The 230,686-nt window shown below is 48.2% G+C and carries 206 protein-coding genes, 2 tRNA genes, 2 other RNA genes and 2 pseudogenes (1 of these 212 cut by a window edge); 128 read left to right on the forward strand and 84 right to left on the reverse strand.

The features are described 5' to 3' along the window. From H9Q13_RS10090 to H9Q13_RS10145, 14 genes are all read left to right on the forward strand, one after another. Positions 1–635: hypothetical protein (locus tag H9Q13_RS10090; RefSeq protein ID WP_191183686.1), on the forward strand; the 635-nt coding region annotated here is incomplete at its 5' end. A 103-nt stretch (positions 636–738) separates the two neighbouring features. After that, positions 739–1,461, forward strand: coding sequence for a hypothetical protein (locus tag H9Q13_RS10095; RefSeq protein WP_191183687.1), 723 nt, complete (start codon positions 739–741; stop codon positions 1,459–1,461). Between the two features lie 272 nt (positions 1,462–1,733). Next, complete coding sequence (locus tag H9Q13_RS10100; RefSeq protein ID WP_191183688.1) at positions 1,734–2,489, forward strand: hypothetical protein; 756 nt, start codon at positions 1,734–1,736, stop codon at positions 2,487–2,489. 197 nt (positions 2,490–2,686) lie between these two features. Then, on the forward strand, positions 2,687–2,932 hold the full coding sequence (locus H9Q13_RS18290) for a DUF7683 domain-containing protein (protein WP_449578676.1): 246 nt from the start codon (positions 2,687–2,689) through the stop codon (positions 2,930–2,932). Positions 2,933–2,936: 4 nt separating this feature from the next. Then, complete coding sequence (locus H9Q13_RS10105; RefSeq protein ID WP_224744214.1) at positions 2,937–3,152, forward strand: hypothetical protein; 216 nt, start codon at positions 2,937–2,939, stop codon at positions 3,150–3,152. A 98-nt stretch (positions 3,153–3,250) separates the two neighbouring features. Further along, positions 3,251–3,565 carry a hypothetical protein gene (locus tag H9Q13_RS18030; protein WP_224744215.1) on the forward strand — a complete coding sequence of 105 codons (315 nt, stop codon included), beginning with the start codon at positions 3,251–3,253 and terminating at the stop codon, positions 3,563–3,565. A 203-nt stretch (positions 3,566–3,768) separates the two neighbouring features. After that, a complete protein-coding gene (locus H9Q13_RS10110) occupies positions 3,769–4,227 on the forward strand; it encodes a hypothetical protein (RefSeq protein ID WP_191183690.1) in 459 nt (152 codons plus the stop codon). 156 nt (positions 4,228–4,383) lie between these two features. Then, complete coding sequence (locus H9Q13_RS10115; RefSeq protein ID WP_191183691.1) at positions 4,384–4,677, forward strand: type II toxin-antitoxin system HigB family toxin; 294 nt, start codon at positions 4,384–4,386, stop codon at positions 4,675–4,677. Between the two features lie 10 nt (positions 4,678–4,687). After that, a complete protein-coding gene (locus H9Q13_RS10120; RefSeq protein WP_076423330.1) occupies positions 4,688–5,044 on the forward strand; it encodes a helix-turn-helix domain-containing protein in 357 nt (118 codons plus the stop codon). Between the two features lie 99 nt (positions 5,045–5,143). After that, positions 5,144–5,533, forward strand: coding sequence for a DUF7674 family protein (locus H9Q13_RS10125; RefSeq protein ID WP_191183692.1), 390 nt, complete (start codon positions 5,144–5,146; stop codon positions 5,531–5,533). 134 nt (positions 5,534–5,667) lie between these two features. Further along, the gene (locus tag H9Q13_RS10130; RefSeq protein ID WP_191183693.1) at positions 5,668–5,907 is read left to right on the forward strand and encodes a hypothetical protein; all 240 of its coding nucleotides are present in this window, start codon (positions 5,668–5,670) and stop codon (positions 5,905–5,907) included. Further along, positions 5,895–6,065 (forward strand): type II toxin-antitoxin system RelE/ParE family toxin, encoded by a 171-nt coding sequence (locus H9Q13_RS18245; protein WP_191183694.1) that lies wholly within the window; start codon positions 5,895–5,897, stop codon positions 6,063–6,065. The genes H9Q13_RS10130 and H9Q13_RS18245 overlap by 13 nt, the downstream gene beginning before the upstream one ends. Positions 6,066–6,198: 133 nt before the next feature. Beyond that, positions 6,199–6,606 (forward strand): DUF1801 domain-containing protein, encoded by a 408-nt coding sequence (locus tag H9Q13_RS10140; protein ID WP_317173890.1) that lies wholly within the window; start codon positions 6,199–6,201, stop codon positions 6,604–6,606. 32 nt (positions 6,607–6,638) lie between these two features. Continuing rightward, positions 6,639–7,193 carry a sugar O-acetyltransferase gene (locus tag H9Q13_RS10145; RefSeq protein ID WP_191183695.1) on the forward strand — a complete coding sequence of 185 codons (555 nt, stop codon included), beginning with the start codon at positions 6,639–6,641 and terminating at the stop codon, positions 7,191–7,193. Between the two features lie 80 nt (positions 7,194–7,273). On the opposite strand, the gene H9Q13_RS10150 is transcribed toward H9Q13_RS10145, so the two are convergent. Both H9Q13_RS10150 and H9Q13_RS10155 read right to left on the reverse strand, forming a co-directional pair. Further along, the gene (locus tag H9Q13_RS10150) at positions 7,274–8,935 is read right to left on the reverse strand and encodes a pyruvate dehydrogenase complex dihydrolipoamide acetyltransferase (RefSeq protein ID WP_191183696.1); all 1,662 of its coding nucleotides are present in this window, start codon (positions 8,933–8,935) and stop codon (positions 7,274–7,276) included. A gap of 108 nt (positions 8,936–9,043) precedes the next feature. Then, positions 9,044–9,670 (reverse strand): histidine phosphatase family protein, encoded by a 627-nt coding sequence (locus tag H9Q13_RS10155; protein ID WP_191183697.1) that lies wholly within the window; start codon positions 9,668–9,670, stop codon positions 9,044–9,046. A gap of 68 nt (positions 9,671–9,738) precedes the next feature. On the opposite strand from H9Q13_RS10155, the gene H9Q13_RS10160 reads away from it, so the two are divergent. From H9Q13_RS10160 to H9Q13_RS10190, 7 genes are all read left to right on the forward strand, one after another. Beyond that, the gene (locus tag H9Q13_RS10160; protein WP_191183698.1) at positions 9,739–10,149 is read left to right on the forward strand and encodes a PaaI family thioesterase; all 411 of its coding nucleotides are present in this window, start codon (positions 9,739–9,741) and stop codon (positions 10,147–10,149) included. A 4-nt stretch (positions 10,150–10,153) separates the two neighbouring features. Then, positions 10,154–11,365, forward strand: a complete 1,212-nt coding sequence (locus H9Q13_RS10165) for an isochorismate synthase (protein WP_224744216.1) — start codon at positions 10,154–10,156, stop codon at positions 11,363–11,365. Between the two features lie 186 nt (positions 11,366–11,551). Continuing rightward, positions 11,552–13,249 (forward strand): 2-succinyl-5-enolpyruvyl-6-hydroxy-3-cyclohexene-1-carboxylic-acid synthase, encoded by a 1,698-nt coding sequence (gene menD, locus H9Q13_RS10170; protein WP_191183699.1) that lies wholly within the window; start codon positions 11,552–11,554, stop codon positions 13,247–13,249. Positions 13,250–13,335: 86 nt separating this feature from the next. Continuing rightward, positions 13,336–13,791, forward strand: coding sequence for a DoxX family protein (locus tag H9Q13_RS10175; protein WP_191183700.1), 456 nt, complete (start codon positions 13,336–13,338; stop codon positions 13,789–13,791). A gap of 358 nt (positions 13,792–14,149) precedes the next feature. Further along, the gene (locus H9Q13_RS10180) at positions 14,150–15,262 is read left to right on the forward strand and encodes an AMP-binding protein (RefSeq protein ID WP_191183701.1); all 1,113 of its coding nucleotides are present in this window, start codon (positions 14,150–14,152) and stop codon (positions 15,260–15,262) included. Between the two features lie 50 nt (positions 15,263–15,312). After that, entirely contained in the window at positions 15,313–16,185 is an 873-nt protein-coding gene (locus tag H9Q13_RS10185; protein ID WP_191183702.1) for an SMP-30/gluconolactonase/LRE family protein, read from the forward strand. Positions 16,186–16,278: 93 nt separating this feature from the next. Next, a complete protein-coding gene (locus tag H9Q13_RS10190) occupies positions 16,279–16,680 on the forward strand; it encodes a hypothetical protein (RefSeq protein ID WP_191183703.1) in 402 nt (133 codons plus the stop codon). A 183-nt stretch (positions 16,681–16,863) separates the two neighbouring features. Here the strand turns inward: H9Q13_RS10190 and hutG are convergent, their stop codons facing one another. From hutG to hutU, 3 genes are all read right to left on the reverse strand, one after another. Next, positions 16,864–17,838: a formimidoylglutamase gene (gene hutG, locus H9Q13_RS10195; protein ID WP_191183704.1), complete on the reverse strand. Its 975-nt coding sequence runs from the start codon at positions 17,836–17,838 to the stop codon at positions 16,864–16,866. A gap of 98 nt (positions 17,839–17,936) precedes the next feature. Continuing rightward, entirely contained in the window at positions 17,937–19,184 is a 1,248-nt protein-coding gene (gene hutI, locus H9Q13_RS10200) for an imidazolonepropionase (protein ID WP_191183705.1), read from the reverse strand. A 45-nt stretch (positions 19,185–19,229) separates the two neighbouring features. Beyond that, positions 19,230–20,942 carry a urocanate hydratase gene (hutU, locus tag H9Q13_RS10205; RefSeq protein ID WP_191183706.1) on the reverse strand — a complete coding sequence of 571 codons (1,713 nt, stop codon included), beginning with the start codon at positions 20,940–20,942 and terminating at the stop codon, positions 19,230–19,232. A 122-nt stretch (positions 20,943–21,064) separates the two neighbouring features. On the opposite strand from hutU, the gene H9Q13_RS10210 reads away from it, so the two are divergent. Beyond that, positions 21,065–21,685, forward strand: a complete 621-nt coding sequence (locus H9Q13_RS10210; protein ID WP_191183707.1) for a class I SAM-dependent methyltransferase — start codon at positions 21,065–21,067, stop codon at positions 21,683–21,685. Positions 21,686–21,833: 148 nt separating this feature from the next. On the opposite strand, the gene H9Q13_RS10215 is transcribed toward H9Q13_RS10210, so the two are convergent. From H9Q13_RS10215 to H9Q13_RS10225, 3 genes are all read right to left on the reverse strand, one after another. Further along, on the reverse strand, positions 21,834–22,880 hold the full coding sequence (locus H9Q13_RS10215; protein WP_191183708.1) for an NAD(P)-dependent alcohol dehydrogenase: 1,047 nt from the start codon (positions 22,878–22,880) through the stop codon (positions 21,834–21,836). A 131-nt stretch (positions 22,881–23,011) separates the two neighbouring features. Beyond that, the gene (locus tag H9Q13_RS10220; protein ID WP_191183709.1) at positions 23,012–23,917 is read right to left on the reverse strand and encodes an SMP-30/gluconolactonase/LRE family protein; all 906 of its coding nucleotides are present in this window, start codon (positions 23,915–23,917) and stop codon (positions 23,012–23,014) included. An 82-nt stretch (positions 23,918–23,999) separates the two neighbouring features. Beyond that, entirely contained in the window at positions 24,000–24,509 is a 510-nt protein-coding gene (locus H9Q13_RS10225) for a c-type cytochrome (protein WP_191183710.1), read from the reverse strand. A 189-nt stretch (positions 24,510–24,698) separates the two neighbouring features. Here H9Q13_RS10225 and H9Q13_RS10230 point away from each other — a divergent pair, with 189 nt between their 5' ends. Then, positions 24,699–27,137, forward strand: a complete 2,439-nt coding sequence (locus H9Q13_RS10230; RefSeq protein WP_191183711.1) for a zinc-dependent metalloprotease — start codon at positions 24,699–24,701, stop codon at positions 27,135–27,137. A 97-nt stretch (positions 27,138–27,234) separates the two neighbouring features. On the opposite strand, the gene H9Q13_RS10235 is transcribed toward H9Q13_RS10230, so the two are convergent. Then, a complete protein-coding gene (locus H9Q13_RS10235) occupies positions 27,235–27,504 on the reverse strand; it encodes a hypothetical protein (protein ID WP_191183712.1) in 270 nt (89 codons plus the stop codon). A gap of 342 nt (positions 27,505–27,846) precedes the next feature. Here H9Q13_RS10235 and H9Q13_RS10240 point away from each other — a divergent pair, with 342 nt between their 5' ends. Beyond that, positions 27,847–28,896, forward strand: a complete 1,050-nt coding sequence (locus H9Q13_RS10240) for a pseudouridine synthase (RefSeq protein ID WP_191183713.1) — start codon at positions 27,847–27,849, stop codon at positions 28,894–28,896. A gap of 165 nt (positions 28,897–29,061) precedes the next feature. On the opposite strand, the gene H9Q13_RS10245 is transcribed toward H9Q13_RS10240, so the two are convergent. From H9Q13_RS10245 to H9Q13_RS10260, 4 genes are all read right to left on the reverse strand, one after another. After that, entirely contained in the window at positions 29,062–29,916 is an 855-nt protein-coding gene (locus tag H9Q13_RS10245) for a pirin family protein (RefSeq protein ID WP_191183714.1), read from the reverse strand. A gap of 196 nt (positions 29,917–30,112) precedes the next feature. Next, positions 30,113–30,793: a type 1 glutamine amidotransferase domain-containing protein gene (locus H9Q13_RS10250; protein WP_191183715.1), complete on the reverse strand. Its 681-nt coding sequence runs from the start codon at positions 30,791–30,793 to the stop codon at positions 30,113–30,115. A gap of 69 nt (positions 30,794–30,862) precedes the next feature. Further along, positions 30,863–31,744 (reverse strand): cysteine synthase CysM, encoded by an 882-nt coding sequence (gene cysM, locus H9Q13_RS10255; protein ID WP_191183716.1) that lies wholly within the window; start codon positions 31,742–31,744, stop codon positions 30,863–30,865. A 30-nt stretch (positions 31,745–31,774) separates the two neighbouring features. Continuing rightward, positions 31,775–33,103, reverse strand: coding sequence for a PQQ-dependent sugar dehydrogenase (locus H9Q13_RS10260; RefSeq protein ID WP_191183717.1), 1,329 nt, complete (start codon positions 33,101–33,103; stop codon positions 31,775–31,777). 111 nt (positions 33,104–33,214) lie between these two features. Between H9Q13_RS10260 and dinB the strand changes: the two genes are divergently transcribed. Beyond that, complete coding sequence (dinB, locus tag H9Q13_RS10265) at positions 33,215–34,294, forward strand: DNA polymerase IV (RefSeq protein WP_317173891.1); 1,080 nt, start codon at positions 33,215–33,217, stop codon at positions 34,292–34,294. Here the strand turns inward: dinB and H9Q13_RS10270 are convergent. Then, complete coding sequence (locus tag H9Q13_RS10270; protein ID WP_191183718.1) at positions 34,291–35,922, reverse strand: tetratricopeptide repeat protein; 1,632 nt, start codon at positions 35,920–35,922, stop codon at positions 34,291–34,293. The genes dinB and H9Q13_RS10270 overlap by 4 nt on opposite strands. Before the next feature lie 332 nt (positions 35,923–36,254). Here H9Q13_RS10270 and H9Q13_RS10275 point away from each other — a divergent pair, with 332 nt between their 5' ends. The 15 genes from H9Q13_RS10275 to H9Q13_RS10345 all read left to right on the forward strand — a co-directional run bounded on the left by H9Q13_RS10275 (position 36,255) and on the right by H9Q13_RS10345 (position 52,239). Continuing rightward, positions 36,255–38,765 carry a zinc-dependent metalloprotease gene (locus H9Q13_RS10275; RefSeq protein ID WP_191183719.1) on the forward strand — a complete coding sequence of 837 codons (2,511 nt, stop codon included), beginning with the start codon at positions 36,255–36,257 and terminating at the stop codon, positions 38,763–38,765. Positions 38,766–38,937: 172 nt separating this feature from the next. Beyond that, entirely contained in the window at positions 38,938–40,551 is a 1,614-nt protein-coding gene (locus H9Q13_RS10280; RefSeq protein WP_191183720.1) for a CTP synthase, read from the forward strand. Positions 40,552–40,584: 33 nt separating this feature from the next. Further along, positions 40,585–42,426 carry a membrane protein insertase YidC gene (gene yidC / locus H9Q13_RS10285; RefSeq protein WP_191183721.1) on the forward strand — a complete coding sequence of 614 codons (1,842 nt, stop codon included), beginning with the start codon at positions 40,585–40,587 and terminating at the stop codon, positions 42,424–42,426. Positions 42,427–42,527: 101 nt separating this feature from the next. Continuing rightward, positions 42,528–43,130: a hypothetical protein gene (locus H9Q13_RS10290; protein ID WP_191183722.1), complete on the forward strand. Its 603-nt coding sequence runs from the start codon at positions 42,528–42,530 to the stop codon at positions 43,128–43,130. 24 nt (positions 43,131–43,154) lie between these two features. After that, complete coding sequence (locus H9Q13_RS10295; RefSeq protein WP_191183723.1) at positions 43,155–43,652, forward strand: DUF6438 domain-containing protein; 498 nt, start codon at positions 43,155–43,157, stop codon at positions 43,650–43,652. Between the two features lie 299 nt (positions 43,653–43,951). Then, positions 43,952–44,632: a metal-dependent hydrolase gene (locus H9Q13_RS10300; protein WP_191183943.1), complete on the forward strand. Its 681-nt coding sequence runs from the start codon at positions 43,952–43,954 to the stop codon at positions 44,630–44,632. Positions 44,633–44,639: 7 nt separating this feature from the next. Then, on the forward strand, positions 44,640–45,422 hold the full coding sequence (locus H9Q13_RS10305; protein ID WP_191183724.1) for a ParA family protein: 783 nt from the start codon (positions 44,640–44,642) through the stop codon (positions 45,420–45,422). Positions 45,423–45,434: 12 nt separating this feature from the next. Further along, the gene (locus H9Q13_RS10310) at positions 45,435–46,346 is read left to right on the forward strand and encodes a ParB/RepB/Spo0J family partition protein (protein WP_191183725.1); all 912 of its coding nucleotides are present in this window, start codon (positions 45,435–45,437) and stop codon (positions 46,344–46,346) included. Between the two features lie 8 nt (positions 46,347–46,354). Continuing rightward, entirely contained in the window at positions 46,355–47,005 is a 651-nt protein-coding gene (locus tag H9Q13_RS10315) for a DUF5683 domain-containing protein (RefSeq protein ID WP_224744218.1), read from the forward strand. Next, complete coding sequence (gene dapB / locus H9Q13_RS10320; RefSeq protein ID WP_191183726.1) at positions 47,002–47,718, forward strand: 4-hydroxy-tetrahydrodipicolinate reductase; 717 nt, start codon at positions 47,002–47,004, stop codon at positions 47,716–47,718. Before H9Q13_RS10315 ends, dapB begins: the two co-directional genes overlap by 4 nt. A gap of 18 nt (positions 47,719–47,736) precedes the next feature. After that, positions 47,737–48,837 (forward strand): signal peptidase I, encoded by a 1,101-nt coding sequence (lepB, locus tag H9Q13_RS10325; protein ID WP_191183727.1) that lies wholly within the window; start codon positions 47,737–47,739, stop codon positions 48,835–48,837. A gap of 237 nt (positions 48,838–49,074) precedes the next feature. Beyond that, the gene (locus H9Q13_RS10330; RefSeq protein WP_191183728.1) at positions 49,075–50,178 is read left to right on the forward strand and encodes a ParB N-terminal domain-containing protein; all 1,104 of its coding nucleotides are present in this window, start codon (positions 49,075–49,077) and stop codon (positions 50,176–50,178) included. A gap of 31 nt (positions 50,179–50,209) precedes the next feature. After that, positions 50,210–50,881, forward strand: a complete 672-nt coding sequence (locus H9Q13_RS10335) for a restriction endonuclease (RefSeq protein ID WP_191183729.1) — start codon at positions 50,210–50,212, stop codon at positions 50,879–50,881. 185 nt (positions 50,882–51,066) lie between these two features. Next, positions 51,067–51,432: a DUF2200 domain-containing protein gene (locus H9Q13_RS10340; protein ID WP_191183730.1), complete on the forward strand. Its 366-nt coding sequence runs from the start codon at positions 51,067–51,069 to the stop codon at positions 51,430–51,432. Positions 51,433–51,468: 36 nt separating this feature from the next. Beyond that, a complete protein-coding gene (locus H9Q13_RS10345) occupies positions 51,469–52,239 on the forward strand; it encodes a LolA-like protein (RefSeq protein WP_191183731.1) in 771 nt (256 codons plus the stop codon). Between the two features lie 192 nt (positions 52,240–52,431). Here the strand turns inward: H9Q13_RS10345 and ung are convergent, their stop codons facing one another. After that, complete coding sequence (gene ung, locus H9Q13_RS10350) at positions 52,432–53,094, reverse strand: uracil-DNA glycosylase (RefSeq protein ID WP_191183732.1); 663 nt, start codon at positions 53,092–53,094, stop codon at positions 52,432–52,434. A 101-nt stretch (positions 53,095–53,195) separates the two neighbouring features. Between ung and apaG the strand changes: the two genes are divergently transcribed. Continuing rightward, positions 53,196–53,582, forward strand: coding sequence for a Co2+/Mg2+ efflux protein ApaG (apaG, locus tag H9Q13_RS10355; RefSeq protein WP_191183733.1), 387 nt, complete (start codon positions 53,196–53,198; stop codon positions 53,580–53,582). Positions 53,583–53,759: 177 nt separating this feature from the next. Then, positions 53,760–54,545: an O-methyltransferase gene (locus tag H9Q13_RS10360; protein ID WP_191183734.1), complete on the forward strand. Its 786-nt coding sequence runs from the start codon at positions 53,760–53,762 to the stop codon at positions 54,543–54,545. Positions 54,546–54,653: 108 nt separating this feature from the next. Here H9Q13_RS10360 and H9Q13_RS10365 read toward each other — a convergent pair whose 3' ends face one another. The 3 genes from H9Q13_RS10365 to H9Q13_RS10375 form a co-directional block, all read right to left on the reverse strand. Beyond that, the gene (locus tag H9Q13_RS10365) at positions 54,654–55,430 is read right to left on the reverse strand and encodes a DUF695 domain-containing protein (protein ID WP_191183735.1); all 777 of its coding nucleotides are present in this window, start codon (positions 55,428–55,430) and stop codon (positions 54,654–54,656) included. Between the two features lie 73 nt (positions 55,431–55,503). Beyond that, a complete protein-coding gene (kdsA, locus tag H9Q13_RS10370) occupies positions 55,504–56,313 on the reverse strand; it encodes a 3-deoxy-8-phosphooctulonate synthase (RefSeq protein WP_191183736.1) in 810 nt (269 codons plus the stop codon). 149 nt (positions 56,314–56,462) lie between these two features. Beyond that, positions 56,463–57,056 carry a class I SAM-dependent methyltransferase gene (locus H9Q13_RS10375; protein ID WP_191183737.1) on the reverse strand — a complete coding sequence of 198 codons (594 nt, stop codon included), beginning with the start codon at positions 57,054–57,056 and terminating at the stop codon, positions 56,463–56,465. A 78-nt stretch (positions 57,057–57,134) separates the two neighbouring features. Between H9Q13_RS10375 and H9Q13_RS10380 the strand changes: the two genes are divergently transcribed. Beyond that, the gene (locus tag H9Q13_RS10380; RefSeq protein ID WP_191183738.1) at positions 57,135–58,115 is read left to right on the forward strand and encodes a hypothetical protein; all 981 of its coding nucleotides are present in this window, start codon (positions 57,135–57,137) and stop codon (positions 58,113–58,115) included. Between the two features lie 249 nt (positions 58,116–58,364). On the opposite strand, the gene cphA is transcribed toward H9Q13_RS10380, so the two are convergent. The 3 genes from cphA to H9Q13_RS10395 form a co-directional block, all read right to left on the reverse strand. Then, positions 58,365–60,995: a cyanophycin synthetase gene (cphA, locus tag H9Q13_RS10385; RefSeq protein ID WP_191183739.1), complete on the reverse strand. Its 2,631-nt coding sequence runs from the start codon at positions 60,993–60,995 to the stop codon at positions 58,365–58,367. A 279-nt stretch (positions 60,996–61,274) separates the two neighbouring features. Then, positions 61,275–61,345: transfer RNA gene (locus tag H9Q13_RS10390), tRNA-Cys, on the reverse strand. 132 nt (positions 61,346–61,477) lie between these two features. After that, positions 61,478–61,840 carry a hypothetical protein gene (locus tag H9Q13_RS10395; RefSeq protein ID WP_191183740.1) on the reverse strand — a complete coding sequence of 121 codons (363 nt, stop codon included), beginning with the start codon at positions 61,838–61,840 and terminating at the stop codon, positions 61,478–61,480. 420 nt (positions 61,841–62,260) lie between these two features. Here H9Q13_RS10395 and H9Q13_RS10400 point away from each other — a divergent pair, with 420 nt between their 5' ends. After that, positions 62,261–63,319, forward strand: a complete 1,059-nt coding sequence (locus H9Q13_RS10400; protein WP_191183741.1) for an acyltransferase family protein — start codon at positions 62,261–62,263, stop codon at positions 63,317–63,319. A gap of 13 nt (positions 63,320–63,332) precedes the next feature. Here H9Q13_RS10400 and H9Q13_RS10405 read toward each other — a convergent pair whose 3' ends face one another. From H9Q13_RS10405 to tsaD, 11 genes are all read right to left on the reverse strand, one after another. Beyond that, a complete protein-coding gene (locus H9Q13_RS10405) occupies positions 63,333–64,241 on the reverse strand; it encodes a pseudouridine-5'-phosphate glycosidase (RefSeq protein WP_191183742.1) in 909 nt (302 codons plus the stop codon). Between the two features lie 43 nt (positions 64,242–64,284). Further along, the gene (locus H9Q13_RS10410; protein WP_191183743.1) at positions 64,285–64,836 is read right to left on the reverse strand and encodes a dihydrofolate reductase family protein; all 552 of its coding nucleotides are present in this window, start codon (positions 64,834–64,836) and stop codon (positions 64,285–64,287) included. A gap of 151 nt (positions 64,837–64,987) precedes the next feature. After that, positions 64,988–65,650 carry a hypothetical protein gene (locus tag H9Q13_RS10415; RefSeq protein WP_191183744.1) on the reverse strand — a complete coding sequence of 221 codons (663 nt, stop codon included), beginning with the start codon at positions 65,648–65,650 and terminating at the stop codon, positions 64,988–64,990. 79 nt (positions 65,651–65,729) lie between these two features. Next, complete coding sequence (locus tag H9Q13_RS10420; protein ID WP_191183745.1) at positions 65,730–66,377, reverse strand: hypothetical protein; 648 nt, start codon at positions 66,375–66,377, stop codon at positions 65,730–65,732. Between the two features lie 50 nt (positions 66,378–66,427). After that, positions 66,428–66,958 carry a hypothetical protein gene (locus tag H9Q13_RS10425; protein WP_224744219.1) on the reverse strand — a complete coding sequence of 177 codons (531 nt, stop codon included), beginning with the start codon at positions 66,956–66,958 and terminating at the stop codon, positions 66,428–66,430. Positions 66,959–67,195: 237 nt separating this feature from the next. Next, complete coding sequence (rpsA, locus tag H9Q13_RS10430; RefSeq protein ID WP_191183747.1) at positions 67,196–69,076, reverse strand: 30S ribosomal protein S1; 1,881 nt, start codon at positions 69,074–69,076, stop codon at positions 67,196–67,198. A 462-nt stretch (positions 69,077–69,538) separates the two neighbouring features. Beyond that, the gene (locus tag H9Q13_RS10435; RefSeq protein WP_191183748.1) at positions 69,539–70,045 is read right to left on the reverse strand and encodes an HNH endonuclease; all 507 of its coding nucleotides are present in this window, start codon (positions 70,043–70,045) and stop codon (positions 69,539–69,541) included. 81 nt (positions 70,046–70,126) lie between these two features. Continuing rightward, positions 70,127–70,903, reverse strand: a complete 777-nt coding sequence (locus H9Q13_RS10440; RefSeq protein WP_317173892.1) for a C40 family peptidase — start codon at positions 70,901–70,903, stop codon at positions 70,127–70,129. 173 nt (positions 70,904–71,076) lie between these two features. Next, the gene (gene smpB / locus H9Q13_RS10445; protein ID WP_191183749.1) at positions 71,077–71,550 is read right to left on the reverse strand and encodes an SsrA-binding protein SmpB; all 474 of its coding nucleotides are present in this window, start codon (positions 71,548–71,550) and stop codon (positions 71,077–71,079) included. A 3-nt stretch (positions 71,551–71,553) separates the two neighbouring features. Further along, positions 71,554–71,943: a thioesterase family protein gene (locus H9Q13_RS10450; RefSeq protein WP_191183750.1), complete on the reverse strand. Its 390-nt coding sequence runs from the start codon at positions 71,941–71,943 to the stop codon at positions 71,554–71,556. A 101-nt stretch (positions 71,944–72,044) separates the two neighbouring features. Then, on the reverse strand, positions 72,045–73,052 hold the full coding sequence (gene tsaD, locus H9Q13_RS10455) for a tRNA (adenosine(37)-N6)-threonylcarbamoyltransferase complex transferase subunit TsaD (protein WP_191183751.1): 1,008 nt from the start codon (positions 73,050–73,052) through the stop codon (positions 72,045–72,047). Positions 73,053–73,118: 66 nt separating this feature from the next. Between tsaD and H9Q13_RS18295 the strand changes: the two genes are divergently transcribed. From H9Q13_RS18295 to H9Q13_RS10510, 11 genes are all read left to right on the forward strand, one after another. Then, entirely contained in the window at positions 73,119–77,606 is a 4,488-nt protein-coding gene (locus H9Q13_RS18295; RefSeq protein WP_191183752.1) for a translocation/assembly module TamB domain-containing protein, read from the forward strand. A gap of 100 nt (positions 77,607–77,706) precedes the next feature. After that, entirely contained in the window at positions 77,707–78,606 is a 900-nt protein-coding gene (locus tag H9Q13_RS10465) for a cell division protein FtsX (RefSeq protein ID WP_191183753.1), read from the forward strand. A 1-nt stretch (position 78,607) separates the two neighbouring features. Then, on the forward strand, positions 78,608–78,823 hold the full coding sequence (locus tag H9Q13_RS10470; protein WP_191183754.1) for a DUF3098 domain-containing protein: 216 nt from the start codon (positions 78,608–78,610) through the stop codon (positions 78,821–78,823). Positions 78,824–78,834: 11 nt separating this feature from the next. Continuing rightward, positions 78,835–79,668 carry an undecaprenyl-diphosphate phosphatase gene (locus H9Q13_RS10475; RefSeq protein WP_191183755.1) on the forward strand — a complete coding sequence of 278 codons (834 nt, stop codon included), beginning with the start codon at positions 78,835–78,837 and terminating at the stop codon, positions 79,666–79,668. Between the two features lie 2 nt (positions 79,669–79,670). Further along, positions 79,671–80,366 (forward strand): tRNA pseudouridine(55) synthase TruB, encoded by a 696-nt coding sequence (gene truB / locus H9Q13_RS10480; RefSeq protein ID WP_191183756.1) that lies wholly within the window; start codon positions 79,671–79,673, stop codon positions 80,364–80,366. Continuing rightward, positions 80,350–81,282, forward strand: a complete 933-nt coding sequence (locus H9Q13_RS10485; RefSeq protein ID WP_191183757.1) for a bifunctional riboflavin kinase/FAD synthetase — start codon at positions 80,350–80,352, stop codon at positions 81,280–81,282. The genes truB and H9Q13_RS10485 overlap by 17 nt, the downstream gene beginning before the upstream one ends. Positions 81,283–81,604: 322 nt before the next feature. Beyond that, positions 81,605–83,491 carry a DUF389 domain-containing protein gene (locus tag H9Q13_RS10490; RefSeq protein WP_191183758.1) on the forward strand — a complete coding sequence of 629 codons (1,887 nt, stop codon included), beginning with the start codon at positions 81,605–81,607 and terminating at the stop codon, positions 83,489–83,491. 161 nt (positions 83,492–83,652) lie between these two features. Continuing rightward, positions 83,653–84,351: a CoA transferase subunit A gene (locus H9Q13_RS10495; protein ID WP_191183759.1), complete on the forward strand. Its 699-nt coding sequence runs from the start codon at positions 83,653–83,655 to the stop codon at positions 84,349–84,351. Between the two features lie 33 nt (positions 84,352–84,384). Then, positions 84,385–84,732 (forward strand): four helix bundle protein, encoded by a 348-nt coding sequence (locus H9Q13_RS10500; protein ID WP_191183760.1) that lies wholly within the window; start codon positions 84,385–84,387, stop codon positions 84,730–84,732. 55 nt (positions 84,733–84,787) lie between these two features. Then, positions 84,788–85,444, forward strand: a complete 657-nt coding sequence (locus H9Q13_RS10505; RefSeq protein WP_224744220.1) for a CoA transferase subunit B — start codon at positions 84,788–84,790, stop codon at positions 85,442–85,444. 150 nt (positions 85,445–85,594) lie between these two features. Then, the gene (locus H9Q13_RS10510; RefSeq protein ID WP_191183761.1) at positions 85,595–87,145 is read left to right on the forward strand and encodes a bifunctional GNAT family N-acetyltransferase/carbon-nitrogen hydrolase family protein; all 1,551 of its coding nucleotides are present in this window, start codon (positions 85,595–85,597) and stop codon (positions 87,143–87,145) included. Positions 87,146–87,220: 75 nt separating this feature from the next. Here H9Q13_RS10510 and H9Q13_RS10515 read toward each other — a convergent pair whose 3' ends face one another. Continuing rightward, entirely contained in the window at positions 87,221–87,925 is a 705-nt protein-coding gene (locus tag H9Q13_RS10515; RefSeq protein ID WP_224744221.1) for a chain length determinant protein, read from the reverse strand. Between the two features lie 502 nt (positions 87,926–88,427). Between H9Q13_RS10515 and H9Q13_RS10520 the strand changes: the two genes are divergently transcribed. The 16 genes from H9Q13_RS10520 (at position 88,428) to H9Q13_RS10595 (ending at position 110,441) form a co-directional block, all read left to right on the forward strand. Further along, entirely contained in the window at positions 88,428–89,759 is a 1,332-nt protein-coding gene (locus tag H9Q13_RS10520; RefSeq protein ID WP_191183763.1) for a hypothetical protein, read from the forward strand. A 522-nt stretch (positions 89,760–90,281) separates the two neighbouring features. After that, positions 90,282–91,115, forward strand: coding sequence for a hypothetical protein (locus H9Q13_RS10525; RefSeq protein ID WP_191183764.1), 834 nt, complete (start codon positions 90,282–90,284; stop codon positions 91,113–91,115). Beyond that, positions 91,084–92,217, forward strand: a complete 1,134-nt coding sequence (locus H9Q13_RS10530; RefSeq protein ID WP_191183765.1) for a glycosyltransferase family 4 protein — start codon at positions 91,084–91,086, stop codon at positions 92,215–92,217. Before H9Q13_RS10525 ends, H9Q13_RS10530 begins: the two co-directional genes overlap by 32 nt. Before the next feature lie 130 nt (positions 92,218–92,347). After that, positions 92,348–93,700 carry an O-antigen ligase family protein gene (locus H9Q13_RS10535; RefSeq protein WP_191183766.1) on the forward strand — a complete coding sequence of 451 codons (1,353 nt, stop codon included), beginning with the start codon at positions 92,348–92,350 and terminating at the stop codon, positions 93,698–93,700. A 320-nt stretch (positions 93,701–94,020) separates the two neighbouring features. Then, positions 94,021–94,809, forward strand: a complete 789-nt coding sequence (locus tag H9Q13_RS10540; protein ID WP_191183767.1) for a PHP domain-containing protein — start codon at positions 94,021–94,023, stop codon at positions 94,807–94,809. A 115-nt stretch (positions 94,810–94,924) separates the two neighbouring features. Beyond that, entirely contained in the window at positions 94,925–97,228 is a 2,304-nt protein-coding gene (locus H9Q13_RS10545; RefSeq protein ID WP_191183768.1) for an aminotransferase class I/II-fold pyridoxal phosphate-dependent enzyme, read from the forward strand. Further along, positions 97,203–99,356, forward strand: coding sequence for a bi-domain-containing oxidoreductase (locus H9Q13_RS10550; RefSeq protein ID WP_191183769.1), 2,154 nt, complete (start codon positions 97,203–97,205; stop codon positions 99,354–99,356). The genes H9Q13_RS10545 and H9Q13_RS10550 overlap by 26 nt, the downstream gene beginning before the upstream one ends. Continuing rightward, positions 99,356–100,537 (forward strand): glycoside hydrolase family protein, encoded by a 1,182-nt coding sequence (locus H9Q13_RS10555; RefSeq protein WP_191183770.1) that lies wholly within the window; start codon positions 99,356–99,358, stop codon positions 100,535–100,537. Before H9Q13_RS10550 ends, H9Q13_RS10555 begins: the two co-directional genes overlap by 1 nt. Next, entirely contained in the window at positions 100,503–101,276 is a 774-nt protein-coding gene (locus H9Q13_RS10560; protein WP_224744222.1) for a WecB/TagA/CpsF family glycosyltransferase, read from the forward strand. The genes H9Q13_RS10555 and H9Q13_RS10560 overlap by 35 nt, the downstream gene beginning before the upstream one ends. A 71-nt stretch (positions 101,277–101,347) precedes the next feature. Further along, positions 101,348–102,439, forward strand: coding sequence for a non-hydrolyzing UDP-N-acetylglucosamine 2-epimerase (gene wecB / locus H9Q13_RS10565; protein WP_191183771.1), 1,092 nt, complete (start codon positions 101,348–101,350; stop codon positions 102,437–102,439). Positions 102,440–102,489: 50 nt separating this feature from the next. Continuing rightward, positions 102,490–103,872 (forward strand): undecaprenyl-phosphate glucose phosphotransferase, encoded by a 1,383-nt coding sequence (locus H9Q13_RS10570; protein ID WP_191183772.1) that lies wholly within the window; start codon positions 102,490–102,492, stop codon positions 103,870–103,872. Between the two features lie 56 nt (positions 103,873–103,928). Continuing rightward, on the forward strand, positions 103,929–105,335 hold the full coding sequence (gene hisS, locus H9Q13_RS10575; RefSeq protein WP_191183773.1) for a histidine--tRNA ligase: 1,407 nt from the start codon (positions 103,929–103,931) through the stop codon (positions 105,333–105,335). Positions 105,336–105,344: 9 nt separating this feature from the next. Beyond that, positions 105,345–106,844, forward strand: a complete 1,500-nt coding sequence (gene hutH, locus H9Q13_RS10580) for a histidine ammonia-lyase (protein ID WP_191183774.1) — start codon at positions 105,345–105,347, stop codon at positions 106,842–106,844. 192 nt (positions 106,845–107,036) lie between these two features. Beyond that, on the forward strand, positions 107,037–108,989 hold the full coding sequence (locus H9Q13_RS10585; RefSeq protein ID WP_191183775.1) for a T9SS type B sorting domain-containing protein: 1,953 nt from the start codon (positions 107,037–107,039) through the stop codon (positions 108,987–108,989). Positions 108,990–109,093: 104 nt separating this feature from the next. Next, complete coding sequence (locus H9Q13_RS10590) at positions 109,094–109,429, forward strand: YbaB/EbfC family nucleoid-associated protein (RefSeq protein WP_191183776.1); 336 nt, start codon at positions 109,094–109,096, stop codon at positions 109,427–109,429. Further along, positions 109,419–110,441, forward strand: coding sequence for a glycosyltransferase family 2 protein (locus H9Q13_RS10595; RefSeq protein ID WP_191183777.1), 1,023 nt, complete (start codon positions 109,419–109,421; stop codon positions 110,439–110,441). The genes H9Q13_RS10590 and H9Q13_RS10595 overlap by 11 nt, the downstream gene beginning before the upstream one ends. On the opposite strand, the gene H9Q13_RS10600 is transcribed toward H9Q13_RS10595, so the two are convergent. Further along, a complete protein-coding gene (locus H9Q13_RS10600; RefSeq protein WP_191183778.1) occupies positions 110,436–110,654 on the reverse strand; it encodes a PspC domain-containing protein in 219 nt (72 codons plus the stop codon). The genes H9Q13_RS10595 and H9Q13_RS10600 overlap by 6 nt on opposite strands. Positions 110,655–110,844: 190 nt before the next feature. On the opposite strand from H9Q13_RS10600, the gene H9Q13_RS10605 reads away from it, so the two are divergent. Next, positions 110,845–112,569, forward strand: coding sequence for a tetratricopeptide repeat protein (locus H9Q13_RS10605; RefSeq protein WP_224744223.1), 1,725 nt, complete (start codon positions 110,845–110,847; stop codon positions 112,567–112,569). A gap of 73 nt (positions 112,570–112,642) precedes the next feature. After that, positions 112,643–113,626: a pyruvate dehydrogenase complex E1 component subunit beta gene (locus tag H9Q13_RS10610; RefSeq protein ID WP_191183780.1), complete on the forward strand. Its 984-nt coding sequence runs from the start codon at positions 112,643–112,645 to the stop codon at positions 113,624–113,626. 53 nt (positions 113,627–113,679) lie between these two features. Here the strand turns inward: H9Q13_RS10610 and H9Q13_RS10615 are convergent, their stop codons facing one another. Together H9Q13_RS10615 and H9Q13_RS10620 are read right to left on the reverse strand one after the other, a co-directional pair. Continuing rightward, positions 113,680–114,618 carry a YihY/virulence factor BrkB family protein gene (locus H9Q13_RS10615; RefSeq protein ID WP_191183781.1) on the reverse strand — a complete coding sequence of 313 codons (939 nt, stop codon included), beginning with the start codon at positions 114,616–114,618 and terminating at the stop codon, positions 113,680–113,682. 140 nt (positions 114,619–114,758) lie between these two features. Continuing rightward, entirely contained in the window at positions 114,759–115,478 is a 720-nt protein-coding gene (locus H9Q13_RS10620) for a class I SAM-dependent methyltransferase (RefSeq protein WP_191183782.1), read from the reverse strand. Between the two features lie 240 nt (positions 115,479–115,718). Here H9Q13_RS10620 and H9Q13_RS10625 point away from each other — a divergent pair, with 240 nt between their 5' ends. After that, on the forward strand, positions 115,719–116,252 hold the full coding sequence (locus H9Q13_RS10625; protein WP_191183783.1) for a DinB family protein: 534 nt from the start codon (positions 115,719–115,721) through the stop codon (positions 116,250–116,252). 15 nt (positions 116,253–116,267) lie between these two features. Here H9Q13_RS10625 and H9Q13_RS10630 read toward each other — a convergent pair whose 3' ends face one another. Next, on the reverse strand, positions 116,268–117,167 hold the full coding sequence (locus H9Q13_RS10630; protein ID WP_191183784.1) for a PhzF family phenazine biosynthesis protein: 900 nt from the start codon (positions 117,165–117,167) through the stop codon (positions 116,268–116,270). A gap of 69 nt (positions 117,168–117,236) precedes the next feature. Further along, the gene (locus H9Q13_RS10635; RefSeq protein ID WP_191183785.1) at positions 117,237–117,842 is read right to left on the reverse strand and encodes a hypothetical protein; all 606 of its coding nucleotides are present in this window, start codon (positions 117,840–117,842) and stop codon (positions 117,237–117,239) included. Between the two features lie 493 nt (positions 117,843–118,335). Between H9Q13_RS10635 and H9Q13_RS10640 the strand changes: the two genes are divergently transcribed. Further along, the gene (locus tag H9Q13_RS10640; RefSeq protein WP_191183786.1) at positions 118,336–118,812 is read left to right on the forward strand and encodes a nucleoside deaminase; all 477 of its coding nucleotides are present in this window, start codon (positions 118,336–118,338) and stop codon (positions 118,810–118,812) included. A 110-nt stretch (positions 118,813–118,922) separates the two neighbouring features. Here the strand turns inward: H9Q13_RS10640 and ffh are convergent, their stop codons facing one another. Beyond that, positions 118,923–120,260 (reverse strand): signal recognition particle protein, encoded by a 1,338-nt coding sequence (gene ffh, locus H9Q13_RS10645; RefSeq protein ID WP_191183787.1) that lies wholly within the window; start codon positions 120,258–120,260, stop codon positions 118,923–118,925. 251 nt (positions 120,261–120,511) lie between these two features. Here ffh and H9Q13_RS10650 point away from each other — a divergent pair, with 251 nt between their 5' ends. Continuing rightward, positions 120,512–121,846 (forward strand): glycosyltransferase family 4 protein, encoded by a 1,335-nt coding sequence (locus H9Q13_RS10650; protein WP_191183788.1) that lies wholly within the window; start codon positions 120,512–120,514, stop codon positions 121,844–121,846. A gap of 306 nt (positions 121,847–122,152) precedes the next feature. Here the strand turns inward: H9Q13_RS10650 and H9Q13_RS10655 are convergent, their stop codons facing one another. The 5 genes from H9Q13_RS10655 to H9Q13_RS10675 form a co-directional block, all read right to left on the reverse strand. Further along, positions 122,153–122,599, reverse strand: coding sequence for an SRPBCC family protein (locus tag H9Q13_RS10655; protein ID WP_191183789.1), 447 nt, complete (start codon positions 122,597–122,599; stop codon positions 122,153–122,155). A gap of 65 nt (positions 122,600–122,664) precedes the next feature. Continuing rightward, positions 122,665–123,312 (reverse strand): DNA alkylation repair protein, encoded by a 648-nt coding sequence (locus H9Q13_RS10660; RefSeq protein ID WP_191183790.1) that lies wholly within the window; start codon positions 123,310–123,312, stop codon positions 122,665–122,667. A 119-nt stretch (positions 123,313–123,431) separates the two neighbouring features. Then, a complete protein-coding gene (locus H9Q13_RS10665; RefSeq protein ID WP_191183791.1) occupies positions 123,432–123,959 on the reverse strand; it encodes a hypothetical protein in 528 nt (175 codons plus the stop codon). A 168-nt stretch (positions 123,960–124,127) separates the two neighbouring features. Next, on the reverse strand, positions 124,128–124,640 hold the full coding sequence (locus H9Q13_RS10670; RefSeq protein WP_191183792.1) for a hypothetical protein: 513 nt from the start codon (positions 124,638–124,640) through the stop codon (positions 124,128–124,130). Positions 124,641–124,854: 214 nt separating this feature from the next. Further along, positions 124,855–125,952 carry a glycosyltransferase family 61 protein gene (locus H9Q13_RS10675; RefSeq protein ID WP_191183793.1) on the reverse strand — a complete coding sequence of 366 codons (1,098 nt, stop codon included), beginning with the start codon at positions 125,950–125,952 and terminating at the stop codon, positions 124,855–124,857. Between the two features lie 309 nt (positions 125,953–126,261). On the opposite strand from H9Q13_RS10675, the gene pseB reads away from it, so the two are divergent. The 7 genes from pseB to H9Q13_RS10710 all read left to right on the forward strand — a co-directional run bounded on the left by pseB (position 126,262) and on the right by H9Q13_RS10710 (position 134,809). Next, the gene (gene pseB / locus H9Q13_RS10680; RefSeq protein ID WP_191183794.1) at positions 126,262–127,281 is read left to right on the forward strand and encodes a UDP-N-acetylglucosamine 4,6-dehydratase (inverting); all 1,020 of its coding nucleotides are present in this window, start codon (positions 126,262–126,264) and stop codon (positions 127,279–127,281) included. Positions 127,282–127,374: 93 nt separating this feature from the next. Then, positions 127,375–128,580, forward strand: coding sequence for a UDP-4-amino-4,6-dideoxy-N-acetyl-beta-L-altrosamine transaminase (pseC, locus tag H9Q13_RS10685; protein WP_191183795.1), 1,206 nt, complete (start codon positions 127,375–127,377; stop codon positions 128,578–128,580). Further along, the gene (locus tag H9Q13_RS10690) at positions 128,570–129,307 is read left to right on the forward strand and encodes a cytidylyltransferase domain-containing protein (protein ID WP_191183796.1); all 738 of its coding nucleotides are present in this window, start codon (positions 128,570–128,572) and stop codon (positions 129,305–129,307) included. Before pseC ends, H9Q13_RS10690 begins: the two co-directional genes overlap by 11 nt. A 120-nt stretch (positions 129,308–129,427) precedes the next feature. Beyond that, the gene (gene pseG, locus H9Q13_RS10695) at positions 129,428–130,912 is read left to right on the forward strand and encodes a UDP-2,4-diacetamido-2,4,6-trideoxy-beta-L-altropyranose hydrolase (protein WP_191183797.1); all 1,485 of its coding nucleotides are present in this window, start codon (positions 129,428–129,430) and stop codon (positions 130,910–130,912) included. 14 nt (positions 130,913–130,926) lie between these two features. Further along, positions 130,927–131,970 (forward strand): pseudaminic acid synthase, encoded by a 1,044-nt coding sequence (gene pseI / locus H9Q13_RS10700; RefSeq protein ID WP_191183798.1) that lies wholly within the window; start codon positions 130,927–130,929, stop codon positions 131,968–131,970. A gap of 3 nt (positions 131,971–131,973) precedes the next feature. Next, positions 131,974–133,287 carry a glycosyltransferase family protein gene (locus H9Q13_RS10705; RefSeq protein ID WP_191183799.1) on the forward strand — a complete coding sequence of 438 codons (1,314 nt, stop codon included), beginning with the start codon at positions 131,974–131,976 and terminating at the stop codon, positions 133,285–133,287. A gap of 49 nt (positions 133,288–133,336) precedes the next feature. Further along, a complete protein-coding gene (locus H9Q13_RS10710) occupies positions 133,337–134,809 on the forward strand; it encodes a lipopolysaccharide biosynthesis protein (RefSeq protein WP_191183800.1) in 1,473 nt (490 codons plus the stop codon). 91 nt (positions 134,810–134,900) lie between these two features. Here H9Q13_RS10710 and H9Q13_RS10715 read toward each other — a convergent pair whose 3' ends face one another. The 4 genes from H9Q13_RS10715 to ffs all read right to left on the reverse strand — a co-directional run bounded on the left by H9Q13_RS10715 (position 134,901) and on the right by ffs (position 136,902). Further along, positions 134,901–135,611: a cell division ATP-binding protein FtsE gene (locus H9Q13_RS10715; protein ID WP_191183801.1), complete on the reverse strand. Its 711-nt coding sequence runs from the start codon at positions 135,609–135,611 to the stop codon at positions 134,901–134,903. A 6-nt stretch (positions 135,612–135,617) separates the two neighbouring features. After that, complete coding sequence (locus tag H9Q13_RS10720; protein WP_007654512.1) at positions 135,618–135,821, reverse strand: hypothetical protein; 204 nt, start codon at positions 135,819–135,821, stop codon at positions 135,618–135,620. Between the two features lie 105 nt (positions 135,822–135,926). After that, positions 135,927–136,583, reverse strand: a complete 657-nt coding sequence (fsa, locus tag H9Q13_RS10725) for a fructose-6-phosphate aldolase (RefSeq protein ID WP_007654513.1) — start codon at positions 136,581–136,583, stop codon at positions 135,927–135,929. A 217-nt stretch (positions 136,584–136,800) separates the two neighbouring features. Then, positions 136,801–136,902: signal recognition particle sRNA small type (gene ffs / locus H9Q13_RS10730), an RNA gene on the reverse strand. Between the two features lie 389 nt (positions 136,903–137,291). Here ffs and guaA point away from each other — a divergent pair. The 5 genes from guaA (at position 137,292) to H9Q13_RS10755 (ending at position 143,531) form a co-directional block, all read left to right on the forward strand. Continuing rightward, on the forward strand, positions 137,292–138,821 hold the full coding sequence (gene guaA, locus H9Q13_RS10735; RefSeq protein ID WP_191183802.1) for a glutamine-hydrolyzing GMP synthase: 1,530 nt from the start codon (positions 137,292–137,294) through the stop codon (positions 138,819–138,821). Between the two features lie 109 nt (positions 138,822–138,930). Further along, positions 138,931–140,634, forward strand: coding sequence for an ABC transporter substrate-binding protein (locus H9Q13_RS10740; protein WP_224744224.1), 1,704 nt, complete (start codon positions 138,931–138,933; stop codon positions 140,632–140,634). Between the two features lie 110 nt (positions 140,635–140,744). Then, positions 140,745–142,043 carry a glutamate-1-semialdehyde 2,1-aminomutase gene (gene hemL / locus H9Q13_RS10745; RefSeq protein ID WP_191183803.1) on the forward strand — a complete coding sequence of 433 codons (1,299 nt, stop codon included), beginning with the start codon at positions 140,745–140,747 and terminating at the stop codon, positions 142,041–142,043. Positions 142,044–142,301: 258 nt separating this feature from the next. Next, positions 142,302–142,838, forward strand: coding sequence for a dCTP deaminase (gene dcd / locus H9Q13_RS10750; RefSeq protein WP_191183804.1), 537 nt, complete (start codon positions 142,302–142,304; stop codon positions 142,836–142,838). 222 nt (positions 142,839–143,060) lie between these two features. After that, positions 143,061–143,531, forward strand: a complete 471-nt coding sequence (locus tag H9Q13_RS10755; RefSeq protein WP_191183805.1) for a hypothetical protein — start codon at positions 143,061–143,063, stop codon at positions 143,529–143,531. Between the two features lie 67 nt (positions 143,532–143,598). Here the strand turns inward: H9Q13_RS10755 and gldC are convergent, their stop codons facing one another. Then, a complete protein-coding gene (gldC, locus tag H9Q13_RS10760; RefSeq protein WP_191183806.1) occupies positions 143,599–143,940 on the reverse strand; it encodes a gliding motility protein GldC in 342 nt (113 codons plus the stop codon). A gap of 77 nt (positions 143,941–144,017) precedes the next feature. Between gldC and H9Q13_RS10765 the strand changes: the two genes are divergently transcribed. Then, on the forward strand, positions 144,018–145,052 hold the full coding sequence (locus H9Q13_RS10765; RefSeq protein WP_191183807.1) for an endonuclease/exonuclease/phosphatase family protein: 1,035 nt from the start codon (positions 144,018–144,020) through the stop codon (positions 145,050–145,052). Between the two features lie 172 nt (positions 145,053–145,224). On the opposite strand, the gene dnaN is transcribed toward H9Q13_RS10765, so the two are convergent. From dnaN to H9Q13_RS10800, 7 genes are all read right to left on the reverse strand, one after another. Further along, entirely contained in the window at positions 145,225–146,349 is a 1,125-nt protein-coding gene (gene dnaN, locus H9Q13_RS10770) for a DNA polymerase III subunit beta (RefSeq protein ID WP_191183808.1), read from the reverse strand. Positions 146,350–146,455: 106 nt separating this feature from the next. Then, on the reverse strand, positions 146,456–148,150 hold the full coding sequence (gldG, locus tag H9Q13_RS10775) for a gliding motility-associated ABC transporter substrate-binding protein GldG (protein WP_191183809.1): 1,695 nt from the start codon (positions 148,148–148,150) through the stop codon (positions 146,456–146,458). Beyond that, positions 148,144–148,872 (reverse strand): gliding motility-associated ABC transporter permease subunit GldF, encoded by a 729-nt coding sequence (gene gldF, locus H9Q13_RS10780; RefSeq protein WP_191183810.1) that lies wholly within the window; start codon positions 148,870–148,872, stop codon positions 148,144–148,146. The genes gldG and gldF overlap by 7 nt, the downstream gene beginning before the upstream one ends. A 102-nt stretch (positions 148,873–148,974) precedes the next feature. Further along, the gene (gldA, locus tag H9Q13_RS10785; protein WP_191183811.1) at positions 148,975–149,892 is read right to left on the reverse strand and encodes a gliding motility-associated ABC transporter ATP-binding subunit GldA; all 918 of its coding nucleotides are present in this window, start codon (positions 149,890–149,892) and stop codon (positions 148,975–148,977) included. Between the two features lie 111 nt (positions 149,893–150,003). Beyond that, a complete protein-coding gene (locus H9Q13_RS10790; protein ID WP_191183812.1) occupies positions 150,004–150,708 on the reverse strand; it encodes an SDR family oxidoreductase in 705 nt (234 codons plus the stop codon). Positions 150,709–150,794: 86 nt separating this feature from the next. After that, complete coding sequence (locus H9Q13_RS10795) at positions 150,795–151,508, reverse strand: hypothetical protein (RefSeq protein WP_191183813.1); 714 nt, start codon at positions 151,506–151,508, stop codon at positions 150,795–150,797. A gap of 62 nt (positions 151,509–151,570) precedes the next feature. Then, positions 151,571–152,278, reverse strand: coding sequence for an SDR family oxidoreductase (locus tag H9Q13_RS10800; protein ID WP_191183814.1), 708 nt, complete (start codon positions 152,276–152,278; stop codon positions 151,571–151,573). A gap of 121 nt (positions 152,279–152,399) precedes the next feature. Here H9Q13_RS10800 and H9Q13_RS10805 point away from each other — a divergent pair, with 121 nt between their 5' ends. After that, positions 152,400–153,131 carry an MlaE family ABC transporter permease gene (locus H9Q13_RS10805; protein ID WP_191183815.1) on the forward strand — a complete coding sequence of 244 codons (732 nt, stop codon included), beginning with the start codon at positions 152,400–152,402 and terminating at the stop codon, positions 153,129–153,131. Between the two features lie 61 nt (positions 153,132–153,192). Next, positions 153,193–153,936, forward strand: a pseudogene (locus H9Q13_RS10810) (ABC transporter ATP-binding protein); the annotation flags it as partial. Positions 153,937–154,184: 248 nt separating this feature from the next. On the opposite strand, the gene H9Q13_RS10815 reads toward H9Q13_RS10810, so the two are convergent. The 4 genes from H9Q13_RS10815 to H9Q13_RS10830 form a co-directional block, all read right to left on the reverse strand. Next, positions 154,185–155,495 (reverse strand): NupC/NupG family nucleoside CNT transporter, encoded by a 1,311-nt coding sequence (locus tag H9Q13_RS10815; protein ID WP_191183816.1) that lies wholly within the window; start codon positions 155,493–155,495, stop codon positions 154,185–154,187. A 102-nt stretch (positions 155,496–155,597) separates the two neighbouring features. Further along, positions 155,598–156,200, reverse strand: coding sequence for a bifunctional nuclease family protein (locus H9Q13_RS10820; protein WP_191183817.1), 603 nt, complete (start codon positions 156,198–156,200; stop codon positions 155,598–155,600). Between the two features lie 19 nt (positions 156,201–156,219). Further along, positions 156,220–157,200: an electron transfer flavoprotein subunit alpha/FixB family protein gene (locus H9Q13_RS10825; protein WP_191183818.1), complete on the reverse strand. Its 981-nt coding sequence runs from the start codon at positions 157,198–157,200 to the stop codon at positions 156,220–156,222. 1 nt (position 157,201) lies between these two features. Further along, positions 157,202–157,942 carry an electron transfer flavoprotein subunit beta/FixA family protein gene (locus H9Q13_RS10830; protein ID WP_191183819.1) on the reverse strand — a complete coding sequence of 247 codons (741 nt, stop codon included), beginning with the start codon at positions 157,940–157,942 and terminating at the stop codon, positions 157,202–157,204. Between the two features lie 67 nt (positions 157,943–158,009). On the opposite strand from H9Q13_RS10830, the gene H9Q13_RS10835 reads away from it, so the two are divergent. After that, positions 158,010–158,342 (forward strand): tetratricopeptide repeat protein, encoded by a 333-nt coding sequence (locus tag H9Q13_RS10835; protein WP_191183820.1) that lies wholly within the window; start codon positions 158,010–158,012, stop codon positions 158,340–158,342. Between the two features lie 193 nt (positions 158,343–158,535). On the opposite strand, the gene H9Q13_RS10840 is transcribed toward H9Q13_RS10835, so the two are convergent. Further along, the gene (locus tag H9Q13_RS10840) at positions 158,536–161,979 is read right to left on the reverse strand and encodes a pyruvate carboxylase (RefSeq protein WP_191183821.1); all 3,444 of its coding nucleotides are present in this window, start codon (positions 161,977–161,979) and stop codon (positions 158,536–158,538) included. Between the two features lie 321 nt (positions 161,980–162,300). Here H9Q13_RS10840 and H9Q13_RS10845 point away from each other — a divergent pair, with 321 nt between their 5' ends. The 6 genes from H9Q13_RS10845 to H9Q13_RS10870 all read left to right on the forward strand — a co-directional run bounded on the left by H9Q13_RS10845 (position 162,301) and on the right by H9Q13_RS10870 (position 168,240). Then, positions 162,301–163,020, forward strand: a complete 720-nt coding sequence (locus H9Q13_RS10845; protein ID WP_191183822.1) for an SDR family NAD(P)-dependent oxidoreductase — start codon at positions 162,301–162,303, stop codon at positions 163,018–163,020. A gap of 62 nt (positions 163,021–163,082) precedes the next feature. Then, entirely contained in the window at positions 163,083–164,390 is a 1,308-nt protein-coding gene (locus tag H9Q13_RS10850; RefSeq protein WP_191183823.1) for a cryptochrome/photolyase family protein, read from the forward strand. Positions 164,391–164,493: 103 nt separating this feature from the next. Next, positions 164,494–165,399 (forward strand): DUF2279 domain-containing protein, encoded by a 906-nt coding sequence (locus tag H9Q13_RS10855; protein ID WP_224744225.1) that lies wholly within the window; start codon positions 164,494–164,496, stop codon positions 165,397–165,399. Positions 165,400–165,549: 150 nt separating this feature from the next. After that, on the forward strand, positions 165,550–166,506 hold the full coding sequence (locus tag H9Q13_RS10860) for a DUF2027 domain-containing protein (protein WP_191183824.1): 957 nt from the start codon (positions 165,550–165,552) through the stop codon (positions 166,504–166,506). A gap of 191 nt (positions 166,507–166,697) precedes the next feature. Then, an RNA gene (gene rnpB, locus H9Q13_RS10865) (RNase P RNA component class A) lies at positions 166,698–167,152 on the forward strand. 89 nt (positions 167,153–167,241) lie between these two features. Continuing rightward, positions 167,242–168,240, forward strand: a complete 999-nt coding sequence (locus H9Q13_RS10870; protein ID WP_224744226.1) for a hypothetical protein — start codon at positions 167,242–167,244, stop codon at positions 168,238–168,240. Positions 168,241–168,297: 57 nt separating this feature from the next. Here the strand turns inward: H9Q13_RS10870 and H9Q13_RS10875 are convergent, their stop codons facing one another. From H9Q13_RS10875 to H9Q13_RS10885, 3 genes are all read right to left on the reverse strand, one after another. Further along, on the reverse strand, positions 168,298–169,014 hold the full coding sequence (locus H9Q13_RS10875) for an SIMPL domain-containing protein (RefSeq protein ID WP_191183825.1): 717 nt from the start codon (positions 169,012–169,014) through the stop codon (positions 168,298–168,300). 166 nt (positions 169,015–169,180) lie between these two features. Then, positions 169,181–169,501 carry a hypothetical protein gene (locus tag H9Q13_RS10880; protein WP_191183826.1) on the reverse strand — a complete coding sequence of 107 codons (321 nt, stop codon included), beginning with the start codon at positions 169,499–169,501 and terminating at the stop codon, positions 169,181–169,183. A gap of 76 nt (positions 169,502–169,577) precedes the next feature. Further along, the gene (locus H9Q13_RS10885; RefSeq protein ID WP_191183827.1) at positions 169,578–169,853 is read right to left on the reverse strand and encodes a hypothetical protein; all 276 of its coding nucleotides are present in this window, start codon (positions 169,851–169,853) and stop codon (positions 169,578–169,580) included. Positions 169,854–170,034: 181 nt separating this feature from the next. On the opposite strand from H9Q13_RS10885, the gene H9Q13_RS10890 reads away from it, so the two are divergent. The 5 genes and pseudogenes from H9Q13_RS10890 to H9Q13_RS10910 all read left to right on the forward strand — a co-directional run bounded on the left by H9Q13_RS10890 (position 170,035) and on the right by H9Q13_RS10910 (position 174,319). Continuing rightward, a tRNA-Glu gene (locus H9Q13_RS10890) sits at positions 170,035–170,106 on the forward strand. Between the two features lie 416 nt (positions 170,107–170,522). Further along, positions 170,523–171,340 (forward strand): annotated as a pseudogene (locus tag H9Q13_RS10895) (IS982 family transposase). Positions 171,341–171,762: 422 nt separating this feature from the next. After that, positions 171,763–173,046 (forward strand): hypothetical protein, encoded by a 1,284-nt coding sequence (locus tag H9Q13_RS10900; protein ID WP_191183829.1) that lies wholly within the window; start codon positions 171,763–171,765, stop codon positions 173,044–173,046. A gap of 8 nt (positions 173,047–173,054) precedes the next feature. Then, the gene (locus tag H9Q13_RS10905) at positions 173,055–173,795 is read left to right on the forward strand and encodes an FtsZ/tubulin family protein (RefSeq protein WP_191183830.1); all 741 of its coding nucleotides are present in this window, start codon (positions 173,055–173,057) and stop codon (positions 173,793–173,795) included. Positions 173,796–174,013: 218 nt separating this feature from the next. Next, the gene (locus H9Q13_RS10910; protein ID WP_191183831.1) at positions 174,014–174,319 is read left to right on the forward strand and encodes a hypothetical protein; all 306 of its coding nucleotides are present in this window, start codon (positions 174,014–174,016) and stop codon (positions 174,317–174,319) included. Positions 174,320–174,674: 355 nt separating this feature from the next. Here H9Q13_RS10910 and H9Q13_RS10915 read toward each other — a convergent pair whose 3' ends face one another. The 12 genes from H9Q13_RS10915 to H9Q13_RS10965 all read right to left on the reverse strand — a co-directional run bounded on the left by H9Q13_RS10915 (position 174,675) and on the right by H9Q13_RS10965 (position 184,321). After that, the gene (locus H9Q13_RS10915; RefSeq protein ID WP_191183832.1) at positions 174,675–177,101 is read right to left on the reverse strand and encodes a TonB-dependent receptor; all 2,427 of its coding nucleotides are present in this window, start codon (positions 177,099–177,101) and stop codon (positions 174,675–174,677) included. 180 nt (positions 177,102–177,281) lie between these two features. Then, entirely contained in the window at positions 177,282–177,902 is a 621-nt protein-coding gene (locus H9Q13_RS10920) for an SCO family protein (RefSeq protein ID WP_191183833.1), read from the reverse strand. A 126-nt stretch (positions 177,903–178,028) separates the two neighbouring features. Next, entirely contained in the window at positions 178,029–178,676 is a 648-nt protein-coding gene (locus tag H9Q13_RS10925) for a toxin-antitoxin system YwqK family antitoxin (RefSeq protein WP_191183834.1), read from the reverse strand. After that, positions 178,648–179,433, reverse strand: coding sequence for a YHYH protein (locus H9Q13_RS10930; protein WP_191183835.1), 786 nt, complete (start codon positions 179,431–179,433; stop codon positions 178,648–178,650). The genes H9Q13_RS10925 and H9Q13_RS10930 overlap by 29 nt, the downstream gene beginning before the upstream one ends. Before the next feature lie 113 nt (positions 179,434–179,546). Further along, positions 179,547–179,978: a periplasmic heavy metal sensor gene (locus H9Q13_RS10935; RefSeq protein ID WP_191183836.1), complete on the reverse strand. Its 432-nt coding sequence runs from the start codon at positions 179,976–179,978 to the stop codon at positions 179,547–179,549. 40 nt (positions 179,979–180,018) lie between these two features. Further along, entirely contained in the window at positions 180,019–180,294 is a 276-nt protein-coding gene (locus H9Q13_RS10940) for a hypothetical protein (protein ID WP_191183837.1), read from the reverse strand. 31 nt (positions 180,295–180,325) lie between these two features. Further along, complete coding sequence (locus H9Q13_RS10945; RefSeq protein WP_191183838.1) at positions 180,326–180,865, reverse strand: RNA polymerase sigma factor; 540 nt, start codon at positions 180,863–180,865, stop codon at positions 180,326–180,328. Between the two features lie 183 nt (positions 180,866–181,048). Beyond that, positions 181,049–181,414, reverse strand: a complete 366-nt coding sequence (locus H9Q13_RS18200) for an SCO family protein (RefSeq protein WP_317173893.1) — start codon at positions 181,412–181,414, stop codon at positions 181,049–181,051. Further along, positions 181,365–181,682 (reverse strand): hypothetical protein, encoded by a 318-nt coding sequence (locus H9Q13_RS18205; protein ID WP_317173894.1) that lies wholly within the window; start codon positions 181,680–181,682, stop codon positions 181,365–181,367. The genes H9Q13_RS18200 and H9Q13_RS18205 overlap by 50 nt, the downstream gene beginning before the upstream one ends. Beyond that, a complete protein-coding gene (locus tag H9Q13_RS10955; protein ID WP_191183839.1) occupies positions 181,654–182,166 on the reverse strand; it encodes a toxin-antitoxin system YwqK family antitoxin in 513 nt (170 codons plus the stop codon). Before H9Q13_RS10955 ends, H9Q13_RS18205 begins: the two co-directional genes overlap by 29 nt. 61 nt (positions 182,167–182,227) lie before the next feature. Next, on the reverse strand, positions 182,228–182,935 hold the full coding sequence (locus H9Q13_RS10960; protein ID WP_394367980.1) for a YHYH protein: 708 nt from the start codon (positions 182,933–182,935) through the stop codon (positions 182,228–182,230). 63 nt (positions 182,936–182,998) lie between these two features. After that, positions 182,999–184,321, reverse strand: coding sequence for a sulfatase-like hydrolase/transferase (locus H9Q13_RS10965; protein WP_224744227.1), 1,323 nt, complete (start codon positions 184,319–184,321; stop codon positions 182,999–183,001). Between the two features lie 140 nt (positions 184,322–184,461). Here H9Q13_RS10965 and purL point away from each other — a divergent pair, with 140 nt between their 5' ends. Continuing rightward, positions 184,462–188,148, forward strand: a complete 3,687-nt coding sequence (purL, locus tag H9Q13_RS10970; RefSeq protein ID WP_191183841.1) for a phosphoribosylformylglycinamidine synthase — start codon at positions 184,462–184,464, stop codon at positions 188,146–188,148. A gap of 299 nt (positions 188,149–188,447) precedes the next feature. On the opposite strand, the gene H9Q13_RS10975 is transcribed toward purL, so the two are convergent. Beyond that, the gene (locus H9Q13_RS10975) at positions 188,448–189,395 is read right to left on the reverse strand and encodes an endonuclease/exonuclease/phosphatase family protein (protein WP_224744228.1); all 948 of its coding nucleotides are present in this window, start codon (positions 189,393–189,395) and stop codon (positions 188,448–188,450) included. Between the two features lie 277 nt (positions 189,396–189,672). Between H9Q13_RS10975 and H9Q13_RS10980 the strand changes: the two genes are divergently transcribed. Continuing rightward, positions 189,673–190,623 (forward strand): NmrA/HSCARG family protein, encoded by a 951-nt coding sequence (locus tag H9Q13_RS10980; protein WP_191183843.1) that lies wholly within the window; start codon positions 189,673–189,675, stop codon positions 190,621–190,623. A gap of 69 nt (positions 190,624–190,692) precedes the next feature. Here the strand turns inward: H9Q13_RS10980 and H9Q13_RS10985 are convergent, their stop codons facing one another. After that, positions 190,693–191,823 (reverse strand): serine hydrolase domain-containing protein, encoded by a 1,131-nt coding sequence (locus H9Q13_RS10985; RefSeq protein WP_191183844.1) that lies wholly within the window; start codon positions 191,821–191,823, stop codon positions 190,693–190,695. A 343-nt stretch (positions 191,824–192,166) separates the two neighbouring features. On the opposite strand from H9Q13_RS10985, the gene H9Q13_RS10990 reads away from it, so the two are divergent. Further along, complete coding sequence (locus H9Q13_RS10990; RefSeq protein WP_191183845.1) at positions 192,167–194,047, forward strand: gamma-glutamyltransferase family protein; 1,881 nt, start codon at positions 192,167–192,169, stop codon at positions 194,045–194,047. Between the two features lie 38 nt (positions 194,048–194,085). Here H9Q13_RS10990 and H9Q13_RS10995 read toward each other — a convergent pair whose 3' ends face one another. From H9Q13_RS10995 to H9Q13_RS11005, 3 genes are all read right to left on the reverse strand, one after another. Continuing rightward, on the reverse strand, positions 194,086–195,576 hold the full coding sequence (locus H9Q13_RS10995; protein WP_191183846.1) for a trypsin-like peptidase domain-containing protein: 1,491 nt from the start codon (positions 195,574–195,576) through the stop codon (positions 194,086–194,088). Positions 195,577–195,760: 184 nt separating this feature from the next. Beyond that, positions 195,761–196,162 carry a DUF983 domain-containing protein gene (locus H9Q13_RS11000; protein WP_191183847.1) on the reverse strand — a complete coding sequence of 134 codons (402 nt, stop codon included), beginning with the start codon at positions 196,160–196,162 and terminating at the stop codon, positions 195,761–195,763. 98 nt (positions 196,163–196,260) lie between these two features. Then, a complete protein-coding gene (locus tag H9Q13_RS11005) occupies positions 196,261–197,007 on the reverse strand; it encodes a DUF72 domain-containing protein (protein ID WP_191183848.1) in 747 nt (248 codons plus the stop codon). A gap of 185 nt (positions 197,008–197,192) precedes the next feature. Between H9Q13_RS11005 and H9Q13_RS11010 the strand changes: the two genes are divergently transcribed. The 5 genes from H9Q13_RS11010 (at position 197,193) to H9Q13_RS11030 (ending at position 202,898) form a co-directional block, all read left to right on the forward strand. After that, the gene (locus H9Q13_RS11010; protein ID WP_191183952.1) at positions 197,193–198,614 is read left to right on the forward strand and encodes an APC family permease; all 1,422 of its coding nucleotides are present in this window, start codon (positions 197,193–197,195) and stop codon (positions 198,612–198,614) included. Between the two features lie 188 nt (positions 198,615–198,802). Next, entirely contained in the window at positions 198,803–199,366 is a 564-nt protein-coding gene (locus H9Q13_RS11015; RefSeq protein ID WP_191183849.1) for a class I SAM-dependent methyltransferase, read from the forward strand. Between the two features lie 154 nt (positions 199,367–199,520). Then, on the forward strand, positions 199,521–199,955 hold the full coding sequence (locus tag H9Q13_RS11020) for a hypothetical protein (RefSeq protein WP_191183850.1): 435 nt from the start codon (positions 199,521–199,523) through the stop codon (positions 199,953–199,955). Between the two features lie 170 nt (positions 199,956–200,125). Next, on the forward strand, positions 200,126–201,574 hold the full coding sequence (locus H9Q13_RS11025) for a M14 family metallopeptidase (RefSeq protein ID WP_191183851.1): 1,449 nt from the start codon (positions 200,126–200,128) through the stop codon (positions 201,572–201,574). Between the two features lie 91 nt (positions 201,575–201,665). Further along, positions 201,666–202,898 (forward strand): nucleoside recognition domain-containing protein, encoded by a 1,233-nt coding sequence (locus tag H9Q13_RS11030; RefSeq protein WP_191183852.1) that lies wholly within the window; start codon positions 201,666–201,668, stop codon positions 202,896–202,898. Between the two features lie 79 nt (positions 202,899–202,977). Here H9Q13_RS11030 and H9Q13_RS11035 read toward each other — a convergent pair whose 3' ends face one another. Beyond that, entirely contained in the window at positions 202,978–203,433 is a 456-nt protein-coding gene (locus H9Q13_RS11035; protein ID WP_191183853.1) for a YybH family protein, read from the reverse strand. 104 nt (positions 203,434–203,537) lie between these two features. Next, positions 203,538–204,095, reverse strand: coding sequence for a glycine zipper domain-containing protein (locus tag H9Q13_RS11040; RefSeq protein ID WP_191183854.1), 558 nt, complete (start codon positions 204,093–204,095; stop codon positions 203,538–203,540). A gap of 345 nt (positions 204,096–204,440) precedes the next feature. Between H9Q13_RS11040 and H9Q13_RS11045 the strand changes: the two genes are divergently transcribed. From H9Q13_RS11045 to H9Q13_RS11105, 13 genes are all read left to right on the forward strand, one after another. Continuing rightward, positions 204,441–205,946 (forward strand): N-acyl-D-amino-acid deacylase family protein, encoded by a 1,506-nt coding sequence (locus tag H9Q13_RS11045; protein WP_224744229.1) that lies wholly within the window; start codon positions 204,441–204,443, stop codon positions 205,944–205,946. Between the two features lie 520 nt (positions 205,947–206,466). Further along, positions 206,467–207,267, forward strand: a complete 801-nt coding sequence (locus H9Q13_RS11050) for a polysaccharide biosynthesis/export family protein (RefSeq protein ID WP_191183856.1) — start codon at positions 206,467–206,469, stop codon at positions 207,265–207,267. 71 nt (positions 207,268–207,338) lie between these two features. Continuing rightward, positions 207,339–209,615 carry a GumC family protein gene (locus H9Q13_RS11055; RefSeq protein ID WP_224744230.1) on the forward strand — a complete coding sequence of 759 codons (2,277 nt, stop codon included), beginning with the start codon at positions 207,339–207,341 and terminating at the stop codon, positions 209,613–209,615. 83 nt (positions 209,616–209,698) lie between these two features. Next, positions 209,699–210,796, forward strand: a complete 1,098-nt coding sequence (locus tag H9Q13_RS11060; RefSeq protein ID WP_317173895.1) for an NAD-dependent epimerase — start codon at positions 209,699–209,701, stop codon at positions 210,794–210,796. A 142-nt stretch (positions 210,797–210,938) separates the two neighbouring features. Beyond that, a complete protein-coding gene (locus tag H9Q13_RS11065) occupies positions 210,939–212,492 on the forward strand; it encodes a lipopolysaccharide biosynthesis protein (protein ID WP_224744231.1) in 1,554 nt (517 codons plus the stop codon). A 148-nt stretch (positions 212,493–212,640) separates the two neighbouring features. Next, positions 212,641–213,765 (forward strand): hypothetical protein, encoded by a 1,125-nt coding sequence (locus H9Q13_RS11070; protein WP_191183859.1) that lies wholly within the window; start codon positions 212,641–212,643, stop codon positions 213,763–213,765. 117 nt (positions 213,766–213,882) lie between these two features. After that, positions 213,883–215,313, forward strand: coding sequence for a hypothetical protein (locus tag H9Q13_RS11075; RefSeq protein WP_191183860.1), 1,431 nt, complete (start codon positions 213,883–213,885; stop codon positions 215,311–215,313). Next, a complete protein-coding gene (locus H9Q13_RS11080) occupies positions 215,298–216,080 on the forward strand; it encodes an ATP-binding protein (RefSeq protein ID WP_191183861.1) in 783 nt (260 codons plus the stop codon). The genes H9Q13_RS11075 and H9Q13_RS11080 overlap by 16 nt, the downstream gene beginning before the upstream one ends. Positions 216,081–216,091: 11 nt before the next feature. Continuing rightward, positions 216,092–217,381, forward strand: coding sequence for an O-antigen ligase family protein (locus H9Q13_RS11085; RefSeq protein WP_191183862.1), 1,290 nt, complete (start codon positions 216,092–216,094; stop codon positions 217,379–217,381). A 127-nt stretch (positions 217,382–217,508) separates the two neighbouring features. Beyond that, the gene (locus H9Q13_RS11090; protein ID WP_224744232.1) at positions 217,509–218,624 is read left to right on the forward strand and encodes a glycosyltransferase family 4 protein; all 1,116 of its coding nucleotides are present in this window, start codon (positions 217,509–217,511) and stop codon (positions 218,622–218,624) included. Between the two features lie 131 nt (positions 218,625–218,755). Further along, positions 218,756–219,931: a glycosyltransferase family 4 protein gene (locus tag H9Q13_RS11095; protein WP_191183863.1), complete on the forward strand. Its 1,176-nt coding sequence runs from the start codon at positions 218,756–218,758 to the stop codon at positions 219,929–219,931. 89 nt (positions 219,932–220,020) lie between these two features. Then, positions 220,021–221,031: a glycosyltransferase gene (locus tag H9Q13_RS11100; RefSeq protein WP_191183864.1), complete on the forward strand. Its 1,011-nt coding sequence runs from the start codon at positions 220,021–220,023 to the stop codon at positions 221,029–221,031. A 77-nt stretch (positions 221,032–221,108) separates the two neighbouring features. After that, positions 221,109–222,143 (forward strand): DUF354 domain-containing protein, encoded by a 1,035-nt coding sequence (locus H9Q13_RS11105; protein ID WP_191183865.1) that lies wholly within the window; start codon positions 221,109–221,111, stop codon positions 222,141–222,143. 67 nt (positions 222,144–222,210) lie between these two features. On the opposite strand, the gene H9Q13_RS11110 is transcribed toward H9Q13_RS11105, so the two are convergent. Beyond that, positions 222,211–223,587, reverse strand: coding sequence for an undecaprenyl-phosphate glucose phosphotransferase (locus tag H9Q13_RS11110; RefSeq protein ID WP_191183866.1), 1,377 nt, complete (start codon positions 223,585–223,587; stop codon positions 222,211–222,213). Between the two features lie 1,078 nt (positions 223,588–224,665). Between H9Q13_RS11110 and H9Q13_RS11115 the strand changes: the two genes are divergently transcribed. The 4 genes from H9Q13_RS11115 to H9Q13_RS11130 form a co-directional block, all read left to right on the forward strand. Beyond that, positions 224,666–226,339 (forward strand): GNAT family N-acetyltransferase, encoded by a 1,674-nt coding sequence (locus tag H9Q13_RS11115; protein ID WP_191183867.1) that lies wholly within the window; start codon positions 224,666–224,668, stop codon positions 226,337–226,339. Between the two features lie 140 nt (positions 226,340–226,479). Continuing rightward, positions 226,480–228,180 (forward strand): GNAT family N-acetyltransferase, encoded by a 1,701-nt coding sequence (locus tag H9Q13_RS11120; RefSeq protein WP_191183868.1) that lies wholly within the window; start codon positions 226,480–226,482, stop codon positions 228,178–228,180. Positions 228,181–228,370: 190 nt separating this feature from the next. After that, complete coding sequence (locus H9Q13_RS11125; RefSeq protein WP_191183869.1) at positions 228,371–230,026, forward strand: GNAT family N-acetyltransferase; 1,656 nt, start codon at positions 228,371–228,373, stop codon at positions 230,024–230,026. Positions 230,027–230,152: 126 nt separating this feature from the next. After that, on the forward strand, positions 230,153–230,686 hold the 5' portion of the coding sequence (locus H9Q13_RS11130) for a class I SAM-dependent methyltransferase (protein WP_191183870.1). The gene runs 150 nt beyond the window's last position; only the first 534 of its 684 coding nucleotides appear in the window; its start codon is at positions 230,153–230,155; its stop codon lies off the right edge, out of view.

The raw sequence follows: 230,686 nt of genomic DNA on the forward strand, positions 1-230,686 counted from the left end.
AAGTTCGCATTAACCCGGACAGAAAAAGGGAAAACACCCTCGACCAACACCGTCCAGATGCCATTGGAGGAACCTTGCCGAGCACAGCGAGCCTCCAACGAGACACCATCTGGACTAACGTTAGTGCCAAGAGTATGAAAGAAAAAAACTTTGACCAAGTACACTTTCTGTGCAGCATTATAGAGCAATGTCCAGACAATTGCGTTGCGGAGTTACAGTGCAACTGGACATCAACCACCTATAGTGACAAAGAAATAGTAGAAATAAAAAAGTATCCTATTAACTCAATCCAAGACTGCAAAACGGACAGGCAGGCAGAAGTTTTCAAATCTTCCCTATTTGACAGTTATAAGTATCAAGAACCACAATTTGGGAAATTTACTGTTTGGAACGGCGGACTTAATTTGCTGATTACGGATAAGAATAAAAATGCTATCATTGGAAATCTGAAAGAATTCTTTGACAACAGAGACGTATGTCATTGTCAAATTTATACGCTAGAGAAACAAATTGCAGAATGCTATGACACGTTTTATCACAGCAAGCTTGACAGTGAAATATTCTCGTTCACGGAAGAAGAAAAACAAAAGTTCGGTGATAACGACATCGACATTTATTTTGACAAATTTGACTAAAAACGCCAAGCACTAACAAGGTTCATAATTTAGGTTCGGCTATGCCTCCCCACATTATGCACGAGACGTTAGGTAATATGAAAACAAACAGATAAGCACCCTGATGAAGGTAATAAAAGCAAGCCTATTAATTAGTCTGTCATTGTTCTTAATCCCCCAACTGAGCTATGGACAGGGGCAGGAGAAGGCGATAGGAGGAATGATTGCTATTTTCTTATCAATCCTCTTCGCCTTAACAGCCTTATCTGCATACTTTCTGGTAAAGCTATACAACCAACGCCTTGGCTCAAGCAAAGTTAAAGCCATTCTGATCTCTTTAGTGTTGGTTTTCATAGGTACTCTAATCATACTTTTAAGCGGTCCTCACCCAGATAATGCACAAGATCCTTATTCTCAAAAGGATGCCATGGAACGAAAAAATGTTGGTTACCTTATACTTATTCCCAATCTGTTAATTATGACAGCTGCTGTATTTATAAAATCATATGCCTCTTATGAAGCCTTGTTAGGAAGGTTGGACGAAGACAGAAGGGTCATCACTTGGGTAAGCCTGAAAAAAATCAAGACGAATCAGGTTGAATTAGCTTATCACAAAGTGATGGATAAATGGCAGGGGCGATTTGACGATATATACAACTTTAGCCCTTATATGGATGGGAGAACGAGTCCTGTGCTTCGATTTGAAAACTTTGAAAGTGCTGCTGAAGATATAAGGAATACCTATGAACTTGAGAAGCTCAGGTTTGTAAGAAAAGGCAAGCTTAAGGCAGAATATAGAAGGCTTCTGAGTTCAGAGAAATCGACAGATAAAAATCAAATTACCTAACAAAAGCTATAAGTTAGCTATGCCACCTTATAGCCCAGTACGTTAGGGCAAAGAGGTAAAATACTGATTTCAACTTTCTACTACTTCTAAGGAAAAGTATGACGAAAATTTACAAACGATTCCAAGTAAAAACACTACTGTTTCTACTGATTCTTCTCCCTGTCTTTTCCTGCCAGTCGTCTGAGGAAGCGCGTGTGAAAACACAGGAGGAGAACTTGGACCTAGTTACAGATTCTGTTAGCACGCCTGCAACAGAGCAAACCGCGAATGTAATGGAATATGAAGACGATGAGGTAGAGTTGCCGGAAGGCCCGCCTGATGTGCATTGCGGCAGGTTCTGGGTGAGTAATTACGCGTTACGGGGAAAGGGCGCAGATACGCAAACCGGATATGTAGTGGTGCATGCCGACCCCGCGTCTGCCGTTGTGGACAGCCTCAACAAGGTCTTCAAACGTGCGGCCCAACAGCACCGTGTGGCCTTGGACAAAGAATACCGGCGGGGGCTCAAGCGCATGGCCGACATCGGGTCAAAGGACGAACTCCAAAAGCTGCGGGTGACGGTGACGCCTTCCATCATCTTTGACAGGATTCTATATATAAGATATTCTTTTTTAGATAAATATGCTCCCGACCTGTCTCTTGTCGACTCTTCTACCGGGGAGCTATTCGATTTACAAACAGGCCGGAAGCTGGCTTTCGAGGACGTGTTCACGGAGGGGCTGAAAGACCTATGGCGGGAACAGGTCAAGGAGCGCCTGCAGTATAGGTACGAAGTATCCGGGGAGCCGTTGGCGAAACTGATGCGGCAGGCCGAGCAGAAGTACACCCCCCATTTGCTGCGAAGTATGAGGCAAGGCTATGATGATGATGAAGCAGAGTGGGATGAGGAATGCATGGTGAGCTTCTGGTATTTTGAGCCAGATGGAAGCAGGAACACAACCATTGATGTACCATTTGAAAGACTGAAGCCTTATATCAACAAGCCTTACCGGACCGATGGCCCCTGCCCGTGTGCGGAGAATTATTAAAAGAAAGTTTTACGTTAAACAGAAATAACATCAGGGTTGTTTTGCCCATCATAGGTTTTAGAAGTATTAAACATTTCATCCTTTAGCCTATCAACTATGAGCAGGAAGAAAACCCTTGCCCTAACCCTGCACAGGCTTCATACTCGGCTGCGCCTCGTTCACAGCCTGTACAAATCCGTTGCCAGTAATTGCTAAGTATGAAAATAATTAGGCAGATAGATGTTTTTGATAATAAAACAGAAAGGCTAGTAGATGAGATTCTACTTTCTGACATAGACTTGGATGAACTTAAGAATATCATCCAAACTGAAGAGAGTGATTCTGCCTTGTATAATTGCTATGAAATTACGGGAAGCTTGAAAAAGTATTTTGAAGGCTTAGGTTATAGCTTCAAGGAAAATAAATACTCCTACTATCTATGTTGTTACCAAGAAATTAAGTAGCACAATGAAAACAATATCAAGTATGGCTTTCTTGCTGTTTAGCTTATTGATTTTCATAGCCTACTTTGGGTTGCTGTATGAGAAAATAGTTATGCCTCAGTTTAAAAACATGGGAACAGCAGGCTTTTTCTTCTGGGGCTTTTTTGTAGCTATTTTGCTTGCCCTTGATGTTCTCATCGTTCGACAGTTTATCAAAAGGTTTAGAAATAAGAAAGAATAACTTCTGGCAACAAGGTTCATAATTTAGGCTGCGGCTTCGCCTTGCCCACATTATGCACGAGTAACGTTATGTGCAATAGAAGATTATAGATTGATGACATGGGACATAAGAAAGTATGTTTTAATTGCAGAAAGGCATTCAGCATCTATAAGAATCCTTCAGATGAAATAAACCTTACATGTCCAGAATGCGGGAGTCTTACAACGTTGATTAATCACAAGTTTCGGCCACCAAAGAGTAGTGACATCAAGAAATGGAAAGTGGCTGAGTTTCTCAAGAACAATGGTTGCTTCTTTCATCATGTTTATGAAAAGCTTGAAGATGGGGGTTATGTGGTTGTACCTTATCCAGAAACTATGACAGAAGCGGTAGAATTTGTAAGAAAGTATAAGCAGAACACAAGCCCATACTAATGTATTTAGATTAACACGCTCTGAAAAAGCATCATTATGATATAGAAAGGCTAAATGGATGTACCAGCTTACTTTTCCTCATATGGTATGCTTTAAATAAGTTGAAGTAAAACTAATACACATAACCCAGCCTATAAGTTATGCTTCGGCTAAGCCTCGCACACCTTATCAGGCCAATCCGTTACCTGTCATAGAAATCATAAATGAAAAATAGACTTCTGTTCCTGAACTTAATATTTATACTTGCATTAGCAGCATCGTGTGGACGGGAAGTCAAAGAAGATATTGCTGTCAAGGAGAGAATCGGAGAAATAGCAGAAAAAGTGCTTGTGGGTTCTACAGCCATACCTTTCAGCTTAGACAGTCTAACAAGCTATACTTGGGAAGAAGTTTATATCATTACTCCCTATACCCAGATTGACAGGGTGAAGCACATTACCAGAGCAGACTTAAGTACAATAGAAGAAACAGGGATAGAATATGATGACGGAAAAAAAGTAATCGCCTTTATCAACAATGGGAAATTGACAAGCTATGTGGATTTGCCAAGGGGCAGTGGTGACTTTGCTTACCTTCAAGATTCTATATTGCTGTATCCTTTTGGATCCGCTGAATTTAGAATGGTTAACAAGAATGGTAGAGCAGTTGTAGAGAAAAATTAAAAACTAAGTCAGGTAACACAGCACAGGCATCATGTTCGGCTAATGCCTCACCCATTGCCTGTCCGAGACCGTTAGAAAATATTTAATATAAAATCCTGTTTTAAAGTTACCATTATGGTAACTTTTTTCTTTATATTTGAGTTCTAAAATAAAGAAGTGAGAGTAATAGCAAAACGGACACTGCGGGATTTTTGGGAAAAACATGCTGATAGTGAGCAACAGCTAAAAGCTTGGTATAATGAGGCCGAGCAGGCGAATTGGACCTCCCCGAATGACATAAAGAAAGACTACCCTTCAGCTAGCCTACTGGAGGACAACAGAATGGTCTTCAACATCAAAGGGAATAATTATAGATTAATCGTCAAAATCAACTACAAGTATGGTATTGTTTGGATACGGTTCATTGGAACGCATGCTGAATATGACAAGGTTGACGCAACTAAAGTTTAAAGAATAAGAAATGAATATCAAGTTAATAAAAACAGAAGAAGATTATCAATTGGCCCTGCAAAGGCTGGAGGAAATATTCGACGCGGAACCAGACACCCAAGACGGCGATGAACTGGAGGTGCTTTCGTTCCTGATTGACTCCTATGAAAAGGAACATTTCCCGATTGAAGCACCAGACCCGATTGAAGCGGTAAAATTTAGAATGGAGCAACTCGGAATTAAGCAGAAGGATTTAGCCCAAGTGCTGGGTTTCAAGAGTCGAGTAAGTGAGGTATTGAACAGGAAAAGAAAGCTCACGCTGGAAATGATAAGGAGTCTGCATAAGACCTTGAATATCCCGACAAACGTGCTTATTCAGGAGTACTAAAAGTAAAACAATTTTCTAACACTGTATATACAAAATCCTTGCTCCGCTGCGGGTAATGTATATACTAACCGTTGTACTTCATAGAAATTAATAGAAAGTATGGTAGATGAGAAAACAAGTATAACTTCAATGCTGGCTCTCTTTCCCGCTTTCAAAAGTCAGTATGAAGAACATGTTAAATTCTGGAAAGGGGAAAACCCTTTTGGAATGGACATGGCTGAATTTTCCCATTTTGCCCTTGATATCATAGCAAAAGGCACAGATGAAGAGATTGAAAAGCTCGTGAATTTTGCTGAACAAATGATAACAGAAGGGAATGACGATGTAAATTATGCCATCAAATTCTTCTTCTTGGAAAATATTACGAACAGAAGCGGAGACAGGAGAATACCGCTGGCCAGATTTATAAATAGACTTAAACCCAAGTCTTATGAGTTCTGCCGAGAACTGGACAAGTTCTGGGGCACTAAAACGGAAGGAATAGATTAAAACTACGAAGTACAACACAATGCTTAAGTTACCTCGCTGACGCTTCGGCATCTTAAGCACGCGGCCGTTGGCACGTATAAAAGTTAAAAAGGATAAAAATTGAATTTATTCGTATATTTTCAAAAAGTTTAGATATGGCAGCTATAAAGGAAGATTTGCATAAACTGATTGATACAACTACTGATGAAAAATTATTAGAAGACATCTTCATGATTCTATCCAGTAGAAGAAATTACAAAGAAGGAAGCCTTTGGACCAGCTTAACAGAAGCACAGAAACAGGAAGTTTTAGCAAGTGAGAGCGAAATTGGTAACAAATCCGCCTGGATATCTCAGGAAGAGATGAAAAGAAGAAGCTCTAAATGGCTCAGATAGTCTGGAATAAGCGGGCAAGCAAACAATTAGCTGACTTACAAGACTATCTGCAGCAGGAATTTGGAGAAAAAGCAGCGCAAACATTTACATACAGAATATTCCAGTTTTTAGAACTACTCGTTAAGTACCCTCAAATAGGAACACTGGAAAGCCCTTAAAAAGATATTAGAGGGTTTTTGCTGCACAGACACACTACAATTCTTTATAATCAGAAAGAACAAACTATCTACATTCTCGCTTTATTCGATAACAGGCAAAATCCTCAGAAGAAGACAGTCTGAAAAATAACAGGTGCCAACCCAATTCAGCCTTTATGCTTGGCTCAGCCACGCCCATCGGCTGCACAAGTCCGTTAAACCCCAAAATTCCATGCACCCACAAATAACTGAGTACATAATCTGCTCTGAAAAGCACAAAGAAACGCTCGCTGCATTACGCGAGCTGGTGCACGATTCCGTGCCTGGCTTAACCGAGGATTTTAAATGGGGCCGGCCGGTGTTCAGAACTCAAAATAACTTCGCCTACCTCAAATCAGCCAAAGCATATGTGACGGTAGGCTTTTTCAATTTTGGAAAGCTGCATGATCCACAAAACCTGCTTGAAGGGACAGGGAAAGAGATGCGGCACATCAAAATAAAAAATGTCAGCGACATCGACAGTAACTTGCTGAAAGAATGGTTTAAGTCAGCTGCAGTTTAGCCCTCCAAGCCTTTGTCCGTATACCTGCCTGTATGAAGACTGAAAAGGAGAAAATGCTGGCGGGTGAGTTGTATGACGCATTGGATAAACAACTGTCTGATGAGCGCCTGCAGACCCGTTTACTGCTAAAAGAACTGAACGATAGCCGCGAAGATCAGGAAACTGAGCGCAGCCGCCTCCTGAAGGCGTTGATACCACGTGCGGGCGAGGGTCTCTGGCTACAGCCGCCCTTTTACTGCGACTACGGCTACAACATAGTGGTAGGTGAGAAGGTGTTTTTCAACTTCAACTGCGTGGTGCTCGATGTGGCCCAGGTCACTATTGGCAGCAGAACCCTGTTCGGCCCTAACGTACAGGTATACACCGCTACCCACCCAATGAATCACCGTGAACGTGCCTCTGGTCTGGAATATGCCAAGCCTATTACCATTGGTGAGGATGTCTGGATCGGCGGTAGCGCCGTAATTTGCCCCGGCGTTAGTATCGGCGATCGCAGTGTGATTGGGGCTGGCAGTGTGGTCACAAAAGATGTACCTGCCGATGTGTTTGCGGCGGGTAATCCCTGTCGTGTCATCCGGGAATTGTAGATGCGCTATACCTATACCTGAAATCACAAAGGGCCTCTCCGTTTCCGAAGAGGCCCTTTGCTTTGTTTATTTAAAATTACCTATACCAGTATTCTCACTGGGTTCTCCAGCAGATTCTTAAAGGTCTGCAGGAAAGCGGAGCCTACGGCGCCATCTACTACACGGTGGTCGCAGGAAAGGGTTACTTTCATCACGTTACCGATCCTGATCTGACCATCACGCACAACCGGCGTCTGCTTGATGCCACCTACAGCCATAATGCAGGCATCCGGTGGGTTAATGATAGCAGTAAACTCTTCGATGCCGAACATACCCAGGTTAGAGATCGTGAAGGTGTTTCCTTCCCAGTCAGCTGGCTGCAGCTTTTTGTTCTTGGCTTTACCGCCCAAATCCTTTACTTCAGCAGCAATAGCCGACAGCGACTTGTAGTCGGCGTTGCGTACCACTGGCACCAACAGGCCTTCTTCTACTGCCACAGCCACACCAATGTTGATGTGCTTGTTGTAGCGGATCTTGTCGCCCAGCCACGAAGAGTTCACGGCAGGGTGCTGGCGAAGCGCCGCAGCAGCCGCCTTGATCACCAGGTCGTTGAACGAAACCTTAACTGGAGATACCTCATTGATAGATACACGGGCTTCCATAGCCTTGTCCATGTCGATTTCCATGGTCAGGTAGAAGTGCGGTGCCGTGAACTTGCTTTCTGCCAGACGGCGGGCAATCACTTTGCGCATCTGCGACACGTTCACTTCTTCGTAAGACTCGGCCGGAGCGCCAGGTATAGCCTGTGCTGCCGGGGCGGCTGCAGGCGCCTTAGCGGCTTCTTTCTGAGGCGCGGCAGATGGCGTGAAGCTTTCCACGTCGCGCAGTACGATGCGTCCACCCTCGCCTGATCCTTTGATCTGGCTTAGGTTAAAGCCTTTTTCTTTGGCTACTTTCTTGGCAAGCGGAGAAGCCTTGATACGGCCGTTTCCTTCGGCGGCAACTTCTTCCTTCGGCTCAGGTTTTTCTTCTGCTTTCGGTTCTTCAGCCGGAGCCTCTTCTTTCGTTTCAGCTTTTGCTTCAGCAGAACCGGAGGCTTGCGCGTCCAGTAATGCTTTGTAGTCAGCGTCTTTGTCACCAATAATGGCGATAATGGCATCTATAGGAACAGAATCACCTTCGTTTACTCCGGTGTAAAGCAGTGTACCGTCTTCGTATGATTCCAGCTCCATGGTCGCTTTGTCGGTCTCCACTTCGGCCAGAATATCGCCGGAGCTCACTTTGTCACCTACCTTCTTCAGCCACGATACAAGAACACCCTCTGTCATGGTGTCGCTCATCTTCGGCATGCGGATCACGTTGGCCTTGATGTTGGATGTGTCTACAGAGGTTTTGGCGGCAGGGGCTTCCGCCTTGGCAGGGGCGTCCTCTTTCTTCTCTTCTTTCTTTTCAGCTTTCGGCTCTTCTTTGGCAGCTGGTTTCTCACCGTTTCCGGCTCCGCCCAACAGTTCGGAGATATCCTCTCCCTCTTTGCCAATGATTGCTATTACAGCATCAACTGGTACAGAATCGCCCTTTTTCGGACCAATGTGCAACAGGGTGCCATCTTCGTATGATTCCAGTTCCATGGTCGCCTTGTCGGTCTCCACTTCGGCCAGAATATCGCCGGAGCTTACCTTGTCACCTACTTTCTTAAGCCAAGATGCAATCACCCCCTCAGTCATCGTGTCGCTCATCTTAGGCATTCGTATCACTTCAGCCATAATTATCGTCTTGTTTGTTCGCCTATTTCGTCTAATCAATAAGACCCAAAATTAGACCTAAAAATATTTTATTCAAACTATACCCATTATTTTGTTGGCACGGCTCGTTTATACCGTCAAATCCTGCAAATGGGCTACGTCGCAGTACTTCTTCACCGTGAACATGCTACCCGTGTAATCGAGCTGGTAGAGGCACAGGTTCTGGTGTTCGAACTGGTCCATGCAGCGCAGCGGGTAGCGCAGCAGCTGGCTCAGCAATATGCGCATGGCACGCCCGTGCATACAGATCAGCACCGTATCTTCTTCCGGACGGCTCAGCATCAGGTCTACAAAAACCTTTTGCCGGGCGGCTACCAGGTCGGGACTCTCCCCTCCTTCTATGCACAGGCTGGTCTCGCCCTCGCACCAGGTCTGCAGCAGGCGATGGTAGTAAGCGTCCTCTTCGGGCGTAATGCGGGAGCCTTCGCGGGTGCCCCAGTTGATCTCATTCAGGCCGGCGTGCTGCTCGTGGGGTATGCCCAGGTCCAGAAAGCCCTGCACTGACTGGATACTGCGCTTTAGCGTGGAGGTGTACACCTTACTGAAAGGGATGTCCCTGTACTTTTCATAAAAAGCGGCTGCCTGGCTACGCCCCAACTCATTCAGGGAAGAGTCGACGCCACTTCCCTGCACGATGCCCTGCAGGTTGAAGTCGGTCTGCCCGTGGCGGATGATGTATATTTTCTTAATACTCAAAATTCTTCTACTTTTGCTTCTTTACAAATACGAGCGTGCGAAGTTAATACGCGCAATTTTTACATAAAATGGATTCTACCTTAGAAAAACTGCAGGAGTGGCGCAAAAATACCATGGTGGAGCACCTGGGCATCGAACTTACCGAGTACGGCGAGGGCTATATTTGCGGTAAAATGCCGGTGGACCACCGCACGCACCAACCCATGGGCCTGCTGCACGGCGGTGCCTCCGTGGCGCTGGCCGAGACGCTGGCCAGCATTGGCGCGGCCCTGTCGGTGGACCTGAGCAAGAAAGCCTGCGTGGGACTGGAGATCAACGCCAACCACATTCGGAGCGTGCACGAAGGTTGGGTATACGGTAAGGCCACGGCCCTGCATACGGGTCGCAGCACGCAGGTATGGGAAGTCAGGATCACGACAGAAGCCGGCGAACTGGTTTGTCTGAGCCGCATGACCGTTGCCGTAATCGATAAAAAATAAAGGCATGGCACAGGAAATGGCCGGTAACAACGCAAAAGAATCGCCCCGCTATACCTTGACCGAGGTGCTGCAGACGGCACTGCATCAGGGATTGGCCGTAGCCGCCTGGCGACTGCCTTTGCAGCCGGAGGTGCAACTTTGCGTTTCCTTCACGCCGCAAACCACGCAGGAGATTCCGACGCTGGAACCCAGCCCGGCCGGATTTCTCTTCTGTCCTTTCCAGGCTGATGCGGTACATCCCCATATTTTTCTCAAAGCCGATCTCAGTTTTTCCTCCATCACCGGAGAACTGACACAGTCCCCGGATGCACCTGACTCGCAGGCAGCAGCTTTTTTCCAGGCACTGGAAAATGGAGTTCAGCGTCAATCGACAAACTGGCCTTTCCCTGACTCGAATCCGAACCAGTCAGATCGCACCGAAGAGACTTTTCAGGCTGCCGTAAGCCTGGCAGTTGATCTAATCAGGGCTGAGGCGATGGAAAAAGTGGTGCTCTCGCGCAGTCATTCGGTTCCCCTGCCCGATTCGTTTGAACTAACAACCGCATTCGAGCAGATGCTCTCGGTCTACCCCAATGCCTTTGTCTCGCTTACCGCTATACCTGGTATCGGCACCTGGATGGGCGCTTCGCCGGAAGTACTGGTGAGTGTGGACAAGCAACAGGTGTTTAAGACTGTAGCACTGGCCGGCACGCAACCCGCCAGCGAAGACGGCTCCACGGCCAACGCCATCTGGCGACAGAAAGAGATCGAAGAGCAAGGCATGGTGGAACGCTATGTTCTCAGCTGTTTTAAAAAGCTGCGCCTGCGCGAGTATACCGAAGTAGGCCCGCGCACCGTAATTGCGGGTAACCTCATGCACCTGCGCACCGATTTTAAGGTAGACCTGAAGGAAGTGGACTTTCCGACGCTGGGCACCGATATGCTGCGACTCCTCCACCCTACTTCCGCCGTATGCGGACTTCCCAAGGAGCCTGCTCTGCAGTTCATCCTGGCGAACGAAGGGTATAACCGCAGCTATTACAGTGGTTTTCTGGGGCCGGTGAACAGTGCAGTCGGCACACATTTATTCGTGAACCTGCGCTGCATGCAGCTACTGGAAACGGAAGCGGTCTTGTATGCCGGGGCCGGCATCACTGGCGAGTCCTCCCCTGACAAGGAATGGCAGGAAACCCAGCATAAACTCCAAACCATGTTTAAAATTCTGGCTGAGTTTTAAATAATGAGTGATTGAGTGAATGAGTGAATGAGTGAGTTTAAAAGTTAGAAAGTTTAGAAGTTAGAAAGTTTGGAAGCTATAGCTTGCAGGTACAGAAACATTTGAATTGCGCATTTAACTATTCACCAGCTCAAAATTCACTCATTCACTCATTCGCTCATTCACTAACTTACTAACTCACTAAATATGATCCTCCAGCCTGTTGTCAATATTGCCGAGATATGTGCCCGCAAGGGAGTGCAGAACGTGGTGCTTTCGCCGGGGTCACGCTGTGCGCCGCTTACCATCGCCTTTGCCCGCCACCCGAACCTGACGGTGCGCACGGTGAGCGATGAGCGTGCCGCTGCCTTCATTGCCCTGGGTATGGCACAGACAACAGGAAAGCCGATAGTGCTGGTGTGTACCTCTGGTACGGCTGCTTTGAATTACGCCCCTGCCGTGGCGGAGGCCTTTTTCTTGCAGGTGCCTTTGCTGGTGCTTACCGCTGACCGCCCACCTGAGTGGATCGACCAACTGGATGGGCAAACCATACGGCAGCAGCAGGTATACGGCCGCCACGTGAAGCAGAGTTTTGATTTTCCGGTCGACCTTAGCCATTCGGATGCGGGGTGGCATACCGAGCGGCTTGTTTCGGAGGCCCTGAACGAAACGGTTGCCTACCCAGCCGGTCCGGTACACATCAATGTGCCCTTGCGTGAACCTTTCTACCCAAACGCCGGTGAGGAGATAACATGCAGTCAGCACATGAAGGTGATCGAAGAAGAGCAGAGCCTGTTTGAGATCAACTCGATGCAGGCCCTGAAACTGGAACAGGAAATGCTGTACTACAAACGGGTGCTCATCGTGGCCGGGCAAGGTAACTTTGACGCCAGACTCCTCCAGTGCCTCCAGACGTTCATGGGCTCTACGGGTGCCGTGGTGGTAGGCGATGTGATCAGCAACACGCAACAGCTCTCGGGGGTAGTGCGCCACCAGGATGCTATCCTGGCCTGCGTGGATACCGAAAAGATGAAATCGCTGCAGCCCGACCTACTGATTACTTTCGGCAAATCGGTGATCTCCAAAAGCCTGAAGCTATACCTGCGCCAATACAAACCCAAGGCGCACTGGCACCTGCAGCCGGCCGGCCAGGTAGCCGACACCTTCCAGTCTCTGACCAAGATCATTCGCTGCACGCCCGGCAGCTTTTTCCATCGCATGGCCGGCTGCACCCGCGAGGATTCCGGCTATGTGCAGGCCTGGGCAGGTATGGAGCGCAAAGCAGGTGATTTTCTGAACCAGTTTACCGCCACAGCACCCTACAGCGAACTCACCGTGGTAGCCCGCATGCTGCAGGCCCTTCCAAACCGAAGCAACCTGCACCTGGCCAACAGCATGGCCGTGCGTTACGCCAATATACTGGGTCTGTCTGCAGAGCAAGAGGTGCGTGTATACGCCAATCGGGGAACAAGCGGGATAGACGGCAGCACCAGTACGGCCGTGGGCTGCGCCCTGAGCAGCAACCGGATCACGACGCTGCTGACCGGCGACCTGGCTTTTTTCTACGACCGCAACGGGCTTTGGCACAACTACCTGCCCGCCAATCTACGCATCATCATCATCAACAACCACGCGGGTGGCATTTTCCGTCTGATCGATGGCCCGCGCCGACAGCCGGAGCTGGAGGAGTTCTTTGAGACCCGCCAGGAACTGGACGCAAGCAACACGGCCAGCGATTTTGGGCTCCGCTATACCTCCTGTCATTCGCTGCAAGAGCTGGATCAGGCACTGCCGGATTTCTTCGCATCAGACGCCGGCGCAGGTATACTGGAGATCTTCACCGACAGCAAAAGCAACGCGACGGAGTTTGCCGCCTATAAGCAGGCCCTGCTGCAAGCCCTCTAAGATATACCGGCTGCCTTCATCCGTTCTGTAGAATTAAACGTTTAAATAATTGTACACCAATTTGTTGAACCTTAAATTTTACAGCCATGAATTTATCGCAAGACATGAACCGGATCGAACATTGGGCTGATACACATCACCCGGTTTGGGTAGATTTCGTGCGGATGGCGCTGGGTATATTCATCTTCATGAAAGGCATTATGTTCATACAGGATACGGAGGCATTGCAAAACATCATGCGAAACAGCCAGTTCCAGTGGGTGTCGTTCGGCTTGGCCCATTATGTGGCTTTTGCGCACCTGGTAGGTGGTTTGTTCATCGCCATGGGCCTAGTTACACGCATTGCCATCCTTTTCCAGATACCTATTCTGCTGGGTGCCGTGTTCTTTATCAATCCACAGCGAGGCTTTTACTCTGAGAACGCTGAATTATGGTCCTCCATTATCGTGCTCATCCTATTGATCTTCTTCCTGGTATGGGGCTCGGGCAGGTTGTCAGTCGACCACCTCATCCGCAAACCCAAAAGAGACTGGCTCTACTGAGCACTCGGCAGATCGTTCCCTTCACACAGCAGTAGCTTCACTGACAGGTATACCATGTGCTCTTTCAGGCTATCATGAACAATTTAAGCCCTTAAAAAGGCACGCCAGATTTTTCTGATGCGTGAGAAGTCGTAATTTTGCCGGCCTGCTATACCTTCATCCTTGCTACATACGCGGCTAAAGGTATGGCCCTTGATACCGCAATACTCGATCAGAGCAGAGGTAAGGTTTACTTCTGCTCTGTTTGTTTTAAATTATTTCCGTGCCTGGTCCTGTCTTGGTACGTATGCACTAAAACGATTGAAAAATTTCCGCAGAAAGCAGCCCGGTGCCGTATTCTGCTTAATCATAACATTACATGACTGAAAGGTTCCTTCTCCTCAATGGCAAGAAGTTCTATTACGACGAAATAGCAGCCTATTCTTTCCGCAACAGCATACCCCTGAACGGCTACGAGGCCAAAATCCTGGAGTTCTGCAAGGACTGGCTCAATGGCGTGCAGGAATTCCCGATCCAGACGTCCGGCTCGACTGGCACGCCCAAGCTGATCACCCTGACCCGCCGGCAACTGGAGATCAGCGCCCGCCGCACCATCCGGATACTGGGGCTTTCTGCTGACGACCATATGCTGGTATGCCTGAACACGGAGTATATTGCAGGGATGATGATGCTGGTGCGCGGGCTTCTGGCCAATATGCAGATGACTATTGTGGATCCTGTTGGCAATCCGCTGGCCCTGGTGCCGGAAGGGGAAAAAATTGACTTTGCTTCTTTTGTACCGATGCAGCTGCAAACCATTCTGCAGGATTTGCCTGAAGCCATGCAGCAGCTGAACCAAATGAAAGCCATATTGGTGGGAGGTGCCCCGGTGAGTTTTACACTGCAGCGTAGCCTGCAGCAATTGCAGGTACCCGTCTACCATACCTACGGCATGACCGAAACCGCATCGCATATTGCCTTGCGCATGCTCAATGGCCCCCATGCGGCGGAATATTACGAGACAATGGATGGCGTGAAAATTGGGCAGGACAGCCGGGGATGCCTCACCATTAAGGCCGACATCACCGAAAACAAAACGCTCATCACCAACGACATCGTGGAGATACTCACTCCTACCCGATTCCGTTGGATAGGCCGTGCCGATAACACCATCAACACAGGTGGCGTGAAAGTACAGACTGAAGTGGTGGAGGTTGCCGTGTCTGAAGCACTGGCCGCATTGGATGAAACGCCTCGCTTTTTTGTGGCCTCCCAGCCTGATGAACTGCTGGGTGAAAAGGTGATCCTGGTGCTAGAAGGCAAAAAGCTAACCGAAGAAACCGAACTGCAGATTCAGGAAAAACTGAAAGGGCTGCTGCGCAAATTCGAGATGCCCAAAGACATTTACTACAGCTCTGCGTTTTCGGAGACGGCCACCGGAAAAGTGTCCCGGCTGCGCACCATGCAGAAGCTAGGCCTCGAAACAGACTAAAACAGGTATAGCATTATCGCGTAGTAGGGTATAAATCAAAAAACCTGACTATGCGAACTATCTCCTATTACGTTGCTGCCCTCCTCTCCGTCCTACTGCTGCCCGGCTGCAGCGGCGGGCTGTTCACGGCCAGCGCACCTGTCACCCTGCAAGAAGCCTGGTCCAGCGACAATACCCTGCGCACACCCGAATCGGTGGTGCTAGACCGCGAACGCAACGTGCTCTACGTCTCCAACATCAACCAGAGTGGAAAAGACCGCAAAGACGGCGATGGCTTTATATCCCGCCTCTCGTCCAATGGTGATATCGAGCAGCTGTACTGGGTTTCGGGCTTAAACGACCCCAAAGGGATGGCGCTTCATAACAATGTGCTCTACGTGGCCGATCTCGACGAAATTGTGGCCATCGCTACCCAAACAGGTTCTATTCTCTCCCGCCATAAGGTAGACAAGGCCCAGTCCCTCAACGACGTGACCGTGGACAATGCCGGGAACGTGTATATTTCAGACATCGGGAAAGGCGCTATTTACCAGTTCCGGAACGGACGGGTTACAAACTGGCTGGACGATACTAAACGCGAAAAACCAAACGGCTTGCTTTATGACAACAACCGCCTGGTCGTGGCATTTATGAACAGCGGCAACGTGCGCTTGCTGGATACCGACCGCAAAGATTTTTCGGATTGGGCAGACAAAATCCCGTCGGCGGACGGTATAGCGCATGCGGGAGCGGCAGGTTATTTCGTTTCGAACTGGAATGGTGAAATATACTACGTCAACCAGGCTGGCAAAAAATGGAAAGTACTCGATACCAAAGACAGGAAGATTAACGCAGCGGACATTTATTACTCCGAGGAAAAGCAACTGCTGTATGTGCCCACTTTCTATGACAACCGTGTGGTAGCCTACAGGGTGACCTTCTAGCTATGAAATATTTGAGCAAAACACGTCTCCCTGAAAATCTGGCCCGGAATCTGCATACCAGCAAGGTATAAGACCATTTACCGGGAGAGACATATGAAAATGAAACAAACCTTTGCGCTGGCTGCCTTCCTTGCTGGAGCTGCTTTCAGCGCCGCGGCCCAGGACAACTCGACACAGTTACCACCTGCGGAGCAAACCCACATCCTTATCGCGAAGCACGATACCCTGGCCCGCCTGGAAACTCTGTCGGGTATATTTCTGAACCCTACCAAGAAAGGTACTTTTGTGCTGGACTTTGAGCAGGAACTGAAAGAAGATGCACTGTTGGAGGTGAAAAACACGGCTGGCAAAACGGTGTATAAAAAGCCGGTCAGCATCGCCAAAAACACGACTGCCTGGCGCTTCGACCTGGGCAAGCTAAGACCAGACACCTATCTGATCGAGGTTAAAACTCCGGACACTAGTTACTGGACAAAGTTTAAGGTAGGAAAGTGACGGAAGTTAGAAAGTTTGGAAGTTAGAAAGTTAGTAAGTTGAGAATTTGTTGCTTAGAGGTTTTAGTGCTTTGCGGTATAGAGAATTTACCTAAACCGCGAAGCACTAAACTTTTCTAAACTAATTAAAGCCCTTCTAAACTTCCAAACTTTCTAACTTCTCAACTTCTAAACTTCCAAACTCTCACACCTGGCTCCACTGCTGCACGACATGGTATAGCAGCGCGGCTCCGAGTTTTGCCGTGCGGTTGTCTACATCAAGCTTCGGGTTGAGCTCCACCACATCGAGCGTCAGGAGTTTGCCACTACTGATGATTTCCTGCAACAGAATAAGCGCAACCTCCGGGTGTATACCTAAGGCAGCCGGGGCGCTCACACCCGGTGCATAAGCTGCAGCGAACACATCCAGATCGATACTCACATACAACACATCCACCAACGCTATGAATTGCTGCAGCCGCTCCCGCAAGGCTTCATAATTGTAAACCTGCATGGCCGGTGCAAACACATAATCAGCGCCATATTCTTTGGCCGTATTGAACAGTTTTTGTGTGTTGCCATACTGCTGTATACCTAGACACAGGTAGTTGAACTCCCGGTTATGGCCTATTAGGTCATCGGCAATTTGCAGGAAAGGCGTGCCAGATGAAGGCTGTTTCTCGTAACTGCGCAGATCAAAATGCGCGTCGAAATTGATGATACCAAGCTGTTTGTCGGCAGGAAGTGCCTGCTTTATACCTAAAAAATGTCCGTAAGCCGTTTCGTGGCCACCGCCCAACACGATCGTTTTGTAGGTATTCGTCAGTAGCGCATGTACCTTCTTGCCTAACTGCTTTTGGGCCTCTTCCAAATTCTGGTTGGTGCAATACACATCCCCGGCATCGAACAAGGCTGCGTCATCGTCCAGGTGCCAGGCAAAAGAAGCCATGGCCTGACGTAAGGTGGCAGGCCCTTGCACCGCCCCTTCCCTGCCCTGGTTGCGCCGCACACCTTCATCGCAGCAGAAACCCAGCAGCGCAATGGCCTGCTCTGCCACTGCTGGTTCCGTTTCTTCGGTCAGGTTGAGCAATTGGATACCCTGATGCCAGCGTTTTCCCTCTTCGCCATCCAGTGCGTCTACTCTTCCTTTCCAGGTGCCGGGTTCGGTGGGTTTGTACATAATTTCGTTATTCGTTGATCGTTGTTCGTTTATTGGCACATTGCATCCCGACAATCACTCCAATTGAATCTTAACTGTTAACTGCTAACTGTTAACTGTCAAACCTCTTTTCCCTGCTTCCATACCTTAGTTGGCTTTAGTTTGCCTTGCTGGTAAAGGATTTCCTTGTAGTTGGCTGTCGGGAATGCGATCAGGTCGGCCAGTTGGCCCTTTTGTACCGAGCCACGATCCGTTAGGTGAAGGGCTTTGGCGGCACGGGCAGTAATCGCGGCCAAGGTTTCGGCAGTGGTCAGCTTCTCGGCGGCACCCAGCAGGGCGGCCTGCAGCAGTAAGTCACCCATGGGTGCGGAACCCGGGTTCCAGTCGGTGGCAATGGCCAGGCAAAGACCGCCATCCAGCATTTTGCGGGCCGGGGCATAGTGCATCCCCAGGCCCAGCGAAGCGCCGGGCAGCACCGTTGCCACAACTCCCGATGCCTTGAGTAAGGCGATCTCCTCGTCGCCACTGGCCTCGAGGTGGTCGGCGCTCACAGCTCCGGCTTCCGCAGCAATGCGGCTACCGCCTGTGCTGAACTGGTCGGCATGCACCGTAATTTCAAAGCCCATTTCTTTGGCGGCCAGCAAATATTCCAGCGACTCCTCCTCATTAAAGGCCGTATCTTCAATAAAAATATCAACCCGGCTAGCCAGGCCCTGTTCTTTGATCTGTGGCAGCAATACACTCACCACCTCCTCAAGATACGCTCTGGAGTCGGTATGCTCCGGTGGGCGCATGTGTGCCGCCAGACATGTAGGTATAAGGTCGATGGCATGGTGTTTATTCACCAACTGGATTGCCTCCAGCATTTTCAATTCATCATCCGTTGTCAGGCCATAGCCGCTTTTCACTTCGCAGGTGGTTACCCCTTCGGAGAGATGCCTGTCGCAGCGTTTTTTTAGCAGATCAACCAACTCTACCACAGTAGCTTCACGGGTTTTGCGCACGCTGTCAAGTATACCGCCGCCGTTTCGGGCAATTTCCAGATATGATTTTCCGGCAACACGCATGGCGTAGTCGTTGGCACGTGAACCGGCGAAACAGATGTGGGTATGCGAATCGATCAAACCTGGCATGAGCACCATCGGCTCCTCGATCTTCTGCAAGCTGTACTGCTTCTCTTCAGCGATTTTCAGCAGTTTATCATAACTCTCCACCAGCACAATACGGCCTTCATGTACCAACACGCCGGCATTTTCCAGCACCTCAAGTGCCTCATCAGCAATTGGCCCGGCCTCCGGCAATTCGGCCATCGTCACGATCTGGCTGAAAGGACCGATCAAGGTATGGTTTGATGTGGCTGGTTTCATAGTTTTTGTTTGGGGAAATAGCACATTCTTAAATACGGGTATCGGTTACAAATTCAAGCCAAACTTCTCGGCGTTCTCCTGCGCGGTTTCATAGCCAGCGTCCGCATGACGGAAAATACCCATAGCCGGGTCGTTGTGCAACACACGGCTCAAGCAACGGTCGGCACGCTCGGTACCGTCAGCCAGGATCACCATGCCTGCATGCTGGGAGTAACCTATACCTACACCACCACCATGATGGAACGACACCCAGGTGGCACCACCCGCCGTGTTCGACATCAGGTTAAGCAATGGCCAGTCAGACACAGCATCAGATCCATCGAGCATACCTTCGGTTTCGCGGTAAGGGGAAGCCACAGAGCCACAGTCCAGGTGATCACGGCCAATCACGATCGGCGCTTTCACTTTACCGTCGCGCACCAGTTGGTTGAACATTAATCCTGCTTTCTCGCGCTCGCCCATACCCAGCCAGCAAATGCGGCAAGGCAGCCCCTGGAAAGCCACTTTCTCTTTGGCCTCATCCAGCCACTTGATCATGTGCGTATTTTCCGGGAACAGTGCTTTCAAGGCCTCGTCCGTCACGCGAATATCTTCCGGATCGCCTGAAAGGGCTGCCCAGCGGAACGGTCCTTTGCCTTCGCAGAAAAGGGGGCGCATGTATTCCGGTACGAAGCCCGGTATGTTGAAGGCGTTTTTTTCACCGCCCTGCTGGGCGAACTCACGCAGGTTGTTGCCATAGTCGAAGGTGCGGCTGCCGCGCTTCTGGAGCTCCAGCATAAAGCCCACATGACGGGCCATACTCTTGAGTGAACGGGCCTTGTATGCCTGCGGATCGCTTTCGCGCAGCGCCCTGGCTTCTTCCAGCGTCAGACCGTTCGGCACGTAACCGTTGATAGGGTCATGCGCCGAGGTTTGATCGGTAAGTATCTCTGGTGTAATGTTATCCTGGATCAGTTTTTCCAGCACATCACCAATGTCACCTACCAGTCCGATAGAAATGGCCTCTCCTTTCTCCTTCGCTTCCAAAGCCCAACGCTTGGCCTCTTCGTAGTCGTAGGTCATCTTATCAATGTAGCGGGTTTCGAGGCGCTTCTTGATGCGCTCCGGATCCACGTCCACACCCAGGAAGGTGGCACCCGCAATGGTAGCTGCCAATGGCTGCGCACCGCCCATGCCACCCAGACCGCCGGTAACGAGCAGCTTGTGGCGCAGGTCATCGTTGAAGTGGATTCTGCCACAGGCAGCAAAAGTCTCATACGTTCCCTGGAGTATACCTTGCGTCCCGATGTAGATCCAGCTACCGGCCGTCATCTGCCCATACATCATCAGGCCGCGTTCACGCAACTCGTTGAAGTGCTCCCAAGTAGCCCAATGCGGCACCAGGTTGGAGTTGGCGATAAGCACACGCGGCGCTTCGGCATGGCTGCGCACCTTGCCCACCGGCTTGCCCGATTGCACCAGCAGACTCTCGTCTTCCTCCAGGTTCAGCAAAACCTCAATGATCTTCTGGGCATCCGCCACAGTGCGGGCCGCCTGGCCTATACCCCCGTATACCACCAATCGGCTTGGGTCCTCAGCTACTTCGTCGGTCAGGTTGTTGAGGAACATGCGCAGGGCCGCCTCCGACTGCCAGTTTTTGGCATTCAGTTCCGGACCTGTTGGCGGAATATAAGTGGGGTGGTTGGCGTATTTCTGGATGAACTCACTCACTGTCAGGTTGGAGCGAAGTACGGTGGTTGTTTCGGTGGTGCTATTCATAGTTGATCTTGTCGTGTAATCCTGTTCAATATTCTTAAAAAAAGAGCAAAAAGGATAATAAAATCATCCTTAATTTCGGCTGACCGTTTCCCCTGCATCTTTAACCATAAACTGTATTCCACATGTTCCATCTGCCCATAACTTCCCTCCAAGCACATTTCGGAGACATCGACATCTACCTTTTTGACCAGTTGCTGAAAGGCCGTATACAGAAGGGAATGAAGCTACTGGATGCCGGTTGCAGTACGGGAAGAAACCTGCCTTACCTGTTGAAAGCGGGCGTGAAGGTACACGGAGTGGATCTATCGGTGGATGCAGTACGGCAAGTACGTGAACTGGCCTCCGAACTGGCTCCTACCTTGCCTGCCGACAATTTTGTAACAGCTGATCTGGAGCAGCTGCCATTTGAAAGTGATAAGTTTGAGGTGATCCTGTGCAGCGCCGTGCTGCACTTTGCCCGCAGTGAGGCGCATTTCCAGGGTATGGTGCAGGAACTCTGGCGGGTACTCCAGCCAGGCGGTATGCTATTTTGCCGTTTCGGTACAACCATTGGCTTAGCGGGAAAGCTGGAACAATTGGAAGGCCGTTTCCACCGCATGCCGCATGGACCGGTGTGGTTTCTGGCTGATGAAGCCTTGCTCTCGGAATTGGAAAAACAACTGACCGCCACACGACTTGAACCATTGAAAACGGTGCTCGTGGAACAGGAACGCAGTATGACGACTTGGGTGCTAAGAAAGTAGCATCCGAACATACTTGGCTGAAGACATAGACCAGGCTTGTGTAAGCTCGATTTAGGTATAGCCCAAACTCCATCATTTATCAGCGACTATAAACAGGAAGGGCTCCCACTTCTGTAGCGGGAGCCCTTCCTGTTTATTAAACTAAAGCTTACTTCAGGCTTTCCATATCAATCACAAAGCGGTACTTCACATCGCTGCGTAGCATACGCTCATAGGCATTGTTGATCTCCTCCATCGGGATCATTTCAATGTCGGCCATAATGTTGTGCTCAGCGCAGAAGTCCAGCATTTCCTGGGTTTCAGGTATACCGCCGATCATGGAACCAGCCAAACGCTTACGACGGGCGATCAAGCTAAACCCGGCTACCGTAGAGGGCTCTGGTGGCGCACCCAACAGGATCATGGTCCCGTCCCGCTTCAACATGGACAGGTATAGGTTGTAGTCGTGCGGGGCAGAAACCGTGTCGATAATGAAATCGAAGGAGTTGCGCAGCTGCTTGAGTGTCTCTTCGTCCTTGGTGACAGCAAAATTATGTGCGCCCAGATCATGGGCATCCTGCTTCTTGTTTGGTGAAGTACTGAGCACCGTCACATCTGCCCCCTTGGCCGCTGCGATTTTCACAGCCATGTGCCCCAGTCCGCCGAGGCCAACGATACCGACACGGTGACCTTTGCCGATTTTCCACTGCATGATGGGCGAATAGGTTGTAATGCCGGCACAGAGCAGCGGCGCAACACGAGCCAAATCCAGGTTCTCCGGCACTTTCAAGGTATAGTTCTCATCCACCACAATCTGGGTAGAGTAACCGCCGTAGGTAATGGTTTTGTTGTCGCGCTCGTAGCTGTTGTAGGTGCCAACGTTTTGCACTTCGCAATACTGCTCCAGGCCTTCCTGGCAACTGTGGCACTCCCGGCAGGAATCCACGAAGCAGCCGACACCGGCCAGGTCGCCTTCCTTGAACTTGCTTACTTTACTGCCTACTTTGCTCACCACCCCCACAATCTCGTGGCCGGGCACAAGCGGGTACATGGCGCCACCCCATTCATTGCGCACCTGGTGCAGGTCTGAGTGGCAAACGCCACAGAATTTTATATCAATCAGCACGTCATGCTCCCCTACCTCGCGGCGCTCCAGGTTATGGGGCCCGAGTGGACTGGTAGGGTCAAATGCGGCATATGCTTTTGCTGGAATCATAGTTTTTTAAAGAATTTAAAATGTAACATGTAAGAAATCAGAACAGCCCACAGCAGGGAATGTTATCATCCTACGAAATTGATTTATTTATACCTGACCAATATCAGGAAAATTCGCCTGAGAAGCAGGGTTTACGCGATTTCACTTCTGAACAATTCGGCAGGCACGCCTTGCACCCCGGGCTTCACGGCAAATATACCACCGCTTTGAGGATATTTTTTCAACTGCTCCGAATCGAGGCCGTCGCGTGCCGACGTGATGAAGAGTGTGGCCAGATCCTCGCCGCCGAAAGCACAGGAAGTGGTATGCGGGGCCGGAACGGTTATTTTCTGTATCAAAGCACCCGTCTCCGTGTTCCAGCAGCCTACTGCACCACCGCCATACAAGGCAATCCAGAGATTTCCCGCTGAGTCAATGGTCATCCCATCCGGTTTTCCCTCCGACTCCGGTATACGGATCGCGTCCCCCTGATAGCTGATCGCCCCTGTCTCATTGTCATAGGCAAATCGCTGCACTTTGCAGGTGGGCGTATCAATGAAGTACATCGTTTTCTTGTCTGCGGTCCAGACCAGGCCGTTGGAGACGGAGAGCTTATCCAGCATTTGGTGGATGCTGCCGTCCCGGTCCATGCGGTATAGCACGGCGGCTCCTTCCCTGGAGTCGAGGGCCATCGTACCCACCCAGAATCTGCCTGCGGGGTCGCATTTGCCGTCGTTGAAACGAATATCCTTTGCCTGAAGGGGATTGGTAATACAGCGAAGCTCACCGGTTTCTGTATTGATGCGGTGTATGCCGTTTTGCAGGGCAACGAGCGCTCCACCGCCCACAACAGGCACGACGGTACCGATACGCGCGCCAACCGGCCATACTTCATCCTGCATAGTTACAGGATCGAACACGTGGAGTTCCTTGCATTCGATATCTACCCAATACAGCAACTCTTCGACCGGATGCCAGATAGCCCCCTCTCCCAACGTAGCCCTGGCGTCGAGTACCAGACTGGCATCCATTTCGGTGTTCTGCTTCGGTTTGCTCATAGCGGAATTGTGGGTACTTGTCAGGTATAAAAATGACTGTCCCTATACCTTGGCTAAGGTATAGGGACAGTTTGGGAAACAATTATTTGCGAAGCGCCAATATATAGCGTGCCATTTCCTTCGCGTCGGTTTCGCTCACATTCGGGTGCGGCGGCATCGGGATCTCTCCCCAAACACCGGCCCCTCCTTTGATGATTTTCCCGGCGAGGTAGCTCACGTTTTTGTCGTTGGCCTCATACTTCTGAGCTACTTCTTCGTAAGACGGCCCGACCACTTTCTGGTCAATTTTGTGGCAGGCCAGGCAGTCAGACCCCGCAATAAGTTTCTGCCCTTTCTCAAACTTCAGCGCCTCCGCCTTTGCTACAGCGCCTTTCTTTCCGACTGTATCCTCCTTGCCCAAACCAGCCATCGTGCCTTCCTCATCCACCACCTTCGCATTGTCTTTTTCGATTGTGGTAGGCATCCTAGCAGCAGTTGAAATGGTATCAGGCTGATACTCGGGATCGTAATAGCGTTCATAATCCGATTTTTGCTCTCCTCCACAACTGGTGAGCAGGGCAATCGCTGAGGCCGCAAAGAATATCTTTTTCATAGGTTTCGAATCTGTTCGTTTCTAATCGTGTAAGCAAGGCACTTAGAGTATGTACTGACCACACCGGCTAAGGTTTCCATAATTGGCTTCCAGGTTGGTTTTGAAGCATGTCGCAATATTTCCGGAATCCTATGCTTCAAATGCTTAACTTAAGCACGCATTCAAAAACAACAACCTATACCTAAAACCATGAGATCACCCGCTTCCAAATGGCTTTGGCTGCTCATCCTGCTTCCTTTCCTGACCAGCACTTTAACCCTTGCCCAATCCCTTCCATCCATCGCTTCCAAAACAGCGGGCATGAAGAAATATCCTGGCTTTTATACCTTCTACTGGGATGAAAACAATGGCAAAATCTGGCTGGAGATCAACCGGTATGAACAGGATTTTCTGTATGTGAATTCATTGCCAAGCGGGCTCGGCTCCAACGACATCGGCCTGGACCGTGGCCAGTTGGGCGGACAGCGCATCGTATCCTTCAGGAAAGTAGGTCCTAAAGTACTGCTAGTGCAGCCGAACCTGCGCTACCGCGCCATCACCGACAACAAGAACGAAGCCCGTGCCGTGGAAGAGTCTTTTGCGCAGTCCGTGCTCTGGGGTTTTAAGGCGGAGGCCGCCGACGGGAAAACCGTGCTGGTAGACGCCACGGACTTTCTGCTGCGCGATGCACACGATGTGGTAGGCAGTATCAAACGCACCAAACAGGGCAGCTACAAACTGGACGCCAGCCGTTCGGTGCCTTACCTGCCCCGGACCAAAAACTTTCCCAAAAATACTGAGTTTGAAGCAACCCTTACCTTTACCGGAGGGGACGATGCGGGTGGTTTCGTGCGAGAAGTGGCACCCGATGAGCAAGCCCTCACGCTGCGTCAGCATCACTCTTTTATCGAGCTGCCGGACAAAGGCTATACCCCGCGCGAGGCCGACCCAAGAGCCGGTTATTTCGGCATCTCTTACTTCGACTATGCCACCCCGGTTGGCGAAGATATAGAGAAGCGCTACATCGCCCGCCATCGCCTGCAAAAGAAAAACCCAACGACGAAAGTGTCGGAGACTGTGAAGCCTATTGTGTACTACGTGGATAATGGCGCACCAGAGCCAATCCGCTCTGCCCTATTGGATGGTGCCCGCTGGTGGAACCAGGCTTTTGAGGCAGCCGGATACAAAGACGCTTTCCGGGTGGAAGTGCTGCCCGACACAGTAGACCCGATGGACGTGCGCTATAACATGATTCAGTGGGTACACCGCAGCACACGCGGCTGGTCCTACGGTGCTTCCGTTGTCGATCCACGCACAGGCGAAATCATCAAAGGGCATGTATCGCTGGGCTCCCTGCGTGTACGCCAGGATTATATGATTGCGGAAGGTCTACTGGCTCCTTATGAGGAGGGCAAGCCCGTGAACAAAGCGATGATGGACATGGCTCTGGCACGTATTCGGCAACTGTCGGCGCACGAGTTGGGCCATACGCTGGGCATTATGCATAACTACGATGCCAACAACAACGCCTCTGTGATGGATTACCCGCACCCGCAGGTGAAACTGGACCGTGCCGGCAAAATCGACCTGAGTAAGGCCTATGGCACCAGCATTGGCGAGTGGGACAAACTGGCTGTGACCTACGGTTACCAGGACTTCCCGAAAGGCACTAACGAGAAAAAGGCTTTGGACGAACTGCTGGCGCAAGGCAGAGCCCAGGGACTCACGTTTATCTCGGACCGCGACGCCCGCGCACCGGGTGGTGCCCACCCTTCCGCGCACCTATGGGACAATGGCAAAAACGCCACCGAGGAGTTGCTGCATGTGCTGGAAGTTCGCCAAAAAGCCCTGCAGCATTTCTCTGAAAAGAATATAAAACCAGGTGCTCCCATGAGTACACTCGAAGATGTGCTGGTTCCGATTTACAATTTCCACCGTTACCAGACGGAAGCCACGGCCAAGTTGGTGGGCGGCGTGAACTATACCTATGCGGTACGAGGCGACAAACAGTTGGTAACGGAAGTGCTGGACAAGCGGGAACAGCAAAAGGCGCTGGACGCCATGTTGAAGACCATTTCACCGGAAGTATTGACGTTACCGGAAAACATCATCGCCCAGATACCGCCACGAGCCCCCGGCCTGCGCAACAGCCGCGAGCTTTTCGTAAAACGCACCGGTCTTACATTCGATCCGTTGGCGGCTGCACAAGCCTCCGCCGATTTCTCCCTTTCGTTTCTGCTGCACCCAGAGCGTGCTTCCAGGCTGGTAGAACTGGGTGCCCGTCATAATACCCTTAGTCTGCAGGATGTGACGAAACAACTGCTGGAGAGTACCTGGAAGAGTCGCCGACAGGATGGACTGGCTGCCCTGGTACAGTTCCAAACAGAGCAGGTCGTGTTGACGCACTTGATGGCCTTGTCTCAGAATGAAAATGCCTCTTATCAGGCCCGTGCCGTTGCCAGCGCTGCTTTGGCTGACATCAAGCAACACGCCACCAGCCAGGCCAAGCGCACCCGCGATGAGGGGTACAAGGCACACCTGGAATTTGCCCTGGCCAGAATGGAAAAACCGGAAGAGATAAAACCAACCAAGGCACTGGACCTGCCACCTGGCGCCCCGATTGGTGCTGGTGTTTTTGGATGTGAGTAAACGCTTCCAAAACGTTTCAAAGCAAAACAGCCCCTGTCAGTATTTTTCTGGCAGGGGCTGTTCTGTTTCAATGCTGATTTACAAGATAAAACGAGCTTCAAAAAGGTCCTTCCGGTTCCAGCATCTGTGACATATCTATATCTGCTGTGTAAGGCTCCAACACAGCAAAAGCCTTCACGTACGCCTGAAATGTGCTGATCACTTCCATGCTGTTACCGGCCCAAAGCTCCACAAACCTGCCGTGTAAGGTATACAGGGTAACGGTCAGGCCATTGTACTGGCGCTGTGCGATTCTGATGCCTTCCGTAGCCAAGGTCTCTGCCTGGCTACGCTCCGGAAGCTTCTCAAACAAAGAGAATTCGAGCATGGCTGCTTAGTTTAGGGTTAGAAATAAAAGGGTTCAGATCCAGAATAAGTTTCATGCCTGAGGCAGTACGAAGATATACAGCAACTTAGTCGGGCAGCTAGCGGTAAGGCAGCTTAGTGCTCCGGCTGCCTCATGATGTTGAATCCATCTGTTTCGGTATAATTGAATGACACATTGCCGGACTCTTATCTCCAAAACTGAAGTTCACCCGGATTAGCAAGGCAACATTCGTCATCACGATGGTAGTTAAACCTATATTTTCCCGTAATTTTGCCTTTCAATTTATGAACCGGCGTAAAATGAGGTGCTGGCTTATACCTGACAACCCCACGCCCGAACACCATGGAACCAAAAAGACTTAACAAATACATCAGCGACACGGGCTTTTGCTCCCGCCGCGACGCAGACGAACTCATCGAACAGGGCCGTGTGACGGTGAACGGCAAACTGCCAGCCGATCCGGGCATGAAAGTGACCCCCAAGGACAAGGTGCGCATCGATGATGAAACCCTGCATGTGAAGCAGGAGAAACCGGTATACCTGATCTTCAACAAACCCGCCAACATGTCGGCCACTTCCGATATGTCGGTGCGCGACAACGTGGTGCGGGCCATCAATTTTCCGGCAACACTGGAGCCAACTGCCATGCTGGAGCGTGAGGCGGAAGGAATCATTTTCCTGAGCAACGACGGCGACTTTACGCGTGGCGTGAAACGGGCCGACAACAAGTATGAAAAGGAGTATGTAGTGACGGTCGATAAAATGATTACGGCCGATTTCCTGCACAAGATTAGCGGGGGCGGGGCACCCGTACCGGGCGAGGATCGTGTGAACAACTCCGTTTCAAAGGAGTCGCAAACGCGTTTCCGCATCATCCTGAAGCCGGGCACCGACCACTACCTGAAGCGCATGTGCGAAAGCCTGGGGTATAAAGTAGTGCACCTGCAGCGGGTTCGATTCGGTGAGTTTTCGCTGACCAAGCTACCAGCCGGCCACTGGCGTGTGCTGACCCAACAGGAAGTGAACAGCTTGCTCAGCGTGGCCCCATCTGCCAAGGGACCAAGCCCCAAACGATCCGGCGAAAGCAGCTACGGTAACAGACAAGAAAGACCAGGCCGCCCGGATAGTGCCAGAGGTGGAGCGGGCAGACCTGGAAGTGCAACTTCCAGAAGCGGTGCCGGCAAACCAGGTGGTTTTTCAACGAGAGGGGCGCAGGACGAAAGACAAGGTAAACGGACAGCCCCAAAAAGCGGTGCAGGTGGCCCTGCTAAAAGTGCCCGCGGCGGTTCTTTTAAAGAAGGGCCAAAGCCGGGTGGCAGCAGAAGTGGGGCTCCGAAAAGTGGAGGCAGAAGAAATGACGCCCCCAAAGGAGGCCCGAAGCGCGGAAGATAAGGTATAACAGATCAACTTAATTTAAAAAAAAGCTCTCCCCTGCCATTGCAAGGGAGAGCTTTTTTTATCTATACCTGCCACGGGTACTCGCAGCCCCTTCGGACATGGCAAGACTCCAGGGAACAGCATCAACTCTTATACTCTCTAACGCCTAAACTCCCAAACTCAACTCTCCCACTGCCCCATCTTACCCATCTGGTAATCCTGGAAGGCCTCCCGTATCTCCTGCTCGGTGTTCATCACGAACGGTCCGTGCGAAACGACAGGCTCATGGAATGGTAAGGCATGACCGAAAAGAATATAGGCCGTTTCCAAGGCCTCAACTTTTATTTCCTTGCCTGTGTTCTCAAACTCAACCAGCGAAAGCTTATCGGCCGTTTCACCGTTTACCTTCACGCTGCCACGCACCACATAAAAGAAGATATTGCGCTCAGAAGGTATGTTGTAGACAAATTCACCGCCCTGCTCCATTTCAATGCTGACCATGTTGATGTCGCTCAGATTCTGGATCGGTGCCTGTACCTCGCCCCAGCTGCCGGAGATCACGTTTACCTTCACCAGACCATTATCCAGCTCCACCACCGGTATTTTGTTTTTCTGCAGACCGATGTACTTCGGTGCCGTCATCTTATACCTGGCCGGCAGGTTGAACCATAGCTGCAGGATCTCCAGCGGCCCTCCCTCCTGCTTGAATTTCTCAGAAGAGACCTCAGCATGCATCAGCCCGCTCCCGGCTGTCATCCACTGCACGCCGCCCGCCTCAATGATGTCTTTCCCACCGCCTGTATCCTGGTGCATGATATCGCCTTCCAATATAAAGGTAAGGGTTTCGAAACCGCGATGCGGATGTGGGCCGAACGGCAGCCCACGGTTGCCGGGCTTGTATACCTGCGGTCCGTGATGGTTGAGGAGCAGAAAAGGGTCGATATATTCGACGTCATGTGTAGGTATAGCCCGGTAGGTAATCAGGTCATCTATAGGAGCATAAGTTGCTTGATGTATCTTATTGATCTTTCTCATAATCTTGTTGCTTGCTGCCTGCAATTTAATGTATATACATCAATTAACATCGCAAGGTTAAGCACTTAGGCAGGCAATTAATGTCAAGACAGGACCACTTAACATAAAAATCCCACCAGCAATACTTCTGCTGGTGGGATTTTTACGCTACACTGATATCCTAGTATACGGGTATAAGACAGGATAAGCCATTTGCTTACTTTTTGAGTAGCTTAAGCAATTCTTCTGCGGCAGGCTCCGAGGATGCCGGGTTCTGACCAGTGATCAGAAGGCCATCGGTTACCACATGGGGTTGCCAGTCCCCTCCTTTGCTGTAATGGCCGCCTAATTCTTTCATCCGGTCCTCTATCAGAAAGGGCACCACCTCCGTCAGTTGCACGGCTTCTTCTTCTGAATTGGTAAAGCCGGCCACTTTTTTGCCTTTCACAAGTGGCTCTCCGTCTGCCCCTTTCGCCTGCAACAGCACTGCCGGACCATGGCAAACGGCCGCTACCGGTTTCTGCTGTTTTGTGAAATCCTCTATCAACCGGATAGAATCCTGATCGCTGGCCAGATCCCACAAAGGTCCGTGCCCGCCTGGGTAAAACACAGCGTCATAATCCTCAGCACGCACGTCACTCAGCTTTTTGGTTTTGGAAAGCTTGTGCTGCAAGTCATCGTCCTCATAAAAACGACGGGTAGCCTTGGTCTGGGAGTCCGGCTCCGTACTTTTAGGGTCGATCGGTGGCTGTCCGCCCTTTGGGGAGGCCATGTCGACTTTCACGCCGGCGTCGGCCAAGGTATAGTAAGGTGCTGCAAATTCTTCAATCCAGAAACCGGTCTTCTGGCCGGTGTCTCCCAGTTTATCGTGCGAGGTTAAAACGAATAGTACTTTCATAGTTTATGTGTCTTTATTTACTGAAACGAATAGTATACCTACGTTAACTTGCTGGGCTTCGGCAATGTTTTAACCAAATAGCTCGGAGGAAAGGTAGCGATCGCCTCTGTCGCAGATAATGCAGACCACAACCCCCTCTTCTAATTCATCTATCAATCGGGTGGCTGCTGTAACGGCCCCGCCGCTGCTCATGCCCGCAAACACGCCTTCTTCCCGCGCCAGGCGTCGCGTCATGGCAGTGGCATCGGCTTGCGACACATCGAATATCCGGTCAACCCGCTCCCTTTCGAAAATCTTGGGCAGGTACTCCTGTGGCCAGCGCCGGATGCCCGGAATCTGTGATCCCTCCACGGGTTGCGTACCCACAATCTGCACTGCCGGATTTTGTTCCTTTAGGTAGCGCGACATGCCCATGATCGTACCTGTAGTGCCCATGGAAGAGACAAAATGCGTGATCTCCCCCTGCGTGTCACGCCAAATTTCGGGGCCGGTGGTGCGGTAGTGCGCCATGTAATTGTCGGGGTTTCCAAACTGATTCAATACCAGGTAGCCGCCCTTTGCTTCCTTCTCGCGCACGTAGTCGATGGCTCCTTCCATAGACCCTTCGGCAGGAGTTAGGGTTACCTTCGCTCCAAAAGCTTCCATGGTTTTCACCCGTTCCCGAGTCGCGCTAGCAGGCATCACCAGTTCGATCTCCACCCCAAAGAGGCGGGCGATCATAGCCAGGGCAATACCGGTATTGCCACTTGTCGCTTCGATCAGTTTTATACCTGCCGTCAGCTCTCCCCTGTCCATCGCTCCTTTTATCATGCTGTAAGCAGCCCGGTCTTTCACGCTGCCGCCGGGGTTATTGCCCTCCAGTTTGGCCAGCAGTTTCACATTGGGGTTAGGTGAGATTCGGTTCAGTTCCACCAGCGGGGTATTGCCTATAAAATCAAGCAGAGTCGCCATATTTATAATTTAGATTGTTGAATAACTATTTTATTTTGCCGCACTGATACGCCAGATGGTGTTCCCGGTATCGTCGGCCACCAATAATGCGCCATCGGGTGTCACGGCAACCCCCACCGGCCGGCCATACACTTTGCCATCTTCTTTATCAGCATAAAATCCGGTCAGGAAATCCTCCGGAGGGCCAGTGGGTTTGCCATCCCGGAAGGGCACGAATGCTACCTTATACCCGGAAAGCTCGGAGCGATTCCAGGAGCCATGCTGTCCAATGAAAGCGCCGTTGCTATACCTTCCGGGAAAAGCATCTCCGGTATAGAAAACCAGGCCCAAGGAGGCGGTATGTGCACCGAGCGGTACATCCGGCACGATACTTTTCTGCACCAGATCAGGTCGTTCCCCAGCTTTGCGCGGGTCTTCATGCTGACCAAAGTAAGCATAAGGCCATCCATAAAACCCACCCTCCTGCACACTGGTCAGGTAATCTGGCACGAGATCATCACCCAATTTGTCTCGCTCGTTCACTGCCGTCCAAAGCGTGCTTGTTCCGGGTGCCCAGTCCATACCAACTGGGTTGCGGAGTCCGCTGGCATAGATGCGCTCCCCCGTACCATCGGGGTTAACCTCCAGAATAGCTGCCCGGCGCTCCTCCTCCTTCATGCCATGCTCGCCATGGTCGCTGGCCGAGCCAACCGAAATGTAGATTTTGCTTCCATCCGGACTGGCCAGAAGGTTCCGGGTCCAGTGATTGTTGTAGCCGCCAGCCGGCAAATCAAGCAGCTTCTCCCCTTTTACTGTTATTTTGGTTTGTCCCGCCTGGTAAGGAAAGCGCCATAGGCCATCGGTATTGGCCACGTAAAACATCCCATGGAGCAACAGCATGCCAAAAGGCTGATTTAGGTTATCCAGGAAAACTTCCCGCACATCACGTATACCATCGCCGTTTGTATCGCGCAACAAAGTTATGCGGTTGGCGCTATTCTTCAATTTCATGGATTTGGTGATGCCCACCAGAGATGCGCCCAACCGCTTCCAGAAACCCACTTCGGTATTGGCCTCCGCTACCAGCACATCGCCGTTTGGCAGCACATAGAGCCAGCGGGGATTGTCGAGTCCGTCTGCAAATTTTGTTACCTCGAACCCAGCCGGTGCCTGGGGCTTTTGGTCGTCTTTCCATCCTATCACGTTGCTGAAGTTGTAGACCGATTCGGTGGCGTAAGGAGCAGGCAAGGTTACTTGCAGGTTGGCCGGTGTCTCTATTGTTTTGGGTGGTTGCTCCTGCCCGGCTGGTTGCTGAGAGTTACAGCCAGAGAAGGTAACAGGTATAAGCAAAAGGGATAGGTATAATTTCAGGTGCTGCATTTTTTTATGACTTGTTTGGTAGGTTGAACAGGTATACGGGCCAAAGGTTGTCTTGCTGCTGGTTGCAGTCCCGGAAAGGAAATTTATATTGTATCTTTGTACCTAAACCTTGTGAACTCCTCTATCCGAAAAATCATCCACATCGACATGGACGCCTTCTTTGCCTCCGTGGAGCAGCGCGACAACCCTGAGCTGCGCGGGAAACCCGTGGCGGTGGGCGGCTCTCGGGCAAGAGGTGTCGTGGCAGCGGCCAGCTATGAGGCGCGTAAGTTTGGAGTGCATTCGGCGCTGGCATCCAAAATCGCCGCGCAGCGATGTCCGCAGCTCATCTTCGTAAAGCCCCGCTTTGAGGTATACAGTGCCGTATCACGCCAGATCCGGGAGATATTCCATTCCTATACCGACCTGGTGGAGCCTTTGTCACTGGATGAGGCCTACCTCGATGTGACCGAAAACAAGATTGGGATGCCCTCTGCCACGATCATTGCCAACGAAATAAGGGCCAGGATTCAGGCAGAAACCGGTCTGACGGCCTCTGCCGGCATTTCTTTCAATAAATTCCTGGCCAAGATCGCCTCGGACATGAACAAACCCAACGGTTTCACGCTCATCACCCCGGATAAGGCTGAAGAGTTGGTCGCAGGACTGCTCATCGAGAAGTTTCACGGCATTGGCAAAGTGACGGCTGCCAAAATGCAGCACATGGGCATCCTCACCGGGGCCGACCTACGGGAGCGATCGGAGGAGGAACTGGTGCGCCATTTTGGCAAGACAGGTCGGTACTATTACCGCATTGCCCGCGCACAGGACGACCGGGAGGTGCAGCCGCACCGTATCCGAAAATCCATCGGGTCGGAGCGCACCTTTGAGATAGACCTGACGGAAGAAGAAGTGATGCTGCAAGAGCTCGAAAGACTGTCCAAAGAAGTTGCCCATGACATGGAGCGCCTGCAGGCCACCGCCAAAACGGTTACTGTCAAGATCAAGTACTTTGACTTTACGCAGAACACCCGCAGCAAAACTTTTCTGAGTGAGTTCAAGTCCGCCGACGCCATCTATACCATTGCCCGGGATTTGCTCCGCACGCCACAGCTGCCGCAATATCCTGTGCGCCTCTTAGGTGTCACTGCCTCCAGTCTCCTATACCTGCACGACAAACAAGAGGGCTACCAACTGACCCTGGAGTTCTAGCCGGCTCTTTTCTTGTTCTTCCGGGTGTATTCCCTGGCATGCTGCAGACTTTTCCGGTCACTGTCGGCTTTGGCAGCGGTATTCAGCAGTTTGTCGTAGTAATCCACCGCCTTTTGCTTCTCTTTGGCCATTTCAGCTGCTCTTGCTGCGCCGTATAGGCTGTTATACCTGTTGGGCGATATCTTCAAACTGGCGTTATAGGCCTTTTCGGCTTCGGCAGGCTTCTTAACGAGCAGCAGCATGTCGCCAAGCAACTCCCTTGCCGGCAACACGGCTCCCGGGGTGACCGGGTGCTTGTCCAGGGCATCTTCTTTATCGGCGGCCTCGCGCATGGTAGCCAAGGCTTTTTCCTGATCCCCCTTTTGGAATTGCAGCCAGGCCTCTACCGATTTTTGCTGTGCTTCTACCTGAGCAGCCCAATAGTTATCTCCCTTCTGGGTGAGCGATTCCTGCAGCTTTTTCAGGTCGGCAATTGCTTCCTCAGCCACTGGGACGTTGCCCGATCTGGCAGCGCCTATACCTTTGGCAAAGTGTGTAATGGCTTCCGCACCCGGATATTTGTCCCACGGAAAATTCTCAGGAGCACGCACCGGCAAAGCTGCTGCCGCTTCCCAATTTCCTGTTTCCAGGGAAAGACGGGCCGGTGTAGCAGCCAGAGCATAGGCTGTGGCAAAACTAGGGGCATAGGCCTGCTCCTTTTTCATTTTCGCTATAACTTCCTGCGCTTTTTTGTCCCATCCCTGCTGCAGGTAGCCATAGGCCATATAGTCGAGCGCATGGGCATAATGCATCGACACTTCCTCCCCTGACGACTGCCGGAGCGCTGCTTCCGCCGATCTGATATTCCAGTCCACGGCATCCGGCCATTGCCCCAGGCGGATAAAAATATGGCTCGGCATGTGCAGTGCGTGCGGCACTTCGGGGGCAATGCGGTCATACTCCCTGGCCACCGATATAGCCCGACTGGCCAAGGCAGGGTTGTCGTAGGCATGTATGATATAATGGAAAAGACCTGGATGATCAGGGGCCTTGGCAAGCAGGTTTTCCAGCATTTCGCCCGCCTTTCGATTCTTGGCAAAGGTCTGATCGTTTTTAGGAGCTGTTGCCAGTTGTGAGAGGGCATAGAAGGCCGCCGCCTCTACATCATCCGGGAAGGCTTCATGCACTTCCTTGTAGCCTGCCTCAAAGGCCTTCAATTGGTCGGCATAGCTCCTGTTCTCCCAGTTTTCATAGAATTTAGCGACAGCATTGATATAAGCCTTTTCTCGGGCAGTGAGGTCTTTCTGTTGCGCCGCTTTTTTAATGGCGGCTTGCCCTTTCTGCAAATCGGCGTCAGATGGCCGCTCGCCCCAAAGCGGGTGAATCACACTCATGGCAATGCCCCAATGTGCCATGGCGCAATCCGTTGCAGTCTTGGCTACTGAGGCAAATTCATGCTCGGCCTGCTCATACATCATGTGGTGCATCAGCGCCAGTCCGGTATGAAAGTTTTGTTGGGCTGCAGGGTTGCAGGAAATTGGCAGGTCGACGGTGCCGTGTTTGGTCTTGTGGCCTTGCGCCAGGGTATAATGAAAGGTTGTGAAAGCGATAAAAAAATAGATGAATGGTATAAAACAGGCTGTTTTCATAAGATTGCTGAAGGAAAGGTGAGCCAGGAATATTCAAAGGCAAGGACGCAATGCGTCAATAGAAGCTTAGCGCAGCTTAGTGGAAAGGAAGCAATCGACAGCCCTTCTTTTTTCATAGGCCGTCCCTTTATTTTACTGTTTTAGAAGCGATTGGTTTAGATCATGGGGAACCGACGGCACAAAGCCTCCTGCCTCAGAAATGATTTGTGGGCCCATTAAACCATTTTCTTATTGGCAAGTCTTTGAATTCGGAATCAATTAGTGATTCAGAAAGCATTTATTCCTATTTTTAACAGTACCTTAATTCCAACTAACCTAACCTTTCACTTTTTATGAGTAAAAATGTACGCTATGCCCGGCTGGCTACTTTGCTGCTGGCTGGTGCGCTCATAGCACCACCTTCCTTTGCGCAAAGCAAGGAGAAGAAAAAAAAGAAGGCCAAACAGGAGGCCACCACTACACAGGCCACTCCTGCCGCTGCCCCCAAAAAGGATGACAACGGTGTGAAACCTTACGCCAGCGTCATCACCCCGAATGCCATTACCGACGACGGCCTGTTCAAAGTGCACCGCATCGACGAGAAGTATTTCTATGAGATTCCGGACACGCTGCTGAACCGCGACATGCTCATGGTAAGCCGCATCGCCAAAACGGCCACTAACCTGGGTTATGGTGGGGAGGAACTCAACCGCCAGATGCTGCGCTGGGAAAAGAAAGGAAACCGTATTTTGTTGCGCCTGATCTCTTACCAGAATGTGGCCAGTGACACGCTGGAAATCTATCATTCGGTGCAGAACTCTAACCTGGCGCCGGTCATCCAGGCCTTCGATATCAAAGCCTTCAATAACGGTGCTTCGGTGGTAGAGGTCACTGACTTCTTCTTAAAGGATGTGCCCGCACTTGGTCTGGGCAAGAGACACCGGGAGGAATACAAAGTGAAGCGCCTGGACGACAAGCGTTCCTTTGTTGAAAGCCTGAAGAGCTTCCCGACAAACATTGAGGCCCGTTCGCTCATGACCTACGAGGCCACTGACCCGCCTGCAAACTCTAGCGCCGGCACGATCTCCGTGGAGCTGAATCACTCGATGCTGCTGCTGCCAAAGGTACCGATGCCAGCCCGTAAATTCGATCAGCGCGTGGGTTACTTCACACTCTCTCAAACCGACTACGGCACAGACGAGCAACGCGCCGCCAAGCGCCGCTACATCGTGCGCTGGAAACTGGAGCCGAAAGACAAGGAAGCCTATGCCCGTGGTGAACTGGTAGAGCCGGTTAAACCGATCGTGTATTACATCGACCCGGCCACACCGATGAAATGGCGCCCATTCCTGAAGCAGGGTGTAGAGGATTGGCAGAAAGCATTTGAGGCCGCTGGTTTCAAAAACGCGATCATCGCCAAGGACCCGCCAAGCTTCGAGGAAGATCCTGAGTTCAGCACGGAAGATGCCCGTTACTCGGTGATCCGCTATTTCTCTTCTGAGACGCAAAACGCCTACGGGCCGAACGTGCATGACCCACGTTCCGGCGAAATCCTGGAAAGCCACATTGGCTGGTACCACAACGTGATGAACCTGCTCCGCAACTGGTACTTTGTGCAGACCGCTGCCATTAACCCGGATGCCCGTGGCATTAAGTTCAAAGACGAGGTGATGGGCGAGTTGATCCGTTTTGTGGCTGCGCACGAGGTAGGCCATACCCTGGGTTTGCCGCACAACATGGGTTCCAGCGCTGCCTATCCGGTGGAAAAGCTGCGTGACCCCAAGTTTACGAAGGAAATGGGAACAGCTCCCTCTATCATGGACTATGCCCGTTTCAACTACGTGGCGCAGCCCGAGGACAAGGGTGTGGCGCTTATGCCAGGTATAGGCGTGTACGACAAGTACTCTGTGAAGTGGGGTTACTCCTATTTCCCGGAAACCAACGGTTACGACAACACAGAGAAGTTGTCGAAGTGGATCCGTGAGAAGGAAAACGACCCGATGTACCGTTTCGGTCGTCAGCAGGGCAACCCGGTAGACCCGTCCTCCCAAACCGAGGACTTGGGTGACGACGCCATGCTGGCCAGCAACTACGGCATCCGAAACCTGAAGCGCATTATGCCGCAACTGATCGAGTGGACTTCGGAGGATAATAAGAACTACGATGACCTGCAGGAGATGTACAGCCAGGTGCTCGGGCAGTGGAACCGCTACATGGGTCACGTAACGGCCAACATCGGCGGGGTGTACGAAAACTACAAAACCTACGACCAGAAGGGCGATGTGTATGCTGCCGTGCCGAAAGAGAAGCAGCAACGCGCCATGCAGTTTATCAACGAGCAGGGCTTTGCTACGCCAACCTGGATGCTCGACCAGACCATCCTGCGCAAGATCGAGTCAGCGGGCGCACTGGAGCGCATCCGTACGGCGCAGGTCAACATCCTGAACAATGTGCTGGACCCAAGTCGCATGCAGCGACTGCTGGAGGCGCAGGCTTCGCTTGGCAGCAAAACCTATACCTTGCCCGAGATGATGGCCGATCTGCGTAACGGCGTGTGGTCTGAAGTGGCGAGTGGCAAAACAGTGGACATGTACCGCCGCAACCTGCAGCGAGGCTACCTCGACCGCATGGAGTTCCTGATGAAGGAAGAGCAACGCGCCGTTCCTACCAATATGCGTGCTTTTGCCGGCGTTACGTCCGTAAACCTGTCGCAGTCTGATATCCGTCCGATGGTGCGTGGCGAACTGACTGCCCTGCGCAGCCAGATCAGGACTTCCCTATCGAAGACGTCTGACACCATGACCAAGTATCACCTGCAAGACGCACTGGTGCGCATTGATAACATCCTGGACCCAAAAAGTTAATTTCCTGTTTTTTAAATAGCAAAAGCCCCGGTTATTTTAGCCGGGGCTTTTTATTTATGTTTCTGTTGAATATTAACTAAGATATCCTATGCAATAACAGAACTCATTAGCCGCTTTACCGGAAAATCAAATAATTCCAGTAACTTTGTAGCCCATAAGACTAACTCAACTTATGGCTGCTAAATATATATTTGTTACAGGAGGCGTTACCTCCTCTCTCGGTAAAGGTATCATCTCCGCTTCTCTTGCTAAATTGCTGCAGGCAAGGGGCTTCTCTGTTACAATCCAGAAATTCGACCCTTACATCAACATTGACCCGGGCACGCTCAATCCTTATGAGCATGGCGAATGCTTTGTGACCGAAGACGGCGCAGAGACTGACCTGGACCTGGGACACTACGAACGTTTTCTCAACAAAGCCACTTCGCAGGCTAATAACGTGACCACCGGTCGCATATATTATCATGTGATCACGCAGGAGCGCCAGGGTGCGTACCTGGGCAAAACCGTGCAGGTAGTGCCGCACATTACCGACGAGATCAAGCGCCGCATGCTGCTGCTGGGTGAGTCGGGTGAGTTTGACATCGTGATCACGGAGATCGGTGGATGCGTGGGCGACATTGAGTCCCTGCCATTTATCGAGGCTGTCCGGCAGCTGCGCTGGGAACTGGGCGTGAATGAGACCTGCGTGATTCACCTGACGCTGGTGCCTTACCTGAAAGCCGCCGGCGAACTGAAGACAAAACCTACACAGCATTCGGTACGCGACCTTTCTGAGGCCGGTGTACAGCCGGATATCCTGGTTTGCCGCTCAGAGTACCACATACCTTCCGATCTTCGCAAAAAGATTGCCCTGTTCTGTAACGTAAAGCAAAATTCCGTGATCGAATCCATCGATGCAGAGACGATCTATGATGTGCCCTTGCTTATGCGCAAGGAGAAGTTGGACGAGCGAGTGATCAGTAAACTGAAATTGCCACAGAAAGGCGAGCCTGAGCTGGAAACCTGGAAGGAGTTTTTGGGCCGCCTCAAAAACCCAACGGCCGAAGTGAATATTGGCCTGGTGGGTAAGTATGTGGAGTTGCCTGATGCTTACAAGTCGATTGTAGAATCATTTGTACACGCCGGTGCCGCCAATGAGTGCAAAGTGAACATCAAGTGGTTTCAGTCAGAGAACATCAACAATGAAAACGTAGCCAGCCTGTTACAAGGTATGGACGGCGTGCTGGTAGCCCCTGGCTTTGGTGAGCGGGGTTTCAAAGGCAAGCTGGAGTCCATTCGCTTTGTGCGGGAGGCCGGTATACCTTTCCTGGGCATTTGCCTGGGCATGCAGTGCGCTGCAGTGGAGTTTGCCCGCAACGTGCTGGGTCTGGAGAATGCCGCCTCCACGGAGATGGATCCGGAAACGCCATACCCTATTATCGACCTGATGGAAGACCAGAAAGAAGTAACCCAGAAAGGCGGCACCATGCGACTTGGCGCCTATACCTGTGAACTAAAGAAGGGTTCAAAAGCATTTTCCATATACGGCAAAGCCAAAATATCGGAGCGTCATCGCCACCGCTATGAGTTCAACAATAACTTCCTGGCCGATTTCGAGAAAGCCGGTATGTTGGCCTCCGGCATTAACCCGGATACAGGCCTGGTGGAGGTCATTGAACTGCAGAACCACCCTTGGTTTGTGGCAGCACAGTACCACCCAGAGCTCAAAAGCACGGTTCTGAACCCGCACCCGCTCTTCGTGAAGTTTGTGAAAGCGGCCATGAATTACACAAAATCTAAATAAGCATTAACCAACACACAATTCAATACTTTTTAAATGGATAGAAATCAAGCTATTGGCTTTGGATTGATTGCCGTGCTTCTGCTGGCTTATTCCTTCTTCTTCTCGGGAACGGGTGATGAAGCCAACAAGACCGCCTTCGAACAAACAGCCAAAGTAGAGCAGGTACAGACGGGACCTGCAGCCTTGGCCGAAGATGACTCGCTGGCGCAGGTACGACGCGCCGCAGCACTGGGCGCTTTCAGCGCCGTGGCTACCGGTGAGGCCAGTTCTGCTACCCTCGAGAACGAAAACATGGTAGTGACTTTGAATAGCAAAGGCGGCCAGGTATCGGAAGTTGTGCTCAAGAACTATAAGGATTACAAAGGCGAAACCCTCGTGCTTTTCGACAGCAAGAGCAGCCAGACCGATGTGCAGTTTTCGACCAACGACGGCAAAACCGTTAAACTGTCAGACCTGTATTTCAGGCCATCGGATGTGCAGACCGGGAAAATTGGCGAAGTAGCAACCCAAAGCATTACTTACCGTGCGCAATTAGGCGAAGGCCAGTACATCGACCAGACCTATACCTTGTTCGACAACAGCTTTCAGGTAGGCTACAAGCTTGATTTCAAAGGCCTCAACAACCAGATCAGCGGTGAAAATCTGACCATGATCTGGACAGATAAACTGAAGCAGTTGGAGAAAGACATTGCGCAGAACCGTGCCAAGTCCACTATCAACTATTATACCTCCGACGAAAGCTTCGACTATCTGTCTATTTCGGAAGGAACCGAAACAGAAACCATTTCGGAGCCAATGAAGTGGGTAGCCAACAAGCAGAATTTCTTTACGGCGGGCATCATTTCGAGCAACACCTTTGCTGGCGCTAAGATGGAAGCTGTAACCGATCCGGCTGATTCAGTTGTGGTGAAAACGTTGAGCTCCCAAATCCTGATCCCGACGGCTGATGTGATGAGCGGCAAGGGCGAGTTCACTTACTACTTCGGCCCGAACGACTACAAGATCCTGAAGCACATGGGCAATGAGTTCAACAAGAACCTTGACCTGGGTTGGGGCATCTTCTCCTATGTAAACAAGTGGATCATCATCCCGGCGTTCGACTTCCTGGAGAACTACATCGGCAACTACGGCATCATCATTATGCTACTGGTGCTTTACATTAAGCTGATCCTGTTTCCACTGACTTATAAGTCTTTCCTGTCCATGGCGAAAATGAAGGTGCTCAAACCGGAGATTGACGCCATTAAGGAGCGAAACGATGGCGACATGCAGAAGACGCAGATGGAGACCATGAAGCTATACGGCGAGATGGGCGTAAACCCACTGAGCGGCTGTATTCCGATGGTGCTGCAGATCCCGATCCTGTTTGCGATGTTCAACTTCTTCCCGAACTCGATCGAACTGCGCCAGGAGGCATTCCTGTGGGCAGACGACCTTTCGACTTACGATGTATTCGCCCGTCTGCCGTTCACGATTCCATTCTATGGCGACCACGTGAGTATGTTTACCCTGCTCATGACGGCTTCGACGATTCTGTATACCTGGTCGAACAACCAGATGAATACCATGCAGGGACCGATGAAGATGTATACCTACCTGATGCCGATCATCTTCATGTTCGTGCTGAACTCCTTCCCGGCAGGTCTTTCCTTCTACTACTTCGTGTCCAACATGGTGACATTCGGACAGCAGGCGATCATCCGCAAGTTCGTGGATGAGGGCAAGATCAGAAGAAAGCTGGAGGAGAACAGAGACAAGCGCAAGGAAAAGAAGAAATCCGGCGGCCCATCGTTTACGGAGCGTATGCAGGAGGCCATGCGTGCCGCAGCCGATAAAGAGCAGCAGCGTCGCAATAACCCGAAACTGAAGAAGTAATCCTTCGCTATACCTTACCAAAAGCCCCGAAGCAGTTCGGGGCTTTTTTGTTTGGCTATACTTCGCTGTTCTACGTATAGCCCTATACCTATATTAGAATCATGCGAAAGAATACACTACCCTATCTCCTATTGCCGCTGTCTTTGCTGGCCGTAATGGGAGCAGCCTGCCAACAAAAGGCAGACGACGACAAAACCATTGCCAGCACACACCCCAAGCTGGAAGAGCACCTGCGACGCGACACCGTGCGCATGCCCATTTCCTCGGACGAGAACCCTGACCTGTACCAGCGCTACCGCCTGCGCATGGATGCCTACCAGACCGATGAGGCATTCCGGGTGCAGGAAATCTACCGTGGCCAGATGGCACCACTCAATGAAGCAAGCCACACAGAAGCCACAAAACATCGCACCGCCCTCCAAAAAGGGCTGAAAGAAGGCATTAACTTTGCCGGCCAATATACCATCGTGACGGTAGGATGCGGTACCACCTGCCAGGAGCATTTCGTGGTGGACCGGAAAGACGGCCAAATTATAGACAAGGTGCAAAGCAGCACCGGTGCCCAGTACAGTCCCGACAGCCGTATTTTTATTGTGAACCCACCGGACTCTTCGCTTAATTACATCGATTGTCCATACTGCGAGCCCGAGGCCTATGTACTGGAAGGCGGCAAACTCCGTAAACTTCCCAAAGGAGGTCAATAACACTTTATCCAAAAGGCTGCAGGTATGTTCGAAGAGACTTTTTTCCTGAAAATATGGTTGATTTTGTCCTGCCTTCCGCTGGCTATCGGATGCAGCGCTTCTCAGAACACCAAGCAAAAACAGACCGATGAACCTTACTTATTCTTCCAGAAAACTCCCTGTCTGGGGATTTGTCCATCCTATGAGGCCACTATCCAGGAAGACGGCAGCATACGCTATGTGGGCTGGGAACATGTACCGGTAAAGGATACTGCCTATTTTAAGTTCACACCTGAGGAAATGAAAGAACTCCGGGATGAGGTGGAAAACCTGAATTACCTTTCGCTGCAGCCTGTTTACCTGACAGACTGGAGTGACATGCCCTCCACCATCACTGCTTTTTACAATGAGGGACAGGAGGAAAAGCGCGTGAAACACCAGGAAGGTGGTCCAAAGGAATTGCTCGTTTTCCAGGAAGCGTTGCACAAGCGCCTGATGAGCCTGGCAGAAGAAGAGGCCAGACGCAGACTCCCGAGGCAATAACACGCCTCTAAACAATAAAGCAGTTCCACGGGACGTTAATTAAAAAGATAACCCATCGAAGCAAACAGGCCGGCCGCTCACCAGTAGCAGTCGGCCTGTTTGTTTTTTGCCCCAATTCAGGGCTTTATCGTGTGTTAGTCCTGTTTTTTTAGTACAGGTCAGCATTGTGGATAACCCCTAAAATCGTGGATAAAAATATACCGCGCCGGGCGTGGAACATCCTGCTTTCTGAACAAAAAAATGTATCTTTGTGGAAGTTCTATACCTTAAATGGGCAAACCAACGATATTCTGAAAACGATGGAAATAACGTACTACGGACAGTCCTGCTTCCTTTTCAAGATCGGCGAACACCGCATTCTTTTCGATCCGTTCATCTCTCCCAACGAGCTGGCCTCCCATATTGATGTGGACAGTATCCAGGCAGAGTATATCCTGCTTTCGCATGGTCACCAGGACCACGTGCATGATGCGGAACGCATTGCCAAGAATAATTTCGCCACCATCGTGGCCTCATTTGAGATCGCGAGTTGGTATGAGGACAAAGGGATAGTGAGTACCCACCCCATGAACATCGGCGGTAAGGTAACCCTGCCATTTGGTACTGTGAAGATGGTGAACGCCGTGCATTCGAGCGTGCTGCCGGATGGTACGTATGCAGGCGTTGCAGCCGGATTTGTGGTAGAAACAGAAAACAAGACATTTTACTTTGCCGGCGATACGGCCCTTACCTACGACATGAAGCTGATTCCGGAGCAGTTTGATCTGGATTTTGCCCTGTTGCCGATCGGTGATAACTTCACCATGGACATCCACGATGCCCTGGTGGCGGCTGATTTTGTGCAGGTAGACAAGGTGATCGGCATGCACTACGATACTTTCCCTTACATCCAGATAGATCAGGAGGAGGTAATGGAAGTGGCGCAGATGGCCGGCAAAGAACTAATATTGATGGAGATAGGTCAGACTATAAACCTATAATTTTTAGATGGGAAAGATAATAGCGGTTGCAAATCAAAAGGGTGGCGTAGGCAAGACCACCACAGCCATAAACCTGGCTGCGAGCCTGGCAGCCCTCGAATATAAGACGTTGCTGGTAGACGCAGACCCGCAGGCGAACGCCACATCGGGCCTCGGCTTCGACCCTGCCAGCATCACGACCAGCATTTACGAATGCATGGTGGAGGATGTGAAAATACAAGACATCATCCTGAACTCGCCCAACATTGAGTTTTTGGACCTGATACCGTCGCACATCGACCTGGTGGGCGCGGAGGTGGAGATGATCAACGTGCCAAACCGGGAGGAGAAAATGCGCGAAGCGCTGGCTCCGCTCAAAGAGGTGTACGACTTCATCATCATCGACTGCTCCCCTTCCCTTGGTCTGATCACGGTGAACTCGCTGACGGCGGCAGACTCTGTGGTGATTCCGGTGCAGTGCGAGTATTTCGCTCTGGAGGGTTTGGGCAAGCTCCTGAACACGATCAAAATCATACAGTCGCGCCTGAACACAGAGCTTGCCATCGAAGGGATACTCCTGACGATGTACGACGTGCGCCTGCGTTTGAGCAACCAGGTGGTGGAAGAGGTGAAAACGCACTTCCAGCAGATGGTGTTCGATACCATTATACCTAGAAACGTGAAGTTGAGCGAGTCCCCGAGCTTCGGTATACCTGCCATTCTGCATGATGCAGAAAGCAAGGGTGCTGTCAGCTACCTGAACCTCGCCCGTGAGATTGCAGAGAAGAACAGCGTTGCGCTGGCGAAATAACATTACGAATACATGTCCGACAAAAAATCAGTACCAGCACGCAAAGGTGGCCTCGGCAGAGGCCTGGGCTCTCTTTTGGAGGGTAACAAGTACACCGGTAAAACTGAGTCTTCCACACTTAACGAAGTCAATACCATCGCAGATATAGCCATTGACCACATCCAGACGAACCCCTACCAGCCGCGTACGCACTTTGACCAGACGGCGCTGGAGGAACTGGCTGAGTCTATCCGCATACAGGGCATCATACAGCCTATTACCGTTCGTCAGCTCGACCAGCACACTTACCAGCTGATATCGGGTGAGCGCCGTTACCAGGCCGCCAAAATGGCCGGTCTGACGACCATACCTGCCTACATACGCAAGGCCGACGACCAGCAAATGCTGGAGATGGCCCTGATCGAGAACATTCAGCGCGAAAACCTGAATGCGATCGAAATTGCCCTCTCCTACCAGCGTTTGCTCACAGAGTGTAGCCTGAAGCAGGAGGAACTGGGCGACCGCGTGGGCAAGAAGCGTACGACGGTAACCAATTACCTGCGCCTGCTCAAATTGCCGCCCGATATCCAGATCGCCCTGCGCGACAACGTGATCAGCATGGGCCATGCCCGCGCACTTATCAACATCGACACGATCGAGAAGCAGCTGGAGATCTTTAAGAAGGTAGTGGCAGAGGAACTGTCGGTGCGCAAGGTAGAGGAACTGGTTCGCAATGTGCAGAATGCCGGCAAAAAGCCAGATCCGCAACAAAAACTGGTGTTCAACAAGTATGATGAAGAATTGAAGGGTGTCGAGACGCGCTTGTCATCCCAGTTCGGCACCAAGATTATGGTAAAGGCCAACAACGACGGCAAGGGTGAGATCAAGATTCCGTTTGTGTCGGTGGAGGAACTGAACCGTATACTGGAAATACTTAACTACTAAGGTATAGCATGAGGTTAGCGCCAGGCATTGTGATTTTGTTGATGGGACTGTCATTTCAGTTCCTGTCACTGGAAGCGCACGGACAGGAGATCACCGCTGGACCGGACTCGGTGCTGGTGCTCACCCCTGAAGCAGATACCGTAGCCCAGGAAAAGCAATTCTTCCTGAGCGGGTTCAAAAACCTGGGCCGGCCGGGCCGCGCTGCCCTGTTTTCAGCGGCTATACCCGGACTAGGCCAGGTATACAACGGTGCCTGGTGGAAAGTACCCATCATTTACGCCACTGGTGGCGTGCTGGGCTACTTCATCATCGATAACAACAACAAGTACCAGGACTTTAGGGTGGCTTTGAACGCACGTAACCGCGACTCAAGTGATGTATATGTGAACAGTCTGATTTATGGAATACAGCGCTCTAACGGCACCCAGAACCTGCGTTACAGCCGCGACTTTTATCGCCGTAACCGTGACCTGACCATCATCCTATCTGTCGTGGCCTATACCATGCAGATAGCCGAAGCCTACGTGCATGCGCACCTGCGGGAATTTGATGTGAGTGAAAACCTGACGCTACGCGTGCAACCCGATCTTTTCCGGACACCGGCCAGCAACGGCATGACCCCGGGCCTCACCCTGACTTTATATACCAGAACCAAATGAGAATCCTACTGATAGGCTATGGCAAGATGGGCAAAACCATTGAGCAGATGGCCCTTGCCAAAGGCCACCAGATAGCCGGTACTATTGACCATACCAATGCCGACACACTGAGCAGCTATACCCCTGAGAACACGGACGTAGCCATTGAGTTTACCCATCCGGAAGCTGCTTTCGGCAATATTTCCTATTGCCTGACGCAAGGTATACCGGTTGTTTCTGGTTCCACGGGCTGGCTGGACAGTTATAGCGACGCCGTACAGTTGTGCCTTCAAAATAAGGGCGCTTTCTTCTATGCTTCCAATTATAGTGTGGGCGTTAACTTATTTTTCCATTTTAACGAATATATTGCCAGTAAAATGCAGGCCTATAAGGAGTACCAGGTATCGATCCGCGAGATCCACCACCTCCAGAAGGTCGACAAGCCTAGTGGCACGGGCATCACCACCGCCGAAGGTATACTGGCCAGCTTCCCTGACCTGACAGGCTGGGCGGCTGATGACGATTCGGACAATGCGAAGCTGAATATCATTTCGGAGCGTGAGCCGGATGTGGTGGGAACCCACATCGTGACCTACGAATCGGAAGTGGACAAAATAGAACTGGGCCACATTGCCCACAGCCGGGCCGGATTTGCCGAAGGCGCCTTGATGGCTGCCGAGTGGCTTCAAGGCCGCGAGGGTGTGTACGGCATGAAAGACATGCTCAACCTATAGTAACATAACGCTTTATACATGAAAGTAAAGTTTTGGGAAAAGAAGCCCGCTAACAAGGCCCCTAAAAAGAAAAAGAGCTTTGCACGTGAGTGGGGCGATGCTATCCTGTTTGCCGTTATAGCGGCCAGTTTGATACGTTGGGCTACTTTTGAGGCCTATACCATCCCGACTCCTTCGATGGAGAAGTCGCTGTTGGTGGGCGATTTCCTGTTTGTGAGCAAGCTACACTACGGTCCGCGCACGCCAATCACGCCGCTGCAGGTTCCGCTCACGCACCAGACCATCTGGGGCACCAATATCCCCTCCTATTCCGACGCCATCCAATTGAAGTCTTACCGTCTGCCAGGCTTTTCGGAAGTTCAGCGTAACGACGTGGTGGTGTTTAATTACCCACCGGAAGAGCACCATCCGGCTGATCTGCGCACCAACTACATTAAGCGCTGTATCGGCATCGCCGGCGACTCCATCGAGATCCGCGACATGCAGGTATACATTAACGGAAAACCAGCTGAGAACCCGGGTAAAATGCAGTATAAGTACTTCCTCTCCACAGACCAGCGACTGGCTGAGAAGTTCTTCCTGGAGCGTGACATCACCGATGTGATTCAGTGGCAGGGCGGTTATATCGTGGACACCTCTCCTGAAAAAGCCAAGGAGCTTGCTTCACTTGACTTCATTAAAGAAGCCATGCTGCTGAAAGACGAAGCCGGAAAAGCAGACGCAGAGGTTTTCCCGCATGTGCCAAGTAAGTATGAGTGGAATAAAGACAACTTTGGTCCGCTTTACATCCCGAAAGAGGGTGTGACAGTGGCCATTACCCCGGAAACGCTACCTTTCTATGAGAAAGTGATCACAGGGTATGAGCATAATGAAAACGCCGAGGTGCGTGATGGTAAGCTATACCTGGATGGCGCCGAGGCCACGTCTTATACCTTTAAGCAGGACTACTACTTCATGATGGGTGACAACCGCCACAACTCCCTCGACTCCCGTTACTGGGGCTTCGTACCCGCCGACCACATCGTGGGCAAGGCTGTCCTCATTTGGATGTCCACCGACCCATACGGCGGCTTCCTCGACAAGATCCGATGGAGCCGACTGTTTAAGTCGATTGAGTAAGGTATAGCAGTATAGAAAATGAAACCGCCAGTTCTGAGAGGAGCTGGCGGTTTTTTGTTAGGGAATAATGTTATTAGGTATATAAAATATTTTATATTTGGTATAATGTATGGCGATTTTTATCTTGGTGAATAAAGTTCAATTCAATGCATAGTGCATATAGCTGGAATAATAATTCCTATATGCGAATTGCTAGCAGAAACCTTAACAGGATATTTAAAACATAGAAATTAAAATATGAAATTAGAAAAAGTAACAGTCGCAATTGAAAATTTATTACTTGACCCAAATAATCCAAGATTTGCAGATATTTCAGATGACGTTTTAAATATTGACAAATCAAGGTTCGCCGAGCCTACAATTCAGGCAGCTGCTTACGAAAAAATGACAAATCCAAAGTTTGACGTTATAACTCTAGCAAACTCAATTGCGACAGTTGGTTTTGTCCCCGTTGACAATATCGTGGTTGGCAAACTAAACGATAATCAATATTATGTAATCGAGGGTAATAGAAGAACAACTGCAATTAAATACTTGCTAAAACAACATTCTTTAGGTCAAACAACCTTAAGCAATGACAAAATTGAAAAATTAAAAACGGTAGATATTTTAGTTGTAGATGATTCCGAAAATGCGACAGAATATGTCGGTATGATAATACAAGGTATTAGAAATGTTAGTGGCATTAAAGAATGGGATGCTTTTCAAAAAGCCCAATTTATCAATGATATGATTGACAAAGGAAAACAACCTGGCGAAATTTCAAGAACTATCGGAATGTCTGTAAAAGAAATAAACAGATACTACAAAACTTACAGCGTTATGTTGCAATTCAGAACTGACGAAGAATATGCTGGAAAATGGAAACCAAGTTATTTTAGTCACTTTGATGAAGTTCTTAAAAAACCTGCTCTAAGGACATTTTTTGATTTCAACGATGAAACTTTCAGATTTGATAATATTACTAATCTTAAAAGGTTCTACGAATGGATTGTGCCTGACGAAGAAGGTAAAGCAACAATAAGCGACGCTCATAATGTTAGGCGGTTATCAGAATTAATTCATGATAAAACAGCATTAAACTATCTTGATGACAGAAATTTAGATAAAGCAGTTAATTATATAAATCAAAAATATTTTAATCAAAATAAAATAACAGCTTCTGAATGCCTGAACAAAATAAATTCAGCTATTAGTGCATTTAAAAACATACTTGCGGAAGGCTTGGAGAAAGAACTAAGTGAAGAGGAATTTAGTGAGCTGAAAGCAGGTATAGAGAGTATGAATGAGAACTATAAAAGGGTTGAAACTTTAAAAAATAATGGACATAAATCTGTTTGAAATAATGTTCAGATGTAAAAGGCATACAAAAGTGAACACTGAACAATGCCTAACAGAATATTACAAGACAAAAGGATTTAATATTTTCAAATCTGCTGAATACGCGCAGAGTAACATTTTAAATTTTGTTGAATTTGCAAACCGTAACATTCTAGAGGCCAAAAAAAGTAACACATCTTTTTTGTTTTCAAACGTTACAAAAGACATTGTTGAAGTTAATACCGAATATTACATAATAAAAGAAATTCATAAAAAGTTATTAGCGATGGAATGGAGAGATTTTGAATTTCTCTCATCGACAATCTTAGAATTTTGTTTTGGTGCATTTGACGTTAAAACAAGTCAAGCTTCTTCTGATGGTGGTGTAGATTTTGAAGGAAAATTACCAGTTTATTCAACATTAGCGAAAGACTTGTACGGTATAATTGAAGTTTACGGACAATCAAAAAAATATACTGGTAATGTCGGTATTTATGACATTAAATCTTTTGTAGCTTTTGCAAATAGCAAAAAGAGAAATTATGTTCACCCTGCTCAACTATTTATGTATTTCACTACATCTGATTTTGCAAATAACTCAGTAAAGGAATTAGCTGAAAATGGTTTTATCGGACTTTCTGGTTTTCAACTTGCGACACTAATCTATAAACACAAACAAATATTAACTGACAAATCAGAAATAATAAATGAAATAATTAATTAAAAAAATGCTGATAACACATTTTTTGCGTCAGTCCGACAAAGTAAAGTAATTTCCTTCGTTGGCGCTGCAAAAGGCCAAAAGTATTAGGCCGAACGCAAAGCCTGAATACCGTCATATCTCTATTCATACTACATCCATTAAATTAATAATAATTTTCTTTTCTCCAAGCAACTACTACACCAGCCATGATCACCACCCCCGAGCACAACGAAAGAATAGCGAAAATGACTTTTGCGTCGGTGTATCCGCACTATCTGGCAAAAGTTGAGAAGAAAGGCCGAACAAAAGAAGAACTGCACCAGGTAATCACGTGGCTGACCGGTTTTGACGAAAAGCAACTGCAGGGACTGATGGACGAGAAAGCATCATTCTCCGACTTTTTTTCAAAAGCAAATGTAAATCCGAATGCTCATCTCATAACGGGGGTTATATGTGGCTATCGTATTGAGGAAATCGAAAACCCCTTGACGAAACAGGTGAGGTATTTGGACAAACTGGTGGATGAATTGGCAAAAGGAAAGAAGATGGAGAAAATTCTAAGATCGGTTTAAAACGAGCTAACGACCTATAGCACCGCGAATAAAACCATGAAAAAAGCCCTGCTACGCTATACCCTATACCTGCTTATCCCCTTTCTTGCCCTCTCCTGCACCAACATCATGAACCAAGAAGCCAGCAAACCCCAGAATGGTCAGCAAGTGATCGAAGCCATGTATAGGCACTGGGATAATAAGTGGTACCCGAACTTTTCTTTTGACCAGAAAGCGATCTTTTATGAGAACGACCAGGTTAGCCGCGAAGAGGTGTGGCAGGAAATTTACAGCTATCCATCGAACCTGCACATCCGTTTCGATGGCTTCGAGACAGGCAACGGCATTATCTATCACCAGGACACGCTCTATACCTTCAAAGCGGGCAAACTGCAGAACAAGCAATATTCCATTCACCCACTGGTGCTGCTGAGCTTTGATGTTTACTTCTTCCCTCCCGCCACTACCATCAGCAAAGCGCATGAGCTAAATTTTGACCTGAGCAAATTCACCGAAACCAAGTGGCAGGGTCACGATACTTATGTGGTGGGTGCAACTGACCTGAATGACAACACCAGCAACCAGTTCTGGGTAGACAAAGAAAACCTGTACGTGGTGCGCGTGATCACCAACAACAAAGGTATAGCACGCGACGTGGAGATGAACAACTACCGGCTGATCGACGGAAACATGGTAGCAACGGAGATCATCTTCAAAAACAACGGCAAGCTATTCCTCCGTGAAGAATACTTCAACATCTCCTTCCCTAAAGAAGTAGATCAAAGCTGGTTTGATCCGGCAGCTTTTACTGCTGCTAATTGGAAGTAAATTCAATAATGGCGCGAGCGTCCACGCTCATGTCTACTATAGCGGGGGCCTCTGGCCCAGTCGAGTCACAGACTCGACATGATAGAGAGACACGGGAATAATTCCCGCGCCAGAGATAATTATAAGAAACAATCCTCCCGTCAAAGACAACTTTCCTCCCCCTCCTGTTCTTAGGAGGGGGCTGGGGGGAGGTCACCAGTCAATCGGCTCTTTCCCCTGTGCTTTCAGGTACTCATTTGCCTTACTGAAGTGGTGCGTACCGAAGAAACCACGGTCTGCGGCAAAAGGCGATGGGTGCGCAGCCTTGAGTACCAGGTGCTTGCGTTCGTCGATGAAGGCTCCTTTTTTCTGGGCGTAGGCACCCCATAGTATGAAGACTACCCCCTGTTTCAGGTCGTTTACTTTTTTCACGACGGCATCCGTAAATTCCTCCCAGCCCTTTTTCTGGTGAGAACCGGCATTGGCGGCACGTACTGTGAGCGTCGCGTTCAGCAGCAAAACCCCTTGCTGCGCCCAGCGCTCCAGGTTGCCCGTTGGTGGCAGGTCCTTTCCCAGGTCATTCTTTATTTCTTTGAAAATATTGAGCAGCGAAGGCGGAATACGCATCCCATCTTTCACTGAAAAAGCCAATCCGTTCGCCTGATTGGGACCATGATAAGGGTCCTGGCCTAAAATAACTACCTTTACATTATCGAAAGGGCACAGCTCAAACGCACTGAAAATCTGGCTCCCGGGCGGGTAAACTTTTTGGCTCGCGTATTCGTCTTTAACAAAGGAGACAAGATTTTTGAAATAGGGCTTTTCAAATTCATCTTCTAACACATTTTGCCAGCTTTCTTCTATCTTTACATTCATAATTAGTGAGGGGTGGTCAGTTTGGAATCCAACATACCTGTGTCGGGACAAGGATTGACTATACCTGAAACAGATGCTAATTATACAAAAAACTCTGTAACATGGATACAAAAACTACAGAAGGTGTAAAAGTAACAGTAACCACTAACTACCTTCCTGATTATTCCAGTCCGGTACAGCAGCACTATGTATTTGCTTACAAGATCAGTATAGAAAACAACAGCGAGTTCACGCTCAAGCTATTGCGCCGGCATTGGTACATACACGACGCCACCGGCACCATACGCGAAGTGGAAGGCGAAGGTGTGGTAGGCCAGCAACCGGTACTGGAGCCCGGCGAGTCGCATGAGTACGTATCCGGCTGCAATCTGAAAACAGGCATGGGCAAAATGCGCGGCACGTACCTAATGGAACGCATGGTCGACGGGAAGCAGTTTCATGTCACCATACCCGAGTTCACACTCATCGTGCCGTATAAGTTGAATTAAATTGCTGATTGTTAATTGTTGTTTGACTATACCTGTTCAATTGTTGTGGGTTAAATTGCTTAATTGTGCAAACGATTATACCTTTAATTTTCAAGTACAGCAGCCTTGCTGTATTAGGTTTCCTCTCAAATAAGGAGAACCAACAATTAAACAATCAACAATTTAACCACTTAAATTTTGCTCCCCTTTCACCTGGCCGCTAACTACCTGCTTTACCGACTCAGGGCTTTTAAGCTGCACGGCGTACATTCCCCTTTCGTTTTTGATCTGTATAACCAGGTGATCCTGCATGATGGGGATTACTATGCCTACCCCATTGTGGAAGAGCTACGGCAGGAACTGCTGCAGGACCATCGTAAGCTGCTGGTAACAGATTTTGGGGCCGGACCCAAGGCAGGTCTGAAGAAGGAGCGTAAAGTCAGTTACATTGCCCGCACCTCCGCCAAACCGGCTAAGTATGCGCAACTGATCTTTCGGTTAGTCAGCCATTTCCAGCCTGAAACGGTCTTTGACTTAGGCACCTCACTGGGTATAACCACTTCCTACCTGGCCAAAGCTAATTCAAAAGCCACGGTCTATACCTTCGAAGGCTGCCCGTCTATTGCAACCGAGGCCAAGGCTAATTTCAGAAAGCTAGGGATAGCGAACGTGCGCCAAGTAATCGGGAATCTGGATGAAACGCTAACAGAACAACTGCAAAAAGTCGGGCAACTGGATTTTGTGTTTTTCGACGGCAACCACCGCTACGAGCCGACCATGCGCTATTTTGAGGCCTGCCTCAGCAAGCATCACGAATACAGCGTGTTCGTGCTGGACGACCTCTATTGGTCGGCCGAAATGAAACGTGCCTGGCAGGATATCAAAAAGCACCCAAAGGTGATGCAGACAGTCGATCTGTTTTATGTAGGCTTGGTGTTTTTCCGGAAGTCACAACCTAAAGAAAACTTTACGCTGCTCTATTAGTACTTCGCTAAATAAAACCTATTTAGTGCTTTTCTGGCAGATATACAGGGAAGGTTTATTCCCCTCCATGTCTAATGTCTAACATCTAACATCTCTTATAGCGCAGCCTCAGTCGTTTTCCTTGATTACCGGCGCTTCCCAGCCGTCGTAGGTACCGTTAAATTCCACAGCCAACAGACCAAGTCCCAGTGTGGTGGCATACACCGATTCTTCATCCAGTGATTCCACTTTAGAGACAACCAGGCTGTAAGGGGCTTCTGGGCTTTTCTCAATCATACTCTCCGAAACAAAGGTATAGCCCTCCTGCTCCACTCGGTTTTTGAACGCTAATCTGTCCGTTTCAGTGGCAAAATAGAAAAGATGGGATACCGGCCTTGGGATATGTTGTTCATCGCCATGCTCCTGCATCATGCGGATGACGCGGCTGTTCTTGATACTCTGCATATCAGCGGGCTCCGGGAACAGGAAATCCAAGTATAGGCCCCAGTTTGGGTCCTCGATGGTATTAGTGGCGTAGGTATAGTCCGGGAAAGCCTGCATGATATTGGCTGCGATCACTTCCGGCAAGGCCTCCTGTCCGCTATAAAAGTAAAAGATGCGCTTGCCGTCGTGCAACAGCTTGCCTACAAACACAGCCTGCAGGGAGTTCTGAAACTCTGACACAACAGCTTCCTCTATCTCCTCGAGCTTTTCCCATTCTTGCTCCTCAGCCGGAAAACCATCGGCGTCAGCTTGCTGCAGGGCCACTACCAACTCAAACGCGCGGTGCGTGTCAGGTATAGGCGCCAGGCTCTCCAGTGCCAGATCCACGCTCACGCAGGCAGGTCGGTCGGCAATGTCGCAAAAGTAAACTTCCCACTCCGGGGTATAGGCAGGTATAGCCATAGGGTTCTATTTTAAAGAAATAAAGAGAGCATCAACCGCGGTCGATGCTCTCTTTTTATACGATTAGCAATTTTTAGCGTACAGCCTGGCGAATCCGGATCAGTTTCTCCATAAGGCCTTCCAGCTGGTCGAGCGGCAACATGTTGGCACCATCTGACTTGGCTACAGAAGGTTGCGGATGCGTTTCGATGAACAGGCCGTCGGCTCCCACGGCGATGGCAGCTTTGGCGATGGTCTCGATCAGGGCTGGCTTTCCACCTGTCACGCCGGAGCTTTGATTAGGTTGCTGCAGCGAATGCGTTACGTCCATCACCACCGGTGCGCCGGTCGATTGCATTTCTGGCAGGTTACGGAAATCCACCACCATATCGGAATAGCCGAAGCTGTTGCCGCGGTCTGTTAGGATCACCTTCTCATTACCCGATTCGCGTACCTTGTCTACAGCAAAGCGCATGGCCTCCCCGGAAAGGAACTGGCCCTTCTTGATGTTCACCACCTTACCTGTTTGCGCAGCTGCTACCAACAGGTCGGTCTGGCGGCATAGGAAAGCCGGAATCTGCAGCACATCAACATATTCGGCAGCCATGGCCGCTTCCTGGCTTTCGTGGATGTCGGTCACAGTGGGTATATCAAAGGTCTGGCTAACTTTCTGGAGAATGCGCAGCGCTTTCTCGTCGCCTATACCTGTAAAAGAGTCCAGGCGGGAACGGTTGGCCTTACGGTAAGAGCCTTTGAAGATCAGCGGAATCTGAAGCTTATCGGAGATTGTGATCAGGCGTTCGGCGATTTGCAGCGCCATCTCCTCTCCTTCTATTGCGCAGGGACCCGCCATCAGGAAGAAGTTGCCGGAGCCGGTATGTTTTAGTTTTGGTATCTCGAACATGTTCATTTACTAAGTTGAAGCCTTTCGGCCTGCAAATTTAGTCAGGTCTTGGCGAATTAAGAACTATATTGTTGATTGTTGATTGTTAATTCCCAAACTCTCTAACTTCTAAACTCTCTAACTTCTAAACTTTCTAACTTCCCAACTTTCTAACTTCCCAACTTTCTCAGCTCAATAAACAGTTCTCTTCCTTGCCGGGGTTGGATCGAGTTAAGAGCTGTTTCGAAATGCAGAAATTCAAAATAGGGTTCAAAGTAGGTCTTGTACTCCTCTCGACTTCCGCCGAAGGGCGGTCCCTGGTGTGTAAAGGTAGTGTCGAAGAGCAGCCCGACTAATTTACCGCCGGGAGCCAGCAGCTCAGCGCATTTCCGGGCATAGGCAGGGCGCAAGCTTGGGTCGATGGCACAGAAAAACGTCTGCTCCACGATCAGGTCATAAGTGCCTTGCAGACGAAAGAAATCCTGCAGCAAGAGTTGGTCTTTGGGAAATGAAGGGACACGGGCCGCAAACCGATCCAGAGGAGCCTGGGCAACGTCCGCGACAAAGGTGTTTCGGAATCCCTCAAGAAACAGGTATTCTGCCTCGTAGGCATGGCCACATCCCGGAATAAGAATGGCCTGCCCCCGATTAGGCAATTGATCGAAATATTCCTGGAGGGGCGTCGTTATAGCTCCAACATCCCATCCGGTCTGGTCATTTTGATAGCGGTTTTGCCAGTACTCCGCACTAAATTCTTGATTCATCTTGTATGATAATAGACCAAAAGCCTTATATTTGAGACTTGCATGAACAATATTCCGGACCATAAACGAACGTGATTTATGACGCCTCCGGAAAAAAAGACACCCAAAAAACAAGAACTGCCCATGAACCCTTCTGAAAAAAGAAGCAACCGTAAGCTTTTAATCAGTGGCCTGCTCGTTATTCTGATCAGTATCAACGGCATCCTGCTCTACATGAATTACCAAAAGAAGGAAAAGAATGAAGAACAGGCCGAGGTAATCCGAGTGAAAGATAAGGAACTGGAGAACCAGATAAAAGTTTATGAGGCACTCAAGGCTGATTTTGAACGGCAGAGCCAGGAACTGCAAGCCATGGGACTTGAAAACGATTCTTTGGAAGCGCAGATCGCCTCTATCACTTCTGACCTGAACGAACTCCGCGGTTTCCGCAAGAGCAGCTATAGCCTGGCTGACCAGCGTCGTTTCCGTGACCGTGCGCAGGCCTTCGAGCAGCAACTGAAGCAAAAAGATCAGGAAATTGCCACCCTGAAACAGGATAATGAGGTACTTTTCACAGAGAACACCACGCTGAAGACCACGCAGAACCGTCTGTCCGACAGTCTGACGACGATGAAGTCTACCAATGAGAACCTGATCGAGAAAGTAAAAGTAGCCTCCCGACTGGAAGCGCAGCGCATGGATGTGATGGTAGTAAACAAGCGCGGAAAAGAACTGGATGACAAAAAGAACGAGTTCCGTGCCAAGAACGTGGAGAAGATTCGTGTTGCCTTTCACCTGGCTAAGAACGATGTAGCTCCCAAGGAGCCTAAAACCATTTACATGCGCCTAATCGAGCCAGACGGAGCTGCTCTCTACAACTTATCAACCGGTTCCGGTTCATTTGATATCGATGGTCAGGATATGTACTACACGGCGAAGCGCGACATCGTGTTTGATAACACACAGCAGCAGGTAAGCTTTGTGTACGCCAAGAACGCAGAGTATAAAAAAGGCCAGCACACCATCGAGCTCTATGCCGATGGATTCCTGATCGGCACTACTACATTTGTACTGAAGTAAACTTTAAATCCTACTTTATGAAGAGCCTCTGCAACTCGCAGGGGCTTTTTTATGCCTGCACTTCCTTGCAATAAGCCCTACTTCCTGCCTTTATCTTTCTGCCAATTTGCAAGTTCAGCTCATCCGGTGTTCTTCCCATGCGGCAGGTATAGCCATAAAAAAAACCCTATCCTGAGGAAAGGGTTTTAGTCCATCGTTCACATGAATAGCTCTAACGCAGGCGTCAGAATTTAATCAACAAGAATTCTTTTATTCGACCAGCATGCTTTTTCTGTGCTGTATCACTTTAAAGCTCTCTACCATTTTCACCGATTCGTGTACGTCTTCCGTGAAAATGGCCACAAAAGCTCCGTCTTCGGCATTTTCGAGGGCGTGTGCAATGGCCCGCATCTCCTCAGGTATCACCTTGACCTGAATGTGGGGCGCTACTTCCTCTATGCCCTGCATCATCGGCAACGTGATTTCCTCAGCCGTTTTACCGCGCAGGTCACTGTCGAGGCGGATGATCACTTCGTCAAAAATCTCTCCGGCCACTTTGCCCAGTTCGTAGAAATCCTGCGTTCTGCGGTCGCCCACACCCGCTACGATACCGATCTTCCGGGTCACGTCCAGGTCCTCCATAAAGCCGCCAATTGCTTTCAGACCGCCCACATTATGGGCATAGTCTACCAGCACCTCAAAATTAGGGAACTGAAACAGGTTCATACGGCCCGGCGTTTTATCCGGCGAAGGTATAAAGGTGCGCAAGGCCCTTTTGATATCCTCAATGTCAAAATGCGATACATAACCGGCCAGCGTTGCCGCCAGTATGTTTTCGATATTGAATTTGGCTTTCCCCCCAAACGTCAGCGGCACATCGGCCACGCGGTCAATCCTGATCTTGTAGCTGTTCTTGAAGATCGAGATATACCCGTTCTCAAAAACAGCGGCCAGTCCGCCTTTTGCAATGTGCTTGAGTATGCGCGGATTGTTCTCGTCCATACTAAAGAAAGCCACTTTGCATTTTACCTCTTCCGCCATCGCATATACTAGGTCATCGTCGGCATTCAGGATGGCATAGCCGTCTTTGCTCACGCTCTTCGGTATCACCGACTTCACTTTGGCCAGATCCTCCAGGGTATGGATGTCACGCAGGCCCAGGTGGTCGGAGCTCACATTGGTCACAATGCCGATGTCGCATTGGTCGAAACCAAGTCCTGAGCGAAGCAATCCGCCTCTCGCACACTCCAGTACAGCGAAATTCACTGTCGGGTCTTTGAGTACGAACTGTGCACTGTAAGCCCCTGTCGTATCGCCTTTTTCGAGCATCTTGTCCTGAATGTAGATGCCGTCGGTGGTCGTATACCCTACCTGATAGCCTTTGCTTTTCACCATGTGGGCGATCAGGCGCGTTGTGGTTGTCTTCCCGTTGGTACCCGACACCGCAATGATCGGAATACGGGCAGGTTTGTTGCGCGGGAACAGCATGTCAATTACCGGCTCTGCCACGTTTCGCGGCAAACCGTAGGTAGGCGAAATGTGCATCCGGAAACCCGGTGCAGCATTCACCTCCAGCACAGCGCCATTTGCCTCGTTGAGCGGTATGGCGATATCGGTGGTCATCACATCGATGCCGCAAATATCCAACCCGATCAGTCCTGCAATGCGCTCCGCCATGAGTATGTTATAAGGATCAACTAAATCAGTAACGTCAGTTGCCGTGCCTCCAGTACTTATGTTAGCCGTACTTTTCAGGTATAGTACCTCCCCTTCGGGCAAAACTGACTGAGTAGTAAGCTCTTTGGCCTTTAAAATATTTTGCGTGTGACGGTCGATCGAGATGCGGGTCAGCGCCTTTTCGTGCCCCACGCCGCGTCTCGGGTCCCGGTTCTCCCGGTCCACCAGTTCCCGGATCGTGGATTTGCCGTCTCCTGTTATCATGGCCGGTGTGCGCTTGGCGGCGGCCACAAATTTCTTGTTGATGACCAGTAGTCTGAAGTCGAAGCCCTGCACAAACTGCTCCACCATCACGGCATCGGAGTACTTCTGAGCGGCGGCAAGCCCTTTCAGCGCGTCTTTCCAATTGGTGATGTTGATGGTAGCGCCTTTGCCATGGTTACCATCCAGCGGCTTGAGCACCAGCGGGTAGCCGAGTCGGTCTACGGCACGTTTCAGCTCTTCCTGGTCATACACGGTGGTTCCTTTCGGTACAGGTATACCTGCCTCATCCAGCAGTTCTTTGGTAGCGTTCTTATCACCGGCAATCTCTACGGCAAAGCAGGCGGTGCTGCAGGTCATCGTGGCCTGAATACGCTTCTGGTTCACGCCGTGGCCCAGTTGGATGAGCGAATGTCTGTTGAGACGGATATAAGGTATGCCGCGGCTCTCCGCCTCCGACACGATGGAGAAGGTGCTTGGCCCAAAGTACTCATCTTCACGGATTTGGTGGAGGCGGTCAATATCGTCGCTTAGTCTGTATTTCTCGCCTTTGATGAGCGCCTCTGTGATACGCAAGGCGGCATGGGCGGCATATTCACCGGCTCGCTCCTCCTGGTAAGAGAAGATCACCTGCAGCGTGCCCAGGTCATGGGCCGGGTAGCAACGTCCGAAGCCGCTCTCCATACCTGCCAGTGTCTGCAGTTCTAGCGCAATGTGTTGTACCACATGCCCGAAAGTGGTCCCTTCCTCCACTGAATGGAAGAAACCACCTGCCACCCCCTCCGAAGCGCGGTGGTTGTACATGGCCGGAAACATTTTCTTTAATCGGCTATAGAAGCCGGGTACTTCGTTGGTAAGCGTATCTGCCAACTCTTCGAGGGCCAGTTTCAGAACAATGATTTTGGGGTGTTCTACTGACCAGTAGTTTGGTCCGCGCATGATGCGCAAATCTGTAATCTTCATGGAATAAGGTAAGATGCTTGTATTGCCTGTCTTCTGTTGACTATGATGTAGGGATAGCCATGGGATAATGTTTGCTTGCAATACGATATATGCACACAAAGGATATAGCGGATCTGAAAAAATCAGTGCCATTTAGGGAAGGCAATCCGTTGGGGAATTTGGCTCTATCACAAGCTATCTGTATAGACTTGGGCACGAGCGCTTTGCTTAAAAGAAGCAGAGAGGTATAAAATAAAAAAACGCCCGGTCAGGTAAAAGACCGGGCGTTTCTAAAAAGAGAGGTAACGAGCGGATTCGAACCGCTGTAGCAGCTTTTGCAGAGCTGAGCCTAGCCACTCGGCCACGTTACCCTGATTGGGAGTGCAAATATAAACAGAGATGTATGCTTGTCAAACTATAAAGCTATATTTTTTAACCTCAGAAGGCTATAAAGCTAGCAGTAAGCCAATTAAATTTTCATCCTCTTCCCCGTGGCAAACCTTTTACTTAGGAAGCGGTGCTCCCACAGGTATAGCGCAATCATGACCTGGCTGGCCGTGCGGTGGGTTGGTGCCTTCTGCCACCGAACCTGTTGCCTGCGGTTGAAACACAGGAGGCGGTGTTGTCAGCTTGGGCTGTGGTGTTGAGTTGAGCGGCGCTCCGACAGGTATAGCGCAGTTATGGCCTGGCTCTCCATGAGCAGGGTTCAGCGCCACGTCTCCGGCTGGAGCAGCGGTAGCAGCATTCATGCTGGCTGGTGCATTGGTTGACTGGGTGTTCGTCGTGTCTGACTGCGTGTTGTCGTCCGAGCAGGAGGCGAAGCCGACCAGCGCCGCAACCAAGAAAAAGCTTACTGTAGTTTTCATGCTGACAAGCTACCAAAAAGCCACCTTAAATGCAAAAATCAGGTCATGCAATTGCCTGCTTGCTTTTATCCCGCTGACTGACTGAAGCAGGTATAACTTTATTCTTACAACCCTGGTATAGGCAGAAAAACGGTTATCCTCACACTGGGCGATCGATTCTTCATAAGGTATAGCCGCTTTCGTAGTTTGCAAAAAGGTGGCTCATTTTGAAGAAGTTGATCTGAGGGTGGTAACACATTGTAAACTATGACGTACCTGACACAAGTGCTGGCTGCTGCTGCGGTTGGGCTTGTGCAGCTTTCAGGATCGTACAGCCTGATGCAGATAACTCCTACTCCTGACACCAGCAAGCAGGGGTTCAGCTAGACCAGTTTGTGTTCTTCGACAGGGACGTGGCGCTATGGCGCTAAGCAATTTAATATGAATAGACTTTTATTTCTAGACGCTTTAAGGGGCATTGCTGCACTGTCAGTGGCGCTCTTTCACTATACTTCCGTATACCGCAGCCTGTATGGGCACAGCTTCTCCCCCGCTTTCGATTTCGATTACGGCCTCTTCGGGGTGGAGCTGTTCTTTATGATCAGCGGGTTTGTCATCTTCTTCAGTTTCGACCGGATCAAGAGCGGGAGCGAGTTCCTCTTCAACCGGGGCATTCGCCTCTACCCTACCTATTGGTTCAGTATGCTCACCACCTTCCTGGTCATACAAACTTTCGGACTGCCTGGCTTCGAAACCACCATTCCACAAATGCTCGTCAACCTGACCATGTTCCAGAAACTGGCCCGCGTGCCTGATGTGGATGGGGTATACTGGTCGCTTTTCTCGGAGTGGATGTTCTACCTGATGATGCTGGCCCTGTTCATGACCAACAACCTGAAACGGATACTATGGGTGGGCCCGGTATGGGTAATGCTTAGCCTGGTGCATAAGTACGCCCTCAGCTTCGGACCTGTTGGGGCCATCCTCAACCTGTACCATGGCGTGTTCTTTTATGCGGGTATCCTGTTTTACCTACTCATGAAGCAGCCTGAAAAGAAGAACATCATTCTAGGGCATTTGCTCTTCTCCATTGCCGTTATCGTGGCGCTATACCTACCCGAGGGCCTGCCGCATACCTTGGTGGTCATCAGTTTCTTCGTTATTTTCTACCTAGGTTTAGAAGGCAAAATGGATTTTCTGGTGAACAAGGCTTTACTGTTCCTGGGGAGTATTTCCTATGCCCTGTACCTCATACACCAGTTTGTCGGGTATGTGATCCTCAACGAGACAAAGGCCCTTTTTGGGGACAGTATGCTGGTGATCGTGCCACCGCTGGCTATCTCACTCGCAGCTGCCTGGCTTATTACAACCTACATCGAAAAACCTGCCGTGGGCAGACTTAAAACCTGGTACAAGCAACGAACCGGCGCCCCGCTACCAGCAGAAAAGAAGGTGCCTGTCAGCGGCTTTGCCAAGCCGGAAACGGCCCCAACAAAATAAAACTGCCAAAGCCTTACTGTACATAAGCCATGGCAATCTCGGCTCCCAACTTGGCATTGTGCTTAATGAGCGCGATGTTGGCTTCCAGGCTTTCTCCTTTGCTATGCTCCGCGATATACTTTAATAGAAAAGGTGTCACCGCCTTGCCTTTGATATGCTGCTCAGCAGCCGCATGCAAAGCCTGGGTGATATACCATTCCATTTCCGGGGCAGGTACTTCGTACTGTTCAGGTATAGGATTGGCAATCAGTGCTGCTCCTTCCAGTCCCAAGTCCCATTTAGCTCGCAGCAGATCGGCGATAGCTTGCGGAGAGTTTAGTCGTAATGGAGAGGGGAAACCGCTTTGGCGGGAATAAAAGCTGGGGAACTCATCTTGGCCATACGTAACAACAGGAATGCCTTTCGTTTCCAGGTACTCCAGGGTCAGCCCGATGTCCAGTATCGACTTGACACCTGCCGAAACCACCGCTACCGAGGTCTGTCCCATTTCGGTCAGGTCGGCCGAAATATCCATGGTAGTCTCAGCGCCCCGGTGCACACCCCCAATCCCGCCCGTTACGAACACCCGTATACCTGCCATGGCGGCAATACGCATGGTAGCGGCCACAGTAGTCGCCCCATTAAGCTGCTGGCTCACGACATAAGGCATATCCACCAGACTGACTTTCCAGACATCATTTGCCTGGCCCAGCTGCTCTATCTGCTGCTGTGTTAATCCCACACAGCACTTGCCATTCAGGATGGCAATGGTCGCAGGTATAGCTCCTGTTTCCCGCACTACCGCTTCCACTTCTAGGGCCGTCTGCACATTATGCGGGTAAGGCATACCATGCGCAATGATCGTGGACTCCAGCGCCACTACTGGCTTTCCTTGGGCCAAGGCTTGCTGTACTTCGGGGTGGATTTGAAGGTATGAGGTCATAGTTTGCAATGCTGCTTTTGGGGCATTTCTGAATAGCAGGTATTTAAACTTTACTTTTGGCCTCATAGATGAGCTGTACCACACCTGATTTAAACCTGTTTAATCCTGTTAAGTTGAGGTCTATCCGGCCTTTAAGTTCTTGAAACAAGGGCTTGCCTGCTCCTAGCACGGTCGGGTGCATGGAAATACGGTATATGTCAATTAGACCATACTGGATAAAGGTTGTAATGAGCTTTGCTCCACCGTACAGCCAAATATCCTTGCCGTTTTGTTGTTTCATTTCAGCAATTTTTTCAGGTATACCAGAGGAAATGAAAGTGGCGTTGCTATCCTGCTGCCCCTGGCTCGAGAATACTATTTTATTTTTTGAGTGGACAGCCGCCCAAATAGCTTTATCGGTTTCGCTTGCGTTAGAGTCCGGCTGGTAATTTCCCCACATCTCGTAGCTCACCCGACCATACAGGATTGTGTCTATACCTGCAAGAAAGCCCTGGAGGTCCATGTCCTCGTCCAGAATACACCAATCTACTTCTCCATTTGGGCCTTCTATATAACCATCGAGAGTCACGGCCAGGTCTAAGATTACTTTTCGCATAGGGGAGCTGATTTATAGTATCGGATCTATCTTAAACTTATGGTATGCACATTCCAATGCATGAGAGAGTGTATCCTACATTTAAAAGATCGCAGAACGTCTTGGCTATGGTGCGTAAATGCACTATAGGTGTTGTTGAGCTAAATATTTCTTAATCTTTTTGTAGCTTGTTTTTGAGCGCCTTTATCGCTTCTATCATGGATTTTTGGTCTTCTTCTGGAGCAGTACTTTGGGTTAATTTCTCCATTAACTCAGTCAACTCAACCAATTCATACATCTTCGTTCCCTTGTTTGGTGACCAGACTTTGCCTGCCATTGTACCTGCCCACTGTTTATGAGTAATGAAATAGTATGAAGTCCCATCCAAACCCATTTGAGGTGCTTCAGGATACTGGGTCTTGTATAGGGCGATCAAAAACAACTCCTTAAGTTCTGTGGCAATTTCTTCACTTATCCTTACTTTTTGCTCTATCAGTTTAAGCTCTCTATTGGGTGAGCTAACGTGTGGACTGACATAAGCCCAGATTGGTATATCAACTGTTCTTTTTAGTAGTACCAGTCCTTCTTCCTGGGATTCAACTGACAATAGCTTCTCTGGTTGAAAAGATGGCAGAATCACTACTCTGACAAAGTACTGGTTTTCACCTATCCCTTTGAATAAGGTCTCTTGAGTACGTTCATAATAGGTTTCAAGTACTTCACTATTTACAAAGGAATGAAAGTAACCTTCGACGGGCACCAAATGGTCGCTCCCTTGGCTAAAACCAAGCCTGCATGATAAAATGAAAGACAGTATTAGAAGGAAAATTTTCATAGTCACATATTAAGCTCAACGTTTAGTATTTGCAAAGCCTGCAGCGGAGCAAAGGTTTTGTGAATACCTTGTTAGTAGTTTAGTTCTTTTTATATATTATGATTTTACCTTTTCTCCCTTTTAATATCAGGTCATTTTCAGTTATTTTTTTAACTTTCCATTTCCAAACTTCTCCAGCTTTAACCAATTCAGTTGGGCCTTGAATTAATTCAGCCGCACCTTCATAGCTTTTATCCAAAGATATATTTTGGTTAAGTACTTCAAATCCTAAAGAATTGATTTTAATATTTCCTTGGTCGTTCGATTTTGGAAGAGAAAATTTTGCTAATCCTTCCTGGTTTGTCATTGAGTATAATAATTGTTTCTGGTCTTTATCCAGGAGAAGGACATTTGAAAAAGGAATCAACTCTTTTGAAAGTTTATCAAATACCTGTATAATTATTTGAACGCTATCATTTTTAACCTCTTTACTGATAAAGCTTATTTTGCCTTTCTCAGTTGGTTCTTCAATTTGAGTAAAAGTAAGTTCAAGTTTATTATTCCTAAATCTATAAGTACCTCTTCCTTCTCTAAATCTTGTACAATCCGAATAGGAATATTGGAAATGCTTTTCATCTAAAAAATTAATACAGCTATAATGGTAGGTATTTGAGTTACAAAAGCTGCCTTTAATTTGAGCCTTTACTTCAAATGTTAAAAGAATCAAAAGTGTTAAAACTAATTTCATTTGAATTTGAATTACTACTAACGTGTTTGGCTATGGTGCATTTAAATGCACTATAGGCTTTGTTGTGGTATGGTGTTTTGCTTAGTGACTTCTAAGTATTTTCTTCTTTTTACAATTATTACGATTGTTGCTATTACCATTAAGGTCAAACAAATAGAGAAGAATAAATCAGCATAAATGTAGTTCCACTTTTCCAGATTAGTCATTTCTCTTTCTGTGCTGTTTACCATAATGCTTCTGGAATAGGTCCTGACTTTACCCGCAGCAACCAGTACATAAGCCAAAGAAGGAATCAATGCTGCACCTGTTGCCAATAGACCCAAGAGCAATCCTTTCTTTTTGCCTGTGATTATACCAATACCACCCATGAATAGTAGCAGCCAAAAGGCGAAATCTGTAACTACTTCCAAAAAAGGTCTTGGGTAACTAAAAGTATTTTTATCAAGTCCCCAAGTTTGATTATAAAACAGAACATGGTAACCAGATTTAAATAAAAAGTATGAGGAAACAGCAATAACCATCACACCAGTTAAGATAAAGAACCTGCGGCTATTGATTATTTTCTGAATCATTTTCTTCATTTCACTGCACCACAACTAGCGTATAGCAGGAGTCCCTACTCCTACTATCTGCACTATGTCTGGAGTACTAAATGTTTTTATCAAAGTCTTATACCACAGGTATAGCGCCTAGCTAATATACTGCTTTTCGGTACTAATTACTCTATAAGCCTTAAACTTTTGAGGTTATAAGAAACTGCCAGAAATAAAAAGGCCCCGGATTGCTCCGGGGCCTTTCATTATAGGACAAGCTTAGTACTAAGCGTTGTTCTCTTCTTCAGCAGACGCTTCGTCAGAATCTTTTGCCTTTTTAGCGGCAGCGGCTTCTAACTTCTTCACGCCAGCTTCTTTCTCGTTGTCCAACATCTTCTCTTTCAGAGCAGACAGGGCATCCAGGTCACCAAGAGTAGACTTGTTTTCTACTTCTTTAGGAGCCTTAGGAGCTTTCTCCTTCTTCTCACCAGCTGGGGCAGCCTTCTTAGTCGCTTTCGCGATACGAGCGCTGTCAGCCTCAGAGTAAGTGGCAGTGTGCGAAAGGATAATCTTACGATCGTCTTTAGAGAATTCAGTTACTCGGAAGTCAAGCGTTTCGCCTGCCTCTACCTGTGAACCGTCTTCTTTTGCAAGACCTTTCGGGAAAGAGAAACCTTCGATGCCGTATGGCAACTCCAGCGTAGCGCCTCTGTCTGATTTCTCAAGTACAGTAGCTTTGTGTACTGAACCTACGTTGAATACAGACTCGAACGTATCCCAAGGGTTCTCCTCCAGCTGCTTGTGACCAAGAGCAAGTCTTCTGTTTGCTACATCAAGCTCCAGAACAACTACGTCAAGGTTTTCACCAACTTTCACGAACTCAGATGGGTGCTTGATCTTCTTAGTCCAAGACAGGTCAGATACGTGTACAAGACCATCAACACCTTCTTCCAGCTCCAGGAACAGACCGAAGTTTGTCAGGTTACGAACTACGCCAGTGTGCTTCGTGCCAACTGCATATTTCGTGATAACATCCTCCTTCGTCCATGGATCTTCAGTAAGCTGCTTGATACCAAGAGACATCTTGCGCTCTTCGCGGTCAAGAGTCAATACAACTGCTTCAACCTCGTCGCCTTGCTTGATGAAGTCTTGTGGGTTGCGCAGGTGCTGTGACCATGACATTTCAGAAACGTGGATCAGACCTTCAACGCCTGGCATCAGCTCAAGGAATGCGCCGTAGTCAGCCACGTTAACGATCTTACCTTTTACTCTAGACCCAACTTCAATTTCAGCTGGCAGAGCATCCCAAGGGTGCGGAGTAAGCTGCTTCATGCCAAGAGAGATACGCTTCTTGTCATCGTCAAAGTCAAGCACTACCACGTTCACCTTCTGGTCAAGGTTCAATACTTCCTCTGGGTGGTTAATACGTCCCCAAGAGATATCTGTGATGTGAAGCAGACCGTCTACGCCACCAAGGTCGATGAACACACCGAAGTTTGTCATGTTCTTGATAACGCCTTCCAGAACCTGACCTTTCTCCAGGTTGTTCAGGATAGCGGCACGCTGCTGCTCCAGGTCTTTCTCGATCAATACTTTGTGCGATACAACCACGTTGTCGAAAGCGGCGTTGATTTTCACAACTTTCACTTCCATCTTCTTACCAACGAACACGTCGAAGTCACGGATCGGCTTCACGTCGATCTGAGAACCTGGCAAGAAGGCCTCAACACCGTAGAGGTCCATGATCAGACCACCTTTGGTTCTTCTCTTCACAACGCCTTCCAGAATGTTGTCATTCTCAAGAGCGTCATAAATACGAGCCCAGGCAGATACGATCTTCGCTTTCTTGCGGGAAAGGATCAGCTGACCGTTCGGGTCTTCCTGGTCTTCGATGAATACTTCAACCTCGTCACCAACTTTCAGCTCAGGAAGATCTCTGAATTCTGAAACCGGTACCAGGCCGTCAGATTTGAAACCGATGTTCAGGATCACGTCACGATCAGTGATGCCTACAACAGTTCCTTTAACAACCTCCTGCTCCTGTACGGTAGTCAGGGTGTCGTCATACATTTTTTCCATTTCAGCGCGCTCTTCTTTGCTGTAGCCGCCACCGAAACCTTGAGACTCAAACTTGTCCCAATCGAAATTTTCTGGAGAATTACTCATAATGTTTTACTGCTCTGGAGAAGCCACCGACTTAGAGCAATAGGCCGGTTTGGTTTGGTTTTACATTTCCCCGGACGCGGTGCCGAGGCCATTCACTCGAATGAAGGGGCAAAAGTAAACAATACTTTAAAATTATGCTAGTATATAACATAGAAGTTCATGCAATATTAGGTAAGGTATAAGTCATTGAGGGTTAGCGGACTTGTAAGCTTTCTAAATGATTACTGGAGTATAGGTATAGCCTAACCCACAAAGACAGCCATTTCCTGACTAATCAGACCGACACAGCACCCGCTATACTTGGCAGTTATAGCGGGCTAAACCGCAAAAGATCGAGTTTAGTATAAAGGCTATTCAAGTCAAAAAAAGACGATACAGTAACACTATACCTCAGGTGTTACCAAACCCTGAACAACAGGCCATTAAACAAATCACACTAAATATATTAGTAACTGTATATTCCTACTTTTTGGAGACATTCAGGAAGAAATGCCAGTCCTCGTTATAGGCATTCACGTGCAGTTGAAGGAAAGTTTGAAGGGAAGGTTTGGATGGTTTTTGCAGCAGCTGCAGGCCGGCTTCTTCGGGGGTGCGGTCGCCTTTGCGGGAGTTGCACCTGGAGCAGGCCGTCACAATGTTCAGCCAACTGGTCTCCCCTCCCCTGGAGCGGGGCAGCAAGTGATCGAGGGTCAGGTTTTTGGTGGTGCCGCAGTACTGGCAAAGGAAATTGTCGCGCCGAAGGACGTTGTGCCTGCTAAGTGAAATGCCGTAATAAGGCACTTTAACATAACGCTGGAGCCGGATAACAGAGGGAACAGGATAGGAAGTGCTGACGGTGCGCAAAACAGCGCCATTGGCCTTGGAAACGAGCTCGGCCTTGTCAAGGTATACCAGCAAAAATGCCTTCGTCACCGTGCAAACCGCAATGGCGCTGAAGTCCTGGTTCAATATCAGCACTTTATTTCTCATAGTTCTCTCTGAACTTACGCTATGCTTCTACGAGAAATAACCAACTCGTTATAGCCTAAGTTCAAAGAAAAGTGCTGAGTATCAGGAAAAAATACGCTTTATAATGCGAAGATTGTGGGAATAACGTTTGCGTTCGGCGTTGTAGATGCCGTTGTGGTCCAGGGTATCGATACGGATCTCGCCGTGGGCGTGCATGATCTGCTGTCCCTCCAGCATAATGCCTACATGGGTAATTCTACCCTCGTCGTTGGCAAAATAGGCCAGATCGCCGGGTTGGGTCTGGGTGGCAAAGTGCACCTCCTCCCCCACTGCCACCTGCTGGCTGGCGTCGCGTGGCAATTGGAACCCGCAAAGGCCGTATACCTGCTGCGTAAAGCCCGAGCAGTCGATCCCGAACATGGATTTGCCGCCCCACAGGTAGGGTGCTTTCAGGAACCCCAGGGCCACTTTGGTTAACTGGGCTGTCGTAACCGGCACGGCCGGATTGGTAGCTCGGCCGCTGTACTGGTAGCTCTGCCCGTCAATTCGCAGGCTCATGCCATCAAAAAACGGCAGATAGGCCCCTATACCTACAGGCAAGCGCATGTCCGCATTGCTCACCACTTGCACAATGTCCAGTGCCCGGGGGTGCTGCGCGGCCTTCCATTCCTGGAAATAAGCCACCGAAACAGGCACATACTGCTTGTAGTCGATCCAGCCACGATACTCATCCGAGGCCAGCTGTACCTGCACCCAGTTGCCCTGCTTGCTCAGCACCTCCAGACACTCCCCAAAGAGCACCTGCGTGACCATTTCTGCCTTATCAGAGGGCTCAGCGCGCATGGGCACCAAACTGAGCATACATATTCCGTAGTCCACTTTTTTTTAATTTTGAATGAGTGATTGAGTGAATGAGTGAATATTTTTTTTGATTCTTGAATAAGTAAATGAGAGAGACTTGAAGCTGTGCGATTTAGCGATTTTTGAGAAAAATTACATTCCCAAACCTTTCTAAAATCTCACTCATTCACTCAATCACTCATTCACAATTCCTAAAACCCGCTTCTGTCCAGTTCGCGTTTTACGTCCTTCGCCTTGATGTCTTCTCGCTTGTCATGCAGCTTCTTACCACGTGCTAGTGCAATCTCTACTTTAGCAAAACCACGGTCGCTGATGAACACCCGAATGGGGATGATCGTAACGCCTTGCTCCTGCACACCTTTCTCCAGACGCTTCAGTTCACTCTTGTTCACGAGGAGCTTCCGTACCCGCATGGGTTCGTGGTTGTAGTGCGTGCCCTCGGTATAGGTAGAGATGTGCACGTTGTGCAGGTATAGCTCGCCGTTGTGCAGCACACAATATCCGTCCTGCATGTTCACCTTGCCTTCCCGAATCGACTTGATCTCAGTACCCATGAGCATAATGCCCGCCGTGTACTTGTCCAGAAACTGGTACTCAAAGGATGCCCTGCGGTTCACGATGTTCACGTGCTTCTTTATCCGGTCTTTATCTTTTGCTTTCGCCATGTTCTATCTTGGAGCCAGCACGCTGGCCAGTTTGTCTTTCTTTAAAATCTTCTGTCCCGTATCACCGTCCGCCACCAGCCTGTCTCCTACCCGGGCCTCAAAACTGCAAATAACGTTGTTGCCTTCCTGCGACTGCAGCGTAGCCGTTATTTCAATTATATCACCCTCAAAAGCCGGGCTTTTATGGTTGATAGTCAGAAATGTACCTATACCTTCTTCATCTTCTTCTTTCATCTCCAACACAAACAACCTGCCTGCCCACTCAGCCGCCTGTGCCAAGGCAAACGTAGAGCAAACCGCATGCACCAACCCATCGTCGAAACGGGCAAAATCCGCCGCCGTTACCGTCTTGCAGTATACCTTGGTGTCGCCTGTTTGAAAAGGGTGCTTCATTTGATGAATGGTTGAGTTTCGATTGAGTGATTGAGTGAATGAGTGAATATAAAACAAATAAATAATCACACATTCACTCAATCACTCAATCGAAATTGAATTTAAAACTTCATTCTCGGCTCCGGGCTCACATACTGGTCTGCGAAATCACCCTTAAGGAACTGGTAATGAGCCGTCATGGCGATCATACCTGCATTATCGGTGCAATACTGAAAGGCGGGGATATACACATTCCAGCCGTACTTGCCGGCGTACTCCTGCAGCGTCTGGCGCAGGCCGGAATTGGCGGACACGCCACCGGCAATGGCCACTTCCTTTATACCCAGATCCTTGGCGGCCAGCACCACTTTCTTGAGCAGGGTCTTGATCAGGGTATATTGCACACTGGCGCAGATATCAGCCAGATTCTCCTGTACGAAGTTGGGGTTGTCTTTCGTTTTATCTTTAAGGAAGTACAGCACTGAGGTCTTGATGCCGCTGAACGAGAAGTCGTAGCCGGGCATGTTGCCAACCGGAAAAGCAAAAGCCTTGGGGTTGCCCTGAGCCGCTGTCTTGTCGAGCATAGGACCGCCCGGGTATGGCAACCCCAGCATCTTAGCCGTTTTGTCGAAGGCCTCTCCCACGGCGTCATCGGTCGTCTGCCCGATGATCTCCATGTCCAGGTGGTCTTTCACGAGCACAACCTGGGTATGGCCACCGCTCACGGTCAGGCACAGAAAAGGGAAGTTCGGCTTCGGGTCGTCGATAAAATGCGCCATGATATGCGCCTGCATGTGGTTTACATCGATGAGCGGGATGTTGAGCCCCAGCGCAAAGGACTTGGCAAACGAGCTGCCCACCAGCAAAGCGCCCAGCAGGCCGGGGCCGCGGGTAAAAGCCACTGCACTTAACTCATTTTTAGTTACATTTGCTGTACTCAAAGCCTGCGCCACCACCGGAATAATGTTTTGCTGGTGTGCTCTTGAAGCCAGCTCAGGCACAACGCCGCCATATTTTTCGTGAACGGCCTGAGTGGCAATGATATTTGACAAGACCTTTCCGCCGCGAATAACGGCCGCTGAGGTTTCGTCGCAGGAAGATTCAATCGCTAATATTGTAGGTTCGGTCATCTTTTGGAAAAAGAACAGTCCATAAATTACTTCAAAGTTATAGGAAAAGCCATTCTAAAAATAGTTTTGGCTTTAATCCTGTTGCTTTTAGTGGCGTTTGCGGTTGTTTTTGTGGCTATTCGCTACCCGGGCGTTCAAACCAAAGTCGCCCAAAAGGCCGCCGAGTATATTTCCAGCACCATCGACCACGAAGTCACCATCGGGCGGGTCGACATCGAGTTTTTCAGCAACGTGATACTCGAGCAGGTAAAGGTGCTTGACTACCGGGGCGAGGAATTATTTTACGTTGGCCGTGCCGAGGCGGATATCAGTCTCTTTTCTATCTTCCAGCCCAACACGCTAGGTATAGCGACGCTGGAATTGCAGGAACCCCGCGCCAACCTGGTGATGTACGAGGGCACCGACTCCCTTAACCTGACATCATTCATCACAGCCTTAGGCAACCTGATCACCAAAGACACGACGAAGGTTTCGCGCCCCTTCGAATTTTCGATAGACGAGCTCGTGATCAAAGACGGTGCTTTCACTTACGACGACTTCAACAAACCCCGCTCGGATTACGGAATTGACTACTTCCATCTCGGCATTAAAAAGATATCAGCCCGATTCACAGAGTTTGAACCCGGTGACACCCTGAAAGTGCGTGTGACCGACCTGACTGCTCACGAGACACTCTCTGATATACAGTTGCACAACCTGGATGTGCTCATGACCTACGCCCCGACCTTTTGGGAATGGGACGAGCTGGACCTCAAAGTGAACAACAGCAACTTGCAGCAATACATCCGTTTCGACTACAACCGCTTCGGCAACTTCTCCGATTTTATCGACAGCGTGCAGGTGACAGCCCGGCTCCAAGACTCGCAGCTATATTCTAAAGACATTGCGCTGTTCGCCCCTCAGCTCAAAGACTACGACGAGAACGCCTACATCGCCTCGGCTGAGGTGGAAGGCCGCGTGTCGGAGTTCATAGCCAGCAACCTTGACCTGCGTTACGGACAGAATACCCACATCGTCGGGACCATGAATGTGGACGGCCTGCCGAACTGGGGCGAGACCTTTGCCAATATCCGCCTGCGGCCCTCTACCCTCAATGCCGAGGACATCAAACAGTTTCTGCCAAAAGATACTTATACCATCGCGTCGCGGTTGGGTACAGTGAAGGTGGACGGTCGCTTCCTGGGTTTTTACAACGACTTTGTGGCCAATGGCAGTTTTGTGACGGCGTTGGGCAACGTGCAGTCTGACATCAACATGAAGATCAACCGGGCGACCAATGCATCCTCCTACCGTGGTCGTCTCAAGACACAGAACTTCAACATCGGTCGCCTGATAGATAATACCGACGTCATCAAAACCATTACCATGGATGGCAGCGTGGTCGGCTCCGGTTTTACACTGGAAGATGCCCGACTGGAGATACACGCCGACATCGCGCAGCTGCACTTACTGGACTACAATTACAGGAACATCAGAACAGACGGTACGCTCACCAGGCAAAAGTATGTGGGACAGGTTGCCATTTCGGACCCAAACCTGGCATTCACGGCAAACGGCGAAGTCAACCTGGCCAGTAACAACCAGGCTTTTAACATGCGGGCAAACCTGCAGAAAATTGACCTGCAAGCGCTGCGTATTACAGAGAAGTCCGTCATTTTGCAGGCCAATGCCGACCTGAACTTCCGGGGACTTCGTCTCGATGATTTTGAGGGCACTGCCTTTTTTGATAACGCTGCCATCACTTATGAGGGACAACGCTTTGCCCTGGACACGATGCAGCTCGACTCCCAGATCATGGGAGGGCTGCGTAACCTGACGTTGCGCTCCGAGGCCATCGCCCTGAACCTGAATGGCAACTTCGACTACTCTGTGCTGATAAGTGACCTGAAGCAGTTGGCGCAGGAGTACAAACTCAACTTTGAAAGTAACGATGCGGCCACAGCAGCCTATTACAGCAAGAAGCGTGTTGCCAGCCAACCTGAATATAGTTTGGACTACAATGTATACCTGCGCCGGGTCAACCCGATTATCCATTGGTTTGTACCCGAGCTCACCATATCCGATTTCTCTAAACTTGAAGGCAGTTTTCGGCACGGCAATACAGTTATCCTGACATCCTACGCCCATATCGACACCATGCTGTACAATAATGTGTCGCTGTTCCAGAACAACATAGAGCTAAGCACCTCAAAGCTACAGGATAGCCCCGAAGTGTTGGCAAGTGCCCAGTTCACCTCTGACAACCAGTTGCTGCCCTCCATCGGCGAAACGGAGCAGCTGTTACTGGAGGCCATCTGGAGTGAGCGCACCATTGGGTTTTATACCAACCTCTTGCAACCGGCCTTCAATAATCAGGCAACTGTGGTAGGCGACATCAATTTTCTGCAGGACCGCCTGCAGGTGGTGTTTGGCAGGTCCAACATTACCCTGCGCGACACCCCCTGGGCTTTCCAGCCGGGGAGTATGGTGTACATCAGCGAGTCCGGAAAGCGATTTGACTTCGAGGAGTTCATCCTCTCCAATAAGTCCCAGCAAATCAGGATTGACGGGGCTATTGGCCAGGACCCGGGCAGTACGCTCCTGGCCAACGTTCGGAATTTCGACCTCCGGAATTTCAATCCGCTGATGCCGCAGCAGGTACGCGGCACACTGAACGCCGAACTGACAGCCCAGGACATTTACAATAATACACTGCTGAACGCCACCATGCGGGTCGACTCCTTCTACATGGATGACATTCTGATCGGTGACATCAATGGAAAGGGCGAATGGATAAACGCCCAGCAACAGATGGCCATTGATGTGGACATCGACCGCGACAGCAAAAAAGTGCTCACCCTGACCGGCAACTACTATCCCCGCTCCGAAGAGGAACAGCTGGACATGCTGGCCGTGTTGGACGAGACGCAACTCAAGATCGTCGAGCCGATTCTGAAGCCCATCATGTCGGAATTGGAAGGCACCATGGAAGGCCGCATACGGGTATTGGGAAAACTGAGTGCTCCGGTGCTGACGGGTTCGGTGATGGTAACGGGTGGTCAGTTCAAGTTCGACTACCTGGGCACGACCTACCGCTTTACCGATCGGGTGTACTTCGGGGCCAACAGCATCAGCTTCCGAAATGCCCAGCTACGCGACCTCTACGGCAATATCGGCTACGTGACCGGAGGTATAGCCCACGATGGTTTCCGGAATATGGTGCTCGACCTGAATGCCCGCTTCCGGAACCTGATGATACTCAATACGACCAATGTGCAGAATGAGCTCTATTACGGAACAGCGTTTGGCACCGGAACGGCCAGTGTGCTGGGGCCGGTGGAAAACCTGAAGATAGACGTGAACGCCCGCAGCGACGCCAACACCCGCATTGTGATTCCGCTCGACAACCAGACCGACCTGGCCCGGAAAGACTTTATCCGCTTTGTGAACCGCAACGTGACCGACTCGACAGGTATAGCCGTGGAGGTGGAGGAGCAACGGGTGGACCTCTCCGGTATAAACATGAACTTTAACCTGGATGTGACCGACGATGCTTACTTCGAGATCATTATTGACAGGCAGACCGGTGACGTGATCCGTGGCTCTGGCAGCGGACAGATCAGAATGACCATCGACACAAGAGGGGACTTCAACATGTTCGGTAATTTCGAGATAGCGAAAGGGGCCTATAACCTGAACCTGCTCGAAGGTGTGGTTTCGCGTGAGTTCCGGGTGACACCGGGCGGCACCCTGTCCTGGAACGGCGATCCGCTCGAAGGCGTGATGGACATTCGGGCTACCTATACACAAAACACCGCAGTGGATATCCTGCAGAATTCCGAAGTGCAGGGCCGCTACCCAGTGACAGCCATTGTAGACCTCAAAGGCCCTATCCTGACGCCAACCATCACGCTGGGCCTGGACTTTGAGAATCTGCCGGCCAGCGCCAGGCTCCAGCTTGAGAGCATCATTCAAGCCATTCGCACGGACGAAAACGAACTCAACCGCCAAGTGTTCAGCCTGCTGGTGCTTCGCAGGCTGGCTCCGATCGGCTACTTCGGCAGCCTCGACAACGCAGGTATAGAGGCCGTCGGCGGCAGCCTTGGCAACTTGCTCACCGGCCAACTTGGTGGTTTCCTCAACACAATCGACAGTAACCTGGAGATCGACATCGGACTGGAAGGCCTTAGCCAGGATGCGCTGGCCTCGCTCCAGTTACGCCTGAGCTATACCTTTTTCGAGGGACGCCTGCGTGTAAGCAGCCAGACAGGTATAGGCTCTACGCAGACAAGCCAGGCAGGAGGGGCCAGCCGAAACACCTACCAAGGCAATTGGTCTATCGAGTACTATATAACAAAGAGTGGCGAGTTGCGGGGCAGATTAGAGTACAATACTATACCTGATCCGTACAGGTCACGGGTTACGAACACACAGCGCCTCAGTTTGCTGCATACCAAGCGCTTCGACACCTTGCAGGAGCTCTTCGGCAGGGACCGTGAATCGCGCAGGGAGCGGCGCCGGGAGCAGTACCAGGAACCGATCATATTGGATTCTGACCCGCGTCTGAACCTCTAAAGCAAAAAGCCCAGCCTTACCCGCCGGGCTTTTTGCTTTAGTCAGGCTTAATCTCCTCATATTTAAATAATATTTCTATTTTTGCATGGAAGCATAGCGTATGGCAAATATTAACCCGAAGACAGTAAAGAAGAAGAAGCTGGGCAATTACCCGCATGCCATGGTGGTTTTCTCCATTTCCCTGGCCCTGTTCGTGATTGGCCTGTTTGGCATGTTGCTCATTCACGCCGGCAAGTTGTCCGAGATCGTGAAGGAAAGCATTGAGATGCAGGTATACCTGGACCGCAACCTGACCGAGGTGCAGCTGGACCGCTTGCACAAAACATTGGCCGCCAAAGAATTTGTGGCCTACAAAGGCGACACGGCACAGGTACGCTTCGTGTCGAAAGAAGAAGGAGCCAAAGCCTTTCTGGATGAGACCGGCGAAGACTTTATGGCCTTTCTGGGCGACAACCCCTTGCGGGACACCTATGTTATGCGCATCAACGCCGACAACTCTTCATCAGCGCAGCTGAAAGGCATCAAAAACGACCTGGAAGGTATAGACGGGGTCTATGAGGTGCAATACGTCGAAAGCCTGATCGAATCCATCAACAGCAATATCCAGAAAATCAGCATGCTGCTGCTTGGCTTTGCCGGCATACTGGTGCTGGTGGTTATCATACTCATTAACAATACCGTTAAACTCGCCTTATATTCGCAGCGCTTCCTCATCCGGAGCATGCAACTGGTTGGGGCTACCTCGTTTTTCATACAGCGCCCTTTCCTCAACCGTGCGGCCTGGCAGGGTATGATGAGTGGTATTATTGCCTCGGCACTCTTGTTTGGGTTGATGCACTATGCTTACCATGAAATAACTGAGCTGAGCCTGCTCAAGGATGAAGGACAGATGTACATGCTCATGATCGCACTGATCGTGATGGGCTTTGTCATCGGCTTCCTGAGCTCTTACCGCGCCGTACGCAAGTACCTGCGCTTGTCATTAGACGAATTATACTAACATGGAAAATAAGAATAAGCTTGCCTTTGGCAGAAAGAACTACATCCTGATGCTGGTGGGCATTGTCGTGCTCGCAATCGGTTTTATCATCATGACGCTTGACAACGAGCAATATGGCCTAGGCTTTATGGGCATCACGCTGGGCCCCTTGGTCGTGATGGCTGGCTTTGTGATTGAACTCTTTGCAATCCTGGTGAAAGATAAAACCCACGAATAAAAGGTAGATAAATGAGTGAATGGCAGGCTATCATTTTAGCCATAGTTGAAGGACTTACCGAGTTTTTACCTGTCTCCTCTACAGGTCACATGATCATCGCTTCGGCCTTGATGGGTATAAACGAGCTCCCGATCACCAAAATTTTTGCTGTAAACATTCAGTTCGGAGCCATCCTGTCGGTAGTGGTGCTTTACTGGCGGCGATTTCTGAACAATTTTGAGTTTTACCAGAAGCTGATCTTCGCCTTTCTTCCTGCAGCTGTTATCGGGTTTCTGCTGAACGACGTGATCGACGCCATGCTGGGCAGCGTTTTCATTACAGCTCTTATGCTGGTACTGGGCGGCGTTGTCCTACTGTTTGTGGACAAATGGTTTGCCCACGCCCAGGAAAGCAAAATCACCTACAAAAATGCCCTGGTGATCGGTTTCTTCCAGTGCATTGCCATGATCCCGGGCGTTTCACGCTCAGCTGCCTCTATCATCGGTGGCCTGACGCAAGGTATAAACCGCAAGGCGGCGGCGGAGTTCTCGTTTTTCCTGGCGGTGCCGACCATGCTGGCGGCTTCGGTATACAAACTGATCAAGGACCTGCTGCAACTGGAACTTTCAGACGTAATCAAATTCGATCTCGTAAAGATTCAGAACAGCTTTGAAGTGATTACGGCTGCCGACCTGAAACTGCTGTTGATCGGAAATGTGGTGGCATTCGTCGTGGCCATGGTGGCGATCCGGTTTTTTATAAACTTCCTGACCAAGTATGGCTTCAAGATGTTTGGATATTATCGCATTGCACTGGGTATTGCCCTTCTGGCTTTACTAGCAATGGGAGTTGACTTAAGAGTATAATCATGGCCTATAACTTTGAGGCAGGCGAAGTCCTGCTCCTGGACAAACCGCTTACCTGGACGTCTTTTGATGTCGTGAAGAAAGTGCGTAATACCTTGCGTGTGAAGAAAATTGGCCACGCCGGCACCCTGGATCCCCTGGCTTCCGGCCTGCTGATCTTGTGCACGGGCAAGTTCACCAAACGCATCGACGAGATACAGGCGCAGGAGAAAGAGTACACCGGGACAATCACACTCGGGCAGACCACGCCTTCCTACGATCTGGAAACACCCGTAAGCGAGACCCGCGACACCAGCCACCTGACAGAAGAAGATATCAAGACTGCTGCCAATAGTTTTGTGGGCACCATCGAACAGATTCCGCCTATTTATTCGGCGGTGATGGTAGACGGCAAACGGGCCTACGACCTGGCTCGCAAGGGCAAAGAGGCTGAGCTGAAATCCCGCACCATCACCATCAAGGCATTTGACATCACCCAGATAGAAGGCGCTGTGGTTTCGTTTAAGGTAATCTGCACCAAAGGAACTTACATCCGGAGTCTGGCGCATGACCTGGGCCAGAAACTGGGCTGTGGTGCGCACCTCTCCTCCCTCGTTCGTACCCGCATTGGGGACTACAAACTGGAGGATGCCCTTACCATAGAAGACATACAGGAAATCAGAAAAGCCCAACTCGAAGCGAATGGAAGTAATTCGTGATATCGCTGACTTTCCGAAGCTGAGTTTTCCGGTGGTCACCAGCGGTACCTTTGACGGGGTGCACGTGGGACACCAGAAAATACTGCAGCGCGTGAAAGAGCGGGCACGACAGTCCAACGGGCAGAGTGTGGTCATTACCTATTGGCCTCACCCTCGCCTGGTTCTTTTCCCGGAAGACAACGACCTCAAACTACTGTCCACCATCGAGGAGCGCATCGAGCAGCTCCGGAGCTTCGGGATTGACTACCTGCTTATCATCCCATTTACCAAAGATTTCTCGCGGCTCAGCTCCCGCAGTTTTATTGCGGATGTGCTGGTGAAGGCCTTGCATACCAAAGTGCTGGTGATCGGGTATGACCATCGCTTCGGAAAAAACCGCGAAGGCAGCTTTGAGCACCTGAAGGCCCGATCTGCGCATTACGGTTTTGAGGTAGAGGAGATTCCGCGCCAGGACGTGGACGACATCGGGGTGAGCTCCACTAAAATACGCCGGGCCATCGAGTCTGGCGATATACCCACGGCCAACCGCTACCTGGGCCATACCTACAGCCTGACCTCTACGGTGGTGGAGGGCAACAAACTGGGGCGCACCATCGGTTACCCTACCGCCAATCTGGCGCTGCCTGCTCCGCACAAACTGATACCTGCCAACGGCGTGTATGCCGTGTGGGTTAAACTGGAGAATGAGCGCCTGCCTGGCATGATGAACATTGGCACCCGCCCTACCGTGAGTGGCTCTCACCTCACGCTGGAGGTGCATATTCTGAACTTCGACCGTGACATTTACGGGCATACCCTGACTGTGGAATTTGTGGAAATGCTGCGCCAGGAAAAGAAGTTTGAAGGACTAGAATATCTGAAAGCCCAATTGGCAAAGGACAGAGAAGCAACGCAACTTGCCCTGCACCTTGGTTAGGCTTCTTCTATACCTTTCAAAAAATTCTCCCAGATTATTTCATGCCATCTCACCTAGAGCAAGCGGCTTTCTGCTCCTGCCTCAGAGTTTAGGCAAGCCCCATCGTTGCGTACTACTTCCCTTCCGATTCAGGCAACTTGCTCGCTGTCATCACATTGCGAATCAATTCTATTTTACAGACATAGCATGTAGGATGAATTATACCTGCACTACTAGCAGATAATCAAAATCCCGGGGAAACTTTCGCCAGGCCAAAGGTAAACAATCCACTCCCCAAGCGAGTAATGCAATTCTAAATCAGACTAGAAATGCAAAGCAGCGGATGGATCGGATAACCCTTATTTACGACAACAGAGAAGAGCGCACCGTCAAAGAGAAAATCGTTCCGGCACTCGGTGATGCGCTCCACAGATTGCTCCCTTTCAAGCATAACGACGTGATCAGTCATGAACTGGAGCACGAATGCTGTGTGGTGACCTATTTAAGCGACGAGGGACTGGCAGAGGTGGTCGCTGTGGCGCTACAGAAAAAATGGACGCTTGGCTTCCTTCCCCACCCCGACATGAAAGAGGCCCGGCAAGGCTACGGCGTGTCGGATGAATTGCCAGAGGCGATTGGGGATATTCTGAATTCAGAGGGTGGCACCCCTGCAGATCTTTTGCTTTGCAACGGTAAGCCAGTCTTCAACAGTGTGGTAATTGGGAACAGCCTGAGCATCATGTCGGGAAGCGTAGCCCAGAATCCCCTATTATCCAGATGGGAGAAACTTAAAAACCTGTTCAGCCACCCCGAGTTGTTAAAGCCGCGCCTGTATACCATCAGGAGCGGCGACAAGCCCCCCATCAAAACAGGGGCACTCGGCATTATTGCTGTACTGCATGGCAAAAGCACACTCGTATCCCGCATCCTGCTCAAAGACTCTTTTATCAATGACGGCCGGCTTCATGTGCTCGTGTTGGCACCGCGCAGTATCATGGAGCTCATCAAGTTCTCCGTGACCTCTACGCTCGAACGCAGCGAAAAGCAGAGCCTTCCCGGTTTTATTGGGCATATCAAGAACAAATCGGTGCTGATCAGCAGTCCTGACGCCATGGACTACTCCCAGGACAGCAGACTGATGAGCGCCAAGGAAATCGAGCTGAGCGTATGTGAAGACAGCCTCCTGATCATACCTGGCCGCCATCTGGCATTAGCGCAAAAGCAAGGGGATGCGGCTGAAAAGTTCAGGGTGGACAAACTTCCGAAAGGGGACTCCTTCCTGCAGGAATTCACGGCAGCGCCACTGCCCTGGGTATACCACGCCTCCACCGATGAGTTTAAAGGGCTGTTCACCGTACTACGGGAGAACGCCAGGGCCTCCAGTCCCTACCTGACCCTGATGGTGCTCTCGACTATGCTGGCCACATTTGGGTTGTTCTCCAATTCCTCACCTGTCATTATCGGTGCGATGATATTGGCGCCTCTCATGGCCCCTATCATTTCGCTGTCGATGGGGGTGCTGCGGCAGGACCGGAGCATTACCCTGAAAAGCCTGAAGACTATAGCATACGGACTGCTTTTAGGATACATCGCCGCTCTAATCCTGACCTGGCTCACGCCATTGCAGAATATGAATGACGAAATAAGCGCCCGGATCAGGCCAAACCTACTCGACCTGGGCGTTGCGATCGTGTCAGGTATAGCGGGTGCCTATGCCCATGCGCGCGCCGAAGTTGCCAAAACCCTGGCAGGGGTCGCTATTGCGGTGGCCTTGGTGCCACCACTTGCCGTATCCGGCATGGGACTCGGCTGGGGCGATTCGGACGTGTTTATTGGCGCTCTCCTGCTTTTGATGACCAACTTGGCAGGTATTGTGCTGGCAGGCTCCTTTACCTTCATGCTGCTGGGCTTCAGTCCGCTCCATCTGGCGAAGAAAGGGCTCATGCTGTCGCTTTTGGTTGTGGTACTTGTTAGTCTTCCGCTGGGGTATGGCTCCATCTCCATGATCAGGGATCATAAAATCATCCGAACCCTCAGTAACCACAAAGTGGATGATATCACGCTCAGGCAGGTTTCCGTGATCAGAGGGGGCGATACGATAACCCTTGGTGTGACACTTGTTTCAGCCAACCCGATAGACAACAAGGATCTGGAGAAAGTAAAAGCTTCGATCGCTTCCAAAATAGGAAGCAAAGTAGAACTGGAAGCCCTGATCATGATCAGAAAATAGGGCTTCACCTGCTTTTAAACTGATTTCACCTAAAATCGAAATGGCGAAATTGTATATGGCTTTTTTTCTATCTAACTTACCTTTTATAAATAACCGTGTTTAAACGGCTGTTTGCGGACAGGTATAGCCATACCTTTTCATACCATATACCTATTATAACTATGATCAATAAATCTGTAAAGAATGTACAGGAAGCCTTGCAGGGCGTGACCGATGGCATGACCTTCATGTTGGGTGGCTTCGGCCTGTGCGGTATACCTGAAAATGCCATTCAGGAACTGTTGCGACTAGGCGTAAAAGACCTGACCTGCATCTCGAACAATGCCGGCGTGGATGACTTCGGCATTGGCCTTTTGCTGCAGAAGCGTCAGGTAAAAAAGATGATATCCAGTTACGTAGGCGAAAATGCCGAGTTTGAGCGCCAATTGCTGTCCGGTGAACTGGAGGTGGAGCTTATACCTCAGGGCACGCTGGCAGAGCGCATCCGTGCCGGTGGGGCCGGTATACCTGCTTTCTTCACTCCCGCCGGTTACGGCACTGAGGTAGGCGAAGGCAAGGAGAGCCGTGAGTTCAACGGCAAGATGTACCTGATGGAAGAGTGGTTAAAAGCAGATTTCTCTTTCGTGAAGGCATGGAAAGGCGATACGGCCGGCAACCTGATCTTCAAAGGGACCGCCCGTAACTTCAACCCGATGATGGCCGCAGCCGGTAAAATTACTGTGGCAGAGGTAGAGGAGTTGGTGCCGGCCGGCGAACTGGACCCGAACATGATCCATACCCCCGGCATCTATGTGCAGCGCATTTTCCAAGGCGAACAGTACGAAAAACGAATTGAACAGAGGACGGTGCGCAGCAACTGATTTGAAAATTTGAAGATGTGAGAATTTGAAAATGTGGAGAAAGACAATCTCATTCTGACGTTGACGCTAGATTTCGCTGTAGCTGTTATCGGTTATACGGAGGAACTTGAGGGGAAACGCAAGTTTGTAATTGCCAACCAATTACTCAAAAGTGGAACCTCAATCGGGGCAAACGTTAGAGAAGCACAGAATGCTGAAAGTAAAGCTGACTTTATCCATAAGTTCAAAATCGCTGCGAAAGAAATAGAAGAAACTGACTACTGGCTTTTGCTTTGTCAGCGTGCTTCATCTTATCCTGACCCAACACATCTTCAAGAAAAATTAAAATCTATTAAGCGGATTATATCCAAAATTATTATCAGCTCAAAGAGCATAAAATAGGAGTTTGAGACATTTTCAAATCTCCAAATTTTCAAATCTTCCAATCATAAATGAAATGGGACTCGATAAAAATCAGATAGCGAAACGTATCGCAAAAGAAGTTAAGAATGGCATGTACGTTAACCTGGGCATCGGCATACCTACGCTTGTGGCCAACTACATTCCGGAGGGTGTGGAGGTAGTGCTGCAGTCAGAAAACGGGCTGCTCGGCATGGGCCCCTTCCCTACCGAAGAGCAGGTGGACGCAGACCTGATCAATGCGGGCAAGCAAACCATCACGACTTTGCCAGGCTCCTCCATTTTCAGCTCTGCCGAGAGCTTTGGCATGATCCGGGGAGAGCACGTGGACCTGACCATCCTGGGTGCCATGGAGGTATCCGAGAAAGGCGACATTGCCAACTGGAAAATTCCAGGCAAGATGGTGAAGGGCATGGGTGGCGCCATGGACCTGGTGGCCTCGGCCAAGAACATCATCGTGGCCATGCAACACACGGCCCGCGACGGCTCCTCCAAACTGCTAAAAGAGTGCACCCTGCCTATAACTGGTTTGCGCTGCATCAAAAAAATTGTGACCGACCTGGCGGTATTGGAGGTAACAGGCGATGGCTTTAGGTTGCTTGAGCGTGCCCCTGGCGTGACTGTAGAGGAGATTCAGAAAGCGACCGAGGGCAGGTTGATTGTGGAAGGTGAAATACCGGAAGTGCAACTATAGATCAACCGACAAAACACGAAAGCGCAGGCACTATACTGCGCTTTTTCTTTTAAAATTTGCATGTTAGCGCCTTTTTTAAGGCAACCCCAAAATATCATATCAAAACTATACTTGCATCACGTATACTTGTAGCAAGCAACCCAATTACATATGAGTGAAAAAATAGAAGCGAACTCTGAACATAGGTTATTACTGCGTCAGTTGGAGCTGAAAGACTACAAAGAAGTAAAGGAGATCATGGACCTGGTGTACTCTAACATAGATGGCGCCTGGACTCGTAAAGAACTCTCTAATCTCCTCAAAAAATTCCCGGAAGGACAGATTTGCATCGAAGACAAAGGCCAGGTGATAGCCGTTGCGCTCAGCCTCATCGTGGACTATGGTGAATATGGTGACAAGCACACGTATGAGCAGATCGTAGACAAAGGCACCTTTAAATCGCACGACCCGGACGGTGACACGCTTTACGGAATCGACGTGTTTGTGCACCCCGAATACCGCAACCTGCGCCTTGGTCGTCGTCTGTATGACGCCCGTAAGGAAATTTGCGAAAACCTTAACCTGCGCGGCATCATAGCCGGTGGGCGTATACCTGGTTATAAGGACTACGCCGAAAAACTGACTCCGGCCAAGTACATCGAGATGGTGCGCAACAAGGAGCTGTCGGACCCAGTGCTGTCTTTCCAGTTGAGCAACGGCTTCCATGTGCGTAAAATATTGAAAGGCTACCTGCCTGATGATACCGATTCACGCGCCTACGCCACGTTGCTGGAGTGGATCAACGTGTATTACGAAGAGAAGGAGAAGCTGCTGGGCGGCAAGAAGACCGTGGTGCGCATCGGCATTGTGCAGTGGCAGATGCGGGCGGTTACCTCCCTGGATGATATGATGCAGCAAATCGAGTTTTTCGTGGATACGGTCAGCTCTTACAAATCTGACATGGTGGTGTTCCCGGAATTCTTCAATGCCCCCCTAATGGCGCTTACAAACGAAGAATCACCGTCTGAGGCGATCCGAAGCATGGCCGAGTACACCGATGAAATACGGGAGCGCATGATCCATATGGCCCTCTCCTACAACATCAACATCATTGCGGGCAGTATGCCGGAGTATTACGACAACAAGCTCTATAACGTGAGCTACCTCTGCCGCCGCGATGGTACATACGACAAGCAATACAAGCTGCATGTAACGCCGGACGAGTCTCATTACTGGGGTATGCGCGGCGGCCATAAGCTCAAGATATTCGACACCGACATCGGCAAAATCGGCATTCTGATTTGCTACGATGTGGAGTTCCCGGAACTGGCCCGTATGCTGTCTGACATGGATATGAAGATCCTGTTCGTGCCCTACTGGACGGATACCAAGAACGCCTACCTACGCGTACGACGCTGCGCCCAGGCCCGAGCCATAGAAAATGAGTGCTATGTGGCCATTACCGGCAGCGTGGGCAACCTCCCGAAGGTGGAGAACATGGACATTCAGTATTCGCAGTCTGCTGTCTTCTCCCCTTCCGACTTTGCCTTCCCGCACGATGCCGTGGTAGCCGAAGCCACCCCGAACACAGAGATGACTTTGATCGCGGACCTGGATCTGGACCTGCTCAAAGACCTGAATACAGCCGGCAGTGTGCGTAACCTCAAAGATCGCCGCCGTGATTTGTATAATCTGAGTTGGGTGATGCGACAGGAGGAGTAATTATACCTTTAGTAAAAAACGAAGCCCCGTTATCCAGATGGTTAACGGGGCTTTGCTTTATAAGACAAAAGAATTTTAAGCCAGACCTGCTCTCCTGCGTTTTTTTGATTCAAGATTTATAGCCACGCCAGTTCCGATCAATAAACCGATCAGGCCGCCTATACCTAGAAATCTACTCAAGCTCGGACCTGTAGGCTTTAACCTTGGTATAAAACCGGTTACAATTTCAACGTTCGCCAGCTTCTCCAGATCAGCCTCCAGATCGACCTGCTCTTTATACATGGTAATACTCTGCTTATACAGGTTAGTTGGGTCGATGGGCTGACCGTAAACAAAACCATTTACAGGGCCACGGGGCTCACTTACACTCGTTTTCATGCTATCAATAGAGGAAATCTCGCCTTTCAGCTTAGATATCATATTCTCAACCTGCTTTTGCTTAATCCTTTTCTGACGGGCAAAGTACCTGTTGTTTTCCAGATAGGTGGTAATGGCAGGTTCCAGGCTATCGAAGAGTTCAGGGTTATAAATCGAGAGCTCAATTCTGAAAGGCGAACCGGTTAACACACTGTCTTCCTCCACCCTATCCTGGTCCAGGTTAATGAACTTCATCTCCTTGATCTCCTTGGCGGATGCCGGGGTAATGTCCAACCTTTCCGCTACGGCCTCAAAGTTGTCCTCCTCAATCATTTCGGAAAGTTTGTTTAGCTGATCCTCAATGAATTCGTTTCGGATATTGGCCAGCACCAAGGTCATGGAAGAGGTATAGTAAGGTTTCAATAAGGTATAAACCCCTAAGGCTAAACCCACAACCACTATAAAAGTAATGATAACAGTAGCTATATTATTAGCCAATGCTCTGAACATATACAGTATTAAACTAACAATTTTTCGTAATAATCTTCCGATATAATGGAGGATTACAGACAAATCAATTTCATCGTAGCTATTGCGATCCTTTAAGTTATTTTCTTGTTCTCGCTTGTACATTGTTCTTATTCTAAATGAAAAGCAAATATACATGTAAAGCCCTATATGTCTAAATTAGAACATTAAGCTTTATTAAAAATCAGTAGATTTGCGCGGCTTCTAAATTTGAAAGAAGCGCTCTAAGCATAAATCTTAGCCTTATAAATTAGAATGAAAACAAAATGGCTGTCCTCATTTGAAATAGATTTACTCTATAATAGAGTGTTCATAGTTGGCATTAGGTCCATCTAATAATTTCTGAGAGGTTGAATTAATTTTTACAAATTTCTCTATTACAGAGAATTCAAGGAGTATGTTTAGAAGAATAGCGATTACTGGCTCTTTAACAGGGTTAGCTCATTTTCTCTCACTATTTTCTTTGGGAGTTGCCGTTAGATTTTTGGATAATGATCAAATTGGAAATCTAGCTCAAATTGATGCCAACTTACTGCTTATTACTGCCATAGTTTCTTTTGGCTTACAAATAGCAACAACTAGAGACATTGCTTTATCTGATAACTGGCAGGATAAACTAAGATCAACCCAATCAGCACGTTTTACTTTATCACTACTGCTAGTTGCTTATGGTTTCATAGAGATTTTTATCACGAGATCCACAAGCTCATTAGTATTTCTTACTGCTCCCTTTATCGCTTTAAATGCTGATTATGCATTATATGGAACTGGTAAACCTATCATAGCCTCATTACTATCGTTTGTAAGAGTTTTGATTCCTGGATTATTTTTGATAATAATTTCTGTATTTTTCGCACAATACATAGAAATAGGCTATTTAATTGGTGCTACCGCGGGTCTACTTATCTCTGGAAGATTAGTTTCTAAATCACTTGATACAAATTACTTACAAAAAATAAACAGAGATTTTGTCAAAAAATATCTTCTTAACTACAAAATTGGTTTAGCATCATTATCTATAACCTTACTGGAGTTAGGGCAGATTTCTATTGCTAGATTTTTTTATGATGACTTAGCTATAACCAATGTCTATATGGCCCTCAAACTGTACATTCTCTATCGTGGAGCTCAAAGACTAGTTATACAATCGTTTTACCGCGATATAAATGATAATACTAAAAGTATATCATTAGATAATTTTGGGATAATTATTGGCTTCCTATTTCTAATTATATCATCTATTTATTCAAAGACTACTATTTATTATTTATATGGACAAGAGTATGTTGGCTCGTATCTTAACTTTATTATTTTAGGTATTACAGCTCTATTATCATCAATACTCACAACTGGTAGTCCTAAAATTTTACTATTAAAGAAAGATCATGCGTACTTTAGCTCCTATATCATAAGTTCATCTCTTAGCTTGATCGTTACTATTGGGCTTTCTTATACTAGTTATGCTAGCTATGGTATAGCGACAGGAATACTGATAGGTGAGACATGTCTGTTAATCTTATTTACAAAACATTTAGGAGGTTTTAAATATCTGAAGCCACGATTAGCAGGTGCATTTATGCTTGGGCTTTTCCTATTGGTACTGATCTACTCAACTAATTGGATTAACGTTCCTCAACTTTACATTGCATTTTTAAATATTATTCTTTTTACCTTATTCTCACTAGCATTGTATTCCAAGCTCTTTCCAAAATTTAAATTACTTTCATAAAAGTAGTTCAGAATATTAATCAAAATTTAAGGCCATAAATAAAATTGGCATGCTTTATCTTAATTAAGATATTTAGAACAAATAATGTCGCTTAAAATCAGATCATCATTAAGTTTTTTAATATTTCTACTCCTTTTCACGCAGGGGAATATTGCTTTAAAATTTATTGGTATATGCTTCATTTATGTTGTAAATCAAATTCCCCTACTTCCCAGAAAAGTTTCTGGCCTTGAATTCTTTTTCATCTTTGTTACGCTATACTCTTTTGCAGCCTTCATCTTTATAGCTCCCTTCGAGCCGATAAACTACATATTCGTTTTGTTTCTGAATCTCACCTTTTGGGTTATAAACTATCTCGCATTAAGACAGACAATTACATTCATTAAAGAAACACCCACTCCAGTTATTAAAAATACTATTGATAACTTCTTTATAGTCAATTCAATTTTTGTTGTCTCCCAATTTATATTTATTTCATACCAGGAGAAAACATGGAACCCTTATATATATGGATCGTTTGGAATGAGCACTGGAGATTATATAAAAGGAATCTATGCCAATTCCTCGATCAATATGATCATAAATTCATACTTTATTGCCTATTATATTAGCTTAAAACATTGGAAAAAAGTTATTTTAGCAGCATTCATCATGTTAATGACCACTTATATGAGTGGTATCGTATTATTTTTTGGTGGCATCGGCATATTACTAGTAATTGGATTGAAGATATCTTTTTCAAGAAAAATAATCGCAGTATTCGGCGGTATTGCACTGTTATTTATCCTGTATTTTATTTCTCCAGAAAATATTAACTATGCTTTGGAAAACCTATCAAATATTTTCACCCAAAGTCCACCAAGAAAGATCATATCAATCACCCAAACTTTTCAAAATCAAATCTCTGGATTTACCGAATTTATCTTTGGAGAAGGGCCTGGTAGGTTTTCATCTAGAGCTGCCTTTATAGCAGGTGGCGAATACGTCTCTTGGTATCCAGAGAGTCTGGTATATAAAAGTGCGGCATTCACTAAAAACCATTTCAGCCTTTGGAACAACGAAGTTCTCTCTATACCCTACAACGATGGTACGGCTAATCAGCCATTTTCCATATATAACCAATTCTTAGGTGAATATGGATTTGTAGGCCTGCTTTTGCTCTTGTTCTTATACCTTGGCTATTTTATTAAGAGGTATAAATACTTAACCTATGGCAAACTGCTTCTGATTACTACGCTGGGCTATTTTATCCTTGATTACTGGTTTGAGTACTTTTCTGTTCTTGCCATTTTCGAAATGTTTATGCTACTGAACTTAAAATCAAATGAAGAAAAAGAATCTATCGAAACCACATAATAAGCTGTTATTCATCGTACAGCTTCCGCCGCCGGTACATGGTGCTTCAATGATGAATAAATTTGTCGTTGAGAGCAGTCTAATCAATAATGAGTATGATTTGAAGGTCCTTCCACTGAAGTTTGTTGATAGAATAGACCAAATTGGTTCCTTCTCTTGGAAAAAGGCCTGGCTATCTATAATGTTCGTGTATAACTTAGTATTGACGCTTACAAAGTTTAAACCTAATTTGGTTTATTACACTATTGCTCCATTTGGTAATGCCTTTCTCCGTGATGCTTTTTTTGTATTTATTATTAAATTGTTTCGCAGCAAGATTTTATTTCACCTACATGGGAAAGGTATAAAAAACAGCATTCAAAAAAAGCCTTGGATGAAGACTTTGTACAGACAAACTTTCCAAAAAACATCAGTTATACATCTGTCACAAAGCCTTCTATATGATCTAGACCCTTTTATCTCTACCCTCAGCAATATTTTTGTTGTACCGAATGGAATACCAGAGATAAACGATTGGGAAGCATGTACCAAAGTAAAACACCAAGATAAGGTCCAAATCATTTACTTATCCAATCTGGATACAACGAAAGGAGTGCTAGTGCTTTTTGAAGCATTAAAAATCCTAAACAGTGAGCACATTAACTTTGAAGCAAATATTATTGGAAATTCATCAGACATTACTATTAATAATCTTAAAAATCTTGTAAAGGCATCTAAACTTAACGATAAGGTGAAAGTTGTAGGCCCTAAATACAGTTACGAGAAATATCAGTATCTTTTTAATGCCGATATATTCGTTTTTCCCACTTACTACGAAAACGAATGTTTCCCGTTGTCGATATTAGAAGCAATGCAAATGGGTAACGCCATAATTTCTACAAATAATGGAGCAATAAAAGAGATTGTTGTAGAGGGTGAAAATGGTTTTATCGTAGAACAAAAAAATCCAGTAGCTCTTTCCATTAAGATTAAAGAGCTTATTAATAATAGGAAACTGCTCAACAATATGAAATCTAATAATAAAAAGAAATACAAAGACTTGTATACTCTTCAAAATTTTGAAAAATCTATATTAGAGTGTATTGAAAGGGCATCTATTTAATAAGAATAAATGCACTGCAAACAACAAGACTTTTATCAGAAGTTCAACAACTTATGTTGAGAAGCCATAAAGATTCATTTCGCTGGTAATCACCTTTATAAAATCTATTTACCAGTTTTGTTTAGCTAAAATGTCTTTAAAAATTATAGCACAAACCTTTAAATCCTTAACCCTACATAGGGCTTACTTCGGGTGTATCCTTTTGATGGCATTAACGATTCCGTTCCATTATAAAATAAATAATGTAGCAATTGGTTTACTAAGCATTGTTTGGGTATATGGAATTTTAAAAAAAGAACTTCAGCTGAAAAGATTTTTTTTCAATGCAGCGAACATACTAGTACTTTCCATCTTCTTTCTACATTTGATCGGGTTATTTTATTCCGAACACAGAGGTGAGGGTATAAAATCTATTGAAACGCAGCTACCTTTTTTTGCCTTCCCCTTTTTACTGTTCCCACTTAGAAAATTTTATTTAAAAAAATCAAACACTATATTCAATATTTTTCTGTTTGGGTGCTTTATTTCTTCATTAATTGCCTTATTAGGAGCTTTACTCCAAACAATCGAAACTAAAACACTATATACTCTTAATCCAATAACGGGAGTCAATGAATATCATTTCTTCTATCATCAGCTGACAAGCCATATAGGTTTGCATGCAGTTTATTATAGCCTTTACATCGCTTTTTCTCATTTGTTAGTAACTCAAACTGTATTGCACCGTTTTTCATCCCGCAGCATAGTTGAGAAAATATACCTTATATTTCTACTAGTTTACTTTCCGATAATTTTATACCTCTCTCATTCCCTTACTATTATTTTTACTTGGATAGCTTGTTTAATATTATTGATCATTTACTCATTAATAAGCCATCAGCTGATCATAAATAGAAGATTATTGCTTACTGCTGTAGTATTTACATTTCCATTTATCTGTTTTATGGGGTACCGAACGGTGCAGGAGAAAATTAATATTGAAACTGTAGGTGTCTTTAGTTTCAGCGATGGTCAGCATAGTGGAAGTTGGGGAACACTAAATGTAAGACTTGCTAAATGGATTTGTGCCTATGAAGTGTTTGAGGAAAACTTTTGGACTGGCACAGGTACCGGGGACGATATGTCCGCTCTTCTAGAAAAGTATGAACAAAAAGAATTTTGGATTGGCATCCAAAACAGATTTGATCCTCATAATCAATTTTTGAACTATGGAGTGGAGCTTGGCATTTTCGCTGTAACCGTATTTATTTCCATCTTACTCTTGATGTTTAGACAAGGCATTATAAGTCGTAATGTTGAATTATTGACTTTCCTTATATTATTTTTAACATTTAGTTTAACGGAATCGACATTAGCTTCAAACAAGGGGATTGTTTTCTTTGTCTTCTTCAGCCTATGTTTCGTCCACATGACTGGAAAATCAGGTCCAATGAAATCTGACTACCGAAATTACAACAAGAACAATTGTGGACTAGGAAAATAATAACTAATGAAGTGCTATTTATATTGGACACCCTATATATCTCTTGATCAGATTTCCCTATACACTTATGATTACTTAATGCTTCAAAATATAGCCCCTGCACTATTCATTTAAACAATTTTTTCACATATTTGCATTATAATCTCTTCTGAATAACCTGGTAATAGCAAAGGAGAAGAAATTAGCATTTCCTATGACTCTTGACTGTACTTATGAAACCAAACTTGCTTAATCGACTTGCCTCCCTAATGTTTAACTGCACCATCTCTGCTGTTTAGATTATCTTACTGGAATACCTCTATTAAATTTAATTTCCTGAGATGACTATTTCTGAAAAAGAAAGGGTTGTGTGTAATTTTCACGTTCACACCAATTACAGCTTTGACGGCTACAACAGCTTTAGAAAATTATACAAGTTTTCCCGTAAGGCTAACCTCGATGTAATCGCTATCACGGATCATGATACGATTGATGGGGCGCTCGACTTTTCAACCTGGCTCAGGAAAAACGGCAAAGAGGATTTACAGGTAATTATCGGAGAGGAAGTAACCTGTTCGGATGGTACTCATATTATAGGCTTAAACATCGTGCAACACATTCCGGGCGATACACCGCTCACCGTAGTGGAAGCGATCAAAAAACAGGGAGGCTTCGTTTACTTCCCGCATCCAACCCGCCACGATGGAATCCTGTCTTCAGCGTATAAAGACGCCTGCCTTCCGCTCGGTGACTTCTACGAAGCATTCAATGGAAAGGCTCCGCACGATTTCAACCTCCAGGCAATGGACTTTTTTGCGCAGTTTCCAGATATCTTGCCTTTAGCAGGAAGTGACGCACACTACAACTGCGATCTGCTAAAATGTACCTGCGTGTTACCCTATAGCTCCAAGAACCTTCTATCAGAGTATAAGTCGCACAAAAAAATCTGCATAAACGGGTATCCCAAAAAGAATTCAGCAGGGTATTTTCCAACTTATTATAAATTCAAAAGCATACTCAACCCTCCTGGGTTTATTAAATCTTTAGGGAAAGCTGTTTTCCCTGCTTATAAAAATTTTAAAGAAAGAAACTTAGTATTTAAGTTAGAAAAGGTTTATGATAATCTCTAAGAGCAGTAAGTTAAATTTAGTATTTAAGGGCTATGGCTACTTTCTTGCCAAAACGCTGCTTAAAAAGACCGCTCAGTTTACCCCTGAAGATTGGAAAGAGTTTCAATTCAATGAATTGAAAAAAACTCTGCTTAGTGCAAAGGATGTCCCCTATTATGCTAGTCTGTTCTCTGAGATACAGTTCAACCCCAATTATGACTTCAATAGCCTGGAAGATTTGCAAAGAATTCCGCTGTTGAAAAAGGAGATTATAAAAAAAGACTACAGGCACTTTGTAAATCCCAAATACAAGGGCGTAGCCGTCGAGTATAGTACAAGCGGGTCTACGGGCGAGCCGATGAAGATGCTTTTAAGCCCTTATATGGTGGCGATTGACAAAGCCATGATATTCAGGCATACCGCATGGAGTACATCTAAATCACGGCCTAAGATTTTCTCCCTGAGAAGCTATGTGCGCGAAAGCGAGCATGCGCCTTTCTTTAAAAAGAATGCCCTGGAAAATAATGTCTACTATTCAGCTTATGACCTGGACAATAAAAATGCTGACGAGTATGTGAGGCAACTTATTGACTATAACCCGGATATCATCCGCGGTTATCCTTCCTCTATCAATCACCTGGCAGACTTTATATCGCATCATGACGTCACAAAACTGACGAACCTCAAAGGTATCTATACCTCTTCAGAGTCCCTTACTTCATCTGAGAGAGAGAACATAGAAGGCAAGTTTGGCAGAATTCTCTTCAACTGGTATGGCATGACCGAACCAGCCATCATCATTAAAGAGTGTGCCAACCACCATGGCATGCATGTCTGCCTGGAGTATGGCTATCCGGAGTACCAGGATACAGACTATGCTGGCATTAAAAGCCTGGTGACGACCTCTTACTATAATGAGGTGATGCCATTTATCCGATACGAAACCGGGGATTTGGTGGAGTTGAGTGCGCAGGATGAGCCCGCCTGTTCACAGACAAACCTGCCTATGGTCAAAAATGTAATTGGCAGAAAGGACGAGCACATTGTAGGCAAGGACGGTGCAAAACTGCCTTCCATTAACTTCTATACCCTTTTCAGAGATTTCACGAAGGTAAAGGCCTTTCAGCTTGTACAGTTTAGCTCACTTGAGGTACTTGCGCTGGTCAGAACCGACGCCCCGTTGCTGCCCTCTGAAAAGGAAGATATCCTTAATTTGCTCAGACAGAGAATAGGAAACGAGATCCCTATTTATTTAAAGGAGACAGAAGAATTCTACACGAATTCAGATGGCAAGACATTGGTGATTATCAAAAAACCCGGCACGTATAAACTGTCTAATTTTGATGAGTATACCTTGTCCACACAGAAGGCATGGGGGAATTACAGGGAAGGCCAGGTGGCCTATAAGCTTGATTGGAACGAGGCAGACCTAACACCTGCCACCGGCGTATCTGCTCACTTGAGCAAGCTTTTAGCGACAGACCATTATGTAAAGTGGTACCCAGAAACAAATCATGCCGCCTTATTAAACAAACTGGTAGACTACACTAAAGTACCTTCAGCTGATTTTATTATGCTTGCCCATGGCTCTGACAGCGGCATTAGGTTGGTGCTGCAGACATTCAGTACGGGCAAGGACAAGGTGGTGATCACCAGTCCTACCTATGACAATTTCCGCGCTCAGTGTGAGAGCTTCGGTAATGAGATTGTGGCGGTTGATCTGAGGAATGCCCATGAGGAATCTCTACAGAAGCTCATGGCCAGAATCAAGGAACAGGAACCGAGGTTTGTATATTTATGCAACCCGAACAACCCAATCGGTTACAGTTTCACGAACAGCCAGATTGCACAGGTACTCGACCTGTGTACGCAATTAAACTCTATTCTGATTGTAGACGAAGCCTACTTCGAATTCAGGAAGATAAGTGCCACAGAGTTACTCCCTTCTGACAATTTGATAATCATCAGAACGTTCTCCAAAGCATTCGGTCTGGCCGGACTCCGTCTAGGTTATGTACTTAGTTCACCGGCCATCATAAAAGAATTGGGTAAGATCAATAACCCAAAGGATGTGACCATGCTGGGTGTTGAGGCGGGCATTTACTCGCTGGATAATTTCAATCTGGTGGATGCTTATGTAGATGAAGTAAACCGCAATAAAGAGATCTTTTACGAGCACTGTAAACAAAATAATATAGAGTATTATGAATCTGATGCTAATTTTGTGTCATACAAAGTAGAAAACATCGATTCGTACATCCAGCATATGGATACAGCGCATGTTTATATAAGGGATCGCAGAAAGTATTTTAACGATAACTTCGTTAGGATTACAATAGGCGGGAACGAGTCTTTTAATGTTTTCATAGAAAAACATAATTCATTTTTATTAACCAATAAGGAACATACCCGAAGTGAAACAGCTGATACAGAATTTTAAGACCGGAGATTTATATATTGATGACGTACCAATGCCCTCCCTATCTGAAGGTATGGTTCTGGTCGAAAATGAATACTCGCTGATAAGTGCTGGCACTGAACGGAGTACTGTAAAAGTGGCGCAGTCTAATTTGCTCGGTAAAGCGAAGCAGCGCCCTGATCTGGTGGCTCAGGTTATGCAGAACATCAAAAAAGAGGGTCTGGCCGCTACCATTAGCAAAGTAAAAACGAAGCTTGATTCACTGAAGGCGCTTGGGTATAGCACATCGGGAGTGGTTGTTGCATCATTAGATAAGAAGGGACTATTTAAACCAGGCGACAGAGTAGCTTGTGCTGGCCAGGATTATGCTTCGCATGCAGAGCTTGTGGCTATTCCGCAAAATCTGGTCGCTAAGATCCCTGATAATGTGAGTTCGGAAGAGGCGGCATTCACAACCTTGGGTGCCATTGCGCTACAAGGAGTTCGGCAGGCAGATCCTAAGCTAGGCGAGAAAGTATGCGTGATTGGTTTGGGTCTTCTGGGCCAAATTACCTGCCAGTTACTCAGAGCCAATGGTTGTGCTGTTTTCGGAATCGATTTAAATGATGGCTTAGTGAAGCTGGCCAACGAGACATCAGCCGATAAAGCGATGAACAGAGCAGACGCCAATTTAATGGTGTCTTGCGACAGCTTTACGGACGGGCATGGCTTCGACTCCATTATCATTACGGCGGCGGCACCCTCAAACGATCCTATAGAGCTTTCAGCGGAACTGGCCAGAAAGAAAGGTAAGGTTATCATTGTAGGAGCCGTTAAAATGGATATCCCAAGAGACCCTCACTTCTACAGAAAAGAGCTGGATCTGAAAATGTCCTGCTCCTACGGGCCAGGCAGGTATGATGTAGATTATGAAGATCATGGGAGCGATTACCCCTTCGCCTATGTGAGATGGACTGAGCAGCGTAATATGCAGGCGTTTTTGGAGCTGATTTCCCGCAAGGCAATAGACCTCAAGCCGCTGATTACCCATACCTTCGATATCGAAAATGCAACGGAAGCCTATGATATTGTACTAGGAAAAACCAAAGAACCTCACATCGGCATTCTGCTGAAGTATTCGGCCAATGACCAGAAGAAGGGTACGCGCATCACGGTTAAAAACAACCCGCTTTCAACCATAAACATTGGTTTTATAGGGGCCGGAAGTTTTGCGCAAAGCTATCTGATTCCAAATGTGAAAACCTGGGGCGCATCCTTGGATGGCGTGGTAACTTCAAAGGGTATCACGGCTAAAAACGTGGCAGAGAAGTTTGATTTCAATTTCTGCTCATCGGAGGCTAATGATGTTCTCCTAAATGATAGCATCAACACCATCTTTATTGCAACGCCACATTCCTCTCATGCAGACCTGACGATTAATGCCCTGGCCAGTAATAAAAATGTGTTCGTTGAAAAACCTCTTGCCATCAACAGAGAACAACTGCAGCAGGTAGTAAACGCGAAGGCACAGTATGGTCGGCCTCTCATGGTAGGCTTTAACAGGAGGTTTGCCCAGATAAGCGAAGCATTAAAAGCTGAGTTTACCAATATAGGGGAACCACTGGTCGTCAATATCAGAGTAAATGCTGGTTTTATACCTAAGGAGCACTGGACACAGCAAGCCGAAATCGGGGGAGGAAGAATTATTGGAGAGATGTGCCACTTCATCGATTTAATGCAATACTTCACTGATGCTGAACCTGTAAAGGTATACGCTGAGTCAATCACTTCCAGCAACGAGAAGCTTACAACCGAGGACAATATTGCCATCATTGTTAAGTTCAGTGATGGATCGGTTGGCAACCTTACTTATCTGGCTAATGGCGATAAAGCTTTGCCGAAAGAGCAGATTGAGCTATTTGCTGCAGGTAAAGTTGGCGTGATAAATGACTTTAAGGACGGAGTTGTATACAAGAACGGAAAGGCCATAAAGCTAAAGTCTTCAGGCAAGGGACACAGAGAAGAGGTATATAACTTTTTGGAGAGCATCCAGCAAGGGAAAGACTCCCCTATTAGCTTCAGATCGATCTGTTTAACAACAGAAACGACTTTTAGTATTATCGACAGCTTATATACCGGCATCCCTCAGGAAATATCACTAGAGTATTAATGAGCATACAGGAGTCATTTGATAAACTTTTCAGGTACTGCAACACCGAAGAATTTAAAGGATATGATCCATACGATGGCCTGAACAGTAAAATTTTTCAGGCTATACCTTTGCTGTCGGGTAACCGTCTTGCCCGTCTTGCCTGGATACAGGCATTCAAAAGGTTTCCTATCAATTTAAGGCCGCTTTTGGGTGTAAAGAAGGAATACAACCCGAAAGCGTTAGGGCTGTTTTTATCTAGCTACTGCAGTCTTTACCAGCTTGAACCGAAGCAGGAGTATTTAGAGAAGATTAAATTCTTATCGAACCAGCTCCTGCAACTTAAGAGTGAAGGCTGGAGTGGTGCCTGCTGGGGCTATAACTTCGACTGGCAGGCCAGGGCATTCTTCCAGCCCAAACATACCCCCACTGTAGTGGCCACTACTTTTATAGGGAGTGCTTTGTTGGATGCATATGAGATATGTTCAGACGAACGTTTGCTTGACAATGCCAGAAGTGCATGCGATTTTATCCTGAAAGACCTGAACCGCACGCATGATAATAGCGGCAATTTTGCTTTTTCGTATTCCCCACTCGACAAAAGTGTGGTCTTCAATGCTTCTTTACTAGGGAGCCGGTTGTTAGCGCGAGTTTATAGCTTTACCAAAGAAGAAGAGCTTATCAAGGCTGCCCGGCAATCCGTTGCTTTTTGCTGCAGTTATCAGCAAGAAAACGGTTCATGGGCTTACGGCACCTACCATTTCCACCAGTGGATTGATAACTTTCACACAGGTTACAACCTCGAATGCATCAGTGACTACATGCGGTTTTCAGGCGATTTTGCCTTTGAAGCGCAGGTAGAGAAAGGGTTTAAATACTATATCGATACCTTTTTTACAGAAGAAGGAATTCCCAAGTATTACAGTAACTCTATCTACCCCATCGATGTCCATGCGCCGGCACAGATGGTTATAACCATCGCAAAGCTTGGCAAGTTTACAGAACAAAAAGCCCTAATGGACAAGGTTTTAAACTGGACCATTGAACATATGCAATCTGATAAAGGATACTTCTATTATCAGATCAATAAATACTTTTCTTCAAAAATACCTTACATGCGTTGGGCACAGGCCTGGATGTTCTATGCCCTGTCTACCTATTTAGTTTATGATCAGAACAATGAAGCGGGTACAGATCTGTAATATCCCTGTGGATGCATTGACAATGCAGCAAACTATCGACAAAGTAGACAAGGCTATCGCTGAAGGAAAGACTTTACACCATGTTGTAGTCAATGCCGCTAAACTCGTCAATGCCCAAAACGACCAGGAGTTAAGGAGCTCCATCGTAAACTGCGATATCATCAATGCCGATGGACAGGCTGTGGTATGGGCCTCCAGATTGTTGAAACAACCATTACCCGAGAGAGTAGCAGGTATCGATTTGATGCAAAACCTGGTTGAACTGGCAGCAGTGCGCGGTTATAAGATTTTTTTCTTGGGCGCGAAGGAAGAGATTGTCAGAAAAGTGGTAGCGCAATACAGCAAAACATACGGCAACGAAATTATCGGAGGCTACCGCAATGGTTATTTCTCCAAAGAAGAGGAACCTGTTGTAGCCAGGCAGATTGCCGAATCCAAGGCCGATATTTTATTCGTTGCTATGAGTTCCCCCAAAAAAGAGATCTTTTTAGACCAGTACAAAGCGATGATCCAGACACCTTTCATCATGGGAGTTGGCGGAAGTTTCGATGTGGTGGCGGGATTTGTGAGACGGGCACCACGCTGGATGCAAAAGGCAGGTCTTGAATGGCTGTACCGTGTTGGTCAAGAGCCCCAAAGGATGTGGAAGCGTTACCTGGTCACAAATACGGGATTTATTTATCTAATAGCGAAGGAAAAAGCCAAGCTAGTATTAGGCAGCAAAGCTGACACTATATAAGTATTACTTGTGAACTTGTCTTGCTAATTTACATTATCAGTTAATCATTAAAACTCCTTAGAAATACCGGTATGAAGATCACGATTATAGCGGGTGCCAGGCCAAACTTCATGAAAATAGCCCCTATTATTGACGCCATTGAGGAATCATCTTCCAATGGAGGGGATATCAGTTACCGACTTGTGCATACCGGGCAGCACTACGACAAAAAAATGAGTCATGATTTTTTTGAGCAGTTAGGTATACCGGAGCCGCATGTGAACCTGGAGGCTGGCGGCGGTACCCAAGCTGAGCAAACTGCCAACATCATGGTGCGCTTCGAAAAGGAATTACAGGCAAATCCAACGGACCTTGTATTGGTTGTAGGAGATGTGACATCTACCATGGCCTGCTCTATCGTTGCAAAAAAATTAAACACCAAGGTAGCACATGTAGAAGCAGGTATACGTTCAGGAGATATGACGATGCCGGAAGAAATTAACCGAATTGTGACAGACGCTATCACAGATTACTTTTTTACGACTTCTGTAGCTGCAAACAGAAATTTGCAAAAGAATGGTGTGCCTGATAGTCGGATTTTTTTTGTCGGCAATACCATGATCGATACCCTTTTGAGGCAAATGCCTAATTTCCGTAAACCCAATGTGTGGGATGAGGCATCGCTAACGTCTGGCCAGTATTTTGTTCTCACGCTGCACCGCCCGGCAAATGTCGACCAAGAGCAACAGCTGAAGCTACTTATTGATGAAATTGTGACCCTGAGCAAGGGATTGCCTATAGTATTCCCGGTACACCCACGAACAGCCCAAATTCTCACAAGAATCGGAATCACGGCATCCAACATGTATCTGATCGATCCTCTGAGCTATCTGGAATTCAACTATCTGGTGCAGCACGCCAAAGCAGTTATTACCGATTCAGGAGGCATAACAGAAGAGACCACCGTAATGGGTATTCCTTGCATGACACTGCGTGATAATACGGAGAGACCCGAAACCTGTGAAATTGGCACCAATGAGTTGCTAGGCACCGACCCGAAGGCCCTGAAACCTGCCATGGAAAAACTATTCAGCGGAAACTGGAAGAAAGGCACCATACCTGAACTATGGGATGGGAAAACCGCCCGAAGAATTGTTGCTGCTCTGGAAAGCACCCTTAACTAGGAAGGAAAGAAATAAACCCGATAAAATACGCGTAACGAAACGTATTAGGTATGGCAGGACTCTACTCAAAATACATCAAGCTTATTCATGCGCTGGGGGATATCGTAGCTGTAGTAGTCTCTTCCATTGTATCCTACCTCATTCTTTACAAGAGCTTTGATGATTTTATAATATCTAGGCACGCCCATTTTATTCTTTTCCTTATAGGTGCGTGGTATTTATGCACCAATTTGCTTGGTACATACAGATTTTACAGAGTAACGCACATTTTTCGTGTTATTACTAATGTGCTCAAGGTAATTTTACTGTATATCCTACTCATTGAGGCAGCACTTAATATTCTCAATATTGAGAATTTCTCGCGCCCATACCTGCTATACCATTATCTCTCGCTTGCTATATTCGTGATGCTTTGGAGAATCGTAGTCATTACTTCGCTGCGGTACTACCGCAGAATGGGCTACAACTACCGCAAAGTGATCATTGTCGGATACAACAATGCCTCAAAGGATTTGCGCCGTTTCTTCAATACCCGACCTGAGCACGGCTATCGGTTCATGGGTTTCTTTGACGACAAATTTGTTGGCCACCCCGGGGTAGTAGGAAAGGTGGATGACATTGAGCAATTCGTGCTGCAAAATGATGTTGATGAAATCTACTGCTGCCCCTTTGAGCTGGAAAAAGAGCAGGTAACCCGATTGCTGAACTTCGTAGACAATAACCTTGTCCGCATGAAGTTCCTTCCTGAGCCGGGAGGCTTCCCCTACAAAAAACTACAGGTTGACTTCTACGACATGCTTCCGGTGCTTGTTTTCCGGTCCATCCCGTTAGACGACTCCATCAATAAGTTTCTTAAACGGTCCTTTGATATCGTCTTTTCGCTCTTAGCTATCGTGTTTTTGCTTTCATGGCTGCTCCCTATCCTCGCTTTGGTCATCAGACTAGACTCCAAAGGACCTGTCTTTTTCAGGCAGGAACGTTCCGGTCTGGACAACAAAAAATTCAAGTGCTGGAAACTTCGGACCATGCACGTTAACCATGAGGCTAATCTGAAACAGGCGCAACGCGGTGATTCCCGCATCACGCCAATTGGCGCTTTCCTGCGTAAAACCAGTCTGGATGAGCTTCCTCAGTTCTTCAATGTGCTGATCGGGAATATGTCAATTGTGGGTCCAAGACCGCATATGTTGAGCCATACCGAATATTATGCCGTGCTGGTTGACAAGTTCATGGTGCGCCATTTTATCAAACCAGGTATAACCGGCCTGTCCCAGGTGCGTGGTTTCAGGGGTGATACCAGTGAAATCCACCAAATGCGCGGCCGTGTGAAGCTCGACATCTTTTACCTCGAAAACTGGTCTTTTTTCCTAGATCTCAAAATTGTTTTCTACACCGTGTATAACATGCTGCGCGGCGAGGACAACGCATTTTAAAAATCACTTCCTGCATTTGCTCCTGTTTTAGTAACTTCGCCTGCAAAGTTGAAAGCATGAGCAAAGAAAAACCATCCATACCGAAAGGAACACGTGACTTTGGCCCGGCAGTAGTGGTCAAACGCAACTATATATTTGGCGTGATCAAGCGCACCTTCGAGAAATTCGGCTACCTGCCACTCGAAACGCCCGCCATGGAACAGTTGTCGGTTCTGACCGGCAAGTATGGCGACGAAGGCGACCAGCTGATCTTCAAGATTCTGAACTCAGGTGATTACCTGTCTAAGACCAATGCCACCGATATTGAGCAAGGTTCGAAGCACCTGACCCGCAAAATTTCAGAGAAAGCTTTGCGCTACGACCTGACAGTGCCTTTCGCCCGCTTCGTGGTGATGAACCGCAACGAAATCAGTTTTCCGTTCAAGCGCTACCAGATTCAGCCCGTTTGGCGTGCCGACCGTCCGCAGCGTGGCCGCTACCGTGAGTTCTACCAATGCGACGCCGATGTGGTGGGTACGAACTCCCTGCTTTGCGAGGCCGAGATCGTGCAGATGATCGACGAGGTGCTGAGTACGTTGGGTATGACAGACTTTACCATCAAGATCAACCACAGAGGTATACTGGCAGGTATAGCCGAAGCCATCGGTGAGAAAGGGCGCGAGGGAGATATCTGTGTAGCTATCGACAAACTGGATAAGATCGGGGCGGAAGGTGTGCGCAAAGAACTGCTGGAGCGAGGTATAGCCGAAGGTGCCGTGGACAAACTGGAGCCGCTCTACAACCTGACTGGCACCAACGAAGAGATACTCACCCAACTGCAAACTATTCTCGGCAACACTGAAGAAGGGCAGCGCGGACTGCAGGACCTGCAGGCTGTATGGCAATATCTGGAGCAACTGGGCAGTTATGCGCTTGTTACAAAAAACCCATCGGGTCAGCCACGACTGCAGCTGGATGTAACATTGGCCCGAGGCCTCTCCTACTATACGGGCTGCATTTTCGAAGTGAAGGTGAACAACGCCAACATGGGTAGCATCAGTGGTGGTGGCCGTTACGACAACCTGACAGGTATGTTCGGTATGCCGGGCGTTTCGGGTGTTGGTTTCTCTTTTGGCGTGGATCGCATTTATGATGTACTGGAAGAGTTGCAACTGTTCCCGGCCAGCAGCGAGGTTGGCACCAAAGTGCTGATCGTGCAGTTTGACAAGGAATCAGAAATGTATGCTTTGCCCTTGCTGCAGAAAATGCGCGATGCCGATATCGCGTCGGAGCTATACCCGGAAGCCGCAAAATTAAAGAAGCAGATGAGCTACGCAGACCAGAAAAACATCCCGTTTGTGTTACTGATCGGCTCTGAGGAAATGGCAACCGGCAAGCTGAAGCTGCGCGATATGCAGACAGGCGAACAGGACGAGTTATACATCGACGATATCATTTCTCAGCTAAAATCCGGATCCCTTTAATCACATTGCATGAGTGACGTACACCATATCTCCAGTCAGCACCTGAGCCTGGAGCAGATCGAGACCATTATCGGCAACAGGTATAGCCTGGCGCTTTCACAGGACGCAGAGGAGCGTATTCTACATTGCCACGATTATCTGCACCGCAAGATCGCCAGCACGGACAAGAGCATCTATGGCATCAACACCGGTTTCGGTTCGCTGTATAAGAAGCAGATATCCAATGATAATCTGGAGCAATTGCAACGCAACCTGATGATGTCGCATGCCTGTGGTACCGGTGACGAGGTGCCTGCGGAAGTGGTTAAACTGATGCTGCTGCTCAAAATCCAGTCGCTGGCGTACGGCAACAGTGGTGTTCAGCTGCAAACAGTAAAACGGCTCATTGACTTCTACAACCGCGATATATACCCTATTGTGTACCAGCAGGGCTCTCTCGGTGCCAGTGGCGACTTGGCTCCCCTGGCGCACCTTTGCCTGCCCCTGCTTGGTTTAGGTGAGGTTTACTACCAGGGTTACCGACTGGAAAGCCGCCACGTACTGGAAATGTTCAGTTGGGATCCCATCGCTTTACAGGCAAAAGAAGGACTGGCCCTGCTCAATGGCACCCAGTTTATGGGGGCTTATGGCGTATATTGTCTGCTACAGGCCCGACGCTTATCCAACGCAGCCGATGTGGTGGGTGCCCTGTCGCTGGACGCATTCGACGGGCGCATTGAGCCTTTTAATCACCTGATTCACCAGGCCAGGCCACATCGTGGTCAGTTGCAGACGGCCGAGACTTTCCAGCAACTCCTGCAAGGCAGCGAATTAATCCAACAGCACAAGCAACACGTGCAGGACCCGTACTCCTTCCGCTGCATTCCGCAAGTGCATGGCGCCTCCAAAGACGCTATCCGCTATGCGGAGGAGGTATTTTTAACAGAAGTGAATTCAGTGACGGATAACCCGAATATCTTCCCCTATGAGGATGAGATCATTTCTGGGGGCAACTTCCATGGTCAGCCTTTGGCTTTAGCCCTGGATTTCCTGGCGATCGCAGTGGCGGAGCTTGGAAGTATATCCGAGCGCCGCACCTACCAGCTCATATCCGGTAGCAGGGGCCTTCCTGACTTTTTGGTGGCGGAACCAGGGCTTAACTCCGGTTTCATGATCACGCAATACACCGCGGCCTCCATCGTGAGCCAGACCAAGCAGTTTTGCACGCCGGCTTCTATCGATACGATCCCTTCCTCTAACGGACAGGAAGACCATGTGAGCATGGGTGCCAATGCGGCTACCAAGCTTTATAAAGTGGTGCAGAACGTAGAGCGTGTACTGGCTATTGAGCTGATGAATGCGGCGCAGGCACTTGAGTTCCGTCGCCCTCTGCGCACTTCACCGAAATTAGAGCAACTAGTAGAGGATTTCAGACAACATGTAGGCTTTGTAAGCACCGATCGGGTCATGAGTCCCGATATGGAGCGCAGCGCAGCCTTTTTGAGAAACTCAAGGTTAGCCGTCGTTTGACCTTAATCCGGCCTTAATCTTCAAAAGCCCGCATCGGCCATCTTAACAGGTATAGCAGGTGCGGGCTTTTGCTTTGCGGGGACTTCCTATACCTAAAAACCTGCTTACCGGGCGTTATTTTACAGACTTCGCCTTTTCTCCTTTCCCCGACTTCTGTATATTCGTAGCATAGCCAGACCAAATTCCTATACCTTGAGGTTACTACTTTATATATGCACGCTACTGCTCGCTATACCTGTCAAAGCTCAAAATGGCTGCTTCCGTGTCTTACAGAATGGAATAGAAGTGACTGTGATCTGCGCAGGTATACCGGTCTATTTTGAAGACTGCACCCCTAATCCCGATCCGAACGCCATCATTTTCTACGATCCGGGGCCAGCAGCCTTCAACCCAAGCAGCTTTGACGAAAACAAACTGGTCCGAAAAGGGAGCGATAATCGTTATCAGTACACCTATACCCAACCCGGGACCTACCGCATCACGCAAATTATCAACCGCGCAGGAGGAGGTGGCACCACTACACTGGAGCGCACTTTTGAGGTAAAAACAGCGCCTGAACCTACATTTACAGTTACTACCTGCGCCAGCCGAAGCGCCCAGGTAACCATCTCAGACACGAACTATAACCTCTTTGACATTGACTACGGTGACGGGACTATCAGGCGGAACGTGACGGCCGGTACGCAGCCTGCCTATACCTATTCCAATGCTTCTAATTCTTACACGATTACCGTAACAGCCAAATATAATGGAGGTTCCTGCGAGAATAGCAGCAGCAAATCATTTACGTTACTCCCTGCTCCCACTACTCCGGTTATCTCCCGACTCGAAGTGATTCGTGAGGAGATGACCGGAGAGATTTCTCTCAACATAGTAAATCTGCAACCAGGCTACAGTTATGTCATAGAGCGCTTCTCCCCTGCGACTGCCAGGTATGAGCCGATCCATACGACGCAGGTGTTGACGCAGAGTTCACTGAATGATTACCGCGTGCAGGGTATAAACACAGCCGAGGCGACGCCATACAGGGTTCTACCCATCGATCCCTGCGGTACTGTATTGAGTGGTGTCGCTTCTGTGCCCTTGAGCAGTATATCCTTAGCTGTACAGCCCGGAAACGAAAAGGCCACTCTCACCTGGAAGGGCAACAACGCCAATGCGCAGCGTTACGAAATCACCCGAAACGGTATGCCTCTGCAGTCTGTCGACCGGAATGTAAACGCGTATACCGATCAAAACCTGGTCTGCGGACAAAACTACTGCTACCGGGTAACAGGTATAGCAAGCGGTGGTGCAAGCACTTCTGTATCAGTTGAACGCTGTGTGCAGGTAACCTCCACCGCCACGCCCCCGGCAGGCTATCTCTATACCTCTTACGATGAGGCAAACCAGGTCCAGCTTCTCTTCACTGTGCCCCAGGGCCAGCAAAGCCAACGGGTGCGGTACCGGCGCAGTATCGAAGGAACACCTTACAGCGATATCGCCACAACAGATAAAACGGAGTATATGGATCGGCTGCAAGCACCGAATGCAGTGTGCTACCAGGCATTCTACACCAATCCGTGTAACAGGGAGTCTGTGGTGAGCAACACGAGCTGCCCGGTATACCTGATCGTGCTGCCCCAGGAAAACCCAGCCGTCGTCGGGTTGGGCTGGACGGGCTATGTGGGATTTCCGGATGGGGTCGGCCAGTACACGGTTGAAGTACTGAATGAGAATAACCAGGTTATCGCCAGTTACCCCGCTTCCGGCAACACCTTCGCCGACCGAAATTTGCGTGAGGAACAGCAGGATCTGCGCTACCGCATCAAGGCAACATCTGGCAGTGGCAATGCCGTTACTTACTCCAATACCCAGGTCGTGAAGCAGCCGCTGCAGGTACATGTGCCGACTGCCTTTACACCTAACAACGATGGGCTTAATGATGTGCTGGAGGTGAAAGGAAGATTCATAAAAGACTTCCGGATAATAATCTACAACAGCATGGGCCAAGTGGTGTTTACCTCCAACGACAGGGCCAACAGCTGGGACGGAACTTACCAGGGCAAACTTCAACCGGCCGGGGCCTATGCCTACGAAATCAATATCATCACCACCAACGGAGAAAAGAAACGCCGTACCGGCACTGTTACCTTGCTGCGGTAGTTCTGTGCAGGCTTATCGTATTCTGCCATTATGCTTGTATATTTGTAAAAGCCGAGAGGCATATTGATCGTTATACTCGTAAACAACCTAAAAGAAGATAGACTATGTTTGATATGATGGGCATGATGGGCAAGATGAAAGAAGTCCAGGCCAAAATGAAAGAAGCGCAGGATAACCTGCAACACATTACTGTTACCGCTGAGTCCGGAGCCGGACTGGTGAAGGCTACTGTGAACGGTCAGCGCAAGTTGCTTAAAATTGAAATTGACGACTCTATTCTGAACACCAACGACCGCGACATGGTAAACGACCTGGTGGTAGCAGCCGTGAACAACGCCATGCTGACTGCCGGCGAGCGTGCTCAGGAAGAAATAAAGAAAAGCACCGAAGGCCTTATTCCAAACATCCCGGGCTTAGATTTAGGAAACTTTGGTCTCTAATCCGGGCCTCACGGCTATTGTTATACTCAACTGGAACGGGCTCCGCTTTTTGCAGGAGTTCCTGCCATCGGTAGTGGCCAACAGCCCTGGCTGCGATGTCATCGTGGCCGACAATGCCTCTTCCGATGGCTCCATTCCTTTTCTGCAGACACACTTCCCGGAAGTGCGCATCATCCAGAACAGCGATAACTTTGGCTTTTGCGAGGGCTATAACATCGCCCTTCGTCAGGTAGACGCCAAGTATTATGTCCTGCTGAACTCCGATGTGGACGTGCCACCAGGTTGGACTGAGCCCATCATCGATTTGATGGAGCAGGATGAGACCATAGCCGTTTGTCAGCCAAAAATCAACGCGCAACAGCATCCCGGTTTCTTTGAGTACGCCGGTGCCGCCGGGGGGATGCTCGACGCCCTAGGCTACCCTTTCTGCCGCGGACGCCTCTTCGAAACGCTGGAGGAAGACCGGGGACAGTATGACGACGTGACTGAAGTGTTCTGGGCGACAGGGGCCTGTATGTTTGTCAGGGCCGAAACCTACCATGCCTTGGGCGGACTGGAACCTGCTTTTTTTGCCCACATGGAAGAAATTGACTTTTGCTGGCGCGCAAAAAACGCGGGGTATAAAGTTATGTATAACGGCCTGAGTCAGGTATACCATGTGGGAGGTGGCACCTTGCACAAATCAAACCCGCGAAAAACGTATCTTAATTTCCGGAACGGGCTGGCTTTGCTTTACAAAAACCTGCCGCGCGGCGAGTTTTTCTCTACCATGGTCATTCGTATTCTGCTGGACTGGGTGGCTGCCCTGCGTATGCTGCTCGCCGGACAGAAGGCAGATGCCAAGGCCGTGCTCGACGCACACACTGACTTGCTGCGTAACAGCAAATATTGGCGGAGGCGCAGAAAAGAGCAACTGCAAAAAGGTAGTTTCCCGGCCATGACCGGCGTTTACAGGGGGAGTGTCGTTTGGGAGTACTTTGTGCGGCAGAAGCGTACGGCGCGGGACTTATAGATCCCAAACCGTGCTACGCTCCCGGCGGAGATGCTTGCTCACGTTCATCCAGAACGCCATCACGAAATAAATGATTACCGGCGACCCGAAAGTAAGAAACGAAACATAAATAAAGGACAGGCGAATGCTGCTGGACGCTATACCCAGTTTTTCTCCCAACATCGTGCAAACCCCAAAAGCCTGAGATTCGATAAAGTATTGTAGCCTTTTCAAGTTCGTTTAGTTTTAATTTTAAAAGTAGGAATAAATTATACTTTTGTCAATATGAAATGACAAAAGCATCTATCAGCTAACGTCTTGGTACACGCGTCAGTGTACTTTTTACGTGGAATTCCCAAAACCGTATATGATTCAACTTAAGAAATCTTCTGTCCGGCTCTTCCCCATAGCCCTCCTCCTGGTCATGACTAATACAGGATGCACGCTTTCCCAAATGGTGAAACAGGCCAAAAAGCAGGAAATAACCGTTCAACCCAATCCCTTGACAACCCGTGGCGAGGAAGTGGTTTTCGAGATGAAAGCGACTTTGCCCAAGAAGATGCTCAAGGACGGCTATCGCTATAAAATAGATGTGCAGTATGAGGCTGACGGCCAAAAGCCCGAGCATGTGGGCGCCCTTAACTTCGATATCGGGGAGTATCTGTATGATAATGGCAAACCCACCATGACCAAGGAATTTTCCTTCCCATACGCTCCGCAAAAGAACAAAGGCAGGTTGTTGGTGCAAGGCACCGCCATAGACAAGCGCAAACGCGACCGCGTGAAGTATACGGATGAAGAGCAGGTGGCAGTTGGGTTACTGACTACACCCCTGCTGATGGTGCGCAGCAACGAGTTCGGCTATATACCTGACAATTACAAAGCCACTGCCGAAGGGCCTGGAAAACTGCCTTTCTATTTCGACGAGAACCAATCCACCATCCAAAGTTACCGGGGTCATTACCTGGACGTACTCGATCAGTACGCCATGGACACGGTAAAGCACCAGACTATCGTGATAACGGGAAGTCAGGCACCTCATGAGAAAGGGACTGATCTGGCACAAAAACGGGCTAGATCACTGGCGGACTATTATCAACGCAAAGTCAGCGCACTGGACTACTCGGGTAAGAAGATCAACGTTGAGGTTAAGACAAGCCCGTTTAGCTGGGGCGCACTACAGGAGAAGGTACAAAAATCGGCACTCCCGAAGGCGCATAAACAGGAGGTGATGACGATCCTGCAAAGCAGCGGCACAGACAGGCAAAAGACACAATCACTGCAACAAAGCCAGGCATTTGATTATATGCAGCAGTACATTTACCCAACCATGCGCTATGCCCTTGTAGAAATCGACTATAACCGCCAGCGCAAATCGGACTATGAGCTATACCTGCTAGCCCAACGCATAGCGGAGGAAACGGCCAGCGCCGATGTGCTGACCGAGGAAGAATTACACTACGCCGCCACCCTGACGCCGCTGCTGGCGGAGCGTCGCAAACTGTATGAGGCTGCCGTAAAAACTACCGACAAATGGCCGGCTTACTATAACCTGGGCGTAGTGTATACAGAGATGGCACGCAAAGACTATCGTCCCTCAGCAAAAGAGGCACTTTTGGATAAAGCCATCCATAACCTGAATTTTGCAGGATTCCGCCAGCCGACTGCCCAAGTGAACTATGCGCTGGCCAGTGCCTACCACCTGCGAGGCAACCGCGAAAAGGCCCTGCAGACCTATGACTATGCGATAAAACTAGGTGGTCCGGAAGAGCTGCTATACCGCATTTTCACTGATAAAGCCGCAGTGGAGATTGAAATGGGGTTGTACGATGCAGCCATCCGTAGCCTGACCTATGCCGGCGACAGTTACCAAACCAACATGAACCTGGGTTTGAGCTATCTGCTCAAAGAGAACTACGAAGGTGCTATACGCTACTATGAGAAAGCGCTGGAACTGAAACCAGAGGATGCCCTGGCGCATTACTCATTGGCCATTGTGGGAGCCCGGGAGCAAAACGAGGGCCGCCTGCACCTGCACTTGCGGCGCGCTATCCGGCAGGATCGCTCCTTTATGGAAAAGGCCTTTGAGGACTTGGAGTTCCGGGCTTACCATGGCAAACCCGAATTTAGACAGGCCTTGTTACGATAAGTTGGTTACTATACATTGCAAATTGCCAGACTTATCTTAATTTTACCCACAGAACCGAGAATTAAACATTTATATGCGAAGTATACAGTTTAGAGAAGCCCTTCGTGAAGCTATGTCAGAGGAAATGCGCCGTGACAAGAGCGTTTTCCTGATGGGAGAAGAAGTGGCAGAATATAACGGAGCCTACAAGGTAAGCCAGGGCATGCTGGACGAGTTTGGTCCGGAGCGCGTGATCGATACCCCTATCGCCGAGCTTGGCTTCGCCGGTATTGGTGTGGGTGCATCCATGAACGGCCTGCGCCCGATCGTAGAGTTCATGACTTTCAACTTCTCGCTGGTAGCCATTGACCAGGTGATCAACTCTGCCGCCAAAATGATGTCTATGTCAGGTGGTCAGTATTCCTGCCCGATGGTATTCCGCGGTCCAACCGGAAGTGCAGGCATGCTTTCATCGCAGCACTCTCAGAACTTCGAGAACTGGTATGCCAACACTCCTGGTTTAAAGGTAGTGGTTCCATCTAACCCTTACGACGCAAAAGGTTTGCTGAAGTCTTCTATCCGTGACAACGACCCGGTTATCTTCATGGAATCAGAGCAGATGTACGGCGACAAAGGCGAGGTGCCTGAAGAAGAGTACACTATTCCGATCGGTGTGGCTGACGTGAAGCGTGAAGGTTCTGACGTCACCATCGTTTCTTTCGGAAAAATGATGAAAGTGGTTTTGGCCGCTGCCGACGAACTGGCGAAAGACGGTATTGATGCTGAGGTAATCGACCTGCGCACTGTTCGCCCGATCGACTACAAGACATTGATTGAGTCTGTGAAGAAAACGAACCGCATGGTTGTGGTGGAAGAAGCTTGGCCGCTGGCCTCTATCTCCGCTGAGTTGGCTTACCATATTCAGAGCAATGCGTTTGACTACATGGATGCTCCGGTGAAGCGTGTGACTTGCCGCGACGTTCCGCTTCCTTACGCCCCCACTTTGATCGAGGCCTCGCTGCCAAATGTGGAGCGCACGATCGAGGCTGTGAAGCAAGTAATGTATAAGAAGGCTTAGCTAAGCTGACTTCAAATAGGAAAGGGAAACATCGGCAACGGTGTTTCCCTTTTTCATTTCTTCTTCACCTCTACCTTGCCTGTTTCATGGTCAGTCTCGACCTCCTGTTTCTCCACTTTGACGGCGGTATCAGTTGGTTGTATGCCACGGTCATGCTCTTCGGAATATACCTGCGTAAACTCCGCACCCAGCAGGAAGATAATAGAGGTATAGTAAACCCATACCAGGATGAGCACCAGTGAGCCGGCAGCACCATAGGTATCGGCCAGCGGGTCGTGCTGGAAATAGATGTTGAGAACGTATTTGCCTAGCGTAAAAAGCACCGCAGTCACCACAGCCCCTACCCAAACGTTTGGCCACTTTATCTTGGCATCGGGCAACACCTTGAAAATGGCCGCAAAAATTATGGTGGCAATCAGGATAGAAACCAGCATGTTCCCGATCGTGACCAGGTATACGGCCACTCCTGAAAGCTCCTGCCGGAGGTAGTCATACACAAGGCCCAGCACCACATCAATGGAAAGCGAGACGAGGAGCAAAAATCCAAGGCTTACTACCAGGGCTAATGACAGCAGCCTGCCGACCACCAGCTTGGTCCAGCCTTTCTCTGGTTTGGCTTTGACCTTCCACATAGCATTCAGGGAATCCTGCAAGGCAACGAACACGGTGGTGGCACTGAAGATCATTACCAACACGCCTACCACCGTGCCAATGGTAGTGGCGTCTGATTGGCTGGCATTCTCGATGATGCTCTGCACCTGGGCTGCACTGCTGCGCCCCACGATGCCCCCCACCTGCTTCACTACCTCACCCCGCACGGCATCTTGCCCAAAGGCAGCTCCCGCAATGCGAATGGTGATAATGAGAACCGCAGGCAGCGAAAAGATGGTATAGAAACCGATGATCGCCGCATAGTCCAGCGGATTGTCATCGATAAACTTCTGAAATGTCTGCTTCGTGATCTCCCAGGTTGTCTTAAACTTTTGCTTCATATACCCCTGTCGCTTCAATCTGACCATTGTGGTTGGCTGTAATAAACTTACTGCCCGCCCGCTTACCAGTACTCCAATTTGGCTCAAGAGGATACAACAAGCCCGGTCGCAGGGTATAGCCTACAGGTATACGGACGCCGCTATGCAGACTGCAAGATGAGACGGGCCAGGTAGTTGCCATACTCCCCCTCGTACAGTACTTCGAAGGTATAGCCGTACTCCGCTGCATAATCCTGCAGTATAGCCGGGTCTATGAACAACCAATTGAATTCGCCGGTTTGCTGGTCTTTATAATGCATATTGTAACGCACCTCGCCGTAGTAACCCGCATTCAGGTCCAGCAGTACAGAGCCGTCTTCCTCCTCAAACATGTAGAGTATATCGGAGGACTCCAACAGTAACTGCCCGCCCGGATGGAGCAACTGCCTGACATGCTCCAGAAAGCGCCCCAGTCCTTCCAGGTCACCCGCTATCCCGATGCCGTTCATTAGCAGCAACAAGGTGTCATAGGTTTGGCCCTCAAGCTTAAATACATCCCCCTGTTGAACTCGCTGCACGCCTCTTTGCTTCATGGCATCTACAGCGCCTTCCGAAATGTCAAGCGCCGTCACATGCGCTCCACGCTGCTGAAGCACCAGGCTATGGCAACCGGCTCCGGCTCCCACATCCAGCACCTGCCCTTGGCATTGCTCCAGCGCCAGTTGCTCCAACTCAGGCATTTCGTCCAGCGCCCTGAAAAGGTAAGCCACCGGTATTTCGTCATTTTCTGTTAAGTTGCTTTCTACTACTATGGTAGCCCCTTTATCTCCCTGCAGGTAATCCTGTATGGCAGCGCCTACGGGGTCGTTTTTATAAGCCATTTTCTCTCTGGTTTTTGCGCAAAGAAAACAAATATCCGGCTGTATGTAAAATAGATTTTGAACTTATCTAATTATATATTTCAACTTACACCTGTGTACCATGCTTATTATCAACACATTACTTAAAAAAATATATATAGGAAGGTTGTATTTATTAAAATAATATGTAGATTAGCCCTTACTATCTGACCTAACTATTCGTTTCCTATGAACACAGCTACATTCAGTCACATTCAAGTTATGAACCCATTTTTAGAAGCGCAGTACCTGAAACTCGAGGAGTCCCGAAACAGGCTTCTTGATGAATTGGACGGATTGGATGAGGATTTGTTGAATATGCCCCCGGTAGAGGGGAAGTGGTCTGTCAACCAGATTATAGCCCATCTGATACAGGTCGAGCAACTCACGAACAGCTACATACAGCGCAAGGTGCAAAAGCAGGATTCACTTGAAAACAGGTCGCTGCGCCACTCCTTCCGCTCACTGCTACTCAAACTGGCCCTCAACACCGGCATGAAATTCAAAGCGCCCGAAGCCGTGGCTAATGTACCGGAGAAATCTACGCTCTCTTCTCTAAGAAATCAATGGAATGCCTGCCGGTACCAACTGGAAGACACACTGACGGAGTTACCACCGGAGTTGATGAATAAGTGTGTCTTCAAGCACCCGTACGCCGGCCCCTTGTCGATTTCCCAGACCCTGACTTTCTTGCAGGACCATTTCCTTCACCATGCCCGCCAAATCGCTCATCTGCGCCAGCATCTGTTAAGATAGCCCGCAGCGAAAGCCTTAAATCCAGAACTCGCCCATCTCCATTTGCCTGATCACGATGCCAGCGCCGCCAACCCGGAGGCCGGTGATGTTGCCGTGCTCGTCCAATTCTAGCTGCACTTCTATCTGGCTTGGGGAAGGGTGGCCCATGAGATAGCCTTGATGGATGAGGAAGTTCGTTTTGTGAATGTGCAGGAAATCGTGCAGGTAACAGGCCAGTGGTCCGGCTGCCATCCCTGTGGCCGACTCTTCGGGTATGCCATAGCTGGGCGCAAACATGCGGGCAGAAGCGTCTGCCTCCCCGGCCTCGATGGTAAACACGTAGAAACCCACCAAACCATTTCTGTCTGACAGCTCTTTGATCTGCGCCTGGTCCAATTGAAGGCCCCGCAACGCAACGGCATCCGGCAAGGGGACAAGCAGGAAAGAAACGCCGGTATTGGCGATTACAGGCGGGTGCTCAAATTCAAATCCCTCCGGAAGCCCGAGGGCGTCTATAATGTCATGGGGCACTATACCTGCCGTGTCCAGGGAGGTATAGCTAGGGGCCAATTGCGATTGGTATACCTTGTTGCTGTCGAAGGTAATCAACCTGGGTCCCTCAATAGACTCCTTGATGGCACTCCCGTTTTTCAGCAAACCTTTTTGCCAGAGCAAACTAAAGGCCGCCACCGTGGCATGGCCACAATGCGGGATTTGCCTCACAGGCGTATAAAACTCCACCTTCACGTCGCCTTGGTCTGAAGCGGAGACGAATGCGGTTTCTGAAAGCTCCAGCATGGCTGCAATTTTCTGCCTGCGCTCACGAGGCAGCCGATCGGCGAATAATACAACCCCGGCCGTATTTCCGCCGACTGGGGTATTGGTGAAGGCTTTAACCAGGTATAATTCTGGGGTGATCTGATCGGTGTTGGTCATATGGCTGTTATTACAATCCTATTGTCATGAGTTAATCTTAAAAAAACGAAGCTTTCAATATCCTATCCTTTAATCTCCACCTAAGTCCTCTCCAGTCTCCAACGCGATAAACTCCATTTGAAGGGCTTTAATCTTTACTTCATCTTCATCGGGCAAATCCTGGAGGGCCTCCTTGCGCTGGTTCAACTCCTCCAATACCGTTTTGGCCATTTCCCAGTCCTGATCGCCCCATGTGCCGTGTCTTGCCCTTACATTCTGCATGAAGGTCAGGTAGGCTTGCCTTATATTGCCCGTATTGACAGCTGACCGCTCAGCATACTGTCCCAGGAGGTCACGCTCCCATTCGGCGGTGCGGGCTTTGCGCTCTGCTAGCATTTCACGTTCCCGCTCGCGTGCTTTAAAGTCTTCTTTTACCTGCTGGTAGTCCGATTTCATTTTCTCAGAGAATTTATCCTGCTTGCGGTCTAGCTCCTCGGTTCTTTTGCGGAAGTCTTTTTTGGTCTGCTTCCAGTCTTCTTCCGTACGCTCGGCCAGTTGGCTGGTTTGCGAATTTACCCAAGATCGAAACTCATTAACTTCCCCCTCCACTTCCTGCTCCCGGGTTGTCGTGCAGGAGATGACTACAATAGAAAGAAAAAATACAATAACATGCAGTTTTAAAGACGCTTGCTTCATAAGACTCTAATTTTATAAAATTCGTATGCTTGAAAATCAACTGACAAAATATACCCTTGATAATCAACACTTTCAAGATTCAACTAATGAAATCTTTCTTAATTTTATAATTTCATCAGCTTCATAACCTAGACGGAAAGGGTACCGTATCTATTACAGAAACGCTACTTAATACAATACGAAAATTATATATTTATAAAAACAGATTAACTCATCCTATGATACTGCTCAGCTGAACTACCTTCGTCAGAACAGAGCAACAGTTGGAATAGCTTGCACTACGAGTATGCGGTCAAATGCACAAGTGTAGTGGAAGCTATTACTGTTTCTGTATAGTATACTAATTTTGCTAGGTTTAGGATGAACTATACCTGTTAATCGTCCTACAAAATTTCTCCTCCATCATCCATTCGGTAAACTTCGCCTCGGTCTTCCCAGCCGCGTTACTTCTTCAGTCATATTTGCGTATGGTTGATTCTAGCAATTGACAAAGATGATACATCAGAAAGAAGAGTTCATGCGGGAAGCGATACGCCTGTCTATCGAGAAAATGGAAGCTGGGTTTGGCGGACCATTCGGTGCTGTAGTGGTTCGGAATGGGGAAATCATTGCACGGGGCTATAACAATGTGCTGGCCACCAACGACCCCACAGCGCATGCCGAGGTGGATGCCATCCGGAAAGCCTGCCAGGCGCTGGGAACCTACCAGCTAACCGATTGTGAGCTCTATACCAGCTGCGAACCTTGCCCGATGTGCCTGGGTGCAATTTACTGGGCCCGCCCCAGCAAGGTATACTATGCCAACACAAAAGCCGATGCCGCCCATATCGGCTTTGATGACCAGTTTATTTACGAAGAGCTGGAGAAAGACATGTCGCAGCGGTTTATCCCGATGGAACAGCTGCTCCGCGAGGAGGCGTTGGCGGGCTTCAGGGCATGGGAAATAAAGATGAACAAGACACTTTACTAGCAGCTGCTATACCTTACACTCATCAATTGGGCCAGGTATGTAACACAAAAAAGCCCGGGCTATACCTAGAGAAAGGTATAGCCCGGGCTTTTACAGGTATAGCAAACAGCTTAGCGGCGTCCCATCATTTTGGCAAGGTTGGCCATACCACCTTTGGTACCGGCCATCTTGTTCATCGAGCGCATCATCTTGCGCATGTCGTTGAACTGCTTCATCAGGTTGTTTACCTGTGTGATGTCCGTGCCAGAACCCTTGGCGATACGGGCACGACGGCTTCCGCTGATCATGTCCGGGTTTTCGCGCTCCTGCGGTGTCATGGATTTGATAATGGCCTCGATTGGCTTAAAGGCATTGTCATCGATCTCCACATCTTTCAGGGCTTTGCCAACACCCGGTATCATACCTACCAGGTCTTTGATATCACCCATCTTCTTGATTTGCTCAAGCTGTGTCAGGAAGTCGTCGAAGTTGAACTGGTTTTTGCGGATCTTCTTGTTGATGCGCTTCGCCTCGTCCTCATCGAAAGCCTGCTGTGCACGCTCCACCAGGGAAATCACGTCACCCATGCCGAGGATACGCTGAGCCATACGATCCGGGTAGAACAGGTCCAGCGCCTCCATTTTCTCACCAGTGGAGATGAACTTGATCGGCTTCTCTACTACGGCACGAATGGAAAGGGCGGCACCACCACGGGAGTCACCGTCGAGCTTGGTCAGTACCACACCGTTGAAGTCGATGCGGTCATTGAAGGTCTTGGCTGTGTTCACCGCATCCTGACCCGTCATGGAGTCTACCACGAACAGAGTCTCGGTTGGCTTCACGGCTGCCTTGATCTCGGCTATCTCTTTCATCATCGCCTCGTCCACGGCCAAACGACCGGCGGTGTCAATGATGACTACTTTCTTATTTGTTTTCTTGGCATGTGCCACGGCGTTCAGGGCAATCTGAACCGGGTTTTTGTTATCCAGTTCGGTATAGGCCTCTACACCAACCTGCTCGGCCAGCACCTGCAGCTGGTTGATCGCAGCCGGACGGTACACGTCGCAGGCAGCTACCAGCACGCCACGGCCCTGCTTCTTGAGGTAGTTTGCCAGCTTGCCCGTGAAAGTTGTTTTACCAGAACCCTGCAGACCCGCGATCAGGATGATAGCCGGCTCACCTTTCAGGTTGATGTCCTGTTTCTCGCCCCCCATCAACTCGGTCAGCTCCTCATACACGATCTTCACCATCAGCTGGCCTGGAGACACAGAGATCAAAACGTCGCGGCCCATGGCCTCGTCCTTGATCTTATCGGTCACTGTTTTGGCTACTTTATAGTTCACGTCGGCGTCTACCAGGGCACGGCGTACCTCCTTGATAGTCGCGGCCACGTTGATCTCGGTTATGCTTCCCTGTCCTTTGAGGGTCTTAAAGGCGCGGTCTAGTTTGTTACTTAGATTATCAAACATCTCTTTAATTCTGGATTTACCTACAAAACTAAGGAATATCAGGAATAGTTGCTACAAATTGCAGGTAACAGTTATTCAGTTATTGGTAAGCAGTATACAATTAGTAATTTCTAACTTTCATTTATGAGTTAAGTATAAACTGTTCACTGATAACTGTTCACTGATAACTGCTAAGAGTTTATTGATAACTGTTTATTGTTTACTGTTTACTGTTAAATATCTTTGGGGAAGAAGTTACTTGCAAGATCGCTTTGAAAAACACTGACCTGACCAACCTGCTATACATCTCCTATTACTGGCCGCCTTCCGGTGGACCGGGCGTGCAGCGTGGACTTAAATTTTGCAAGTACCTGCCCGCTTTTGGTGTGCAGCCCGGTATACTGACCGTGGATGAGAAACAGGCTTCCTACCCTGTGCTGGACCATAGCTTTGAAAAGGAAGTTCCGCCAGGTATAGCCGTTTACCGCACAGCCACTTCCGAGCCCTTTGAATATTATAAGAAACTGTCCGGCAAGAAGGAGATTCCCTACAGTGGTTTTGCCAATGAAGAGGCGAAGACCGGTTTTCTGGACAAGGTGTTTAAGTTTCTGCGTGGCAACCTGTTTATACCTGACGCCCGCGTTGGCTGGAACAAACATGCCCTCAAAAAAGCCAATGAACTGCTGCAGGCCGGGAAGTACCAGGCGATATTGACAACCAGTCCGCCCCACTCCACCCAACTGATCGGGCTGAAGCTGAAGGATAGGTATAAACTGCCCTGGGTGGCCGACCTCCGCGACCCCTGGACCAACATCCACTACTACTACCAGCTATACCATACGCCTATTGCCAAGCGCATCGACAAAAAGTACGAGTTGCAGGTGCTGGAGCAGGCCGATGCCGTGATCGTAACCAGTGAGGATACCAAGCGCCTGTTCCTGAACAAACCGATCAAGATCGACCCGGGCAAGATACACGTGATCCCGAACGGGTACGATGAGGATGACTTCGTATACCCTTCCGCACCGCCACAGGACACTTTCCTGATCACTTATGCCGGCACCATTACCGAGAACTATAATATCGATGTGTTTCTGAAAACGCTGGCGCACCTGAAGTCCGCGCACAGCGACATCAGGTATAAGCTGCGGTTTGTGGGGAAGGTATCAGAAGGAGTAAAACGCCGCATCGAGCAGGCTGGTCTGGAAGGTATAGTGGAATACATTCCGCATGTACCGCACCACGAGGCTATTAAATACCTGATGGAGAGCACCATGTTACTCCTGGCGATTGCCGATGTGCCGAGCATGTACGCCAACGTGCCGGGTAAGCTGTTTGAGTACCTGGCCTCCAATAAACCCATTGTGTGCCTGGGGCCTGTGCACTCCGACGCTGACCGCATCATTGACGAGTGTGGAGCTGGACGACTTTTCCACTACACAGCCTACGACCTGATGCTCGACCATATGACGCAGATGAGCAAGGCCTGGAAACTTAACACCAATCTAGATTTGCCTTACATCAACCACTCCCAGTTTTCGAGAAGGGCCCTGACGGAGGAGTTGGCCAAAGTGGTGAAAAGCCTTGCCGGGAAGAAGGCGGTGTAACTTAGCAAGGGATAGCTTTATTCGACATGCTGGCTCTCCGCCTTGCGCTGGTCCAGGAATAGCTTAACGAATAGTAAGACCATTATTAGTCTATACCCCCTGTATACCCATATATTAGCCTCCCAAAAAAGGATATCGTATGTCTCTGCCGGGTTTATAAAGGAGATGACAAAGTCTGTAAAGGCAGCAGCGCCCAATATTAAATAAATGATTTTCAGTGCTCTCATTTGAGGTTTAAACGGTTAGGTATAGTAGAAATGGCTGTCACTCCTTTTGCAAGCAATCTTGCTTATCGGGCAAGGTGCGTTATGAATTTCCAGGTCCGTCCAGGTGATTCTTGAGTGCTTCCTGGATGAAATAGCCCCATCCTTGTACGGCACTCTCTCTTTTGAACTCAGGTATGTCTTCTTCGAAATCTTCGATCACTTCAAACCGGAGCGCTAACTCCGACTTATTGGCTTTCTCTGCTACCTTAAAACTAACGAGGGCAGTACCTGAGTACCCTTTGTACCGCCACTCGTAGGCAACTTTTTTGGCCGGAATAACTTCTGTCACTTTCCATGAATGCGGAAAAATCCGGTCCTGCACTTGTACATTAAACTGTGTTTCAAAACCTACCTTGGGCTCAAACGAGGATATTTCCTTAAAGTACCACTGTTGCATTTCATCAGGATTCGTGATAGCCTTCCATACATCCTCAGATGAGGCGTCGTAAGTTTGCTGCACAACGATCGGGTTCTCTGTCTTTTTCACTCTAAAAGCATTAATTGTCTATAGCTGAAGCGCAGCCTGTTTGGCAAAAGGTAAAAGCGTCCTAATTAGGCTTTCCTTCTCTTACTGACTTCGATTTCGATGAATGCCGGCAAATAGCTTGGGGTACATCCCTTTGCCACCATTTCGTCTCTGTACAGCCCGGTTTTCTCGCCTATCAGCATGCAACGGTTCCGATACTTTTCATCATACACACCAATCCAGGCAGCTGTGAAATTCATTGCCCATTGCACTTCTGGTGCTTCGCTGGCCAGGTTAGCTTCAATTTTTGAAAGTAATTCGGGCGTATTATCCGGGGGAGTCTGTCCTGTCCATCGCAACCTAGCCTGATAGTACCAATAAGTGCGCCTTTGAAGGGCCAATGGGCTATTCTCCCAAGCTTGAATTAAGGCGACTGTTTTCTTGTCCTTCATCAGTTGATTGGCCATAAACCATTCCATCAAATGGTTTTTCTCATCAAAAGTATGGATATCCATGCTCCTGGTTAACTCATCAATCAGTTCTTGAGAAAGCAGCTTCTTGTCTATTATCAGCGACGCCAGGAGTCTGGGATAGTACTCACCTGTCGACCATAACTCCATGGCCAACGCATGGTTTTTGTTAATCTCCTTGGCCATTTTTTTCAGGTCCCCTAACTTAGTGGACGTAGCACTTACCTGAAAGCGAACTTCTTGCGCTGCTGGCGATAAATTCATAAAGGTCTCCTTTTTATGATTTAAAACTACCTGGCGGTATAAAATGCACAATGCCCTGTAAGGGACTTTGCTAAAGTGTGACGTAATGGATGTTTAGGTATAGTAGCTACAAGCAATGTTTAATCAAACAGTCCAAGGGCTTTGAAAACTTCACTCTTCTTTTTCTGGAAAAGTTCAGCGATGTTCTCACCGTTAAGCCCTGACCACACTCCCTTTTCATTTTTTATAACAGGGTCGTACTGATACTTCTGGTGATAAAACCTATTGTCCTTTTCGTATTTTGAAAGGTATAACATCACAAATTCGTAGTTCTCAAACTCAGGGCGGCCGTAGTGGTCAAACGCCACAAAAGTGATGGTATCCTGCTGCAAGTTGTTAAATACTGACTTCTCTACTTTGTATCTAGCTGTAAACCCTTGGTCAAAATAGATGACTTTCTGAACAACCGTATCACCATTGAATCCAATAAAGGTTTCTGTTGCACTTGTATCTCTTTTTAGATTTTCAACTGAGATTTTCTGTCCAATGAAAGCGTACAAATTAACATCACTATCTTCTTCGTAAAAGTCTGGTCCAGCTGGAGTCCTAACAGATTTGCAACTCCCTAAGATAAACAAGAGCAATAAAATGCATAGGGTATGTTTCATAATAATAGTCATGGCTAACCGGTACTAGTGTAGCAGGTGCGCTGCGATAGCAAGCTTAACTGCTAAACTTTGTTGGAGAATAGTTGTTTTTATTCGTTCCGGTCGTAGCTGTCATATACACTATGTTACAGGGATTAAGTACAAGTTTATATACCAAGCTTAGTTAAGTTAAAAATATAAAAATCTAAAACTATAAATAAACAGAGCTATTCCTCCAACAGTAAAGGATAAAGCTAACAATCCAAATTTCAATTTTTGCTGGCTTGTCCATTTTTCAAACTGCCTAAAATAGGACATATATCTATCCTTTTGAAAAACCGCTAAATGGCATATAGTAAAAGCCAATCCTAGACAGACTAAGAAAGGTTTCCATGAAAAACCAATTGGATGCGTGAGTAGACTGTTTAACATAAGAAAAACTGCCCAAATTAACATAAACATGATTATGGTCAATCCGCCCCCTGATACCTTAATACTAAACCCAAACCTTTCATCGCACCACAGTCCGTTGACTACCTCCTTGTGGCTTGTACCCTGTTGTTCAAACTTTCTCTTTACCGCTGGAATTTCTCCTAATAGCATAAAAGGGTTGAGCTTGTTAGTTAGCAGGTGACGTTTGTAATCTGCTTTGTACCAACAGTAATGGATGGCGTTGAGTAATAATTCGACTTTTTTAATCATTATGTGATGGGTATGATGACACTTGATTCTGCTTTGAACATATTTATCACTAACTCATAGTTCTGTAAGCATATATGCCAATGAAGCCTGATTATAATTCCTATTGACACCAACTACTGTATAGCAGGAGTACCTACTCCCACTATCTACAATGTATATGGCGTACTCCATTTTCAGAATGCTTCCAATCTCCCATAAATTTAATCAAATATTCTTATTCAGCTATACTTGTCAACCACTTATCCACCTCTTGTGCATCTACAGTATAATTTTCCAGCTTATCTCCTTCAGTACCCACCACGGCGCTATACCTGAAACAAAGCCCTTTGCACAGCAGGAAATAATGCGTTTTGATCAGGTTTGCCGGATGAAGCTCCAGCACCTGACACTGCTCTGAGAATAGCAGATTGGTCAGTCCGGCACCGTGCGGAGCAATAACGGCTTCGGCATCATAGAATAGTTGGACCTGCTGTTGGTAAGTCAGTTCCTCGGCCCGCACCACCTCAAAGCCATACCTGTCAAGCAGCGGCAGCAGCGCTTGCTCATTCAGCACCCGGCGGGTCCTGGCATTGGCACGGCTGATGAAGATGCGCTTTTTGTGTTTGCCGCGCTGCACCCCGTAGCCACGCCATAACTTGTCGCGCAGCCAAGCTCCGATGTCAGGGGGCAGATAACCGCTCTGCGCATTAGCCACAAACGAAGGCAGCACAAACTCCTCTACCTGCCATTTCTCATGCTTGCCAATGTACACCACCTCAGCTTGCGGATAGGCCTTCGCCACAAATGCCAGTGTCTCCAGCTGGTATGCCGCCATGTCGCGGCGCATGATGATTTTGATCGGCTCTTTTATATTTTCCAGCACCAGGTATAGCCGTGGCAGGCAATCGAAGAACCAGTGGTAATTGTTCTGCCCAGCCCAGGGCAGGTGCAGTACGGAGGTATAGATGCCTTTCTTTTGCTTCGGCAACAGCAGCGACACTTCCTTAAACGCCTCGGATTTAGCCAGCCGGCTCACCTCTCCCACCGACTCTACTACCACTTTGCCATCCAGTACTGCCGCTCCCGAGTTGCCTAGGAACTCTACTCCCCGCAGCCTCACCACATACTGGGCTTTTTGTCTGTAGCCCAGGCTATAGTCTATCGCGTAATTGAAACTTACTGCCGACTGCTCCAGAAATGCAGTTTCTGAATCATCAAAATGAAGCACGAAACTCTCTGCCAGTGTTATTCTGCCCGGATGGTGCAGCACCGAGGTATAGCGCGAGTAATAGCCCAGGGTATGGAGTAAGCCAAAAAATGCCTTTGTCAGCATGGAAACGTTTAGAAGTTAGAAAGTTGAATTTTCCGTATGGACAGGCCGCGAGCTGTTCGAATTGTGCACCCAAACTGTCCGAATTCTGAACAGTTGCAATTTATGGACATCATTTCACAATCAGCCATCAACAATTTAGCCATCCAACCATTCAACCATTATCAATCAGCAATTAACAATTTACCCATTCAACAACCAACAATTAACAATCAACTAGCAACAATTTAAGCAATCAACAATTAAATATTTAACTTGCAGCATGGCTTGGGTTACAGATACCGGGCCGGAGTATTAAGCTAAAAATGAAGCATGGCATTAGACCTTAACAATAAGTCTATACTGGTAACGGGCGGCACGGGCTCGTTCGGAAAAAAGTTCGTGGAGATGGTATATGCCCGCTTTCCGGACGTAAAACGACTTGTCATCTATTCCCGCGATGAGCTGAAGCAGTTCGAGATGTCGCAAACTTTCCCGAAGAGCAAATACGATTCGGTGCGCTACTTTATTGGCGATGTGCGCGATGGCGAACGCTTTAAGCGGGCTTGCGAAGGGATTGACATCATCATTCACGCCGCCGCCATGAAACAGGTGCCCGCTGCCGAGTATAACCCGATGGAGTGCATCAAAACCAATGTGCTGGGTGCTGAGAATATCATCAATGCCGCCCTGGACACGGGTGTGAAGCATGTCGTAGCACTTTCGACCGATAAGGCCGCTGCTCCGATCAACCTCTATGGCGCTACCAAGCTTTGCTCTGACAAGCTTTTTGTGGCTGCCAACAACATGAAAGGCAAGCGTGACATCAAGTTCTCGGTAGTGCGTTACGGCAACGTGATTGGTTCTCGCGGGTCGGTGGTTCCCTTTTTCCTGAACAAGCGCCAAGAAGGTGTGCTGCCAATCACGCATCCGGAAATGACCCGCTTCAATATTTCGCTGGAAGAAGGCGTGGAGTTGGTTTTCCATGCGCTCGAGCACCATTGGGGCGGCGAGATTTTTGTGCCAAAGATACCGTCTTATGTGATTACCGACCTGGCAGAGGCCATTGGTCCGAACTGCCAGCAGGAAGTGGTAGGTATACGTCCCGGCGAAAAGCTGCACGAGGAGATGATCACGGAAACCGACTCACTCAACACGGTGGAACTGGACAAATACTACGTGATCCTACCTTCTACCCCACTCTGGCAAGTGGACGATTTCATGAAAGCTCACCAAGGCAAGATGGTGGAGTTAGGCTTCAAATACAACTCCGGCACCAACACCGAATGGCTCAGTGTGGAGCAGCTCCGTGCCCAGATCCGGGAGCACGTGGACCCTAATTTTAATGTATAATAACAAAAGACTGATGATGGATAGGTAGCCATCGGTGCTGCCTCTGTACTCATCACTATTTGTTGCATATCTTTACTCATTAATAAAGAACTCGTGACACAGCACTCAGAACTCAGCACTCCAATCCCTTACGGCCGCCAGCACATCACCGAAGTCGACATACAGGCCGTGGTAGAAACGCTGCAATCGGACTTCCTGACGCAGGGGCCGAAAGTAGCCGAGTTTGAGCAGGCCTTCGCCCAGTATGTGGGAGCCAAATACGCCGTGGCCGTGAGCAACGGGACGGCCGCCCTACACCTGTGTGCCATGGCTTTGGGTGTAAATGAAGGCTCATGCGTGATCACCACGCCCATCACCTTTGTGGCCTCGGCCAACTGCGTGCGCTACTGCGGCGGCACGGTGGAGTTCTGCGACATCGACCCGGCAACGGCCCTCATCGACCTGGACAAACTGCGCCAGATGGTTGAGAGCAAGCCCAAAGGCTACTATAGTGGCGTCATCCCGGTTGACTTCGCGGGCAATCCCGTTAACCTCGAGGAGCTTCGAAAGCTGGCCGACGAGCACGGGCTGTGGATCATCGAGGACGCCTGCCACGCCCCTGGCGGCTACTTCACAGACAGCCGGGGCGAAAGACAGCTGTGCGGCAACGGCCGCTACGCCGACCTGGCCATCTTCTCCTTTCACCCTGTCAAGCACATCGCCACGGGCGAGGGCGGCATGGTGACCACCAACGACGAGGAACTCTACAAAAAACTACTGCTTTACCGCACCCACGGCATCACCCGCGACCCAGCCCTGCTGGAAGAGAACCACGGCGGCTGGTACATGGAGATGCAGGCCCTGGGCTACAACTACCGCATGCCGGACATGCTCTGTGCCCTGGGCATTTCGCAATTGAGTCGTGCCGACGAGGGACTTGCCAGAAGAAAGGAAATCGCCCAAGTATACGACGCTGCCTTTGAGGGCTTTGCAAGTATAGCGGTACTGGGCACCAGCCCGGGGGCGCTCGATGAAAAAGGCGGAACCGGCCATGCCTACCATCTCTACGTGATTCAGGTGCAGGACCGCAAAGGACTTTATGACTTCCTGCGTGAGCATAATATTTTTGCGCAGGTGCACTACATCCCGGCCCACACCATGCCTTATTACCGCAGCCTGGGATACAGGAAAGGAGATTTCCCGGAGGCCGAGCACTACTACAGCCAGTGCCTGAGCCTGCCCATGTACCCGACCCTGACAGCGGACGAGCAGCGATTTGTAATTGAGAAAGTGAAGGAGTTTGTAGCCAATGACAACTAAGAAGGTAGGCGTTATTTCACAGGCCCGCATGACCAGTACCCGTCTGCCAGGCAAAGTGTTGCTAAAGGCCGGTGGCAAAACCATGCTGCAGCACCACGTCGACAGACTGCGAGATGCTGGGCTGGATGTTTATATCGCTACTACCCAAAATACCTCCGACGACCCAATCGCGGCTTATGCTGCACAGGCGAACATACCTTGCTACCGGGGCGATGAGCACAACGTGCTGAGCCGTTTCTACGAGTGCGCACTTCGATATGGGCTGGATGTGATCGTTCGGGTCACTTCAGACTGTCCGCTCATCGATGGGCAGCTCATAGCGGACGCGGTGCAGCAGTATCTTGCCTGGGATGACGAAGCCGTATACCTGTCCAACGCTTTGCAACGCACTTTCCCACGGGGTTTCGACTTCGAGATATTCTCCTTCGGCCTGCTCAAAGAAGCTTTCCAAAACGCTACCCTGACAGCTGACTTGGAACATGTAACGCCCTATATCAACCAGAACAAAAGCGGACGCGTTACATTACGGCACTATACACAGGACAAAGACGCGAGCCAATTCCGCATCACACTCGACACCCCGGAGGATTTTGAACTTATCAGCCTCCTAATGGAGCAGCACGGGGCACATAAACTGAGTGGAGACGAGATTATGCTGTTGCTGGAAAACCACCCGAAACTCCAAAATATCAATGCACACGTAGAGCAGAAAAAGCTCGGGGAATAAATTAAAATGAGTAATGAAACATGATTGATGAACCTCGGGACTTGTTGTATCTATTGGCTAAGACCCATTCATCATCCTGACTTCTTCATTAAGCCTCCTTATTCTTCATTTTAAAATGCTATGGACCAGAAGCAGCGCATCATTTTTAGGGCAGACGGGAACAGCCGTATCGGGTTGGGCCATGTGACACGTTCGCTGGCGCTAGTGCACATGCTGCAAAAGGAGTTTGAGTGCGTATTTGCCATTCAGTCGCCCGACCTGGCCCTTCGTGAACGCATACAGGAGGTTTGCCAGGGTGTGATCGTGCTGCCCCCTTCAGATTCTTCCGAGGCCCGTTTTAACCACGAGCTGGACGCGTATGTTTCCAGTGAGGAGATCGTAGTGCTCGACGGCTATCACTTTGAAACGGAATACCAGCAAAACCTTAAAAACCGGGGGGCCGCTGTTATTTGCATCGATGACATACACGCCTATACCTTCGTGGCCGACGCCGTGATTAACCAGGCAGGCGGTGTATTGCCGGAGGTATATCAGACGGCGCCTTACACTAAATTATTGTTGGGCCCTGCCTATGCCCTGCTGCGGCCGGCCTTTCTGAGAGCTTCACGCGCCACCAGATCTTTGCCTGCCGGCGAATTGCGGGTACTTGTCTGCATGGGTGGAGCCGATCCGGATAATCATACCTTGCAGGCATTGCAGGAGCTTCAGTCACTGACAACCGTGAAGCAGGTGGAAGTGGTGGTGGGCAGCGCCTATTCCCGATTGCACGCACTAAAGGAATGGCTGAAAGGCAAGCCAGATTACCGGCTGCACCGCAACCTGTCGGCCGAAAGCATGCGCCGCCTGATGACCAAATGCCACGCCGCCATTACCTCGGCCAGTGGCATTTCCTATGAATACGCCGCCGTGGGTGGCCTGCTCTTCGTGAAGCAAACGGCCGACAACCAGGCCGGCATGCACCACTTCCTGACTACGGAAGGTATAGCCAGTGATTACGGTGCGTTGTTGCAGCAATTGAAAAAGGGTATAAGTGAAGTTAGCTTCCAGAAACAGCTTGCCGCGCAGCGCCGCCACTTTGACGGCAGAAGCGATGAGAGGCTCAGGCAGGTTTTCCAGCAGCTGGGGTTAGCGGCTGGCTTACGGCTACGTGTAGCAACTATAGATGATCTGCAACTGCTATTCGGCTGGGCAAACGATCCGGCTGTTCGCCAGCACTCCTTTAACCCTGCCCCTATTCCATTGGAAGACCACACCCGTTGGTTCCATCGCAAACTTGACAACCCCGACACGATACTTTATATTGCTGAGGCAGGCAAGGTGCCTGCTGCACACATTCGCTTCGACATCCAGGGCAACACCGCCACCATCAGCTACCTGATCGGGGCAGATTACCGGGGCAAGGGCCTTGGGCATGCCATCCTGCTAAAAGGTGTGCAGCAGCTTTTAAAGCAGCGCCCCGATGTGCAGTTGGTGGACGGTTTAGTTCAGCCGGAGCATAAAGCCTCTGTCCGCTCATTTGAAAAAGCCGGATTTGCATACGGCAAAGCAGACAGCGAGCATCCGAAAGCACATCGTTTTGTGCTGGAACGAAACACGAAGGTATAGTTTAGCATACAGAAATGATCAACGATATCAGTATAGCCGATCGCCTGATCGGCCCATCGCACAGGCCTTTTATTATCGCCGAAATGTCGGGCAACCACAACCAGTCACTGGAGCGGGCCCTGGCCATTGTGGACGCAGCCGCCGACGCTGGGGCCGACGCCATCAAACTGCAGACCTACACGGCCGATACCATGACCCTGCCGGGCGCCTTCACCATTTCGGATGAGGGCTCGCTGTGGAAGGGACGCGAACTGCATGACCTTTACAAAGAGGCTTATACCCCCTGGGAGTGGCACCGGCCCATTTTCGAACGGGCCAAAGAGCGGGGGATGCTTGCCTTCTCCTCCCCTTTCGACGAAACAGCGGTGGATTTCCTGGAGAGCCTGGACGCGCCCCTTCATAAAATAGCCTCCTTCGAGAACACCGACCATCCGCTGCTGCGCAAGGTGGCCGCCACCGGCAAGCCCGTGATCATGAGTACCGGCGCCGCCACGGTGCAGGAAGTGGCCGAGGCCGTGCAGGTGCTCCGCGAGGCGGGCTGCCAGCAGCTGATCCTGCTCAAGTGCACCTCCACCTACCCGGCCACGCCTGAGAACACCAACCTGCGCACCATCCCCCACATGCGGGAGCTTTACAATGTGCAGGTAGGCCTTTCGGACCATACCATGGGCGTGGGCGCTTCGGTGGCCGCCGTGGCGCTGGGCGCAACCGTGATCGAGAAACACTTCACCCTTAGCCGCGCCGACGGCGGCGTGGATTCGGCCTTTTCACTGGAGCCAGAGGAGCTGAAATCCCTTGTGGTGGAGTCGGAAAGAGCCTGGCTGGCGCTGGGACAGGTGCAGTACGGCGTGCAGCGGGCTGAGGAGAAGAGCCGCCTGTTCAAGCGCTCGGTGTACGCTGCCAGAGACATCATGGCCGGCGAAACGCTGACAAAGGAAAACATCCGCGTGATCAGGCCGGGCTTGGGACTGGCGCCGAAGCACTACGAAACCTTGCTCGGAAAAACGGCCACACAGGATATCAAAGCGGGCACTCCGTTCAGTTGGGACATGGTATAGCGCATGAAAGACTGGTACGCCCTTTACCGTAACATGCTATACCTGCATTTTTCGGAAGGCTTTTATAACCTGCCGGAAAGCGCGAAAAATGCCGCTTCTCCCAGCAACCCATTATTGCGTTTGCTGCGGATGGCCGGCTATACTCTAGTCCGGCTATTCGGCAATTTGTTTAAGCAGGTAGAGCAGCCTGAAAAACTGCAGGGCAAGGTATGGCTCTATGTAGTCAGCCAAAACAACTACGACAGTCTGCACTTTTTGCGAGCAGGCATACCCGACGCGGTGATGGTAGCCGGACAGAGCAAGGCAATCGGCAGGTATAATCCGGTGGTGGCCCGTCTCTCGCTCCGCAAAAAGCTGCTTTATTACTATAAGTTTCTGCCGCTGTTCTTTCGGTTTCTGACACAGAACAGCAAGAGCACCCTTCGCTTTGTGGATTTGCTTTACGACTCAATCGGTTTCTATGAGGTATACCTGCAGAAGCTCAAAAAATACAGGCCACAGGCCATCGTATTCGCAAATGACCACAACGCCGACGCACGGGCTATGCTGCTGGCGGCAAAAGCACTGGGAATAAAAACCATATACATTCAGCACTCCAGCATCAGTCAGTTATTCCCCCCGCTCAACTTTGATTTAAATTTGCTCGAAGGCCAGGATGCGTTGGATAAGTACAGGCAATGCGGCCCGGTGGATGGCCGTGTGGAGTTTATCGGTATGCCCAAAGCGGACAAATTCGTGAAGCTGCGTAACCACCGCCCAGCTGTTCGAACAGTAGGTATAGCCTGCAACCTGATGGACAGACTGGAAGAGGTCGAGGCTCTGCTAAAGGCCATGACCGGTACTTTCCCTTTGCTGCGCATCATTCTCCGTCCCCACCCCCGCGATACACGCAGCTATACTTTTGCCCAGCGGCTTAGCCCTCACATCAGCCTGTCGGACGTGGGTCAGCAATCAGTTTTCGAGTATTTGCAGGAACTGGAAATGCTCATCAGCGGAAACTCAGGTATACACCTGGAGGCGGTGCTGCTCAATGTATGGTCAGTTTATTTCAACTTCAACCCAAAAGAGGAACTGCATGACTACTATGGTTTTGTAAAGCATGGGTTGGTAGAGGAAGTAACTTCTTTTGCAAGTTTACAGCCACTGCTGCAGCAAGGTATAGCCCGAAAGCCCGACGTATACCTGCGGGCAACATACTACAGTGCCACCGTGGGCACCGCCTACGACGGCAAAAGCAGCGAACTGGCCGTGCAGCACCTCAACTCTTTTCTGGGCCGGGCGCAGGCGGTCGAAAATAAGCCCCTGCCGCTTCAATAGATAAATACTATATTTGTCTTTTACATCTTCAGTTTACTTCACCTGTAACATGCCTAATCTCCAGCGCGAGGGAATTTGGAACACGATCATTTCATACGCTGGCATTGCCATCGGCTATGTGAACACGATTCTGCTCTTCCCAAATTACCTGGCGGAGGAAGAAGTAGGCCTTACCCGGCTACTGATACAGATATCGGTGATGTTTGCGCAGTTCTCGGCGCTAGGCTTTGTGAACATGAGTGTGCGCTACTTCCCGTATTTCAGGGACAAGGGCAAGGAGCATCATGGCTTTCTGTTTCTGCTGCTGGCTATACCTGTGCTGGGCTTTGCCGCCATTTCAGGCCTGTACCTCCTCTTCAAACCGGTGGTGATCGATTACTACATCGAGAACTCTCCCCTGCTGCTGGATTACTATTACTTTGTTATTCCGCTGGCCTTTTTCACGCTGCTGTTTAACCTGCTTACGGCTTATCTGCGCTCCCTTTTCAAAACCATCATATCGTCTTTCGCCCAGGACTTCCTGCTCCGCATTCTCACTGCGCTGCTTATTGGCCTGTATGCTTTCGACTGGATAGGTTTCCGGGAGTTTGTGCTGCTCTACATCGTCATCAACGCCATCATCACGCTGTCGCTCATCGTGTATGCCTTGTGGCTCAAGCAACTGTTTCTGCGCCCCAGCTGGGCAGCCCTGCGCATTGTACCCCTGCGCGAAATGCTGTACTTCGGCTTTTTCACCTTTCTGGGCAATATCTCCGTCACCATCATCACAACGGTCGATCAGATTATGATCAGCTCTTACAGTTTGGGGGACAATGGTATCTATACCACAGCTTTCTTCATGACCAGTGCCATCATGGTACCGGCCCGCTCTATCTTCAAGATCGCTTTCCCGCAGGTGGCCGAGTACTGGAAAGACCAGGATATGGTGGGCATGGAGAAACTCTACAAGCAGATCACGCTCATCAACCTCATCATCGGGCTGCTCCTGTTCATTGGCATCTGGGCGAACATCGACAACCTTTTTTCTTTTATGCCGGAAACCTATCGGGCCGGAAAATATGTGGTGCTGTTTCTGTCGATGGCCCGCATCATCGACCTGGCCACAGGTATAAACGGCATCATACTGGCTACATCTGAAAAGTACCGTTGGGATTTGCTCTTCAATATGGTGTTGGCGGGACTAACGGTCTGGACCAACTATGTCTTTATACCTTTGTATGGCATAAACGGAGCGGCCCTGGCGTCGATGATCTCTTATGTGGCAATTAATCTGCTGCGCCTGTTTTTCGTGCAGTGGATCTACAAAATGCAACCTTTCGCCTGGACTTCAGTCGTTGTCACGGTTATCGCGGCTGCCGCTCTGGGCACTTCCTACCTACTCCCTTTCCTGGACAATAAATACCTCGACATACTGGCGCGTTCTCTCCTTATTTCCACTGTTTATATGGGGCTATTGCTCAGCCTGCGGGTATACCCTGAAATGAATCAGTGGCTGCAGAACATGATGCGGAAGATCGTATAAGGGCACAAAAATTCGCCCTGCACCGCTTCAATTGCTGAAGTAAGCTCAGAAAAAGATGGTTTAAATGCTAGAATAAGATTGCTGCGCTAGGTTAATAACCCGTGGTCAGGGTGAAGGTCTCCACCTTTGAATCCAGCACTTTGCCGTTTTCGCACTTGAGCACCCGGTGTGGATAGCGGTTGATGATCTCGTAATTGTGCGTGGCCATCAGTATAGCAGTGCCACTGTTGTTGATTTCGTTGAAAAGTTTCATGATGCCATCCGCCACAATCGGGTCGAGGTTACCCGTCGGTTCGTCGGCCAGCAGGATAACAGGCTCATTTAGCAGGGCACGGGCTACCACAATGCGTTGCTGCTCACCGCCAGATAGTTGGTGGGGCAGTTTGTTTGCTGCTGCATCCAACCCAACGCGCATCAGCACTTCAGAAATACGCTGCTTACGCTTCGATTTGTCTTTCCATCCGGTGGCTTTCAGTACGAAAGCCAGGTTCTCGGCTACGCTTCGGTCAAACAGCAGCTGGAAGTCCTGAAAAATGATGCCGATCTTGCGGCGCAGGTAGGGCACCTGCTTGCGTGGCAGCTTGTTCAGTCTGAAATCCGCGATAGCGGCCGTACCTGTCAGGAGCGGCAAGTCGCCATATAGAGTTTTCAAAAGTGAGCTCTTCCCGCTTCCTGTACGGCCGACCAGGTATACGAACTCGCCTTTCTCAATGTCAAAATTGACACTGCTCAGCACGGTGTTCACATCCTGATAAATAGCGACATCGCGCAGCGATACTACGGGGGAAGAAGAAAAACTCATATGCACTTAAATGTCTAATTGCTGCAATTTACCAAACTCAAGGGACTCTATCAGCGCAGCCAGCGCCTCCTCTTTCCCCTCCAAGCCATAGCGGTCGAGGTTCTTGAGCGGACGGTCTGCCCTAAAATAGGCGATCAGCACGAAATTATCGTCGCGCAGCTGAATGTAATCCGGAATTTTGGCTTTGCCCTTTACTTTGATGATGTACATCTTGAGGAATTAAGAATTTAGAATTAAGAATTAGGAATGACCTGATTTGTTTCAGTTTTCACCTGCACAATTCTTAATTCCTAATTCTTAATTCCTAATTAACTCTTACTTATTGCCTTTGGCGTGGTCGGCCAGAAACTTCTGCAGGCCAATATCGGTCAGCGGGTGGTTCAGCAGTCCCGTGATGACAGAAAGCGGGCAGGTTACTACATCGGCCCCCAACTCAGCGCACTGCACCAGGTGCATCACGTGACGCACAGAGGCCGCCAGTACTTGCGTCTGGTAACCATAGTTGCCGTAAATATGCACAATCTGCTCGATTAGCTGCAGACCATCTGTTGAAACGTCATCGAGACGGCCTACAAATGGAGACACATAGGTAGCACCCGCTTTAGCCGCCAGAATAGCCTGACCTGCTGAGAACACCAGCGTACAGTTGGTCTTGATGCCACGCTCGCTGAAATGACGGATCGCCTTCACGCCTTCGCGGGTCATCGGCACCTTCACTACGATGTTCGGGTGCAGCTCGGCCAGCAATTCGCCCTCGCGTACCATGCCATCGAAGTCAGTTGCGATTACTTCCGCGCTGATGTCGCCATCCACGATCTCGCAAATCTGCTTGTAGTGTGCCATCACGTTGTCGTGGCCGAAGATGCCCTCTTTGGCCATCAAGGATGGGTTGGTGGTAACACCGTCGAGCACACCAAGGTCGTGTGCTTCCTGAATTTCCTGCAGGTTTGCAGTATCAACAAAGAATTTCATAATACTGAGGATCTAGATTTGCTTACAAATCTAACGCAATATGCCCTAAGTCAAAAGCCATAAGCCAAAAGATGCGGGACAATTTAGGTATAGTGCCGGAAAATACGGGTGATTCCGATTTCGTCAAGCAGTTAGAGGGGGTTGCAGCAGATGCAACGAGGTACAGGCTTGAAACAAAAAGACCGGCAGCAAGGCCGGTCAGAAAAGTATGGGCAAAAAAAAGTGGCAAACCAACATCGCGCCGCTTCAACCATCTACCCTTGCTGCCTTCCGGCCCTGGGGGAGTTCGACGGGAGCTGGCCGTGCCGATTTGCCATTGCAAAGGTACGAAGATTATGATTCAGCGCAAATAAATTATGCAGAATAATGCCGTATTGGCAATAAGTTGTGGGGAGCTCGCTCATAATCAGCTGGTTCAACGCAAAAATATTCAGGACTTTGTTACCTGGATTTGATCTAAATGGCCTACATCCTCCACCAAGTTTAATCACTGCTTCCATGCTGAAGGTATAGGTTTAGCCGCTCGATCATACCTATACATAATAGCCTCCTGCATTCAACCCTTCATCTTACCTCATGCTTGTTGGCCTCACCCGTTCAACCCTTATGGCTACTGTCACTGGCAAATGAGCCGAAAATTGACCCTAATAAACAAAACATATATCCCCTATTTTTGGCAAAAACCCCTAAAGTGCCTTACCTTTGCGCATGCCAGAAAAAATACTGATTCTCGACTTCGGCTCCCAGTACACCCAGTTAATTGCAAGACGGGTGCGTGAGCTTAATGTATATTGTGAGATTTACCCTTACAATAATGTTCCAGAACTCACTGATGACGTCAAAGGCGTTATCCTCTCGGGCAGCCCCTGCTCCGTGCGCGACCAAGAACACCCCACCATCGATCTGAGCCAGTTTATGGGCAAACTCCCTTTGCTGGGCGTATGCTACGGAGCGCAACTGATCGCCTATGAGCACCAGGGCGAAGTAACTCCTTCTACCATCCGCGAGTACGGCCGCGCCAGACTTTCCGAACTGCACACCGCCAACCGCCTCATGAAAGAACTCACACCGGGTTCTGTGGTTTGGATGTCGCATGGCGATACTATTAAGGAGATTCCAGACAATTTCGAAGTAATAGCCAGTACCGAATCTGTGCGTGTGGCCGCTTACAAGCTGCGTGATCAAGAGACTTATGGCATACAGTTCCACCCGGAGGTAACGCACTCTGATGAGGGCAAAACCCTGCTCCGCAATTTCGTGGTGCACATCTGCGATTGCCAGCAAGACTGGACATCGGAGCAATTCGTAGAGGCAACCGTGGCAGAATTACAGCAGCAGTTAGGCAACGACAAAGTGGTGCTCGGCCTTTCAGGCGGTGTGGACTCCAGCGTAGCCGCTATGCTTATTCACCAGGCCATCGGCAAAAACCTCTACTGTATCTTTGTAGACAACGGCCTGTTGCGCAAAGACGAGTTCGAATCAGTACTGGACTCTTATAAGCATATGGGCCTGAACGTGAAAGGCGTTGACGCAAAGGATAGATTTTATACAGCACTGGCCGGAATCTCGGATCCGGAAGGCAAACGCAAGGCAATTGGTCGCGTATTTATCGAAGTGTTCGACGACGAGGCACACCAGATTGAAGATGTAAAGTGGCTGGCGCAGGGCACGATCTACCCGGATGTGATTGAGTCGATGAGCGTGAAGGGCCCTTCCGCCACGATCAAGTCGCATCACAACGTAGGTGGTCTGCCGGACTTCATGAAGCTGAAAGTAGTAGAGCCACTCAAGGCGCTGTTCAAAGACGAAGTGCGCTTGGTGGGTAAAACCCTGAAAATCGACGATAACATCCTGGGCCGCCATCCTTTCCCAGGACCTGGCCTGGCAATCCGTATACTGGGTGACATCACTCCGGAAAAGGTACAGGTTTTGCAACAAGTGGATCATATCTTCATCAGCAACCTCAAAAAATCAGGACTGTATGACGAGGTATGGCAAGCTGGCGCTATCCTGACACCGGTGCAGTCAGTGGGTGTGATGGGCGATGAGCGTACCTATGAAAATGTGGTGGCGCTTCGCGCCGTAACGTCCATCGACGGGATGACGGCGGACTGGAGCCGTTTGCCGTATGAGTTTTTGGCCGACGTGTCGAATGAGATCATCAACAAGGTGAAAGGCGTTAACCGCGTTGTGTACGATATCAGCTCCAAGCCACCGGCCACTATCGAGTGGGAATAGTTTTAATGAGTGATTGAGTGAATGAGCGGATGAGTGAATGGGTGAATATTTTGGAAATCTAAATAAATTCACTCAATCACTCATTCGCTCATTCAAAATTAAAATGAACATGAAAAGAAGCTTTTTGAAGCATGCGGCAGGTATGCTGTTACTGACTGCTTTGGCAATGCCTGCACAGGCGCAACAAGACTACAGCACCACTTACAGTAACGGCAAAGTACTGCTCGGGCAGGAACGTTATGACAAGGCCATGGCTGAGTTATTGCCTGTCACGCAGGCAGGCCCCAAAAACCCCTATGCACCGGAAGCTTCCTATCTGTATGCTTTAGCGGCCCTTAAAGCCGACAAATTGCCCGAGGCCTACCGCATGCTGCAACAGCTCAAGTCTCAGCACCCGGGATGGCCAAACCAGCCAGAGGCAGGCTACCTGCTGGCGAATGTACTATTCGAGCAAGACAATTACGAGCAAGCACTAGCCGAACTGAACACTATCCGTTCTCCCAAACTGCAAGCAGACGCGGAGGGCATGAAACGCCATTACCTGAACCGTATAACAGAACGCGGGACGCTTGAGCGCTTACTGCAACAGCACCCTGACGACAGGGCCGTGGCGCAGACCTTTGCAGACAAGCTAGTGGCCGGCTGGTACCGTCCCGAAGATAGGGCCACGCTCGAAAGCATTGTGTCGAAACACAGGCTTGACCGCAACCGCTACCTGAGCGCCATTGCCATGCGCAAGCAGGCTTACCATGTGGCGGCGCTCATGCCTTTCCAGCTGAATCAAGACTTAGGGCAGGCGGCCCGCAAAAACCAGTTCGCCACCGATTTGTACGCGGGCATGAAAATGGCGCAGGATTCGCTGAAGCGGCAAGGTATAAACATTAACTTGTATGCCTACGATGCAGGAACCGACACCACAGCGGTAAAGCGTATTTTGGATACCCCGGAGCTAAAGCAAATGGACCTTGTAATAGGCCCTGTGTATAAGTCCGCTGCCAAAATCGCGGCCCGGTTTGCTGCCGAGCACAATGTGAATGTCATCAATCCGCTCTCCCAGGATTTGGAAGTGGTAGCCGATAACGCCAACATGTTTTTGTTCGAGTCTTCCCTCGCGACACAGGCCCGGCAAGCGGCAACCTATGCCTACCATACTTTCCCGATCAAAACGGCTCTCATTCTGTTTGAGAACAACAAAGACGATATAGCCTTTGCACAGCATTACCGGGAACAGTTTCTGAAACTAGGTGGCAAAGTATCCACTTACAGAAAGCTTAGCTCTGCGCAAACCACAGCCACGGCCGCTATTTTCAAAGACCTGAAGCTGTCTGATGTTGGCCATATCGCTGTCTTCTCTGACCAGATGACAGCAGCCGTGAACACGGTCAGCACGCTACAGGCCAGAGCAGCCTCCCTCCCGCTCATAACCTATGAGAAGTGGCTGGGTATAGGCCAAATCACGCTGCGACAGCTGGATGACCTGGAGGTCTACTTTGTAAGCCCGAAATATGTCGACCAGCTCAGCCCGGCAGCGAAACATTTCAGACAAAAGTATATGTCAAGGTATAACATGCCGCCCTCGCAGTATGCGTATGCCGGTTTCGAGATGATGTTCTACTTCGGCACGCTGCTGCATAACTACGGTCCACGATTCAACCTGACACTGGGTGGCAACGGACTGAAACCCGGTGTTTTTTACCAGGGTTTAGGCTACACGGATCCCAATTCAGGCAGTGAGCTGCGCCACGACAACCAATACATACCGATCACGAAACTGGAAAACCAACAACTGATGGTAGTGAACCCGGTCTTTTAATCCAATTAACTGCTTGCTTGGAGAGACTGAGTTTTCCCGAAATTGAAGATTTAAGAAAGGAAGATGTTAGCATTCGCCTTTCCATTTACAAAACACTGAATAATATAAAGATGAAAATAGCACCGGTTAGCGAAGAACTTTTCCAACGTGCACAGCAATCCATCCCGGGTGGTGTCAATTCGCCTGTTCGTGCCTTTAGAGCCGTAGGCGGGAATCCGCGTTTTATGGTATCAGCTAAAGGCCCTTACCTGTACGACGAAGACGGCAACCGCTACATGGAGCTCATCAACTCCTGGGGCCCGATGATTTTGGGCCATGCCGCTGAAATTGTGCAGGAAGCTGTGCAGAAAGCTATACCTAACTCGTTGTCATTCGGAGCGCCTACCCGCAAAGAGATTGAGATCGCTGAGCTGATCGTAGACATGGTGCCCTCCATTGAGAAAGTACGCATGGTAAACTCCGGTACGGAGGCGACGATGTCGGCTGTGCGTGTGGCCAGAGGCTTCACCGGCCGCAACAAAATGATTAAGTTCGAGGGCTGCTACCATGGCCACGGCGACTCTTTCCTGATCGCGGCAGGCAGTGGCGCCATCACGCTTGGCGTTCCTGACAGCCCGGGTGTCACCCAGGGTGTAGCCGCTGATACGCTGACAGCTCCATTTAACGACTTGGAAGCTGTTAAGCTGCTGGTAGAAGCCAACAAAGACCAGGTGGCCGCTCTCATCCTGGAGCCGGTCGCTGGCAATATGGGGCTGGTGCTTCCTGAGCCGGGCTTTTTGCAGGGCCTGCGCGACCTGTGCACCAAAGAAGGTATAGTGCTGATCTTTGATGAAGTCATGACGGGCTTCCGTCTGGCGCCGGGTGGTGCGCAACAGCTTTATGGCGTGACTCCGGATATGACCACGCTGGGCAAAATCATCGGGGGAGGCATGCCGGTGGGTGCTTACGGCGGCAAAAAAGAGATCATGAATTTTGTGGCGCCAGCAGGTCCGGTATACCAAGCCGGCACGCTTTCCGGCAACCCTATTGCGATGTCGGCAGGTATGGCCATGCTGCAGTATCTGCAGAGCCATCCGGAGGTATACACCAACCTGGAGCACACGACAGCCAAAATGGTTGCAGGTATGCGACAAAACATGCAGGGATTGGGCATGAACTATACCATCAACCATATAGGCTCTATGTTCAGCATTTTCTTCACCGAACAGCCTGTCACTAATTTTGACAGCGCCAAAACATCCGACACGGCGATGTTTGGCCGCTATTTCAACAGCATGCTGCAGCGCGGCATCTACCTGGCCCCTTCACAGTACGAGTCGCTGTTTGTATCCACTGCCATTACAGATGAACTGGTAGAGGAATACATTAAAACAAGCCGCGAGGCACTACAAGAGGCAGTGCAGCAGTAAGCTATACCTTATATTAAAGAAACGGCAGCTCAGCAATGGGTTGCCGTTTTTTATGAGGACTATGTAGAATTGGCAGGTTGCCCCTCTCACACAAAGGATCAGGGAGCAATTGCTGCTAGAACTTTCAATAGTTTCAGGCATTTGACGATCTCTACCATTTAGCCACATAGCCTATCTCCACCTTTGAACATTCAGCAATTTTACAATTCGACATTTCGCCCATTTTCCGTACTTTTACAGCCATAACATTGCACCCCCATGATTCTTACAGACAAGCAGATTTTAGAGGAGATAGAGAAAGGCACTATCCTGATCGAGCCGTTTAAACGCTCCAGCCTTGGCACAAACTCATACGACGTACACCTGGGCCGCTACCTGGCTACTTACCGCGACGAAGTGCTCGATGCCCGTAAGCATAACGAGATCGATGTGTTTGAAATACCGGAAGAGGGTATTGTGCTGCAGCCAAACACGCTATACCTGGGGGTAACCTATGAATATACGGAGACCCACGCACACGTACCTTTCCTGGAGGGCAAATCGAGTGTAGGCCGGTTAGGTATAGACATACATGCTACCGCTGGCAAGGGCGATGTGGGTTTCTGCAACACGTGGACTTTGGAGATCTCGGTCACACAACAGGTGCGAGTATACCACGGCATGCCGATCGGGCAGCTGATTTACTTCGAAGTGAAAGGCGGTATCGAGAATTACTATAACAGTAAAGACAATGCCAAGTACAATAACCGCACAACTAAACCTGTCGAGTCGATGATGTGGCGGAATGTCTGGTAACAAGGCAAAATATTCAAAAAAATCTCAAAAAAGGTTGAATAAATTGATTATTCAACCTTTTTTGGCATTATATCTGCACTATATTACACGTATCCAACTTGGAGTAACCGCCGAAATAAAAAAGAATAACTTCGGAATCATTTTAATTACGCATTCGTTTTAAATCTGAAACGCCCCAGGAAACGGATCAACCACATTTTAAACTCTACAAACACTAAGATTATGAAAAAGCTACTGGTAATGACATTTATGGTATTCGGAATAGTATATGGCGCAACTGCTACAGGCAATGTATCCCTGATTGCAGAGAAGCGTGCCAACTACTTATCAGATCAGATGATCAAGGAACTCCGTTTAAATAACTACCAGGCTAACAAGATTCGTGAGATAAACCTGGACGTTGCCGCTCAGATCACTGAAATTGAGCAGAACTTTGATGGAAATCAGAAAATGATTGAAGAGAAGTGCAAAGCGGTATTAACGGCCCGTGACCTTGAGTTTGAAGACATTTTGAGCACGGTGCAATACAACGATTACTTCGGAGACCGCAAAATGTACTCGAAAGCTGACAGAGAGTTCATGGCTAACTTAAACGGACAAGGTTCAGAGAACCTGGCTTCCAATGAAAGAAGCACTGAAAGAGCTACCGCTGGTAATGCTGCTGTTGCTTCAAATCCCTCTACTGTCAACTAATTTTACCGATAAAAATCACCTTTCATATAAAAGCCACCTCTTGGGGTGGCTTTCATTGTTTTTATACCTAGTTGTTTTGCTTGCTGCGCTCTTCCTCAATGTGTTTCATAAGGTCTTCGCATAGGGCACGCATTTTATCGGCCATTACCTTATCGCTTGTGGCAGTGGCAATGCTCTGCGCCATGGCTCCAATCGTGTCGATGTAGAAATATTTCATCTCATCAATCGGCATATCCTTGGTCCAGAGGTCAATCTTCATGGTGCCAGCCTCGTCGCGATCCCACAGAGAGATATTGATGGCTTTGGCAAAATGTATTTTCTCCCCTGCGTCTGTTGCTCTCCAACTGATGGCTTCGGGTACGCGCTGCTCGTCAAGAGCGATACTAAAATATATTTCCGACTTCTTCATTTTCGTTTCTTTTAAACTTTGTGCTATATATATCTCGTACTATGCTTGAATACTTATAATAAGCACAAAGTTACGCGATGCGCCACGGAATAAAAATCTTCTTTTTTCTTTTTAGTCTGACCTTCCTTTCGGGATGTGCCAGCTTGCCTACTTCCACTAAAAAGCCCAAACTCCACACAATCGCTTTTTACAATACAGAAAAGCTCTACGATACTGAGAATGACCCGAAGACGGATGATGATGGGTTTACACCAAATGGCATCATGAAGTGGGACAAGATCAGGTATAACGCCAAAATCAAGCAAATTGCGTCGGTCATCGAAACCATTGGTGGCAAAAATGGGCCTGCTGTGATTGGCCTGAGCGATATCGAGAACAGAAAAGTGTTGGAGGATCTGGTAAATGCTTCGCCGCTGCGCAAAAGGCGCTATAAGATCATCCACTATGATTCGCCAGATCCTGAAGGGTTGGACGTGGCTTTGCTTTACAACCCGAAGGTATTTAAGCCGACTGCTCACACGAATATCTCAATCAAGTTCTCTGAAAAAGGGTTTTCTTCACGTGATATCCTGCAGGTGCAGGGTACGCTTCAAGGCGAGCCTGTCACATTTTATGTAAACCATTGGCCTGAAGACAAAGGAAGCGCCGCCCTGGGCAACAGCCGCCGGCGGGAAGCTGCCACTGAATTACGCCGCCAGATAGACCTTCAGAAAAAAAGCGACAAGAATACGAAGATCATTGTACTGGGCGATTTCTCGGATGAACCCAAATCAGCTACGATGGAGCGCATTGTCAAGGCCACAGGACGTCCGAACCCTGCCTATCAGGAGGAGCTGTTCAATACGTTTTACCTTTGGTATGTGCAGGGCCGGGGTAGCTTCCATACCCGTAACGACAACAAAATGTATGACCAGATCCTGATATCGAAATCGTTGGTCGGGACTGGCAACGGCCTGCATTATGTGCATGGGTCGGCTCAGATTCATGATCCTGAATTTACCAAGTACACCTTCGGCAGGTATAAGGACACCCCCCGCCAAACCTGGTCAGGCACGCTATATATCGGTGGCTACAGTGATCATTTTCCAGTATATATCAAGTTGCAGCAATAAGAACTCCATTGCTGTAGGTATGGGCTACCTATACCTATAAGCTGCTAAAGCTTCAGAAATTTTTTATTCAGCCCGAAACTTTAAAATCAGATCTTCGAAAACCTGTATCGCTTTAAACAGAGAAGGCGAGCCTATGGAGGCTCGCCTTTCTGCATTAGGAGAAATTATATCCTTATACGTAATTGTTCAGCATAACAGGCATTACCAACATCAGAACATTTTCATTATCCTCGTTGGCAAGCGGCATTAGCAGGCCGGCACGGTTCGGCGTGGACAACTCAAATGAAATCTCGTCTGCATCGATGTTGTTCAGCATTTCGATCAAGAACTTAGCGTTAAAGCCGATTTCCATGTCCTCGCCGTCATATTGACAGCTCAGGCGCTCGTTTGCTTCGTTTGAAAAATCCAGGTCTTCGGCAGATACCTGCAGCTCAGAGCCAGATAGCTTCAGACGAATCTGATGCGTGGTTTTATTCGAGTAGATGGAGATACGGCGCACAGAGCTAAGCAAAGCGGCACGGTCAATCACCAGTTTATTCGGGTTCTGCACCGGAATCACGTTCTCATAATCCGGGTAGCGCTCGTCAATCAGACGGCAGATCATGCGGATGTTGTCGAAACTGAAGAAAGCGTTGGACTGATTGAACTCCATACGCACGGCAGTAGCCTCAGAAGGCAACGTAGACTTCAGCAAGGTGAAAGCCTTACGCGGGATGATCAGAGAAGCCTCCTGGCTGGTAGCGATGTCTGTGCGGCGGAAGCGCAGCAAACGGTGACCGTCTGTAGCGACAAACGTAACGTTATCGGTGCGCAGCTGCACGTAGATACCTGTCATAGCCGGACGAAGCTCGTCGTTGCTCACGGCAAAGATTGTCTTGTTGATGGCACGCGAAAGTACGTTTGACGGAATCTCGATCGCGCTGCCACCTTTTACAACTGGCACACGTGGGAAATCAGTGGCATTCTCACCCGACAGTTTGTAGCGTCCGTTTGATGAGCTGATTTCGATGGTATAGGTCTCTTCGTCGATGGTGAAGGTTACCGGCTGATCTGGCAGGTTCTTCAGTGTTTCCAGCAATATTTTAGCAGGGGCAGCAATACGGCCACTTTCCTTCGCCTCTACCGGCAATTCTGTGATCATGGAAGTTTCCAGGTCACTGGCCGTGATGGTCAGGGTGCTGTCGTTGATCTCGAACAGGAAGTTTTCGAGGATAGGAACAACCGGGTTGTTGGTTACTACGCCGTTTATGCTGGCTAGCTGCTTCAAGAGAGCAGATGAAGAGACAATAAATTTCATTATGTATAGCTATAATGTTATTTGGACAAAGTTAAAAACTTTTCGCATTTAAACTACTTGACGGCAGCCTGCTTTTTTACAGTTTCTTCACATTACGAGAAAAAACTCAAAAGCGCTCATAACGGCGTTTGCGTAGGTAGTAGCGCACTACTCCAAACAGTGCCAGCAGTACAATCGGAGCCAGAATGTTCAAAATCTGCCAATAAGTTCGTTCCTCCTTCACACGAACCCGATCCAGGGGGCGAAGCTGTATTTCTTTGCTCCGCACATTGATCAGGCCTTCAGAGTCTAGCAGGTAATGGATCGTGTTCATGGCGAGCTCGCGGTTGGCGAACGTCACGTTGTTATACCTGTCAAACCCTAGTTCGTAAGCCTGTCCCGTGCGTGGGTTGACGTCGTTGCGCACCAGGTCTCCGTCCGAGAAAACTACTATTTTGGTTGCCACACCTTTTTCTTTAACCTGGGTGTTTTCTATACCTGCCGGCGCTCTTCTGTTTCGGAAAAGGGAGGTGAAAGCTCCTTCCAGCAAGTATCCTACCGGTTGCGGCCCGGCCTGGTACTGTTCCGGTTTAACTTCCATTCGCGCCTCTTCGAGCGTGAGCGGCACGGGTGCCTGCATAACGCGGGAATAGACGGAGGTATAGAGCAACGGAGTTTTGCGTATACCGTCGGCCTTCACCGTGTCAATATTGCCGATGAACTTGGAATAAACTGCGTCGAGGTTACGGGTGATCGGGTGCTTACTGAACGTGTTGAGCAAGGGGTAAAAGCGCCAGTTCACCATTTCCGTTTGCGGTCGCTCGCCCATGTAGCCTGTAACCACCGGTATGAAACCTGAATTCAGATCCATGATCATGGTTGGATTCAGGCGCACACCGTATCGGAACAGGAGGTCGTCGAGATTGAGGTTGTAAGGCATTGCAAACATCCCTCCTGCCCCTATGCTATCCATGTTGGCATTGAGGGCATCCACAAAAAACACCGCTTTACCGCCATGCATGATAAACTGGTCGATCTTATACTTGTCGGCTTCGGTGAAGGCAGTTATAGGCTTTGCCACGATGATCAGGTCGAGGCCCTGCAACGTGGGTATATCGCGCAACTCGCCACGTGCCACCCGGTAAAACTCCTGCAAGGAACCCAGCAGATCCGTTACGTTTTGCATCTCCAGTTCTCCCTGTCCGCTGATGTAGCCGATCGTTTTGGAGCCGGGGAAGGCCATCTTGCGTATGGCAGTGGCCAATTCATACTCCACGCCTTCCACCGATTGGTTCAGACGCTCGTCGGCGGAGGCCGCCAGGTTGCCCTTGAGCAACGACACCGAAGTCTCCTTACCTTTATACATCACACGCGCTCCCGGAAACACGAGACGCTCTACCTGCTTTCCGCCCTCAGTGGCCCGTAGGTTAGTTGGCTGTATCCCTTTCGTAGCCAGTTCCTGAAAAAATGCGACACGTTCCTTTTCGTCTTTAATGTCATTTGGGTCGATGAATTCATAGCGCACATTCCCGCCCGCGTATATACGGAATTCGTCCAGCGTTTCGCGAACAGACTGCTGCAACCGTTTAAACCCGGCCGGAAACTCGCCCTCGAGGTATACCTCCACAAAAACTGGCTCCGGCAATTCATGCAGCAACTGTTTGGTTACAGGGGATATGGTGTAGCGTTTGTCTTCTGTCAGGTCAAGCCGGAAAAAGAAGTTTGCAGCCAGAATATTGATGAGTATGATGGCTCCTACCCAAATCAGGAAACGAGTGAGGTCACGGGTTCGCCTACTCTTGTGTGTTTGTGTGGTTACCATTTTCTGCTGCTCAATACAAGTTTAGCCGATAGCACCATCATAGCGATCACACTCAGGAAATACAGTACGTCCCGCGAGTCAATCAGCCCTTTGCTGATGGCCGTGTAGTGGTAAGCTATACCTAACTGACTAATGACGTAACCGCTGCCACCCCAAACAGGTATGGAAGCGATCAGCTCGAAGCCCGTATAGAAGATGTAGCATAGAAAAATGGCAATCACGAAGGAGATGATCTGGTTGTCGGAAACAGAGGAGGCAAAGATGCCAATGGCCGTAAAGACGCCAGCCAGAAAAACCAGGCCCAGGTACGAACCCACAACAGCTGCAGAGTCTATGTTACCTTGAGGGTTGCCCAACTCATACACGGTATAGTAGTAGAGCAATGTCGGTATCAGCGCAAAAAGGGCCAGCAGCAGTGCTGCGAAGTATTTGCCCAGGATAAGCTGCAGGTCAGTAATTGGCTTTGTGAGAAGCAGCTCAATGGTGCCCTCCCGCTTTTCCTCCGCAAAGGTGCGCATGGTAATGGCAGGTATCAGAAACAGGAACAGCCAGGGCGCCATGTTAAAAAGCGTCTGCATGTCGGCAAAGCCGTAGTCGAGCACGTTGCTTTCCGGGAAAACCCACATGAACATGCCAATGGCCACCAAAAACACCGTGATCACCATATAGGCGATCAGTGAGTTCAGGAAACCGTTGAATTCTTTCTTAAGTATAGCGAACATCTTATTTAAATTAGGAATTGGGAATTAAGAATTAGGAATGATTGGTAACAAAAATTATCAACCCGTATTTCTACACTATTCTTAATTCTTAATTATTAATTCTTAATTTTCTTTAGTCAGTTTCTGGAATATCTTTTCAAGGGAATATTCTTCATGTCGAAGGCCTACCAGCGGCCAGTTGCGCTCGGCAGCCACCCTGAATAAAGTGGCCCGGATATCGGTATCGCGGCGGGAAACCACGCGGTAAGTGGTACCCTCTGCCAGAGTTGCGCTCAGGACACCTGGCAACTGCTCCAGTGACTCAACCGGAACAGCCTGCTCAAACTCTACCAGCGTGGTTTTATCTTTGCGCTCCCCAGCTTGTAGGCTGGCCACGTCGCTATCGGCCACTAGCTTGCCCCGGTTGATGATCACAACGCGGTCGCAGATAGCCGTTACCTCCTGCATGATGTGCGTAGAAAAAATCACGGTTTTGTCTTGCCCTATCCGTTTGATCAGCGCCCGAATCTCCACGATCTGGTTAGGATCCAGTCCTGTGGTCGGCTCGTCCAGAATTAGCACTTTGGGATCGTGCACCAATGCCTGCGCCAGCCCCACCCGCTGGCGATAGCCTTTGGAGAGTGCTCCGATTTTCTTCCCCTGCTCCAGCGTGAGGCCGCATAACTCGACCATTTCCTGCACGCGATCCTTTGCTCGTCGTCCATTTAGACCATTCACGGAGGCAACAAACTGCAGGTACTCATGCACATACATATCCAGGTATAGCGGATTATGCTCCGGCAGGTAGCCTACGCTCCGGCGTACTTCCATGGGCTCCTGTACCACATCGTGGCCATTCACCAGCACGGTGCCCGAGCTTGGGGGCAAATAGCAGGTGGCGATCTTCATGGTCGTGGACTTACCGGCACCGTTTGGCCCCAGAAAACCCAAAATCTGCCCTTGCCCCACCGAAAAGGAAATATCATTGACGGCGTGCTGTGCCCCGAATATTTTGGTAAGGTTCTTTACTTCAACTGACATGTGTTGAGAATAAATAATGACGAATAAATAATGTATTAAATTACTTATTCGTCATTATTGATTTTATCATTAATAAGCGCTGCAAAGCTACAAAAGCTAGGCGATACTTTGCTATACCCTTTTTCTGCCTTTTGGCATTAACGGACGCACCTCGATATCCACGTGGTGATAGTTCGGGTGCGACTCCAGACAATGTACAATGGTCGAGGCGATATCCTCAGGGCGCATCATGTTCTCGTTCACGGTTACGCTGTCAATGTTGTCGAAGAAGTTGGTCTGCACGGAACCCGGGTAGATACAAGTCACTTTCACGCCGTAGTCGCGCACTTCTTTGTAAAGTGAGTGCGAAATACCGCGCACAGCGTGCTTGGTGGCGCAGTAGGCCGACATCTCCTCTATACCTGTGGTGCCGGCAATCGAGGAAATATTGATGATGTGCCCTTCTCCCATTTCCTTCATCCCAGCTATGACAAGACGAGTGCAATAGAAAAGCCCGTTCACGTTGGTGTCAAACATCAGGTGCCAGTCTTCCAGGCTTTGATCCTCCAGTTTGGATGAGCGGCCCAGGCCGGCATTGTTCACTAAAACAGCCACATGTCCGCCAAAATGCTCCACGGTATGCTTATAGGCCATCTGCACAGAGTCGGCGCGGCGCACATCGCACGCTACAAACTCAAAGTTTTCGTGCTGTACCTCAGGAGCCGTGCGGCCCCACCCGGCTACTTTCATACCGTGCTCTAACAACATTTCCACGGTGGACAGGCCAATGCCACGGCTCACGCCGGTTACGACTGCTATCTTATCTTCTAGTTTCATAGATTCTTGTTTATGGTTGGGTCTTGTTTATTAGATAGGCCTTTTCAGGACCAATTAATTTGCTTTTATCTACGTAAACACGCTTGCTATAATCTGTAAAGTAGTCCGACCCGCAGTACCCGGGTATACAGTTTCATGTTTGCGCCATCCAGATTTGCTCGGTAATTTTTGATCCCATGGGCGTAGCTCACGGATACACCGAAATGACCATGATAGCCTGTTATACCCAATCTCGGCCTGAAATCCGTGATCGACTCGCTGCGGTCTTTCCTTATCTTGAATTCAGTGCCATCTTCCAGCGTCGCCTCCGACCGCTCTTTTATTTTTTGACTGAATCCGATGTCTGAGCCCAATGTTAGGTCCAGGTCTATTGGATTTTGCTTGACCCGCCAGCCAATGTACGGCTGCAGATTGATGTAATCGGTTATGATGACCGCTTTTCCGTCTGCCGGATGTGTCATCGAAGAACTGTGCGACATGTAACCAAAGGCTTTATCTATCTTAGCCCGAGTTCGCAGTTGCTCGTACCCAGCCTGTGTGCCGAGCAAAAAGCCACTGGCCGAGACAAATTGTGCCTGCAAACTGGCACCGTACGCTACACTATACCTGCTGCCGTACGGATTGGTCACCCTCGGAGGACTACCCCAAGTATCATTGATAACCATGGTTGTCGTTCCGGCGGATGACTCTCCACCAAACCTGGAAAGCCCGGAATTCACCTGCGCACTGTATTCCATCTTTTGTGCATAGGCCGCCGAAACGCAGCCGAAAGCCAGTAAAAGCAGGTATACTTTTTTCATCAAGGAATATGTTTGTTTATATTCTCAATCTAAACTACCTCCCCACTCCTAAACTCCTAAACTTAAATGTCCCCCAGCTGCGGCCTGATCAGGATCTCCTCGACCACGCTGTTTAGTGACATGGTGTAGGCCCCGTAAATGGCCATGGCTACATCATCGGCTCGCATAAAACGCTCCGGCGGCAGGTCCACGCCTTCCCAACTGGCAGTCAGGGTTGCGCCGGGCAGGATCGCCGTCACACGCACACCGTGCTCCTTCATCTCTTCACGCAGCACCTTGGTCATACCGTACAAGGCATACTTGGAAATGCAGTAAGAACCGCCGTTGATGTAAGGAGTAATGCTGGCCGTGGAACACATGTTAAAGATGTGCCCGCTCTTGCGTTTCATCATATCAGGCACTATCGCTTTGGTCAGGTAATAGGCACTGTAGAGGTTCGTATTGATCATAAACGGCAGGGCGTTGTCATCTTCTTCATGGATCTTGCCAGGTATAAAAAGACCGCTGTTGTTAACCAATACCTCAATTTTCACCCGAAGTCCTTTCACATATTTGATGAAGCCTTTGAGTGAAGTGGAATCACTCAGGTCGGCCTCCTGGTACAACACCTTGGAGAAGGTATAGCGCTCTTCCATCTCGAGCTTCAACTTTTGCAGGTCCTTTTCGTTTCGGGAACAGGTAATGATGTGAAAGCCCGCTTTGGCGAACTGCTCAATAACGGCTTTTCCGATTCCTTTTGTACCGCCTGTTACCAAAATGTATCGTTGCATGCTATCTATATAGGTATGATGTAATACGTTTTCAAAATTTAACCGTAATATAGGCATTTAAACAGTATTTTTGTTTAGAATCACGTTTAATACCTTGGTTTAACTTCTTCACACGCCCTATATGCTGCAAGCCCTTGGCAAATACTTACTTTTCATGTCGAGCCTCTTTATCCGAAGGGAGTCAGGCCGCATTCTGTTTAATCGCACCATCGACGAAGCTATCCTCATCGGGATTAACTCTGTATTAATCGTATCCATTGTATCGTCCTTTATAGGAGCCGTTACATGTGTGCAGGTGGCTTACAACCTCAACAACGCCTTTATCCCACGTTCCACCATCGGTTTCATGGTGCGCGAGATGACCATCCTGGAGCTGGCCCCCACTATTACCTCCATCGTGCTGGCTGGCAAGGTTGGCTCAAGCATTGCAGGCGGATTAGGCACCATGCAGATTACTGAGCAGGTAGACGCTTTGGAGGTGATGGGCATTAATTCTGCCTCCTACCTGGTGCTGCCTAAGGTAGTGGCTGCCATCATCGTGTTTCCGTTACTGGTTATCCTGGCCATGTTCCTTTCCATTTTGGGAGGTTATCTGGCAGGAACCTTATCCGGAGAGCTTACAGCACAGGAGTACATCACCGGTTTAAGGGAACAGTTCATACCTTACAACATCGCTTTTGCACTTATCAAATCAGTGGTGTTCGCCTTTCTAATCTCGTCCATATCTTCTTTCAGAGGCTATTATACCAGTGGTGGGGCATTGGAAGTGGGTGCAGCAAGTACAGCTGCCGTAACCAATAGCGTGATCGCTATTCTGGTTGGAGATTTTGTGCTGGCCAATCTACTCCTTTAAATAACAGCTATCACCTTTAACCAAGTACCCGGATGACAATTCCGGGGATTCGATATTAGTTATGATTGAAATACACAACATACATAAAGCCTTTGGCGGTAAGAAAGTACTGGACGGTGTCAGCGGCGTTTTCGAGACCGGCAAAACCAACCTGCTGCTTGGGGCCAGCGGCACCGGAAAAAGCGTGCTACTCAAGTGCATTGTGGGCTTGATCAAGCCCGACTTGGGCAGCGTCACCTTCGACGGCACCTACTTCACCAACAACAAGCTCGACATACGCCAGGAAATCCGCCGTAAGATCGGGATGCTCTTCCAGGGTTCTGCCCTGTTTGACTCCATGACGGTAGAGGAAAATGTGGAATTTCCGTTGAAGATGCTCACAGACATGAGCAAAGAAGAGCGGAAAGAGCGCGTAGACTTTTGCCTGAAGCGTGTAGGGCTGGAGGGCTCCAACAAAAAAATGCCTTCTGAACTAAGTGGCGGCATGAAAAAACGAGTAGGTATAGCCCGTGCAATCGCGCCCAAGTGTACCTATCTTTTCTGCGACGAACCTAACTCAGGACTCGACCCACAAACAGCCCTCAAAATAGATGAGTTGATTAAGGAAATCACCGAAGAGTATAACATCACTACCATCATTGTGACGCATGACATGAACTCTGTGATTGAGATAGGTGACAAAATCATGTTCCTGTATCAGGGCAAAAAGCTGTGGGAAGGCACGCGGGATGAAATCATGGATACGGACATCAAAGAACTCAACGACTTTATTTTTGCCAATCGCCTGATGCGCGATGCCAAGAAGGTGGAAGAGGAAGAGCGTGAGGAGGAAGAGGAACGCAAGCAAGGCAGTCAGCAGCTTTCTTCGGATGAAGTAAAGGCGGTGCCTGAGGAGACAGCCGACGTGCAGCATGATCAACTGCCAGAAAACCCTGAAGGACCGGCCGCTACGACACAATCCGGCAAAGACAAGGTATAGCTATACCTGCCTAGCATAAAAAAAGCCTCCTGCTTAGGTATAGCAGGAGGCTTTTTTATGGGTATAAGATCTGATTAGAAGTTTACGCCAAACAACATCCCCGCCACAGTGGCCGTCATCATACAAGCCAGGGAGGCTCCGAGTAAGGCAATAAAGCCCAGTTTGGACAGGTTGCCCTGCTGGTTTGGAGCCATGCTGCCTATTCCCCCAATCTGAATCGCGATCGAACTAAAGTTGGAGAATCCTGCCAGTGCATACGTAGACATCACCAGGGCTTTCGGACCCAGTGTGCCGGCCTCTTTCATATTAGCCAAATCCAGGTAGGCCACAAACTCATTGATGGCCGTCTTTTGACCGAGCAAGCTGCCTACTTGCAACGTATCCACCCAAGGCACCCCCATAATGAAAGCAAACACCCGGAAGATCTGACCCAGTATATACTGTAACGAAAAACCATTGAACTGACCGTTTGTGCTGGCTACCACTAATTCATTCAAACCGGTCCAGGCACCGATCATATCAGTCAGGATGTAGTTTACCAGAGCGATTACAGCGATGAAAGCCAGTAGCATTCCGCCTACGTTAGCGGCAAGTTTCAGGCCATCGGCAGCACCTCGTGAAAGTGAGTCCACCAGGTTTACACCCAGCTGCTCTTCGTTTACTTCCAGCTTATTAGAAATTTCTTCATGCTCTGTCTCAGGCACCAGTATTTTAGCCAGCACGATGCCTGCTGGGGCGTTCATGATGGAGGCAGTAAGCAAGTGGGCTGCAAAGATCGCCTTCTGTGCCGGGTCCGTACCGCCCAAAAACGATACATAAGCTGCCAATACTCCACCGGCCAGCGTTGCCATACCACCTGTCATCAGGCACATCAGCTCAGAGCGTGTCATGCGGGCTATGAAGGGACGCACTAGCAAAGGAGCTTCCGTTTGACCCAGGAAAATGTTGCCGGCGGCAGAAAGGCTCTCCGGTCCTGATAGACGCATCACCTTCGACATAACCCAGGCAATGCCATACACGATCTTCTGCAACACACCGAGGTAGTAAAGTCCTGCAGAAACGGTAGAAAAGAAAATGATCGTAGGCAGTACCGAGAAGGCGAAAATGAAACCCAAACCATTGTTTTTGGAAGGATCTGCCAGGTTTCCGAACAAAAACTGGGCGCCTGCCTGCGAGAAATCCAGGAAAGTAACGAATCCTTCACTGACATAGGCAAAACCGGTGGCCACCAAAGGCACTTTGGTTACCAGTATCCCAAAAATGAGTTGTAAGAAAACGCCGAAGCCAACAAGCCTCCAATCAATTGATTTTCTGCTTTTTGAAAATGCAAAGGCAATGGCAATAATGGCTAACAGGCCAAGAAGCCCTCTGAAAATATCGAACATGGTTTGGGACAAAATTTGCCAAAAGTAAGCCGAATATCTGTTAAAACAAAAAGTCCTGCCCCTTATCGGGGCAGGACTTTAAATGTATACAAGATGTTAAAATCAGTTTCGCTTATTCAACTCGTCCCGGATCTTGGCAGCACGCTCATAGTCCTCCTTTTCGAGGGCCTCGTTGAGCATCTTATTCAAGTCCTCCACAGAAGTTTGGTTGAGTGGCTCTTTGGAGCTCGACGCTGAAGATGAAGTGCTGCTCTTCACAGCCATCTCTTCGGCATCCTCATCCTCCTCCTCCAGGTCGCTCAATATAATTCCTGCTTCCGAAAGCACGCTCTCTACCGTGTAGATAGGAACCCCGAAACGCAGACCGATCGCGATCGCATCAGATGGTCGAGCGTCTAGTTCAAAATCCTTGTCTCCGTCAGTACACATGATCTTGGAGTAGAACACACCTTCTTTCAGATCTGAAATCAGAATCTCTGTGATATTCACGCTTACCTGCTCTGCAAAAGTTTTGAACAGGTCATGCGTAAGCGGGCGGTTTGGGTTTATTTTCTCTATCTGTATGGCGATGGACTGTGCCTCGAACATGCCAATGATGATCGGCAGTCTTCTGTTGCCATCTCTTTCCCCTAGCACAAGCGCAAACGATCCCGTCTGTGACTGGCTGGATGAAAGCCCGAGTATCTCTAACTGAATTTTTTTCACAATTGAGCTCTTCTTAAGTCTATTTGTCTAAAGCTTTGGCAGCTTCGATTAATTTAGGAACTACCTCCAGCGCATCGCCAACTATGCCATAATCAGCAGCTTTGAAGAACGGCGCTTCCGGATCCTTATTAATAACGACAATCACTTTAGAAGAGTTAACCCCCGCCAGGTGCTGGATGGCACCGGAAATACCCACTGCAATGTACAGGTTAGGGCTTACAGTTATACCTGTCTGGCCTACGTGCTCGTGGTGAGGACGCCAGCCGATGTCAGACACAGGCTTGGAGCAGGCTGTTGCGGCACCTAGTTCTTTGGCAAGTTCCTCGATGAGGTGCCAGTTCTCAGGGCCTTTCATGCCGCGACCGCCAGACACAACAATTTCAGCTTCTGGCAGCAATACGCCCCCATCCGTCTCCTGCATCACCGTTTCTTTCGGAGCCGCAGCGAAATCAGACTCCGCCAGATCAGCTGAGAGTTTCTCTACCGTAGCTGTGTTGCCGGCATTGCTGATAATTTCAGTGCTGTTCTTCTTAACGGCGATGATCTTCACGTCAGAGGTCAGGTTCACTTGCGCGAACGCCTTACCAGAGAACACACCGCGGGTAACGGTAAAGTTGCCACCGTCCATCTTGGGCAACTCGGTTACGTTGGTAGCAAGCGAACCGTTCAGGCGAACTGCCAGTTTGGAGCCTACCGCTGCACCAATGTTGGAGTTGGAGAATACCAGCACCTTGGAGCTTTCCTGCTGAGCCGCCTTCGCGATTACCTTTACATAGGCGTCAGCTACGAACTGCTTCAGGCGGTCATCCGCGTCGTACAATACTTTACTTATACCTTGCTCGCCTAGTCTGGCCAGCGCTTCTTCGTGTACCTCTCCGATGGCTACCGCCGTGGCGGAAGTACCCATGGCCTGCGCCACCTGGCTGCCGTATGATGCTGCCTCCAAAGAGGACTTCTTGATCTCTCCGTTCAGACCTTCTACAAATACTAATACAGACATATTACAGTACTTTAGCTTCGTTTCTCAATAGTTTAATCAGTTCGCCGGCGTTGTCCGCATCAATCAGCTTCACGCCGCTCTTTTTCTCGGGCTTGCTGTAGCTCACATACTCCGACATGGCCTCGCCACCTACCGGTGCTACCACTTTCAGTGGCTTGGTACGGGCGGTCATGATGCCACGCATGTTCGGGATGCGGGGCTCACACATCGGTTGCTGGGCACTGGCTACGAATGGAAGTTTTACCTCCACCACTTCTTTTCCACCCTCGATCTCGCGCTCCAGACGGGCCGTGCTATCGTCCACCATATCCAGTTTAAAGGCTGGTGTTACAGACGGAATACCCATCATTTCGCCCACCATGTTGTGTACCTGGAAGCCGTTGTAGTCAATGGACTCTTTGCCCATCAGGATCATATCGTAACCTCCCTCTTTGGCGATGGCAGTAATCTGCTGCGCCACGAAGAAAGCGTCTTTCGGGTGTGCGTTTACACGGATGGCATCGTCGGCACCAATGGCTAACGCCTTGCGGATGTTCGGCTCGGTATCGGCCTCACCTACGTTCAGCACGGTTACGCTGCCGCCTTTGGCCTCTTTCAGCTCAATGGCGCGGGTCAGCGCATACTCATCCCAAGGGTTAATCACGTACTGCACCCCGTTCTTGTCGAACTCTTTGTTATCTCCAGTAAAGTTAATTTTGGATGTGGTATCCGGAACGTTACTGATGCAAACTAATATTTTCATGATTAGAAATGTTAGCTTATTTAAAATTAGATTTGTGCGAAGTTAGTTAAAATATAGCCAAATAGAAATGTCTCAAAATAGATTAGAACAACTCTTCAAATTCTACGAAGAAGACCCAAACGATCCATTTACGATCTATGCGATTGCGACTGAGCTTCGTAACTCCGAACCGCAGAAAGCGATGGCGTATTACGAGAAACTTCTGTCGGAGCACGAGCGCTACGTAGGCACTTACTACCATGCAGCCAGCCTGTACGCCGAACTCGGGCAGACAAACGAGGCGGAGCAAACCTACAAAAAAGGAATGCTGATCAGCAGGCAGGAAGGCAACATGCACGCATTTGCCGAGCTGCAACAAGCCTATAACAAGTTTGCAGGTTTGGACTACGAAGACGAATAGCACCTTTTGCGCTATGAATCAAAAATAGTATGCATGCAGCATATCTGCAAGTACAAAACAGGCTTTCATGCCGAAATGTTTTCCAATGACTTCTGTAGCGTACTAGATATTGCGCCCGAAGGTTTACAATAGCAAAAGAAAAGCCACCTCCTTTTCAGGTTTGGCGGCTTTTCTAGCTTATACCTGGGTGGCGCTACGACAGGCTAACCACCAGATCGTCTGTATTCACCAGCGAGCCCTCCGGCAAATGCAGACCAGCAATCTTGGTAGCCTCCGAAGCGGTAATGGTCGTTTCCATCTTCATGGCCTCGATCACGAACAGCGGTGTATTTCTTTTAACTTCCTGATCTTTCTCCACCAGTATCTTCGACAACAAGCCCTGTAGCGGCGCCCCAATGTGCTTTGGGTTGCCTTTATCGACCTTTTGGTGTTGCACCCGCTCCACTTTCACAGATTTGTCGCGCACTTCGATATTACGGGTCTGGCCGTTGAGCTTGAAGAACACGGTACGCATCCCGTCCTCGTCTACGTGGCCTAACGACTGATACTTGATGACAATGGACTTGCCGCGGGCTATGTCGATAATGGCCTCCTCGCCCTGTTGCATGCCATAGAAAAACAGACGCGTCGGGATTTTGGATACGTTACCATATTGTTCGTAGTGCTTGTGGTAGGCCTCGTATACCTTGGGGTAGAGCTGGTACGAAAGGAAATCCGTATACTTGGTGTGCTCCCCAAACTTCTCCTGAAACTCCCGAAACTCCTGATCCAGATTGATAGGCTCCAGATGTTCATTCGGACGCACGTCGTAAGGCTGCTCGTCTTTGAGCACAATGGCTTGCAGCTTTTTCGGGAAACCACCCGCTGGCTGTCCCAGATCGCCGCGGAACAACGACTGCACCGATTCCGGGAAGGAAATCTGATCCCCTCGCTCCAGCACATCTACCGTTGTTAGGTCATTGGAAACAAGGTATAGCGCCATATCCCCTACTACCTTCGAGCTTGGCGTCACCTTCACCAGGTCCCCGAACAGCTGGTTCACCTCAGCATAGGTTTCTTTAATCAACTCCCATTTATCGCCCAGACCGAGCGCATTGGCTTGCGGACGCAGGTTGGAATATTGTCCACCCGGAATTTCGTGGTGGTATACCTCCGCCGTGCCCGCTTTCAGCCCCGACTCAAACGGATAGTAATACTCGCGCACCGTTTCCCAGTAATTGGAGTGCCGGTTGAGGCTTTTCTGGTCGAACTCGCGGTGCCGCTCCTGAAAGCGCATGGCTTCCACCATACTGTTAAAGTTCGGCTGCGAAGTGAGGCCAGACATGGAACCCAAGGCCACATCCACCACATCCACCCCTGCCTCAATAGCTTTCAGGTAAGTGGCGGACTGTATACCAGAGGTGTCATGCGTGTGCAGATGGATGGGCAGCTTCACAGTGTCGCGGAGCGCTTCCACGAGCACAGTGGCCGCGTATGGCTTCAGCAAACCGGCCATGTCTTTGATGGCCAAAATGTGCGCCCCGGCATCTTCCAGTTGCTTGGCCAGTTGCAGGTAGTACTCTAAGTTGTACTTGGTCTTCTTCGGGTTCAGGATATCGCCTGTATAGCAGATCGCGCCCTCGGCCAAACCACCTGTGCGTTTGCGCACGTAATTGATGCAAGGCTCCATGCTCTTCATCCAGTTGAGCGAGTCGAAAATGCGGAAAACATCCACGCCTGTCTCCCACGATTTCTCTACAAACGACTCAATCAGGTTATCCGGATAGGCCTTGTACCCCACCCCGTTCGAACCTCGGATAAGCATTTGCAACAAAATGTTAGGGATAGCCTCCCGGATTTCGGCCAGTCGGCGCCACGGGTCTTCGTGCAGGAAGCGCAGACACACATCGAAGGTGGCACCACCCCATACCTCCATACTGAAAGTCTGCGGATGGTCCTTGGCGTAGGCTTCGGCTATTTTGAGCAGGTCGAAGCTGCGCATGCGGGTCGCCAGCAAAGATTGATGCGCGTCCCGGAAGGTAGTGTCGGTGTAGTGAATCTGCTTGTTGTTGCGCAGCCATTTGGAGAATTCGTCCGGGCCGAGTTCCGTGAGGAGGTCTTTGGTACCGCGCTCATATGGCTTGTTCAGATTGAAGCCCGTAAAATCCGGCTTGGAAAGCACCTTGTTCGGGTCAGGATTTTTTACATCGGGGTGACCGTTTACGATCACATCGGCCAAAAAGCTAAGCATTTTGGTTGCACGGTCCTTGCTCTTCCGGAATACAAAAAGCTCGGAGTGGTTCTTCACAAAGTCCACCGTGGCGTCGCCGGAAACAAAAACAGGGTGCGTGATGATATTCTGCAGGAACTGAATGTTCTGCTTCACGCCCCGAATTCGGAACTCGTCCAGGGTGCGCGACATTTTCATGGCGGCGTGACGTAGTGTCGGTGCCTGCGCCGATACTTTTACCAAGAGCGAGTCGAAGAAGGGGCTGATTTTAGCGCCCTGGTACACGCTACCCTGATCGAGACGAATACCGAATCCGCCGGCACTGCGGTAGGCGATGATGGTACCATAATCCGGCTTAAACTCATTTTCCGGGTCTTCCGTCGTGATGCGGCACTGAATGGCCACCCCATTTGCCCGCACCGTATGCTGCGGACCGAGCAATACTTCCTCATGGTCCAGAGCGTAGCCATCGGCGATAAAGATCTGTGTCTTGATCAAGTCGATCCCCGTAATCATCTCCGTGACCGTGTGCTCCACCTGAATGCGCGGATTCACCTCAATGAAGTAGATATTATTGTTGTGCGGCTCCACCAGAAATTCCACTGTGCCCACGTTGTTGTAGTTAACGGCCTTGCAGATACGGATGGCATAGTCGTAAAGCTGCTGGCGGGTTTCTTCGTTCAGGCTAATGGCTGGGGCCACTTCTACCACTTTCTGGAAGCGGCGCTGCACCGAACAATCGCGCTCAAACAGGTGCGTGATGTTGCCGTAGTTGTCAGCCACGATCTGTACTTCGATGTGCTTCGGGTTCTCTACATACTTCTCCAAAAAAAGCGTGTCATCCCCGAAGGCTTTTAGGGCCTCGTTTTTCGCCTCGAAAAAGCCTTTTTCCAACTGTTCGTCGTCACGGATCACGCGCATACCGCGTCCGCCACCACCAGCAGCAGCCTTGAGCATGAGTGGGTAGCCGATGCGGTGCGCCTCTTCAAGAGCAGTTTCAAAAGTATTCAGGTCGAGGTCATTGCTCTGGATGATCGGCACATCGCAGCTCACAGCTACTTTCTTGGCCGAAACTTTGTCGCCCAGCGAGCCCATTACCTCTGGCCGCGGCCCGATGAAGATGATGCCGTTTTCGGCGCACTTACGGGAGAAATGCTGGTTCTCAGACAGGAAGCCGTAGCCTGGGTGTATGGCGTCTACTCCGTTTTCCTTGGCGATGGCAATGATCCCGTCGATGTCCAGGTAAGGCTGCAACGGCTGGTTATCCTTGCCGATCTGGTAGGCCTCGTCGGCTTTGTAGCGGTGCAGCGAGTAGCGGTCTTCATAGGTATAGATGGCCACTGTCTGGATGTTGAGTTCGGTACAGGCCCTGAGCACACGGATGGCGATTTCGCCGCGGTTGGCGACAAGTACTTTTTTTATTTTCATATCAGGTGAGATGTAAGGTATAGCTTCACTATATATTTTATGGGTTAAGGGCTAACAGAAAATACGGTTAGGCCACAGGTACAAGCCATTACTATAAAATAAGTACAGAAGGTGACAGACGAGAATAGGAAGAGCCTGCCGCTTTGAAAACACCCCTTAATACAGGCTTTTTCTGGATAAGGTTATAATGCAATTAGGCTGCCGTTGGCACCCGACTGAGGTGTTCATGAGATAGTCGGAGCATTCGGCGTCACAAATCATCCGATAGCCTGAACAATCACAAAATTCGTCAGTTGTTACAAGGTATAACAGGTATAGCCCATGCGATTTGAACAAAAAAATATCCTTCTGATTGGCGGCACATCAGGTATAGGACTGGCCACAGCCCGCTTGCTGCAACAGCAAGGAGCCACCGTAGTAGTTGCTTCCCGAAAACCATCTGAAGAAATAAAGGAATTAGGTATAGCTCACGTCACGCTCGACGTGTTGGCTTTCGATCGGGCCTTCACGGCCGACCTGCCGGCTGAACTACATGGTTTTGTTTACTTCCCGGGCAGTATCAAGCTGCGGCCATTTGAACGGATGAGCGTGGAGGATTTCATGCAGGAGTATGAGCTGAATGTGCTGGGCGCCGTGCAATGTCTGAAGGCTGTTCTTCCCCTACTCAAAAAACCTACACACGCCAGCATTGTCCTTTTCAGCACGGTAGCGGCACGACTGGGCATGCCCTTCCATTCCTCCATTGCATCCAGCAAGGCTGCACTCGAGGGACTTGCGGTTTCGCTGGCGGCGGAGTATGCGACCACTGGTATACGAGTCAATGCCATTGCCCCTTCCCTCACCGCCACCCCACTGGCACAATCGCTGCTCAGCACGCCCGAAAAAGCCGAGGCCGCTGCCAAACGCCATCCGCTGGGGCGCGTAGGAAAACCAGAAGACCTGGCAAGCGCGGCCCTATACCTGCTGAGCGACGAATCCAGTTGGATGACCGGCCAGATTCTGCGTCCTGACGGGGGTATGAGCTCAGTTAAACTATTTTGAAATAAACCTTTGAGTCGCCAGCTCTTACTTTACATAATTTTACAAATTCAACCATAAACCGAATGCTTTCCATTTTCTGGTTTCGCCGCGATTTGCGCCTGGATGACAATGCCGGGTTGTACGAAGCTCTGCGAAGTGATCATCCCGTATTGCCGGTTTTCATTTTTGATAAACTGATACTGGACAAACTTGATGACAAGCAGGATGCGCGCGTCACATTCATCCATGAAACGGTCATCGAACTCAGGAAAGAACTGGAAGCGAAAGGCGGCACGTTACTGGTCAGGTATGGAGAGCCATTGGAGGTATTGCGTGAACTGATAAAAGCGCATGAAATGGCGGCAGTTTATACCAACCACGACTATGAGCCCTATGCCCGGGAGCGCGACAATCAGGTGCAGGAACTTTTACAAACCGAAGGGATAGCTTTCCATACCTATAAGGACCAGGTGATCTTTGAGCGTGATGAGATCATGACCGGCTCGGGCACGCCCTACAAGGTATACACGCCTTACAAAAACACCTGGCTCAAGAAGTTCAAGGAAGATATGGTCAAACCCTACCCCAGCCTACGACACTTGGACAAACTGGCCAATATAAAAGCCGAGGCTATACCTACACTTGAAGAAATGGGCTTCCGAAAATCGAACCTGCAAGTGCCAAAACCTCTACTCTCAAAACAAGTCCTGGAAAATTATGCCGCCAAGCGTGACCTGCCTGCCTTAGACGCGACCAGCCATGTGAGTCCATACCTGCGTTTCGGGCTGATAAGTGTGCGCAGCCTGGTAGCCAAGGCATTGCAACACAGCGACACCTGGCTGCAGGAGCTTATCTGGCGAGAATTCTTTATGCAGCTGCTCTACCATTTCCCTGAATCGGCTACGGAAAGCTTTGCCCCTAAATTCCGGCACATCAGCTGGCGCAACGACGAAGTTGATTTCCAAAAATGGTGCGAAGGCAAAACAGGCTTCCCACTGGTGGATGCAGGTATGCGGCAACTCAACGCTACAGGCTTTATGCATAATCGGGTACGCATGGTGGTGGCCAGCTTTCTGGTAAAGGACCTGCTCATCGATTGGCGTTGGGGCGAAGCCTATTTTGCTGAAAAACTGCTGGACTACGAACAATCAAGCAACGTAGGTAACTGGCAATGGGCTGCCGGAACAGGTGCCGACGCACAGCCTTATTTCCGGGTCTTCAACCCCAGCAGCCAGTCAGAAAAGTTCGACAGGGACAAGGCATACATGAGACGCTGGGTACCCGAATTGGATACACCAGCCTACCCTGAACCTATGGTAGACCACGCGATGGCCCGCGACCGGGCGGTGTCGGCATTTAAAAAAGCCATTGCTGAGATGCCGCAAACTTAAATCGGTTTTCCTAAAGCATAATTGGAAACAAGATGGCCAGTAAATTATAAGCTTCAGGTATAGCCCTGTATAATCTTGCAATGGATGTGTATCTTTGGGACTCATGTCCAGAAACCTGCTCCTTTTTTGGCTCTGCTGTTTGTTTGCGTTGCAACCTTTACAAGGTATAGCGCAGGCACCCGATACCCTGTCGGCACACGTCAGCAAGCAGCGGCTGCTACTGCTGGGCACCGGCTTCACGGTGGGCTATACGGCTATGCTGGTTTCCCTCAACAGCGCCTGGTATAAAGATCAGGAACGCACCAGTTTCCATTTATTTAACGACAACCGGCAGTGGAAACAGATGGACAAGGCGGGGCATTTCTGGGGGTCCTTTCACGAAAGCCGTGCCGGTATAGACTTGCTGCGCTGGGCTGGGGTGCCGGACAAGAAAGCGATCTGGTACGGCGGATTGGTAGGTATAGCTTTACAAACACCCATCGAACTATTCGACGGTTACCAGCCTGATTACGGTGCTTCGGTTGGTGACTTGGTAGCCAATACGGTTGGCTCTGCCGCCATTATGGCCCAGGAACTGGCCTGGCGGGAGGTACGCATCATGCCCAAGTTCTCTTTCCAGGCCACCCGGTATGCCGCCGAGCGCCCCAATGTGCTGGGCAATAACCTGGCCGAACAGGCCCTGAAAGATTACAATGGTCAAACCTATTGGCTGTCAGTGAACCTAGGCAGTTTTCTGAAGCCGGAAAGCAAATACCCGAAATGGTTGAGCATTGCCATTGGGTATGGTGCCGATGGGATGGTCTACAATGACCCGGAACTGAACAGCGCCCGTGGGTTCAACGCCCATCGCCAGTACTACTTAAGCCCCGACCTCAACTTGATGCACTTCAAGGGACGCAGTAAAGTGCTCAATACCACCCTCTACATCCTCAGCATAATCAAGATCCCGGCACCTACTCTTGAGTACAGCCGGACAGGCGGAATGCGTTTCCATCCGGTATACTTCTAATTCGGGGCTACTAATCCGGCATACAAATCGTATCTTTGAGTAAAGTACAAGCTGTACTTCAATATCTAAGGTATGGCAAGAGACCTATACATTGAGCATAGGCTTCTGTCAACAACGAACAACCATTAACCGATAACGAACAACGAATATATGAACGTAGGAGATCGCGTGCGCCTGATGTCGGGCAGAGAAGAAGGCATCATCACACGCATACTGGATAATAATATTGTAGAGGTTGCCATTGATAACGACTTCACCATACCGGTGTCGCGTCGCGAAATCGTGCTGATTGCGCCGGAAGAGGCCAAGGCCTTCCGGGGACAGGAGCAGGAAACGGCAAGACCAGCCGCCCGTAAAGAGCCTGCGGCACCGGTGCTGGCCGAGAAAGGCATTTACCTGGCCATGGTGCATCAGTCTGAGGAATTGCTGGCAGCCACCGTCATCAACAACACCGATTATGATGTGCTGTTTACCTGTGGCGAAGAACGCAGCAACCAATACCGTGGTTTGCAGAACGACAAACTGGCCCCCAAGGCAGCCCGTGTTGTGAGCCATTACCACCTGAAGGATTTTGAGAAATGGCCGACAATGATTGTGCAGTTCCTGCAGCACCGCAATGGCAGCCCGTCACTTTTCGAGCCGGTTACCAAAAAGGTACAGTTCCGGGCCAACTCTTTCTATAAAAGCAAGAAAACGGCCCCGGTGGTCAATAAAGAGGCCTACCTGTTCCAACTCGACACCAAACCGGTAGCTGTGGACACTGACAAGATAAAGGAGCAACTGGCCGAAAAACCAACTGCTCAGGAAAACAACAAAATACAGGCACCGGAGCATGAAGTAGACCTGCACATCGATAAACTGGTGGAGGACCACAGCGGCATGAGCAACAGCGCCATGCTCAAGCTTCAGCTAGATCGATTTCAGGACGCCCTGGAACGCACCATGGCTGCCAACATGCACGAAATCATCTTCATACACGGCTCAGGCAACGGCATACTCCGCAAAGAAATCCAGAAAATCTTGAGCCGCACGCCCGGCATCCGATTCTTCGAAGACGCCAAAAAGGAGAAATTCGGGTACGGAGCCACGTTGGTGAGACTTAGATAAATTGTTAAATTGTTGATTGCTTAATTGTTTTGAGCTTCTACATAGCTTCTTGTAGTAAGGGATTAGGGTTGAGTAACTGTCGACCCGGCGCCAATACAGAGACACTTAAATCGGAACCATTCCACTCTTACAACAATTTAACAATTAAACCATCAACAATTAATCATACCTTTGCAGGTATAGAAAGCTTAACAGCAAGCCGTCTTATCGCCGCTCCGCCTGGAGGGGAGGAAAGTCCGGGCAACGCAGAGCATCCTACTTCCTAACGGGAAGGGGCCTTTCGGGAGACGGAAAGGCTACAGCCAGTGCCACAGAAAATAACCGCCCTTAACAGTTTACAGGGAACAATAAACAGGGATCAGGTTTCTGACAACTGTTTACTGCTAACTGAAACTGAAAAAGGGTAAGGGTGAAAAGGTGCGGTAAGAGCGCACCAGCGGCTGGGTGACCAGTCCGGCTGGGTAAACCTTAGGAGTTGAAAGACCAAATAGGCTGGCAGCGCTCCGCTTCGGCGGGGCTAAGGGCTGCTCGTCCGATGTCAGTGGGTAGGTCGATGGAGCCTGTGCGTGAGTGCAGGCCTAGATAAATGATAAGACGTAGGGCTTCGGCCCGACGACAGAACCCGGCTTACAGGCTTGCTGTTAACTTTTCTTGTTTTCTATAAAGCGCTATACCTTCCCCAAGCCGGTATATCCCTGGCGTTTTTTTATCTTTGCGGTCATAATGCATCTCAACATGACCAACCTTACCCTATACGACCCATTCCAGAAAATGCAGTTCAGCGACAGCCACTGCTTTCTGTGCGGCGCCCATACCTCACCCGAAAATCGCACGCCTGTTTTCGCGTCCTGGCTTCAGGACAGGTATAAGCTGCGGGACAAGGAACTGCTGCTGTTAGACAAGAGCGTAACCACTTTCGGCGAGCTTACCATCCCCTGCTGCGACACCTGCCATACCCAGCATGTTATACCTTTGGAGGAGGAAGTAGCCCAGGCGGCCTCGCAAGGTATAGCCGGGCTGCAGGCGTTGGAGGAGGAAAAGCTGTTCCATTGGATTGGCAAGATGTATTATGGTACGCTCGTGACGGAACTTATAAAAGAAGCCGACCCGCTCATTATGCCACAAAATCCGGTCAGCGAAAACCCCAAAATGCTGGGTAAGTTCAGGGAGTTCTTCAAAGTGCTGCAGTCCATGCGGGTGCCGATGGTTTTCTCAGATTTTATACCTTGTTCACTATTTTTACTGGAAGTGAGCCCAACAGAAGATGACTTGCCATTTGAGTACCAGGACGAACTGACGACCATGGCTTTCAGCATTAAACTGGGTTCGGTAGCGATTGTATGCACCTTGCTGGACAATGGCATAATCCGGAAGGCGCTCGGGAAACTATACCATCTGACGAAGCAAGAGCAGCTCCACCCGATTCAGGTGGCCGAGTTTAAAGCCCGTGTTTTCTATGCGGCCTATATCTTCAACGTGGTGCCGGAGTATTTCGAGCGTCCTCTCAAACCGGAAGATACCCACCTCACATTGGACACCATCATCGATGATGTAACCAACGAGATCTTCAACCCCTGGGAAATGAGCGCCTATGCCCACATGCTCGAAGAAATGCTGAAACCATGGAGCATCCGGGAAAAAGAAATCCTGGCAAACCCACCGCAACCGATCAGCTTTCTGCTCGATGCCCAGTCTAACTTCCAGCATATGGAGCGCTATCAGAAAATGAATTAAAGACAAAGGCCCGCTATACCTAAAATAGCGGGCCTCTTTTGTTGCTATACCTGAGTTCTACTGCTCAATCACAAAACTCACGCTTACATTGGAGGTCACTACCACTTCGCCACCGGCTATCGAAGGCCCACCTCCCTGCGCCATATCAGCCTCCATCATCATGGCAGACTTGGCATAGACCGGACGAGGACCATTCCCCATCGTGCTTTCGTGAATAGAGTATACCTTCCCTACTTTGGCACCCAGTTCAGAGGTGAGTGCATTGGCTTTCTGTTTGGCGTCAGCAACGGCACGTTTGCGGGCCTCCACTTTATGCTTCTCCAGATCCGACACCCGGAAATGAATACCGTCTATCCGGTTTACGCCATTGTCGTAAAGCCCGGAGAGTAACTCATCAAACTTGTTCAGCTTCTTAATCACGATCACCATGTTTTTCTGCGCCATGTAGAAATCAGGAGAAGCCTTGCCAAATTCTCCGCTCATGTAGATTGGCTGCAAATTCATGTAGGAAGTCTGGATGTCTCTGGCGTCAACGCCCTGTTTGCGCAGATAGGCAATGATGGCGGCAGCTTTGTTGTCTGCTTGCTTACGGGCCTGGTCCAATGTTTTCTCCCGCATTTCCACACCCAGATTGATAACCACTTCATCCGGCTGCAGCTTAACCTCTCCTACCCCGTTTACACTAATAAGCGGAGGAAGAACTTGTTGCTGGGCTTGTGCCTGCAGGAGGCCTGCCAGTAAAAGGAACATGGCAATAAAAGATAGTTTTTTCATAAAAAGGGTTATTTAAGATGAACAAGTGTTATAACGTTAATATAGTGAAGTTCTATATAGATGAGCTGTTACAAAAGCTATACCACAAATAAAGAAGGTCAGGTATAAAAGAAAGACCCTTCGCTTTTAAAGCAAAGGGTCTTTCTTTTCTCGGTTAGGCGAATGGCTATTCTTCAAAGTCGAAATCGCCTTCTGAAACGTATTTGGCAACCAGCACTGCTCCAAGAGTCACAGCGCCTGCCGTCAGGATGAGCTGGGTGGTGGACATACGGCGGGCACCCTGCAATACCAGTTTCCCTACATCGTGCAGGAGCTCTGGTAGTTTATCGTGTTTGCCCTGAAACACGTGCATGGCGGATTCAACGGTTTTCGACATATCATGCGGCTGCAAAAGCTTCAAGGCACTCGCGCTGCCGCCTGCCTGCTTTTTGCCCTGGCTCTGACCGCCGTTACCGGCTGACTGGTTGCCCTTGTTATCGTTTTCCATAGTTATATTTTCAGTTTCGGTTATGTATATATTTGAATGGTTTTCTTATACGGTAATCTCTGTATCAGGATATGCCCTAGCCCTCAGAACGTCCGCCATATTGTGAAATCATTTCGTCCATGCGCTGGACCAGGCTATCTTCGTTGATCATCATGCTGGCCGGAAAACCCACAGACAGATCATTGATCTCAAGTGACTGCACTTCCGGATTATAGTTGTAATTAGCTTTCACGCCTTTCTCGCTGATGCTGCCGCTATCGCCCTGCAGTGTCAGGCCCATGGATTGCAGTTTGGTTTTGAGTTCGTTGTAAACCTCAGGTGTTACCCCTGTATAGTATGCTCTTTTCGACATAGTTTCTTAATGCTTTTTTATGAATAAGGTTAAACGCACAAGATAGCACTAAGTTTAAGAAATACCTGTCCGTTTTGAAGGGCTGATGAAGCGTCTCGGAAGCTGATACTTTAAAAAAAATAAAAAATGTTTTGCACCAAAAAAATCAGCTCGTATATTTGCACCCGCAATACAGTAGCACGGTCCGTTCGTCTAGGGGTTAGGACTCCAGATTTTCATTCTGGCAACAGGGGTTCGATTCCCCTACGGACTACTCGAAAAGCCTCTTAGTTAATCCTGAGAGGCTTTTTTTATGCCCCTCGGACACTATTCGGACGCTAATGCAATTTCCTCCCGCTTGTGACTCCTCTGTTCGTATCTCAAGCGTCCCTCAAAACATGCTCTTGTATCAGCTGGAGAGTCTTTTTATTTTAGGATATCTCCCCTCTATCTGAGAAGAGGTAACCATGGCAAAAAGTGCCAACATTACTCTTTTCATACTTTAGAGGGTGTCTCTCCTACTCATCTCATAAAATAAATTCCTGATCTGATTTATGAGATGGCTAAAAGGGACAGAGTAAAAGCTGTTTACCTAATTAACTCAAGTTGCGATTTAGTATTGGCTTGTAAACGATGAAGTCACTCAGGCTTGTTAAGGAAAAAGTAACCACATTTAACTCCTTACTTGCCATGAATGACTTCACTATTGCAATTTACTGTTTTATTGACGATTACCTGCAAATAGCGGGCAAAAAAGCGTCGGCCAAGCGCAAAGTCAGCGATGCGGAAATAATCACGACGGCCCTAGTGTCGGCCCGCTACTTCGGCGGCAACCTGGAAGTGGCCAGCAGCTATATGCAGCAGCACCACAAGTGCCCGATGCCGCACAAGAGTAACTTCAACCGGATGCTGCACCGGCTGGGCGAAACGATTGCGGCCATCTTTCTGGCCTTGGGGGACTGCCTCAAGCAGCTCAACACCGCAAGCGAGTATGTCATCGACAGCTTCCCGGTGGCCGTGTGCCGCAATATTCGCATTAACCGGTGCAGGTTGCTGGAGGGTGAGGCCTACAGGGGCTACAACACTCCTAAAAGGGAGTATTTCTACGGGTTCAAGGTGGAGGTCGTCACAACTGCCGGGGGCCTGCCGGTGAGTTACTTTATCGTGGCGGGAAGCGTGCACGATGGCAAGGTCCTGCAGGCCATGCCCTTGGACCTGCCGCCGGAAAGCAGCCTGTACGGGGACAGCGCCTACACCAACTATGAGGTGGAGGACCTGCTGGCCGAGTGCGAGCAGATCAGCCTGCTTACCCAGCGGAAAAGCAACAGCAGGCGAAAGGACAGCCCGGCAATGGACTTCATAAAAACGGTGATGAGGAAGAGAATAGAGACAACTTTCAGCGAGATAGAGGCGGCCTTTCCCCGCACGATCCACGCCGTGACCCGTAAGGGTTTCTGCTAAAGATTGTTCTCTTCCTCTTTGCTTACACCATCAATAAATGTGTTTAATCGCAATTTGAGTTAATTAGAACTAATATTTGGTGTTCACCCAATACCCCAAACTATAACTAGTCTCTACAATAAAGCTTGATCAGTATTACTTCATAAAAGTATGCACTAAGAAATAAGGCAACATCTCAATCGATGGCATGACCTCTTATATGTTCTTGTGTATTTCCTTACATACTTAGTGGTGGCAATCTGTTCGATTTCCAGCATCTGTAGTAGCTAAAACTCCTACAAAATCAACGCTGCTAAAATATTTTTTCAATTTAGCCTCTTCATTCTCCAAACGACTATAACCCCCTGCTATAAACTCCTGTAAATCAGTAAGTTGAATTTTTAAAAAAATACAATATTAGTATAAACTTTCTATTATCCAACTATACTATTTTGCACTTATTTTGCTTAAATTTGTAAAAATCCACAATATGGCAAACCTGAAAATAAACGAGCTTAAAGCTTACTGGAATTACTATGTCCAAAATTGGGCAAAAGACCCTGAAGGTCAATTCAATAGCGAAGAAAATCTTTTCAAAGACTTGAGGCATATTGACTTTGATCCACTTGCACTTCCCGAGCCTTATTTTGGTGATCCTGACCGTAACTCTGCCGTAATCTTGAATTATAATCCCGGCCCTGTAATGGCAGAACTCCAGCATTATCCTAGTGGGAGCTTTATGTTAAGGGGAAAGGCCCATGAAGATTACCATGCCTTTGCAAAGCCATTCCCTTACCTGGCGGATTACAGAAACAATCCTGGGGGTGCCTGGTGGCTGAGAAGAAAAGAATGGGTAGACGGTTTGTCTTCGCATGTTACTCACATAGCTAAACCTGGCCAACCCGGGCTTCTCCCCTTCGCCCTTGAAATATGTCCTTGGCATTCAAAGAGCTTTAAGCTTAGACCGAATGATATAGAGCCCCTGAGAGAATACATGACAAACTATGTTCTAGGCCCGGCTGAGGAGATAGCAAAAAACTCCCTGTTACCCTTCATTATATCTGTCGGCAAAGATTGTCAGGATCTATTTCAAGTGTTAGGTTTTACCTTGGAACTTTCGGTGAGTCCACTCAATTTTAGCCAGTTCGGCATTCAACATCCCATGGCGGGCAACAAGCCAGTCATGAGGCATTACTCCATCTGGCGCTCCCATCAAGGTGGAATATATTTGAATACCTACAGCCAAGGATCAAACTCAAACCCGAGTGCTGCATTTACGGAGGTCGAGCGTTTTATAGTCGATAAGATAAACTCCCTGCTAGGTACCACCTCATCGGAAGTCACCAGTATACCCAAAAAAGACATACAAGAACTATCTGACCTTAAACCAAGCAATATGATACATGATAACAGAATAGCAGACCAGCCAACCGTAGAATCCAGAATCACAAAACGAGACCTGAGACAGGGGATAATAGATGTGGTGGCCAAGGCGATCAAGGAAATGGGTTTAGAGGAGTACATAGAAACGCCTCAGACGACTGCAAGAAAACGCAACTTTGATGCGCACATCAAGCTGACCATGGCAGGTAAGAGAATATACAGTACTTTAGCTGCAAACCCATCACAGCAGATCATTCACCCCGATCTGGGAAAGCTAAAAATAACCGGAGAACCGTGCCCTATCAACTTCCTCAATAACAGGGGAATTTATGAAAAAACCGCTTTGATCAGGTTAAGTGAATTCCTCGATGAGATTGGTTACTCCAGATAAAATTATTTATGAGCATATCATTAACCACTACAGGCTTTGGGTGTTTTGGGCTTGATTTCCTGGGAAAATTACATACTATATCTAATAACACCATCGATTTATACTGGTACAATGCAGGGCAGAAATCCTTGGACCTGTTTACAGGCTCATCGGGCATCTCAAAAGGAAGTACAATAGACGAGCCTATTGAGATGCCCGTAGAGAAAGCAGATCAGAAGGATATTTCCCTCTATATCATAGACGTGGAGGAATACCCCGATCTCAATTCCCTCTATACACTCTCAAGTCAAGCCAAAGGTAACTTTACTGTGGCAGTCATAGCAGCTCCTTTGCATGAGCCTTCCTATTGTGAAGGTGGTCAGCTAGTAGCTGTTCTAAAAATCCTTTCCAAGATAGTAGATTCTACCATTGTCCTGTCAAATAAAGCTAACTTCACCAGCCCGGCAGAAACAGTAGCTGAGGTAATTGAATTTCTGAGCAGCATAAGCACTGAGAAGAATCCATACACGTGTTCAGTAGACTTTGAAGATTTGAAGTACATCTTGCTGGATACGGGAGTTGTGTTAGCTGGTGTTGCAGAAGAGTCAGGAAAAGACAGAGCGGTGAAACTTGTTCGCAACGCTACATCTATACCCTTTATGCCTTCTTGCTTAAGAGCGGGTTCACTTAACCTGCTAATGAACATTACTTCAGGCACTATGCCCGAGCTGGAAATGGATGAGTTGGAAGTAATGACAGAAAGTGTTTAAGCACTTTTGGGCCTCAAGGACGAAATCTTATTTGGCTAAGAGTTGGACGAAGGATTAGGTGACAAGGTCAAACTACAGCTCGTTGTACCTGTAAACATGGATGGCACGTGCAAATCTTATTAAATCATGTTAGCAAAACAGGAAGCATTTCCTAAGTCTGAAACAGAAATCCAGTTCTCATATTTTTTTAATCTAATCATTAGAAACAAGCATTCTTTATGAAGATATATGACTCATTTGTTGATTTGATAGATAAAGCAGTTCTCCCCCTCAAAAAAGAAAATCCTGATTGGCAGCGGTTGGATGGAGGAGTTGGAGGCAACAGGAGTCCATTTGCTTATTTTAGGCACAATGAAAAGGTGTGGAGGGTGAATTCAGATACGCGATTTGCTCCATTATTGAAAGCAAAGCATGCTATTGATTCTGGGCAGAACCCTTTCAAACCTGTCAAAAACCGTCTTGAACTAATACCAGAATTAGCAAGCAAACCTAAGCACATATACGTTTATCTTTATGGTGTATAATTTGAATTCTTTACAATACGTAGTAGAAAGCAAATGCTTAAAAGTATGATGAGTGCTTCAAAACAAGGATCAAGATGGAGTCATTTTTAAACGGTATCGTTCACATTAAATACTTGATAAAAAGCGTCTAGAGCAGCTAAATCATTATGGATAATGTTCGATTCCCCTACGGACTACTCGAAAAGGGAAAAGTGATCATTCAGATTGCTTTTCCCTTTTTCTTTTTCCGCCAAAACACTTCGCACCTCGCAAGCTTAAAAAATTCAGCTGAGTTAGCCGGTGTGGTACAGCAAGCGTTTTAACATTGCCTAATGGCTATAGCTAGCAGTTAAATTAGCACTACCCACGCATATGCTTAAAATTCCACGATAAACCCAAGTGTAGGCACCAGGTTTCCACTGTTATCCTTCAGGATAACCGGAATGGCATTGCTTCCGTCCAGGCGCAGATCCTGCCCGTCGGTGGTGGCGAAGCCTGTGTTTTCGGTGTTCCGCTCAAAGGTATAGCGGTCAAAGCCCGGCGTTTTGTTGGCCAGCACGTTGGCTACGTCCAAGAACAGGTCGAGCGTGATGCGGTTGAAGTTCCATTTTTTGTCTATCCGAACATCAAGCTGACTGAAGGGACGCAAACGCTCCGTGTTTAGCCTGCTGTAGTCGAGTATACCCACCCCCAGCGAGGCATAGTTTCTTTGGGAGGCCTCCAGGTCGAACGGGGTAGCAGGTGCTCCGCCGGCATACCTGTATTTCACTCCCAGTTCCCAGTTTCGGGGCAGTTTCTTGCCCAGCAACCCGGATACCAGGTGACGGTAATCCCAGGCGCTGGAAATATACTTGTTATCTGCTCCGGCAAACTCACTGACCACATAGGTATAAGACAGCACCGAGAATACGGTGCCAGTCAGCTTTTTCTGTAAGTAGAACTCTGCCCCGTACGCCCTGCCTTTGCCGTTTGTGATAACCTCCTCGTTGCCGATAGAGCCAAAGTCACCGCCCTGGTTTGCCAGCGAAATGCCGTCGCGCACCGACACCGGATAGTTGCTGTAGTCCTTATAAAATCCCTCCAGCGTAAAGCGTAGGTCCTGCCTCGGCAAAAATTCCGTACCCAGCACGTAATGCACAGAGCGAATATACTCAGCGGACTTATTCAGGTAGTCGCTGTTTTCCTGGTAGCCCAGCACAGTATAAGTCGGCAGCTTATAGTAGATACCGGAGGAGGCATTTATTGTCCACCTATCGTTAAGCAGGTATGAAATGGCCAAACGCGGCGAAAGTGTTTTCAGCGGATTTGCCCCCTCCTCGGTGAAAGAGTTCATGTCGGTCCGGATACCCAGCGAGAGGCCAAGTTTATTGTCCAACACTGCTTTTGAAACCTGCCCGAACAGGCCATACCTCCAAAAGTCCAGGTTGGTATCGTAATTCACCGTAACCCCCGGCTGCACCAGGTTGTTCTGCTCATCGCGCAGCTCCTTCCGGATCACGCTGAAAATATCGTTTGTGAACTGTACGTACTGCCCTGACAGACCATAGGCATATTTAAACCCGCTTTTATACTTATTGACGTCCAGCCGGAGCTTGTTCTCGGTTTCGCGTGAATTTGAGTTAAGTGTCAGCGGCCTGTCCTCTCCCGCCTCGGTTGCCTCATATTTTTTGAGGTCGATGTTAAACGCATTGCGGCTTAGGGCCAGGTTCACGTAGCCGTCATTAATCAACCTTTTCAAGCCTACCCCTACGGTATAATTCCACTGGTTATTCAAGGGAATGGAGCGCAGGATATACTCGTTCTCAGGGGTGCTGTTGCGCGGCACGCCAAAGGAGAACTCGTCGATGGCACCCACGCCAATAAAGGATAGCGACGTTTTCTCGCTCAGCCGATGGTCTATTTTATACTGGAAATCCCAGTAATTCGGGCGGATGGGCAGGTCCAGAAGTTTGAAGAGGAACTGCAGGTAGGACCTCCGGGCTGAGATCAGGTACGTGGTTTTCGCTCCGACAGGACCCTCCAGGGTAGTCGCGAACTCCGACCCGCTCAGGCGGACGTTTCCTGAGAAGCGCTCCGGGTTGCCGTAGCGCTGCCGAAACTCGAACACCGAAGCCAGCGCATTGTCGTAGCGTGCATCAAAGGCCGAAGAACTTACTTTCAGGTCTTCGATAAAAGACACGTTCAGGATACCGGTGGCCCCGCCCGCACTCCCCTGCGTAGTAAAGTGGTTGATCAACGGAATCTCAATGCCGTCCAAATAATAGACATTTTCACTGGGCGCGCCTCCCCGAATGATCAGGTCGTTACGGCCACCTGAACCGCTTGTGGCAACACCGGGCAATACCTGCACCACCTTGGATATATCGAAATTACCGCCGGGGTTGCTGCGGATTTCCTCCGTGGTCAGGCTCTGCACCGAAAGCGGCGTGATCAGATCCGCCACGGCGGCGCTTTGCCGCCGGTTCGCCACTACCTCCACTTCCTTTAGCTTGCTGCTGGCGGGACGCAACTCAAAATTGATGATCTGTAGGTTGCCTGCTGTCACGTTGATGTTATACTTAACCTGCGGCTCATACCCCAGATAGGACGTTTGCACCGTATAACTGCCCACAGGTATGTTGTCCAGGCGATACACGCCGCTCTCGTTAGTAGCCGTGCCAAGCGTGCCGTCACCCAACTGTAGCGTAACCCCAATGAGTGGCTGCTGCGTGTTTGCGTCCCGCACAGTGCCAGTAATGCCACCGTTTTGGGCCTGACAAAAGAAGGGCAACAGGATAAGGACAAGCAGTAGATTCCGCAGCATTGTATAGTCTTTTTAGGATACTTGTACTACATCTGCAAAACCAAAATGTTTTAAACCTACCCGATTTATCTTAAGGTTAATCCAAATTTATAGCTCATGTCATCACTTCAAGACATAGTTGCGGAAAGATTATACTCATAGATTAAAGCCTCATTCAGCTGCGCCTGTTTTGGAAACAGATCACTCCTTTTCCAGCTCCTTTATATCTGCTATCAGGGATTGTATACTATTGGGGTCGAGGCCGTTGTAAATACCCCGGATATGCCTTTTCTTGTCGACGAGTACAAAGTTCTCGGTATGCAAAAACACCTCTTCGTCTTTGGCTAAACCCTCGTCTTCCTCCACAAAATAATATTTCCTGCCCAGGTCATAAATCTCGCTACGGTCCCCTGTCAACAGTTTCCACCTTTTAAAATTTACGCCATGGTTGCTGGCGTATTCTTTCAAAACAGCGGCATTGTCGTAGTCCGGGGTTACGCTGTGCGAGAGCAGCAGAATGTCGTCGTTGTCTAAAAACTCCCGCTGCAAATCGGTCATGCTGCTGGTTAGCTTTGGGCAAATGCCTGGGCAAGAGGTAAAGAAAAAATCCACCACGCTTATCTTACCATCCATGTCGGCCTCAGTAAATTCCTGGTTTTCCTGGTTGATCAGGCTAAACGCTCGGATCTGATGAAACTCATTATCTGCTGGCAATTCCCATCTCGGCGTGAAGTCAGCTGAATCATAGTATGGAAGTACTCTACCTGATTTTTGACAGGAGAACAACGCAAGGGCAAACAAGAGGATAATGAAACGATTCATCTGATAGGACATTTTATAATAAGTATAATTTTGAGCCTCGATTGCAACCGGGCTTAAGGAGTTGCCTTTTGAAATTTGGCGTAACTGTTTTATTTAAAGTATAAGCGAGCCTTTGATTTATTTAGCTTATTTCAGCACTGTCAGTTTTACTGCCTCATCTTTTAAGGTATAGCACAGAGCGGATTTTTGCAGGCCGTACCGAAAGCCGTCCCTTGCTTCGTAGTTGATGTATGGTTTCCCGTTTTCGCGCCAGGCCTGTTGCATTCCGTGCTCCTGGTCGTTTTTAAAGTTCAGGAAGGCGTAGGGGCTGCCGCTTTCATACCACTGCTTCTGAAGTCCTTCGCGCTTATCGTGGTAATAAGTGAAATCGAACCGCATGTTTCCGTTCTCCCAGTAGCCATAATGCCGGCCATAGCCCACATTCTCCCGGTAGCTTCTGATGTCTTTCTGGTTGCCATTGGGATAATAGGTTTTGGTGAGGCCATGTTGCATACCCTGGTAATAAGAGCCGACAGATTTCAAGACGCCGCTTTCATACTTCTCCACGATAAACCCTGAAAAGGGCTTATCATGGTAAAAGTAAACCCCGTTTTTCAGAGCCAGCTCCGGTGCAACGGCAGCAACGGTATCCGCAGGAATTTCAGTGGTATCCACTTCCTCAAAAACAACAGCAATCTCTTCTTTATCATCCTCTGCGCAGCTCACGCAAAACAACAGAACGAGAAACAGACTGTATGGGAAAACGCTAAAACGTGAAGGTGCCTTTTGTGCCATTGTAACTGCCTGCCTTTAGAACATAAAACCGCGAGTTCAGGTAGCTGACATTCGAGGTGTGGTAATGATAGATTGGCGTTGAGAAATCAGCCGTCACGCCCGTATGCCCACCGTTGGTATCGAGGTTTGAGGGATAGGTGCCGTCATTGTCTTTACGACCGTAAATGGGAAAACCGTCTCTTAAAAACCCGATCAGTTTGGCATCGTCGAGGGAGGTAAAATCGCCGTTGAAGTGATAGTGGTATGCACCGCCCGGACCGCTATGTGCCCCGCTCCTGTCAAACGATTTAAGGGTATTGGCATCCACCGGAACATTGCCGCCCTCCCGATCGTTGTAGATCGCCACGCCATTCAGCGCCATACCTATCGGCCCAAGCGAAGTTGCCTCTTTGGACGCTGCCTCTGCCGGAAATATGGGGATCGTCATCACAAAAGTCTGCTCCCGAATAGTGCCCGGGTTTACTGTATGCCCTTCCAGCGTGGGTGCCTCATATAAAGCGTGACCGCTTCCCCAATAAGGACTCACATGGTCCGGAACTCCGTTTGATTTCAGCACGATACTGTTTGTGCCCACCGTAACGGTGACCGCGCTTTTGAAATTCGAACTGATGGCATTGGCTATCGAAACAGTTCCAGCCGAAGCGGTTGTGGTGGGTGCTGCTTCATCGTTGTCGTAGGTGTCGCAGGAGACAAGTAGGCCAACAGCCAGAGCGCTTATGCCAAGTGTCAGGGCAAAGGGTTTACGGAGGTTTTTCATCAGTATATAATTTGTTATAGAGATGAATACTACCTTTTCAAATCAATCCTTCGGCCGACCCACTATTTTTTTAAATTTAATTTTTGATGGCTGCTCTGAGTCGTGACAAGTAGCTATTCGGGTCGTCTGGGAGCTGATCTTGCCAGGTCAAAATAATCCGCGAGCTTGGTTGTCAAGGTCTCGAAGTACCCTAGTTGGTCAGGCTTGCAAAGATTCTTGATAGCAATAAAATGGTTGTAGTGCACAGTTTCGATCTTTTGCTGCAAGCTCCCCAACTCCTTAATAAGTGAATCTTTGGAGCTGGTGTTTTCCTGGGCCAATGTTAGATAAAGTTCGCTTTTCGTCTCCCTTACCTTATCATTCAATTCCTGGATAGTCCTTTTGTGCTCGTCAATGAGCTCCTCATATATTTGCACTTGTATCTCATCAAAGTGTAACTGCTCAATGATTCTGTGCTTGGGCCCTACCTGCGCAAAAGGGGGCCGCCCTCCTGCCGGGTGCGGGCTTTGACGAAAAAGTAAAAATCCGACCAGGAAAAGGTTCATTACTAATAAACCTATCGCAGCTATACTTAGTAACCTTAATTTACTCACGGTAGAAGTCGTTTGTAGTAGTTAAATCCATTGCGTAAACCACTTCCTCTATACCCGGGCTGGCTGGCTTATCGGAAGTCTTGAGTAGGACAGAAAAGTTAAGCGAAAGCAGCAGGATAAATACCGCAGCAAAAGCCCATCTCCAGGCAAAAGGTGCCGGGAGGCTGCCAGGCGACTCAATGCGTGCCAGAATGCGGGTATACAAAAACGGGGGCGGATCCACGGGTTGTATCCTCTTCAATGAATCCAGTTTCTTGTCGATGTCCATAGCATTTAAAATAGTTAGTACGACCTATAGCTTAGAATCCTTCGCTGTCTTTCAGTTTTTTCTCGATTGCCTGCTTGGCACGCTGCAGCAGCGACTCCACGGCCTTTACGCTGGTGTCCATGATCTCGGCCACTTCCTTTTGCGGCCTATCCTCGATCTTCGCTAAAATGATGGCTGTTTTCTGCTTTTCGGGCAAGGCGTAAATGATCCGCAAAAGCTCCTCCATGCTCTCCTGCTCTTCCAAGGGCACACCGGGGTGGCTGACCTTGGCCACATCGTGTGTCAATTCATCGGATTCAGGGTGGAAAAGCGAAGAAATAAACCCGAACCGCTTTTTCCTCTTTTTCGCTTTCAGGAAGTCGAGCGACTGGTTGATGGCGATACGGTAAATCCAGGTTTTCAGGGAAGCGGTCTCCGACTTGTATTGATCCAGGTGATGATAGACCTTCACGAAAACTTCCTGGGCCAGGTCCTGGGCATCTTCTCTGTTCAAAACGTAATGCAGGCAAACATTGAAGACAAGGCCTTTGTATTCGCTGTAAATAGCCTCGAATTCCGCTTTGCTTGTCATTAAATATATAGCCTTGCTTTTTTTGCTTAGAAGGAGAGACTAAGTATACAAATTTAATGGGATTTTGAGAGCTTCTAAATCAAACTGGAGGAGAGGATTTGATGATTCATACAAAGATTGATCGAAATTATAACAGAAACGCCATCTCTTTACTTGCGTGTAGCGAGAGTTGGACAGGCTGGCCTAGTTCAGTAATGTGCCGATGTCCTCCATCATCTGTTCCATCTCGAGCTGAAGCGTGCCATTGTAAATCCCGCGTATCCTTTTGGATTGGTCGATCAGCAAAACATACTCCGTGTGCAGGAACTCCGTACTGTCTTTCGTAAATCCCAAATCTTCTTCGGCAAAGTATGACGTTCGGGCAAGGGTATAGATCTCCGATCTGCTTCCTGTAAGCAAATGCCAGTTGGGGGAGTTTATACCGTTCGCCTCAGCGTAGTCATTCAACCGGCTAACCGTATCGATCCAGGGTGTTACGCTATACGATAGTATGACAACATCAGAGTTGTTGCCATACTTTTCCTGCACTAGTTTCATGTGCTGCGTCATCACTGGGCAAATGCTCCCGCAGTTGGTGAAGATGAAATTGGCGACGTATGGTTTGCTCGGTGATGGTCTGGCCGTGCTGGTTGGTGAGAGAAAAGGGGCTGATGACGTGCTCAATTTTTTGGGCTGCTTCGTCCGCGCTTGCCAGGAACTGCGGGGTAAAGTCTGGGGTATTGTAGTAGGGCAGCGCCTTGGCTTTCTCTTGTGGTGAGCAGGAAAACAACAGGGCACACAGCAGCAGGCTATAGGCTAAAGACGCTATCCGATACATTAACGCAGTTTTTGGTGCCCAACAAGCCATACCGCCTGCCATTTTGAATAACATAGTTTGCTCTGATCTTTCCGTTGTCATACCATAATTGCTGAGGGCCTTCTTCATGGCCATTCTTGTAATGCATAGCCTTCACCAACCGGCCATCCTCGTTCCACTCCTTGCAAGCTCCCTCATACTCATCCTCCTCGAAAAAATAATGCAGCTGCTTCTTTCCGTTCTCCCACCAAGCAATGTACTCACCGGTTTTCTGGCCCTGTTCAAAAAAGCGCCTCTCCCTGAGTTGCCCGGACGGATAAAACTTCTTCCACTCCCCATGCTCTTTTCCGTTTTGGTAGCTGATGAATTCAGCCGTATCCGTTGAGGATTCAAAAAGGGTATACAGCTTCCCGCTGAAAGGCTTTCCTTTTACTAGTAGCAGCCCGTTGTCAAGGCGTAGCGGTGTCGCGTTTTTGTCCAGTAACACCGTGGGGCTCTTAGCCAAGTTTTCTAGCGGGTGCTGCGTGCATCCCCAAACTAGAACAGCTAAGAGCAGGGCCATAACGCTATTGCGTAACCGTGCCCGGCCTGCCATAGAAACCGCTTCCGTTGATGTAAGGATCTGCATCGGTGATATGGTAATGGTATGTACCGCTAGGGTAATCTTCAGTGGCGTGGGTATGGCCGTGGTAGGCATCCAGCATGGCATTGGTAACCGCCGCTCCGTTCTCTACAGGGCCGTACACCGGAAAACCATCCAGTAAAAAGCCTAGCAGCGATGATTTGGTGGCTTTAACCGTGGTAAGGTAGATCGGCTCGAGGTGGTAATGATAGTTGTTGTTGCCTGTTGGATGCCCCGAATATTGGTCGAAACTCTGAAACTCGTTTGTCAAAGGTTGGTTAGGCCCGGCATACTGGTTGTAAAAAGGCACACCATTTAAAGAAACTCCGATAGCGCCCAGGGGCGTGGCTGCATACGTAGCGGCAACTTCAGGGTGCAAGGGTATTTTGAAGGTATAGTTAAAAGAACCGATAGTGTTCGGGTTCTTCCGGAAGGTATACGTGGTGCCAGCATACGTCGTGCTGCCGCTGAAATTCTCGTACAGGCTGCTTGTGCTGGGGTAATACACGCTCTTGTGATCGGGGGCGCCGGTTGTTTTAATGATGACATAGGTACCGTCCGTTGTAATGCTGCTTGCGCCATATACCTTTTTATACACCTCAGGTACTTCTTCATTGATGGGTGCAAAATCAGCGCTCTCTTTACAGGACATGATGAAGAGCAGCATAAAAATATTCAGGAATAGCATGGTGTTCTTGAAAGGGTTCATTGGTCATCATTGAAGTTGCAGTTTCTCAGCCCGAATGGCACTTAGCGCTGCGCTTGCCTCTGATGTTAGGGCGGCAGACAAAAGATTTGCTGTTTCAAATGGATCGACACTTAGGTCATAGAAATACTCGTTTCCGTTAGCCAAGTGAATGAGTTTATACCTGCTATCGCGCATGGTCCAGCCCTCTCTTCCGTCGCCCGTACCAAAAAGCTCGCTGTACGCATATTTCCTTTGAGGCGCAACTGGCTCGCTAAACAAGGATTGGAGCGAGTAGCCATCATGAATCTGGTTTACACCGGCACCGGCTACATATGCAATCGTGGCATAAAGGTCTGTTCCGTTTACAAGTGCATGCTCTGTTGTGTTTTGGCGGTCAACGCCATACCCACTCACGATCATGGGTGCGTTTATACCTCCCTGCCACAAAGAGCCCTTGGCGGTATAAGAGGTATAGGGTGCCTGCACCACCTGCGCGCCTGTGCCATTGTCGCCAATAAAGATGATAAGCGTGTTGCTTTTCTGCTCCTCGGTAAGGCTACGAAAGAACCTGCCCAACTCCGTATCCATGGCCTCGATGGCTGCCAGATAGTATGGAAGCTTGTTGCTGTTGATGGAGGCGGCATCATCGGCAAGCGTTTTATCGGATATCAGGTGTAAGGGTGGGCGGTGAAAAGGAGTATGGGGCGCGTTCAGGGCTAAGGTCAAAAACCATGGCTGCTGCTGCGCTTTCACCCATCGCGTGGCATCGTCTACAAAGTAAGTAGTTGCGTAGGTGGTAACCGTGGTTTGTTGGCCGTTGGAGGTTTTTGTCCAGTTAAAATAGCTGGGCACTGTGCCCGTGAAAATCCCCGAATAATAATCAACACCAAATTGTTCAGGAGCAGCTAACTGGGTGTTGTTGCTCATGTGCCATTTACCGATGACAGCCGTAGCATACTGGTTGCCTGTTTTATCATTGATGAATTTCTGCAGCAGCGTTTCCGAGGCGTTCAGCCCTCCTGTGTTACCACCAATAGCCGAGCCAACGCCGGTGCGAAAGCCATACTTACCCGTAAAAATGCTGGCTCGTGTAGGAGAGCACTCCGGGTTTACCCACAAATTAGGAAAGGTAATGCCGCTTTGTGCCAACGAATCCAGTACGGGTGTCTTAGCCTTCAGCCCGTTTGTGCCGGGGTACTTCCCGAAAGCGTCCCAGCCCATATCATCGGCAATGATCAACACTACATTAGGTTTTCCATCGGCAGTTGGGCCAACAGGGGTCTCCTTCGTACACGCGACTAAGGAAAACAAGAGACTGATGATGGCGATTATTGCCACTTTATTCAACATTTAAGGTTAGTTTAGGTGCGATGACAAGCACTTTGACCCACCCTAAGCCTTAAGGTTTAATTATAGAACATTATCTACCCGTGATCTTTCCTGTATTTAAATTTTAAACCGTAACTTTATGGCTTGAAATAAAAACAAGCATGCTTCACTTCTTTTTTACTCAACCTGATACGGTTTACGCCCTGCAAAGCCAGGATAAACTGACCTCTACAGACATTCAGAAACTTGAATGGTTATTTGGCAACGCCACTCTAAAACAGGAAACTGTGCTGAGTGGCTTTTTTGTTGGTCCACGTGCCGCCATGGTCACGCCTTGGAGCACCAATGCCGTGGAGATAACCCAGAACATGGGTATTGAGGGGATCATCCGGATCGAAGAGTTTAAAATCGTAGCAGATGATTTCAAGGACTTTGACCCTATGCTTTCGCAAAAGTATAATAGTCTGGACCAGGATATCTATAACATTCATATCCAGCCGGAGCCGGTACAGCCAGTCACGGATATTGCCGCTTACAACAAGCAGGAAGGGCTTTCGCTTAGCGAGGAAGAGGTTGATTACTTAAATAAGCTTTCTGAAAGGCTAGGCAGACCACTGACCGATTCTGAGGTATTCGGGTTTTCGCAGGTGAACTCGGAGCACTGCCGCCATAAGATCTTCAATGGTAAATTCGTGATTGACGGTGAAGAGAAACCAGTTTCTCTGTTCAAATTGATTCGCAAAACTTCCGAAGCCAATCCAAACGATATTGTTTCGGCCTACAAAGACAACGTGGCTTTTGTAAAAGGGCCTGTAGTGCAGCAATTCGCTCCGAAACGTGCCGACATACCTGACTTTTACCAGGTAAGTAACTTCGAATCAGTTATATCCATCAAAGCAGAAACCCACAATTTCCCGACGACAGTAGAGCCCTTTAATGGGGCCGCCACTGGTTCTGGTGGTGAAATCAGAGACAGGCTGGCAGGTGGTCAGGGAGCGCTTCCGCTCGCCGGCACTGCGGTTTACATGACAGCCCTGTCTCGACTTGAAAAGGACCGCCCTTGGGAAAAGGCTACGCAGGAAAGAGACTGGCTATACCAAACACCAATGGATATCCTGATCAAGGCCTCGAACGGAGCCACTGATTTTGGCAATAAATTCGGACAGCCTTTGATCACTGGATCTGTGCTAACGTTTGAACATGACGAAGAAACGGATGAGGTTGAATCGCCTAGAAAACTGGGTTATGATAAAGTGATCATGCTGGCTGGCGGTGTGGGCTACGGCAAAGCAAGTCAGGCTCAAAAACAACAACCAAAGCCGGGAGATAAGATCGTTATACTGGGTGGTGAAAACTACCGCATAGGTATGGGAGGCGCCGCCGTTTCCTCTGCCGATACCGGCGAGCACGGCACAGGTATAGAATTGAATGCGATTCAGCGTTCTAACCCTGAGATGCAGAAACGTGCTGCCAATGCCATCCGGGGTATGGTGGAAAGCGAGCATAATGCCATCGTTTCTATCCATGACCATGGGGCCGGTGGTCACTTAAACTGCCTTTCGGAGTTAGTGGAGGAAACTGGCGGAAAGATAGACCTAGACAAGTTACCAGTTGGCGACCCTACACTCTCTGCAAAAGAGATCATTGGGAACGAGTCGCAGGAGCGCATGGGCTTGGTGATAGGGGAAGATGATATCGCTACACTGCAAAAGATTGCAGAACGTGAGCGAGCGCCCATGTATACTGTAGGTGACGTGACCGGAGATCATCGTTTTACGTTTGAGTCAGCCTCAACGGGTGCAAAACCAATGGACCTGGAGTTAAGTGACATGTTCGGCAGCTCCCCTAAAGTGGTGATGAACGACAAGACCATTGTCAGAAACTACCCGGAACTGACCTATGATAAAAACGAGCTTCATACCTACCTTGAGCAGGTACTGCAGCTAGAGGCTGTCGCCTGTAAAGATTGGTTAACCAACAAAGTAGACCGTTGCGTGGGTGGCCGCGTGGCGAAGCAGCAGTGTGCTGGCCCGCTGCAGTTGCCGCTCAACAACTGCGGAGTGATGGCGTTGGACTTCCAGGGCAAAGAAGGTGTTGCAACCTCCATTGGCCATGCCCCTATCTCTGCTTTGATCGATCCGGCTGCAGGTAGCCGTAATGCTATTGGTGAGGCATTATCGAACATCGTTTGGGCTCCTATGAAAGATGATTTGAAGAGCGTTTCGCTTTCAGCCAACTGGATGTGGGCCTCTAAAAACGAAGGCGAAGACGCACGCTTGTACAAAGCTGTTGAAGCCTGTTCGGAATTCGCGATTGCTCTGGGTATTAACATCCCGACGGGTAAGGACTCGCTTTCGATGAAGCAGAAGTATAAGGACGGGGATGTAATCGCACCTGGTACGGTCATCATATCAGCGGCCGGAAATTGCAGCAATGTACGCCAGGTAGTAGAACCTGTTTTGCAGCACGATGGCGGCAACATCTACTATATCAACCTGTCGAATGATGCCTTTAAACTAGGTGGCTCTTCTTTCGCTCAGATCGTCAACAGAATTGGCAACGAAACACCTGATATAACCGATGCGGCACTCTTTAAAAATGCCTTCAATACACTGCAAGGTTTAATTAAAGAAGGTAAGATAGCAGCAGGCCATGATATCGGCAGCGGCGGTCTGATCACCACCCTTCTGGAGATGTGCTTTGCGGATAACAACCTGGGTGCAACTATAGACCTATCATCGCTTGGCGAGGAAGACAGCATCAAAGTGCTTTTCGCGGAGAATATCGGCGTGGTTTTCCAGGCATCCGAAGATGTGGAAGAAACGCTTAAGGCAAACAATGTACCTTTCCATAAGATAGGCACCAGCACCTCTACTGCAAGCCTTGAACTTAAAAACGGTGCAGATAACTACCGTTTCGATATTACCCAGCTTAGAGATAGCTGGTTTAAGACTTCTTACCTGCTCGATATCAAGCAAAGCGGCCAGGTAAGTGCCAAAGAGCGTTTTGATAACTATAAAAAACAGGAGTTGCGCTACAATTTCCCCGAAGGGTTTGACGGCAAAAAACCTGTTATTGACGACTCTAAGCCAAGAATTAAAGCAGCCATCATCCGTGAAAAAGGAAGTAACTCGGAGCGTGAAATGGCCAACGCCATGTACCTGGCAGGTTTTGATGTGAAGGACGTGCACATGACCGACCTGATCTCGGGAAGGGAAACCTTGGAGGATATCCGCTTTATTGGTGCTGTGGGTGGTTTTTCTAACTCCGATGTACTGGGTTCGGCCAAAGGTTGGGCAGGTGCTTTTATGTACAACGAGAAAGCGAAAACAGCTTTGGAGAACTTCTTTAACCGTGAGGACACCTTATCGGTAGGTATATGCAACGGCTGCCAGCTGTTCGTGGAGTTAGGCCTTATCACGAAAGGGCATGAAGAGCCAGCAAAAATGCTGCACAATGCAAGCGGCAAGCACGAAAGTATCTTCACTTCACTCACCATCCGGGAGAACAAATCGGTCATGCTTTCCAGTTTGGCCGGTAGCACGCTGGGTGTATGGGTATCGCATGGAGAGGGCCGCTTCTGTTTGCCACACCTTGAAGATAAGTACCAGATTGTTTCGAAGTACGCCTACGATGGGTATCCAGCCTGTCCGAATGGGTCTGACTACAACACCGCCATGATCTGCGATGAAACAGGCCGCCATCTGGTGATGATGCCGCACATTGAACGTTCGCTCCTGCAATGGCAATGGGCGCACTATCCGAAAGGACGCCACGATGAAGTATCGCCATGGATGGAAGCCTTCGTGAATGCCAGAAAGTGGTTAGCAGCGAACGAGAACCGATAGATATAAACGGGTTGAATACTTCACTATAGGTTTCTTGTCCTGAAATAAATGACGGACTTGAGACGAGCTTAATTGGAACCAAAGACCTCCAACGCTTTTGTGTTGGAGGTTTTTTTATTTGGTCTTCTACGGGGCTGTCATCGAGCTGTCAAAAATACCCTTATCGGCGTGGTAGATCAACACATTTACTTCTTGCATTTGGCGACGGACTTGCTTCGGCACAACCAACAGCCTAGGGGAAGTTTAAAACAAATCTCAAGTAGCCATTGTCTACAACATCAGGTCTCTACAGCCTTCTGTCACTCATGTAAGTATAATTTCACAAAAATCGGAAAGTGATCTGACCCGAAAGCTGATTTCCTATCCAACTCAAGCACTTTGAATTCTTGCGAAACGTACACGTGATCCAGCGGCCACCGGAAGATTAGAGATGTGGCATCGAAGGAGTTGTAAAGCCCTCTCCCCACCCGGACATCCCCAAGCCTGCTACTAGTCCCAAATAACCGGGATGTCTTAGACCATGCGACATCGTTTAAGTCACCTGCCACTACGGTCGGAAGTTCCCTTTGGGCTACCATCTTCCCCACTTTTAAAAGTGCTACTTCTTTCTCCCCTACATTGTCAGGGTGCTCACTTGGCTTCGGGGGCACCGGATGCACGGCATGCAGCATAAAAGAAGATCCATCCAGGAGTTTTACTGTTGTGTGTATGGAAGGTACTTTATCCTGGTTGAGGAACTTAATCTCTGTGTTCTCCAAAGGAAGTTTGGAGTAGAGGGCTATTCCGTAGGTATTGTCCAGGGGGTATTTAACCGAGTGAGGAAACTGTTTTTGAAGAACGGCCAATTGATTTATCCACCACTTGTTTGTTTCCAGCACCAGCACCACGTCCGGGTCCGATTCATTTACAATATCTAACAAAGCCTCTACCCGCTTATTCTTAATCCAGACGTTTGCAATCAACAGGCTAAAGGCTTTCTCCTGGTTGATAGACAAGGGATCCGCAGACTCAACTGCCTTGTTAGCTAAAGGGGTGTAGGGTAGTATAAAACGGGCCTGTAAAACAATGGATGCTACAAGCCCAGCCAAAAACAAGTAAGGCATTAATGTCCACCTTTTATTTAGAACAGCAAAGAGACTAAGGCAAATAAGCAGCACTACCAGCACCTGTACCCGTGGGAAGTCCAGTGCTTTAATAAACCAAAACTGCACATCGTAAATAAGAGACAGCAAGGAGACTATGATCATCAGCGTCCCCGTTGCTATTATTAGGTATAGTATTGTCTGTCTTAGGCGGTTCATGTATAATAGAACGCCTGAGAGGTTAAGTTGTTCGGGCTCATCTGCAGAATAGCTTTAGCGAAGTTATAGGTAGTTCCCTTTGCTTTTTTATTTCCATACCTGCATCCTGCCCGTAACATACTCCCATTGCCTCATTTTCTAAACACATTTCACTTCTAATTGATCTCTATTTAACCCCTCACGTAATTATAATTATTATAGGTAAAGTATAAGTCATAAAGCTATGTCTGCAAAAAAAATCATCACTGTATTTGGGGCAACCGGTGCCCAGGGAGGGGGAGTTGCACGCGCTATCCTACAAGACAGTACGAGTGAATTTAGTGTCCGAGCCGTGACCAGAGACCCTTTTTCAGAAAAAGCTAAGGCGCTCATTGCCCAAGGCGCTGCGGTTGTGACAGCCGATATAGATGATCCGGAAAGTATGAAGCAGGCACTTGACGGAGCCTATGGAGCGTATTTTGTCACATTCTTCTGGGCACATTTCTCACCTGAAAAGGAGTACGAGGAGGCAAAAGGCATGGCAGAAGCGGCACAGGCCGCTGGTCTGAAACATGCGATCTGGTCGACGCTGGAAGACACCCGAAAGTGGGTGCCACTGGATGACGACCGAATGCCTACCCTACAGGGGAAGTACAAGGTGCCACATTTTGACGCCAAAGGCGAGGCAGACCATTTTTTCACTGAGTTGGGAGTGCCCACTACCTTTCTGAGGGCCTCATTTTATTGGGACAACTTTATCCACTTTGGGATGGGCCCTAAAAAAGGCCCGGACGGCAAGCTATACCTGACACTCCCTATCGGCGACAAGAAAATGGCAGGTATAGCCTCTGAGGATATCGGGAAGTGCGCCTACGGCATTTTCAAAAGAGGAGAAGAATTGGTAGGCAAAACGATCGGGATAGCCGGAGAGCAGCTTTCGGGACAGGAGATGGCCAAGGCATTTTCCAAAGCGCTCGGGCAGGAGGTTCACTACAACAGTGTGTCGCCGGAGACATATCGTGGCTTCGGCTTTCCGGGGGCAGAAGACCTGGGCAACATGTTTCAGTTCTACCGGGACTTCGACCAACTCTGCAACAGTGTCCGGGATGTCGCTTTCTCAAAAGAACTGAACCCGGAACTTAAATCATTTGACGAGTGGCTGGCCGAAAATGCCGGTCGCATCCCTTTGGAGTAGGAAGCCGAGAACTGACTTGACAGCTCTGAGTAAACATTCGCAAAACATTAACAGGCAATCGGTGACAGCCTAGCGGGCGCTTGCCAGTTTCTGTTGTTTCCTGGCTCTTGCCCCAGACTGCGCGGGATATAAAAAGTTTCGCACGTCTTTCATGTAGTTCAGGCTGCCGTTGGTGAGGTTGCTCAAAACGATGATCGTGCTATGATCTTTTGGGTTTCGCAGGAAATAGGTATTGAATCCGTGCCACAGGCCACCATGGTAGATGACGGTGTCCCCGCTCTCGACTTGTTTCAGTCGAAAGCCAAAGCCATAGGACTCCGTTTTCTGGTTTAGCTTTCCGGTAGGCAGAAACGCCTCTTCCAGCGTTTCGCGTTTTACTAGCTTTTGGGTATAGAGTGCCTGATCCCATTTATACAGGTCTTCTACCGTAGAGTATATGCCTTTATCGCCCAGCACACTGTCCTGATAGTCTGGCAGGCGTTTGCGGCGACCTCCGATATGCCCGGACACTACTTTTGCGGTCTGCTCGACTAATTCGTTGCTGAACAAATATGTGTTCGTCATTTTCAAGGGCTCGAAAATTTGCGTCTTCAGATATTCCGCGAAAGACATACCTGAGGTTTTCTCTACAACAGAAGCTAACAAGGCATACCCTGTGTTACTGTAGCTGAACGTACGGTTGGGCTGGTAATACATATTGGGCCTGTGCGCGACCATCATGTTCAGTACATCGTCGTTGCTGAGATTCACTTTACGGTCGGGCCAGAACTCATCACTGAAATAGGTATAGTTGGGCAAGCCGGAGCGGTGCGTCAGCAATTGCCGGATCGTTATGCCTTTGTATGGGAAATCAGGAAAGTATACCTGTAGGCTGTCATCGTACTGCAGCTTGCCCTGCTCCTTCAGCATCATAATAGCCACTGCTGTAAACTGCTTGGATACGGACGCCAACTGGAAGATGGATTGCGTTGTAAGCGTATCCTTGCTTCGGAAATCCGCATAGCCGAAAGCTCCTTTGTAAACGATCTGGTCATACTTGGTCACCAGCACTGTCCCGTTAAAGCCCTTTCGCTTGTGCAGATGCCTGAAAATGGAATCGACCTGACCACCAAGTTTGCCGGCGCTAACCGGAGTAAAGGTAGGGGGCACTTCAATGTGCTGCAAACAGTCTTCTTCCACAATCAGTGGCTCCTCCCACATGCTCGAACATGAAAACAGGGAAATGCAGAAAATGCATGCTGCGATAAAGCGGGCTAAATGTAAATTAAAAAGGACCATACCGGATACCAACGCCAAAAATGAGCTTTAAATATAAGTCAACTTTCGGAGTTTCTAAGGATAACCCACAGAAAAAAAGATTCCTTTTGCATTCCTGCTCATACCTAGCCGCCTCCCCATGCCGTGGCACCTCTCTAAGCGCCCGAACAAAGCAAGGCACAACCTGGTGTCTTGACATGGCTGCAGGTATAAAAACTAAATCTGCTTACTTTAAAACTTTAGCTTATCTTCTGCTTATATTTAGGTACACGAATTCAGGATTGTCATGAAACACTTAGTTGCGATTTTCTTTCTGCTCGCCACCACCCTATCGGCCACAGCTCAGCAAACTCAGAAACCAGTATTGCATGGCAAGAACTGGATGGCCATTACCGGTAAGCCACTGGCGGCTACAGCCGGCGCTATGACTTTTCAGAAAGGGGGCAATGCCGTGGATGCAGCCTGTGCGATGCTCGCGGCTACCTGCACCATGTGGGATGTGTTGAGTTGGGGCGGGGAAACGCAGGCCCTAATTTATAATCCAAAGACCAAGAAAGTGATCGCCATCAATGCCATGGGCGTAGCCCCTACAGGCGCCACACCGGAGTTCTTCAAGGGTAAAGGGTACAACTTCCCCCCGGAATATGGCCCCTTGGCCGCCACTACGCCGGGCACACCCGGCGGACTCCTATATATGCTGGCAAATTACGGGACCCTGAGCCTGGAACAGGTACTGGCCCCCGCAATCGAAATGGCGGCTGGCTATCCTATGGAAGCGCAAACAGCCAACAGCATTGAGAAAAATAAAGAACATATAAAGCAATGGCCTTACAGCCGGAAGGTTTTTCTAACCCATCCAGGCGAAGACCGGGAGGCACCGGAGCCAGGAGAAATCTTCGTCCAGAAAGACCTGCTGCAGACCTTGACCAAAATGGTGGAGGCAGAACGGGAGGCCCTCAAAAAAGGAAAAAATCGCAAGGATGCCATCATGGCGGCTTACGATCGCTTTTACAAAGGGGATATTGCCGAGGAATTTGTCCGTGGGTCTAAAGAGCAGGGCGGCCTGATCACGATGCAGGACCTGGCCAAGTGGAAACCGATTGAGGAAGAGCCCCTGATGGTGAACTACAAAGGAGTTGACGTGTATAAGATGCAACAGTGGACGCAAGGCCCCGTGATGCTGCAGGCACTCAATGTCCTCGAAAATTTCGATCTGAAGGGTATAGGGTATAACAGCACTAAATACATCCATACGCTCTACCAAGCCATGAACCTCTCGTTCGCTGACCGGGACTTTTATTACGGAGACCCGTATTTCGCTCCTCAGGAACCCATGAAAGGACTGCTAAGTAAGGCTTATGCAAAAGAACGGGCAAAGCTAATACAGTACGATAAGAACAATCCTAGCATTGGTCCCGGAGACCCTTACCCCTTTGAGGGAAGGAAGAACCCCTACCTGAAACTGCTCAAGGAAAGAGGATACGAAATGGATACATCCAAGCGCAACTTCGCCCCTTCCCACGACATCCGGAACGGTTCCTCCATGAACGAATACCAGGAAAGACTCTGGCTAGGCACCACCACGGTAGAGGCGGCTGACAAAGAAGGCTGGGTAGTATCAATTACGCCGAGCGGGGGCTGGGTGCCAGCCTGCATTGCCGGGAACACAGGTATAGGAATGAGCCAGCGCATGCAGAGTTTTGTGTTGGATGCCAAGCTAAACCCTTTCAATGTAGTGGCGCCGGGCAAGCGACCCAGAGTCACGTTAACGCCGTCTATGGCTTTGAAGGATGGTAAACCCTTTCTTTCCTTTGCTGTGCAGGGCGGCGACACGCAAGACCAGAACCTGTTGCAGTTCTTCCTGAATGTGGTGGAGTTTGGCATGAACGTGCAGCAGGCAGCCGAGGCAGCCAACATAAATACAAACCAACTCTGGCTCTCGCTGGGCGGCATGAAAACGGATGACCGCAAGCCGAAGCCCGGTCATATCTTGTTAAACTCCAGCACACCCGACTCCGTTCGAAACGAGCTGAAGAAGATGGGCTATACCTTGAGTTTTGGTGATCGTACCAGCGGCCCTATCAACGCCATCTTCTTCGACTGGAAGCACGGTAGTTTTTGGGGTGGCTCCAGCAACCACGGCGAGGATTACGGAATAGCCTGGTAAATAGAAAAGGTGAAAAATCAGGAGAGCAAGTTAATCAATTAAGCTCCCAGCGGGAAGTTGAAAACGAATGCTGTTCCGTCGGGTGTAATGCCATCCAGCCGGACCATTCCGCTTCTGGAAGCAGCCAATGCTTTGCTGATATCGGCTAGATTGTTCACCAACCGACCATTTACCCGGGTGATCACGGTGCCCTCAGGTATACCGGCTGAGTCAAAAAAGCCGCCGGGTCGTACTGTCGCCACCTGTACACCTCCGCTCAAATCATAGCGCTTTTTTAAGCGATCGGGCAGTGGAGCAAACGAGGCCCCTAACCTGACCTCAAGCTCTTTTCCGGCGATCTCGCTTTCGCTTTCCCCGGTGCTGCCTTTTAGCTCCACACGCACGCGGCGCTGCTTGCCGTTGCGCAGGTAGGTCAGCTCGACTTTGTCGCCGGGGTAGTGGCGGGCTATTCGCTCCGAAAGCTCTGCAGATGACCCCACCCCCACGCCATCAATCCCCTGGATGATGTCGCCCTCTTGCAAGCCGGCTGCCGCTGCCCCACTCTCTGGCTGAACCCCCATGATGTAAACCCCCTGCACCTCGGCCGGATCAATTCCGCGGGACCTCATGATCTGGTCTTCCACTGCCGGAACCGGGAAAGTCACGCCCAGATACCCCCGTTTCACTTCGCCATATTTCCGGATATCGCTTACCACCTTTTGCATCAGGTTAACAGGTATAGCGAAGCCATACCCGGCATAGCTGCCTGTTTGGGAAGCGATAGCGGTGTTTATGCCGATTAGATGTCCGGAAGTGTTGACAAGCGCACCGCCGCTGTTGCCTGGGTTAATGGCCGCGTCGGTCTGGATGAAGGATTCAATGGCTGTGTTGGCTACCTGCGCCGGATCAGCATAGCCACCTTGCCCCGGGCGATTGAGTATACCGATGCTCCTACCTTTGGCACTGACTATACCTGCCGTTACCGTAGAATTAAGGGACAATGGGTAGCCAACTGCCAGCACCCACTCTCCTACCTGTACACTGTCTGAATCCCCGAGCGGCACGATGGGCAGTTGACTTCCCTCCACTTTGAGCAAGGCCAGGTCGGTGCTGGGGTCGCGGCCGATCAGTCTGGCCTCGTAGCTCCGCTTGTCCGGCAGTACCACTTCTATACCTGTCGTGTTTTCGATTACATGATTGTTGGTTACAATGAAGCCGTCCGGTGAAATAAGCACCCCAGACCCAGCGCCACGGGCCGGTCTGTACTCTTGTGGTAATCCGAAAAGCTCGAAGATGGGATTGCGGCTGGCCGGAGCAGTACCTCCGTAAGTAGTTTTGACGTGCACGACGGCAGGCGTAACGCTGGCGGCAGCCTGCACGAAATCGGGATTTCCCGCTGAGGAGTTAACTGTGGCTTTGGCAGGTATAGCCCCGGAAAAAAAACTACCGGAAACATCGTTGCCCGCTCTGCTATCCACATACCTGTATCCTGCAATAGCGAGTATGGCGGAAAGGAGTGCGATTACAGTAGCAAAGACAGCTTGTTTCATATAGCTTGCCTCTTAAATGGGAGCTTTGAGTCAGCAACAGGCCTGGCTAAGCGCCCGTCAGGTATAGCTAGATAACGCACTGACTTTATGAATGGTTTGGTAACATCGGGATTAGGCTTCAAACAAAACTTGAAGGCCTCCTGCCCCATCTTCATCAATTGTAGAATTGGAGGAGAGTTATACCTTAGTCGTGCGACTTCTTCGGTATGTCGCTGCAAGGCCCTTCGTACCTTACAAAAAAGTTAATCCAGATCACCCGGGAGTACCTGAAAATAAAGGGCAAGAGAAAGATAACAACCGCAGCCACCACCCCTATCATCATGGCCATCGTCAGTTCTTCCACAAACTGGTACAGGATGAACAGGGCCGTTAAAAAAATGGCGACATTGAATCCGAAGCTCACATACATGGCACCATAGTAAAACCCCGGTTCCGGCTCGTAGGGTTGTCCGCAGCAGGGGCAGCTTTTGTGCATTTCGGCAAACCGGGTCGTATACCACGTATTTTTCGGGAACATGTCCCCTTCACGGCACCGGGGGCATCGGGCTGTCAGGATGCTATAGAACAGTGAATTTTTCTGGCTCATAAATTTTCGATTTCAGGACTCCAACTTCACTAGTCAAAGATAGTGATATTTGGATGTTCAAACAGTAGTTTGAGCCGGATTTGTCTGTACTTGCGCCGTCACAGGTTGCTGACCAAGTGGCGTAGTTTGTCCGCATCTGTCACGGCGTTGCCCACGATGGTGTTGTTGAAGAACACCCATACTTCTTTGCCGTCTTCCAGCCAGTCTTTCACCATATAGGCGTAGCGCTCCAGCTTCTCGTCTGAGTAAGCCGACGAATACATCTTTTCGTCGCCATGCAAGCGCAGGTAGGCGGTGTCAGTCGTGGTAACTTCTGTACCCGGAAAGCGCTTGCCGGCACTGGCAATTACGGTGGTGATGTCATATTCCCGGAGCAAGTCCAAGGCATCGTCCGAAAACCAGGAAACATGCCTGGCTTCCAGCGCAAAAACCTGGGCAGGGTATAGCCTCCGCAGGGTTTGGAAGAAATCCGCGGCGATGAGCCGATCGAACCGAAAGCTTGCCGCTATCTGCACCAATACGGGGCCGAGTCGCTCCCCCATCAGCAGGTACCTGGACATGAATTTCTGCAGTGGTTCCTCTATTTCCTGGAATTTCCGTTTGTGCGTGATCTCCTGGTGAAGCTTCGGTGCGAACTTAAAATGCGTTGGCGTCTGCGAGAGCCACTTTTCAATGGTTTTAGCCATCGTGAAGTGATAGAAGCTGCTGTTGATCTCAGTGGCGTTGAAGCGGGTAGCATAGTGGCCGAGGAAGTCTGCCGACTTCAGTTCGGGTGGGTATAGCACCTCCTGCCAGCGGTAACTCCAACCAGAGGTGCCTATATGCAATCGGGATGTATCAATCATCAGTATAAATTAAGTTTCAGGCCTGGGCGACGAATTAGCAACAGGATAATTACGATCAGAAGGAAAACAGATCGCATGTAACGAGCACTTTTAACTAATTTATTTCGCTAAATAGTTGACACTGAACGTACAAATTCTTTCAGGCCGTACCCACTTTGCCTGGCTTCACCTTCAATTTTGAGATCATGGATGAATTGAACCAGGGATTTGGAACCTTGTACACAGAGCAGGAAGGCGTAAAGAGCACTAGTACAGGCCATGAAACCAGAGCGGAGCCTAAACCTGCCCTTAGTTTGTTCGACGCCATCGCCGTGATCGTAGGGGTAGTGGTTGGCGCCGGAATTTTCCGGATCCCCTCAGTGGTGGCCGCCAATGTCGATTCCACCACCATGTTCCTGACCACCTGGGTGCTGGGTGGATTTGTCTCGTTGATCGGGGCGCTTTGCTATGCCGAGCTGACCACCACATTTCCGAATGCCGGCGGCGATTACCATTTCCTGACCAAAGCGTTCGGAAAAAAACTGGCCTTCCTCTTTGCCTGGGCCCGCATGAGCGTGATACAGACGGGTTCTATCGCGCTCCTTTCCTTTATCATCGGCGATTACATGACCCGAATCTATACCTTAGGAGAATTTTCGTCGGCAGCATACGCGGCCTTCGTTGTTGTCTCACTCACAATCATCAACATTGTGGGAGTGAAATTCGGGACTGGCATACAGAAACTGCTCCTATTGCTGGAAGTGTTCGGTATAATGATTGTGCTGGGGGCCGGTTTCTTTTTTGCGCCTGAAAATTCGATAAGCACTACGCCTGCCCTTTCGAACACTTCTAACTCATTGGGGCTGGCCATGGTATTTGTGTTGCTCACTTTCGGGGGATGGAACGAGGCAGCCTATATCTCTGCTGAAATGCGAACAGGGCGTCGGGGTATGGCCATCGCCCTGATTGCCAGTATTATCATTATCACACTCATCTACTTGCTCATCAACCTTGCCTACCTTAACGCATTGGGGCTGAATGGCCTATCAACTTCGGATGCTGTGGCCGGGGACCTGATGCGGGTGACATTCGGAGAGTCCGGGCTAATGCTGATTAGCCTGATTGTGATGGTAGCAGCCCTCACCTCTGCCAATGCCACTATATTCACCGGCGCAAGAACCAACTATGCACTGGGCAGGGATTTTCCGGTGTTCAGTTACCTGGGCAAATGGAACATGCGCACATCGTCACCGGTCAATGCCTTCCTGGTGCAGGGCGTCATCTCCCTGTCACTTATTGGGCTGGCACTTTTTACCCGTAACGGTTTTGAGACCATGGTCGAGTATACAGCCCCCGTCTTTTGGTTTTTCCTGATGATGGTAGGTATAGCGCTGTTCGTGCTGAGGCGAAAAGAGCCCCGGCTCAACCGTCCGTTTCGGGTGCCCCTCTATCCGCTGACGCCCTTGGTCTTTTGCCTGACCAGTGCTTACCTCCTCTACTCCAGCCTGGTGTATACCGGCCTGGGCGCGATTGTGGGCGTCGGTGTGCTGGCAGTGGGTGCAGTCCTGTTGCTGGCTTTGCCCGCCATAGAGCGGCACCTGAACCCTAATGCAAAGCCGCTTCAATAAAGTCACAGCGGTTTTAACTTAAAATTAGCCCGATCCGTAAAAATATGACCGCCCTTTTCAACCAGGCTCGCCCGCCTATACCTGCCAGAACCACACAAACCGGAGACTGACAGGCGATCGCCACAAATGCCCCCGCACCAGTGAACTCACAACTAACTTCAACTTATTTTTAACCAAAAGGAAAGAAGATGAGAACAATAAGACATTCACTTAGCACCTTGTTGATGGCGCTTTGCGCTACTTTCGCATTGGCCCAGACCACCACAGCCCCCAGACTGGATGTACCCTACGTCCCTACGCCGCAGCCGGTGGTAGACGCCATGCTCAAACTGGCCAACGTAACCGAAAAGGATGTTTTATATGACCTGGGCTGTGGAGACGGACGCATTGTGATTACAGCGGCCAAGCAATACGGAGCCAACGCGACCGGATTCGACATAAATCCAGAGCGCATTGCAGAAGCGAACGCCAACGCCAAGGAAGCCAAGGTGACTGACAAAGTAAGGTTTGTGGAGGGCAATCTGTTTGAGGTGGACTACAGGCCGGCATCCGTGGTAACGCTATACCTGCTGCCGACAATTAACATGAAACTGCGTCCCATGCTTTTAGAACAGCTCAAGCCAGGCACCCGCATCGTTTCCCATGCCTTTGATATGGGCGATTGGGAACCCGACGAAACCATGGTGATTGATGGCTCTACAATTTATCTCTGGACTGTACCTGAGAAAAAGGAAAAAGCAAACGACCGATAAGTCCTTGTGAAGGATGATAAACAAAACCCCGTACCAGTCTGGGACGGGGTTTTGTCGTGCCTATCCCTACCTGATCGTCTAAAACCGCCTATATTCAGCTATTTTGATTTATTAATTTATATCTTTACAGCTGACACTAACCCTTATCACAGAAATGTACACAGGACTACAGCATTTACACTCTTACATGACCTATCTGGTGCTTTTAGGTCTGTTGATCAGCCTGGTAGGCGCACTGAGCGGCATGTCCGGCAACAAGCCTTTCACGGAAAAAAACAGAAAAATGAGCCTTCTCGGCCTGATTCCGGCACACCTGCAATGGGTAATCGGTGTAATTCTGTACTTTGTTTCTCCGCTAGGTATGGCCAATGTTTCCGGCGCTGCCATGAAAGACTCTATTTCAAGACTTTACATCCTGGAGCACCCACTAACCATGATTATCGCCGTTGTACTGATCACGGTGGGTTATGCCCGTGCAAAGCGCCTGCAGGACAACAAAAAACGTTTCAACAGCATCCTCATATTCTACGGTCTGGCATTGGCACTCATCCTGATCCGTATTCCTTGGAATGCATGGCCAGGTAACTAAGCCGCAGTATAACTTCAGGTATAGCGACACAGTTATACTCGAATTGCCTCCCCCTACAGGTATAGCCCTGAAGCGGGAGGCAATTCTTTTTACTGGATTTAGTACCTTTAGCATGACGATCGGTTCAGACTATTGCAGCCGGTCAATACAAGAAATCAGACGCAGCAGACATGAGCACATCCATTTCCTATAGCGAAGCCAACCCATCCATCAAGCAAGTAGCCGAGCAGGTATATACCCGGCACAATATCTATAAAGAGCCGGCTTTGCAGCACCGTCGATTCAGGCACCGCCATATTGTGCCCCTGCTGGAGCAGCTCCGCGAGCACACCCTGTTTGAAGTGGATGTGGTGGGCAAGTCAGCGGAAGGGCGTGATATCTACCTGGTGAAAGCAGGTACAGGCAAAACAAAAGTCATGCTTTGGTCGCAAATGCATGGGGATGAACCCACCGCTACGATGGCCCTGTTCGATCTTTTCAATTTTCTGCGCCAATCCGATGAGCTGGATGCTGTTCGGAACCAGATTCTGGAAAACACCACCCTGTACTTCGTTCCCATGCTAAATCCGGATGGAGCCGAAATGTATACTCGCCGCAACGCCTTGGGTATAGACCTGAATCGGGATGCCCTGCGACTGCAAAGCCCGGAAGCTGTGCTACTGAAGCATCTGCGCGACACACTGGAGCCTGCGTTCGGCTTTAATCTGCATGACCAGAGCCGTTACTATACCGCTGGCTATACCTCCCGGCCGGCCACCATCTCTTTCCTGGCCCCGGCCTATGACCACGCCCGGACCGTGAACGAGGTTCGTGACAGGGCCATGCGCACCATTGCAGGCATGCATGAAGCGTTGCAGTCATTTATACCCGGTCAGGTGGCCAAGTTTTCGGATGAGCATGAGCCCCGCGCTTTTGGTGATAACATCCAGAAATGGGGAACCAGCGTGATCTTGGTAGAGTCCGGTGGGCAACATAACGACCAGGAGAAGCAGCATATACGTCAGCTGAATTTCACCTCTATCATATCAGCCCTGCACCTGATTGGCAACAAGGCCTATACTGCTTATGAACTCGAGCAGTACCACCGTATACCTGAAAACCAGCGCAACCTGTTCGACCTGGTGGTGCGAAATGTGTGCTATCAGGAAAATGGCCAGGACACGCTGCTAGACATCGGCATTAACAGACTGGAGGTAGAGTCACCAAACCCGATTGGCTTTTATCACAGCAGTGTGGTGGAAGAGCTCGGCGACATGAGTGTTTTTCACGGGTATGAGCAATTGGATGCCGAAGGCCTCATACTTATACCTGGCAAGGTATACGGGACGGTACTTGACAGCCTCCAGGAACTTACGCCCGAGCTTTCTGAAAAATTATTATCTAATGGCTATACGACTGTTCGGGTGGCATCCCTGCCAGGAGTGCTGCCTGACCCCACCTCGCTACCACTCAACGTGACTGGTTTGGAAAGTTTGGTTGACCATCAACTCAGACTGGACAATGGCGCCAATTTCATCTTGCAGGATTTAGAGGGCAAAGCAAAGTATGCCATCCTGAATGGTTTCTTGTATGATTTGCAGGGTAAAAAACCGGCACTTTTCCACGGGCTCCTGCATTAATCCTGCCTATATTAAATTTCTACTTTATAAGAACCTGGTTTTTGGAATCAGTTTGTATCTTACAGACTGATTCCTGACCAACCTTTACTTCATGGTATTAAATTATCTGTGGGCGGCCTTTTTCCTGATCGCCTTTTTCATTGCTTTGTTTCAGCTCATCGTGTTCCGCGATGTCGAGATCTTTCAAAAGCTAGTGACCAGCACCTTCGATAACGCCAAGCTTGGCTTCGAAATCTCCCTTGGCCTGACTGGGGTGATGACCTTATGGCTGGGTTTGATGAAGGTAGGTGAACGCGGCGGCATCATCGCAATTTTCTCCAGGCTGGTGGCCCCGTTTTTTAACAGACTCTTTCCGGAGATTCCGAAAAACCACCCGGTATTTGGTTCTATTCTGATGAACTTCTCTGCTAACATGCTGGGACTGGACAATGCCGCCACCCCGCTCGGCCTCAAAGCCATGAAGGAAATGCAGGAACTCAACCCGATCAAAGAACGGGCGTCCAATGCCCAGATCATGTTCTTGGTGCTCAACACCTCCGGCCTGACGATCATACCTGTCAGCATCATGGTGTTTCGGGCACAATTGGGTGCAGCCGATCCTTCTGATATATTTATACCTATCCTGCTGGCTACCTTCTTTTCGACGATGGTAGGCCTGATTGCGGTCGCGCTATACCAACGCATCAACTTGTTCAACCCGGTTATACTAGCATATATTGGTACACTCCTATTACTGATAGTCGGACTTATCTACTACTTCAGCACCATCACCCAGGAAGAAGTCAGTGTCATTTCGCAGGTGGCCAGTAATGTCATTCTCTTTTCGATTATTGTGTCCTTTGTGGGGCTTGCGCTTGTCAGAAAGGTGAATGTGTACGAAGCTTTCATTGAAGGAGCCAAAGAGGGTTTTTCGGTTGCCATCACCATCATACCTTACCTGGTAGCCATTCTGGTAGCTATTGGGGTTTTCCGCACTTCCGGAGCGTTGGATATGATCGTAGACAGCATAGGTTACCTTATTGCGCTCACAGGCGTGAACACAGATTTCGTACCCGCACTGCCGGTTGCCTTTATGAAGCCTTTGAGCGGCAGCGGCGCACGCGGCTTGATGGTAGAGGCCATGAACACCTACGGCGTGGACTCATTTGTCGGACGTATGGCCTCGGCTTTCCAGGGTTCAACCGAGACGACCTTTTATATCCTGGCCGTATACTTCGGTTCTGTAGGTATAAAACGTTCGAGGTATGCCCTCACCTGCGGTCTGTTGGCCGATTTGGCAGGCGCTATTGCAGCGATATTCATAGCCTATCTGTTCTTCCATTAAAACCTAATTTTATATAAACGCAAAAGAGGCTGCCCATAACAGGCAGCCTCTTTTGCGTTTATATAAAATTATTATAGCATTAGTTTCGGGCTACTACCGGATGTCCTTCCAGCTGAGCGTAACTGAGTTTCCAGTTACCATCCTCCCCTTTTTTCCAAAGGAGCATATAATTACCTTCACCTAGGCCACGCGGCTCGTTCGGGCTTCCTGGCAGTACATCCACCGAGAAGGTACCGGCTTCATAGGCTATGCTATTATCAGTACCGGTGCTTACGGCATAAGTCTTTAAATCCGCAATAGTACCCATGGTTTCTCTCACCCACTTGTCTGACACTTCCGCTTTTCCTCTGTATACCACCTCCCCTTGCAGGAAATGAACATCATCAGCCAACATACCTGTGACCTTGCTTTCATCTCGGGCATTCCAGGCGCTTATAAACTCGTTATTTAACTCCTTAATGTCTACCGATTGCTTAGGATCCGAGCAGGAAGCCAGAAAGAATACTGCGAACAATGTATAAAGTATCGTTTTCATGATTTCTGATTTTAGTTGTTTATACCTGACAGCGTACGATATTTTCTAAGGGATGGTGCTCCTCCCCACCTATATAGGTGGAGAAGAGATCCCTTGATTGACGCTTACCAGCTCTTTCTTCTATACTCAGAGGTATGGTAAGGTTTTGTGCTATCACCGTAGTCCAGGTTAGGCAAGTACGATGCATATACCAACTGAGGATTTGGTCCATTATTCGATGCATACATCATAGCCAATGAATTGGCAGCCGTTTCCTCTGCCTGGGTTGCAGCCAGTACACCGGTCTGACGTGCAGCCGCAGGCTTAGCCGAAGGAGTTGACTTCTTGGCTACTGCCGCTCTATTCGCTGCTGCCCTGTTAGCGGCTGCTCTCTGGGCTGCGGCTACGCGTGCTGCCTCGGCCTCACGTTCCTTTTGCTTATTATCTATGTGCTTACCAATGCCATAACCAACTGCGCCACCGGCAACGCCACCAACAACGCCACCCACTACTCGGTTGCGCTTATGAATAATAGCACCTGCAGCGGCACCAGTACCAGCACCAATTACAGCGCCTTTTGCTTGTGGGCTCCAGCCAGTTCTTTTCTCCTGCGCCTCAGCCGATCCGCCTGCAGCAACTGAAACCATCAGTGCCAGGCCCATTATAAAGCTTACCTTTTTCATAACTTTCAATTTTAGGAAGAAACATTAAACTCTTTCTGGTGGAGTATTTACAATATGCGTGCCAGTACAATCCTGGAGCGTCATTAAAAGCGCTTTTAATAGACTCATTTTATTAGCCCTCAATTAATTAATCAAGTTTAACTAATTGATTTAAAGTAAATTAAATAAAACCAGACACAGATTTAAATTTTTTATACATACCCTTAAAAAAATTCACAAACCGAAACATATGGTCAGAAAGTTCTAATTAAAAATGCAGCAATATTGCTTTCACGGAAGAATAAATTATCTTTAAATATGGAGATATCTTGGAGATCTGTATCATACACCTTGACGTTGGGCTTAATGCTTATAGCCGGGAGTGCATGCCAACGCGTAGCACAGCATAGTATAACGTATAACCTGCTGATCAGGGGAGCCTCGGTTGTGGATGGGACAGGTAAATCTTCGTTTGTGGCCAATGTGTTGCTTCTAGGGGACTCGATCGCTGTGATCAACCGGGACACCTCGGCGACCTATTCTGCCAAGAGAACGATCGATGCTAAAGGCCTATACCTGACTCCAGGCTTTATAGATACACACGCGCACGGCGATCCGTTGGAAACGCCGGAGTTCCGCAATTTCCTATCGATGGGGGTGACCACGATCAGCCTTGGCCAAGATGGCTTTAGCCCGGAGCGAGAAGACCTTAAGGGATGGATGGCAGAGGTATCGGAAAAAAGACCGGCAGTGAACATTGCCATTTTTGTCGGCCACAACACCCTTCGCATGCAGTCAGGTATACGCTACGATTCCATTCCATCGGAACAAGGTATGGCGACCATGGAAAAACTGCTGACCAACGCTCTGGAGGCTGGCTGCTTCGGCATGACCACCGGCCTGGAGTATAACCCCGGCTACTATTCAGACAGTGCCGAGCTGAACAGGTTGGCTAAAATCGTAGGCTCCAAGGGTGGGCTGATCATGAGCCATATGCGAAACGAGGATGATAATAAAGTAGAACAATCCATTCGGGAACTGCTTGCGCAGGGCAAATACTGCCCCGTGCATATCTCTCACCTCAAAGTGGTTTATGGCAAAGGAGAAAACCGGGCGAAGGAGATACTCGCCTTGCTCGACAGCGCCAGAACGCAAGGTATAGAGGTAACAGCAGACATTTATCCGTACACCGCCAGCTACACAGGTATAGCCATCCTGTTTCCGGACTGGGCCAAAAAACCATACGATTACCAAGAGGTATTAAAATCCAGACGAGCTGAGCTAGCCACCTTCCTCAAAAATAAAATCATCCAGCGAAACGGTCCTGAGGCGACTCTCATAGGTTCTGGCCCCCATAAAGGCAAAACACTCGGGCAGGTGGCAAAGGACCTGAACAAACCATTTGAACTAGCCCTCATGGAAGATATCGGGCCTTATGGTGCTGATGGTGCCTATTTTATTATGGATGAGGCCCTACAGGAGACTTTTTTGAAGAACGACCATGTGATGGTTTGTACAGATGGCAGCCCCACCATGCGCCACCCCAGAAGCTATGGTACCTTCGCCCGAATAATCGAGACCTATGTGATGGGAAAAAGCTTAATCTCGTTTGAAGAAGCCATACACAAGATGACTGGTCTGCCTGCCCGCACGATCGGGCTGCCTGACCGTGGGCTTATTCAGGTAGGTCACAAGGCAGATCTTCTTCTTTTCAGACCCGAAAAGGTTAAGGAGAAGGCTACTTATGAAAACCCCCATCAGGAAGCCACAGGGTTTGATTATATCCTCGTAAATGGGAAGGTTGTGGCAGAGCAACAACAGGAGATATTTAACAGAGCCGGTAGAGTTTTGAAGAAGAAGCAGATCAATTGACATTCATCAATTAAAATTTCATTTCATCCATTGAGCGCCTTGTAGGTTATTGCCTGGAGCAACGGTACTTTAATGTATAAGATCTAATCCTTATAAAAGGAAGCAGTAATTGTTTATTATACCTCTCATAACGTAGCCTTGTCCAACACCCACAGGTATAAATTGGCTTACAATGTCTACCCGCCCATTTCTTAGGCTGGCTTTTTTTCATTTCAATTGCCCCACTAATCCTTTGCGTCCTATCATTTCTGATTGCAAATAAGCAGTTACTCATCAGGAATAACTATACCCATATCACTATATCATAAAATTAAATATTAGTCAGAATTAATATAATATCCATTAGAATTTATATTCAATTTAAGACTTATCGATAAAAAGGTGCAAAAAAATCTTTTAAAAGTAACTTAGGCTACCAAGCCCTCGTATTGTAACCAAACACTATTTTGTTTAATTTTTCCAATCAGGCACAAGATAACTTAATAGAATACTTAATTCATAACCCTTACCCTTGGTCTATATGAATATGAAACCCTTACCAGTAGCCTTTATGCTTGTTTTAGTTATTTCCCAAGCTGTACTATTTTCTTGCACAGGTACTAAAAACGCTGTCTACTTCAACAATATTCAAAGCACCGAAATTAAGGGCAGTTTAGAAAATTTGGAGCCGGTAATTCAGACCAACGATTTATTGAGCATCTATGTGAATAGCATGAACCCGTCTGCATCCGAACTTTTCAATGTATCCAACCCCAGCAATTCCAGAATCTCTAATGCAGCCGCAACCAGTACAGTATCTCCGGTGATTGGATACCTGGTCGATCAGGACGGCTTTGTTCAGCTGCCGTTTTTAGGGAAGGTACAGGCTGCCGGCCTTACAAAAAAAGAATTCCAGGAGCATGTCAGGCGTGAATTAGTTAATAAAAAGCTACTCATCGATCCCATTGTGGATGTGCGATACCTGAACTACAAGGTTTCAATTTTGGGCGAAGTCGCACGCCCTTCTGTCCTGACTATTCCCAGCGAGAAAGTAACATTGCTGGAAGCGCTGGGCTTGGCGGGCGACTTAACCATTTACGCCAGCCGTAACAACATCCTGCTGATCAGGGAGGAAGAAGGAAAAAAGAAGCTGGTTCGAATTGATTTGACCTCCGATGAGATATTCACTTCGCCCTATTATTACTTAAAATCAAACGACATCATTTATGTCGAGCCTAATAACACCAAAATCCAAAGTGTAAGTCCCGCCAGGCAATGGCTACCCGTTGTTTTTAGTGGGTTGACAGTCATTGTCATTGCAATTGACCGGTTAACAAGATAGATTATAACATTCCATCAATTCTTATGAGTCATAATACAACTAGCTCTGAAGACAGCTTTATTTCATCTATAATGCATAAATATTTGCCTTACTGGCCCTTATTTATTGTGTTGCTGCTACTCTCCTTGATGGGAGGATGGGCCTACCTAACCTATTATGCTACTCCTCAATACGAAGTGACTGCTTCGCTCATGATTAAGGATGAGGAAAAAGGAGTAAGTGGTTCCAAGATAACCGAATCGATCGATGCCTTCACAGCAAATAAAACCATAGAAAACGAAATCAGTGTACTGCAATCGCGGGCATTAATGCTCAATGTAGTCAAAGCACTGAAACTGTACGCTCCCCTCCATGAAGAAGGAAAGTTTAAGTCTGTATCAGCGTATACTTCCTCACCTGTAATAGTGGAAATCAAAAATCCGGATAAAATCACAGATGTTCCTAAAATAAGCTTCGTCTATGATGAAACCAGAAAGGTCGTCATTATAGGTCCCGATGATTATCCGCTTGACAAATGGACTTCATCCCCCTATGGAAAGATAAGATTCTCTGCAAACCCGAACAAAGAGAGAGAGGCTGTTTACCCTCTGTCTTTCTCCTTGCTAAATCCCACTACCGTAGCAAATGGCCTGTTAGCCAGAGTAAGGATACAAGCCTCCAGCAAATTCTCCTCTGTTGTTAACATGAACGTGAAAGATTCTGTACCCCAAAGAGGTGAAGACATCCTAAATGAAATTATCAGTGCCTACAGGCAAATAGCTGTCAGCGAGCGAAACAGGCTAGCAGCAAACACGCTTGAGTTTGTGGAAGAGCGAATAAAATCCGTAGTGGATGAGTTGAACGCTTTGGAAAACGAAGTGGTGGAGTTCAGATCCACAAAGGGTGGCGTAAACCTAAGCGAACAAGGGCGGCTATACCTGGAGAACGTAAGGGACAATGACCGTAAAGTGTCTGAGATCACCACTCAGTTAGCTGTTTTAGACAAGGTAGAAGCCTATGTTACTTCCAAAAATAATGCGGCGAGCTTTGTTCCATCCACGCTAGGTATAAACGACCAGGCGCTCACTCACCTGCTGCAAAACCTGTATGATTCAGAGATTGAATACCAAAAGCTAAAGCACACCACTGCCCAGAATAATCCTGTGCTCATCTCGGTCATCAATGAGATCGAAAACATCAGGCCCAGAATATTAGAAAATATCCGGAACCAGAAAACCAACCTACTGGCCAGTCGAGCGAACCTGACCGCTACCAACAATACCTATAATTCAGTCTTGCAATCCATCCCAGAGAAGGAAAGGGAGCTGATGGAACTTAACAGGCAACAAACTGTGAAAAACAATGCCTATAACTTTCTCCTGCAAAAGCGTGAGGAAACGGTGCTTTCCTACGCCCCTACTGTAGAAGAGAGCAAAGTCATTGACATGGCGGGCTCTTCGTCCGATCCGATCAGCCCTCAGCCCATGTACATTTACCTTTTGGCTATTATGGGGGCATTTGGCGTCGGCATTGCGTTTGTGGCAGGCAAGGAACTGCTTAACAGCAAACTTTTATTCAGGGCTGAAATTAGCGAATACACCAACGCTCCTATTGTAGCAGAACTCACTTATATCAAGCCACAGGAAACGGGCACATTTCATATTCCAACAGAGGCCACCGTTATCGAGCAATTCAGGCAGTTGAGGGCGACCCTAGGCTTGTATGGTCGCACCTTCACCAAGAAGAAGATTTTGGTTACATCCAGCATTCCGGGTGAGGGGAAAAGTTACGTCAGCTCTAACCTGGCCTGGAGCCTTGCATCTTCTGGAAAGAAAGTCGCTTTGCTTGATTTCGATCTTCGAAACCCCAACACATCCTCACAGTTTGGTCTCTACAAGCAGGAAGGGATCATTGAGTACCTGAACACGGACGCACCGCTCGAAAACATAATAAAGGACACCGAATTTGGCAACCTCAGCATCTTGCCTGCCGGCAACGATATTGGGGATCATACTGAGCTACTGCTCAACGGCAAATTAGAATACCTATTCGCTTACTTGGAGGAGACTTTTGATTACTTGATCATAGACACCCCTCCCATCGATTTGGTTTCGGACGCTTATCTGTTATCAGAATACTCCGATATCTCCTTGCTTGTGATGAGACACGCCTATACGCCTAAGAGTCTGGTGCAACGATTACGAACAGACAATAAAATTCAATCACTGAACAATGCTGCCATCATCTTCAATGCTGTCAAACCCAGGGGTTTTGTTAATGGACGCTATGGATACGGCTATGGCTATGGCTATGAGTATAAATACACGGATAAGGCATATCGAAAAGGCGGTGCGACTGCCAAGGCGTAAGACGCAGGCCCCTTTATGATCAACCGGCAATAATTAAGTCGATTGATTGTCTTTATTCAATTAACCAATAATTACATATGCGCATGAAGGTTTTAGTTACAGGTACAGCAGGATTTGTAGGGTTTCATTTAGCGGAGAAACTGCTTAGCAGAGGCGATGAAGTAGTAGGCGTAGACAATATAAATGATTATTACGACATCAGATTGAAATTGGACCGCCTGGCTGAAAGTGGTATACCGGAGGATCTGATTGACTGGAACAAGGAAGTCACCAGCTATAAGCACTCCAGGTATAGATTCATAAAAATGAACCTGGAAGATAAAAGTGCCTTGATGTCGCTTTGCCAAAAGGAAAAGTTCGATGTGATCATGCACTTAGCCGCCCAAGCAGGGGTTCGCTACTCCATCACGAATCCTGATGCCTACGCCCAGTCCAATCTCATAAGTTTTCTAAATATTTTGGAGGCCGGTCGGCACAACAAGATTAAGCACCTGGTGTATGCCAGCTCGTCGAGTGTGTATGGCTTGAACGAGACCATGCCATTTGCTGTCAAGCATAATGTAGACCACCCTGTGTCGCTGTACGCCGCCAGTAAAAAGGCAAACGAGCTTATGGCCCATACCTACAGCCACCTCTACAGAATTCCCACATCCGGATTGCGCTTTTTCACGGTTTATGGTCCGTGGGGGCGACCTGACATGGCATACTTCCTGTTTGCAGAAGCCATCTCCAATAAAAAACCTATCTCGGTTTTCAATCACGGCAAAATGAAAAGGGACTTCACCTATATCGATGATATTGTGAATGGCATTGTCAATGTAATGGATAAGCCGGCTGAGCCGTGTGCAGGGTGGAACAGCAAAAACCCGGATCCTTCTCGCTCAACCGCCCCATACTGTATCTACAACATCGGCAACAACACACCGGTAAGTCTAATGAGCTTTATCCACGAAATTGAGAAGTGCCTAGGACAAAAAGCTATTCTGGAAATGAAAGACATGCAACCTGGGGATGTTACCGCTACTTGGGCCAATGTGGACGACCTTATCAATAATTTCAATTATAGACCCAATACTACTATTCAATTCGGCCTGAGAAGCTTTATCGATTGGTATAAGAGTTATTATTCGATGAGGGGTATGATGGAAACCGGTATGGAACAACATCGGTACAGCGCCTAGTCATCGCACCATCCGTGAACTGCCCGTTTTGGTCTTCTCGATCAGGCTTCTTTTGTGTTTTCTAGGTTTCGTGTCAGTTTACGGTAACATCACAGAGGAAGAACATTCCCATTATCTACGAATAAATTAAGCCTACATACCCTTGAGCGAAAACGTAGTCAAAATACCGACCGCCCCTAAGCAGGAAAACTTAAAGCAACGCGCCTACCTCAATTCTATTACCAGTATAATAGACTACGCAGGAGCGCAAATCACCGGTTTTATAGTGAGCCCCTTCATTGTCAATGGCTTGGGAAGCTCTATGTACGGTATCTGGCAAATGCTTAGCCAAATGACAGGCTACGCAGGTATGGCAGACACCAGAGCAACTCAGGTTCTGAAGTGGTCCATAGCCAACAAAAGGGATGTCGCCAGCGACGAAGAGCTAAAAAGTGATGTTACCACGGCACTGGTTGTCACGGTGCTTATTTTACCACTCGTACTGATAGTTGGCGGTATCATTGTCTGGTACGCCCCATTCATCACACAGGCTGACCCGGCCCATTACGATTTGATACGGATTGCCTGCTCATTGTTGGTGACATCTCTGGTAATAAACAAAGTCTTCAACCTCTTTGAATCGGTGCTGCGGGGCATGAACCTTGGCTTTAAGCGGATGGGGTTCAGAGCCGGGATTGTTGCACTGGCTGGTGGGTTAAAAGTGTTCGCTATTACACAGGGCTACGGCTTAATCGGGTTATCGAGCATAGAAGTTATTACTGCCTTGATCACTGGGGCGACATTTTACTACATCGTAAAACAGAACATTGGCTGGTTTGGCTTTGGAAGCACTAACTTAAAAAGCGTGGTTTCTTACGGCAAGTTAAGTGGGTGGTTTATGGCTTTTACCGGCTCCAAGATGTTCCTCCTAAGCAGCGACAAGATTATTCTCGGTTACCTGGTAGGGCCAGTGTTTGTTACTAAATATGCCATCACCATGTTTACATCCTATGCTTTGCAAGGCTTGATTAACGCCATTGTGAACGGCATAATTCCGGGTATTGGCAGCCTATTCGGAAAACAGGAATTTGACAAGGTGCATAAAGCCAGGCGCATCATCCTGTCCCTGAATTGGCTACTCGCATCAAGCCTGGGGTTTACTATTTTGCTCTTAAACCGATCGTTTATCAGTCTATGGGTAGGAGAAGAACACTATGCGGGCACGTTTGAGAACTTGCTCATCATATTCGTTTCCATTCAGGTGGTGTTCTTCCAAATTGACAGCATCATCATAAACGTAACCCTCGATATGAGGAAGAAGGTTTTATTCTCTTCTCTTGCCTCCATGTTAACTATTGTGCTGGCATGGTTCCTTGTCGAGAAGTACTTCATTGTAGGATTGTGCTTTAGTATTTTGGTAGGCAGGTTTGTTTTAACAATAGGCTATCCTTTGATTCTGAAAGAAAGCATGAAAGATAAATCAAGTGTATTTGTAAGACATAAAATACAACCGGTTGTCGTTTGTGCCCTGTTTTTTTTAACCGCAGCCTACTTAAGTCAATCGATCGATATCAACAGCTGGATCTACCTGATAGTGGTTGGTGCCATTTCAGTGCTTTCCACCGGACTATTGTTTTGGTTTCTGGGCCTCGTGCCTAAAAACAGAGCGGAGGCCTGGGAAGCAATTTCTGCTATTAAACTATTTAAAAAGGATTAATCACGAAGCAAATTACCAGCTTCATGTCACGCTCCAATTATATGATTCGAAATTTTTGATCATGCATACTGGTATTGGCCATCTCAATCAGATTATTTGATACAGTTGTAGTAAATCAAAAGCTGTCTGTCTACAAAATATAATCACTATGAAAAAGAATAAAATTTACGTCATACATTCTAATTCAAAAATTGAATCGCTGTATACGCTTTTTCCATTGATTATTTCAAAATACAGCTCCTTTCTAGAATTCATGCATTTGGACTCTAAAGAGGTGATGCAAATAGAGGGAGAATGTGTCATTCTGGTGCGCGCCTTCAAAGGAAATCAATCATTCAAAGATGATGTCGAAAAAAAAAGAGACTTCATCAAAAGCTTTAAAAAGAGATTTGATAGGGTGATTATGCTGGATGATGGTGCCGGCAGTGATAGTTTGCATTATGAATACATGGATTTGGTTGATCTGTACTACAAGGGCAAATTGTTAATCAATAAGGAGAATTACCTCAAACCCATGTATGGGAGTCAACTTTTTACGGATTATTATAATACAAATTTTGGTGTAACAGATGAAAAGATCAAAATAAGATCAGCGCCTTCTGACCCTACCGTACTAAATAAACTGAGGGTATCTTGGAATCTAGGTTGTGGGGTGTATCCAATGCCGAATCAAAATATCATAAAGATTGCGAGGGGGTTTACTACATACAATTTCCCCAAATTACTGAAGCCTTGGTACCAATTCAATTACAATAAAATGATTAATGAATTGAATAAACCCATTAATTATGCAAGCAAACTAAAATTGGTGCATGCCAGGTTCGGGTACAAAGGACTGCCTAACACCATTGCCTACCAAAGACAGCTCTTGTTAAACAAATGCAAAATAAATAAAAAAGTCATATCCGGAAAAATAAACCAAAAAGCCTATAATGCTGAGATCAAAGGTGTTGCTTCCGTTCTTAGTCCATTTGGGTGGGGAGAAGTGTGCTTTCGTGATTTCGAAGCAGTATTGAATGGTGCTTTACTTATAAAACCCAATATGGACATGTTGGAAACCTGGCCTAATATATATCTGAGTTCCAAAACTTATCTCCCCATTGATTGGAATGGCGAGAACCTGCTGGAGACGATTGAATCCGTTACCGACAGCTTGGGGACCTATTATGATATTGTAGAAACCGCTAGAGAAGAGTATAAAAATAGCTTACTGAGTATAGATGCCAAAGTTCAAAGCTTTCTACAGGAGGCATCAAAGCTGACAATATTTTAAGATCGGGTCTGCGGTCCGAAACTGCTTAGCTTTTGGACGATGTAGTTGGTTCGAAATTCAGGTAATCAACACAATTTACCCCAGGGGGATTGGATATCCATATTTAATTGAATTCTTATGCAAGAGTACGCCATTTCAAAGGAATCTGTGAGACTGCTGGAGGAACTCAAAAACGCTAACATATCGTTTGCGCATTGGAAGAGTAACAGTCACCTGTTGAAGTCATTGGCTGGAAAGACTGACCTGGACATTCTGATCAAACCTGAAAATCGTTCAAGATTTGAATCGAGTATGCAAGACTTAGGCTACAAGAGGCTGGTGAGCCAGCCCTGGAGCACTTACCCGAATGTGGATGATTGGATAGGGCTAGATCAAGAGACAGGTTGCCTACTGCACTTACATACGCATTACGCATTGGTAACCGGCATTCAACATGTCAAGCATCTATACCTGCCTTGGTTAGACATATTTTTTGACCACGTTGTAACAGATGAGAAAACCGGATGGCCTATACCTAAGCCAGAGCTGGAAGCGATCATTTTGTTTGTGAGGATATGGGCTAAAATGCCCCCTGCCGAAAGAATCAAAAGCGTTCCCTCCATTCCCCCCTACATCAAAGAGGAACTGATAACCCTACTTCGAAAATCTTCCTTCGAAGATTTTGAGAGTTTGTGTGCTGAGCTTAAACTCAAAACCCCCAATAATTTTAAAGCAACCTATACCTCCATATTAACCGATCAGGACTCCGGTTCAATTCTTAAAGTTGCTCAGGCTTTTTATGAGCAGCTGACACCATTCTTTCGGCTACCTTGGTCGCTGTCCCTTCTTAGATCCTCTTACTTTAAGTTGAATATCAAAGCCCAAAAAAAATCAATAAGGTTTTTTGGCCCCAGAAGACTTGGCAAGACATTGCAGGGTGGTGGAAAAGTAATTGCGTTGATAGGCAGCGATGGCTCCGGAAAAAGCACTTTAAGCCACGATCTTCTGGAGTGGCTCACCTACAAAATAGACACGCACTATTTTTATATGGGCAAAAACCCCCATATCCGGAGTTATAAAAAAACGGTGCTTTCCAAATCTGGTCTGCTGTTTTCCGACAACAGATTTTCCAAGTTCATGAGACGGAAGCTTGGCAAGCTTTACCATATTTTTCTCATCAAGGAAAAATTAAGCGCCTTGCGTAAAGCAAAAAAAATGAGTTTGGCGGGTAGCGTTATTATTTGCGATCGCTTCCCTCAGAAAACGATTTCAGGCATTAACGACGGGCCTGGTCTCCAGCAGCAAGGCGACAATTGGTGGGCAAAATCGGAAATGAGCCTTTTTTATAAAGTTGCTGAAGTAGAACCGGATATTGTGATCAGGTTACAGGTGTCTCCGGAAGTGGCGGCTGCCAGAAAACCGGAACATGATAGTGAAAGCATCCGAAAAAAATGCAGCATAATCGATCAGATAACTTTTGAGAATACAACAGTCATCAACATAGACGCTAATAAGCCTTATGATCAAGTTCTTTCTAATGTGAAGCAGGAGATTTGGAAGATACTATGACTTTACCAAACGCCACAAATAGAATCATTGAGATAATAGGACCACCGGGAGTTGGAAAATCAACGCTCTACAAAATGCTTTGTGAAAGCTGGCAGCCTGATCAAACCTGGATATACCAAGACGCACTATTGGCATCCCCAAAGCCCAGCATAAGTAACTTCACCAAATGGGTTGAGTTTAATTACCGCATCTTGACTAAGAAAAAAAGAGCTAAAAGTATTCCAGTTGATTTCGGTTTGCGTTTCATAAATACCCACTCACAATTTGCTGACTTGTGTTGGCGTATCTTAAACAACAAATCCAGTCGCATAAATGGGCACTTAGACCAACGTTATAGATCTGCCTATTTTCTGTTTGCAGATTTCTGCAGATACCAGGCAATAAAGGAAAAAATGAATGGGAGGTATTGCGTGATTGACGAGGGTTTTCTTCAGAAATCATTTCTGGTGAAAGACCAGGTTTCAGATTTTTCTGAACTGCTGGAAGACTACCTATCCCTTGCTCCTCTCCCCCACGCCACCATTTACATAGAAGCTACTGATGAATTAATAATAAAAGAGCGGCTTAGGATTAGAGATAAAGTAATAGCTTCTCATCTGGGCAAAAGTGATCACGAACTATTGGAAGATATAAGCAACTGGAAGTTCACGCTCGATTTAATCACAAATAAATTGATAGAGCAGGATACCTTGGTCTTTCGGGTAGACGGCACCAAGAAATTGGAAGACAATGTGCAGCGTATACTCAAATTCCTTAACGAATTATAAACAGTACGATCATGAACCTTTTTTTCCTTACCGTTGAATTATTTACGTTTGTTTTCGCTATTTATGTCCTGCTCTACAAGAAAGAGTTGGCCATTGTTTATGTTCCAGTCTTTATCTTTTCTAGGGTTGTTGCTACTCCCATAGCACCCGCATCGGCATATTATGCCATGATATCTCTTTTCATTATCTATTTCATTTACAATAATCCAACCTTTTTCAAGGAAAACATCTTCTCGCTTTTACTTATCGTTCTTTACAGTATTCTGCTTACTCGATCAACCGATCTGGAAACAATCAGACCCGGCTTGTTTTCTGTTATATGGCTTTTTCTTACAATACCGCTTATCCATTCTATTTATAAAAAATTCTCGAGGGATGAAGTATTGGAAGAATTAGCCTTTTCGGCTTTTATAATTTTGGCGCTTTTTATACTTAACGTGCTCGTGTCCTCATTCTATGGATATTCACCCAAGTTGATGTATGGCATAAGCTCAGGTATATTATTCGGCAACCTATATGCCACGGACTTCAACATACTGGCTTTTGCTCTTTTTATTATCTTGTTATATGTGATCAACCAAAAGAAGCCAATTTATTTCCTGGCATTTATTGTCTCCCTTGCCTTTATCATGCTTTCTTTCCGGCGCTCTGTCATGGGCATGAGTTTGTTAGGTATAGCAGTTATACTTTTCATCTTCATGTTTAAGAAGAATATAAAAAACTTGGTATTATTTGGGGGACTAACAGCTGTAATCAGCTTCGTGGTACTATTAAATACAAATTTTTTGGATGTGTTTATCGAAAGATATGAGCAACGAAAACTGGCAGAGCGGGAGTTAAGCGAGGAGACCCGGTTTCTTGAGTATGACATTATTTACCAGGATCTGTTCGTTTATAACGATTATAATCCATGGTTTGGATATGAATTGCTAAACAGTGGTGGGAATTATGGCAAAGGTATTTTAGACGAGAGAACGCTGCATTCAGACCTCACCAGTATTGTCCATTCAACAGGTATAATAGGTCTATTATTGTATCTGTTAATGGTGTTTACCTCCTTCAAACAGGCATTTCGTTATGCAAGAAGCGGATCAGATAATTTGATCATATTATATTGTGCAGCTGCTTTCGTTGTGTATACCATTACAGGCCGCTACACCAGTTCCGAAAGCATGATGTTCCTTTTTATGATACTGGCACTGCCGCTCACCCAAAAAGATGAACCTTCCAGCACAATTCTTTCTCAAGAGGAATATCCGGCTTTAGCACCTAACTACTTTAGAAAACTAGCCTTGAAATAATCTATATTGCAAATTTTGTCCAATTAATTATAACCAAACACCTATAAATTTGCGTAAATAATTAAAGTAAATATTACTTCAGTACATTTAGTTCTGTTTTCATCATCCTATACTTTAATCCCCCATAATGATGGCCAAATTTTTATTTTATGATGATAAGATTATAAATATACTATTACAGGACGAGAAACCATCTGGCGGCGCTGCTATACAGGCCTATGGTTGGATCAGAGGCCTTTTGGCTGCAGGCCACGAGGTATACCTTATGACAGAGCCAGTCGACCGGGAACTGATCAAGAAAGACTGCCAGGACATTAAAATCATACCTGATTACAATCCATCGAAAGGTATACGTTGGATCAGATGGGTTTATTACCGCTTACCCTTTATCTACGGGGCGCTTAAAAAGCACAAACCGGACTACATCTACAAAGGCATACCCAGCTGGCACTCTTTTTTACTGGGTGTCATCTGTCACATACTTAATATTAAATTCATTCAGCGAGTTTCGAATGACTTTTTGATAGATGATCGCTTTTTTCTAAAATACTCTAAATCCCACAGGCTATTCCAGGATTTTGGCTTCAAACTATCGGACTACATACTTTGCCAAAATGATTATCAATTAAAATTGATCGCCAAGAAATTTCCAGATAAAACAAATCTTAAAATTTCTAATCCTATTATATTAAAGTCATCGACGGATTTGAACTCAATCGGCTCAAGGTCATACATTGCGTGGTTAGGCTTGTTTCAGTACCAAAAGAATCTTAAACTCCTATATCAAATTGCCTCTTTAATGCACAACGAGCAATTTGTAGTTGCAGGTAAAGCTATCCCCAAGATTGATGAGGAAACGCTCTATTATCTCAACGAGCTACAAGAGTTGCCAAACGTAAAACTCATCGGTTTCTTAACGCGCCAGCAAGTACTCCCCTTTTTAGCTGATGCTAAGTTTTTGCTGAATACGTCACATTATGAAGGTTTCAGCAATACCTTTCTTGAAGCAATGGCTGTTGGCACTCCTATTCTTTCAAGCGATCTGGTCAATCCTGATTCGATAATTACAAAGAACAATTTAGGTATAGTCTACAAAGACGCACACGATTTACATACTCAGTACTGCTCACTACAGGCTGATGACTACCAGATCATGTCGTCTAATGCTTATAAACATGTATTCCAAAATCATGATTACAGGCAGTTGACCCAAGACTTGACTAATATTCTGAATGTAAATTAAGAAGCAGTTTGTATGGGTCGGAAAAGTGTAGCGCTATTAATCTACTCACTTTCCAAAGAAGACAACCGTTTCTGATTACTTAATCCTGTGGCTTTTGGGTGATTATTTTAAGCATATAATAGATAGGGATAATGCTGAACAAGAATAAAATTCGCGTACTTTTTTTTATAGGTAGTTTACGTTCAGGCGGAAAAGAAAGAAGACTGGTAGAGCTTTTGACTTATTTAAGCAACAGTGGCCGTTATGAGATATTTGTAGTCTTAACCTTAAGCGAAATCCATTACAACCAATTTCTGAATTTAAATATTCCTTATAAGATAATTCAAAAACGATGGCGCAAATACGACATCACGGTTATACCTGAATTTTATCGAATAACTAAAAAATTCAGACCTGATTTGATTCATACCTGGGGTAGAAACCAGACATTCTATGCACTACCGTCCTCTATCAGGCTTAAAATTCCAATAGTCAATAGCCAGATCACCTCTGCTCCTCCTAAGCTGAACAAACTGTCTGTAAACAGTTTGATAGACCGGTTGAATTTCAGATACTCCAAGATCATCTTATCTAATTCGGAAGCGGGCATTAAAGCCTATACCCCTCCACTCGAGAAATCGAAAGTGATTTACAATGGAATTAACCTGGATAGATTCAGCAATTTGCCTAACCCCACAAACATTAGGGCTAAATATAAAATCGAGACACCTTATGCAGTTGTGATGGTGGCATCGATCTCACCAAATAAAGACTACAGGTTATTCTCCGAAGTTGCCCGCTACGTGACCAGCAAAAGAGATGATATAAGCTTTATCGGAGTAGGTTGGTATATCCGAGATGACTCTGAATACAATAGACTGATCGAGCTGACCAAAAGTAACCCGAAGTTTATAATCCCCGGAAATATCAATGATGTGGAAGCACTGGTCAATGCCTGCACCATCGGGGTTTTGTTTTCTAACAAGACCATACATGGAGAGGGCATATCTAATGCAATTATGGAGTACATGGCGCTTTCTAAACCGGTGATAGCAAATGATGCTGGTGGCACAAGGGAGATTGTCCACAACAACAAAAACGGGTACTTGATAGATCGCATTACAGTACCAGAACTGGGAAATATAGTAATTGAGTTGGTCGATGATGAGGTGAAGCGGAATTCATTCGGAAAGGCAAGCGAAACTATCATTCAAAACTCTTTCACCCTAGAGAAAATGGGAAAAGCATTTGAAAAAGCTTATGAGGAAGTTCTTGAATTAAAGCAGTTTAAACAAAAAAAGCCAACCCAATTGATGGAGATTTATTAAGATGGTATCTAAAAGCGCTCAATTACAATACTACCTTCCTCATAAATGCGATCATCATAAATATAGTATGCAACTTTAATATTTAGCTTATGAAAGTTCTCTTCGTGTGTAGTGGCAATTCTGTAATCTTCCCTATTGTTCCGTTTATAAAATCTCAGGGTGAATCACTGAAAGCGGCAGGTATAGAAGTTGACTATTTCCCTTTGAAAGGCAAAGGCTTTACAGGGTATATCAAAGCGGGCTTAAATCTCCGTAAAGTCTTGAAATTAAAACAATATGACGTTATTCATGCTCACTATACCTTGTCAGGTTGGGCTGCCGTCATTGGTGCAAGAAATACGCCAGTCGTGATTTCATTAATGGGTTCAGATGCGTATGGCCAAATAACTGAAAATATAGCACAGAGTATTAAAAGCAAGTTCTATCAACTTTTGACTTACCTTATCCAGCCTTTTGTTACAGCTATAATTTCCAAGTCTGAGAATATTGAAAAACATGTTTACTTAAAGCGCAAGTCAACCATACTACCCAATGGGGTCAATACCAATTTGTTCCGTCCAACAACTAACGACTTCAGACAAGAACTAGGGTTGCACGCCGACAAAATCTATATTTTATTTCTGGGAAACCGAGACAAACCGATAAAAAACTACACCTTGGCCAGAGAGGCTGTCGCATTGTTGAACATGCCGGATGTTGAGCTGATCAATCCTTACCCATTAGACCATGCGGATATTCCCAGCTATCTGAATTCGGTTAATGTGCTCGTCGTCCCATCTCTTATGGAAGGCTCTCCTAACGTGGTAAAGGAGGCAATGGCATGTAACTGCCCTATTGTGGCGACAGATGTAGGAGATATCAAATGGGTGATCGGAGATACCGATGGATGTCATTTATCGGATTTCAATCCTGAGGAATTCGCTGCAAAATTGAAATCGGCTATTGCCTTCTCCCGAGACTCAGGTAGGACAAATGGAATAAACAGAATAAATGAGCTTGGTCTCAGTGCGGAGGATGTGGCAAACAAACTCATTGACATTTACGATTCCACCCAGGCAGTTTCTCACAAAAAAGCCAGTCGTCTAAGTTTATCAGAATGATGATTATAAGCTAGCTTAAACTGAACATTTAAAAGCTGTCCCCCCTCCTTAACCCTTCTTCCCAAAACAATCGAAAAATGAGAATCCTGATCGATATCAATCACCCGGCCCATGTACATTATTTTAGAAATTTTTATAAAATAATGAAAGACGGTGGACATAGCATTACTATAGTTTCGCGAAATAAGGAAATGGCACACAAGCTGTTACGTTTATATAACATACCTTATATCAACAGAGGAAAAGGGAGGGATGGTAAAGTAGGAAAGTTTATTTATCTGGCCTATGCGGATTTTAAACTCATGCAGATTTCGCTGGATGTAAAGCCAGATTTATACTTAAATTTTCTACACCCATACCCATCTCAGGTAGCAAAACTTTTGGGCAAACCATCTTTAGTCTTCAGCGATACCGAACACGCTAGCCTGCATCATAAATTAACAGTCCCCTTTGCTACCACCGTTTATACGCCGGGCTGTTACAACAAAGATATAGGCCCTAAACAATGCCGTTTCAACAGTTACATGGAATTGGCCTACCTCCACCCCAAATATTTCACGCCAGATCCGGCGGTATTGGAAACTTTGGGTGTGAAAGAAGGTGAGAAGTTTGTCGTTGTACGCTTCGTCTCCTGGGCAGCTGTACACGACTTCGGACATTCGGGTGTGTCCCTTACGAACAAAAGGAAAGCAGTACTGGAGCTCGCTAAACATGCAAAGGTGTTCATTTCGTCAGAAGGGCACTTACCATCGGATTTAGAAAGCTATCGAATTAACATACCCTTTGATAAGATACACGACGTGATATACTATGCCTCCCTTTTATTTGGCGAGAGCGGCACCATGGCCTCTGAAGCCGCTGTTCTCGGTACCCCGTCAATATTTATCAACGGCAATAACCTTGGTTACTTAGACCAACAGGAGCAGAAATATGGTTTAGTAAATAATTTCAGATCGGGAGAGGCAGATCAAGAAAAAGCTATCGATCGGGCCTTGGAAATAATTCAGGAGAAAAACGGAAATCAAAAATATGCGACCTTAAGGGAAAGATTGCTCTCAGAATGTGAGGATACCACGCAGTTTATGGTTCGTGAAGTGTTAAAGTATGCCTAAACTTACCTTTCCGATTTAAAAAAAGAAAGGTAAGGATCCTACCCAACCTTTCTTTTTTTTAACCTGCCTAAAAGGCACTTTTATGAGTATTACGACCAAATATGGTTAAATACACAATCTTAAAATCAAGCCACAAAGACCAGTTTTCAACATACCATAAATCATGTTTTGTGCGCTGGCTTTTTTGCTCTTTAGTTTCTGTAGGTCCTCTCCAACCATTGATTTGCGCCCAACCGGTTATGCCTGGCTTAAAGTAATGTCGCAGCATATACTTGTCTTCGCTTTGCTGAAACTGTTGATTCAGGAAGCTTCTGTGGGGTCTTGGGCCTACCACGCTCATATCACCAAGCAACACGTTCATGAACTGGGGTAACTCATCCAAACTATACTTTCTCAATATCTTACCGAGTTTTGTTATTCTCTGATCGTTTTTAGCGGTCGATAAGGCTCCTCCATTAGGAGAATCATTCTCTTTCATGCTCCTGAACTTGAAGACTTTAAATGGCCTTCCCCGCTTTCCTATTCTTATAGGACAGTAGAAAATAGGGCCGGGTGAGTCTAGTTTAATCAGTACTGCAAGTACTAAGAATAAAGGGGAAAGCAATACTAAAACCAAGAAGGAAAAGACCTTATCAAAACAGTTTTTTATGAAAGCCGCAAAAGTGTCATCCAAAGGAAACTGCCGTACATTAACTGCTTCGATCTGGCCATACCTGGTTATTTTATACTTATCTCCTAACAGTTCCTGATAATCAGGTATATATTTCACTCTTACACCATGGTAATCAGCGGCGGACAATATACTCTTGATTTTTTTTGATGGTTTTATAGGTATAGCTATTACAATCTCATCTACCTGGTTATCCTTTAAATAGGAATCTATATTGTTTAAATCACCTACTATTTTGTCCTGAGCTACAATACATTGCTCTTTTTTACATTTTACAAATCCTTTTATGTAATAGCCAGACTTTTGTTGCTTGTATAAATTTCTCTCAATATTCTTCGCCAAATTGCCCACGCCCGCCACCAATGTGTATTTTGGTTTAGATTTTAGCAGGCTTGCATGACTTACGTTTTTCAAAAGGAAGTTTACAGGTATACCGATGACAGGCAGAGATATGACAAAAGCAATGACGACATTCTTACTTGTCTCTGAGAAGGTATAAATTGAAAAAAACAGCAACACTAATCCCAATAGAATGAAGTACAACTTAATGTAGTAGAACATTCTAATGTTAGCTCTACTCAGGCGTTCGTCGTAAATGTTTCTCCAGTAACCCAACAGAATCCAAACCAATACAAACCCAGCTAATATTAACCATTCAAGTTTTAAATACTTACCATCACTGAAGAAAAGAATCGAAACAAGAACGGAAAGGAAAAGCGTTAGCATGTCCCCTCCGAAATATACTGGGGAAATTGTTTGTCTAGATTTGATCATAACTTCTCAATTTAATTAACACTCACATTCTCTTCAGAGTTTTTAAGATCAATTACTAAATGTTTCGACCAGAATACTTATAAAGTCAATATATGTACAAAGCTCCACCAATCTCAATGCCCACTAAGACACACGGCAGGCCAATAAATTCTCAACACTAGATTAATTTAAGAGGGTTATCTTATTTTAATCAGTAGGCAAAATTGATGGAACGGTTAGGTCATTACATAAATTAACAGTATACTTTTATCATACATTTAGATTTAATTATAATCTTTCAAACAGCCTCTTCAAATAGCAGTCATTTTAAAAATTTTAGCACAGCTTTAATTTTTAAAAATATCCTATAATATCTAACTTATATTTAATATACTTAAATCAAGAAGTAAAGATTTAGATTTTTACTTATTCTTAGGAAACTAGGCTAAATAGTAGGGGAATGTATGAGATTGGCAGGTCAGTGATTTAAATTAGGTAGGGAATGTATATATTCTGCGAGTGAACGCATGGATTATTGAATTTATACTAGTAAGCAATTCAACCTTTGACAAGATCTTGCAGCGGTTCTAACTTAAATTTTCATATCCCAATTGCCTTAATTTTTAAGGATTAAAGCAATTTCATATAATACCATGTTTATGGTTAGTTAAAAAGGTGCATGGCGTCATATATTAAAAAACCGATATACCTATATAAAGTGTATAGCTATGCAATGAACGCATCACCCAAGAACTAGTCTACTATTTAATTCATTTAAATAATAAAATAATACAGAACGCATAACTCCAGATAAGTTACCAAGGTCTGTACATCCAGTGTTATATAGATCTTGATTTTCTTATCGCCCGAACCCGCAATTTCAGTACTTGAATAATGCTTCAGTTCAGTATTTAGGAGGCTTTTGCATCAACCCATAGGCGCTTTTTATAATTAAATATTGATTACATTATATCTATAAAATATGAATTAATTTTTTATGAAAATTTTATCAATTAATATAATTTATTTACAATATAATTCGTATAAACATGGGTTAGGATTTATTTAAAAATAAATTGCACCCAAGCTCCTCTGATTGATGAATCAAGACATGACACTGGACTCTCCATTCGCTCAAATTTGCGAGGAGGAATCAATAGGAACACTGAAATTATTAACCGGAAGTGATGTGCTAACTTGTTTATGTAGTCAAGACTTCCTGGAAAAATGGGACCACCTCTATCAATCGTGCCCATGGAGTACAGTGTTTCAAAGCCCGGCATTTGTTTCAACCTGGTATAACCTATATCAAGACGCCTATTTACCGGTTATGATCATGTCTGAATCCAACAGCAACCTTACCGGGTTAATATCTCTGGCTTTGCCCAAATCAAAAAGAAAGGGAAAAAAACATTTTATCGTAGGAGCGGGTCACCACGAAGCAGATTACCAAACCTGGTTGGCAGACGAATCCGACGGCGATCAATTTATTTTAGGCGCCCTCACTGAACTTCGCAAAAGATTTCCGAACAATGAGCTCATGCTCAGGCACCTTCCTCCTAACACACCTTTAGACTGGATCAACGATAACCCTTCCTGGAAATCCAAATGTGTCTTACAATCTTTTAAACGTCCTTTGGTGGTATTTAAGGATTTTAGCATATCCAGGAGAGATCGCAAAAGAATAAGCCGGTTAAAGGACAAAAGCAACTTTGAGCAAATCTTAAATGATACTGATTTCGCGTCCTTATTAGATGAGATTGCCGCAAACTATGACTTCCGACAGGGAGCCATGTTCAATAAATATCCATTCAGAAATGACGCACAAAATGCTGCGTTTCTCTTGGCCTTATACAGACAAAAATTACTGCATTTAACAGTACTAAGAAATGCTCAGGGCATAGTTGCGTCTGTAGCTGCGCTCATAGGCAAAAACAGAGCGCATCTAGGTGGTATCAATTTCCATTCTCCACATTATGCCAGCTACTCACCCGGATTTGTGCATTTTCTATTGCTTAGCCAGCAATTAGCCGGGCAAGGTTACGAGTACTTTGACTTAACGCCCGGTGGAGACAGTTACAAGGATAGATTAGCTACAGAACATGATGTGGTGCATGTGCTTGTTACCACCAAAAGTAAACTGTACTATTATAAGAGATGGATACGCAAGTCCATATATGACTATTTAATGCGGTCAGGTATCAGGCCTATGACCCTTGAATTGTTGCTGAAGAAGAAGCTCTACTTAATAAAGGAAAAGGGATTGGGCTCTCTGCTAGCCGATAGAGTGAGGAATTACTTACCAAAAAGGCAGCAAAAGCTTTACACTTTCAACGTCAGGCACATCACTGCAAAGCCTGCTTGTTTCATTAAGCAAAACTCCCTCCATGACTTATTGAACTACGAGTTTAATGGAAAAGGTCCTACAAAATGGGAATTCCTAGAAGCTGCCATGCATAGGTTAGAGTTGGGTGAACAGGTATACACCGCCTCGCAGGAAGGCGTGCTACAGGCATGCATTTGGTTGCGTAAAAATCCCGCAGCAACTCATACCGACAATATGAAGATACCTACTGGAGCCTTGCTACTTTATGGAATATACTATCACCCTCACCACCTGCATAGCTTAGCTGATTTTCTGTCCAATGTAACACTGGAAGTAGCGACGGGCACGGATGAGAAACTTCTATATGCCTTGCTCGATGTAAATGACAAGACGCTTGAGGCTGTACTAAAAGATGCTGGATTCGATGCAATAGAGACTCAATGCTAATCTCGGGGCATTGATTCAGAATTGAGATTGCTTGCAAATTCAATTTCCAGATAAGATTGAAAGGCCCGATGAAACTGGTTCAATAAAAATTATTTAAATCTATGATTGATTCCCAACTATCAGACCTAAACTTGAGCATTTTGGAGGATGACATCCTTATACCTACTGAAAATATTAATAAAGCAGTTGAATTACTCATTGGCGAGCCAGTTTTCGCCATGCTTGAAGACCGGGATTTCCAAAACGGTTGGGACACCCTGTACGAGGCCTGCCCCTGGGGAACGGTTTTCCAGAGCCGGGGCTTTGTGGGCGCCTGGTACCGTACCTACCGGGAGCGCTACCTGCCGGTGCTGGCCCTGACGCGGGGGCCGGGCGGGCGGCTGACGGGCCTGCTGGCCCTGGCCCAGGCCGGGGCCCAGCCGGCGGCTGGGGCGCCGCTGCTGGGGGCCGGCCACTTCGAGGCCGAGTACCAGTGCTGGCTGGCGGCCGGGCAGGCCCAGGGGGAGGCCTTTATCACGGCCGCCCTCGAGCAGCTGGGCAGGCACTTCGCGCGCAGCCCCGTGCTTTTCCGCTTCCTGCCCCCGGGCGCCCCCCTGGACTGGGCCCGGACCGACCCGGGCTGGCGGTCCCGGTGCGTGCTACAGGCCGCCCGAAGGCCCCTCATGGACACGAAAGATCCAAATCTCAGTAGTTTATTGAAGTTGAGTGGACAGAATAAAACGAAGCTCAACCGTTTGCGCCGGCTGGGCGAGGTGCGGCTGGAGCGCGTGACCGATGCCGGGGCCTTCTCGGCCGTGCTCGGGGAGCTGGCCGTGCAGTACGACTTCCGGCAGGGGGCCCTCTACAACAAAAACCGCTTCCGGGAGAACCCGCGCAAGGCGATCTTCCTGCAAGAGTTGTTCAACCAGGGCCTGCTGCATGTGACAGTACAAAAGCTAAATGAAGAAATCATTGCAGCCATGGTGGCTGTTTCTGGGAAAGGTTGGGTTCATTTGCAAGGGTTGAACATTCACTCTCCCTTTTATGCCAAACACTCTCCAGGCATGCTTCATTTTTTTATGCTTGGAGATTTACTGGCAAAAGAGGATGTACAAATGTTTGATCTTACACCTGGTGGAGACTTCTACAAGGAAAGGTTTGCCACAACGAACGATTGGGTTTTTAATTTGGCAATAACATCCGATCCATTTTACCAATTTAAGAAAAGGATCAGAAAAAAGCTGCATGATTACCTCATCAGTTCAGGGTCAAAACCCATGGCTTTTGAAATAGTTATCCATCGGAAATTAGACACTTTTAAAAACATAACCCGATACATTCTTAAAGAAAAAGGCCTTTTCAATACGTTGCTCAGCCAAGCAAGCCATGTATTCGGTACGAAACCCTCAAAAGTTTATTTAATGTCTTCCCTTCTTGAGCAGCATTATAAAGCTCTGCCAATTAAAGAAGACAGTCTCGGCGATCTATTGGAATATGAACCCAAAGGATTCAGTATGAGCCGATGGACTTTTCTAGAGCAGGCCATGCATCGGTTTGAACGGGGAGAACAAATATATACCTACAATTGCAATGGACGCCTCATGGCATACGCATGGCTGAGCATATCGGATGGCCAAAAAGCTAAACACAGCCCACCCCTGCCACTTAATGCTCCAGTGCTCCATAATCTGTACTGCCACCCGGATTACTTAGCTAACTTCTCTACGTTTCTAGCTGCTGTCATCAACCGGGTTTCGTTAAGCAGCACAACGAGCCAGGTCTATGTCATAGCTGATGAACGCTTGGCTGCTATTATTCAGCGGGCTTCTAATACTCAGGTTGTGTTCAGGCTTGTTACTTAGTGTCTCCCTTGGTCGGGTCTACAGAATGATTAAGGTATATCCGCGAAGAATAAATTTCAGATCAGGATTTTCTGTTTTTGGAAATATAGAATAGTGGTGACTAATCGCTCTTTGCCTAAGCAGATTATAGCAGTTCGTGAGGTTACTGACACCGCAAGTCATAGCAGCACATAAATATAGGTTATCGATTATGATGGAAGTAGATCAAGCAATTAGAGTTCAGAAAGGCAAAATGACCCAATTATTAAGTGGAGAACAAGTTGTGGATCTGTTGTGCAACACAAACTTCATGGCCAAATGGGACTTGCTGTATGAACAGTGCCCTTGGGCTACCGTTTTCCAGAAAAGGGAATTTGTATCGAGTTGGTATCAACACTATACGAGCAGGTATTTGCCCATCCTCATTCACGAGACAACTGCGGGGAAATTAACCGGCCTGCTTACTTTAGCAAAATGTGAAAAGGAAGGTATAACGGGAGCAGGTGCGAATCAGGCTGAATATCAAGTCTGGCTTGCCGAACCTTCTAACAGCAATGAATTCATACAAAGCGCACTCTCTCAGCTTCGAAGTCAATTTCCGTCGGATGTTATCCACTTGAAATACCTTCCTTCCAATACACCTGTCAACTGGGTTAATGCAGATTCACGTTGGGGAACACATTGCACCTTGCAACTGCATAAGCAACCGTTAATGGTAATAGAGGATGCTAGCATTGCATCAGAACTGAAGAAAAAAAACAGAAGGGAGAAAATCAACCGCTTAAAAAGATTGGGGGAACTGAAATTCGAGCGTATTACTGAACTTAATGATTTTGTTAGCCTCATCGACATGCTGGCTACCCAATTTGACTTTCGAAAAGGGGCAACGGTTAATTTGACGCCATTCAAAAGTGACCCATTTAAAAGAGATTTCCTTGTCTCGCTATTCGAGCAAAATTTACTGCACGTAACCTTACTAAAACTGAATAATGAAGCCATTGCGTCAAATGTAGGGGCTTACGGAAGAGGTTGGGTTCATCTCCAAGGGCTTAACACACACTCACCATATTACGCCAAACATTCTCCCGGCATTTTGCATTTCCTGATGCTGGGCAGGTTGCTTGCCGAAGAAAATTTTGATGTGTTTGACTTAACCCCAGGCGGAGATTCTTACAAAAACAGCCTTGCCAATAGCTATGTGCACGCCTATGAGCTTACAATAAGTAACCATCTGAGGAGATATACCCAAAACAGTAAGATTAGGCTAGCAAATTATATCAAACAAAGCTTTGCGAAGAGGGGAATAAAACCAACTGCAATCAAAGATTTCAAAAGAAGCACTTGGATCCTCTTCAGAAAACTTCGGCTTGTCAAATCCCTGGATATCAGATCATCCTTTGAGCATATTATGCAGCTACTTCAGCTACACAGCGAAAGGGTGTATAGATTCACCAATGACTCGATCTCTCCCCCTGATATTCAGACAGGTTATGTAAACATCCAAAAGTTAGAAGACCTGTTAAACTACGAGGACAGTGGCTCACTGCGGACGCGGTGGGAGTTTCTGTCGGAGGCGATGCGGCGCTTCGAGTCGGGGGAGCGGTGCTATACCTGGGGGGCCGGGGGGCGGCTGCTGGCCTGCACCTGGCAGGGGGCGGCGCGAGCGGGCGGCCCGGTGCCGGAGGGGGCGCCCGTGCTGCGGGGACTCTACTGCCACCGCACCGGCCGTTCGGGGCTGGCAAACTTCCTGGCCGTCGTGGCCCGGAAGGCGACCCAAGCCGGGGAAAGTGAGCAGGTATATGCACTGGCCAGAAACAAGACTATAGGCTCCGCACTAAAATCGGCAGGCTTTTCACACATGATGTAATCACGCAATCTATGCTTTCGCTTATCTGATCCCTAAAGTTCGTAGCATACACTGAAAAGAAGGCATACCATGAAAACCATTGCTTAAATCCCATCAGTAATTGTTCAAAAATATTATAGGAAAGATATGAATGCTCGTACGGCTACTTCTAATGGAAAAAGGTTTAGAATTCCCTTCACCTACAAGTTCTTAAACCCTTACTTCTACATATATGCCCTCGAAAGGCGGCTCAACCATTATCATGATAAAAGGTTAGGGGTCGATTTCACGAAAGTCGATTATAAACCCAATGTCTTAGGCTTGAACCCGGCGGAATGTTATAGCAGTGAACCTAGTGGCAATGTTTTCCTGGGTAGAATTCTGAAAGATCTGAAAATTGGGAAAAACGATTCTATCATCGATATCGGGTGTGGTAAAGGGAGTGCCCTAAGGTATATGATGAAATTTCCATTCGCCAGAATAGCAGGGCTGGAGATTTCTGCCCTACTGAGCTCCATTGCCCAGCAGAACTTTGAAAAACTCAAGGCAAAGCATATCACCATTTATGTTGGAGACGCAACTACGTTTGATAATTTAGACGACTTTAATTACATCTACTTCTATAATCCTTTTCCTGGACAGATTATGGAAAAATTTATCAGGAATTTAAAAGCCTCAATA

The sequence above is a fragment of the Pontibacter aquaedesilientis genome, assembly GCF_014773225.1.
Lineage (GTDB): Bacteria > Bacteroidota > Bacteroidia > Cytophagales > Hymenobacteraceae > Pontibacter > Pontibacter aquaedesilientis.

What these genes read in the sequence shown, in the direction of transcription:
- H9Q13_RS10095 (WP_191183687.1), top strand. Translation starts at nt 739, where the DNA reads ATGAAGGTAATAAAAGCAAGCCTATTAATTAGTCTGTCATTGTTCTTA.
- H9Q13_RS10100 (WP_191183688.1), top strand. Translation starts at nt 1,734, where the DNA reads ATGGAATATGAAGACGATGAGGTAGAGTTGCCGGAAGGCCCGCCTGAT.
- H9Q13_RS18290 (WP_449578676.1), top strand. Translation starts at nt 2,687, where the DNA reads ATGAAAATAATTAGGCAGATAGATGTTTTTGATAATAAAACAGAAAGG.
- H9Q13_RS10105 (WP_224744214.1), top strand. Translation starts at nt 2,937, where the DNA reads ATGAAAACAATATCAAGTATGGCTTTCTTGCTGTTTAGCTTATTGATT.
- H9Q13_RS18030 (WP_224744215.1), top strand. Translation starts at nt 3,251, where the DNA reads ATGGGACATAAGAAAGTATGTTTTAATTGCAGAAAGGCATTCAGCATC.
- H9Q13_RS10110 (WP_191183690.1), top strand. Translation starts at nt 3,769, where the DNA reads ATGAAAAATAGACTTCTGTTCCTGAACTTAATATTTATACTTGCATTA.
- H9Q13_RS10120 (WP_076423330.1), top strand. Translation starts at nt 4,688, where the DNA reads ATGAATATCAAGTTAATAAAAACAGAAGAAGATTATCAATTGGCCCTG.
- H9Q13_RS10125 (WP_191183692.1), top strand. Translation starts at nt 5,144, where the DNA reads ATGGTAGATGAGAAAACAAGTATAACTTCAATGCTGGCTCTCTTTCCC.
- H9Q13_RS10130 (WP_191183693.1), top strand. Translation starts at nt 5,668, where the DNA reads ATGGCAGCTATAAAGGAAGATTTGCATAAACTGATTGATACAACTACT.
- H9Q13_RS18245 (WP_191183694.1), top strand. Translation starts at nt 5,895, where the DNA reads ATGGCTCAGATAGTCTGGAATAAGCGGGCAAGCAAACAATTAGCTGAC.
- H9Q13_RS10145 (WP_191183695.1), top strand. Translation starts at nt 6,639, where the DNA reads ATGAAGACTGAAAAGGAGAAAATGCTGGCGGGTGAGTTGTATGACGCA.
- H9Q13_RS10150 (WP_191183696.1), bottom strand. Translation starts at nt 8,935, where the DNA reads ATGGCTGAAGTGATACGAATGCCTAAGATGAGCGACACGATGACTGAG.
- H9Q13_RS10160 (WP_191183698.1), top strand. Translation starts at nt 9,739, where the DNA reads ATGGATTCTACCTTAGAAAAACTGCAGGAGTGGCGCAAAAATACCATG.
- H9Q13_RS10165 (WP_224744216.1), top strand. Translation starts at nt 10,154, where the DNA reads ATGGCACAGGAAATGGCCGGTAACAACGCAAAAGAATCGCCCCGCTAT.
- menD (WP_191183699.1), top strand. Translation starts at nt 11,552, where the DNA reads ATGATCCTCCAGCCTGTTGTCAATATTGCCGAGATATGTGCCCGCAAG.
- H9Q13_RS10175 (WP_191183700.1), top strand. Translation starts at nt 13,336, where the DNA reads ATGAATTTATCGCAAGACATGAACCGGATCGAACATTGGGCTGATACA.
- H9Q13_RS10180 (WP_191183701.1), top strand. Translation starts at nt 14,150, where the DNA reads ATGACTGAAAGGTTCCTTCTCCTCAATGGCAAGAAGTTCTATTACGAC.
- H9Q13_RS10185 (WP_191183702.1), top strand. Translation starts at nt 15,313, where the DNA reads ATGCGAACTATCTCCTATTACGTTGCTGCCCTCCTCTCCGTCCTACTG.
- H9Q13_RS10190 (WP_191183703.1), top strand. Translation starts at nt 16,279, where the DNA reads ATGAAAATGAAACAAACCTTTGCGCTGGCTGCCTTCCTTGCTGGAGCT.
- hutG (WP_191183704.1), bottom strand. Translation starts at nt 17,838, where the DNA reads ATGTACAAACCCACCGAACCCGGCACCTGGAAAGGAAGAGTAGACGCA.
- hutI (WP_191183705.1), bottom strand. Translation starts at nt 19,184, where the DNA reads ATGAAACCAGCCACATCAAACCATACCTTGATCGGTCCTTTCAGCCAG.
- hutU (WP_191183706.1), bottom strand. Translation starts at nt 20,942, where the DNA reads ATGAATAGCACCACCGAAACAACCACCGTACTTCGCTCCAACCTGACA.
- H9Q13_RS10210 (WP_191183707.1), top strand. Translation starts at nt 21,065, where the DNA reads ATGTTCCATCTGCCCATAACTTCCCTCCAAGCACATTTCGGAGACATC.
- H9Q13_RS10215 (WP_191183708.1), bottom strand. Translation starts at nt 22,880, where the DNA reads ATGATTCCAGCAAAAGCATATGCCGCATTTGACCCTACCAGTCCACTC.
- H9Q13_RS10220 (WP_191183709.1), bottom strand. Translation starts at nt 23,917, where the DNA reads ATGAGCAAACCGAAGCAGAACACCGAAATGGATGCCAGTCTGGTACTC.
- H9Q13_RS10225 (WP_191183710.1), bottom strand. Translation starts at nt 24,509, where the DNA reads ATGAAAAAGATATTCTTTGCGGCCTCAGCGATTGCCCTGCTCACCAGT.
- H9Q13_RS10230 (WP_191183711.1), top strand. Translation starts at nt 24,699, where the DNA reads ATGAGATCACCCGCTTCCAAATGGCTTTGGCTGCTCATCCTGCTTCCT.
- H9Q13_RS10235 (WP_191183712.1), bottom strand. Translation starts at nt 27,504, where the DNA reads ATGCTCGAATTCTCTTTGTTTGAGAAGCTTCCGGAGCGTAGCCAGGCA.
- H9Q13_RS10240 (WP_191183713.1), top strand. Translation starts at nt 27,847, where the DNA reads ATGGAACCAAAAAGACTTAACAAATACATCAGCGACACGGGCTTTTGC.
- H9Q13_RS10245 (WP_191183714.1), bottom strand. Translation starts at nt 29,916, where the DNA reads ATGAGAAAGATCAATAAGATACATCAAGCAACTTATGCTCCTATAGAT.
- H9Q13_RS10250 (WP_191183715.1), bottom strand. Translation starts at nt 30,793, where the DNA reads ATGAAAGTACTATTCGTTTTAACCTCGCACGATAAACTGGGAGACACC.
- cysM (WP_191183716.1), bottom strand. Translation starts at nt 31,744, where the DNA reads ATGGCGACTCTGCTTGATTTTATAGGCAATACCCCGCTGGTGGAACTG.
- H9Q13_RS10260 (WP_191183717.1), bottom strand. Translation starts at nt 33,103, where the DNA reads ATGCAGCACCTGAAATTATACCTATCCCTTTTGCTTATACCTGTTACC.
- H9Q13_RS10270 (WP_191183718.1), bottom strand. Translation starts at nt 35,922, where the DNA reads ATGAAAACAGCCTGTTTTATACCATTCATCTATTTTTTTATCGCTTTC.
- H9Q13_RS10275 (WP_191183719.1), top strand. Translation starts at nt 36,255, where the DNA reads ATGAGTAAAAATGTACGCTATGCCCGGCTGGCTACTTTGCTGCTGGCT.
- H9Q13_RS10280 (WP_191183720.1), top strand. Translation starts at nt 38,938, where the DNA reads ATGGCTGCTAAATATATATTTGTTACAGGAGGCGTTACCTCCTCTCTC.
- yidC (WP_191183721.1), top strand. Translation starts at nt 40,585, where the DNA reads ATGGATAGAAATCAAGCTATTGGCTTTGGATTGATTGCCGTGCTTCTG.
- H9Q13_RS10290 (WP_191183722.1), top strand. Translation starts at nt 42,528, where the DNA reads ATGCGAAAGAATACACTACCCTATCTCCTATTGCCGCTGTCTTTGCTG.
- H9Q13_RS10295 (WP_191183723.1), top strand. Translation starts at nt 43,155, where the DNA reads ATGTTCGAAGAGACTTTTTTCCTGAAAATATGGTTGATTTTGTCCTGC.
- H9Q13_RS10300 (WP_191183943.1), top strand. Translation starts at nt 43,952, where the DNA reads ATGGAAATAACGTACTACGGACAGTCCTGCTTCCTTTTCAAGATCGGC.
- H9Q13_RS10305 (WP_191183724.1), top strand. Translation starts at nt 44,640, where the DNA reads ATGGGAAAGATAATAGCGGTTGCAAATCAAAAGGGTGGCGTAGGCAAG.
- H9Q13_RS10310 (WP_191183725.1), top strand. Translation starts at nt 45,435, where the DNA reads ATGTCCGACAAAAAATCAGTACCAGCACGCAAAGGTGGCCTCGGCAGA.
- H9Q13_RS10315 (WP_224744218.1), top strand. Translation starts at nt 46,355, where the DNA reads ATGAGGTTAGCGCCAGGCATTGTGATTTTGTTGATGGGACTGTCATTT.
- dapB (WP_191183726.1), top strand. Translation starts at nt 47,002, where the DNA reads ATGAGAATCCTACTGATAGGCTATGGCAAGATGGGCAAAACCATTGAG.
- lepB (WP_191183727.1), top strand. Translation starts at nt 47,737, where the DNA reads ATGAAAGTAAAGTTTTGGGAAAAGAAGCCCGCTAACAAGGCCCCTAAA.
- H9Q13_RS10330 (WP_191183728.1), top strand. Translation starts at nt 49,075, where the DNA reads ATGAAATTAGAAAAAGTAACAGTCGCAATTGAAAATTTATTACTTGAC.
- H9Q13_RS10340 (WP_191183730.1), top strand. Translation starts at nt 51,067, where the DNA reads ATGATCACCACCCCCGAGCACAACGAAAGAATAGCGAAAATGACTTTT.
- H9Q13_RS10345 (WP_191183731.1), top strand. Translation starts at nt 51,469, where the DNA reads ATGAAAAAAGCCCTGCTACGCTATACCCTATACCTGCTTATCCCCTTT.
- ung (WP_191183732.1), bottom strand. Translation starts at nt 53,094, where the DNA reads ATGAATGTAAAGATAGAAGAAAGCTGGCAAAATGTGTTAGAAGATGAA.
- apaG (WP_191183733.1), top strand. Translation starts at nt 53,196, where the DNA reads ATGGATACAAAAACTACAGAAGGTGTAAAAGTAACAGTAACCACTAAC.
- H9Q13_RS10365 (WP_191183735.1), bottom strand. Translation starts at nt 55,430, where the DNA reads ATGGCTATACCTGCCTATACCCCGGAGTGGGAAGTTTACTTTTGCGAC.
- kdsA (WP_191183736.1), bottom strand. Translation starts at nt 56,313, where the DNA reads ATGTTCGAGATACCAAAACTAAAACATACCGGCTCCGGCAACTTCTTC.
- H9Q13_RS10375 (WP_191183737.1), bottom strand. Translation starts at nt 57,056, where the DNA reads ATGAATCAAGAATTTAGTGCGGAGTACTGGCAAAACCGCTATCAAAAT.
- H9Q13_RS10380 (WP_191183738.1), top strand. Translation starts at nt 57,135, where the DNA reads ATGACGCCTCCGGAAAAAAAGACACCCAAAAAACAAGAACTGCCCATG.
- cphA (WP_191183739.1), bottom strand. Translation starts at nt 60,995, where the DNA reads ATGAAGATTACAGATTTGCGCATCATGCGCGGACCAAACTACTGGTCA.
- H9Q13_RS10395 (WP_191183740.1), bottom strand. Translation starts at nt 61,840, where the DNA reads ATGAAAACTACAGTAAGCTTTTTCTTGGTTGCGGCGCTGGTCGGCTTC.
- H9Q13_RS10400 (WP_191183741.1), top strand. Translation starts at nt 62,261, where the DNA reads ATGAATAGACTTTTATTTCTAGACGCTTTAAGGGGCATTGCTGCACTG.
- H9Q13_RS10405 (WP_191183742.1), bottom strand. Translation starts at nt 64,241, where the DNA reads ATGACCTCATACCTTCAAATCCACCCCGAAGTACAGCAAGCCTTGGCC.
- H9Q13_RS10410 (WP_191183743.1), bottom strand. Translation starts at nt 64,836, where the DNA reads ATGCGAAAAGTAATCTTAGACCTGGCCGTGACTCTCGATGGTTATATA.
- H9Q13_RS10415 (WP_191183744.1), bottom strand. Translation starts at nt 65,650, where the DNA reads ATGAAAATTTTCCTTCTAATACTGTCTTTCATTTTATCATGCAGGCTT.
- H9Q13_RS10420 (WP_191183745.1), bottom strand. Translation starts at nt 66,377, where the DNA reads ATGAAATTAGTTTTAACACTTTTGATTCTTTTAACATTTGAAGTAAAG.
- H9Q13_RS10425 (WP_224744219.1), bottom strand. Translation starts at nt 66,958, where the DNA reads ATGAAGAAAATGATTCAGAAAATAATCAATAGCCGCAGGTTCTTTATC.
- rpsA (WP_191183747.1), bottom strand. Translation starts at nt 69,076, where the DNA reads ATGAGTAATTCTCCAGAAAATTTCGATTGGGACAAGTTTGAGTCTCAA.
- H9Q13_RS10435 (WP_191183748.1), bottom strand. Translation starts at nt 70,045, where the DNA reads ATGAGAAATAAAGTGCTGATATTGAACCAGGACTTCAGCGCCATTGCG.
- smpB (WP_191183749.1), bottom strand. Translation starts at nt 71,550, where the DNA reads ATGGCGAAAGCAAAAGATAAAGACCGGATAAAGAAGCACGTGAACATC.
- H9Q13_RS10450 (WP_191183750.1), bottom strand. Translation starts at nt 71,943, where the DNA reads ATGAAGCACCCTTTTCAAACAGGCGACACCAAGGTATACTGCAAGACG.
- tsaD (WP_191183751.1), bottom strand. Translation starts at nt 73,052, where the DNA reads ATGACCGAACCTACAATATTAGCGATTGAATCTTCCTGCGACGAAACC.
- H9Q13_RS10465 (WP_191183753.1), top strand. Translation starts at nt 77,707, where the DNA reads ATGGCAAATATTAACCCGAAGACAGTAAAGAAGAAGAAGCTGGGCAAT.
- H9Q13_RS10470 (WP_191183754.1), top strand. Translation starts at nt 78,608, where the DNA reads ATGGAAAATAAGAATAAGCTTGCCTTTGGCAGAAAGAACTACATCCTG.
- H9Q13_RS10475 (WP_191183755.1), top strand. Translation starts at nt 78,835, where the DNA reads ATGAGTGAATGGCAGGCTATCATTTTAGCCATAGTTGAAGGACTTACC.
- truB (WP_191183756.1), top strand. Translation starts at nt 79,671, where the DNA reads ATGGCCTATAACTTTGAGGCAGGCGAAGTCCTGCTCCTGGACAAACCG.
- H9Q13_RS10485 (WP_191183757.1), top strand. Translation starts at nt 80,350, where the DNA reads ATGGAAGTAATTCGTGATATCGCTGACTTTCCGAAGCTGAGTTTTCCG.
- H9Q13_RS10490 (WP_191183758.1), top strand. Translation starts at nt 81,605, where the DNA reads ATGGATCGGATAACCCTTATTTACGACAACAGAGAAGAGCGCACCGTC.
- H9Q13_RS10495 (WP_191183759.1), top strand. Translation starts at nt 83,653, where the DNA reads ATGATCAATAAATCTGTAAAGAATGTACAGGAAGCCTTGCAGGGCGTG.
- H9Q13_RS10505 (WP_224744220.1), top strand. Translation starts at nt 84,788, where the DNA reads ATGGGACTCGATAAAAATCAGATAGCGAAACGTATCGCAAAAGAAGTT.
- H9Q13_RS10510 (WP_191183761.1), top strand. Translation starts at nt 85,595, where the DNA reads ATGAGTGAAAAAATAGAAGCGAACTCTGAACATAGGTTATTACTGCGT.
- H9Q13_RS10520 (WP_191183763.1), top strand. Translation starts at nt 88,428, where the DNA reads ATGTTTAGAAGAATAGCGATTACTGGCTCTTTAACAGGGTTAGCTCAT.
- H9Q13_RS10525 (WP_191183764.1), top strand. Translation starts at nt 90,282, where the DNA reads ATGAGCACTGGAGATTATATAAAAGGAATCTATGCCAATTCCTCGATC.
- H9Q13_RS10530 (WP_191183765.1), top strand. Translation starts at nt 91,084, where the DNA reads ATGAAGAAAAAGAATCTATCGAAACCACATAATAAGCTGTTATTCATC.
- H9Q13_RS10535 (WP_191183766.1), top strand. Translation starts at nt 92,348, where the DNA reads ATGTCTTTAAAAATTATAGCACAAACCTTTAAATCCTTAACCCTACAT.
- H9Q13_RS10540 (WP_191183767.1), top strand. Translation starts at nt 94,021, where the DNA reads ATGACTATTTCTGAAAAAGAAAGGGTTGTGTGTAATTTTCACGTTCAC.
- H9Q13_RS10555 (WP_191183770.1), top strand. Translation starts at nt 99,356, where the DNA reads ATGAGCATACAGGAGTCATTTGATAAACTTTTCAGGTACTGCAACACC.
- H9Q13_RS10560 (WP_224744222.1), top strand. Translation starts at nt 100,503, where the DNA reads ATGATCAGAACAATGAAGCGGGTACAGATCTGTAATATCCCTGTGGAT.
- wecB (WP_191183771.1), top strand. Translation starts at nt 101,348, where the DNA reads ATGAAGATCACGATTATAGCGGGTGCCAGGCCAAACTTCATGAAAATA.
- H9Q13_RS10570 (WP_191183772.1), top strand. Translation starts at nt 102,490, where the DNA reads ATGGCAGGACTCTACTCAAAATACATCAAGCTTATTCATGCGCTGGGG.
- hisS (WP_191183773.1), top strand. Translation starts at nt 103,929, where the DNA reads ATGAGCAAAGAAAAACCATCCATACCGAAAGGAACACGTGACTTTGGC.
- hutH (WP_191183774.1), top strand. Translation starts at nt 105,345, where the DNA reads ATGAGTGACGTACACCATATCTCCAGTCAGCACCTGAGCCTGGAGCAG.
- H9Q13_RS10590 (WP_191183776.1), top strand. Translation starts at nt 109,094, where the DNA reads ATGTTTGATATGATGGGCATGATGGGCAAGATGAAAGAAGTCCAGGCC.
- H9Q13_RS10605 (WP_224744223.1), top strand. Translation starts at nt 110,845, where the DNA reads ATGACTAATACAGGATGCACGCTTTCCCAAATGGTGAAACAGGCCAAA.
- H9Q13_RS10610 (WP_191183780.1), top strand. Translation starts at nt 112,643, where the DNA reads ATGCGAAGTATACAGTTTAGAGAAGCCCTTCGTGAAGCTATGTCAGAG.
- H9Q13_RS10615 (WP_191183781.1), bottom strand. Translation starts at nt 114,618, where the DNA reads ATGAAGCAAAAGTTTAAGACAACCTGGGAGATCACGAAGCAGACATTT.
- H9Q13_RS10620 (WP_191183782.1), bottom strand. Translation starts at nt 115,478, where the DNA reads ATGGCTTATAAAAACGACCCCGTAGGCGCTGCCATACAGGATTACCTG.
- H9Q13_RS10625 (WP_191183783.1), top strand. Translation starts at nt 115,719, where the DNA reads ATGAACCCATTTTTAGAAGCGCAGTACCTGAAACTCGAGGAGTCCCGA.
- H9Q13_RS10630 (WP_191183784.1), bottom strand. Translation starts at nt 117,167, where the DNA reads ATGACCAACACCGATCAGATCACCCCAGAATTATACCTGGTTAAAGCC.
- H9Q13_RS10635 (WP_191183785.1), bottom strand. Translation starts at nt 117,842, where the DNA reads ATGAAGCAAGCGTCTTTAAAACTGCATGTTATTGTATTTTTTCTTTCT.
- H9Q13_RS10640 (WP_191183786.1), top strand. Translation starts at nt 118,336, where the DNA reads ATGATACATCAGAAAGAAGAGTTCATGCGGGAAGCGATACGCCTGTCT.
- ffh (WP_191183787.1), bottom strand. Translation starts at nt 120,260, where the DNA reads ATGTTTGATAATCTAAGTAACAAACTAGACCGCGCCTTTAAGACCCTC.
- H9Q13_RS10660 (WP_191183790.1), bottom strand. Translation starts at nt 123,312, where the DNA reads ATGAATTTATCGCCAGCAGCGCAAGAAGTTCGCTTTCAGGTAAGTGCT.
- H9Q13_RS10665 (WP_191183791.1), bottom strand. Translation starts at nt 123,959, where the DNA reads ATGAAACATACCCTATGCATTTTATTGCTCTTGTTTATCTTAGGGAGT.
- H9Q13_RS10670 (WP_191183792.1), bottom strand. Translation starts at nt 124,640, where the DNA reads ATGATTAAAAAAGTCGAATTATTACTCAACGCCATCCATTACTGTTGG.
- H9Q13_RS10675 (WP_191183793.1), bottom strand. Translation starts at nt 125,952, where the DNA reads ATGCTGACAAAGGCATTTTTTGGCTTACTCCATACCCTGGGCTATTAC.
- pseB (WP_191183794.1), top strand. Translation starts at nt 126,262, where the DNA reads ATGGCATTAGACCTTAACAATAAGTCTATACTGGTAACGGGCGGCACG.
- H9Q13_RS10690 (WP_191183796.1), top strand. Translation starts at nt 128,570, where the DNA reads ATGACAACTAAGAAGGTAGGCGTTATTTCACAGGCCCGCATGACCAGT.
- pseG (WP_191183797.1), top strand. Translation starts at nt 129,428, where the DNA reads ATGGACCAGAAGCAGCGCATCATTTTTAGGGCAGACGGGAACAGCCGT.
- pseI (WP_191183798.1), top strand. Translation starts at nt 130,927, where the DNA reads ATGATCAACGATATCAGTATAGCCGATCGCCTGATCGGCCCATCGCAC.
- H9Q13_RS10705 (WP_191183799.1), top strand. Translation starts at nt 131,974, where the DNA reads ATGAAAGACTGGTACGCCCTTTACCGTAACATGCTATACCTGCATTTT.
- H9Q13_RS10710 (WP_191183800.1), top strand. Translation starts at nt 133,337, where the DNA reads ATGCCTAATCTCCAGCGCGAGGGAATTTGGAACACGATCATTTCATAC.
- H9Q13_RS10715 (WP_191183801.1), bottom strand. Translation starts at nt 135,611, where the DNA reads ATGAGTTTTTCTTCTTCCCCCGTAGTATCGCTGCGCGATGTCGCTATT.
- H9Q13_RS10720 (WP_007654512.1), bottom strand. Translation starts at nt 135,821, where the DNA reads ATGTACATCATCAAAGTAAAGGGCAAAGCCAAAATTCCGGATTACATT.
- fsa (WP_007654513.1), bottom strand. Translation starts at nt 136,583, where the DNA reads ATGAAATTCTTTGTTGATACTGCAAACCTGCAGGAAATTCAGGAAGCA.
- guaA (WP_191183802.1), top strand. Translation starts at nt 137,292, where the DNA reads ATGCCAGAAAAAATACTGATTCTCGACTTCGGCTCCCAGTACACCCAG.
- H9Q13_RS10740 (WP_224744224.1), top strand. Translation starts at nt 138,931, where the DNA reads ATGAAAAGAAGCTTTTTGAAGCATGCGGCAGGTATGCTGTTACTGACT.
- hemL (WP_191183803.1), top strand. Translation starts at nt 140,745, where the DNA reads ATGAAAATAGCACCGGTTAGCGAAGAACTTTTCCAACGTGCACAGCAA.
- dcd (WP_191183804.1), top strand. Translation starts at nt 142,302, where the DNA reads ATGATTCTTACAGACAAGCAGATTTTAGAGGAGATAGAGAAAGGCACT.
- H9Q13_RS10755 (WP_191183805.1), top strand. Translation starts at nt 143,061, where the DNA reads ATGAAAAAGCTACTGGTAATGACATTTATGGTATTCGGAATAGTATAT.
- gldC (WP_191183806.1), bottom strand. Translation starts at nt 143,940, where the DNA reads ATGAAGAAGTCGGAAATATATTTTAGTATCGCTCTTGACGAGCAGCGC.
- H9Q13_RS10765 (WP_191183807.1), top strand. Translation starts at nt 144,018, where the DNA reads ATGCGCCACGGAATAAAAATCTTCTTTTTTCTTTTTAGTCTGACCTTC.
- dnaN (WP_191183808.1), bottom strand. Translation starts at nt 146,349, where the DNA reads ATGAAATTTATTGTCTCTTCATCTGCTCTCTTGAAGCAGCTAGCCAGC.
- gldG (WP_191183809.1), bottom strand. Translation starts at nt 148,150, where the DNA reads ATGGTAACCACACAAACACACAAGAGTAGGCGAACCCGTGACCTCACT.
- gldF (WP_191183810.1), bottom strand. Translation starts at nt 148,872, where the DNA reads ATGTTCGCTATACTTAAGAAAGAATTCAACGGTTTCCTGAACTCACTG.
- gldA (WP_191183811.1), bottom strand. Translation starts at nt 149,892, where the DNA reads ATGTCAGTTGAAGTAAAGAACCTTACCAAAATATTCGGGGCACAGCAC.
- H9Q13_RS10790 (WP_191183812.1), bottom strand. Translation starts at nt 150,708, where the DNA reads ATGAAACTAGAAGATAAGATAGCAGTCGTAACCGGCGTGAGCCGTGGC.
- H9Q13_RS10795 (WP_191183813.1), bottom strand. Translation starts at nt 151,508, where the DNA reads ATGAAAAAAGTATACCTGCTTTTACTGGCTTTCGGCTGCGTTTCGGCG.
- H9Q13_RS10800 (WP_191183814.1), bottom strand. Translation starts at nt 152,278, where the DNA reads ATGCAACGATACATTTTGGTAACAGGCGGTACAAAAGGAATCGGAAAA.
- H9Q13_RS10805 (WP_191183815.1), top strand. Translation starts at nt 152,400, where the DNA reads ATGCTGCAAGCCCTTGGCAAATACTTACTTTTCATGTCGAGCCTCTTT.
- H9Q13_RS10815 (WP_191183816.1), bottom strand. Translation starts at nt 155,495, where the DNA reads ATGTTCGATATTTTCAGAGGGCTTCTTGGCCTGTTAGCCATTATTGCC.
- H9Q13_RS10825 (WP_191183818.1), bottom strand. Translation starts at nt 157,200, where the DNA reads ATGTCTGTATTAGTATTTGTAGAAGGTCTGAACGGAGAGATCAAGAAG.
- H9Q13_RS10830 (WP_191183819.1), bottom strand. Translation starts at nt 157,942, where the DNA reads ATGAAAATATTAGTTTGCATCAGTAACGTTCCGGATACCACATCCAAA.
- H9Q13_RS10835 (WP_191183820.1), top strand. Translation starts at nt 158,010, where the DNA reads ATGTCTCAAAATAGATTAGAACAACTCTTCAAATTCTACGAAGAAGAC.
- H9Q13_RS10840 (WP_191183821.1), bottom strand. Translation starts at nt 161,979, where the DNA reads ATGAAAATAAAAAAAGTACTTGTCGCCAACCGCGGCGAAATCGCCATC.
- H9Q13_RS10845 (WP_191183822.1), top strand. Translation starts at nt 162,301, where the DNA reads ATGCGATTTGAACAAAAAAATATCCTTCTGATTGGCGGCACATCAGGT.
- H9Q13_RS10850 (WP_191183823.1), top strand. Translation starts at nt 163,083, where the DNA reads ATGCTTTCCATTTTCTGGTTTCGCCGCGATTTGCGCCTGGATGACAAT.
- H9Q13_RS10855 (WP_224744225.1), top strand. Translation starts at nt 164,494, where the DNA reads ATGTCCAGAAACCTGCTCCTTTTTTGGCTCTGCTGTTTGTTTGCGTTG.
- H9Q13_RS10860 (WP_191183824.1), top strand. Translation starts at nt 165,550, where the DNA reads ATGAACGTAGGAGATCGCGTGCGCCTGATGTCGGGCAGAGAAGAAGGC.
- H9Q13_RS10870 (WP_224744226.1), top strand. Translation starts at nt 167,242, where the DNA reads ATGACCAACCTTACCCTATACGACCCATTCCAGAAAATGCAGTTCAGC.
- H9Q13_RS10875 (WP_191183825.1), bottom strand. Translation starts at nt 169,014, where the DNA reads ATGAAAAAACTATCTTTTATTGCCATGTTCCTTTTACTGGCAGGCCTC.
- H9Q13_RS10880 (WP_191183826.1), bottom strand. Translation starts at nt 169,501, where the DNA reads ATGGAAAACGATAACAAGGGCAACCAGTCAGCCGGTAACGGCGGTCAG.
- H9Q13_RS10885 (WP_191183827.1), bottom strand. Translation starts at nt 169,853, where the DNA reads ATGTCGAAAAGAGCATACTATACAGGGGTAACACCTGAGGTTTACAAC.
- H9Q13_RS10900 (WP_191183829.1), top strand. Translation starts at nt 171,763, where the DNA reads ATGGCAAACCTGAAAATAAACGAGCTTAAAGCTTACTGGAATTACTAT.
- H9Q13_RS10905 (WP_191183830.1), top strand. Translation starts at nt 173,055, where the DNA reads ATGAGCATATCATTAACCACTACAGGCTTTGGGTGTTTTGGGCTTGAT.
- H9Q13_RS10910 (WP_191183831.1), top strand. Translation starts at nt 174,014, where the DNA reads ATGAAGATATATGACTCATTTGTTGATTTGATAGATAAAGCAGTTCTC.
- H9Q13_RS10915 (WP_191183832.1), bottom strand. Translation starts at nt 177,101, where the DNA reads ATGCTGCGGAATCTACTGCTTGTCCTTATCCTGTTGCCCTTCTTTTGT.
- H9Q13_RS10920 (WP_191183833.1), bottom strand. Translation starts at nt 177,902, where the DNA reads ATGAATCGTTTCATTATCCTCTTGTTTGCCCTTGCGTTGTTCTCCTGT.
- H9Q13_RS10925 (WP_191183834.1), bottom strand. Translation starts at nt 178,676, where the DNA reads ATGGCACAAAAGGCACCTTCACGTTTTAGCGTTTTCCCATACAGTCTG.
- H9Q13_RS10930 (WP_191183835.1), bottom strand. Translation starts at nt 179,433, where the DNA reads ATGAAAAACCTCCGTAAACCCTTTGCCCTGACACTTGGCATAAGCGCT.
- H9Q13_RS10935 (WP_191183836.1), bottom strand. Translation starts at nt 179,978, where the DNA reads ATGAACCTTTTCCTGGTCGGATTTTTACTTTTTCGTCAAAGCCCGCAC.
- H9Q13_RS10940 (WP_191183837.1), bottom strand. Translation starts at nt 180,294, where the DNA reads ATGGACATCGACAAGAAACTGGATTCATTGAAGAGGATACAACCCGTG.
- H9Q13_RS10945 (WP_191183838.1), bottom strand. Translation starts at nt 180,865, where the DNA reads ATGACAAGCAAAGCGGAATTCGAGGCTATTTACAGCGAATACAAAGGC.
- H9Q13_RS18200 (WP_317173893.1), bottom strand. Translation starts at nt 181,414, where the DNA reads ATGACGCAGCACATGAAACTAGTGCAGGAAAAGTATGGCAACAACTCT.
- H9Q13_RS18205 (WP_317173894.1), bottom strand. Translation starts at nt 181,682, where the DNA reads ATGTATCGGATAGCGTCTTTAGCCTATAGCCTGCTGCTGTGTGCCCTG.
- H9Q13_RS10960 (WP_394367980.1), bottom strand. Translation starts at nt 182,935, where the DNA reads ATGTCCTGTAAAGAGAGCGCTGATTTTGCACCCATCAATGAAGAAGTA.
- H9Q13_RS10965 (WP_224744227.1), bottom strand. Translation starts at nt 184,321, where the DNA reads ATGTTGAATAAAGTGGCAATAATCGCCATCATCAGTCTCTTGTTTTCC.
- purL (WP_191183841.1), top strand. Translation starts at nt 184,462, where the DNA reads ATGCTTCACTTCTTTTTTACTCAACCTGATACGGTTTACGCCCTGCAA.
- H9Q13_RS10975 (WP_224744228.1), bottom strand. Translation starts at nt 189,395, where the DNA reads ATGATCATAGTCTCCTTGCTGTCTCTTATTTACGATGTGCAGTTTTGG.
- H9Q13_RS10980 (WP_191183843.1), top strand. Translation starts at nt 189,673, where the DNA reads ATGTCTGCAAAAAAAATCATCACTGTATTTGGGGCAACCGGTGCCCAG.
- H9Q13_RS10985 (WP_191183844.1), bottom strand. Translation starts at nt 191,823, where the DNA reads ATGTGGGAGGAGCCACTGATTGTGGAAGAAGACTGTTTGCAGCACATT.
- H9Q13_RS10990 (WP_191183845.1), top strand. Translation starts at nt 192,167, where the DNA reads ATGAAACACTTAGTTGCGATTTTCTTTCTGCTCGCCACCACCCTATCG.
- H9Q13_RS10995 (WP_191183846.1), bottom strand. Translation starts at nt 195,576, where the DNA reads ATGAAACAAGCTGTCTTTGCTACTGTAATCGCACTCCTTTCCGCCATA.
- H9Q13_RS11000 (WP_191183847.1), bottom strand. Translation starts at nt 196,162, where the DNA reads ATGAGCCAGAAAAATTCACTGTTCTATAGCATCCTGACAGCCCGATGC.
- H9Q13_RS11005 (WP_191183848.1), bottom strand. Translation starts at nt 197,007, where the DNA reads ATGATTGATACATCCCGATTGCATATAGGCACCTCTGGTTGGAGTTAC.
- H9Q13_RS11010 (WP_191183952.1), top strand. Translation starts at nt 197,193, where the DNA reads ATGGATGAATTGAACCAGGGATTTGGAACCTTGTACACAGAGCAGGAA.
- H9Q13_RS11015 (WP_191183849.1), top strand. Translation starts at nt 198,803, where the DNA reads ATGAGAACAATAAGACATTCACTTAGCACCTTGTTGATGGCGCTTTGC.
- H9Q13_RS11020 (WP_191183850.1), top strand. Translation starts at nt 199,521, where the DNA reads ATGTACACAGGACTACAGCATTTACACTCTTACATGACCTATCTGGTG.
- H9Q13_RS11025 (WP_191183851.1), top strand. Translation starts at nt 200,126, where the DNA reads ATGAGCACATCCATTTCCTATAGCGAAGCCAACCCATCCATCAAGCAA.
- H9Q13_RS11030 (WP_191183852.1), top strand. Translation starts at nt 201,666, where the DNA reads ATGGTATTAAATTATCTGTGGGCGGCCTTTTTCCTGATCGCCTTTTTC.
- H9Q13_RS11035 (WP_191183853.1), bottom strand. Translation starts at nt 203,433, where the DNA reads ATGAAAACGATACTTTATACATTGTTCGCAGTATTCTTTCTGGCTTCC.
- H9Q13_RS11040 (WP_191183854.1), bottom strand. Translation starts at nt 204,095, where the DNA reads ATGAAAAAGGTAAGCTTTATAATGGGCCTGGCACTGATGGTTTCAGTT.
- H9Q13_RS11045 (WP_224744229.1), top strand. Translation starts at nt 204,441, where the DNA reads ATGCTTATAGCCGGGAGTGCATGCCAACGCGTAGCACAGCATAGTATA.
- H9Q13_RS11050 (WP_191183856.1), top strand. Translation starts at nt 206,467, where the DNA reads ATGAATATGAAACCCTTACCAGTAGCCTTTATGCTTGTTTTAGTTATT.
- H9Q13_RS11055 (WP_224744230.1), top strand. Translation starts at nt 207,339, where the DNA reads ATGCATAAATATTTGCCTTACTGGCCCTTATTTATTGTGTTGCTGCTA.
- H9Q13_RS11060 (WP_317173895.1), top strand. Translation starts at nt 209,699, where the DNA reads ATGAAGGTTTTAGTTACAGGTACAGCAGGATTTGTAGGGTTTCATTTA.
- H9Q13_RS11070 (WP_191183859.1), top strand. Translation starts at nt 212,641, where the DNA reads ATGAAAAAGAATAAAATTTACGTCATACATTCTAATTCAAAAATTGAA.
- H9Q13_RS11075 (WP_191183860.1), top strand. Translation starts at nt 213,883, where the DNA reads ATGCAAGAGTACGCCATTTCAAAGGAATCTGTGAGACTGCTGGAGGAA.
- H9Q13_RS11085 (WP_191183862.1), top strand. Translation starts at nt 216,092, where the DNA reads ATGAACCTTTTTTTCCTTACCGTTGAATTATTTACGTTTGTTTTCGCT.
- H9Q13_RS11090 (WP_224744232.1), top strand. Translation starts at nt 217,509, where the DNA reads ATGATGGCCAAATTTTTATTTTATGATGATAAGATTATAAATATACTA.
- H9Q13_RS11095 (WP_191183863.1), top strand. Translation starts at nt 218,756, where the DNA reads ATGCTGAACAAGAATAAAATTCGCGTACTTTTTTTTATAGGTAGTTTA.
- H9Q13_RS11100 (WP_191183864.1), top strand. Translation starts at nt 220,021, where the DNA reads ATGAAAGTTCTCTTCGTGTGTAGTGGCAATTCTGTAATCTTCCCTATT.
- H9Q13_RS11105 (WP_191183865.1), top strand. Translation starts at nt 221,109, where the DNA reads ATGAGAATCCTGATCGATATCAATCACCCGGCCCATGTACATTATTTT.
- H9Q13_RS11110 (WP_191183866.1), bottom strand. Translation starts at nt 223,587, where the DNA reads ATGATCAAATCTAGACAAACAATTTCCCCAGTATATTTCGGAGGGGAC.
- H9Q13_RS11115 (WP_191183867.1), top strand. Translation starts at nt 224,666, where the DNA reads ATGAATCAAGACATGACACTGGACTCTCCATTCGCTCAAATTTGCGAG.
- H9Q13_RS11125 (WP_191183869.1), top strand. Translation starts at nt 228,371, where the DNA reads ATGATGGAAGTAGATCAAGCAATTAGAGTTCAGAAAGGCAAAATGACC.